This is a genomic window from Flavonifractor sp. HCP28S3_F3 (genome assembly GCF_052065355.1).
Lineage (GTDB): Bacteria > Bacillota > Clostridia > Oscillospirales > Oscillospiraceae > Flavonifractor.
The window spans coordinates 1-230,686 of the sequence record NZ_JBQHUF010000002.1; the positions used below are offsets into that span (position 1 = coordinate 1).

Below are 230,686 nucleotides of genomic sequence, written 5' to 3' on the forward strand. Positions count from 1 at the left end.
GCTCCGCTGGCATATAGCAGGCTCTCCGTCAAGGTCGTCTTTCCAGCGTCTACATGGGCAAGAATTCCAATATTGATTATTTTCATGTGATTGTCCTCCCTTTACTGCCCCAAAGGGCATAAAAATCCCCAGCAGTAAAATACTTTTACCACTGGGGATTATAAGTTGCGGACATACACATATACAGCATACACCTGTTTGTGATTGCTGTTTTTGGGGATATGTCAAAATTGATAAGGCAAAAGTATTCTTAAATTGGGTACAAAAAACTAAGCCCCTACAAAAGGAGCTATCATAATCCTTTGTTCCCACTATTTGATTATAGTTTTATTTAAGAATACCTTGCCGCATATTTTTTACTCCTTTTCTGGATTAAATCATTGTATCACATCAGTTTTAGGAAAGCAAGTACCTAAAAGAAATTTTTCTTCCCCTTATATGTAACAATCATACCGGCTTCCTAGCGTTCAGAATGTTTTCTGCTGTCTGCTGTGGTGTTTGGTTGGAATTGTCCAACCAAAAGCCGATCCGTGGTGTTGTCTGCATTTTACTAAATACAAATTCAATGTATACAGAAAGATATAAGGAGTGGGAGGGATTCCGCCGTAGTTGGCATTGTAGGAAAATCCAAAAGTTTAGATTTTCCCACAATGCTTATCTTTTGGTCTTTGGTTCGGAATAGTGTAGTGCTGGCGGTCTATCTCTTGTTTTCGGTTGCTTGCTTCCTTACCGTACATGAGCATTGTTTCCGGAAATGAAACCACCGCCGGCGCCCACGACATCTATATCGAGTCCCAGGTGGAAGACGTGTACCAGACGGGGAAAGAGGGCTATGTCCTGGTCACGGATGAGAGCGGACTGAAGATCTACAGCTCCACCTATACCGGCTGCCTCTACGGCACCATCTCCGCCGAGCAGATGCTCTGGCTGGCGGAAGACAATCTGTCTGTTCCCATGGGCGTGATCCGCGATTTTCCCGCCTATGAAGTGCGGGGCGCCTTCCTGGACATCGCCCGTACGGACTACCGTCTGGATCTGCTGTACGATTACAGCGAGATCATGCTGTGGTATAAGATGAATGAGCTCCATGCCCATCTGGCGGACAACCGCTCCGTCAAAGACGGCAATGCCAACAGCCATCCTGAGGATTACGAGGGCTTCCACCGCCTGGAGAGCAAGGAGTTCCCCAGCCTGAAGCCTGAGACCAAGAAATCCGCGTCTATCGATCAAACCGCCACGGAGTATTTTGAGCAGGTCTATGAAGTGCCCTACTACACCCAGGAGGAGTGGAAGGACTTCCAGAAGCACAGCGAGGACCTGGGCGTTTACGTCCTCAACGAGCTGGACATGCCCGGCCATTCTCTGGCCTATAACCGGTATGCGGAGGAGAATCCCGACAACATCGACTGGCTGGAGGGCGGGACCGGCAACGCCACGGAGAAAGAGCTGCTGGATCTGATCGGCCCCAATGCCGAGCGTGCCCTGAAGTTTGCCCAGACGCTGTGGGATGAATACACCAGGGGCGACGATCCGGTGTTCCAGGGCGATATCGTCCACATCGGCGCCGATGAGTATTGGGACAGAGACGCGCAGGGCAAGACGGCCGAGGCCTTTGTCAACTTTGCCGAGACCATCCGCAAGACTGTGGCGGACAACGGAAAGAGCGACAAGGTGCGCATCTGGGCCTCCTTCGGCCGCATGCAGATCCCTGCGGAGACCCTGGCGGAGCTGGCGCCCTACTATCAGATCGATATGTGGAGCACCGGCAACGACGACCCTGTGGCTCGTTCCGCCCAGGGCTTTGAGATCGTCAACTGTGTGGACGCCTATATGTACGGCAATCCCGGCCGTGACCGCCGCGATATCGTGAACGCGGAATACGTATACGACAACTGGGATCCCACCGTTTTCGGCGGAAGCAGCAACCTGATGGTAGGCGATCCCAACCTGCTGGGCGGCAAGACGGCCCTCTGGGGCGACGAAAGCCAGGAGGGCATGATCGAGCTGGATATTCACCAGCGCATCATGCGCGCCATCCCGGTTACCAGTGAGAAGACCTGGGGCGGAACCGCGGAGGACGAGTCCTTCACCGAGTTTGAGCTGCGGGCCAATGAACTGGCCGAGGGTCCCGGCACCCAGATCGCCATGGATACCGAGAGCAAGAGCGCTCTGGTGGCCCACTACGACTTTTCCAACGTCTCCGAGGACGGCGGGACGGTCTACGACATCAGCGGCAATGGCTATGACGCTGCTCTTATCGGCGGCACCGTGGCGGACGGCTGGCTGACCTTCAGCGGCAGCGATCTGATGGAGACCCCCCTCAAGACCATCCCCTATCCCTTTACCCTGTCTTTTGATGTCAAGCTGACTCAGGCGGACATTGACGCCAATGCCGCCACCTACGGCGATGGTGACGCAACCAACGACGCCAACCTGTTTTCCGGCTATGACGGACGGCTCCAGCCCGCCGGATACAACGGGAACCTGAGCGGCGACGTGAATTACTTCACCCGCGACTTCAAATATCAGCTCCCCGCCGACCAGGAGGTCAATATCACGCTGGTTGGCACCATGCACGGCACAAAGCTGTATGTGGACGGCAAGCTGGAGACCTTCGTCTCCCAGAAGCAGTCCAACCAGGCTTCTTATCCGCCCAACAGCATGCAGAACGTGTTCTCCTCTTTCGTCCTCCCGCTGGAGCAGATCGGCGAGAACCTGCATGGCAGCCTGGCGGACATCCGGGTCTACAACAAGGCGCTCTCCGCGGAAGAGATAGCCGCTGAAGCCGGTCTGGCCGAGGGAGACGCGCTGGTCAACGTGGCCCAGGGCAACGGTGCCACCAGCTATCAGGGCGTGGCGCAGGACGGTCCTGACAACCGGCTCTACTATGCGGCCAAGGCTGTGGACGGCGACGGCTTCGACTTTACCAATCCCGCAGACGAGGGCGATAACAACAAGAACTCCGAGCTCAACTCCTGCTGGTATGGCTTCAAGGCGGACAGCTACCTCATTGTGGACCTGGGTCAGGAGCGCCGGGTGGACCAGGTGCTCATTCAGTGGAAGGGCAGCAACTATGCCCAGAAGTACCAGATCCAAACCTCCCTGGACGGCGAGAACTGGGATGAGGTCTACAACGGCACCGATGCTGACCGGGACGAAAACGGCGTGAGCCATGGGGCCTTTGACCAGCCGGTCTCCGCCCGGTACGTAAAATTCCAGGGTGTGCAGTTCAAAGGCAGCCGCTATGACATACAGGAGTTCCTGGTCTGCCAGCAGGTGGACAAGACGGAGCTGACCCAGCTGCTGCCGGATGCGGAAGAGGCAGCTGCTGAGCGCGGTCTGGGTCCCGACTCCACCGGCGACGACAAGGCGGCCTATGACGCCCTCGTCTTTGCCCGCGCTATGGCGGACAGCCCGCTGGCAACCTATGAGGACGTGCAGAACGCCATTGAAGGCCTGGACAGCCTGGGCGTGGAGAGCAGCAACTCCGGCCTGCAGTACATTTCCGTCAACGGCAAGACCATCACAGGCTTCCTGCCTGAGGAAACGGAATACACCTTTACCATCATGCCTCCTGAAACGGATCGCGTCCCCGAGGTGGAGGCCGTGCCCAACCGCCGGGATGCCAAGGTGGACGTGTCCGGACTGGGCGAGCTCCCCTGCCAGGTGACCATTACCGTGACCGCGCCTGACGGCGTGTCCCAGACTGTGTATACCCTGACCCTGGAAAAGGGACAGTACCGCACGGTGGGCTATTGCTTCGGGACCTATGGCGATGATAACGCCTTCTGGGATGTGGATCCCACAAAGCTGACCCATCTTGTCTATGCCTTTGGTCAGATCTACCATGATGAGAAGGTGAACGGCGACTACCGGCCCGGCGGGACGGTGGTACCAGAGGATCAGCCTGAGCTGCTGGGTACGCTGGCGCTGTCCGACGCTGTGCGCAGTGACCTGTCCCACATGGCAGAGCTGAAGGAGCAGAACCCGGAGCTCAAGATCATGCTCTCTGTGGGCGGCGGAACCTGCCCCGGCTGGGCGGACGCCACCGTGGATGCCGACGCGCGGGCAAAGCTGATCGCTTCCTGTGTGGCGGCCGTTGAAGAGTTCCAGCTGGACGGCATCGATCTGGACTGGGAGTTCCCGGGTCACGGAAACGCCATCAACCACAATCCCAACGATAAGGCAAACTTTGAGGCTCTGATCCGTGAAATGCGCGCCGCCCTGGGCGAGGACAAGATCCTGACCATTGCGGCGTCCTCCAAGGACTTCTATCTTACCACCTGCTGCGACCTGCCCTCCGTCATCGACGAGCTGGACTTTGTCAACGTCATGAGCTATACCATGACCACTTATCCCAACTGCTACCACAATTCCGCCCTCTATCCCTCCGAAAAGTTCCCCGCAGTGAATGTCCCCCTGGAGAGCTGCGACCAGGTCATGCGGTACTATACCGATGCCGGGATCGCGCCGGAAAAGCTGAATGTGGGCACTGCCTTCTTCAGCAAGATCCCTCCCGTGGCCGGAAATAAGCTGAATGTGGAAACCCTCAAGGCGGAGCTTGGGATCAGCGGGATCACGATGAACTACCAGCAGCTGCTGGAGAAGGTGCTGAATAATCCGGATACCAAGTTTGTACGGCAGTGGGACGAGGCAGCCAAGGTCCCGTATATGACCTATCCCGACAGCAACGGCGTGCCTCAGTTCGCCATCACCTATGAGGACCCGGAATCCCTGACCTATAAGGCTCAGTTCATCCAGCAGAACCAGTACGGCGGTGCTGTGATCTGGCAGCTGCGTCAGGACTACGACTACATCCTCCAGACTGCGCTGAGCGATGCGCTGAACGGAAAAGAGGACGTCACCGTCACCTTTGATTCCCAGGGCGGTAGCCCCGTGGGCGCCATCCATGCCAAGAAGGGCAGCACCATCCTCAAGCCGGAGGATCCCACCCGCAGCGGCTATTCCTTTGCCGGCTGGTACCGCGATGCTCAGTACACCAGCCAGTGGGACTTCCAGAATGACGTGGTGGAAGGCGACATGACGCTCTATGCCAAGTGGCAGGCAAACGGTTCCGGCTCCGGCTCCGGTTCGGTCTCCTCCTACGTAATCACGGTGGAAAAAGCGGACAACGGCGCGGTGAGTGCCAGCCAGACCCGCGCCACCAAGGGGACCACCGTCACCCTGACCGTGAAGCCTGACGCGGGCTATGTACTGAAGACCCTTGCCGCAACAGACAAAAACGGCGGCGAAGTCAAGCTGACCCGTAAAGACGACAGCCGTTATACCTTCGTCATGCCTGCTTCCAATGTGACCGTAACAGCCACTTTCGCCAAGGACGATAGGCCCGTGGACACCGGCCTGCCGTTTGTCGATGTGGATACCGGCGACTGGTTCTACGAGGCGGTAAAGCACGCCTATGACAGTGGCTTGATGGAGGGCACCAGCGACACCGTCTTTGCTCCCGGCATGACCACCAACCGGGCCATGGTCGTCACTCTCCTGTGGCGGCTGGAGGGAAGTCCCGCGGCAAAGAATGCCGCCGGCTTCGACGATGTGGCAGACGGCGCTTGGTACACTGAGGCGGTGCGCTGGGCAGCTGCCGAGGGCATTGTCAAGGGCTACAGCGACACCATGTTTGCGCCCAACGATACGGTGACCCGTGAGCAGTTGGCCACGATCCTGTACCGCTATGCGGCGTACAAGGGCTATGATGTGTCTGAGGAGGGCGATCTGACCGCCTTTGTGGACGGAGAAAAGACCTCTTCCTGGGCGGCTGAGGCTGCCGAATGGGCAGTGGGCGCCGGCCTGCTGTCCGGCAAGGGCGGCAACGTGCTGGATCCCACCGGCACAGCCACCCGGGCGGAAGTGGCCCAGCTCTTCCTGAACTTCTCCCAAAGCATGGGTAAATAAATTTGAACAGGAAGGGGGGGGGGGGCGCGCGGCACCCCCCCCCCCCCCCCCCCCCCCCCCCCCCCCCCCTTCCTGTTGTCTGTAATGCCCGCGTTTCTCTGGAATTGTGGTTGAGATGGGTTTATGGTAAAATATAAAATCATTTCCAAAAGGTAAGGTGGTCAAAGCCATGAAACGCAGTGAGATCAATGCCGCTTTGAAAGAAATGGAGCAGATGGTGAAGAAATACCACTTTGCCCTGCCGCCCTTTTGCAGCTTTACGCCGGAGCAGTGGCAGGAAAAGGGGCACGATTACGACGAGCTCCGGGACAACATGCTGGGTTGGGATATCACCGACTACGGCATGGGCAACTTTGATAAAATGGGATTTTCCCTTATCACCATCCGCAACGGCAATCTGAAGCTGGACAAGTATACCAAGACCTACGCGGAGAAGCTGCTGTATCTGAAGGAGGGCCAGTACTCTCCCATGCACTTCCACTGGTCCAAAATGGAGGATATCATCAACCGCGGAGGCGGCAACGTGCTGATCCGGGTATATCGTTCCACCCCTGAGGAGGACCTGGATCGGGAATCCGAGGTCCATGTCCACGTGGACGGCCGGGAAATGGTGGTACCTGCGGGCAGTCAGGTGCGGCTGACGCCCGGGGAGAGCATCACCATTTACCCCTACCTATACCATGACTTTGAGGTGGAGCCTGGCTCCGGGCCTGTTCTGCTGGGTGAAGTGAGCCAGTGCAACGACGACAATACGGACAACCGCTTTTATGAGACGCTGGGACGATTCCCCACCATTGAGGAGGACGAGCCGCCCTATCGTCTGCTGTGCAACGAATACCCCAGCGCCGAGTAAGGGGAGAGGGCCAGCGGCTCAAGGAAAGCCGGTACCGGCAAAAAGACGGCAAATTTGGTACAGCGTGCACAAACACAAATATGCCATAGATCAGAGCAGAAATCCAATAACTGAGAATCGGCTCCGGCTATGTAGTGCATGCACGGCCCTGTCTCCGGGCTGGACACACAGCCCTGCTGTTAAAGCCGGAATCCAACCATCCCCAGGTCAGCTTACCAAAAAGAACTCTTTTTGGAGATTCTTTTAAAGCCATAAGATACCACACTTGCTTGTTGCATAAAATGCTGGATAAAAATTCTTTTTTACCGAATACGGCCGCTGTGCTTAAAATCCAAATAGAAGGTCCAAAAGAGTCCTCGCCAACGGCGTGATGCCGATGGCGAGGGCTTTTTTACCCCGGTGAGAGAAGAATGCCGGTTTTAGGGCTTCCGCTTAAAAATTGCCATGCTTGGCAAAATGAGTTGCAATGTGTTCCGTTGTACTGCTGTTTTATCACAGTAAAGAGGTATAGAAAATATTTTTTGGGCGAAACAGATACTGATATTGATCTGACTGCTCTTTTCCGGAGGGTGTCTGCAGTCCCGCCCAATGATTGGAATGCCTTCCGAGCACCGGGGAGTTTCCGGCTTGTCAGCCTGTCTGCAATCGGGAAAATTTCCGAAATAAACCATACAATTATTTTCACTCAAAAGTGAATTGCGCAGCGGTTTTTCCAAGCGTACAAGGGGGCTTTTGATGTTGATAAATTATGAACTGAGTATTGACAAACTATGAACGTCTGTTATTATTAAACATATAGCCTTGGCAAGCTTTGCCGAAAATTGGAGGTATGTATGAAAAAAGCAGTTAGTTTCTTGCTGTCAGTAGCCATGCTGCTGGCCCTGGCCGCCTGCGGAAACGGTGGCAATCCTTCCGGCGCACAGAACAGTGCAGCTCCTTCCGGCTCTGAGGGCGACGACACGTTCAAGATCGGCATTGTTACCGGTACCGTCTCTCAGTCTGAGGACGACCGCCGCGGCGCCGAGGCCTTCCAGGCCATGTACGGCGAGGACCGCGTGGTCCTGGCTACCTATCCCGATAACTTCACCGACGAGGTGGAGACCACCATTCAGAAGATCGCCGGTCTGGCCGACGACCCCGACATGAAGGCCATCATTGTCAACCAGGCTGTTCCTGGCACCACTGAGGCTTTCCGTCAGATCAAGGAGCGCCGCCCCGACATCATCTGCATCGCCGGTGAGTCCCACGAGGACCTGCCCGAGATCGGCTCCGCTGCCGACCTGGTTTGTAACAACGACTTCGTGGCCCGCGGCTACCTGATCATCCGCACCGCTCACGAGCTGGGCTGCACCGACTTCGTGCACATCTCCTTCCCCCGCCACATGGCTTATGAGACCATGAGCCGCCGCGTGGCCGTCATGCAGAAGGCCTGCGAGGAGTTCGGCATGGAGTTCCATCAGGAGACCGCTCCCGATCCCACCTCTGACGTTGGCGTGGCCGGCGCTCAGGCTTACATCCTGGAGAAGGTGCCCGAGTGGGTTCAGAAGTACGGCACGCAGACCGCTTACTTCTGCACCAACGACGCTCACACCGAGCCCCTGCTGAAGCAGCTGTTCGAGTACGGCGGCTACTTCATCGAGGCTGACCTGCCCTCTCCTCTGATGGGCTATCCCGGTGCTCTGGGTCTGGACCTGACCGAGGAGGCCGGCGACTTTGAGAAGATCCTGGCTAAGGTTGAGAGCGCTGTTGTCGAGGCTGGCGGCGCCGGCCGGTTCGGCACCTGGGCTTACTCCTATGGCTACACCACTTCCGCTGGTCTGGCTCAGCACGCCATGAACGTCATCAACGGCGAGAGCGACCTGACCGATATGGACGACATCGCGAAGGCTTACGAGGTGTTCTCTCCCGGTGCTGAGTGGAACGGCTCCGGCTACACCAACGCCACCACCGGCGTGAAGTCCGAGAACATCTTCCTGGTGTATCAGGATACTTATATCATGGGCGATCCCGGCTACTACATGGGCTCCACCGACGTGGAAGTGCCCGAGGAGTACTTCACCACCGCCTAATCTATTTCTCCAATGGTTCATTCAAACAGCAGGGGGAGGAATTCTTCCCCCTGCTGTTTTCAAAGCATGAGAGGAGTAGAAGAACACTATGGAAAACAATAATGCTCCCTTGCTGGAAATGAGGAACATCAAAAAAGACTTCTTCGGCAACCAGGTGCTGAGCGATATCAATATCACCCTGAAGCCCGGTGAGGTACTGGGCCTTGTGGGTGAGAACGGCGCCGGCAAGAGCACGCTGATGAAGATTCTTTTTGGCATGGACGTCATTCGGGAGACTGGCGGGTATGAAGGCGAAGTTCGGATCAACGGACAGACTGTCAAATTTGCCACGCCCTTTGATGCACTGGCTGCCGGTATCGGCATGGTGCACCAGGAGTTTTCACTCATCCCCGGCTTTACCGCCGCTGAAAACATCCTGCTCAACCGGGAACCCACCAAGCGCAACATCGTCTCCGAGGTCTTCGGGCCCCGGCTGGACACCCTGGACTACAAGGCCATTTCGGAGCGCGCTGACAAAGCCATCGACAAGATGGGCGTCAAGATCAGCGCCGATATGGTCATCAGCGACATGCCCGTGGGCCACAAGCAGTTTACTGAGATTGCCCGCGAGCTGAGCAAGGAGCAGCTGAAGCTGCTGATTCTGGACGAGCCCACCGCTGTACTTACCGAGAAGGAGGCCGAAGCTCTGCTGGCCTCTATCCGGAACATGTCGGCCCAGGGCATCGCCGTTATTTTCATCACCCACCGCCTCCATGAGATCCTGTCCGTGTGTGACACCGTGGTCATCATGCGGGATGGCTATGTGGTGAAGGAGAGCCCCGCCAAGGAGCTGGACGTGCCGGAGATCACCCGCTGGATGGTGGGCCGGGACGTAAAGACCACCACCGCGGTTGAGGCGCGGGAGCTGCCCGACGCCAAGACCATCATGTCTATCCGCAAGCTGTGGGTGGACATGCCCGGCGAGACGGTGCGCAACATCGACCTGGACATTAAGGAAGGGGAGATCTTGGGCATCGGCGGCCTGGCCGGCCAGGGCAAGCTGGGTATTCCCAACGGCATCATGGGCCTGTATGAGGCGGGCGGCACGGTGGAGTTTGAGGGCAAGCCCATTCCCCTCAACAGCCCCAGAAAGTGCCTGGATTCCTCCCTGGCCTTCGTTTCAGAGGACCGGCGGGGCGTGGGCCTGCTGCTGGACGAGTCCCTGGAGTGGAACGTGGCTTTCTCCGCCATGCAGATCCAGGACAAATTCCTCAAGAAATTCGGCCTGTTCTCCTGGCGGGACGAGCGGGCTATCCGCGCTGTGACCAATCAGTACATCGAGCAGCTGCAGATCAAGTGCACCGGCTCCAAGCAGAAGGCCAAAGAGCTCTCCGGCGGCAACCAGCAGAAGGTATGTCTGGCCAAGGCTTTCGCCCTGCAGCCCAAGTTCCTCTTTGTCTCCGAGCCTACCCGGGGCATCGACGTGGGCGCCAAGGCGCTGGTGTTGGAGTCCCTCAAGCGGTTCAACCGGGAATACGGCGTCACCGTGGTGATCATCTCTTCCGAGCTGGAGGAGCTGCGCCAGTCCTGTGACCGGATCGCCATTGTTTCGGGCGGACGGATCGCCGGCATCCTGCCGGCCACCGAATCCTCCGAGGCCTTCGGCACGCTGATGGTCAGTCAGGTGGTATAAGGAGGACCTCATGGATAAGACATTGGAAAAGAAAAACGGGTTTAAAACCCTGCTGGACAGCTACGGCCTGCCCCGGTTGATCATCACCTGCTTCGTGGTGCTGCTGTTCATTATGGCCCCCATCGTGGGCGCTGACCTGACCATGCAGGTGGGCAACGTGATCAACCGCTTCAGCTGGAACGCGGTGCTGGTACTGGCTATGGTACCCATGATCCACTCCGGCTGCAGCCTGAACTTCGGTATTCCCCTGGGTATCATTGCCGGCCTGCTGGGCGGCACCCTGTCCATCCAGCTGGGCTTTACCGGAGCGGTGAGCTTCTTTGCCGCCATCCTGCTGGCCACCCCCTTCGCCCTGCTGCTGGGCGGCGGCTACGGCTGGCTGCTCAACCGCATCAAGGGCGGCGAAATGATGATCGCCACCTATGTGGGTCTGGCCTCCATCTCCTTCATGTGCATGATGTGGCTGCTGCTGCCCTACACCAGCCCCACCATGGTGTGGGGCCTGTCCGGCCAGGGCCTGCGTACCACCATTTCTCTGGACGGCTTCTACGGCGGAACTTTGGCCAACTTCCTGCGGATTCCCATTGACCCGGAGAGCGGCCTGTACTTCCCCACCGGCGCCATCCTGTTCTTCGCCCTGCTGGCCTTTGCCATGTGGGCGTTCCTGCACACCAAGACCGGCACCGCCATGACCGCCGTGGGCTCCAATCCCCAGTTCGCCCGGGCCTCCGGCATCAGCGTGAACAAGATGCGCCTGCTGTCGGTGATCATGTCCACTTGGCTGGGCGCGGTGGGCATCCTGGTCTATCAGCAGGGCTTCGGCTTCATGCAGCTGTATACTGCCCCCAATAATATGACCCTGCCCGCGGTGGCCGCCATCCTCATCGGCGGCGCGGCCGTCAATAAGGCGTCCATCCCCCATGTGATTATCGGCACCATTCTCTATCAGAGCGTAGTCACCCTGACGCCTACCGTCATGACTGCCATGATCCACATGGACGTGAGCGAGGTGGTGCGTATCATCGTCTCCAACGGCATGATCGTCTACGCGCTGACCCGCGTCATTAAGGGGGGGTCAAAATGAAACGGAAACAAACCTCCAAATTCAACTTAAAACGGCTGATTCAGGACAACTCCGTGCCCATCATGTTTATCCTGATCTGCCTGGTCTGCCTGCCTCTGGCGGGCTACTCCCCTGCCTACCTGCTTAACGAGCTGGTCACCCGTATGGGCCGCAACACCTTCCTGATCCTGGCCCTGCTCATTCCCATCATGGCGGGCATGGGCCTGAACTTCGGTATGACTCTGGGAGCCATGGCCGGTGAAATCGCCCTGATCCTGGTGGTTGACTGGCAGATCTGGGGTATCCCCGGCATCATCCTGGCTATGATCATCTCCATTCCCATCTCTATCCTGCTTGGCCTCTTCTGCGGCAATCTGCTGAATAAGGCCAAGGGCCGTGAGATGGTCACCAGCTACTTCATCTCCTACTTTATGAACGGCGTCTACCAGCTGGTGGTGCTGTTCCTGATGGGCTCTGTTATCCCCATCATGCACAACACCCTGAAGCTGCCCCGGGGCTACGGTGTCCGCAACACCGTCAGCCTGCTGAGCATGCGTCAGCAGCTGGACAACCTGCTGGCCATCAATGTGGGCGGCGTCAAGATCCCGGTGCTCACCTTTATCATCATTGCGGTGCTCTGCCTGGTCATCGTCTGGTTCCGGCGCACCAAGCTGGGCCAGGACATGCGTGCGGTGGCTCAGGACATGGAAGTGGCCCGGGACGCCGGCATCAATGTGGACCGCACTCGTATCATCGCCATCGTGATGTCCACGGTGGTGGCGGGCTTCGGCATGATCATCTATCTGCAGAACCTGGGCAACTTCCCCACCTATACCGCCCATGTGCAGATCGGTACCTTCAGCATCGCGGCCCTGCTGGTGGGCGGCGCATCGGTGGAGCGGGCCTCCATCGGCAACGCCTTCCTGGGCGTGTTCCTGTTCCACATGATGTTCATTCTGGCCCCCGAGGCCGGTACCACCATCACCGGCGACTCCATGATCGGTGAGTATTTCCGTACCTTCGTGTCCTACGGCGTTATCACCGTGGCCCTCATCATGTATGAGACCAGAAAGCGCCGGGTCAAGAGCCAGACCGGCTATCTGCTGGCCCTGGCCCAGAAGGAAGAGGAGGCGAGGGCAAAATGAAAAGCCGCAGACTGCTCTTCCGGATCCTGCTGATTGTGGTGCTGGTGGCTATTGCCGGCGTAATGATGGTCATTGGCCGTGGACACACGGTATACTTTGACAACAAGACCGTGGAGTATCAGGGCACCACCTACGAGGCGCCTTACAAGATCGAGATCCATGTGGGCAACAACGCCGATGGCGATGCCCTCTCCAAGCTCTACGAGAACGAGCGGGCCTCGGCCGACCAGATCGGCCAGAAGATCACCGTTACTCTGATCGTCACCCAGGAGAAGGGCGGCGATGAGGAGGCACCGGTGACCTACACCATCCCTCTGCCTTACGGCATGGACGGTCCCATCATCAACCTGCCCGCCTACCTGGCCGGGCTGCCGGAGGAGGCTTACCTCTCCGAGTTTATCCCCGTTGTTACCGAAGAGCCCGAGGAGACCGTGGTCATTGACGACGGCATGGGCATGGGCGATTTCTGATCGTACAAAAGCGACCCTGTCTGCATGAAGCAGACAGGGTCGCTTTATCTTTGAGTTGTACCTGTGAGTTTGGATGCAGGTTCTATAAAAGGCAAGCACTTCCATCTGTCCAAATTTGCACCAGTGTGGTATGATACAGGAGAACCCGCAGACCAATTCCGGTTCGTATGGAAGAAAAAGAGGCCGTCCATCTGGCCTTGTTTGGTAAAAATATGGTTTTTGCCTGAAATCTGCCAAAAAGGGCTGTCAAAACTGAGGCTGATGAGTTATATTTTTGCCGATAGCAAAGACCTGCCTTTGTGCTGCCTCCTGTTCCGGTAGAGGCGCCAGGGCCTGATGATGATAGCAATGTGTGAAAGGAAGGTTCATGATGGCACGTGAAAAAGCGGATTCCATGAACGTAAAGAAGACCGCATCCAAAAAGAAAACTGAGACTGCGGCGTCGAAGACTACTCCCGCAGTGGGAAAAGCTGCCCCCGTAGTGGAAAAGGCCGCTCCCGTGGAGGAGAAGGCTGCCCATGTGGTGGAGAAGGCTGCCCCTGTGGTGGAGAAGGCCGATCCTGTAGTGGAGAAGGCCGCTCCCGTGGAGGAGAAGGCCGCCCCCGTAGTGGAGAAGGCCGCCCCCGTAGTGGAAAAGGCCGCCCCCGTAGTGGAAAAGGCCGCCCCCGTAGTGGAGAAGGCCGCCCCCGTAGTGGAGAAGGCCGCCCCCGTGGTGGAGAAGGCCGCCCCCGTGGTGGAGAAGGCTGCCCCTGAGGTGGAAAAGGCTGCTCCCGCCGAGGAAAAGGCGGAGCCCACGCCCAAAAAGACGACCAGAAAGAAGGCTGCTCCCGCAGCCAAGAAGACCGCCGCTGCGGAGAAGAAAACTGCTTCTGCCCCGAAGAAGACGGCTGCTGCCAAGAAGAGCTCTGCTGTGAAGAAAGCTGCCCCTGTTGAGGAAAAGACCGCTCCCGTTGAGGAGAAGACAACTCCTGTGGTGGAGGCTGCTCCCGTGGAGGAGAAGGCTGCCCCTGTGGTGGAGACCGCACCTGTGCAGGAAGTGCCCAACCTGCCCCGCCGGAGCGTGGCATTCATCGGTTCGGAGTGTCATCCCTTTGTCAAGACGGGAGGCCTGGGGGATGTAATGTACGCTCTGCCCCGGGAGCTGGCCCGGCTGAACTGTGACGTCCGGGTGATTCTGCCCCGCTATGCCTGCATCCCTCAGGAGTATCAGAACAAAATGGTCTACCGGGGCGAGTTCTACATGGACCTGGGCAAGACCGGACGCAATTACTACGTGGGGATCATGGAGTACATCTGGGACGGCGTCGTGTACGACTTCATCGACAATGAGGAGTTCTTCTCCTGGGGCAACCCCTACACCAATCTGGTGGACGACATCCCCAAGTACTGCTTCTTTAGCAAGGCCGCTCTGGCTGCCCTGAACTATATGAACTGGATTCCCGACGTGGTCCACTGCCACGACTGGCAGGCCGCTCTGGTGCCGGTGTATCTGCGCACCCTGTTCAAGGATTCCCCGGTTGGCCGCGCCAAGTCGGTCATCACCATCCACAACCTCCGCTTCCAGGGTGTGTACAACATCCCCACCATCCAGTACTGGTCCGGCCTGCCTGACGAGGCGTTCGGCATGGGCGCTCTGAAGCAGGACTGGGTGGAGGCCAACATGCTCAAGGGCGGCCTGGCCTACGCCGACCGCATCACTACCGTCAGCGGTACCTACGCCTGGGAGATCCAGACCAGCGAATATGGCGAGCGGCTGGAGGACCACCTGCGCTATCACAGCGGCAAGCTTCGGGGCATCGTCAACGGCATTGACTACGACATGTGGAACCCGGAGACCGATCCCGCCCTGGCGGAAAACTACGGCCTGGGCAACGTGCTGGACCACAAGATGGCCAACAAGCTGGCTCTCCAGAAGGAACTGGGCCTGGAGCAGGATACTGGTAAGTTTGTCATTGGCCTGATCTCCCGTCTTACCAATCAGAAGGGGCTGGACCTGGTCAACGCCATCATTCCCCAGGTGCTGGACGGCAACACACAGGTGGTGGTTCTGGGTACCGGTGACAAGCAGTACGAGGACGCCTTCCGGGGCTACGAGGGAGCCTACAAGGGTACCTTCAGCGCCTGCATTCAGTATGACGAGGGGAGAGCTCACCGCATCTACGCCGGTGCTGACGCCCTGCTGGTGCCCTCCCGCTTTGAGCCCTGCGGACTGACCCAGCTCAACGCCATGCACTACGGCACCCTGCCCATTGTCCGGGAGACCGGCGGACTGAAGGACACCGTGGAGCCCTACAACGAGTTCAACGGCGAGGGCAACGGCTTTACCTTTGACCGGTATGACGCGGGCCTGCTGCTGGGCGCCATCAACCGGGCCAAGACCCTCTACTTCAACAACCGCTATCACTGGGACGAGGTGGTCCAGCGGGATATGGCGAAGGACGTCTCCTGGGAGCGGTCGGCCAGACAGTACAAGGACCTGTATCTGGAACTGACTCAGTGGTAAGACGCTGAACGCTGACATAATACACGTAAAAAACCTGCCGCAGATCATCTGCGGCAGGTTTTTTGTATCAACGTGCCTTCAGGACTTTGCTTCCGGTGTGACCGAGCGGGATGGGGAAATACGGTCTGCCTGCCGGAAGGCGCTGCCCAGAGAGCCAAAGGAGGCGGCCAATCCCATGCGCAGATAGGGGGGCAGCTCCTCCCGCAGCGGCATGCGTCCCAGTCGGGTGCGCAGAGCCTCCAGCACCGCCAGCTGAGCCTGCTGCTCCGGCGTTAGGGGAAGCACCGGCTGAGACGGGCGAGCAGTTCTCGGCTGAGGCCGCTTTGCCCAGTCGCGGAAGGGATGCCGCTGTGTCTTTTTTTGCATGGTGTGCTCCTCCTTTCGTCCGTATGCCCGCCGGGGCAATAAAAAAGTCCGCTTTCCGGAGAAAGCGGACTGCCAGGCTGTCAAAGCGCGACAACGCTGGACAGGCCTCTTTCTGCGGAAGATTCCCATCCGCCCGTTCCAAGCAGGTTTCCTGGCTCACGGCTCCACGCTTGCCGCGCCTTCTCGTCCCGTGGGCGGGACAATGGCGGTGCTGCGGCTCGCTCCCCGTTTACAGTGACCGGATCGCTCGGGATTTACACCCGATTCCCTTTTCACCCAGCAGAACTGGGCACTTGGAGGGCTGTTTTATCTTTAAATCCATTCTAAGGGATGGGACTGGTGCTTGTCAAGGCCCACGAGCACCGAGCACATATGTATGCCGGAAGCGGGCGGGCGCCTTGGCGTCCGCCCGCTTCTGTTCCAGTCACTTGACCAGTTCGTTATACAGTCCTCTGGGGGTATAGGTGGTGTGGAGCAGCTCATGGGACCTGTGACCGCAGGGCTGGCCCAGGTACTCCTCATACAGCTTCAGCAGATCGGGGTTCTCGTGGCTCTTACGGAGGGTCTTGGACTCGTCCTCGCTGTACAGGGCCCGCATCCGCTTCTCCCGGTAGCCCTCCTCCCGGTTCCGGGGCTGGCCACCGCCGTTAATACAGCCGCCGGGACAGCCCATGACCTCGATAAAGTGGTAGGGGGAGGTGCCTGCCGCTACGTCCCGCATGAGGATGTCCGCCCCCTTCAGGCTGGAAGTGACCGCAATGCGGGCGGTGACGCCCTCCAGGAAGGAGTACTCGGGCAGCACGTTCTCAAAGGTCACTGCCGCCTCCTTTACCAGCTCCAGGCCCACAATGGGGGCCACGTGGAGGCCGTCGAAGGGCAGCTCCCGACCGGTGGTCAGCTCGTACACGGTGCGCAGGGCGGCCTCCATCACGCCGCCGGTGACGCCGAAAATGTCGGCAGCGCCGGAGCACAGGCCCAGGGGATCGTCAAACTTCTCGTCGGGCAGGTTAACAAAGTCGATGCCGGCGGATTTAATCATCCGGGCCAGCTCCCGGGTGGTGAGCACCGCGTCCACGTCCCGGCGGCCCACCACCTCCATCTCCGGACGCTGGATCTCGTACTTCTTGGCGGTGCAGGGCATGACGGAGATCATGTAGATGTCAGCCGGGTCGATGCCCACCTTTTCCGCGTAGAAGGACTTCACCAGGGCCCCCATCATGGTGTGGGGGGACTTGCAGGTGGACAGGTGGTCCAGCTCATTGGGGAAGGCGTGCTCGATGTGCTTGATCCAGCCGGGGGAGCAGGAGGTGAGCATAGGCAGCACCGCATCCCCGCCGGTGAGGGCAGACTTCAGCCGCTGGAGCAGTTCGGTGCCCTCCTCCAGGATGGTCAGGTCGGCGGCAAAGTCGGTATCGAATACGTGGTCAAAGCCCAGGGCGTGGAGGGCGGCGGCGATCTTGCCGGTGCAGCGGGTGCCGGTGGGCATCCCGAACTCCTCGCCCAGAGCGGCACGGACCGCGGGGGCCACCTGGATGACGGTGACCTTCTTCTCATCCTCCAGGGCCCGCCAGACAGGCTGGATGGCGTCGGTCTCGGTCAAAGCCCCGGTGGGGCAGACGGAGACGCACTGGCCGCACATAGCGCAGGCGGTGGAGTTGAGGGGCAGGCCCATGGCGGGGGAGATGACGGTGTCAAAGCCCCGGTTCTGGGCGTTGATGGCCCCCACCTCCTGGATCTGGTTACAGACCGTGACGCACCGGCGGCACAGGATGCACTTGGAGGTGTCCCGGGTGATGGAGGGGGACACGTCCACATGGCAGGGACCCATCTCGCCGGAAATGCGGGCTTCGGTGACTCCCAGCTCCTGGCCCAGAGCCTGGAGCTCGCAGCTCTGGTTCCGGGAACAGGACAGGCAGTCCTTGGGGTGGTTGGAAATCAGCAGTTCGTATAGCATCTTCCGCTTGGCTCTTACCTTGGGGCTGTTGGTGTGGATCACCATGCCCTCCCTGGCCTTCACCATGCAGGAGGCCTGGAGGTTGCGCATGCCCTCCACCTCCACCACGCAGATGCGGCAGGTGCCGTACTGGTGGACGTCCTTCAGGTAGCAAAGGGAGGGGATGTGGATGCCGTTCTGCCGGGCGGCCTCCAGGATGGTGGAGCCCTCCTGGGCCTGACACGGCTTTCCGTTGATGGTCAGATTCAGCATCTTCCTTACCTCCTATCGCAGTGCAGGCAGCGCAGGCACTCGGCCATGGCGTCCAGATTGTGGTAGCCCTGGGCCACCTCGCGGAAATTGTCCACCCGGTCTTCCACGCCCAGGCAGCGGGTGGGGAAGCGGTCGTGGGCTTCCACGTCGCCCACGGGGATGACGGGGATGTCGATCTCCTCGCCCTTGTTCAGCACGCCGGCGCCGCCCAGATAGCGGTCGATGCCCGCGGCGGCCTTCTTGCCGTCGGCGATGGCGTTGATGACCACCCGGCTGCCGTGGGCGGCCGCGTCGCCGCCGGCAAACATGCCGGGCCGCTTGGTCTCACCGGTGAAGCGGTCGGTGGCAAAGTTCTTGCCGCCCTCGTCGGTGGGCAGGGTGTTGGCGTCCAGACCCTGGTTGACGGCGGCCACCACCCCGTCGCAGGGGATGTCAAACTCGGAGCCGGGGATGTGGCGGCTGCGCATGCGGCCGTCCTTGCCGAAGTCGGCCAGCTCCCGGCGGACCAGCCGGATGCCGGTGACCTTGCCGTTCTCCCCCAGGATCTCCACGGGAGAGGCCAGCTCGATGAGGTTGATGCCCTCTTCCCGGGCCTCGGCAACCTCCTCCGCGCCGGCGGGCATCTCGTCCACCGTGCGGCGGTAGGCCACGGTGACCTCCTCCGCCCCCAGGCGGCGGGCGGTGCGGGCGCAGTCCATGGCGGTGGAGCCGCCGCCGATGACCACCAGACGGCGGGGCACGGTGCGGTCCACATGGAGGCCCACCCGGCGCAGGAAGGCCAGACCGCTTTCCACGCCCTCCAGGTCCTCGCCGGGAACGTCCATGCGCATGGGCTTCTGGGTGCCGATGGCCATGTACACTGCGTCGCTGCGCTCCATGAGCTCGTTGACCGTCATGATGCAGCCGGCACGGGAGCCGATGCGGGAATTGGTATGGATGGTGACGCCCGCCTCCTCAATGGCGGCGATTTCCTTGGCCAGCACCTCGTTGGGCAGGCGGTACTCGGGGATGCCCCAGTACAGCACGCCGCCGGCCACGGCATCGGCCTCGTACACGTCCACCTTGTGGCCCAGCTTGGCCAGATAGTAGGCGCAGGTGAGGCCGGAGGGACCGGCGCCCACCACCGAGACATGCTTGCCGGTGGGCGGGTTGGGCTTGACGGGGGGTACTTCATACTCGCCGCTGAGCACGTGGTCGCCCACGAACCGCTTGATGGAGCAGATGGCCAGGGGTTCATCCACCTGGGAGCGGCGGCAATGCTGCTCGCAGGGGTGGGTACACACACGGCCGCAGACAGCGGGGAAGGGATTGTCCTGACGGATGAGCCGGTAGGCGTCCCCCAGACGGCCGGAGGCCACCAGGGACAGGTAGCCGGGCACGTTGACCCCGGCGGGACAGGCATTGCGGCAGGGGGAGGTATACAGCTCGGAGCACACCCCGGCGTCGCAGTGCTTGGCCTTGATGTGGGTCTCGTACTCCTCCCGGAAGTAGCGGATGGTGGACAGAACGGGGTTGGAAGCGGTCTGGCCCAGGCCGCACATGGCGGTCTGCTGCAGGGTGGAGGCCAGCTCCTCCAGCATCTCGATGTCGCCCTCCTGGCCCTTGCCCTGGGTGATCCGCTCCAGGATCTCCAGCATCCGCTTGGTGCCCACCCGGCAGGGCAGGCACTTGCCGCAGCTCTCGTCCCGGATGAAGTCCATAAAATACCGGGCGGTGTCCACCATGCAGGTGTCCTCGTTCATGACGATCAGGCCGCCGGAGCCCATGATGGCTCCCAGGGCGGACAGGGACTCGTAGTCCACCGTCACGTTCAGGTGCTCCTTGGTCAGGCAGCCGCCGGAGGGGCCGCCGGACTGGATGGCCTTAAAGCCCTTGCCGTCCACGATGCCGCCGCCGATCTTGTACACGATGTCGCCCAGCACGGTGCCCATGGGCACCTCGATGATGCCGGCGTTGACGATGGCGCCCGCCAGGGCAAAGACCTTGGTGCCCTTGCTCTTCTCGGTGCCGAAGGAGGCATACCAGGCCGCCCCGTTGAGGATGATGGGGGCCACGTTGGCCAGGGTCTCTACGTTGTTGATGATGGTGGGCTTTTCAAACAGGCCGGACTCGAAGGGGAAGGGGGGCTTTTGGCGGGGTTCGCCTCTCATACCCTCGATGGAGGCCAGCAGGGCGGTCTCCTCGCCGCAGACGAAGGCGCCGGCGCCAATGCGGATCTCCAGGTCGAAGCTGACTCCGGAGCCCAGAATGTCCTGGCCCAGCAGCCCGGCGGCCCGGGCCTGGTCGATGGCGGCGCCCAGCCGCTCCACCGCCAGGGGGTACTCCGCCCGGACGTAGACGTAGCCCTTGTCGGCCCCGATGGCGTAGCCGCCCAGCAGCATGCCCTCAATGATGGAGTGGGGATCACCCTCCAGCACCGAGCGGTCCATGAACGCGCCGGGGTCGCCCTCGTCGGCGTTGCAGACGATGTACTTCTGACCCTTGGGGGCCTTCATGCCGGCCTCCCACTTCACGCCGGTGGGGAAGCCCGCGCCGCCCCGGCCCCGCAGGCCGGAGGCCTTCATCTCCTCCACCACCTGCTCCGGGGTCATGGTGAGCAGGGCCTTGGCGGCGGCGGCGTAGCCGTCCCGGGCGATGTAGGCGTCCAGGGAGGCGTACTCCATCCGGCCGCAGTTGCGCAGGGCGATACGCACCTGCTCCTTAAAGAAGCTGATGTCGTCCAGCTTGGGTACCCGCTTCTTCTGATAGCTGTCCCAGAAGGTGTACTCCTCTACCACCTGGCCGCCCACCAGATGGCGCTCCACCACGTCCCGGACCTTCTCCGGGTCCATGGAGGTGTAGAAAATGCCGTCGGGCTCCACCAGCATGACGGGACCAGCGGCGCAGGTGCCCATGCAGCCGGTGACCAGCACATTCACCGAGTCGGTGAGGCCGTGGTCGGCCAGGGCCTGGTCCAGGGCCTCCCGTACCTCCTGACAGTGGGAGGACACGCAGCCCGCGCCGCCGCACACCAGCACCTGCCAGGCGCACTTGCTCTGCTGGGCCAGATAGCTCTCCTTGATGCGGCTCAGGTCCGCAGTTGAACGCACAAGGCTCACGGTTCCGTCCCCCCATTCTCATCATATCGGGCCAGAATACTCTCCAGCCGCTCAGGCTTGACCTGTTTATACACCGTGTCGTCGATGGACATGGCGGGGGCCAGGCCGCAGGCGCCGATGCACCGGGCTACCTCCAGGGTGAATTTCCGGTCGGCGGTGGTGTCCCCCACCTTTACGTCCAGCAGCTCCTGGAGCCGCTCCACGATCTTCTTGCCGCCCCGGACGTAGCAGGCGGTGCCCAGGCACACCCGGATGGTATGCCTGCCCCTGGGCTGGGTGGAGAAGAAGGAGTAGAAGGTCACCACGCCGGAGACCTGAGACAGAGGGATCTCCAGCTCGTCGGCCACGATCTTCTGCACCTCAATGGGCAGGTACCCGTAAATGGTCTGGGCCATATGCAGCACCTGAATGAGGGAGCCCTCTTTTCCCCGGTACTCCCGGGCCAGGGTGCGGATGCGCTCTTGCAGGACCTCTTCACTCTCCGCGCCGCAGCCGCAGCAGCAGGTGCACTGGCTCTCCGTTGCCTTTTGAGACATGCCTCAACACCTCGTTTTCCTGAAAAAATTTTATCCCATCTAATAAAATGAGAGGAATCTAACAACAGGCTACCACAGAGCGGCGGAAAATGGAAATTCCGTTTTTGGGGCCGTAATACAAAAAATAAATAAACCGCCCGGTTCAAGTTCCGGGCGGCTTGTTATTCGGGGGAGGAGAGCTGAGCCATGTGCTGCTGCTTGACCTCTGCCCGGCACAGGCGGAGGAAGAGCCCCACGGCGGGGTTGGGGGTGTCTGCCCGGGCCAGGGCGGCCAGCCGGAACAGGCCGGTGGTGCCGGTGACCTGGATGGCCCGCAGGCCGGGCTGGGGGGTGTCGGGGTAGTAGCAGCGGGGGAGAAGGGCCACCTGATCGTCCAGCTGTACCCGCAGTAGGGCGGCCTCCAGCCGCTCCCCGGTGTAGGTGACGGCGGGGCTTACCCGGCAGGAGTGGAAGAGCTGATTCATCAGGGCGGGAAAAGCCACGCTGCCCCGGCTTTGGGGGACCAGCAGCCGTTCCCGGGCCAGCTCTGCCGGCGTCACCGATGCCCGGCCGGCCAGGGGATGTCCCTCGCCCACAGCGGCCAGCAGGGGCACGGGACACAGGGTCACCCCCTGGAGGGTGGAGGGGAGGGCCTCCCCGGTGCACAGCCCCACCGCGGCGTCCAGCATCCCGTCCTCCAGCGCTTCCACCAGGGATTCTCCCTGCTGAAAGGACACCAGCCGGACGGAGATCAGAGGATAGGCCTCCCGAAATTTCTGGAGCAGGCCGGGCCAGGGCCCGCTGCCGTAGGTCCAGCGGTAGCCCAGGATGAGGCTGCCTGCCATGCCGTCCCGGTACTCCTGGAGCCGGCGGCAGGCGGCGTCGTACCGGGCCAGGACGGCCCCCGCCTCTTTGAGAAACAGAGCCCCCGCCTCGGTGAGGGACACTGACTGCCGGTCCCGGCGGAACAGCTGCACCCCCAGCTCCTCCTCCAGCTGCACGATGTGGCGGCTGAGGGTGGGCTGGGTCAGATTCAGCTCCTGGGCGGTCCGGCTGAAGTTCAGGTGCCGGGCCAGCAGGTCAAATTCCCGCAGCAGATTCAGATCCAATGCCGACCCCCCTTAAAACTAAAACAATCAGTTTAGTTTTTTATACCATATTATTCCGTTCTTTGCAAGGGCGTCCGGCCCCTTTCACAAACTTTGACTTTATCTGCCATCCGTGATAGCATAAAACCAATCAACCATGGTTTTGGATAAGGGAGCGATGGACATGGCCGAACGCGATACACAGTATCCGGAAAAGCAGTTGGGGAGGACCCTCAGCGACTGCGCCGCTCTGTTCACCAGGGAGGAGATCGGCAGCGTGTCTGCCGAGCGGGTGCCCACCGGCTTTCCCTCTCTGGACCGGAGCCTGAATGGCGGTTTGTTTAACGGCCTGTTTGTGCTGGGCGCGGTGCCTGGTCTGGGCAAGTCCACCCTGGCCCTCCAGATTGCCTATAACCTGTCCGGCAGGGGCTACCCGGTACTCTACTTTGCTCTGGAGATGAACCGGGCCTGGATCACCGCCAAGGCCCTCTGCCGGGCCGACTTTGCCCTCCATCGCCAGCCTGGCTTTCAGGCGGCCGACCTGCTGAACATGGGAAGGCGGTTTTCCGACGGGGAGTGGGAGCGGATCAGTCAAGCCAGGGGGCTGGTGGAGCGGGAGGGCCGCAACCTCTACCTCTATGAGCAGGGACCGGACCTCACCCATATCGGCCAGATCCGGGAGCACATCCGGCAGTTCCGGGAGGGGTACCAGGCGGCGGGCGGAAACCGCCCCATCCTGGTGGTAGTGGACTATTTGCAGATCCTTACCCCCCGGGACCCTGCCATGAAATTCAGCGACAAGCAGATTGTGGACGACAACGTCCGGGAGCTGTGCGCCATCCGGGACCAGGAGCAGGTCATGATCCTGCTCATCAGTGCCCTGAACCGATACAGCTATAATAAGGAGATCTCTCTGGAGAGTTTTAAGGAGTCCGGCTCCATCGAATACTCCGCCGACGTAATCCTGGGCATGCAGTACCAGGGCATGGAGAAGAACAAGGGAAAGGTTGCACTCACCCTGGATGACGCCAAGAACCGGAACCCCCGGCAGCTGGAGCTGTCCCTGCTGAAGATGCGCTACGGCCAGGACGGAGTGCGCATTCCTCTGGAATTTTACAGCGGCAGCTCCTACTTCCAGGAGCCGGAGGGAGCCGCGCTGGCACAGCCTGCCCGGATTCGGGAGCTACGGGAGCGCTTTGCCGCCTGGCCCGTCCAGTATCACGACGGTTTTCATCAAAAAGCCCGGCGGCTGAGGGGGTGAGGGTATGGAACAGTTTATTATGAACAACTGCAAGATCGCCAATGAGCTGCGGAAATACCGGGACCTCACCGGCTGCGTCAACCGGGTCAGCCTGTCCGACGACCCTGAAAACTACGCCGACTACGTCATTACTCAGGAGCTGTCCTACCTGGACATGGTGACGGCCAACGCAGTCTATTCCCTGTGGCGGTCCGGGGAAGGGAAGAACGGCTTCCGGGCGGAAACCATCGGCCAGATCATGGCGGGGGACATGGACCGGCGGCTGCGGCCGGAAAAGCAGGACGAGGTGGAGGCCCGTCTGCAAAGGCTGGCCAAAACAGAGCTGTACATCCTGGCTGACCACGACCAGCAGGCTAAGCAGGAGGCCTATGAGGGTCCCTTCCTGCCCATTACCTGGGAGAGCGGCAAAAGCAGGCTGCGCTTCCACTTCCGGGACGAGGGACAGATGCCTCTGTATCAGTACGCCGAGGATCGGGGCCAGCTGATCCGGCTGTCCGTCAGCCTCCTGCGGGACGACGAAAAGCAGGGGCAGACCAAGCTCAACAACAATGACCGCACCCTGTTGCTGCGGCATTATCTGCTTCAGGAGCTGGAGATCGTCCGCTACCCGGCCAACCGGGTGGACCGGCGGGAGCTCCGCCTGCTGAAACGGGACGAGGCGGGCAACGAGTACGGCCTGCTCTGGACCCTGGGCCTGACGGCAGAGGAAAAGAACCAGACCGCCGAGGTGAAACGGGCCCAGCAGACCATGGAACAGCTGATGGACAACTGGCGGAAAAGCGGTTATGTAACAGAAGAGGAGTATCAACCCCTTCCTCCGGAAAAAGGTTACGGTCTGCTGCTTCTGGGCTGTGACAAACCGGAGAAGAAGCGAAACAAAAAAGATAAAAGCTGATATAATCCAGTTTTAACCATCTTTGTATCGGCTGGGGCGCAATGGATTGCGGATTGTTGCGTCCCTATAATCTACTAAGATAGAATGGGATAGAACAAGTTACAGAACTTCGTTCTGACCCCATTCTGGCTGCGGCCTCTGTAAGAGGCTTTTCAGAGTAAAACAATCACCCGACTTCCCAAGGGAAGCCGGGTATTTTTTTGCCTGTATCGTACCGGGCAGCATGTCCTGATCCGCGAGTGGAAGACGAGCGGGGTGCGTAAATGGGACCTGCCGGTCCCATCGGGTGAAATAGTGAAGAAAATAGACGAGGGACGAGGGACGGGAGACGAGGGTTGAAGGACCCTATCGGGTCCCGGGTGAAATTGTGAAATAGAAAAGACAGTCCCTGTCTGCGAAAGGAGTTGAGAACAATTTAAGCCTCTGCCGTTTCGGCAGAGAAGTCCGGTACGGCCCCCCTGACGGGGAGGCACGACAACGCAAGGCAAGAAACCCTTCCGGGTTTCCGGGAGTGTAGTAGAAGAAATAAACGGGCCTCCGGAAAGGTGGCAATTATGAAAGGAGATACTCTTATGAAAACCATGAATACTAATCACGTCATGCCCACCATCGAGAACCTGAAGAAGCATCCCATCCACAATTATGGCAAGCTGGAGACCGATACCGGTCGAGTAATCTCCGGGAATATTAAATCCTACCGGCGGAAAAACGGCAGCTGCCAGATTGTGTTCGAGATGATGCTGGCCGGCAACCACATCAAGGAGATGGAGCTTTACGTCAAGGATGAGCAGGAATGGTTTGCTGCCAAGCAGATGCTCCTGAGCGGCCAGCCCCTGACGGTGGATTACTGCCTGCGCTACGACCAGTACCTCCATCCGTATGGGGTTCAGACCGAGCGGAAGTTCTGGTTCATTAGCAGCGTAGACGCCATCCATCCGGTGGCCGCTGCGTAAGCGCTGAGACATACGGAACAGAAAGGAGATGATACCGCCGCCGCCGGGGTGGAAGAGCACCGCCCCGGCGCACAACGGCAGAGCGCCGTAGTCCCATGTAACCGATAAATTCTGACATGATCATAGAAAAGGAGTAATTCTTATGCCCAGTATGAACATCTGCAATTATGGAGTGGCTATCGGCCGTCTGGTGCGCCCGCCCAAGATTTACGAGAACAGAGACGGCTCCCATAAAGTTCGCTATACGCTGGCGGTCAGACGGGACTTTGTAAACCGGGAGGGGAAGCGGGACGCCGACTTCATAGATTTGGAGACCTTCCTTCCCGCCAGCAACCCTCCGGAGCAATCCATTTACAGCAAGCTGCGGGTGGGTACGCTGCTGGCGGCCCGATATTCCCTCAGCAGCAGTATTTACACCGATGTCAGCGGAGAGCGCCAGTACAGGCTCAGCCTGCTCACTAAGAGTATCGACTTCATGGAGAGCAGGCGAACCGCTGACGATCGGGATGCCCGCAGCGAACAGAGTGAAGATGGCGAGCTGCCCTTTTGAGGCCGAAACCACCGATTCAGAAAAGGAGATGATTTGTATGGAACGCAATTCCACCCGTATTCTGGCCAAGGACGTATACATCGACAATAATACCCGGGTCACCGGGAACAACAACAACGACCTGATTATCGGCCCGTCAGGGGCCGGGAAGACCCGGGGCTATGTGATTCCCAATATCCTTCAGGCCGAAGGCAGTCTGGTGGTCACTGACACCAAGGGCAACCTCTGCCGGCAGTTCCAGCCCTATCTGGAGTCTAGAGGCTACCAGGTCATAGAGCTAAACTTTGCCCGGATGGACCGGAACACCTGGGGCTATAACCCTCTGGCGGCCATCCGGTACGACCGCCGACGCGGGCAGTACAACGAACAGGATATCATCGCCCTGTCCGCTGTCATCGCGCCGGTACTCACCAGGGACGACCCCTTCTGGGACCAGTCGGCCCAGATTTACCTCCAGGCCCTGGTGGGCTATGTGCTGGAGTGCCTGCCGGTCCAGGAGCGCAACCTGAGCTCGGTATGCAGGCTCAGTGGCCTGATTGGCAGCATCACCCTGGACCAGCTGTTCCGGGAGCTGAGCGAGCTGAAGCCGGACTGCTTCGCCGTGTCTCGCTACCGCAGCATGATGACCACCCGTTCCGCCAATCGGACCGACGCCTGTATCCGGGCCTTCCTGGACCGGCACCTGCTTCCCCTCAGCTACGACGCGGTGAGCCGGATGTTTTCCAATCAGCGGCAGGTCAGCCTGGAGGGCATCGGCATGCGGAAGACCGCCGTATTCCTCACCGTTAGCGACACCGACCGCTCCAGCGATCCCCTGGTCAACCTGTTCTACGCCCAGGCATTCCAGAAGCTGGTGGCCCTGGCCGACCGGTCGTCTGGCTCCCGGCTGCCCGTGCCGGTGCGCTTCATTCTGGATGACTTCGCCACGAATACCATCATACCCAATTTCGACAGCCTGATTTCCGTCATTCGGTCCCGGGAGCTGTCGGTGAGCCTGGTCATCCAGAGCCTGTCCCAGCTGGAGAGCCTCTATGGCCGGGCGAAGAGCCAGACCATCATCAACAACTGCGACAACTGGCTCTATCTGGGCGGCCTGGACCTCCAGACGGCCCAGGAAATGAGCGTCCGTATGAACCGGACCGTGCAGTCCGTGCTCAACATGTCCCACGAAGACGCGGTGGTGCTCACCCGGGGCAGACCGCCCCGCCGGTGCGGCAAGTTCCTGCCGGAGGACCACCCGCTCTGGCGGGCGGCCCAGTCCCGGCGGGCAGCCGCCGAACAAGCAGACGAAAGGAGTGTGCCCTATGAGCAAGCAGTGTAAAGAAGAATTCAGAGCCCGGCCGCCCTTAGACTTGCGGCTGGCCCGGCTGAAAGGCGGCCTGGTCAGCGACAACAGGGTAGTTGACGCCAAGCTGGCCCGCATCAGCGGCTTTCCCCTGTCCCAGTGGTTCGGGGAATATCCGGAGCGCCTGGAGCAGCTGCGCCGGACCCTGCCGGAGATCACGGAAGACATGACCTTCGGCCAGGCCGCCGCCCTGCTCTGGAGAGGGCGAAAGACCGAGCGCTGGCGGCAGTGGCAGCAGAATATGTGGCTGCTCCTGGCTCCGCTGCTGGATATCGACTCCCGTATGGTAAAACGCAACGATGGAGGTGCAGTCTATTGGGGAAGCAGATGATCCCGCTCTCTCTGGAGCGGCGCCTGGAAGGGTCCGGTCAGAAGACCGGACTGCGGAGCAATCCGCCCGACCGGCCCTTCTGGATTCCAGAAGAAAATCCGCTGCTGCAGGCCTGGAATATGACCCTGAACGAATATTGCCAGGCGGTCCAGCGCACCACCGGTCTGCAGATGCGCCATGCCTGTCAGGAGACCTTCTCCGAAATTTGGTCGGATTTGGACGAACTGGACTGGAACGTGGACCTTATCTGCCTGCTGGGGAATGCCTACCGGCTGCTCCACGCGGACAACTGCCAGTCCGACGCCGGGGTCGGAGACATAGCCGAACCCGATCCGTCCCTGGTGTGGGTCCGGTGGAATATAGACCCCATAGAGACCCGCGGGACGCTGGTTGACAGAAATGAGCTGGCCAGCGCACTGGCGTGCCTGCTGTTTATGCCCTTTGCCCGAATGGAAGAAAGAAAAAACAACGAGAGGGGAAAAATCCCCGGAAAGGACGGTAACGTATGAATATGCCCAACATTCTCATGGAGACCAGCTACGGCTACTCCAGCTGCCGCATCGAGGACAGCCTGATGCAGCGGCGAGCTGTGCTCTGCTTCGGGGCCATCACCCCGGAGCAGGCCGACAGCCTCATTCTCCAGTTGCTCTACCTGAGCACCCAGTCGGACCAGGAAATCACCCTGTACATCCATAGTCCCGGCGGGGAGGTAAACAGCGGCTTTGCCATCTACGACGCCATGAAGCTGCTGGGCTGTCCCATCCGCACTGTGTGCGTAGGCAACGCCAGCAGCATGGCTGCCCTCCTCTTCGCTGCGGGAGATACCCGCTGCATCCTGCCTCACGGCCAGGTCATGATTCATGACCCCCTGGTGCAGCAGGTCAGCGGCAGCACCATGAAAATTAAGGACTGTGCCGACTCTCTCCTGCGCATCCGCACCGAAATGGCACATATCCTGTCCAACCGTACCGGCCGGACGGTGGAAGAGATTCTGGAAAAGACGGAGCAGGAGACCACCTTCAACGCCCGCGAGGCGGTGGAGTTCGGCCTGGCCGACCAGATTCTCACCGACTTTTCCGGCCTGCCCCGGCCGGAAGGCGTAAACTGACTGACAGAAAGGATGGAATGCAACATGAATACTACCTATCAGTTCCGTGACCAGACCCTGGACCGGAGCCAGACTGCCAGCCGTTTGAAGGCCCTGGCTTTGGACGGCCTCCGGCAGCAGTATCCGGACCAGGCAGACCGGCTGGCGCCCCGCCTGTGCGGGGAGCTGGCCGCCGTGGAGGAGGACCCGGTCCTTTTGCAGCGCCTGGTAGCCCTGTGGGACCTGGCTCGGTACGCCAAGGTCCACAATATCTGTACCGCGCCAGGCAGTTACGAGCTGTCTGCCAGCCTGATGGCCTGCTGCCTGGGTATCAGCCAGCCGGACCCGGACCGGGATGCTTCAGTCTTCCAGCTGCCGCCGGACAAGCTAAGCCTTGAGGATTTGCAGCTGGAGATTCCTGCCGGTGGATGGCCGGAACTGACTTGTTACCTGAAGCTGTTCTATCCGCAGCTCCGGCCGGAGATGGTTATGGTCCAGAGCGAGTCCCTCCCTCAGCAGCCTGGTCCGCCGGAGGGAGATGAAAGACGCTACGCTGTGGCGTGGATGGTGGAGCTCAGGCGAAGGTTGGAGCGGATCTATGAGCAGATGCCGGAAGATTTCAACAGTGTGAACTTTGAGTACTGGATGGAACGGTGCATGGACCTGAGTGAGCAGATCGGCATGCTGGAGCGGCTCCTCTATGGTTGAAGCAGAGAAAAAGCCTGAGCAGGCGCCTTGTGGCGTCCGCTCAGGCTTTCTTTTTTTAGCAAATCCAGCCCCGGCAGCGGCCCACCGCCCGGTGCCAGTCTGCCAGCAGCTTTTCCCGGCTGCCGGAGTCCATGGCCGGGGCAAAGGTGGTGTCACACCGCCACAGGCGGGAGAGCTCTGACCGGTCTTTCCACACCCCGGTTGCCAAGCCCGCCAGATAGGCGGCCCCCAGGGCGGTGGTCTCCCGAATGGCGGGACGGAGGACCTGACGGTCCAGGATGTCCGCCTGGAACTGCATCAAGAACACGTCCCGGCTGGCGCCGCCGTCGGCCTTCAGCTGGGTGAGGGGCACGCCGGTGTCTCCCTCCATGGCGTGGACCAGGTCGGCCACCTGATAGGCGATGGATTCCTGGGCCGCCCGGATGATGTGCTCCCGCTTGGTGCCACGGGTCAGGCCTACCAGCACCCCTCGGGCGTACATGTCCCAGTAGGGGGCGCCCAGGCCGGTGAAGGCGGGCACCAGATAGACCCCGCCGTTGTCGGGCACCTTTTGGGCGTAGTACTCCGCGTCCCGGCTGTCGGTGAAGAAGCGCATCTCGTCCCGCAGCCACTGGATCACCGCGCCGCCTACGAACACAGAGCCCTCCAGGGCGTACTGCACCTTGCCGCCCAGCCCCACCGCGATGGTGGTCAGCAGGCCGTTGGCGCTGTCGCAAGGCTTTTCCCCGGTGTTCATCAGCAGGAAGCAGCCGGTACCGTAGGTGTTCTTGGCGTCCCCGGGAGAGAAGCAGCCCTGGCCGAACAGGGCCGCCTGCTGGTCCCCGGCGATGCCGGCGATGGGGATCTGCGCCCCCTGGATATCGGTGTAGCCGTAGATCTCACTGGAGGAGCACACCTTTGGCAGCATGGCCCGGGGAATGTCCAGGGCTTCCAGCAGAGCGTCGTCCCAGTCCAGCTTCTTGATGTCGTAGAGCATGGTGCGGGAGGCGTTGGTCACGTCAGTGGCGTGGACCGCCCCGCCGGTGAGCTTCCACAGCAGCCAGCAGTCTACCGTGCCGAAGAGGATCTCGCCCCGGCGGGCTTTCTCCCTGGCACCCTCTACGTGGTCCAGAATCCAGGCGATCTTGGTGGCGGAGAAGTAGGCGTCTGGAATAAGACCGGTGGTCTTACGGATGTGGTCCTCCAGCCCATCAGTGCGGAGCTTGTCCACCATGTCCGCCGTCCGGCGGCACTGCCAAACGATGGCGTTGTAGATGGGCCGGCCGGTCTCCTTATCCCACAGAATGGTGGTCTCCCGCTGGTTGGTGATGCCGATGGCGGCGATGTCCGCCGGCTCCACACCTGACTGGGCGATGACCTCCATCATCACCCCGTACTGGGAGGACCAAATCTCCATGGGGTCGTGCTCCACCCAGCCCTCCCTGGGGTAGAGCTGGGTGAACTCCTTCTGGGCCACGCCCAGGATGTTCTGCTCCCGGTCAAAGAGAATGGCTCGGGAGCTGGTGGTGCCCTGATCCAGGGCCAGAATGTAATTGGCCATAATACTGCGCCCCTCTCTTCCGTTCCGCGTTACATATTCCGGGTGGCCACAAAATCCACCCCGGTGCCCCGGACATTTTCCACCACTACCTGGCCCACCCGGACGGGGGCGGTGAGGGTAATGTCGTCCAACAGGGCCATGGCCGCAAAGATCTCCCCCTTGGGGATGGGACCGTTGGTCTTGACGGGGCAGCGGGGGTAGGCCCCGCCCTCACAGCGGACGGTGGAGGTAACCACCCGAGTGGGGTGGGTCAGCTCCGCCTTGCCGTACTCCGCTCCACGAGGGCAGCTGTTGCCAGTGACCGCGTAGTCATGCGCTTCATCCACCTGCAGGTGGCAGCCCTTGGGACAGACGATGCAGATCAGCTCTTTCATTTGGCCTCCACCTCCTCAATGGATACGGTCAGGGTGCCGCTGGCCCCGTCCAGCAGCTTGCGGGGCAGCAGGATGTGCTCCATTTCGCCGGGAGCCAGATAGTCCCTGGAAAAGGCGGCGATCTGTGCGCCGTTGGAGGTGACCTTGATGCGGCTGGGGCCGCACACCCGGTTTACCCGGAAAAACAGGTCGCAGGCCTTTTCCACCCGGCCCGGCCGGATGTGCTGGGGGACGGTATAGGATACCCCGTCCCCGTTGACGATCTCCAGAGCAGAATCGGTTTCGCCCTCCCCCTCCAGCACGTACCGGGCGGCTGACTTTCCCGCCCGCTGACTCTCGGCGGTGACGAAGTCCACCAGATCGTGGACATGAGCCACATTGCCCGAGGCGAACACGCCGGGCAGGGAGGTCTCCATATTCTCCCACACTACCGCTCCGTTGGTCCGGGGATCGATATTGATGCCCGCCTGCCGGGTCAGATCGTTCTCCGGGATCAGACCCACGGAGAGCAGCAGGGTATCGCAGTCGAATACCATCTCGGTGCCGGGAATGGGCTGGCGGCGGTCGTCCACCTGGGACACCACCACCTGTTCCACCCGGTCCACGCCTCTGATGTCGGTGACGGTGTGGGAGAGGTAGAGGGGGATATCGTAGTCGTGGAGGCACTGGACGATGTTCCGGTTCAGGCCGCCGGAGTAGGGCATCACCTCCACGCAGGCCAGCACCTTGGCTCCCTCCAGGGTCATCCGCCGGGCCATGATGAGGCCGATATCGCCGCTGCCCAGGATGACTACCCGCCTGCCGGGGAGCCAGCCCTCCATATTTACATACCGCTGGGCGGCCCCGGCGGTAAAGATGCCGGCGGGCCGGGTGCCGGGGATGGCGATGGCACCCCGGGTCCGCTCCCGGCAGCCCATGGCCAGCAGGATGCTCCTGGCCTCCTCGATGCGGTAGCCGGTGTCCTTGCCCACCATGTGGACCTTCCGGTCAGGGGTGACCTCCAGAACCATGGTGTCCAGCCGTACCTCTACCCCGGTGTCCCGGAGCATTTCGATAAACCGCCCGGCGTACTCCGGGCCGGTGAGCTCTTCTTTAAAATAGTGCAGGCCGAAGCCGTTGTGGATGCACTGGTTGAGGATACCACCCAGTTCCTTGTCCCGCTCCACGATGAGAATACGGCGCAGACCCGCCTCCCATGCGGCGCAGGCCCCGGCCAGACCGGCCGGGCCGCCGCCGATCACAATGAGGTCATACATCAGCGTGCCCCTCCTTTCGTCTCACAGGCCAGCAGCCAGGAGCCGGCCTTGTCCTGGGGGATGTCACCCGGTGAGCGCTTCTGCTCCCGGGCCAGCAGCTCCACCACCCGGGGACCACAGAAGCCTCCCTGGCAGCGACCCAGCCCGGCTCCTGCCCGGCGCTTCACTCCGTCTACCGACCGGGGCGGGATGGGACTGGCCAGGGCGTCCAGGATCTCCCCCTCGGTGACGGTCTCGCACCGGCAGATCACCCGGCCGTAGGCCGGATGCTTCGCCACCAGTTTGGCCTTTTCCTCCGGCGGCAGCTCCCGGAACCGGATCCGTTTCCGGCTGGCGGTGAAGTCCGCCTTCCGTTCCAGGGCCAGACCCGCTTGCCCCAGCAGCTCCACGGCGTACTCCCCGATGGCGGGGGCGGCGGACAGGCCAGGGGAGCAGATGCCTGCCAGGTCCAGGAAGTGAGGAGCGGCCTCCTGGATGATAAAGTCTCCGGTGTCGGCGGTTGACCGCACCCCGGCAAAGTTGCGGATGGAGGAGCGGAACTCTACCGATGGTACCGAGCGCAGGGCGGTTTCCCGCACATAGGCCAGCCCGGAGCTGGTGGTGGAGGTGTCATTTCCCTCCACCGGCTCGGCGTTGGGGCCCACGATCAGGTTACCGTGAACGGTGGGAGCCACCAGCACCCCTTTACCCTTCTCGTTGGGGCACTGGAAGATCACCCGGCCCACCCGGTTTCCCTCGCTCTTGTCCAGCAGGAAGTACTGACCCCGGGAGGGGTGGATGGTAAAGGCGGGGGGTGCGGCCATCTCATGGATGGCCTGGGCGTCCAGTCCGGCGGCGTTGATTACGTACCGGGCTTCCAAAACGCCCCGGTTGGTCTCCACTTGCCAGCCGGTGTCCGTGGGGGTCAGGCCGGTGACGGCGGCCTCCAGATGAAGTTCCGCGCCGTTGCGCACTGCCGTCTCCGCCAGGGCCAGGCAGTACTCCCAGGGGGAGCAGATGGCGGCGGAGGGGGCGTGGAGGGCGGCAGTGACGGCGGGGGAGAGGTTAGGTTCCAGCGCCCGGGCCTGGTCGCCTGTCAGCAGGGCCAAGCCGGGCACGCCGTTCTGCACGCCGCGGCGGTACAGCTCCTCCAGGTGGGCATTGTCCTCCGGGGAAAAGCCCAGCACCAGGGACCCGCAGGCCAGATAGGGCACATCCAGCTGGGCACACAGCTCCCGGGCCAGGGCGGAGCCCCGGACGTTGAGGCGCGCCATAAGAGAGCCGGGGATGGGATCATACCCGGCGTGGATGATGGCGGAGTTGGCCTTGGTGGTGCCGTTGGCCACATCGTTTTCCCGCTCCACGATCCCCACCCTGAGCTGATACTTGGACAGCTCAAAGGCAGTGGCCGCGCCCACGATGCCGCAGCCGATGATGAGAACGTCGTACATAGCAAAACCTCCCGTAAACCGTTGCTTAAAAAAGAAAAAAGAGCAAAACAGGACCGCCCCGGCAAGGGGCTGGCGCTGTTTCACTCTCACTCTCCGGAAACATCCTTATGCAGTTGGTCCGCCGCTACATGCTCCAGACGGCGGGGTTGGTGGAGGATACCGCCACCGCTCCGGCCCCCAGGGCCCCGGTCACGTCCTCCTTGTCGGTAATGAGTCCGCCGGCGATGATAGGCCGGCCGGTAGTGCGGCAGAGCTGCCGGATAATCTTAGGCATCAGCCCCGGCAGGACCTCCACCAGATCGGCGCTCTCTTGGGAGAAGTGGCGCTCTACGCTTTTTAAGGCCATGGAGTCCAGCAGAAAGATCCGCTGGATGGCTACCAGACCCAGCTCCCGGGCCCGGCGGGTGAGGGCGGGCTTGGTAGAGATCACCCCGTCGGCAGCGGTGCTCCGGGCGATAAAGTCGGCGGAGATCTCCCGGGTGGACAGACCCTCGATCAGATCCAGGTGGACGAAGGCCCGCTTGCCTGCCTCCCGTACCCGGGCCACCGTGTCCCGGATGGTGAGGATGTCGCCATAAAGAAGAAAGAGGACTGATACGTCGCTGTCCAGGGCCCGGGCCAGACCGGCGGGGTCCTTGACTGCCGCGATCACCGGCCCGGCGTCCAGAAGCTCCAAAAGCTGATGGGTATCCATACTGTGTCCCTCCAAGATGCAAACCAACAGCCCGACGCAAAGAAAAAGCGCAAAGCGGCCTGAACCACTCTGCGCATCTCAACATCTCTGCACCAGTGTATCTTTATCATAGCAGGGCGTGATAGGAAATGCAAGGGGATGGCAACTCCGCCGGATGTAAAATACGCCTTGCTGTTTTGTTGCAATATGCACAAAAAATAAAACTTGTACTTGACAAGATGGGTTGGCTTTGCTAATGTGAATTTAACAGAATAAAGCTCATGAGTGATGGAGAGAGAGCATGACTGCCAGCCAGGGTGTCATGCTCTTTTTGCGCGCTGGGGGGTGTTGGTGTCAGAGTACGTTCCGGAACTGTAAATACAAAATGTGAAAGAAAAAGGGAGGAGCACCACCATGTCAAAAGAAAACCGCAGCGTTAGGCGGAAATGGCCTGCTATCTTGTTGGCAATATCCCTGTGCCTGTGCCTGATCAGTATGATTATATCCTCGGCTATTCAGGGCGGTTTTGGAAGCGTCCATGTGGAAGAACTCCGGCTCATTGACTCTTCCGGATATGCTGTCAGCGTACAGCTGTACCGGCCGGATACGGCCACAGCGGAAAATCCGGCCCCATGCATCATTACAGTGGAGGGCTGGTATAACAATAAGGAGATGCAGGACCTTTACTCCATCGAATATGCCCGCAGAGGTTATGTGGTGCTGGCGGTGGATATGCACGGCCACGGCGACAGCGAGGCCACGGGTGCGGAGGACCTGTACAGCTCTGCCGTAGGCGTGGATGCAGCGGTGGTACAGGCCAGTACGCTGCCCTATGTGGATACCAGCCGCATCGGCGTTACCGGCCATTCCAGCGGCGGCGCTTCCTGCAATATGCTGGTGGCCATCGACAACGAGCGGGAGCAGCCCCTGATCAGCGCGGTTCTGTTCCAGGCGGCTACCTGGGTGGACGATCTGGGCAATGACCACAGCGCGGACTTCGGTGACAGAAGCGTTGGTATCATTGCGGACAAATATGATGAGTTCTTCTTCTGGACGGAAGGGGAGAACGGTGAGACCGTGGCGCCCCGGGACTTCCTGTCCACCAATGACGCCAAGAATTTCGTCAACTTCAACCAGGGCGCCGACGGTGTAGACGGCGACGTGGTCCCCGGTCAGTATTACGAGAGCGGAGACGCCTTCCGTGTGATTTATCAGCCTACCTGCACCCATCCTCAGGTGCATTTCTCCGGTGAGTGCGTGGGCTACGGCGTACAGTTCTTCCAGGACGCGCTGGGCGCGCCCAACCCGCTGCCTGCCTCTGACCAGGTCTGGCAGGTGAAGACGGCCTTTGACTTTGTGGGACTGGTGGGAATCGTCCTGTTCCTGCTCTCCTTCGTTTTGGTGATGCTGGATGTTCCGTTCTTTGCCGTGCTGAAGGAAAAAGAACTGGTGCAGCCCCTGGCCGTGGACGGCGGAGGCAAACTCTGGTTCTGGCTCTCCTTGGCCTGCTGCGCTGTGTTCTCCGGCGTGAGCTATATGTGGGCCATCCAGAATATTTACTCCAAGACCACGTCGGTATTCCCCCAGACCGGGCCGCTGACCATGGGCGTGTGGTGTGTCCTGTCCGGTGTGTTTGCCCTGATTCTTCTGGCCATCTATGCCTTTACCTACGGAAAGAGCCACGGATTTTCCGCTGCTGCCCGCGGCATTACCATGAGCGGAAGCAAGCTGCTGCGCACCATCCTGCTGGCGCTGCTGGCGTGTGGCCTGGCTTTCCTGATCCTGTTCTTCGCCGACTACTTCTTTAAGACAGATTTCCGCCTGTGGGTCCTGACTCTGAAGGCCTTTGATGCGGACAAGGTCCTCATTGCCCTGCGCTATCTACCTTTGTTCCTGGTCTATTACATCATCAATTCCGTGGCGGTCAATTGCTTCAACTACAATACCATCGGCGGCAAGAAGGGCTTTGGCAACATCTTGATCCTGGCGGTGTTCAACATCCTGGGCGCGCTGGGCTTCCTGGCCATCCAGTACGGCACCTTCTTCAGCACCGGCCTTTTGAAGTGGTATGCCACCGAGGGGCTGCGCATCAGCGGCATCTGGCTCTATCCTGCCATCGTCTATCTGTTTGTGACCCCCATTCTCAGCCGTGTGGTGTATAAGCGTACCAAGAACCCCTACCTCTTTGGCATCATCAGCGCGGTGCTCATTACCATCATGGCCGTGGCCAACACCACCACCCTTCTGGGCGGCGGAGCGGTCGTTGCGTCTAATTACTAAGTACAGACTTCGTCCGGCCATGCTTGACAAAGCGTCGTTGGTCGTGGTATAAAAGGAACATCATATGACTGACGGATAATGTGGAGCCTACCACATGGAGTATGATTAAGAAAAAGCCGACCGTCTGGGCGAGAAAAGCCCGGACTGTCGGCTTTTCTTTTTTTGCAAAGGAGGCATATCCACATGACGAGCGGGCGGGTCCACTCCCTGGAGTCCATGGGCCTGGTGGACGGCCCGGGCATCCGGACGGTGGTCTTTCTCCAGGGCTGCGCTCTGCGCTGCCAGTACTGCCACAACCCGGACACCTGGGCTGTGGAAAACCCGGCGGCGGAGGCGTACACCCCCGGCGGGCTGGTGGAAAAGCTGCTCCGGTTCAAGCCCTACTTCGGAACCACCGGCGGAGTGACCTTTTCCGGCGGCGAGCCCCTGCTGCAGCCGGACTTTCTGGCTGAAACCCTGGCCCTGTGCCAGCAAGAGGGTATCCACACCTGCCTGGACACGGCGGGCTGCGGACTGGGGGAGTACGGCCCCATTTTACGGCACACCGACCTGATCCTGCTGGATGTGAAGCACTGGGACCCGGAGGGGTACCGGCAGGTCATCGGCCGCTCCATGGCGGCCTTTGACCGCTTCCTGGAGCAGGCCCAGCGGGCGGAGATCCCCTTGTGGGTGCGCCATGTGGCAGTGCCCGGCCTCACCGACGAAGAGTCCCACCTGGAGGGGCTGGAGCGATACCTGAAAACCATCCGGCACATCCGGCGGGTGGAGCTGCTGCCCTACCACACTCTGGGGGTCCACAAGTACGCCGCCCTGGGCATTCCCTATCCCCTGGAGGGGGTGCCGCCCCTGGAGGGAAAGACCCTGGCGGACTGGAACAGAAGATTGAATGAGACTTGCTGTGAAAAGGAGTATTTATGAGCATCGACGTGAATTGTACCGCCTGGCAGGGTTTTCGCACCGGCGAGTGGCGGCATTTGGTGAATGTCCGTAATTTTATTCAGAAGAATTACACTCCGTATTCGGGTGAGGGGGATTTTCTGGCCGGAATATCCACAAGAACGGCGGAAGTGTGGAAAAAAGCCCAGGCCCTGATCATCGAAGAGGTGAAAAAGGGGATCATCGATGTGGAGACCCACGCCGTCTCCGGCATCGACAATTTTGCCCCTGGCTACATCGACCGGGACAACGAGGTCATTGTGGGCCTCCAGACCGACGCACCTCTCAAGCGCATCGTCAACCCATTCGGCGGCATCCGCAACGCCGCCTCCGCCCTGGAGCAGTACGGCTACCAGCTGGATCCGGAAATCGAGCGCCACTTCCGGCTCTACCGCAAGACCCACAACGAGGGCGTGTTTGACGCCTACCCGGAGCGCACCCGCCTGGCCCGCCACGCCGGCTTGCTCACCGGCCTGCCCGACGCCTATGGCCGGGGCCGCATCGTGGGGGACTACCGCCGGGTGCCCCTGTACGGCACCGACTTCCTCATTGAGGAGAAGGAAAAGGACCTGGACATGATCGACGGTCCTATGACTGACGAGCGCATCCGCCTGCGGGAGGAGGTCCAGATGCAGATCCGAGCTCTGCGGGAGATGGCCTCCATGGCCGCCAAATACGGCTGCGACATTACCCGCCCGGCGGAAAACGCCCATGAGGCGGTGCAGAACCTGTACATGGCCTACCTAGCGGGCATCAAGGAGAACAACGGCGCCGCCACATCCCTAGGCCGGGTGTCCACCTTCCTGGATATCTACATCCAGCGGGATCTGGAGCGGGGCGTGCTGGACGAGGAGGGCGCCCAGGAGCTCATCGACCAGTTCGTCATCAAGCTGCGGCTGGTGCGCCACCTGCGCACCCCGGAGTACAACGAACTGTTCGGCGGCGATCCCACCTGGGTCACTGAGTCCATCGGCGGTATGGGGGTGGACGGCCGCACCCTGGTGACCAAGAGTTCCTTCCGCATGCTCCACACCCTCACCAACCTGGGTACCGCCCCCGAGCCCAACCTGACAGTGCTGTGGAGCCCTCACCTGCCCCAGGGCTTCAAGGACTACTGCGCCAAAATGAGCATCGACACCGACTCCATCCAGTACGAGAGCGACGAGCTGATGCGCCCCATGTACGGGGACGACTACTGCATCGCCTGCTGCGTGTCCGCCATGGCGGTGGGCAAGCAGATGCAGTTCTTCGGCGCCCGGGCCAACCTGGCCAAGAGCCTGCTGTACGCCATCAACGGCGGCGTGGATGAGAAGAAGGGGGGCGTCATTGTCCCCGGCATCCAGCACGACATGGACGAGGTGCTGGACTACCCCAAGGTGCTGGGCAACTATAAAAAAGTACTCGCCTACGTGGCGGAACTGTACGTGGACACCATCAACATCATCCACTACATGCACGACAAGTACGCCTATGAAAGCAGCCAGATGGCCCTCCACGACACCCTGGTGGAGCGGCTGGCCGCCTTCGGCGTGGCGGGCCTGTCCATCGCTGCCGACTCCCTGTCCACCATCAAGTTCGCCAAGGTGCGGCCCATCCGCAATGAGGAGGGCATCGCTGTGGACTTTGAAGTGGAAGGAGATTTCCCCAAGTACGGCAACGACGACGACCGGGTGGACGACATTGCCGTGGAGCTGGTGTCCTACTTCTCCGCCGAGCTGAAAAAACACCCCCTGTACCGGAACGCCATCCATACCCTCTCCGCCCTCACCATTACCTCCAACGTGATGTACGGCAAAAAGACCGGCGCCACCCCCGACGGGCGCAAGGCTGGAGAGCCCTTCGCCCCCGGCGCCAACCCCATGCACGGTCGGGACAAGAGCGGAGCCCTGGCCTCCCTCAACTCGGTGGCCAAGATCCCCTACCGGGCGGTGTGTCAGGACGGCGTGTCCAACACCTTCTCCATCGTGCCTGCCGCCCTGGGCAAGACGGAGAGCGAGCGGGTGGATAACCTGGTGCACATCCTGGACGGCTACTTCCTCCAGGGTGCCCACCACCTGAACGTGAATGTGATGAACCGGCAGCTGCTGGTGGACGCCATGGAGCACCCCGAGCAGTACCCTACCCTCACCATCCGGGTCTCCGGCTACGCGGTGAATTTTGCCCGCCTCAGCCGGGAGCAGCAGCTGGAGGTCATTAAACGCACCTTCCACGACCAGATGTAAGGACCGTTTCTGTATTGTAACCAAATATGCCTTGACAAAAAGAGGTTACAGTTGTACCCTGAGTATACGAAGGGTACAACTGCAACCTTGATTTGTTTGGAGGGAGCATCATGGCGGACTTTCTGCGCACCCTGCTGGTGCTGACGGTATTGGGATCGGCGCTCACCGGCCTGCTGCTGGTGGTCCGTCCCCTGATCAAAAGCAAGACAGTGTTTTACTATCTGTGGCTGCTGGTGCTGCTGCGGCTGTGTCTGCCGGTGGGGTTTATGATCCCTCTGCCTGCCCAGGCGCCGGAGGAACCGGCACGGACGGAGGTCCAGCAGCCTGTGACCCAGCCCGCCCAGCCGGAGGTACATCCTGCCCAGCCCGCTCAGCCTCAAACCCCATCCGGGCAGCAGGGAGGAACGGCGGAGACCCGGCCCCAGCCGGAGGGCCCGGCGACCGAGCCTGCCTTTGACTGGCGGGGGCTGCTCACCAGCCCGGGACTGTGGCTGACGCTCTGGGGCCTGGGAGCGGCCTTCTGTCTGGGACGGCAGGTGCGAGGCTACCGGCGGTTTGCCCGGCTGGTCAGGGGAACCGGGGAGCCTCCTTCGACGGAGGCCATAGCTCTGCTGGCGCGGCTGGACCGGGAGGGCCGGGTGGGCCTGACCGTCAGTTCCTGTGTGTCCACGCCCATGCTGCTGGGGGTGGTCCGGCCCACCATTATCCTGCCGCAGGGGGTGGAGCCTGACCGGCTGGGGGATATTCTGGCCCATGAGCTGACCCACGCCCGGCGGCATGACCTGCTTTACAAGTGGTTTGCCGCAGCGGTCACCAGCCTCCACTGGTTCAATCCCCTGATGCTGGTGGTGCGCCGCCAGCTGAACCGGGCCTGCGAGCTGTCCTGCGACGAGGCGGTGACCAGGGAACTGGACGCTACCGGACGGCGGCACTATGGGGAGACCCTGCTGGCCATGGCGGCCGGGCAGTCTCCCAGAGGTTTACCCGCCGTGACCCTGTGCGAAGAGAAGGAACACCTGAAGGAACGGCTGACGGCGGTGATGAAGCCGGTAAAAAAAGGCCCGGCCGCCGCCGCCCTTACCCTGGTGCTAGTCCTGGTCCTGACGGGGTGCGCCGCCATTTTCGGGGCACAGCCCACCCCCTCCGCCGGGACGGAGTCTGACCCGGTCGTGACCCCCGACCCGGATGCCCTGTTGACCGATCCGGTTCTCTACGACCTGTCCAACGGCCTGATAGCGGCTCTGCCTGCCGACCTGACGGAAGATCTGCTGGTGGAAACCCCGGAACAGGGGGAGATTTTCCTCTCCGTCTATGACAAGCGCAGCTATGAAGCCGGGGACGGCGGCGGTATTGAGGGTATGGGGTGGCTCTTTTCCATCGTCCGCTATGACCAGGTGGCCTTTGAGCAGAGCCTGGGACTGGACAACAGCGGCCGGAGCTTCTTTGCCCGGGGAGATGGCTGGTATTACGCCTACCTCTTTCCCACCGACGTGCGGTTTTACTCGGAGGAGGCCGACCAGACCGAAGCTCTGAAAATCTGGGAGGAGCTGAACCGGCGGCTGCCGGAGGAGGCTTTGCCTGACTTCACCGCCCGCAACGGCCTGGAGGCCTTTACCAGCAGCGACTATTTCACCGCCGACGGTACCCTGTGGGATAGCCAGCACTATTATATCAACTACCATACCCCAGACTGGAGCGAGTCCGTTACCATGCTCCTCTCCCAGCCTGCCAAACAGGGTGCGGAGGGTATCTGGTGCGTGGAAGGGTATTTCAACAACCAGCTTGGTGGGAGCGCTACAGTGATTCCCCGGGACACCGGCATGACCATAGCGGACTATTACGCCCAGCTCCAGGAGGAAGCCGACCATGGGCAGCATACCGACTTGCTCACCCCGGAGGGGGCGGCCATGGACTGGCTGTCTGGCCGGTACGACGGAGTGACCGCCGGTCAGCTCACCCGGCTGGAGGGAGAGCCCGCCTGGGATCTGTGGTATCGGAAACTGAGCGGGATCATTTACGAGCCATTGACGGTGGATACCCGGGTGTATGCCGATGGTCAGCCTACTCAGGTGGAGGCTGTGGAGCCAGACCCCGAAGATTCTATTACGCTCTGGAACCGTCTGTGGGTGACGGCGGCCAGCCCCGACCCTCTCAGCGGCCCGGCGGTGGTGTATGACGCCGGAGAGACCGGCAAGGTCATCTTCCTGGAACAGGACGGCCTGGTGGGGGTGGAGCATGAGGGCGAAACCTCCTGGTACCGGGGGGCCTACGACTATGAGAAGAGCCCCTACCAGATGATGGCGGAGTTCTGCCAGGTCTGGAAAGGGGAGGAGGAGACCAAGGCGGCAGACCCCGTTCAGGCCGTGGAGCAGATCTTCCAGTACGACTCCGACGTTGAGCTTTACGGCTTTAAGGACATGGGCAGCAGCCCCTGGATAGAGTTCATCGGCCCGGCGGAGCTGCCCCAGCTCCAGGAATGGCTGGCGACCTGCACCTGGGAGGAGGTGGCGGAGCATCCCCTGGACGATGGGAGCCGGCCCGATCCGCCCGCCGGATGCTGGGAGGTGTGGTTGATTGGCGAGGGGCAGCTCCAGCTGTCCTGGGCCTTCCCTTACGTGGTCTATTATCCCCAGGGACGGGTTTATAAGACACAAATCTGGCACTGCACCCAGGGCTATGAGGAGCTATACGCCCAGCTGGCCGGCCTGTGGGCGGAAGGACAGGCGGCGGATCTTCCCTCCTATTTCCACGACCGGGTAGGGAAGCTGGATCCGGCCCAGGCCATCGTAAGCCAGTTTGGAGACGCCCGGGTATTGGCGGAACTGGCGCAGGTGGAGAGGGCGGTGGAGTCCATGGACTGGACGCCGGGCGGTTCCGGTCAGGCCCAGGGCGAGGGCATTATGGTATACGGCGCGGATGCGCATGGAAGATTCACTTTTTATCCCGGGAATATCGTGTATTACTATATAGATGACGCCTGGAACTTCTGGTATCAGGGGTCGGGAGAGACCGACCTGTATAACATGCTGGTGGAGCTCTGGGAGAATGCCAGTGTATAAGAGAGGAGGGAAACTGGTATGAACACCGTGGAAGAAAAGATTACCGAGGCAGAGCTGGAGGTGATGGAGGTCCTGTGGGACGCGGGGGAGCCCTGCACCCTGGGACACATCAAGGAGGCTCTTTCGGAGAAAAACGGGGACACCACCAAGACCCTGCTGCGGCGGCTGTGCGCCAAGGGGGCGGTGGGCCAGGAGAAGCGGCAGGTGTACTGGTATACCCCTCTGGTGAGCCGGGAGGAGGTGCGGGGCAGCCGCACCAAAAAGCTTATTGACAAGCTGTATGCCGGCTCTGCCCGAAACATGGTGGCCGCCCTGGTCCAGGCCGACCAGCTGGACCAGGAAGATATCGCCGAGCTGCGGGCACTGTTGGATGAGCTGAGCGAAGGGCAGTGAACGGATTGCCCGGATGAGAAAGGATGATCGGAATATGACCCGAATAAAATGGAGCCTGGCGGCCCTGGCCCTGACTTTTGCTCTGGCTTTGGCGGGATGTGCTGCCCCTTCCGGGCCGGATCCTGTAAATTCCCCGGTACCGGAGGCCAGCCCCTCGGCTCCGGCGGAGAGCGAGATGCCTGTCCACACCTACTCCGACGAGGAGGTGGCCCAGGCCAAAGAGGCGGCGGAAGCGGAGTTTGCCAATCTGACGGGATGTACTCTGGTGAGCATGGACTATGATCCCCAGCGCTCCTATGAGGCGGCAGTCCAGTACCGGCCGGAAGCGGGTGAAGCGGAACTGAACAACTGGATCGTGCTGTTTGCCACCTTTACCACCGACGAAAACCAGGCGATCCTGGAGCCCAACAGCACCTATGAGGATTATATGTATATCCTCCACCGGGATGGCGCGGATGCCCCCTGGACGGTGATGGACGGAGGCTTTTGACGGAAACGCAGGGGCCGGGCGCGGAAGCGCCCCGCCCCGGGTCCTTATGCTGTTAGTCCAGGGAGATGACCCAGTTCAGGTCTTCGTAGGTAGCGGTATCCTGGGCGCGGACCATGCCGCCTCCCAGACCATCCCACCAGGTGTCGTGCTCATAGACCAGCTGGATGGCCCCGATTTCCACCGCCACGATAGGCTCCTCCACCCAATCCGGAGCGGCAGCCAGTTGGACGTTCACATGGCCGGAGGTGTAGCTGCGGAAGCCCTCTCCCGCGTCGGAATAGCGGGTTCCGGAGGCTCCGATGAAGGTGACCTGATGGTGGAAGAGGGTCGCGCCTGTCAGCAAAAGGCCGTCCTCGGTCTCCTCCTGGTGGGCGTACACCGACAGCTGCTGGCCGTCCTCACTGACCAAGGCGGTCACCATCCCCTCGGTAAAGGTCCGGCTGTCCGACCAGGCGGTCTGGGCCTCCACCGGAGTGAGAGTCAGGCTTCCGGTGCGGGAGCCGCCTCCCTCCAGGTCCAGAAGCTCATAGGTCAGCTCTTCTACCGGTTCCTCCGGCAGCTTGTAGAGGAAGGGCATGTGGACTCTGGATTGGTAGCCTTCCTCCTTCCAGACCATCTCCGGCCCGCAATCCAGGTCGGAGAGGGGAACCCACGGTTGGCCCTGGCACACGGACTCTTTATGGGGGATCCATTCGGAGTAGACCTGATCCCCCTGCTCCAGGAGGACGCCGTCGGCGTACACCCGCAGGCTGCGGGTGGCCAGCTGGTTGGCCTCTTCCTCCGGGCTCACCAGGTAGAGCTCCAGCAGCAGGTAGTCCCCCTGACTCACCCCGTCCAGCTGGCACAGCCAGTCCCCTTCGGTCCACTGGTCGGCCTCCTCTACCACCATCACCGGTGCGCCGGAAGCGCCCACCCCGGTGAAATAGCGGACCATCCACTGCACGCCGGCGGCTAGAGCCTGGTAATTGACTGCCCCCAGCACCACCGCCAGGCAGAGTACTGCCGCCGCCAGCCGCCGGGCTGGTACCCGTCGCCGGGCAGGCTTTTGTTCTGCCGCCGCCAGGGTGTCCTCCACCAAGGCACGGCTGGGACCGGCCCGATCAAAGAGATCCCGATAGGTCTGTTCCGTCATAACTCTTCCGCTCCTTTCCATGCGTCCCGCAGCAGAGCCCGTCCCCGGGCAAGCTGACTGCGGACCGTGTTGGGGCTGCGGCCCAGAATAGCCGCGATCTCTCCGGTGTCATAGCCCTCGTAGTAATAGAGGTGAAGCACTGCCCGGTATTTTGGCGGCAGTCCCTCCAACAGTGCCAGCAGCTCCCCCTCCTCCTGATTCTGGGCGGGAATGGCCTCCGATAGGGCCACCATGTGCTTCCGCCAGAAAGAGCCGTGGAGCTTTTTGCAGCAGTTCACCGTCACCCGCAGCAGCCAGGCTTTTCGGTGCTCTTCCTCTCGAAAAACCGGGGCGGAGCGGAGGTACCGGAGAAAGACCTCCTGAAACACATCGTCGGCGTCGTGGCTGCTCTGGGTCTGAGCCAGGGCCAGGCGGTACACCATGTCCCCGTAAGTTTCCATTGCCTGCCGCAGACCGGCGTCCTCTCCCATGGCACTTCCCCCTTTCTGCCCCTAACACCCCTGAGAGAGCGGATTTGTTGCATGCCGTATAAAAAACGGGCGGCCGAAAGACCGCCCGTTCCGTTTATTCCACTGACCGGACGTGAAGTACGTCCCCGTCCACCGAGAAGTGCACCTCCAGCCCGGCGAAGGCCATGCCGTAAACCCGGTCCGGATCGTGCTGGTAGGAGGGCCGGGGGTCCCGGGACAGCACCCCAATCAGGGCATCCCGCTTGTCCTCCGGCACCTGCGCTAAAAGCTCCGCCGGGAACTCCACCTCCAGCACCTTGCCTCCCACATTGCCGGTAAAGCCTCCCAGGGCCTCCGGATGGGCATCGGCGTAGGGAAGATAGGGCTTTACGTCCAGAATGGGGGTGCCGTCCATGAGATCGGCCCCCGACACCACCAGCACATGGCCCAGCTCCGGGTCCTTTTCGATACCTACCAGCTTGACGCAGGACAGGCCGATGGGATTGGGCCGGAAGGGAGAGCGGGTGGCGAACACCCCCATGCGGGTGTTGCCCCCCAAGCGAGGGGGCCGCACCGTGGGGGACCAGGTGTCTCGCACCGCTTCGGAAAACTGCCAGATCAGCCACAGGTGGGAAAACTCCTCCAGCCCCCGCAGGGCGTCCGGGTTGCGGTACTCTGGCTCAAAAACCACGGTGGCTTTCAGCTCCTCCACCAGGCCGCTCTGCCGGGGGATACCGAACTTGGTGGGGAAGTCGCTGCGGATGCGGGCAATGATGTGCATGGGGATCATTTGTTTCCCTCCTGTGCCTTCTTCATGGCGGCCTCCACCGGCCGGGATTTGACCGGCTTGTTGATCTGCTTCAGCAGGGCGGCAATCTGACCGCCCACCTGCTCCACCTCCGCCTTGAAGGTGGTGGCCGACAGCCGCAGGGCACCGTGGCCCAGAATGATGAGCTGCTCTGCTCCGTCGGAGGTGGCTACCCGTACCTGGTGGTGCTTTCCGATCTCGTAGGTGGCCCGCTCGATATAGGTGTCGGCGGTTTCCGCTTCTTTTGTATACACAACGTAAATATTGTGATATTTATATACGTCCTGTATACTCCTGGGGACTTTGTAGGCATCAAAGACCAGGATGACCACGTTCTTTTTGAACCCCTGGTAATTGCTCAGCAGGTCCATCAGCATCTGCCGGGCGGCATCCAGATTGGTCTGGGCCACCGCCTTCAGCTCGTCCCAGGCGAAGATGATGTTGTATCCGTCCACCAGCAGGTACTCCGGCCCACGGTTCTGGGTCTGGACGTTGTATTTGCGGTCATCCAGGCTGGTGCGGGCGGGCTTGGGGGGCGGGGTGAAGGCCCGGCGCTCCACCTTGCCGTAGGTCCGCTCAAAAATAGCCAATAACTCCTTGTCCTGTTCCAGAGACAGGCCCCGGTCCAGCGAGCGGGAGGGCGCGGGAGAGGAAACCTCCTCCTCCTGAGGGGCGTCCAGGGTCAGGCCGCTGGAGACGTGGGCCATCTCCTTCACCTGATCCCACTTCACGTTGTATCCCGCACCGTGGGCGCAGAACACCGAGCCGGTGGGGTTGTCCACGTCCCGCTCCGGGTCGTAGCCCAGTTCCTCCACCACGGTCTGCTGGTCATGGCAGGGGAAATAGCCCTTCAGGGTGCAGCTCAGCCGCCCCAGCCCTCTGGTGTAGGCGGCCACCTCCCGGCCGTAGTCCCGCAGGCCCGCCACCGGGGCGGACCCGGTGAGAACGGTGAGCTCCCCGGCGGTCTCCGGAGACTCGCACTGGCCTCCCATCCGCTGGATGTCGCTCATAGCCCTCCCCACCTGGGGAGAAGGCACCTCCAGCCGGAAGGCATACCAAGGTTCCAGCAGAATATTTTCCGCCTCCATGAGGCCCTGGCGCACCGCCCGGTAGGTGGCCTGCCGGAAGTCGCCGCCCTCGGTGTGCTTCAGATGGGCCCGGCCCGCCAGCAGAGTGATTTTTACATCCGTGAGGGGGGAGCCGGTGAGCACACCCGGATGGGCTCGCTCGGCCAGGTGGGTGAGAATGAGCCGCTGCCAGTTGCGGTCCAGTACGTCCTCCGGGCAGGCGGAGGCCAGCACCACGCCGCTGCCCGGCTCTCCCGGTTCCAGAAGCAGGTGGACCTCAGCGTAGTGGCGCAGGGGCTCGTAGTGGCCCACCCCGATGGCGGGGGCGGCGATGGTCTCCCGGTACACGATGCCCCCCTGGCCGAAGGACACCTCCATGGCGAAGCGCTGGGCGATGAGCCGCTGTAAGATCTCCAGCTGTACCTCGCCCATCAGCTGGATGTGGATCTCTCTCAGTCGCTCGTTCCACACCAGGTGGAGCTGGGGGTCCTCCTCCTCCAGCTGGCGGAGCTTCTGCATGGCGGTCACCGGGTCCTGACCATCGGGTAGGATGACCTGATAGGTGAGTACCGGCTCCAGGGCGGGAGGAGCCCCTTCCGCCTCAAAGCCCAGGCCCTGACCCGCCGCGGCGGCGGACAGGCCGGTGACGGCAATGACGCTCCCCGCCGGGGCCTCTTCTGTCAGTTGGAATTTCCGGCCGGAGTAGATCCGCAGCTGGTCGGCCTTCTCGCTCCAGCCCGGTCCCTCCAGCAGCGTTTTCACCTTTAAGCTGCCGCCGGTGATCTTCATCCAGGCCAGCCGGGCCCCCTGGTCGTCCCGGGAGATCTTGAAAATGCGGGCGCCGAAGTCAGTGGGGTATACCGGCCGGGGAGCGTACTCCTCCAGACCCTGGAGGAACTCTGTCACACCCTCCAGTTTTAAAGCTGAGCCGAACCAGCAGGGGAAGAGCTTCCGCTGGGCGATGAGGGCGGTGAGGGCGGCGCCGGGCACGGCTCCGGTTTCCAGATAGTCCTCCAGCAGCCCCTCATCGCACAACGCCGCCTGTTCATACAGGGCGGGCTTGTCGGCGAAGTCGGCGCACCCCTCGTCCAGCTGACCTTTCAGCTGCTCCAGCAGAGCCCCCCGGTCCGCTCCCGCCAGGTCCATTTTGTTGATGAACAGGAAGACGGGCACCTGATACCGCTCCAGCAGCTTCCACAGGGTGTGGGTGTGGCCCTGTACCCCGTCGCTGCCGCTGATGACCAGGATGGCGCAGTCCAGCACCGACAGGGTGCGCTCCATCTCGGCGGAGAAGTCCACGTGGCCGGGGGTGTCCAGCAGGGTGAGCTCCAACCGCTCCAGGGGCAGCACCGCCTGTTTGGAGAAGATGGTGATGCCCCGCTCCTTCTCCATGGGATCGGTGTCCAGAAAGGCGTCTCCGTGGTCCACCCGACCCAGCTTTTTCAGCTGCCCGCAGGTGTAGAGCAGCCCCTCCGTCAGGGTGGTCTTTCCTGCGTCCACGTGGGCCAGAATGCCCACCACCAGTTTATCCATAGCCGACTTCCTTTTGCATAAGATGTACCTCAGTATACCATGTTTCCCCCGCCGGGGCAACGGAAAGCAGGGCCCGGAGCGCTGGTGGGGGAGAGGAAATGGCTGCAGCTGAATAGACAGAAAAACCCGGGAGGAATGATCCTCCCAGGTTTTATTGATGCCTCCGGTGCGTGTCCGGCTGATAAGGATGCAGAGGAACGTCAGGATGGCGGTGTTTCTCAAATGCTTATGCGGGACCGTCCGCTCCGGTCCGAGGGATGTCGTTCAGGGCCGCGTAATGGATCTTGCCCGACTGGGTCTTGGGAATAGACTCCAGCCGCTTGACCACAAAGGCTCTGGCGGGGAAGTGAAGCTGGGCGCACAGCCCCTCCTGCACTTCCGCCTCCAGACCGGCGGGGCCGGCGTAAAAGACCCGCAGCAGGTCGTCTTCCCCCACGCAGGCGAATTCCGCCTGGGGGAACCGGGCCAGAAGCAGCTGCTCTACCTCGTCCAGGTTGACCCGGCTGCCATAGAGCTTGATGAACCGCTTTTTTCGGCCGGCGATGTAGTAGAAGCCGTCGGCGTCCCGCCGGGCCATGTCACCGGTGTGGAGCACCCCCTGCCATTGGTCCCCCAGCAGCAGGTCGGCGGGGCACCGGGCGTAGCCCATGGCCACGTTCTCCCCCCGGTACACCAGCTCTCCCACCTGGTCGGGGCCGTCGATGGGCCTGTCGTCGGCGTCCAGCAGGGTAAATTCCCCGCCGGGGATGGGCAGGCCCATGCTGCCGCATTTGGCCGCCGCCTGCTCCGGGGGCAGCCACCCCATCCGGGGGGCGGCTTCGGTCTGGCCGTACATGACGCAGAAGCGCCGGCCGGTGGCCTCCGCCCAGGCGGCAAATTCCCGGTGAAGGGCCTCGGGCAGCTTGCCACCCGCCTGGGTGAGGGAGGTCAGGGCGGGCAGGTCCATGTCCATCAGGCCCACCCGCTTGTACATCCGGTAGGTGTAGGGCACCCCCACCAGGGAGGTGATGCCCTCCGCCGCCACGCTTTCCCAGAAGGCCCGCTCCAGAATGGTGCGGTCGGTGACAAAAATGGGGGCACCTACCAGCAGGTGGCTGTTGATGACCGACATGCCGTAGGAGTAGTTCATGGGCAGCATGGTCACCGGCCGCTCGTGCTCGTCCAGCTGAAGATATTGGGCGATGGAAAGGGCGTTGGCGTCCAGGTTTCTGCCCGTCAGCCGCACCAGCTTGGGACTGCCTGTGCTCCCTGAGGTGGTGAGCAGCAGGGCCAGGTCGGGGTGGAGCTCCGGCTCCTCCCGGTCCTCCCGGCGGTAGAGGGTGGCATCCTCCACCCGCAGTACCGGCTCCAGCCCGGCCAGCCGGTCCCCCAGGGCCTGGTCCAGGCCGTCAGGGGCGCAGAGGAAGGCGGGGTGATACAGGGCGGTGAGGCTGTCCAGCAGGTCCGGGTCCAGACCGGCGTCCAGCAGCAGAGGCACCGCCCCCGTCTTCAGGCAGGACAGGTAGCACAGCAGGCAGCCCGGGGTGTTCCGGCACAGGAGGAAGACCAGCCGGTGTCCGCCCACGGCCTGCCCCAGCTGACCGGCCCATCGGTCCAGGTCGCCCAGGGTATACCGTCTGCCGTCCTCCGTCCAGGCCAGCAGACGCTCGGGTTCCTTCTCATGTTGAAAGAGCTTCATCACAGCCTCCTATGATCCTGGAAAGGGCGGCGATCACATCCTTGCCGTCCCAAATGGCATCCAGCTCCAGAGCCTGGCCGGGGACCACCACCCGGTCCACCCCGGCGGCCTGACGCTCCGCCAGGAATTGTGCCGTTTCCCGGGAAGAGAGCCCGCCGCACACCAGAGTCTGCACCTTGGGGGACAGCATGGAGAGCAGCTCCTCCAGAGACGAAACAGAGTACTGATAAAACAGGCCGAAGCCCCCCTTAGGGTAGTCCGGGCCCACAGGCGGGGCGGCCAGATCGGCTACCCACAGCAGGTTGCCCCCGTATTTGGCCAGTCCGGTCAGGGCGGGGGTGCCCGTCATGGCCTGGATGGTGAACCGCTCCAGCTTGCGGGCGGACTGGAAGGGTCCTATGGGGTAGCGTCTGGCCGCCTCGGCGGCCAAAGCCTCCCACCAGCGCTCCCGCACCTCCGGTGTGCCGCCGTCGGCCAGCCACAGCACCAGCTGAGGGCTGGAGCAGGCGTTCTGATCCATGGCATAGGTGTCGTTGTAAAACCGCCGGGCCAGTTCATTTAGCTCCCCGTCCTCCGTCCGGGACAGGGCGGCCTGGCTGAACAGGGCCAGGGACCAGCGGTCGGGGAAGGAGAGCTCCACCGCGTGGGGAGGCGTGGGGATGGCCCGCATGGAGGCCACCGTCTTGTCTCCGCCCCACACCACCCGGCCATCGCATTGGGCGGACCAGAAGGCGGTGGCTTCTTCCCCGCGGGGATAGTGGATGAAAGAAAGCCGGGGGAGCAGGTCCCGGTGGGTGCTGTCATGGAGCATCCCGTCCAGGGCCTTCAGCAGGGCCTGGGCCCCCTCCGTGCGGCTGGCGGGCAGGCGCACCACGTTGGAGTTGCCTGCCAGCAGGCCCAGGGCGGCGGTGTAGGCAAACATGGTGGGCACGTTGGAGGGGGCGATGTGGAACACCCGCCCCACGCCCAGCCGCAGAGTGGGGCCGGCGTACCGCCTGGCCATATGCTCCAGCCTGGCCCGCCGGCACCAGAAGCCGAAGGCGCACACCTCTTCCCACTGCCGGAACTCCGGCGTGCGCAGCAGCAGGTTGGACAGGTCGGACAGAAAGTCCAGCACCCTGGGGTCAAAGGGCCGCCAAGGAGTGCGTTCGGTTTCCTCTGATCCGGCCAGCAGGATCACATCATCCCTCATAGGTGTCGCTGCACCCCCTTACCTCCGCCCGGGGGATCCGCCCCAGGACCCGGAAATATTTCCCCTGCCGTCCGCAGGGACAGTCGTCCTCGCCCAGCAGCACCCCCAGGTCCTCGGTCAGCAGGGAGTGGCCGGGGTAGGAGTGGGGCAGGGGAGAGAGCACCTGGAGCACGCCCGGCTCACCAGGGGCGCACAGGCCGTAATCGGATTCCCGGCGCACCAGAATGTCCGACCAGGTGCTGGTGTGCAGGTGGCCGCAGGGACATTCCAGGCAGATGCCGCCGGTCTGCTCGGCCATGCCGTAGTAGTTCCGCACCACGGAGATCCCCGTGACGGCATGGATCCGGGCCTTGAATTCCTCCGGGGACACCGCCTCTTGGGTCAGCTTCTTCCAGCCGCCGCCGTGGACCAGGATGCCTCGAGGGATGGAGAGATGCTGACCCCGCCCTTCCAGAGCCCGGACCACGTGCTTCCAGATCATAAAGGTAAAGCCAAAGAGGAAGATGGGTTTGCCCTCATACCGCTCCAGAAAGGCCTGAACCCCGGGCAGATCCAGTTCCATCTCATCGTTCAGGGCGTAGCAAGCCCGGGAGCCAAACACGGAAAAGCCCAGGATGCCCGCTCCCCGGGCGGAGAACATGGCCCGGTCCCGCAGGGCCCGTTTGCTGTCCAGCACCAGGTAGGGCAGACGGTCGGGGCCCAGCAGGTCGGCCATGATGCTGGCCAGTGCCTTTTGCTGGTCGGCGGCGGTCTGGGCGTCCAGACAGATTCGGGAGACCTTCTGCCCGGTGGTCCCCGAGGAGGTCACTGTCTTGAAAATCTCCTCCTCCGGGATACTGCGCAGCTCCAGCTCCTTGAAGATGGACACCGGCAGCATGGGAACGGTCTCCGGCGTGCAGGGCGTGCCGGGCTGCCAGCCCACGGCCTGCAGAAACCGCCCGTAGGCCGGGCAGGCCTGCCGGTGGTGCTCCGTCAGCTCGGTCAGCGCCTGGGTGAACAGTGCCCGCTTCTCCTCCCTGGGGAGGGAATAGGGACCGCAGCTCCACAGCGTGTTTGGATTCACGATCATTTACCTCCTGCGGTGCGGGTGTAGGGCAGGCCGTGGCCGGGCAGGATGCGCAGCCCGGCAGGCAGCTTGTCCAGAAAGGGTTTGGTATAGGTCTCGTAGTCCTGGGCGTTCCCCCGGGGCAGCCGGAGGACCACCTCACTGTCAGGAATGAGATAGTCACCGGAAAAAAACATGTCTTCATCCCAAAAGATCCCGCAGCTGCCCGGAGAATGGCCCGGCAGGGCGACGCAGCGGATGGCATGGCCCCGCCAGGTGTGCTGCCAGGACTGGGCAAAGGTCAGGTCAACGGGCCGGCAGGTGAAGGGGGGATAGCTCACGTCCCGCTTGCCCTGAAAGGCCAGATAGACCTCCATCCACCGGGACATGTTCTGCACCTCGTCTCCCAGCCCGGCGCTGCATGCTTCACTGGCTGCGGTCACCGCCTGGGGCCAGCGCCGCCGCAGCTCCTCCAGACCGCCCATGTGGTCACAGTGCTCATGGGTGAGCAGGATCAGCTCGGCCGCCCAGCCGTGCTCCTCCAGACAGGCGATGGGAGCATCCGCCCGATTGGGATCGATGACCACCGCGCCGCCCTCACAGCCCAGGATGTAGCAGTTTCCCCCGGTCAGCGGGTCTTCCAGCCGTATAAGCTCCGCCACGGCTCAAAACTCCACGCCGTACTTGGCCAAAATTTCTTTTCCCTTTTCATAGGAGGAGAAATCCAGCACGTCCACCGTGCTCAGACTGACACCGAAGGTCTCCTCCATGTCCCCCATCAAATCCATGTGGCCCAGGGAGTCCCACTGGGGGATGCCCCGGTATTTCAGGGTGGGCAGGGTCTCCGGGTCCACCTTAAAGGCGGCCAGGAACAGCTTGTCATATTTTTCAAGATTGGTCATGATTCATAAGTTCCTTTCTCTGCGGGGAAGCCGGCATGGCCGCAAAAGGCCATGCCGGCTCCGTATTGTTCAGGCGTCGTAGGGGGTATGGAAGCGCTTTTCGTACTCCGCCTTCAGCTCGTCGCGGAAGTCGGGGTGGGCGATCTCGATAAGGTTGCGGGCCCGCTGGCGGAGGGTTCTGCCTTTCAGCGCGGCCACGCCGTACTCGGTGACCACATAGTCCACGTCGTTGCGGCTGGTGGTGACGGCGGCGCCCTCGTCCAGCAGGGGGACGATCTTGGAGATCTTGCCCTTCACGGTGGAGGGCATAGCCATAATGGACACGCCGCCGCGGCTGGCGGAAGCGCCGCGGACGAAGTCCACCTGGCCGCCTACGCCGGAGATCTGCTTGGGACCGATGCTCTCGGAGGCCACCTGGCCCATCAGGTCCACCTGCACGCAGGAGTTGATGGAGACCATATTGTCGTTCTGGGCAATGACGAAGGGGTTGTTCACATAGTCCACCGGCCGCAGCTCCACATCGGGGTTGTGGTCCACGAAGTCATACAGCCGCCGGGTGCCCATCAGGAAAGCCACCACGAACTTGCCGGGATGCAGGGTCTTCTTGGCGTTGGTGATGACGCCGGCTTCGGCCAGCTCCACTACGCCGTCAGAGAACATCTCGGAGTGGATGCCCAGATCCTTCTTGTGCTTGAGGAAGAGAAGCACCGCATCGGGAATGGCGCCGATGCCCAGCTGGAGGGTAGCGCCGTCGGGCACCAGAGAGGCGCAGTGCTCGCCGATAGCCTTCTCGATGTCGCCGATCTTGGGGGGCTTAAGCTCGATAATGGGTGCGTCATGCTCTACGATGCAGTCCAAATCCTTTACGGACACCAGGCTGTGAGGACCGGTCCAGGGCATCTGGGGGTTGACCTGGGCGATGACCAGCTTGGCCTGCTTCACTGCCTCCAGGGTGTAGTCCACAGACACGCCCAGGGAACACATGCCGTTTTCATCAGGAGGCGTGACCATGACCATGGCTACGTCCAGCGGCATGGTGGAACTGAACTGGCGGGGGATCTCAAAGAAGAAGCTGGGAGTAAAGTCACCCCGCCCTTCGGCTACGGCGTCACGGGTGGTGCCGCCCACGAAAAAGGCGTTGTGGCGGAAATTGTCAGCGTATTCGGGCTTGCAGTACTCACCCTTGCCCATGGCTACCATGTGGACGATCTCCACATTTCGATAGGCAGCGGCATTGGCTACCATGGCGTCAATGATGTAGCTGGGCTCGCCGCAGGCGTGGGCCACGATCACCCGGTCGCCGGATTTGATATGGCCCACGGCCTCTTCCGCGCTCATCAGGTGCTGCTTATAATATTCCTTCCAATTCATTTGAGTCACACCTCTTTTATCCTAACTTGGTGGGGGTAGCGGCAAACTGTCCCTGCCTAGCGAAAGGCCAGCCGGAGCTCCAGGTCTGCGGCCAGAACTCCGTCGGTAAACACCTGTCCCTGGCAGGTAACGATGGCCCGGGAGACCTTTTCATCCAAAAGGAACGCGTGGATCTCCAGCGTATCCCCCGGCAGGATCTTTTTGCGGAAAGCGGCATCCCGCACGCCCATAAACAGCGGGAGCTTTCCGGCATAACGTTCCGTGGTCATCATCAGAATATCCGCGGCCTGGGCCGCGGCCTCAATGGTATAAACACCCGGCAGCACAGGCGTGCCGGGAAAATGCCCGGCAAAGGCGGGCAGATCCGGCCGGGCCAGGAAGGAGGCTGTAATCGTTTCCCCGGGCACCAGATGACTCACGGTGTCAATAAACAGCATGGGTTCCCGATGGGGCAGGATCTTCAGCACCTCTTCATGGGTCAGGCTTATGGCCTGCTGCCCCTTCAGGGCGTCTTCCAGCTTCTGTTTGACTGGGAGCAGCTCCTCCCAGCCGCTGAGCCAGATCAGACGGTTGGCCGGGACAGCCAGATCGCTGGTGTTGGCGCACCGGGTGGGGCAGCCGCACACGACCAGGACGGCCGGATAGGTTGCGCCGGAAACAGCGGTCACGAAGTCTGCCTCCGGGAAAAAACTGCTGATCCGCTTGACCAGAGCCACCCGGTCAAACCGGGCATTGCAGCCGCCGCAGTAGCGGACACCGATCTGTACCTTCTGCTCCATGGGGGACCTCCTTCGTGAGAAAAGGGGGGCGGCGTTGCCGCCGCCCCCGGATACATCCTATTACTCCTTGATGTGGGCGATGGCCTTGGCCAGAGCCTTCTTCTGTGCCAGGTTGCCCTGACGGGAGATCATGATGCGCTGAGCCTGGGGAGAACCGGCGCCGTGCATGGACTCGGTACGGTAGCCGACGGCGGCGGTGCCCAGAGACAGGTTCTCAATGAGGCGCAGGATGCGCAGCCGGTTCTCAGTGGAGACGGCGTTGACACCCCTGAGGTACTTGTCAATGACGGGACCCAGCTTGCTGTCGCGGAAGTCGGCCTCGGAGGGGGCGGTGACCATCAGGCCGCCGGCGATGTCCTCGGCCAGACGGACGATTTCGTAGGGGAAGCGGGTGACGTTCTGCTTGCAGACGTTGGCCAGCAGCAGGTCAATCATGTAGTTGCCGCTCTCGGTGGGGTAGCCCTCGGCGGAGCAGGCGATGCCGCAGCAGTACAGGGTCTCGTTCAGGTGGGTCATCTCAATGAGCTTATCCTTCACATGGCTGGCCTTGGCAGCGCCGTTGTAGTCGGCGGCCACGGCGGCGGCGCCGATGAGCACGTCGCCCACGCCAACCTTACAGCCGCCATAGCTCTGGCGGTGATAGCCGGCGAAGCGCTCCACCAGCATGCCGGCGAACTCGGTCTCGCCGTTGAGGAAGATCCGGTCGTTGGGCACGAACACGTGGTCGAAGACGGTGAGGGCCTCCACGCCGCCGAACTCGCTGTTGCCCACGTCCATCTCGCTGCCCTCCAGCTTGCGAGTGTCGCAGCTCTGGCGGCCCACGATCATGTACAGGCCCTTGGTGTCCAGAGGCACCGCGAAGGAGATGGCGTAGTCCTTGTCATCGGGGCCCATGGAGATGGTGGGCATCACGATGACCTCGTGGCTGGTGATGATGCCGGTCTGGTGGGCCTTGGCACCGCACACCACAACGCCGTCCTCCCGGCGCTCCACTACGCGGAGGAACAGGTCGGGATCGGCCTGCTCATGGGGAGCCTTGGAGCGGTCGCCCTTGGGGTCGGTCATGGCGCCGTCTACCGTCAGGTCGTTGGTCTGGCAGTACAGCATGAACTTCTTGAAGTTCTCATGATAGTGGGTGCCGTACTTCTTGTCAATCTCAAAGGTAGTGGAGTACTCGGCGTTGAAGGCGTCCATGCCCACGCAGCGCTGGAAGCAGGCCGCGGTCTTCTGGCCCAGCAGGCGCTGCATCTTCACCTTGTTGCGCAGGTCCTCGGTGGAGCGGTGGATGTGGGTGAAGCGGTTGATCCGCTCGCCGGTCTCGGGAGAGATGGTGGTCATCAGGTCCTGATACTCGGGCATCTGAGCCAGATCATAGGTCATCCGCACGCTGTTCAGGGAGGGGCGGAGGATGGGATCGTCCACCGGGTTTTCCACCTTTTTGCCGAACATGTAGATCTCCATGGGGATCTTACGGATACTCTCGATGTACTGTTCGCCGGTCATGAGTGCCATAGTAAATTTACCTTCTTCCTTTTGCATTTATGTTGTTGTCAGGGCGATGCTCTGATCAGTACAGTTCCTTGTAAATTTTATAGATGCGGTCCCGATCCAGGGGAACGAAGTTGTTGGCCAGCAGCCGCTGCTGATTTTCCAGCACGGAGTCAGTGAATTCCCACAGCTGAGCCTCGGTCATGCCGTATTCATGCAGAGCCTTTTTGGGGATCAGATTGTTGAGCAGCTTTTCCAGCTCGGGATAGACCTGAGCCACATCGCAGCCCAGGATGTCGGCGATGAAGGCGTTGAGCTTGGCAATCTCGCCGTCCTGCTTGATCTCCATGTAATTGTTCATGACACCGGTAAACATGGCGTAGTTGGATTCGCCGTGAGCCACATGGAAGGTGCCGCCCAGCGGGTAGCTCAGAGCGTGAACCGCGGCACAGCCCGCGTTGCCGAAGGCAATACCGGCGTAGGTGGAGGCGGTGAGGAAGTCGTCCAGCAGGGGGATACGGGCATCGGGACCCTCGGCGGCGATCTTCTTGTAGCCGGTGAGGATCATCTCAATGGCCTTGTACCCGAACAGACGGGTCAGGTCGTTGCCCTTGGGCGACAGACTGGACTCCACCGCGTGGACCAGTGCGTCGATGCTGGAGGTGGCAAAGAACCGGAAGGGGAGGCCCTGGAGCAGTTCAGGCACCAGAACGGCGCTGTCGGCGTACATCTGATCCACAGCCAGGCCCTTCTTGGTGCCACGGCTGTTCAGTGCCAGGATGGCGATGTTGGTCACCTCGCTGCCGGTGCCGCATGTGGTGGGCACCAGGACCAGCTCCTTGTCTTTGATGACCTCCAGCTTGCCGTCGTACAGATCCAGAACGGGAGAGACATTTTTCAGCGCGAAGAGCTTGGAAATATCGATCACCGTTCCGCCGCCGATGGCGACAATGCGCTTGTAAGTGCCGTTGATGTCTTTGTACATGGCCTCCACCATATCGTCAGAAGGCTCGCCGGCACCGTATTTTTCCTGATAGATCACGTCACAGTCCAGACCCAGCTGACCAAAGTAGGGGGTGTAGATGTACTCGTTGGTGATGACCAGGTCACCCTTGCCCAGCTGAAAGGCCTCGGCAAAGGCTTTGGCGGTGTCGTACTTATAGATGTCGGGTTTGATAGACAGCTGTTTCATAGCGGGTCCTCTCCTTTTCGTGACGGAAATTGCGGATTAAGATGATTTGTACCGTACCGACGGGGGGCCGGAGACCTGTGCTGGTACGGCCTGATACAATGCAGCATGTGATTCATTCTGGCTGTTTCTGTAAAAAACGGTTTGCCGATGTCCACGACCAAAGTGTATGGGAAGTGCATAGAAAAATCAAGCGATTTTAAAATCTTTGTCAACTGCCACAATTCTGGCACGGGTTTTTTGGGCAAATTTTTTATATATTGACTAAAAACTGGGGTAAAAAACTGGCTATTTTTTAGTAAAAAAGGTCAAAGAAAAGCAAAAAACACCCCGTTGTTGCGAAAACGCAACAACGGGGTGCCCGATTTGTCTCTGTTTTTGATAAAATGAAAAAATGAGTGGGTTTATGCAAAAAAAGATGCAAAACCTGACTGTTGCAAAAATGAAACAAGATTCATTTTTGCAACAGCTGTGCGCGCTCGTTTTCCTCCAGCTTTTTTCGCTTGCGCACAAAGGTAGATGGGTCCAGATTCAGACTGCGGGCTGCGTCCCGCACATTGCCGTAGCGCTGATAGGCCTTTCGGATATACAGCAGTTCCATTTCGTTCACCATCTGGCGCAGATCCACGTGCTCCTGAGAGTCGGACTGAACCGGGACGGAGCTGGAAGCCGAGGAGATAGGCAGGTCCTCCGGACCGATCCAGCCGCCGCTGCACACGATCATGGTGCGCTCCACCACGTTCTGAAGCTCCTGGAGGTTTCCGGGCCAGTCATAGTTCTGTAACGCCAGCAGCGCTTCCTGAGAAAATTTTTTCTTTTGATGGTATTTTTTGTTGATTTGGGCAGTCATGTTTTCCACCAATACCGGGATGTCCTCCCGCCGCTCCCGCAGAGGAGGCACAGTGATAGGAAGGGTGTTGAGCTTATAGAACAGCTCCCGATGGAAAGCGCGCTGCTCCACCAGAGTTTCCAGGTCCCGGCTGGTGGTGGCCAAGACGCGTACATTGGTATAGACGGGATCCAGGGCACCGATCCGCATGACGCCTTGTCCCTGCAGCATTTGGAACAGCCGCATTTGAATCCCGCTGGGCAGCTCGCTGATCTCCTCCAGCAGGACGGTGCCGCCGTCGGTCAGCTCCAGGATCCCCTTCTGTCCGGCAGGGCAGCTGGGCAGCTGGCCTGGGGCATAGCCGAACAGCCGCCCCTCCAGCGTGTCGGCGGAATAGGAGGAGCAATCGATCTGCATAAACGGCTCCTTGCGGCGGCGGCTCTTAGAGACGATGTAGCGGGCCAGGTCCCGCTTTCCCACACCGGTCTCTCCCTTTAACAAAATATTGACGTCTAGCCCGGCTACCCGATGGGCCAGACGCATCAGATCCTTGCTGACAGGGGAGATCGCCACGATGGCAGCCGGTTCAGGCAGCCTGCTGCGCAGGTCTTCCAGCTCGCTGCGGTACTGGAGGTTTTCATCCTGGCTTTTCAGCAGCTCTTCTTTTAACGTGTAGAGCTCCGTTACGTCTCGAACATTGGTGACTACCATGACCACCTGGTTGTTCTCATTAAAGATCGGGGTACTGGTAATAATGGCCCGCTTACCGGTTTTAAACACCTGCTCCAGCGTTACCGGCTCCCGCCGCTCCAGGGCGGCGATGGTGCCGGACTGGGAAATGATCTGCTTTTTGACCAGATCCCACATGCTCTTTCCCAGAAGCTCCTGACGGCTCAGGCCACTGATAGCCTCATAGCTGCGATTGACCATAATGGTAGTAGCTTCGCTGTCCGTGATATAGATGCCGTCGTAGGAGGATTCCAGGACGGTCTCCAGAAACTCCCGGGGGAAAACGGCAGATGCATGGGGACTGGCCGGAGACACCATATATGCGGGATCGCGCTTGGACATGGGAACCAAACCCTCCTTAATGCTGAGGCAGCGGTCAGGAAAGCCTGACCGCTGTTCTGTGTTATCGCATGCTCACGTCGTTTTCTCTGTGTGCTGCCGGCTCTTTATTATTGTTATCATACAGGGGGCGGCAGGAAAAAGCAAGGCGGCGGGGGCAATTATTTTTGGAGATATCTTCCTGAAGCGCGCCGATGGGGGCCAAAGAAAGATTTGACCGGCAAGTATAGAAAAATTAAGTGAAAATCACACTTTTTTTAAACAAAAAAATTGGGAATCGCTTGCAATCTCAGAACAAGATGGTATAATAGCACCGGTTAGCATATTTGATATCATTTAATCGCGAAGAAAACTAGGAGGAATGTAAAATGAGCAATGCTCACAAGTATGTATACTTGTTCTCCGAAGGCAACGGTTCCATGCGCGAGCTGCTGGGCGGCAAGGGCGCCAACCTGGCTGAGATGACCAACCTGGGCATGCCCGTGCCCCAGGGTTTCACCATCACCACCGAAGCCTGCACCCAGTACTACGAGGACGGCGAGAAGATCAACGACGAGATCCAGGCTCAGATCATGGAGTATATCGCCAAGATGGAGGAGATCACCGGCAAGAAGTTCGGTGATATGGAGAACCCCCTGCTGGTCTCTGTCCGTTCCGGTGCCCGTGCTTCCATGCCCGGCATGATGGACACCATCCTCAACCTGGGCCTCAACGAGCAGGTTGTGGAGGTCATTGCCAAGAAGTCCGGCAATCCCCGCTGGGCCTATGACTGCTATCGTCGGTTCATCCAGATGTACTCCGACGTGGTCATGGAAGTGGGCAAGAAGTACTTTGAGGAGCTCATTGATAAGATGAAGGCCGACCGCGGCGTGACTCAGGACGTGGAGCTCACCGCTGAGGACCTGAAGGAGCTGGCTGAGCAGTTCAAGGCTGAGTACAAGGAGAAGGTGGGCACCGATTTCCCCGCCGACCCCAAGGAGCAGCTGATGGGCGCTGTCAAGGCCGTGTTCCGTTCCTGGAACAACCCCCGCGCCATCGTGTATCGCCGCATGAACGACATCCCCGGTTCCTGGGGCACTGCCGTCAACGTGCAGTCCATGGCCTTTGGTAACATGGGCGATGACTGCGGCACCGGCGTGGCTTTCACCCGTAACCCCGCCACCGGCGAGAAGAAGCTGATGGGCGAGTTCCTGACCAACGCCCAGGGCGAGGACGTGGTGGCCGGCGTGCGCACCCCCATGCCCATCAGCCAGATGGAGGAGAAGTTCCCCGAGGCTTACAAGCAGTTCGTGGAGGTTTGCCAGACTCTGGAGAACCACTATCACGACATGCAGGATATGGAGTTCACCGTTGAGAACGGCAAGCTCTACATGCTGCAGACCCGTAACGGCAAGCGTACCGCTGCCGCCGCTCTGAAGATCGCCTGCGACCTGGTGGACGAGGGCATGATCACCGAGAAGCAGGCTGTGGCCATGATCGACCCCCGCAACCTGGACACTCTGCTGCATCCCCAGTTCGACCCCGAGGCTCTGAAGAAGGCCACTCCCGTGGCTACCGCTCTGCCTGCCTCTCCCGGCGCTGCCTGCGGCAAGATCGTCTTCTCCGCTGACGACGCCAAGGAGTGGGCCGCCCGCGGTGAGAAGGTGGTCCTGGTTCGTCTGGAGACCAGCCCCGAGGATATCGAGGGCATGGTGGCTTCTCAGGGCATCCTGACCGTCCGCGGCGGCATGACCTCTCACGCTGCCGTTGTGGCCCGCGGCATGGGCACCTGCTGTGTTTCCGGCTGCGGCGCTATCAAGATGGACGAGGCCAACAAGAAGTTCGAGCTGGCTGGCAAGGTCTATCACGAGGGTGACTGGCTGAGCCTGGACGGCTCCACCGGCAACATCTACGGTGAGGCCATTCCCACTGTGGACGCTTCCATCGCCGGCGAGTTCGGCCGCATCATGGCTTGGGCCGACGAGTTCCGCGATCTGAAGGTGCGCACCAACGCCGATAACCCCCGCGATACCGCTCAGGCCGTGAAGTTCGGCGCTCAGGGCATCGGCCTGTGCCGTACCGAGCACATGTTCTTCGAGGCTGACCGTATCCCCGCTATCCGTGAGATGATCTGCTCCGACACCGTGGAGCAGCGCGAGAAGGCTCTGGCCAAGCTGGAGCCCATGCAGCAGGGTGACTTCGAGGCCATGTACGAGGCTCTGGAGGGCCGTCCCATGACCGTCCGTTTCCTGGATCCCCCGCTGCACGAGTTCGTGCCCACCGAGGAGGCCGACATCGAGCTGCTGGCCAAGGACATGGGCAAGACCGTGGAGGACATCAAGGCTATCATCGCTTCCCTGCATGAGTTCAACCCCATGATGGGTCACCGCGGCTGCCGTCTGGCTGTCACCTATCCTGAGATTGCTGCTATGCAGACCCGCGCCGTCATCAAGGCTGCTCTGAACATCAACGCCAAGCACCCCGACTGGAAGATCGTGCCCGAGATCATGATCCCCCTGGTGGGCGAGGTCAAGGAGCTGGCCTTCGTGAAGAAGACCGTCACTGAGACCGCTGACGCCGTCATCAAGGCCGCCGGCAGCGACATGACCTACATGGTAGGCACCATGATCGAGATCCCCCGCGCTGCCCTCACCGCTGACGAGATCGCCAAGGAGGCTCAGTTCTTCTCCTTCGGTACCAACGACCTGACCCAGATGACCTTCGGCTTCTCCCGTGACGACGCCGGCAAGTTCCTGGATGCCTACTACACCAACAAGATCTATGAGAGCGATCCCTTCGCCCGTCTGGATCAGAACGGCGTAGGCAAGCTGGTGAAGATGGCTGCTGAGCTGGGCCGCAAGACCCGCCCCGACCTGAAGCTGGGTATCTGCGGCGAGCACGGTGGCGATCCCTCCTCCGTGGAGTTCTGCCACAACGTGGGTCTGGACTATGTGTCCTGCTCCCCCTTCCGTGTGCCCATCGCTCGTCTGGCTGCCGCTCAGGCCGCTATTAAAAATCCGAGGAAATAAAGGTTTCCCGATTTAAGCACATCAACATAAAACGAATCCCCTGGTTTGCAAAAGCCGGGGGATTCGTTTTATGTTTCAGGCTATAATTATATAGCAGATATATTTGCACAAAATTATTACACATTATTGCACGCGTGCAAAAAAGAGTTGACAAAATTACACGCGTGTGATAACGTGGTATAAAAGAGGTGAGAAGTAATATGAAGTCTGCAATTCCACAGCGTGAAACATTGGAAATTGAATTCAAAAGTGATCTTAAAAAATTGCCGGATAACGACATTGTGGATGCTGTTGTAGCATTTGCAAACACCATTGGCGGCACCATTTACCTTGGTGTGGAAAACGATGGAACTGTAACGGGACTTCATAAAGACCACCGAGATTATACACAGCTTGCTGCATACATTGCCAACAAAACAGTGCCACCTGTGTCGGTTCGCGTGGAACTGCTGGAAGAAACATTACCTGTGTTGGCAATTCACGTTCCTAAATGCCGAAGCATTATTGCATCCTCTGTGGGAAAAATTCAGCGACGGAGAATCAAGGCGGATGGAACGCCCGAAAATGTCCCCATGTATCCTTTCGAAATCAATACCCGATTGAGTGAATTGTCTCTGCTGGATTTTTCGGCACAGCCCGTTCCCGGTGCACGCTATCAGGATCTGGATCCATTGGAGCGCGAACGCCTAAGAAAGATCATTTTGTCTTACAATGGCGAAAAATATCTGTTGGAGCTGCCTGACGACGAGTTGGACAAAGCCCTGCAGTTGGTGGTAACTGTAGAGGATCAGCTTGTTCCCACCTATGCCGGTATGCTTTTGCTGGGTAAGCAGGAGAAACTGCGGGAATATATGCCCACAGCAGAGTCTGCTTTTTTGATGATGAACGGTACGGAAGTCAGTACAAACGAGACTTTCTATCTCCCACTCTTATCTGCCATTGAAAAGCTTCTAGATTTTGTGAATGTTCGAAATCCGGAACAGGAGATGGAAATGGGAATGTTCCGTATTTCTATTCCGGAGTTTGATAAACGCGCCGTCCGTGAAGCGATCGTGAACGCCTTTTCCCACCGAGATTACACGAGGCTGGGGCGGGTTCTGGTTCGCATGGATGCGGATGGTCTTACGATTACCAATCCCGGCGGTTTTATTGAAGGAGTCACCATACAAAACATTTTGAACGTGGAACCCCACGGCCGAAACCCTGTATTGGCAGATGCGCTCAAACGAATTGGACTAGCGGAACGATCCGGCCGCGGTGTGGATAGAATCTATGAGGGTTCCTTGCGTTATGGCCGCGATTTACCCGATTATTCGGAAACATCCTCTACCAGTGTTACCTTGTTTATTCCCAGAGGAATGCCGGACAAGCATATGGTATCTCTGATTTCTGAGCAACAGCAACGAACCGGTGTACCAGTCCCGCTGAACGCACTGCTTGCGCTGAATTTGCTGCGCCGGGCTCGCCGCATGACAGCCGTAGAAATCAGCAGAGAGGCCAATATTCCAGAATCTAAAATGCGTGCGACTCTTGAGTATCTGACCGAAACGGGTTTGATTGAGGCGATTGGTACCGGACGGGGCAGGGCCTATATTTTAAGTGCGAAATCCTATAAAGATCCAGTCAAATACGTTCGCCAAACGGATATTGACCAACTGCGGTATCCCGAGCTGGTTGTGAAATTGGCCAGACAAAAAGGCTCGATTTCCAGAAAAGATGTTATTGCGTTGCTCCATATCTCTCCACCCCAGGCATACCGGCTTTTGAAAAAAATGACGGAAGACGGGACTCTGATTCAACAAGGCAATACCAGAGGGGCACATTACATTACAAATGAATGAGCTTTCAAATAGGGTTACCCTTTGCCACTCCAGGTTGCCATCAAAATTTGAACTATGCCCAATCTAATGAGAACTGCAAAATCCCCCTGATGCAAGAACTGAACTGCATCAGGGGGATTTTTTAGAGAGAAAACTAATCTTGAGACATATTTTCACCGTAGCCCCGTTCCCGCAGAAGCATGATGCAAGCCATTCTCTGTTCACCGCTGGAACTTTTAAACTTTTTTATCAGGGCTGCATCGTCTAAGGTATCATAACGTTCTTTGTACATGTTGATGCGTTCTACTTTTTGCTTCGCTGAGTCAGCAACACTTTTCGCTGCGCAGGCACCGACTTGAGCAGCTTTTTTTGCAATATCCCCCAAACTCATGGCGTACCACCTTTCTTAATCTTCCTGCTTAAGTTTTTCAGCTTTTTCGCGGTTTCGTTTGGCGCGCTCAAAAGCCTCTCTGGCTTTGGCGTAGTGTTCTCCGCCCATGTCATTTTTTGCATATGCCCATTCTCGCTTTCCTTTTTTCTCATAAGTTTCAGCAGTTGACTCGAATCGCTTAATCAATGTTTCCTTTTTTGCAGGCATACGATCATCTTCCTTTCCGCCATATGCTAAAATGATTATAACGTAAAGACGATATAATTTCAATTAAATAATACGCAATATATAATCTAACGAAAAACCGTACTCCTGGATAGAATAAAAGCAGCCATTCCAGGAGGTGCCCCATGCAGGAGTTTGATGTGGTAGCCCGTATTCAGGAACTTTGCAAATCCCGTTCCTGGACATATTATCGGCTGGCAAAAGCGTCCGGAATCCCTTATTCCACACTGAGCACCATGCTGCATAAGACAAACATACCCTCTATTCCTTCGCTGATGAAAATTTGTGATGGCCTGGGTATTACGCTGGCTCAGTTTTTTTCCGGTGAGGATGAACGGGTAAAACTTACGGATGAACAGAAGAAATGCCTGGAGCTCTGGAGTGCGATGGATGAAAAGAGCAAGGCGCTGGCCATGGCCTATATGGTCGGTGTACTGGATCGCCAGAAAACAGAACGCAAATGATGAACGTCCCTGGATTCTTAAATCCAGGGACGTATTGTTGCATTTAAATTGGATTTGCCGCAAATGAACTCGATCAGAGAGCCCTTGGGAATCCGCCAGACCCGGCCATTCCGAAAGGCCTTCAGCTGCCCGGACCTCAGGAGAGAGTAAAGTGCGTTTTTTCCGATTTTCAGTGCTTCGCAGGCCTCGTCTGTCGTTAATAGATCATCATACTGATTCAACATGGCAAATCTCCTTTCCGCAGTTCGGGCAATCCTTCATGGTGCATGTGGGACAATAGCAGCATAGATCGGTACTGTGGCTTCTGTTTTTTCTCCTGCGTCTGGACTGGTTTTCAAACATATCGGTATTTTTTAATTCCTGTACCACCGCCAGTTCCGTTCTCTGGTATTTGATGGCCATATCAGAGATTCCTGTTCCGTTCATGAAATCGCGGGTCAGGGCCTGACGTTCTTCTTTATTCCAATATTCGCCGGAGCGTTCAGGATGATTCTCACCCTTTCGCAAAGCGATCAGCTCTTCTTTTATTGTGCTCATAAAGAATAAAACCTCCTTATATTGGTTTTACCTTTATGTTAGGTGATAAAAAGTTACCAAGCCGCAAATTCGATGATTCTTGATTACATATTATCCCCATGAATGACCCCGAGGCGATCGGGGGTAAAAATCATGGAGGTAATTGACATGAAAGAAGAAAGAACCTGTGGCCTGTGCGGAGAGTCACACCCTGGTGAAGATCTGTACCCATTTGATGGTCTGGAACTCTGCGCGCGCTGCCTGGACGAGCGGACGCTCCTCTGCCGCCACTGCGGAGAGCGGATCTGGGAGGAGGACAACGCGGGCAGCAGCGAGGTCCCCGTCTGCCAGAGATGCTACGATGATCACTACACCAACTGCTGCCGGTGTGGAACGCTGCTCCACGAATCCCAGGCTTACTACGCCGAGGACGACGACTATGACGAATCCCCGTACTGCTCAGACTGCTTCCACACCCTGTCCGACGCCTCTCCTATTCACGACTACTATTACAAACCCAAACCTGTTTTCTATGGGACAGGCCCTCGCTTCTTCGGTGTGGAACTGGAGATCGACGGAGCGGGCGAACTCAAAAAGCACGCCCGCTCGCTTCTGGAAGTGGGCAACCAGGAGGGCGAGTATTTGTACATCAAGCACGACGGCTCTCTGGATGACGGTCTGGAGCTGGTGACACATCCGGCCAGCCTGGACTACCAACTCCACCATGTGCCCTGGGCAAAGCTGTGCGGGAAGGCGGTATCTCTGGGCTACCTCAGCCACCGGGCCAACACCTGCGGTCTGCATGTTCATGTGAGCCGGAATGCCTTTGGTGCTGAGAGCTGGGAACAGGATCTGGCCATCGCCAGAGTACTTTATTTCTTTGAAAAGCACTGGGAGGAGCTGCTGAAGTTTTCCCGTCGGACGCCCCGACAACTGGAGCGGTGGGCGGCCCGCTACGGCTACAAGGAGCAGCCCATGGAGATCCTGGACTACGCCAAGAAGGGCTACCATGGAGGCCGCTATACCTGTGTCAATCTGCAAAATCCGGATACCGTAGAGTTCCGGATGTTCCGTGGGACGCTGAAAGCCAATACGATTTTCGCCACATTGGAGATGCTGAACTGCATCTGCGATGCGGCGATTTTTTTATCCGATGACGAGATGAAATCCCTGGCCTGGACTACTTTTGTTTCCGGTATCCAGACGGATCAATATCCGGAACTGGTACAGTACCTGAAGGAGCGGCGGCTTTATGTGAACGAGCCGGTGGAGAGCGAGGTGGAGGCCTGATGTGCTGTCTGTTTGGCCTTATGGACTGCCGCCATACTCTGACCGGCCGCCAGAAGTCCAGGTTAATCTCCTGCCTGGCCACGGAGAGCGAGGCCAGGGGAACCGACGCCGCGGGCATCGCCTACAACTCCACCGGCCGCCTGCGCATCTATAAGCGCCCCGGCCCTGCCCACCGGCTTCAGTTCCGTATTCCGGATGATGCTCAGGTGGTGATGGGCCACACACGCCTGACCACGCAGGGCAATGCCGCACACAACCGCAACAACCATCCCTTTGCCGGACAGGTACCGGGGAACAGATTTGCCCTGGCCCATAACGGCGTCCTCTACAATGATCTGTCGCTGCGCAGAAGCCACGGCCTCCCTCATACCCGGATCGAGACTGACAGCTATGTGGCAGTGCAGCTCATTGAGCAGCAAAAAGCCCTCACACCGGTCAGCCTCAGACAGATGGCGGAAACGGTGGAGGGCTCTTTTGTATTTACAGTGTTGGATGAACAGGACGATTTGTATGTGATTAAGGGGGATAATCCATTCTGCCTGCTCCATTTCCCACGGCTGGGACTCTATCTCTATGCCTCCACAGAGACGATCCTGAGAGAAGCGGTGGCTTGCACCTGGCTGCGGTGGGAACAGGCGGAGAAAGTATCGATTGATAGTGGTGACATTCTGAGCATCAACCGGAGGGGAGAAATTCAGCTAGATCATTTTGAGATGGGGTGGACTCTGTACCCCCATTACAGAAGCTGGCGGCAGGTTTCAACCCGCCTGCCTGAACCGCGCTATCTGGAGCAGCTGAAAAGTGTGGCGGCCTCTTTTGGCTATACGGCGGAACAGATCGACCAGCTCCTGCTGGAGGGTTGGTCTACCGATGAGATCGAGGACGCTCTGTATTGCTATGACTATCTTTGAGAGGTGAAACGGTATGCGGGTATTGATTGTGGAGCCTAGGAAAGCTCCACGGCAAAGTGAGATCAGGCGAAAATTGTCGTCCATGCAAAAGGTAGTGGGTGGAACCATACAGGTACTGTACCCCTTTGAGGAATCGGTGGCTTTGGTCTGCAACAACGAGGGCAAGCTGATGGGCCTGCCTGCCAATCGGGCCCTGAGAGACACGGAGGGCAACCTGTACGATGTGGTGTGCGGTACCTTTTTCCTCTGCGGCGCTCCTCCGGACAGCGAGGATTTTATCAGCCTGACAGCGGAACAGATGGAGCGGTACCAGCAGAGATTTCTCCACCCGGAGCTCTTTCTGAATCTGGGCGAAGAGATCCTCTGCCTGCCGCTGTAAGTGGAAAAAACGAAGGTTTTTGGAACAGGGGCCGGAGCTGGGCGCAGAAGCCCGTTCCGGTCTCTGTTTTGGTTCCAAAAGCCGTTTTAAAATCTATGTGGCGTTTTCCAACCCTTTTTGAGACAGGAGTGGCTGTGATGAACCATCAGAAAATCGGCTATGCCAGAGTATCCACTGCCGACCAAAATCTGGAGCGGCAGCTAGACCTGCTCCGGCAGTATGGCGTGGAGATAACGTTTCAGGAAAAGATGACCGGAACCAAGCGGGACAGGCCGGAGCTGAACAGGCTGCTGGCCCATGTGGCCCAGGGAGACACTGTGGTGGTGGAATCCCTGTCCAGGCTGGGTAGAAGCACCAAAGATTTGATCGAACTGGTGGAGCTGCTGAAGGAAAAGGGTGTGCAGCTGGTGAGTTTGAAGGAACAGATCGACACCAGCACGCCTACCGGAAAGCTGCTCTTTACCCTGATGTCAGCCCTGGCCCAGTTTGAACGGGATGTAATTGCCGAGCGGACTAAGGAGGGGCTGAAGGCCGCCCGGGCCAGAGGCAGGAAGGGCGGCCGCCCTCGTTGTGATCCCCATAAGCTCCGGCAGGCACTGAAGCTCTACGAGGCGGGGCAGCATACGGTGGCAGAGATCGAGGAACTGACCGGGATCAAGAAGGCCACCCTCTATCGGGCGCGCAAGGGGATGGGATCATAAATTATATATCATGTTAAGTAGGCTGTTCCACGTTCTTTGTTCCGTGTACTGCGTTCCGGGTTCCAGGACATCGGGGTTATATGATGGAGGGAAGCTTATGTGATTGTCTGTCCAATGTGAAGCGGGCCGAATAAATCTGTAGGCCAAAAGGGGAAATAAAAAATAGAATGGGCGGCAGCGCCAGCCCATTCTATTTTTGGAATACAGATTTATTCGGAACGCGGAACAAAAGTGAATTATGAACGATTGAATTTATCAAGTTTGTCTAATAAAGTAAGAAGCTAAAAAAACTTGCACAAATCGTTTGAATTATTTAAGAGCGTGCTTTAAGAGTGTATAAACAGACTGACGTACATCAGGGTTTGCATGAAACAGTTTATCTATAAGCTCAAAAAGTTTGGGGTCAGTCTTGGCCCACATGCTTGCCCGTGTAATATCAATTGTCGGAAGAGAATCAAAAAGTGTGATTGGAATATTAAATTGTTCCGTATCTGTCACAATTCCAGTTGGATTGTCTGTTAGTCCAAGTATGTAAAAGGCGCTACATCCAAAATATGTAGCGATCGCATTACAATACTCAATGTTTACTGCCTTGGTTTTTCCATTTACTATATTTGACATTGCCTGGTCACTAATATTACATATTTTAGCTAACTCTGATTGCTTTGTGTCTTTACATAATTCTTTCAGACGTTTTGCGTGACTGTTAACGATATCCTCAGAAAATATGTAGTGATATTCACCCTTTCGGTAAGCGTCTCTGAAAGTTATATTATTGACATCTATCAGGAGTTCAGACTGAAATATACCTTGCTGTTCGGCTTTTTTTACAAATTCATCTGACTTGCTGATTGACTTTAGTAATTCAGAGTCCAGTGCCTTCTCATCTTTATAATTGTCCATGATAAAACTCCTTTCTAAGCAAATATTTTGTTTCGTAAACTAATCAAGTGTGGTCAATCAAGTATTCGTGTTTGCAAATGGAATCTTGCAAATTGTCAATATGCAGACCATGCCGGACGTGCTATGATGCAGCCACTTCGCTAAGGCAGGCATCACCTGCCGAGAGGAGTGTGTTTGCAAACGCTTTCATGGCCCGGGTAACGCCATAAGATAAAGATTTAAGCAAAGGAGATTTGTTATGGCAGATAACCAATATGATTTTTATGATGTCATTAACTATTTCATGGAAGATGAACAGTTAAAAAGGAAGGCAGAAGCTATCATTCATCGGGCATATGAGGAGCAGCAGAACAGTGCTTCCCAAAGAAATCCTATCACACTTTTGAATAACTGCCCTGAGCATGAGAGAGGCATCTTAGACCAGTATTTTCAAAACATGAATGACCAGATCAAGAGAGACATGACCAAAGACAACACACAACAATCCACGCCTGCATCCACTTCGTATGTCGGTGGCTTCTCGTTGGGACCCCTTGTCCAATCCATTCAAAATTTCTTCCACCCCAAAAAGGAAAACGGTGAGGTCAGCATCTACGATTTGATGTCCTCGGTGTTGGAGCAGGCGCAGGTGGTCAACTACGAGGGGTGTATTTATTGGCGCGAGGGGGCCGTATTTCGTCCTGTAGACGATATGGAACTGCAAAAACGCCTGTTTATATACTTGGAACCGTTTCTGGCAGCCGGGAAAAACCCGCGGATCATCACCAATGTCATGGACTTGCTGAAGAAAAATCCGAGAATCTGCGCCAGCCAAACAACGGAAGGGCCGGACAGGGTGTTTTTCCTGAATGGGGTCTATAATTTGCAAAATCACGCCTTTACGCCCATGGCGCCCTATGACTTTTTTACATCCTATCTTCCCTTTGAGTATAGACCGGAATTGGAAATATGTCCATATTTTGAGCGGTTTATTGCCAGCGTTTCAGGGGGAGATACTGCTGTCCAACAACTGATCTGGGAGGTGCTTGGCTACATACTGAGCTTTGATATGTCAGCAAAAGCATTCTTTGTCTTGCAGGGTGTAGGGGACAGCGGCAAGAGCGTTTTTGGAAATCTGGTGAGCAGCTTTTTCAATCCGGAGGCCCTTGCACATCTGGATATCTACCGCTTCAAGGACCGGTTTTCCACCAGTGCTCTGCGGGGAAAGCGCCTGAACATCTGCATGGATCTGCCCAGAGCAAAAATCAGCCGGGAGGCTATCGGCACCATCAAGATGCTGACAGGAGACGATACCATCACTATTGAGGAGAAGTTCCGGCAGTCAGAGTCCTATAAGCCAACCTGTAAGCTGCTGTTCGGCAGCAATTTCCCCTTGATGCCAGGAGATAATGACCCCGCTTTCCGGGCCAGGTTAATCACCATCCCCTTCCGGTATGCTGTGCCCAAAGAGCAGCAGGACAAACATTTGCTGGACAAGCTCCTGGCGGAACGGAGCGCCATTGCGGTGAAGGCCCTGGATGCCTACCTGGAGCTGAGGAGACGAAATTACCGCTTTCCTGTTGTACAAGGTATTTGCGATATGAACGGATATGTGGCGGAAAACGAACTTATGGAGCGGTTTGTCCGCGAATGCTGCAAATTCCGGCCGGATGGCTTTGTCTTTACGGCGGATCTTCAGGAGGCATATAACGCCTTTCGGGCATCCTGCAACGTACCGCCCATTATGGACACATCCACGTTTTCTAAGCAGTTTAATGCATTCTGTGCCGGCCGCGCTGAGCCCAAGCGGGTCCGGCGGGACGGAAGGAACCTGAATGGCTATGTAGGAGTGGCCCTGCTGGGCTGATCCCGGATCAAGGAAAGGAGACGGAGACAAAATGAAAAAGATCTACTATGCGGCAGTGGGCAATAACGGGGGTATTGTCACGGATGACTACGAAAATGCGCTCGTATGTAAGCGGTATCTGCGCGGACATGTCTATACCAAGAAATTTTTTGATTTTGATGAGGCGGAAGAGTATCTGCTGGATCACATTACGGAAGTGGCTCCTATTGGGTGCCCTATCCCCGAGCACTGCAAGCTGAATCAGATGATTACCATCCGCAAGTTGATGAACCAGTAAAAGCAGGAGGGAAATGTGTATGTCAAGTCGAGATATCACGACCAAAGACCTGGCAATCAAGCTGGTTGCCGCACTCTATGCCAGGGGGCTCCTAAACGGACCCACCTATGAAAACATCCTGAAAAAGTACGCCTGAGCGCAGAATAGGCCAGGGAAGGAGGTGACACAATGGGCGGCAGCAGTCGCATAAGGCGCGTAGCGATCTATGGACGTGTCTCCACAGAACACGAAGCGCAGCTTTCCGCATTTGAAAACCAGCAGGCCTGGTATGAGGCAGAGGTTCAGCGTCATCCGGACTGGTCTGTGGTGGCGCGCTATTACGACGAGGGCATTACCGGCACTGCCGCCCGAAAGCGGCCTGCCTTTATGCAAATGCGCAGAGACGCCAAGGCGGGTAAGTTTGACCTGGTGGTAACACGGGAGGTCTGCCGGTTTGCCCGAAATACGGTAGACACCCTGACGGTCACCCGGGAGCTCAAAGACCTGGGGATAGAGGTCTACTTTATCCAGGACAACATCTGGACCATGGATGGAGACGGGGAACTGCGTTTGACCATCATGGCCACCCTGGCCCAGGAGGAGAGCCGCAAGATCTCCGAGCGGGTGCGGGCCGGACAGCAGATCAGCCGGGAAAAGGGTGTGCTGTATGGTACCGGCAATATTCTGGGTTACGAGCGGGTGGGAAACTCCTATGTGATCCATCCGGAGCAAGCCTATGTGGTCCGTAAAATCTTTGATCTGTACGCCCATGGTATGGGCTATCAGCGGATCTGCGCCGAGCTGACCCGTTTGGGCTGCAAGAATGCCCATGGCCAGGTCTCCTGGAAGGCGGAGCGCATTGGACGGATTCTGCGCAACGCTACCTATAAGGGTTACATCGGCTACAATAAATCCCACAGTGACGGCTTCCTTACTCAGAAGAGGATCAACCATCGGGAAGAAGAGATACAATATCGCAAAGGAGACTTTGAGCCCATTGTTCCAGAAGAACTGTGGAATCAATGCGCTCAGCTGCGAGAAAAAAAGAGCATGAAGCAGCGCGGCCCGGACGGAAAAGCTCGTAAATTCGGAAGGAAGGAGCCGCAGTCTGTATGGACGTCCAAACTGAGATGCAGCTGCGGTTCCTCTTTCCGCAGGTTCCTGTGGCATAAAAACGCAGATGGGACAAAGACCTATGGATATGAGTGCTATCGCCAGAAGCGTACCGTCAGTGCGCACTATTTGGAGAGCAACGGACTGGATGCCTCTGGGGTATGCCAAAGCAAGAGTATTCCGGCCTGGCAGATTGATCTGATGGCAAAGCTGGTCTTTCAGACCGTGTGGAAGGACCGGAAGGAAGCTGTGCTCCTGGCCTGTGAAATGATTCAGAACTGTATGGCACAGGAGGAAAAACAATCCAGTCAGGTCAGAGATGGCTTGCAGTCACAGTTGAACCGTTTGGAACAGAAACGGGAGGGCCTGAGGGACATGCGGGCTTTGGGGGATATCTCAAGAGAGGAATTTTTGCGGGACACCCAGAAGGTGGAGGAAGCCGAAATGCGCCTTCGGGAGCAGCTTCAGGATCTGGATGCCATGCAGAAGCAGCCTGCCAATCCAGCTCTGGATCTGGAGCGGATACGGGCCACGCTGGAACAGTGGGTTGACCTCTCTGCTCCTGTGGTTCCGGAGGCATTGGTGGAGCAATTCATTCTTCAGGTACTTCTGATAGATGATAACACCTTTAATTGGACACTGGATCTTTCCAGCCAAACAAGCTCCGTACAGCGCCGCCTGAAACCCAGCGAGATCGCATTTGCCTTGTATCACAGGGCAAAAAGCAATGAGGTGGAGTGTCTGGAGGATACGGAACTGGAGCGATACATATTGCAGCCCCAGGAAATCCTCTCCTTTTCCATTACCGCACAAGAGGCGAAAGCCTACTGTCAATCCATTGGGATGCGGTTTTTTGCGAAGAAGTGGCACGACAAGACGATAACTGTCAGTATCGGATAAAAGACAGATCCCTGATACGCTGGAAAATGCGTATCAGGGATCTGCTTACAATAAGCAAATATTATATTTCTTTTTTGCAAAATATGATTGAATTCGCAAAGTAAATACGCTAATATTAGCGTATCAAACTGTAATGCTTTGCTTATTTTAAGGCGGTGAGCAAAATGTTAGCAAATGAACTGCTGGAACTAACGAAAAGTGTTTGCAAACAAAAGGCCGAAACACAAACCTTGGAGCTGAAAAGTGCTCATGTGGATTGCCCCAAACGCCTCTATGATACTTTGTCCAGCTTTTCCAACCAGGACAGCGGCGGCATTCTGCTCTTTGGGGTGGATGAGAGTGCCGGCTATCAGGTGGTGGGGGTGTACGATCCCCAGGACCTGCAGAAGAAAGTTACCGAGCAATGTAATCAGATGGAGCCCAAGGTGCGGGCGGTCTTTACCTTAGCGGAATGGCAGGAAGGGGTCTGGGTCTGTGCGGCGGAGATTCCTGGCCTGGACCTGTCGGAGCGCCCCTGCTACTACCAGGGAGCGGGCCGTATCAAAGGCTCCTTCCTCCGGGTGAGAGATGCGGACCTGCCTATGACCGACTATGAACTGTATAGCTACGAAGCCTTCCGCAGGCATCAGCATGATGACGAGCGGCCCGTGGAGCGGGCGACATTGAGTATGATGGACGGGGACAAGCTGAAGTCCTATCTGCTCCAGCGGCGGATGGAGCGCCCGGGATTTGCCCAGCTCACCCAGGAACAGGCCTATGAAATGCTCAATATCACCCGGAACGGAGTACCCACCCTGGCGGCGGTACTCAACTTTGCCTTGTACCCCCAGGGTTACTTCCCCCAGCTGGGAATCACCGCCATTGTGGTGCCCGGCACCCAAATTGGGGACACGGCGGAGGATTCGGCCCGGTTTGTGAACAACAAGCGGATCGAGGGTACCATTCCGGCCATGGCGGAGGAAGCCCTGGCCTTTTGCCAGCGGAATATGAAGGTGCGCACCATCATTGACAAGGAGACAGGCAAGCGCACCGACCGGACGGAATATCCCATGGATGCCATCCGCGAGGCGGTGCTCAATGCCCTGATCCATCGGGACTACAGCATCTATACTGAGGGGACCCCCATCCAGATCGACTTCTTTACCGACCGCCTGGAGATCCACAGCCCGGGCAGCCTCTATGGGCGGATGACGGTGGAGCAGCTGGGGGTGGCCCGGCCAGACCTGAGAAACCCCGCCCTGGCGGTTATGACAGAGGTGCTCACCGGGGCGGAAAACCGCTACTCCGGCATCCCCACTATCCGCCGCTCTCTGGCGGAGTACGGCCTGCCGGAGCCCAGATTTGAGAACCGCCGCAACGAATTTGTGGTGACCTTCTACAACGGAACCGGCAAAGCTGAGGTGACAGAGCAGAGGAAGGAAGGGGAGAAAGCCCCGGACTTGCTGGCCTTCTGCAAAACGCCCCGCACCAGAAAAGAGATTGCCGATTACCTGGGGGTTAAAACGGTATTCTATGTGATGCAGCACTATGTCAAACTTCTGCTGGAATCCGGCCAGCTGGCCATGACTATGCCGGAAAAGCCTAAGAGCAGGAATCAGAGATATTATACGGAATAAATGGGTCTGTTGCAAAATGCGACCATAAAAATGAGCGAGGTTTGGAGCCCAAAAGGGTTTCCAAACCTCGCTCATTGCTTTGACAATGCCGTCCACATCCTTGCTTCCGATACAGAGCGGGACAGCGTCCACATCACCAAAAGCTTTGAAAAGAACGCATTTGCCCTCCATGACCGGCATACCAGCCTCAGGGCCGACATCATCTGGTCCCAGCACAGCGGAGCCATCAGTAACCACCGCCGCTGTGTTCCAACGGCGGGTCAGATCATAACTCTTATTTACGTCTTTCTGAATCCCAAGACAGGGGGGCCGCGACACCAGGCGTGTAGGCCAGAAACAGTGTATCTCTGGAATCTACAGCGACACGGAACAACAATTCCAGCTTCCCCTTCCACTGGTAGTGCAGACGAAGGAATTCTTTTGTGTAATCCATAGTATATTCTCTTTTACAACAGTATTTGAGAAATTTCAGTTCTGTTTTATCCACGGTAGTGTGGAACCGCCGTAAGGCATGGCTAAAATGGTGGCGTTGTGTCCGTGTTGACGCATGGCGGCATCAAATGCGTCCTGAACCGTATGGTAGGGCCGCATAAACAGCTTCTCTACAAGGGCGTCCTCCAAATCAGATACCAGATAAATGTCCGCGCGTTTCAACACCATAGCGATGGCGGCAGCTTTATGTCCCCCTAACCGAAAATCATTTTGAATACGTTCAATCAGCGCTTGTGGGTGGGGGGCTGTGGTTATCCACTCCTCGAAGGTCGGTTCGCCGAGGCCTTCTTTACAGGACCCAATGAGAATGATAACACCGCCGGGCTTCACTGCGTACTTGGCGTTGTCCAAAGCTTTCTGGGTTTGGTACAAATTCAAATCCTTGGGAGCGCCGCCCTGGGAGGCAATCACAATATCTGCCTGCTGTGGAATTTCTATCCGATACAGTGTGTCCAAGAATGCGCAGCCCGCCCGATGTGCCGCGATTGCATCGCCGGCCACCGCTTTGATGATCTGTTTGTGGGCATCCAGAATTACATTCAATATGAAATCCACGCCCACCATAGTGGCAGCTTCCTCGATATCCTCCCGTACAGGATTCCCCACGGTTCTTCCGGCACAAGCGGCGGGATCGACCATCTGGCTGTGATTTGCCTGGATCGCCGCGCGGGAAGATACACCGGGCATAATTGCTTTGGCGCCGCCAGAGTAGCCGGCAAAATAGTGGTACTCAATATTACCGAGACAAATGCGCCGATCTGCGTTTGCCACGCGGCGGTCAATATCAACCGGAGTGCCGCGATTGGTAATGCCGATGTGGACGCAGTCGTTGATATTTGAGTCAACACAGGAGATTTCTGACCAAGCACGTTCGCCTGCAAGGCGGCGCTTTTCTTCGTCTGAATGGTTTCGGTGACTGCCCAGGGCAAAAACCAAGGTGATATCCTGCCGCCGGATGCCGGCGGCATAGAGTTCATCCAACAAGACAGGCATTACTGCCCAAGTGGGCATGGGGCGGGTAATATCACTGGTTACAATGGCAACGGTTTCGCCGGAATGGAGAATATTCCGCAGGGAAGGAGTTCCGATTGGATGTCTCAATGCGTCCTGTACAGCTGCTTCGCCGGTAAGCGTGTTGGTAATCTTATTGGGTTCCAGGGCAGTCAAAAAAGAGGAGTCCGGAATTTTCAGAGGCTGCATTCGTGTTCCGATTTTGAAAACCAGTTCCATGGGATATTATCCTCCACTCATATGTTTTAACATTAAAGGATAATCGTGGCTGCGTCAAATATAATTTTTATTGAGTAACATAGATTATAACTATAATATAAAAATGAGGGCTGCAAACATGGATATGTTGAATAGTTAAACTCCATAGATAATCAGAATGGATTCGATGAAAACAGGAAAGGTACTGCGCGGACAGTACCCTTCCTGTTCAAGCCCCGGATTATATTTAAATAGTTTTTTATATTGCGTTACACTTTGGGGGGTTAGGGAAGCGCTGATTGAATCAGTGCTTCCCTAAAAATATCCCGCCATCCGCTTTCTCAAGCAAAAGAACATTAGAAAATGCTCCCAAAAGAAATCTTTGCAGTGCGCTGCTCCATCTGATAACAGCCCTGACACAGTTTTATGAGCTGAGTCATATCTCGAAAAGGCTTTTGGCTGCGTTTCCAGATCAGACTGACACACAGAGAAATGGATGGGCGAAGCGGTATAGCGGCAACATTGGACATCATTTCCGCCAGGGGGCGCATCAAAAAACCTGAGGCGATTCCGCTTCGGATCAGGCTTTGTACGGTGGATAGCTGTTCTGTAGTGTGCAGAATACGAGGAGTTATTCCAGCGTTTTTGAATTGGCGTACAACACTTTCCTGTGTTGTAAAATTTTTATGAAAAAACACAAGCGGTTCGTCTTTCAGATTTTCTGTAGATATCTCTGTGAGACCGGCAAGAGGATGGGATTGTGTGGCGCACCAAACAATTTCTATGTTTGCAAGAGGTGTAACCGAGAACTCCGGTGGCAGTTCCGATTCATGAGTGACAAACGCTAGATCCAACATGTTTCTTCGTAAATCCTGTATTAGGATTTTAGAGCCATATTCCTCCGTGACCAAAAGTAGATCGGGACACTCATGCGCGATTGCTTGATAGAGCGGAGACAGAAGCAAGGTTCCGATCATTGGTGGAACACCGAGGTGAACTGGTCGCCGGGAGTGTCCCAGAGACTGCATCTTCTCTTGAACATTGTCGGCGTGACGCAGCAGGCTTTCTGCCATTTCCTTAAAAAAAACTCCCTCCTTTGTCAGCGAGAAGCCTTGGTATTGACGGGCGGTTAAGGGTACGCCAAATTCGCATTCAAGTTCTCTGATTGCTATAGAAACCGATGGCTGAGACACATGCAAAGATTCTGCGGCCCGAGAGATACTGTGCAGACGGCAGGCCGCCTCAAAATAACGCAGCTGCTGAAGCTTCATCGTGCAACCTCCCTATAAAATGAGTTCATATTTTTATAATATAGGAAAAATTTATATAAATCAAGTAAAATGATATTTGACAAAGGGGTAATCAATAAGTAATATGAATTCATCAATAATGCACAATATAAGCTGCTTTTTAGGCACGCCTTAATATGTTTTTACCTATATAGACCTGTCTATCTGCTAATTTTTTTGGATATTATTTAGAAATATTTGGATGTGAAAGGGCTGTAATAACCGTAAAAGTATGGTGGCACATAGAAGTACTCTTTGGAGAGACTGATAGAATAAAAGCGAAGGGTGGAAATTGGGATGAATACGACACACATTGATATGCTGCTGAAAAATTGCAAAGCGTATGCGATGGATGAGAAAAACACCTGTTACACGATGATCGGAATCCACGGCGGTCGTATTGTTTATACGGGACAGGCCGATGAGAATTCACCGCCTTGCGCGAAGACTGTCATAGATATGGCAGGAAGACCGGTGCTGCCAGCTTTTACAGATACACATATGCATATGATTAATTCCGCATATTTGCAAACGATACTTCGGCTTTTTGGCGTCACATCCATCAAATGTGTGATTGAGATGGGAAAGGAATACCTAAAATCCGGTGAATTTTCCCGGGAAAGATGGGCCTTTGGGCGAGGCTGGAATCAGGAACTCTTTGAAGAGGGGAGAATGATTACCAGAGATGATCTTGATGAAATTTCAAACAGTGTTCCCATTTGTATCGTAAGAGTATGCGGACATATCGCGGTGCTCAATTCACCCGCCTTGGAGTTGCTGAGAGCCTCGGCGGAGGTAGAAGCCTACGCGCACAATATTGATTGGGATTCTGGTGCCCTGAGAGAGAGCGCGGTGAAGTATTGCTACAAAATTATGCCACCGATTCCCAAGCCGATTATGAAGAATTTGATCGATATGGCGCAGAGAGCTCTGTTGTCCCAGGGAATTACGGCGGTAGGGACGGATGATTTCATTTCCCTGCCGGGCGATAATCTGAAGGTAATCTATGAAAGCTATCAAGAAATGGCAAAAGAGGGAGAGTTGAAAGTACGGGTTAGCGAACAGTGCGGGTTCGTGGAAGTAAATGATTTGGAAGACTTTATTGCGTTTAATAGGAAAAACCGCATTGCATCTGATTTTTTAAGGATGAACGTAATAAAAATCATGCTGGATGGTTCTCTGGGCGGCCGAACCGCTTTGCTGAAAGAACCCTATGCGGATTGTCCGAAGGAAACGGGTACACAGACTCATTCCAGCGAAAAACTGAATAAGATGGTTAGAATTGCCCACGACAATGGGTATCAGGTTGCCGTACATGCAATCGGAGATAAGGCGGCGGATGTAGTGGCGGATGCGTATATTGCGGCATTGAAGGAAAACCCGAGAAACGATCATCGCCACGGTATTGTTCATTTTCAGATAACAGATGATGATCTGCTGAAAAAAGTAAGAGACGCGGATATTATTGCGTATATTCAGCCGGTTTTTCTGTCTTCGGATCTGGATATGCTCACGGACCGTCTAGGCGAAGAGCGTGCGCGGCATACATATATGTGGAAAACCATGCAGGACATGGGGATTCACACGGGCGGCGGCTCAGACGCACCGGTTGAGTCGTTTAACGTTTTGGAGAATATTTTCTGCGCAGTTACGAGACAGCGGATACATTCGGAGAATCATGAATGTCACTGTCCACAGGAGTGCCTTGATATAAAAGATGCTGTGGCATTGTTTACGTCAAAGGCCGCGTATTTGACTTTTGAGGAAAACAAGAGAGGAACGATTGAAGTGGGTAAATATGCGGATCTGGTGGTACTCTCTGATGACATTTTTCAAATTGCCGCGCAGAAGATCCAAGATGTCGCTGTACTGAGGACAATGGTAAATGGAGAGTTCGTTTTTTCAAAAGAATAATGTGGGCAGAAAAAAGGCGGCCACCGAGATGTCGGTTTGAAAAACCATGTGCGGCAAGATTCAAAATATGCTCGTGGAGGGGAGATGGGAAATGTAGTAGACAGATGTACGAAATTTGCGGTGTTGTGTGATGAGGCTTTTTGATTTCTAAAAAAGATATCAAAAAATCGGTGATACTGCGAGCGACCGCAAATGAAGTGTGCGGATTCAAAAAAACGGAGGAGGATTCAAAATGAACAAAAAAGAAGCGGGAGAGCAGGTAACTGCAAAACAGGGACTACTCCTTTTGTTTGCGGCAGTGCTGGTAATCGTTGTTTGCAAAATTGTATTTAATGTAGATACGAAAACTACCTTGATGATTTCCGGTGCAATCGGTGGAATCATTTGCATGATTTGGGGCTTCAAGTGGGAGGATGTTGAGAGCAAATTTGCCGAGGGAATCAAATCGACGGCAATGCCCATTGTTTTGCTCATTGTAATTGGTATGATGGTTGCTTCATGGATTTTGTCCGGAACAATTCCAACCATGACTTATTATGGAATGAAGCTGCTGGCTCCGGGGCAGTTTTTGTTCTTATCGTGTATTTTGTGCTCCGTGATGTCAGTTTGCACGGGCACTTCCTGGGGAACTGTTTCCACTCTGGGCGTAGCACTTTTGGGTGTGGCCATGGGGCTGGGAATTCCTATAGAGATGACTGCCGGCGCCATTGTGGTTGGATCGTTTTTTGGCGACAAAATGTCTCCTCTGTCTGACTCCACAGTGTTGGCGGCCTCGTGCGCGAGAGTGAATTTGTTGGATCATGTCAAGCATATGTTCTATTCGACTGTTCCGGCGATGTCCGTTTCGTTAGTACTGTTTTTCGTGTTGGGTTTCAAGTTTAAGGGTGGAACGATATCTGGTGTGGAATATAATGAGATTCTCGCCGGGCTTGACGCCTCCTTTAATTTAAGTCTCTTAACCCTGCTGCCTCCGATTGTAGTACTGGTGTTGGTCCTGATGAAAAAACCCGCGATTCCTACGTTTGGAGCGGGAATTGTTGTCGCTTTTATTATCGGTATTGTGACGCAGGGTGCGGATCCGGTAGAAATGCTTAACGCGATGAGTAAAGGCGTTTCCATTGAGACTGGCGTTCCTATCGTCAACACACTGGTAAACCGGGGCGGCATTGTGAGCATGCTGGATACCATTGGCCTAATATTGTCTGCGGCAATTTTTGCAGCGCCAATGAGAGCGTCGGGCAGCGTAAATGCCATATTTGAGGCGGTCAAAAAGGTTGCGAAGACGCCTAAGCAGTTTATGGTATTGGCACTCATTATGCAACCGGTCCTGCTTGTGGCAACAACTTCCTATTTTGTCACGATGCCTGTTACAGGCGAATTGGCGGCGGACGCTATGGATGAAATGGGGTATTCCAGACTGAATCTTTCCAGAATGATGGAGGATGGCGGCACCGTTGTCTGCCCATTGATTCCTTGGGGAAATACGGGAGCGTTTATCACGGCTACATTAGGTGTTACGCCTTATGAATATTTCTTCTATATGCCGTTTATTTGGCTGTGTTTTGTGTTCGACATGCTGTCAATCGTCACTGGCATTGGACTTAAGAAGGCTGATGGATCTATGGTTACCCCTCTTTTCAAAAGGAAAGCGGCCTGAATTCATCGTCACTGAAAAGGACAAAATGCCTATCGGCGGGTAATTTCTGCCGGGTTGACAAGAGTAGATAATAGGTGCCCTTTGATGCAGGAGAATAAGGGTACTGCATCAGGGGGCCATTTTATGCGGCTGTAGGGAAAGCCATATTGGAATAGCGGGGTTGCCTGCTATTTATTCTTATGGCGGCAGCGGAACGGTCAACTGGTACTTGCACCAAATTCGGAAATGATGATACCGGAGAACGCACCCGTTCGTCTGTTAAACGCCCAGCTTGAGGAACTGGAGTACGGGAAACTGTACGAAGCGTATTCTTCCAAAGGGAGAAAATCGGCGGCGGATCCACGGATGTTGTTCAAGGTATTGGTACACGGGTATCTGTGCGGGATCTACTCCAGCCGGAAATTGGAGGAGGCCTGTCAGTACCGCATAGACTTCAAATGGCTGCTGGAGGATGGCAAAGCGCCGGATCACAGCACCTTTGCCCGGTTCCGCACGGGCCGCTGCCGGGAAGCGGTGGAGGGCCTGTTCTACCAGTTTGTCCGCAAGCTGGAGGAAGAGGGTGAAACAGACCACAAAACGGTGTTCATAGACGGCACAAAGCTGGAAAGCCGAGCAGGGCGGTATAGCTTTGTGTGGCGGAAAAACGTGGAGAAACAGCTCGCCCGAGTAAAGGAGAAGCTAAAATCCATGACCGGACTGAGCACCTGTGCGGCTGTGCGCTCCATGCTGGAGGAGGAAGCCAGTAAGATTGCGTTTGTCAGCGGCAAGGGTCGGCGTAAAGGACAGGCTCAGCGGGAATGAGAGACGAAAAGGTGCTTCTGGAGCGGTGGGAGAGGTACGAAGAAATGCTTTCCATCATGGGCCAGGGGCGTAACAGCTATGCCAAGACCGACACAGACGCCACCTTCATGCGAATGAAGGAAGATCACATGAGAAACGGCCAGCTAAAGCCGGGATATAATGTCCAGATTGCCGTAAACAGCGAATATATCACCGGCTTGGAGGTGTTCTCAGACCGTTCGGATGTAAAAACGCTGCGTCCCATGCTGAACACGCTGTCCCGGTGGCACCAGGCCCGCTATGAGGAAGTTGTAGCGGATGCGGGCTATGAGAGTCTGGAAAATTATCTGTATCTGGAGCAGAATGGCCAGATGTGTTTCATAAAGCCCACCAACTACGACCAGAAGAAAACGAGCAAGTTTCGCAAACATGTGGGGCGAATTGAAAATATGGAATATGACCCCGAAGCAGACTGCTTCACTTGCGCACAGGGCAGAAAGCTGTACCTGAGACGGGAGACAACCCAAGTGCAGGACGGACAGCTTGTGTCCACCGCTTGGTACCGGTGTGAAGATTGCAGCGAATGTCCCTGCCGGGTACAATGCTGCCGGGCCAAGGACCTGAACAAGCCCAAGGAGATCGTGCTCCACAAAACCTTCTGGGAAAAGCGGAAGCAGGCAACCGCAAATATCATGACACGGCGCGGCATTCATCTGCGCCTGTGCCGCTCCATCCAGGTGGAGGGGGCTTTTGCTTTGCTGAAAAACGACTTTGGATTCCGCGAAGGCATATACGCCCGGCAACGGGCGGGAACCCGGTTTTGTGGTCAGCCTGTATATGGAGATCGCTCAGCGGATTACAGACAGTGCATATCTCCTGGAGGGCATTGTCCGCACCTTGGAGGTGGACCGGGAGCGGGCGCTGGAGGTGACGCGCAAGGGCTTTTCCACAATGACGGAACTGGCCGATGAGATGGTGCGCAGCCAAGGCGTATCTTTTTCTGCCGCCAAGAAGATCGTGGGCAAACTGGTGCTTATTGCGCATGAGGAGCAGATCCCCTGTGAAGCGATTGACGCTCATCTAGTGCATCGAGCGGCCCGGGAAGCGCTGGATATGGAAATTGACATGCCAGAGGATCTGATCAAGGCCGCTCTGGACCCGGTGCAGAACGTCCAGAGACGCAGCATTATCGGCGGTCCCAGCCCTGAACGGGTATGTGAGATGATCCAGATGGGTCAGCAGCGTTTGGAGGTACTTAACTCCCAGTGGCACCAGCGCCGGGATAAACTCACGCAGGCCTCTGCCAACCTGGAGCAGCTGGTGGACGACCTGATTGGGGAGGCGTAGAGTATGACGCTGAGCCAACGCTTTGCGCAATTTATCCAAGACCCCGTTCCACTGGGAGAAAAGGAGCGAAGGCTTTGCATACGATTCATTTTGGACACCATGGGGGCTATGCTGCTGGGCAGTAAGACCCCGGTGGTTCAGCGGGCCCTGACGATTACAGAGGGGAGCGGCCGGGCCACTGTGGCCGGAATCGGCCGGAACTTCTCCATGCGGGATGCGGCCTTCCTCAACGGAATCAGCGGACATGAGCTGGAGCTGGATGATACGGCAAGCTCCAATCTGGGGCACCCGACGGTGGCTGTGCTGCCCACGCTGCTGGCCATAGGCGAGGAAACGGGCGCCAGCGGCGCCCAGCTCATCCAGGCCTTTGCCGTGGCCACGGAAGTGGAATGCAAGCTGGGGCGCATCTGTGCCCACGCGCTGCATGAACGGGGTTGGCATGCCAGCAGTATTACCGGCGTGATAGGGGCTGCCGCAGGGGGCGCTTATTTGCTGAAACTGGACCAGAAGAAGACGGAACACTGCCTGGGGCTGGCGGCCTCTATGGCATCCGGTGTGCGGGAGAATTTTGGAACGGATACAAAATCGGTCCATATTGGAAAGTGCGCCAGTGACGGAGTGCTGGCCGCTCTGCTGGCCGGGGCGGGTTATACTGCCTCTGCCGCCGCACTGGACGGCCGGGAGGGCTATCTTTACGAGTACACCAACCAGAGGTTTGAACCTTTTGGCGCGGATTGGGCTGAGACATTGGGCCGTGCGTACGACATTGCTTCTCCGGGCTTTGCCATCAAGCAGTATCCCTCCTGCAGCAGCACGCACCGGGCGGTGGATGCCTTTGTTGACCTGGCAAAAGAGCACCATTTTACCGCTGAAGAGATTGCCAGCGTCCGGGTGGAGCTTAGTGCCGCCGCGCTGCGAGAGCTGGTCACCCCCGACCCGAAAACAGGCGATGAGGCAAAATTCAGCGTAGGCTTTCAAGTGGCGCTGTACTTGCTGGGGATAGACAATATGCCGGTAAACTATTGTCCTGAGTTTATTTTTAAGCCGGAGATCCAGCGCATCATCAAAGCCACCCAGCTGTGCCATGCGGAGCGCTACGACAACCTGCCGGTGGATATGGGTGTGGGTCCTGCTTTTGTGTCTGTAAGACTTACCGATGGACGGGAGTATCACACTGAGCGTATTTATCCGGTGGGCCACCTTACCGATCCCATACCGGACCAGAGCCTGGAGGAGAAATTTTTGCGCTGTGCGGTTCCTGTATTGGGGCGGAATCAGAGTGCGGTCCTGCTCCAGAGCCTGTGGGATCTGGAGCAGACCCCGGTTTCCAAACTGATGGAATTCACGTTGCCTGCGAATTAAACACTCCGCCAATTATGGATGAACGCCCCGGCGGTATTTCCGCCGGGGCGTCCGATTATACTGGGCAAGGCACCCAACTGGTAGCAGCACAATGTATTCCATTCGAACGGGGCTATTTGGAGAACGGGCGATCCAGCCCGCAGATACGCGCCCAGCGTCCGCTCCGCCAGCGCAGAGCGCACAGGATTCCGCGCACGATCAAATCAATATCCATGGCCAGCCAAACGCCGGCCAGGCCGAGTTTCAGACCATAAACCATCAGCAGCGCCAGCACAATCCGCACGCCCCACATGCTGGCCAGGCTGACCACCATGGGAAAGCGCACATCCAGCGCTCCCCGCAGAGTTGCGGCACACACAATGGATAATGCAAAAAACGGTTCACTGAATACCACAATCCGCAGCATTTGGGCCGCCAGCTGGGATACCTGTGGATCTGAATTGAACAGACCGGTCAAAAGCGGGGCGATTAAGAACAAAACAGCGGCGGTTCCTGTGGTGAACCAAAACCCCAGTTTTGCCGCCAGCGTACCGTAGGCGGAGGCCTCTTTCCGGCTTCCGGCGCCGACCGACTGGCCCACCAGAGCCACGCCGGCATAGGAAATGCCGTAGGCCGGCAGATAGCAAAGGCCTTCCGCTGTGGTGGCAATCTGATTAGCGGCCAGAGCAACGGTTCCCAGGGAAGCCACCATGGCGGTTGTGGCAATCTGTCCCAGATTGATAGTAGCCCGCTCAACGGCGGACGGAAGTCCCAGATAAACCGCTTGGCAAATGATATCTCTTTGAGGGCGAAAACATTCGCGCAGGTGGATGCGGAAGCGAGGACCCTGGCGTATTCCGGCCACCAGCATGGCAGAGCCGGCCGCCGTAAGCGAAATGGCAGAGGCTGCCGCCGCACCTGCCGCGCCAAGTCCGGCCCCTGGAATGAGCAGTGTGTACCCAAAGAAGCTTGCAGTTCGAGTGGGGTAGATCATGAGGAAGTTCATCAGCACATTAAGACCATTGGCAGCTGTGTTGAAATAAAGCGGTGTGCGGGTGTTGCCCATACACCGGAGCATGGCGGAAAAAATAAAGCTTGCAGCGGTAAAGGGCGAGGCTAGGGTATAAAGACGCAGATAGGCCACAGCCTGTGGAAGAACATCCTCCTTTGTGCCCAGCCATTTGGGGAGCACGCCGGCCAGCGACTGATAAACCAGCAGTACGACAAGACCCACGACTGCAACCGCCAGCACGCCCTGCCGCAGGATTTCCCGGGCTCGTTTATCGTCTCCAGCGCCGACAGCGTTGGAGAGTTGAACGGAGTAGCCCACGCCCACGCCGGTAAGCAGGCCGTTTCCGAGCCATAAAGGTGCGGCATTCACTGAAACTGCTGCGGTTCCGGCCGCGCCAAGCACGCCAACCATGGCTGTGTCCACATAACTGACCATTGTGACCAGCAGCTGTTCTACGATTGCTGGCCAGGAAAGCTGCCAAAGCCGCTTGAGCCGGCCATCTACCTGAACTTCTTTCATCCCGATTCGGCCCCGCCTTCTGTCTGGCAAGAGGATTAAACGGCAACGGCCGGAAGTCCTCTTTTTGAACTATTATAAAAGTGAAATATATGATTTTCAAGGAAAATTTCCGCATTATCACTGGCTGAGAGCCAAAAGGAGGAAACCAGAATGAGTGATCGAATCGAGCGGGATTCTATGGGAGAAGTAAAAGTCCCCGCAGACCGTTACTGGGGTGCGCAGACCCAACGCAGCTATCAAAATTTCCAAATAGGCACAGAGAAAATGCCGTTGGAACTTATACGGGCCTTCAGCGTGTTAAAGAAAGCTGCCGCAGTGGCCAATTATCGTCTGGACAGGCTGGATGAGGAGCGAATGGAGCTGATTTCTCAGGTCTGTGAGGAAATAGATTCCGGGAAGCTGGACGAACACTTTCCTCTGGTGGTGTGGCAGACGGGCAGCGAGACTCAGTCCAACATGAATCTCAATGAAGTAATTGCCAATCGGGGCAACGAGATTGCGGGGAAAAAACTGCTTCACCCGAATGACCACGTTAACATGTCCCAGAGCTCCAACGACACCTTTCCCACCGCTATGCATATTGCCGCTGTTGTGGAGCTGACCTTTCGACGCTTGGAAAAGGAGAATCTCGATGTGCTGAAAAGCGGCCGCACCCATCTCCAGGATGCCGTCCCCATTACTCTGGGCCAGGAGATCAGCGGTTGGCGGGACAGTCTCGAAAAGGACCTGTCACTGATGGAACTGGCATTGCCGCCGCTGCGCCGGCTGGCGCTGGGCGCCACAGCAGTGGGAACCGGCCTGAATGCTCCGCCGGGCTTTGATCAGGCGGCGGCCCAGGCGGTCAGCGAAATTGTCAAAAAGACTTTCTTCCCGCTGAGAACAAATTCCACGCGCTCACCAGTAAGGATGAACTGGTCTTTGCCCATGGCGCACTCAAGGCCCTGGCAGCAGATCTGATGAAGATTGCAAATGATGTGCGCTGGCTGGCTTCCGGCCCCCGGTGCGGGCTGGGGGAGATCCGCATTCCGGCAAATGAACCAGGCTCCTCCATTATGCCTGGTAAGGTCAACCCCACCCAGTGTGAGGCGGTGACCATGGTGGCTGTCCAAATTATGGCGAATGATGTGGCGGTAGGAATTGACGCTTCTCAGGGGAATTTTGAGCTTAATGTGTTTATGCCTGTTTGTATCTACAATTTCCTGCAGCCTGTGCGGCTGCTTACTGACTGCATCCATTCCTTTAACAAAAACTGTGTCGCCGGGATAACAGCAGATCGGGAGCGGTGCATGAAGAATCTGCACCAGTCCCTAATGCTGGTGACGGTTCTCAATCCCTATATTGGCTATGAAAATGCGGCCAAAACCGCACAGAGGGCCTATGCAGAACAAATGTCTCTGAAGGAGACCTGCGTCAGCCTCGGGTTTCTCAGCGCGGAGCGGTTCGAGCAGATATTTCATCCGGAGGGAATGATATAACAATTTCTTATTTTGGAAAGAAAGGGTGCGTGAACTATGGACGTCAATCAGGAATCCCTCAAGCTGCACTATGAGATGCAGGGCAAAATCGAGGTTGTGTCCCGAAAGCCCATTCAGACAAGGGAAGACCTCTCACTGGTATATACGCCGGGTGTATCAGAACCTTGCCGCGCGATTGCTGCGGACTATGAGAAATCCTTTGCCCTTACCCGGCGCAGCAATTTGGTGGCCGTCATTACTGACGGATCCGCCGTGCTTGGGCTGGGCAATATTGGCCCCGCCGCCGGAATGCCGGTTATGGAGGGGAAATGCGTCCTCTTCAAAGAATTTGCCGGAGTGGATGCGTTTCCTATTTGTGTAGATACCCAGGATACAGACAAGTTGGTGGAAACCATTTATCTTATTTCCAAGAGTTTTGGCGGAATCAATCTGGAGGATATTTCCGCTCCCCGCTGTTTTGAGGTGGAGCGGAGACTGAAGGAACGGTGCGATATTCCTGTATTCCATGATGACCAGCATGGTACGGCAATTGTGGTAGCCGCTGCGATGCGCAATGCGATGAAAGTTACCGGTAAGCAGATGGGACAGATGAAAATTGTAATCAATGGTGCGGGAGCTGCCGGTATAGCTATCGGCAAGCTGCTTATCTCCATGGGATTTGGAAACATTGTACTGTGTGATATTAACGGTATCCTTTGCGAAGGAGATGAGTCTCTGAATGCGGAGCAGCAGGAAATTGCCCGCATTTCCAACTGCGGTCATGAACGGGGCAGTCTGGCGGATGCAATGAAAGGCGCCGATGCATTTGTAGGAGTGTCCAGGCCCAATCTTGTCAGTCCTGAAATGGTAGCCTCTATGAACCGGGGAATTGTTTTTGCCATGGCCAACCCTACACCGGAAATTATGCCTGATGAGGCCAAAAAAGCCGGTGCCGCCGTGGTAGGTACCGGTCGATCCGATTTTCCAAATCAGATTAACAACGTGCTGGTATTTCCCGGAATATTTAAAGGCGCGCTGGCAGTGCGGGCCAGGGAGATCACTTCCGAAATGCAGATTCGGGCCGTAGAGGCACTGGCAGCTCAGGTAAAGGAGCAGGAACTAAATCCGGAGAATATTTTGCCGTCAGCGTTGGAAAAAAGCATAGCAGATGCGGTAGCGCAGGCAGTGGCAGATGAAGCCAGAAAGCAGGGAATTGCCCGAATCTGAATCTGGGCGGATTCCTTCCGCGGCACTGCTCCCTTTCCTCCCTCAACATCCCTGAGAGACTGGTCTTGTTGCACGCCCTGCAGAAAAAAACAGGCAACCCAAAGGTTAAGCGCAAATGCTTATTTCGCTGGCCGGACGTGGAGCACATCCCCGTCCACGGTAAAGCGTATCTCCAGCTGGGCGAAGGCCTACCATACACCCGTGTCGGATTCTGCAGGTAGGAGGGCGGGGGGCAGGACAGTACCCCTGTCAAGGCGCCCGCTCGTCCTTTGACACCGTGTCCAGCAGTTCCGGGGGCAAGTCCGCCTCCAACAACTTGCCGCCCAGGTTGCTATCAAGTTTCTCCGGTAAGAAATTTGTGGTAAAATCGAGTAAACAACAGATTCCCCGGCTTTCCAGTGGAAAACCGGGGAATCTGTTGTTTCTGGGCGAGCTGGTATGTCAGAGCCTGCGTATACTAAGCAAATAAAGTGTTTGTTTTTTGAAAAATGCATTTGAAGCTGAAAAGAAGATATGCTAATAAGGCTTTGCTCATTTTGGGGCGATGCACAAAATAATAGCAAACGAGCTTGCTGAAATTAAGCAACCATGTTTGTAAACAGAAGGAAGAACCACAGGTGTTGGGGCCAAAGAACGTTCAGGCTTTACTCTGCTTATCTGGGAAGCAGGTCTGTGAAGCACCTAATATCAGAAACCCTAGTGGTGGCACTCAACGTTGCCTTTTACCCTTCCAAGGCTATCTTCCCCAGTCGGGATCACTGCCATCGTGGTGTCGGGCACCCACTTTAGGGAGACCATCCTGGATATGGCGGAGGAGGTCCTGGCCTTTTGCCAATGAAATATAAAGATGCCTACTATCATTTATTGAATGGGTATCAATGTGATGCAGTACTATGCCAAAACCCTGTTAGAATCTGGCTAGTTGGTCATGACCATGCAAAAAGGTCAAACAGCAGGAATCAGGAATATTATACGGTGCAGGAAAGACAAGAAATAAAGCGTACTTTGCTATATTTGTTTTAATCGGTTCAATTTTGAAGTATGCTGTGGTAATTGGACCTTGTGCCACGACAAGATACATCAGAGAACTCATCTAATTTTTTGATTTTTTATACTTTGTTTAACGGCTTGTAAGAATTTTCACTTTGAATAGATTGCTTTTCGGTACGTTTAAAACACAGACTTTCCAACTGTTCCAATCCTGGCTGTGGATGACTGCGTGGCTGGAATTGTGAGTGCCCAAATTAGGATGCATACACAAAGTGACTTGAGTACAGAAAATGCCTTATGGCGTGGGCCCAAACAACAGAGCTTTTATTTTATCTGCTCGTTTACTCACAACACTTTTGATATAGTGTTAACCAAAATAATACTGCAGGATGCTAGGCGGATTCGTTCTTCTGTCAGCCTAAAGCGATTCCAGTTTCTAATAGTGCTAGGATGGGGGACTTAAGTGATAATTTTTGCTATATTCATCCGTCTCTGCTAATGATGTTTCGTTCCATAATTCGACGAGATAGAAAGCTTGTTTGCATGTTTGCATATTATTGAAAAGATTTTTATTTTATGATAGATTAGTACTACATTCTGATTTTTTGGCTTAGAGCATGGAAGAAAATGAATCCATCGGAGGAAGCGTATGTCCTATATTCAGATCGGCAGTCTGGTCAACCCTAATCGCACGATGCTTACGGAAAAATCCTCTTTTTCTCTACCAAAGGATACCGATTTATTTGGATTTTCAGAAAAAATGATCCCAGATGACATCGAGTATGTTCGCGCTGTTGACAATGACGGACATTGTATAGGAACTATCTCTGCAGAACGTGTACGGAAGATTCTTCGAGCACTTCACTACATTCCGTTGGAGCCACTGCTAGACGAGTTGGCTGAAGCGGTGGTTGCAGTAGACAAAAATGGAATCATATTCTATGTGAACCCTGCTTATACCAGGGTTCTTGGAGTCCCGGCCGGAAAGATTTTGGGGAAGAATATGCACATTATCGAAAGTGGTGCAAGTCTTCTGGATGTACTCCGCACGGGCAAACCAGTTGTTCGCGAAAACAACTGGTTCAGACCGTACAGCGCTATGTATCCATCCGGATGTTTCCCTTGCTGAAGGAAGGGAAACTAGTAGGTGCTGCATCGCTTTTTCGGGATACAACGGAAGTCAACCGGCTGAATCTGGAACTGGAACGAACCACACAAGTGGCAGCAGAGTATGACCGTCAGTTAAAAGCCCAAGCCATTTTAAAGCAGGGAAATATTATCGGTGAGAGTCAACACTTTGTGAATAGCGTAATGAAGGCGAACACGATTGCTGCCTCCGATGCCACCGTATTGCTGCAGGGAGAAAGCGGTGTAGGAAAGGAGGTGTTTGCTCGCCTAATTTATCAAAACAGCAACAGAAAAGGCAAGCCCTTTATTGCAGTGAACTGCGCTGCTAAGCTCAAGCCGGGAGACGTAATATGTCTGCGCACCAGTGCCATGACGGCTTGGGGGACGCCGGAGTACCTGCACAAGGGCTGTGGTGTTGGCCGGGAGGCTACGCTTTGGCTCATTGACCAGGGTGTACATGCCGTGGGTACGGATGCCTGGAGCTGGGATGTGCCGCGGGAGTATGCCACGAAGCGCTTCCAGGAAACCGGAGACCCCTCCGTATGCTGGGAAGGCCACAAGGCAGGCGCAATCAAGGCCTATGTCCAATATGAGAAGTTAAACAATCTGGAACAACTGCCCCCCTATGGGTTCCATTTCTTCGGCGCGCCGGTCAAGGTGGATCGGGCCAGTGCCGGATGGGTACGGGCCTTCGCAATCATTGACGATAAGAAGGAGTGATATGGACATGAGAAGGACAGCCATTGTAGCAGCAGTACGCACACCTGTGGGCAGAATCCGTGGTACACTGTCTGATGTGCCGGCTCACCGGCTGGCTGCGCTGGTAATTCGCGAAGCAGTTCGCCGCAGCGGCATTGATTCGGCGATTATTGACGAGGTAATCTATGGCAACCTCTGTGCCCATGATATATCCAATATGGCCCGTTATGCGGCACTGGAGGGTGGATTGCCCATTACGGTACCCGGTGTCACGGTGGATCGACGCTGTGGTTCGGCCTTAACGGCTATCTCTCTGGCTGACGCGCTGATCCGTGCCGGCGATGCCGAGTGCATTTTGACTGGTGGTGCAGAGTCTGATTCCAACCGTCCCTATGTGATGATGCAGCAGAAACGTCTCCACGATCTAACGCCTCCCACATTCCGGGGGAAGGCAATGCTGGCACCGGAGGAGATTGGCAATCCCGCCACTGGTATGACAGCGGAAAACTTGGCTGAAAAGTATGGTATTACCCGGCAAGAATGTGATGCGTTTGCAGTGGAGAGCCACCGCAAGGCGGTACAGGCGTGGGATAACGGGTACTTTCAGGAGCAAATTTTGCCGGTGGTCAAGGAGACAGGAAAAAATGGCGAGCGAGTGTGTGTAGATACAGATGAATCATTCCGCCGGGACTGCACCATGGAGACGCTGGCGAAGCTAAAGCCTGCCTTTAAGCCGGACGGCGTGTGTACCGCCGGCAACAGTTCTCCCAACAGCGACGGTGCCAGTGCGGTGATCCTTATGGAGGAGGGCATGGCAAAGTCCCTGAACTGTCCTATCTTGGGTTATGTTGCTGGATTTGACTCTGCAGGCGTTGATCCGAATATTATGGGCATCGGGCCCGTAGCCGCTACCCGGAAACTGCTGAAGAAAACCGGGTTAACCCTGGCGGATATGGATGTGATTGAGATGAACGAAGCCTTTGCAGCCCAGTCTCTAGCCTGCATCAGGGAGTTGGATATGGATGTGACCAAACTCAATCCCAACGGTGGCGCCGTTGCACTGGGTCACCCGCTGGCGGCTACTGGTGGCATTCTCGTGGCCAAGATGGTCTATGAGCTTCGGCGCCGGAATGCCAACCGAGGCTTGATTACCTTCTGTTGCGCGGGTGGCCAGGGGATTTCTCTGATTGTGGAGCGCCAGTAACCGAAAGACTATGGGAAATTATATGATACATGACATGTGTGAGAGGAGAGAACCATGAGAAGAACGGCCATTGTCGCCGCCGTACGAACCCCTGTGGGGCGAATCCGCGGCACTCTTTCGGAAGTGCCCGCCCATCGTATGGCAGCGTTGGTGATCGGTGAGGCGGTCCGACGGGCTGGCATCGATCCGGCAATCGTGGATGAGGTGATTTACGGCAACCTCTATGCCCACGACATCTCCAATATGGCCCGCTATGCGGCGTTGGAGGGGGGACTGCCCATTACGGTACCAGCTATTACTGTAGACCGCCGTTGCGGCACATCCTTGACTGCCATTTCCTTGGCCGACGCTCTGATCCGTGCCGGTGATGCCGAGTGTGTCTTGGCCGGCGGTGTTGAGTCTGACTCCAACCGCCCCTATGTGCTGATGCAGCAGAACCGTCTTCATAACATAAACGCGCCTGTCTTTCGGGGAAAGACCATGCTGGCTCCGGACGAGATTGGCAATCCGCCCATGGGCATGACTGCGGAAAACTTGGCGGACAAGTACGGCATTACACGGCGGGACTGCGATGCCTTTGCTGTAGAGAGCCACCGTAAGGCGGTGCAGGCATGGGACAGCGGCTATTTCCGGGAGCAGATTGTTCCCGTAACTGTGGCAGATGCTAAGAAGGGCACGCAGAACAGAGTGGACGCTGACAGCGTGTTCCGCCGGGACTGTACCATGGAGACACTGGCAAAGTTGAAGCCGGCCTTCCGGCCCAACGGTGTGAGTACAGCAGGTAATAGTTCCCCCAATAGCGACGGTGCCAGTGCGGTGATCCTCATGGAGGAAAGCGTGGCCAGGTCTCAGAACTGTCCCATTCTGGGGTATATCAATGGTTTTACCTCTGTGGGAGTAGACCCCAATATCATGGGGATCGGACCTGTATATGCCACCCGGAAGCTATTGAAAAAGACCGGCCTGACTCTGGCAGATATGGATGTCATTGAGATGAACGAGGCCTTTGCAGCACAGTCCTTGGCATGTATCAAAGAACTAGATATGGATGTGGCAAAGCTCAACCCCAACGGGGGCGCAATTGCGTTGGGACATCCCCTAGCGGCGACCGGCGGCATTCTAGTTACCAAGATGGTCTATGAACTCCAGCGCCGGGGTGCTAGTCGTGGCCTAGTCACCTTCTGCTGTGGCGGCGGCCAGGGTGTCTCTTTGATTGTCGAGCGCGAATGAGAGGGGCGGCAATATGGTTCCAATTCGTGAGGTTTCTGTTCTAGATACCACCTTGCGGGACGGCTTGCAACATGAGGAGCGGTACATGTCCCTGAAGAATCGCCTGCGATTACTGGATAGCTTGGTGGAGGCCGGAGTGCGGAAGATTGAGGTGGGTTCCTTTGCCCACCCGGACTATCTGCCCCAGTTTCGGGAGATTGAGACGTTTGCCATGATGCTGCCCCGGTACGAGAATGTGGAGTACACCTTTTTGGCCCTGAACCGGCGAGCCGTAGAACGGGCAATCAAGCTAAAAAACGAAGGAGCGCCTATCCATCGTATTGTACGAGGTTGTTTCAGCTGCATTGTTGCCCTCCCTTGCGATCCCTATTTCCCCAAAATCCGCTACTGCACAATGGGTGCTTCCATCACAAGTGAAAAAGAATTTGCCATAAGACCTGGCGGCGGTGCGAAAATGTCTATTCGCAATCTTAAAACGGCCTGAGTGTAAGCGTATCCGTTTTCATGTCCTGCTATGTACCTTCACCGCTGCCTCTCTAAAGCACGGTATAGATATAAAAACGCTCTCTACTGACATGGTCATGTGTCCAGTGTACCACCCTAAGTATCTACGCTTAGATCACAGACGAGAGCCGGAGAACTGTAGAAGGAAAGAGTGATCTGGACATTGGTAGACAGCCTCTGAAGGCAGAAGAAAATACTGTCTCCCGAAACCCTGTTCCCGGTCCCTTTCGGCATATAAGGGCCAGCGACGCAAACTCGGCACCGGCTGCATCAGACAGATCAAGGATTATCTTCGGGAAGGGTAATACTCCACTATTATAAACAGTAGGCGCACGGAAAGTAATGTAAATGCCAAAATCGAGGTGTAGTGTGAAGAGAAGTTGGCGGAACTCATCAGGCAGATGGGATCGGAAATTGCATCAGAAAAAGCAAGTTAGAAAGTATAGGCCCACCGGAAATACGCACTCTGAAGGCCTGATTTTTTCTGCCTCTATAACAATAAGAATATGAGAGTACTACAATTTTGCTGTAGCTTTGAAAGGCACCAGATCAATTTCCCTGTTCCATCCCCTGCTGCCCAGGCCGCTATCAAGAATCCCCGCAAGTAAGATAGAACTGTATAAATTCGATCCGGATTCTTTTACAAGAATCCGGATCAAATTTTTTGCTGGAATGTAGTATATTATCGAAAAAATATACTTTCCAGAAAAGATATTCCGCTTTTTATTACAATACTTTATTGTGTCCAAAAGTTCCTGATTGATGCAACCTCTGAAAGGACTACCGGGAATTTTTGCCCTTTGACTTGCAAACTCCGTCATAAATGAAGTCAGTGGGCAATGGAGAGAGCGCTATCCTTGGCTTGGTAGATTGCAGCACTCTTTTACTGTTGTCATGAATACCGTAGAATGATTCAATGATTCAAAAGAGCGGAGAGGCATCGCTGGCGCGATGCCTCTCCGCTTTAAATCACAAGAGTGTTATTGCTTAAGATGTGTTCGCTCCTCTTCCAAATGAGCGCTCATAAGATGCCGCGCAACCACATCATCGTGATTTTTGATGGCGTTGAAAATTTGAATGTGGAATTGAATCGGGCCGTTTTCATAGCGTTCATCCAGGCTCTTGGCCCGGAAGGTGGCAAGAACAGATGCCAGAAAATTGTAAATTTCCACCAGAAGCTGATTGTGAGATGCGGATACCACTGCCAGATGGAAGTCAATTGATTGCTTTTTGATGGGTAGATCATTTTCATCATAAAGCACTTGCTGAATTCGCTGAATGTCTTCCGGATTGGCCTTTAGTGCGGCCTGCGCAGCTGCATAAGGCTCGACCAGACAGCGGATATCAAAAAGCTGCTGAGGGGTCTCCTCAGAAATATTCATTCCAAAGAAGACCTTACTAATCAGAGAGGAAATTTCAATCTCGCAAATCTGCATTCCTTTTCCAGGCACATGCCGAACAAGACCCAAAAATTCCAGAATCTTTAACGCCTCCCGGACGGGGACGCGGCTTGTCTCAAAATATTCGGCAAGTTCCCGCTCAGAAGGTAAAATCTCGCCTACCTTTAATTCCCCGTTCGAAACCATATCGCTGATTTCAGCAATAATCTTTTCATAATACTTTGTTGGATAAAGCGCTGATTCCTTTTCAATCGGCTTAAACACAGTCGCGAACCTCTCTCTTCATGATCTGCTGATCCGTTCAGATACATCGGTTATTTACGGATTAAGAACTCCATTTTATTCCATGCATCCAACCGTTTCCGGAACGATCAGAGTGGCCTGAGTTTTGGCCTGTACCTCCTCGGGTGTAATGCCGGGGGCGGTTTCCAAAAGGAGGAGCCCGTTGGAAGTGACTTCCAAAACGCAAAGCTCAGTTACAATATAATTTACTTTACGGTATGCTGTCAAGGGAAGAATACAGGATTTAAGGATTTTACTATCACCGGTTTTGGTACAGTGCTCTGTTGCCACGATTACTGTCCGAGCGCCGGCAACAAGATCCATAGCACCGCCCATACCGGGAACCAGTTTTCCGGGGATGATCCAGTTGGCAAGGCTGCCTTCCTGGTCCACCTCCAGCGCACCCAGCACTGTCACATCCACATGACCACCCCGAATAATCGAGAAAGACATGGCGCTGTCGAAGCAAGAGGCGCCCGGCAGAAGCGTAGCGGGCTGTACACCGGCATTGTAAATATCCTTATCAATCGAGTCTTCGTCCGGTGCTTTGCCCAAGCCAATAACACCATTTTCGCCATGAAAATCAATTTCCAGCCCTTCAGGCAAATAATCCGCCACCAGTGTGGGCAGTCCAATGCCCAAATTGACCAGATCGCCGTCCTTGAAGAACTTTGCAACCCGGCGGGCGATTCTCTCTCTTATATCACTCATTGATAGTCCGCCCCTTTCTCTGCGAGCACAATATAATCCACCAGCGGACCAGGAGTTACCACGGTATCCGGTGAGAGGCTGCCTGTGGGTACGATATCCTCCACTTCGGCAATGACAATATCTGCAGCCATTGCCATAACTGTGTTCATGTTGTGGGAAGTGAGGCGATAGACCAAGTTTCCCTTCTCATCAGCCCGATATGCCTTGAGTAGGGCTACATCTGCGTGCAGGGGCTTCTCGAGCAGGTAAACCTTTCCGTCCACTTCGATTTTGGTTTTGCCTTCTTCAATAGAGGTGCCAAGGCCCGTCTGAGTCAGTGCACCGCCAAGACCGGCACCGCCGCAGCGGATGCGTTCCGCCAAAGTGCCCTGAGGAACAAATTCCACCTCCAACTCACCGGCGTTAAGCTGCCGGCCGGTTTCGCGGTTGGTCCCGATATGGGAGGTGATGGTCTTTTTCACCTGCTTGTTGACGATCAGCTTTCCGCAGCCGTGCTGGGGATTGCCGGTAGTACAGGAGATCAGTGTCAGGTCCTTGGTGCCCTGAGCAACCAGAGCATTGATGATACATTCCGGGGTGGAAGAGCCCAGAAAGTCACCAACCATGATGGTACTGCCATCCTGTACAAAGGAGGCAGCTTTTTCTTTGGTGATTACTTTATTCATGCCAGCCTTTACGCTCCTTTTTCTTAGTTGATGCGAGGGTTATCAGGTGTTGCCGCCCATATTCTCGCCATATGGAAGCTGGAAAGCCTCTTCCTGAGGGACCTGAAGAATATCATAGGCGAGCTTGGCAGAGTTGGCGATGAGCTTCAGACAGTTCTTACGCCGCTCGACACTGTGCCAGTCTTCATAGGGAGCAGAGATACCGGCGCAGTCAGTGCTGCCAAACTTGCTCTCGAACTCATGAACTACCCGGTTATATCTGCGATAATATTTTCCGGCAATTTCTGCCATTCGCTCTTCCGCGGGAACGGCCCAGGGATCCGGTCTGCCATAAACGGCACCACAGGCCATGATAATTGCGGATAAAGCGCCGCAGGTATGTCCGGACAAGCCAATACCTCCGCCAAAACCAATACACATTGCCTGAGTCTCAGGCGCAACATTTTTCAGAACGCCAGCTCGCAGAAGAGCGTTGTAAACACTTTCACAACAGTTTAGACCGTTTTTAAAGTTCTCGACCGCATAATTTCCGCAAAGTTCGCGGATTTCATCCGCTTTATTTTCATTTACAGTGTTCATTTTAATGCTCCTAAATAATATTTTTTGTGGTGGTATACCAAATATTTTTTTGTTTTTTTAATGAAATACAAATGTCAGATGCTACAATAACAGATTTCGTTTACCTTGTCAATACTGTGGTATACCAAAACTGTTTTTGATGAATATAACCTGCATTTTTAACAGTTTTCTCGGGGACTATTTATACATAACGCACGATTATTGCGCCGGTAAATGTTTGAGTATTGACATTTTGCTTATGTGTCTGTATGATTTGGGTATGGTTGGTATACCAAAGAGCCAGAGCGGTAGTTTCATTGCCACCGCGCGGAGAGAGGTGCCTTCAAGATATAGATACGTCTAACAGAAGGAATGCTTGCAGTATTTGGTAACTGCACCGCGCACCGAGTTAAGAAGGTAGGTATAATTCGCTTATGAAAAAAGTTGTAGTGGTAGGTGGGGTGGCCGGAGGCGCATCAGCTGCAGCACGGATCCGACGGCTGGATGAACAGGCGGAAATTGTGATGTTTGAACGGGGAGCACATGTTTCCTTTTCAAACTGCTGCTTGCCGTATTATCTCAGCGGAACGGTAGCCAAGAGTTCAGCCCTTGTGATGATGACGCCGGAAGCTTTCAAGCGACGGTTCAACATCGACGCCCGTACAGGCAGTGAGGTTGTGGAAATCAACCGGGAGAAGAAAACGGTAACAGTTCAGGAGACGGCCACCGGTAAAACCTATGAAGAGGCCTATGACAAATTGGTACTGGCTCCCGGTGCCAGTGCTGTGGTGCCCAAGAGTATCAAGGGTGCCGATGCAAAGCATGTTTTTACTGTGCGCAATGTGACGGATATCTGTGCAGTGAAGGACTACATCGACAAAACCGGTGCGCAGAACATCGTGGTGGCCGGTGCAGGCTTTGTGGGGCTCGAGGTTGCAGAGAATCTGAAGACTGCTGGAAAGAATGTCAGCATAGTAGAGGGTGCCGATCAGGTGATGGCTCCCTTTGATTACGACATGGCTCAGATTCTTCACAAGGAGATCGTGGACCAGGGAATTCGACTGTATCTTTCCAGCATGGTGACGGAGATCACCGACCAGACAGTGATCGCCCAGCGCCATGGGCAGCCAGTGGAGATTCCGGCGGAGGCCGTGGTCCTGTCCATCGGTGTTCGTCCGGAGACCAGCCTTGCTGCAAAGGCAGGGCTGGAGCTGGGTCAAAGTGGCGCTATCCGGGTGAATCACAATTATCAAACCAGCGATCCGGACATTTATGCCGTGGGTGACGCAGTGGAGACTTTTAATCGCATGACGCGGCATTACGGCAGCCTTGCCCTGGCGGGTCCTGCGCAGCGGCAGGCTCGTGCGGCAGCGGATCATATTTGTGGCCAGAATCACAGCAACAAGGGCTATATCGCAACCTCCTGTTTGCGGGTATTTAAAAAGAACGTAGCCTGCACCGGCCTGAACGAAAAAGCCCTGAAAAAAGAGGGGATCCCCTACGACGTAGCCTATGTACTGCCCAGCGACAAGGTGGGTATCATGCCCGGCAGCAGCTATATGCCCTTCAAGCTGCTCTTTGAGGTGCCCACTGGACGGATTCTGGGTGCCCAGGCCATCGGTCAGGGTGACGTGGTACGGCGGATTGATGTGATTGCCACACTGATTACCATGGGCGGCACGCTGGAGGATCTCAAGGAGATGGAGCTGTGCTACTCCCCGGTATATGGCACTGCCAAGGACGTAGTAAATATGGCGGCACTGGTGGGGCTCAATCTACTCTACGGGCACTATGAGCAGGTAAGAGTGGATCAGGTTCGGCAGTTGGTAGAATCCGGCGCCTATATTATTGACGTACGAGAGCCGGCAGAATACGAGGCCGGACACCTGAAGGGAGCAGTAAATATCCCGCTCTCTCAGTTCCGCAGCCGAATCGACGAAGTACCCAAAGATGTTCCTGTGTACCTGCACTGCCGCACTTCTCAGCGCAGCTATTATGCGCTGTGTGAACTGCTGGGCAGAGGTTGGCGCAATGTAAAAAATATCAGTGGTTCCTTCCTTGGCATTTGTCTCTATGAATATTTCAACGATCAGGACACCGGTCGGGAACCCATTGTCACAGCTTATAATTTCAAGTAACGCGCAAGCGTGAAAATATTAGGAAACAGGAAAGAAGGGAGAAGTATGAAATATCTGATAAGCACACCGGCAGCACCTGCCGCCATCGGTCCCTACTCTCAGGGTATCGGCGCCGCAGGTGAAATGGTATTTGTCTCCGGGCAGCTGCCGGTGGACCCTGCTACCGGCGAGTTCGCCTCTGAAGAGATTCGGGGTCAGAGCCGCCAGTCTCTGCAGAATGTAAAAGAGATCCTGGCCGCCGCTGGCTACGACATGGGCGACGTGGTAAAAACCACCGTATATCTCAGCGACATCAAAAATTTTGTTCCCATGAACGAGGTGTATGCCGAGTTCTTCCAGGAGCCTTATCCCGCTCGGGCCGCCTTTCAGGTAGCGGCGCTGCCCAAGGGAGCTCTGGTGGAAATTGAAGTGGTGGCCTGTAAGAAGTGAGTCGCCCCGGAGAAATTGTTTGCCCCTGTGCAAAACACAGATTATTTAAGGAGGACAACATGAAAAAGAGAATTGTAGCAATGATTCTTGCGCTGAGCATGGCCCTGACACTGGCTGCCTGCGGCAACGGCGATTCCGCCTCCAACACTGGCAGCAATAGCCCTGCCGCTAATGGCGAAGTAGACATCCCCAAGCAGACCATCAAAATGGCTCACATGCAGCCCGAAGGCACTCCCGAAGATATGGCCATGAAGGCTGCGAAGGCCAAGATTGAAGAGCTCTCCGGCGGCAACATCACGGTTGAGCTGTATCCCGCCGGCCAGATTGGCTCCATCCCCGAGTCCATTCAGAGCGTTCAGATGGGCGTTATCCAGATGTGCATTGCTCCCTGTGCCATCATTGCCTCTTTCTGTGAGGATATCGCCCTGATGGACCTGCCTTACCTGCTGCCTGATGATCCTGCCGTTATCAGCCAGGTTATGAACGACGAAATCGGCCAGGAAATGATGGCTCGTCTGGATGACATCGGCATCCATGGCCTGGGCGTATGGTTCGCAGGCTTCCGCGAGATGACCTCCAACACTGACATCAACAGCGTTGCTGACATGGCTGGCCTGAAGATGCGGATCATGGAGTCCAACATCCTTACCGACACCTATAACGCTCTGGGCGCTCAGCCCATCGTGGTGGCCTATTCTGAGACCTATAACGCTCTGTCCAACGGCACCGTGACCGCCCAGGAAAACCCCGCTCAGTCCACCTACACCATGAACTTCTATGAGGTTCAGAAGTACATTGTGGAAACCTATCACGCTGCTCAGGTTCACCTCTTCCTGACCAACGGCACCTGGTGGGAAGGCCTGGACGACGCCACCCGCGAGATTATGATCGAGGCCGAGAAGGCTGGCCGCGCCGTTCTGGAGGCTGAGCTGCCCGGCTACACTCAGGACTGCATTGACAAGATGGTAGAAGCTGGCTGCGAATACCATCAGTTTACTGATGAGCAGATCGCTGAGTTCGAAGCCGCTACCGCTCCCGTTTATGACAAGTTCATGACCACCGACTGGAGAAAGGACTATGTGCCCCGCCTGCAGGCTGCCTTCGATGAGGCCATGGCGGCAGAAGAGCAGGGTACCTGACACCGCAGATAACCCTGTCTGACAGGCGATTCCGGGGCTGCACTAATGCGGCCCCGGAATCGTAGGAGAAAGGAGAGGACTTATGTCAAAAATCATGAAGGGACTAGTCAAAGCCGAAAAGTGCCTTATCGGCATCTTTTTGGCGGCGGCTGTTATTGTTATCATGATCAGCGTGGTGGGCCGCCGTATCGGCCATGCGCCTGCCTGGTCCGAAGAGGCTGTTCGCTATCTGGTTATCTGGATCACCTTTATCGGAAGCGGCGTGTGCTTCCGGCGGGGGGCTCACTACGGCGTAGACGTGATCCGCAGAGTCAAGAGCGATACTTTCCAGAAAGTTATCGCCGCTATTGTTTTGATCGTTTCCGCCATTTTTGCGGGCTTCCTGCTGTATTATGGCGCCAGATACACTGCATTCACCATGGCTTCCGGGCAAAAAACCGCGGCTCTGGGATGGCCGATATGGCTGGTGTACGTTTCCGTGCCCATCGGCGGCGCTCTGGTCATTATCCATCTGATCGAGTTGTTCCTGCAAGAGGTTGTCGGTATTTACAAAATTGAGGAATAAAAGGGAGGGAACGTTCAGATGGTACCTGTCTTATTGATTTGCCTGCTGGTGCTTTTTGTCATCAGCGCACCGATTACCGTTGCACTGGGCCTTTCCGGTTTTACCGCCCTGCTGTTCGGTTCCAACATGGACCCCATGATCGTCATTCAGCGTCTGGTAGGAGGTATTGATTCCTTCTCCCTGATGGCGCTTCCGTTTTTTATCCTGTCCGCTAATTTAATGGCCACCGGTGGCCTGTCCAAGCGCCTGCTGGACTGGTGCCGCGCTCTGGTGGGCCACGTCTGTGGCGGTATCGCTATGGCTACCGAGCTGGCCAGCATGTTCTTTGGCGCTCTGTCCGGCTCCAGCCCGGCCACCATCATCGCCATCGGCAAGCTAATGTATCCTGATCTGGTGGAGCGCAAATATCCCAAGAAATTTATCGGCGGTCTGCTGGCATCCTCAGGCTCTGTCGCGTTGATCATCCCCCCCAGCATCACCATTATCATCTACTGCACCGTCACCGGCGCTTCCGTCGGCAAGTGCTTTATTGCCGGTATAACAGCTGGCGTGCTGTTTGGCCTGTCCAGCCTGATTTACATCTATTTCTACTCCAGAAAGCTGAATCTGCCCCGTGACAAGCGCTCCAGCCTTGCTGAACTGTGGAGAGCTACCAAAAAGGCCTTTGCCGCACTGATGGTGCCCGTGATTATTCTGGGCGGTATCTACTCCGGCATCTGCACCCCCACCGACGCTGCTGCTGTTTCCGCAGTGTATGCAATGATCGTGGGCCTGTTTATCTATAAGGAAATGACCCTCAAGGATCTGTGGAAGGTTCTGGTGGACTCTGCCGTGGGTACCGCTCAGGTTCTGGTGCTGATGTCCTCCGCCACGATTCTTGGCTGGATCCTGACTGTAAGCAACCTCTCCACTACTCTGACCAACGTGCTGCTGGGTGACGTGACCAGCAAGGTGCTCTTCCTGCTGATCGTCAACATCATCCTTCTGATCTTCGGCATGTTCATGGATGGCTCCGCGTCCATCCTGATCGTGGCTCCTCTGGTGTTCCCCATGGCCACCGCTATGGGTATCAACCCTGTTCACCTGTGCCTGATCATGATTTCCAACCTGGCTATCGGCATGTATACTCCTCCCTTCGGCATGAACCTGTTTGTTACCAGCGGTATTACCAAGCAGGACATGGTGGAGATGCTGCCTGGCGTTTGGCCCTTCCTGGCGGTAAACCTGGCCAGCCTGCTGGTAATTACCTATTGCCCGGACCTGATTATGTTCCTGCCCAACCTGGCCGGCGGATAACGACGGAACCAATCATAACGCAAGGAGGAATCTTTCATGTTAGAATTGCGTGATCAGAAAGCAATCCAGAACCGGCTCCAGCTTTGCATGGAAAAGAGCGGGCTGGATGCCATGATTCTCACCAGCCCCGAGGCTATTTTCTACGCCAGCGGCTTTGCCAGCCAGTTCCTGTATCAGTCCAATAACATCGGCTTGACTGCAGCTGTGGTACCCAAGACCGGCAAAGTCACGGTAATCTGCAGCGAGTTTGAAAAACAGACTGCCGTTTCCAGCTGCAAGGATATCGAAATCATGGCCTATCCCATGTGGATCTACATTGAGGACTATGCCAAGGATGATGCCGAGGACAAGCCTGCTCAGCCCGACCTGAACCGAACCTTCCGCTGGGCTGCTGACGTCATCAAGTCCACCTGCCCTGACGCAAAGGTAGGTGTGGAGAGTGAAAAGATTTCTCACTCCAAGTGGGACTTTCTGCAGAGTCAGTTCCCCGGCGATCATCTGGTGGATTGCAGCGAGACACTGATTGAATCCCGGATGATCAAGACCCCCTGGGAGATCAGTGTTCTGCGTCGGGCCGCTGAAATCAGCGAGGTAGCCATGAACAAGACCGCCCGCGAGGTCGTCCCCGGTATGACCGAGGCGGATGTAATGCGGCTGTTCAAGATGAACTGCCAGATGCAGTCCTCCGATGTACAGGATATTCTGCAGGCTCACACTGTTGCAGCCAACTTTGCCCCCGCTATTGTGCCCCGTCACGACCGACTGAAGGTGGGCGATATTGTCCGGCTGGATGGCGGTCCAATCTACTGCGGTTACGGCGCGGATCTGGCGCGCACCTTCGTTCTGGGTAATAAGACCGACAAGCGTCGGGAGGAAATCTACGAGATCCTCTGGAAAGGCAACCACTGTGCGATGGATATGCTGGGGCCGGGCGTGCGGATGTGTGACGTGTTTAATGCGGTACAGGCCACCATCAAACAATACATTCCCAATTTCAAGCGCGGCCATCACGGCCACTCTATCGGCTGCAATCGGTTCACCGAGGAGGCGCCCTTCATTGCCGCCGCAGAGACCCGGGAGTTCCAGCCCGGTATGGTGTTCTGCCTGGAGATGCCCTATTACAGCAGCAAGAACCACAGCTACAACATTGAGGACACCTTCCTCGTGACAGAAACCGGTGTGGAATTCTTTACTCATTCCAGCGAGAGTCTTTATCTGTAAGGAGAGCGACAGTCATGATTACCAGGGAATTCTTTGATCAGTATGTGGAGCGCCGCGGCACCCGCAGCATCAAGTGGGACGGCTGTAACGCAAAGTTCGGCGTAGATCCCTCTGTGGAAATGGTGCCCATGTGGATCGCTGACATGGACTTCAAGTGCCACCCCAAGATTGTGGAAGCTGTGACCCGGAAGGCGCAGGAGGGCATTTATGGTTACTGCGTGAAACCTGATAGTTTCTATGAAGCGATTATGAGCTGGGTTTCCCGGCGGTATCACTGGGAGCCGAAGAAGGAGTGGATCATCTTTACCCCTGGCGTGATCCCCGGCTTTACGCTGGCCATTCAGGCATTTACCCAGCCCGGTGATGGTATCATTGTTCAGACACCTGTTTACTATCCATTCATGGATGAGATCAAGAACAATCAGCGCACCATGGTGGAGAATACCCTGGTACAGAAAGAAAACGGCAGCTATGTCATGGATTACGAGGATCTGGAAGTCAAGGCCAGAGATCCCCGCAATAAGCTGATGATTATCTCCAACCCCCACAACCCTGTGGGCCGCTGCTGGACACCGGAAGAGCTGGAACGGGTGGGCAATATCTGTGCAGATAATGGCGTGATCGTGGTTTCTGACGAAATCCACGCGGATCTGATGATGAAGGGTTATCATCACACCGCTATGTGTACCCTGTCTGAGAAGATCCGTCAGAACACCATTACCAACTATGCGCCCAGCAAGACCTTCAATCTGGCCGGTCTCCAGACTGCCTATACCATTATTCCTAATGATAAGATCCGCGCAGCCTATGAGGCGCAGCTCAACGCCAACCGAATCTTCAACATGAACTGGTTTGGCCCGGTGGCATTGGAGACGGCCTACAACGAGTGCGAGGAGTATGTAGATGCTCTGTGTGACTACATTGACTCCAATAAGCAGTATTTCAACGAGTACATTCGTGAGAACCTGCCTCAGTTGAAGGTGACAGAGCTGGAAGCGACCTATCTTACTTGGGTGGATTTCCGAGGTACCGGCATGAGCACGGAGGAGATTGAGCACTTCATTGCCCACGAGGCCCATATCGGCGTAGATATGGGTACTTGGTTCGGCACCGGCGGCGCTGGTTTCCTGCGCTTTGGACTCTCCTGTCCTCGATGCATCCTGGAGAAGGCGCTGGATCAGCTGAAGAGCGCGCTGGAAAATCACGGGAAATAAGTCCAAGTCCGGACACGGCTGCGGCTGATATGTAAAGGTAATATTTTATAGGAGCAAGGGACTCGTGACGGCAGCAAAAGATTCCGCCGACACGAGTCCCTGCTGTCCAACAACATTTGAACCGTTTCAGCTTTGTCCCCCATAAAAAACGGAGGTAGCAAAATGACTTATCAGGAAGTTCTGGCTCAGGCCAAGAGCTGTATGGGCAAATGCCACGCCTGCCCAGTCTGCAACGGACTGGCCTGCAAGAATACCATTCCCGGCCCCGGCGCCAAGGGGTTGGGAACCGGAGCTATTCGCAATTACCAGAAATGGCAGGAGCTATGCGTCAATATGGATACCATCTGCGAAAATGGCGAGGTGGATACTCATTTCGACTTTTTCGGCCATCAGCTGGCCCTTCCGCTGCTGGCTGGCCCCGTGGGCGCGGTAACCCTGCATTACGGCGACAAGTATGACGACCTCGCCTACAATAACGTGTTGATTCCCGGCTGCGCCAAGTCAGGAATCGTTGCCTTTGCCGGTGACGGCACTAACCCTGCTGTAATGGAAGCGGCAGCAGATGCTCTGAAAAAGAGCGGAGGCTGTGGTGTGCCCACTATTAAGCCCTGGAATCAGGAAACCATTCAGCAGAAAATGGAACTGGTAAAGGCTGCAAACCCCTACGCTATTGCTATGGATATCGACGCGGCGGGCCTGCCCTTTCTGAAGGGCCTGACTCCTCCGGCCGGCAGCAAAACTGTCGAGCAGCTGCGGGAAATTGTGGAGATGGCCGGCAGACCCTTTATTCTCAAGGGTATTATGACCGTAGCCGGAGCACAAAAGGCATTGGATGCCGGTGCCGCCGGTATTGTGGTGTCTAACCATGGTGGCCGGGTGCTCGACCAGTGTCCTGCCACTGCGGAAGTGCTGCCGGCTATCGCAGATGCGGTAGCTGGTAGGATGAAGATCTTCGTGGATGGTGGTATCCGCACTGGTATGGATATGTTCAAGGCTCTGGCGCTGGGTGCTGACGCGGTGCTTATTGCTCGTCCCTTTGTTACCATGGTTTACGGAGGTGCGGAAGAGGGTATTTCCGCCTATGTTGCAAAGCTTCAGACAGAACTGGCAGATGTAATGGCGATGTGCGGAGCCCACAGCCTTTCCGATATCAAGCGTTCCATGCTTTACGGATACTAAATTGCCAGAGACGGGAAAACGCAAATAAACAAAATGAGTGATACTCGGTAAAAGCCGGGTATCACTCATTTTTTAATATGGTTACTAAGCCGCTGCAGAACAGGCCATGGCAGGTTCTTAAAATACCTTGCTGACTATGATATGCAGTCAATAGAGCATCTTGCTGTTGGGTTCATAAGGCTTATACTTATGGGCGAACCGTTTAACAGGGGGGGTAATGAACTGTTATTGTGGAGGACGGCTTTGGGAGAAGGGCGACGCCGACAGCGATGAGGCTCCCATCTGTCAGGCTGGAGTATCGGTTCCGCCATATCCCCGAGGGAGCTGTGCGGGAAGGCAGTGTCTCTGAGGTGCCTCGGCCGCCGGACCAATACCTGCGGTCTGCACGTCCATGTGAGCCATGATGCTTATGAGACAGAAAGCTGGGAGCAGGCAGAGGAATCGAGTATGTTGAGTTAAGATATTACAACCTAAAGCAACAGGCGTGGCTGGCTATACTTGCCTGCCAAGAAAACCCTATGCAGCCAGCTTATTGTTTTGCGCAGGAGAATATTCTATACTGTGCTTAACAACCCAATGGGCCTGAAATAGGGGGAGAAAAAATGAAAAAGAAGAAATACGGATGCCTGACAGCGCTGTTGGTGTCGCTGTGTCTGCTGCTCCAAATGGCGCCGGCAGCCGCGGCCCTGGGCCAGCAGACCACCTTTGTGGGTGTGGATACCATGATGATCTACAATCCCGCTGTGGACAGCAGCAGCACCATGTCCACCGGCAGTCTGGTGGGACAGATCAACACCCTGGAGGGCAACTTCAACTACGTGTCCGATGGGGAGGAGGACTACTTCTTCCTGGACCAGGGGGAACTTTATGAGGAACTGGAAGGCATCGACCTGTCCGACGTGCCGAAGGACGATTCCCTGAGCCTTCAGGCCACGGACTACGGTGTGGGTGACACCAGAGACTTTTTTGTCCAGCCGGAGGCTACCTATAAGTATCAGTACACCGAGTTCACCTGCCTGTATTCCGGCACCTACTGCCGGGTGTGGGGAGCCTTCTATGACGATGCGGATATCGCGGAGGCCATGGGACGGGAATTTGACCAGATCATCTATCCCGGAGACACGGAGGCCTTTGGTACGGCCCGGTATATCCAGGATGGAGACAAGCTGAACATCCTGATCTACCCCATGTATTCCACCGGCCTGTGCGGCTTTTTCCGCCCCATAGAGCTGCTTACCGCCGCCGAGATGGGCAGCAGCAACGCCCAGCTGTATAACAACAGCATGCCCATCATTCATGTCAACTCCTTCCACTGCAGTGCCGGGCGGTATCAGTCCACCGGCCTGGTGACCATTGCCCATGAGTATCAGCATCTGATCTGCATGTCCTCCACTCTGTTGGGCAATGGGCGCACCAGTCTGACTCTGATGGGCACCTGGCTTAACGAGTCCATGGCCGCGGCGGCTGAGGAGTGGATCTACCCCGGCGAGATGACCGAGCTGGGCTACATATCCCGGAACTACAACGGCTCCGGCCTGATCTCCGGCGGTCAGTCCCTGTATGACTTTACCACCAGCTCGGGAGATATCGGCGTCTACGGTCAGGCTCTGCTCTTTTCCGAGTACCTGAAAAAGCAGTGCGGGGAGCAGGTGTTCCACGGCATTCATGATTACTGGCGTTCCGCGCCTGCCAACAGCCTCACCGATGCCGATGCCCTGTACAGTGTGATCCCCGAAGACGTACAGCAGGCCATCGACAGCCAGCTGACTTACGGCTCGTCTATTGAAAATCTTCTCTCCTATGACGAGCAGAAGATTTCCCTGTCCAAGCTGAACCTGGCCTTCCAGCTGGCAGTGGCCCTCCAGGAGCCCAGCGGCATTTACAGCATGACGGACGTCTGCTCCGAGGCGTCCCCCAAGTTTTATACCGGCAGCGGCCGCAGCATCGAGGGCGGCGGACGGTTGTTCGTGCGGACCAAGAACGGCCAGAGCTTCACCGTGCCCACGGGGGCCGACTCCCGGCTGATTTATGTGGGCTTTAAGGACGGAGAGATGGTGGTGCCCCCCACTACGGCGGCGGATTATGACCCCACCAGCCCCTACAAGGTGACTGCCGTCAGCAATGATGAGTCCATGGGCACTGTCTCCTGCTACGACGTGACCATCACCGCCTCTCCCGCCGCGGGCTACGGCTACGCCGTGCCCGCCGCCACGGTACTCAGCGGCGAAGCTACGGTGGTGCGCAGCGGTGATGTGTTTACCGTCAGCCCCTCCAGCGACTGTACCATTCAGATCAATTTTGCCCCCGCCGCCTCCGGCGCGGCCGATACCTGGGACGGAACGGCGGAGGAGCCGGTCTTCTCCGAGGGAGCCTACTACATTCACTCGGCCGAACAGCTGGCGGGGCTGGCTCAGATGGTCAACGAGGGGAATACCCTGACCAACACAGACGTGCATCTGATGGCCGATCTGGACCTGAGCGGCCACCAGTGGACCCCAATCGGAAGTTACACACAGCCGTTCTCCGGTCGGTTCTATGGGAACGGCCACATAATCACGGGCCTCACTGTAGGCAGCGCGGATACACCGTATAACTCCAGCTGCGCGGGCCTGTTCGGCATGGTCCAAAATGCAGACAAGACTGAGATAGCAAAAATCACGGAACTCACAATCCAGGATGCGGTCATATACGGAAACGCCGATACAGGCATTTTGGGCGGCTATATCAGAAGCGGCTACATTTCGGATTGTCAGACCAGTGGTACCGTGTCTGGATCCAGCGCGGTAGGCGGATTGGCGGGGGCCTTTGGTACCGGATATACCTCTGAGGGAACTATTACTATGGCCCGCTGCTTCAGCTCCGCCACTATTACCAGCAGCGGCAGGGGTGCTGGCGGACTGTTGGGAACGGGCGATCATGCCACAGTGACTCTGTGCGGCGCCACCGGCGACGTGACTAGCGGCGGCAGTGATGTTGGCGGACTGGTAGGCGGCGACAGCTACAGCGAATACAGCAAATGCTATGCCACCGGTGACGTGGAAGGCACTTACTATATCGGCGGCTTGACGGGATATCCTTCCAGCTCCGACTTCACCAGCTGCTATGCCGCCGGAGGTGCCAAAGGCGACAACATGTATGTGGGCAGCCTTTTAGGGGCCTATAACGGCAGCAGCTATGGTACGTGCTACTCCAACTGCGATAAGACCCTCTTCCCGATAGGCGGTCAGGGCGCTGGTTATGGCATGCTGACCACTGAGCAGCTGAAAAAACAGAGCTCCTATGACGAGAAGTATTGGGATTTCGACTACACCTGGATTATTACACCCTATGCAAACGAGGGCTTCCCGATCCTCCGCTGGCAGACCAAGCAGGCCATGGAGGTGGTGATCACCGCTGAGAAGGGCTATCTGACCCCGGGTGAGACCCTGCAGCTTTCCGTGTCTCTGGAGCCGTCGGCCACTGCCGACCAGGCGTACACCCTCACCAGTTCCGCGCCCGAGGTAGCCTCGGTATCGGATACCGGCCTGGTCACCGCCCATCAGACGGGTGCGACGGTGATCACCGCTAAGGCGGCCAAGGGCGGTGCTGTGGGCACCTTCCGCATTCTGGTTATGGAGGAAAACGACGTGGCCGCCGGGTTCGGCGGCGGCAGCGGCACTGCGGAGGATCCTTTCCTGGTGGCTACTGTGGGCCATCTGGAACACCTGGCTGCCATGGTGAATTACGGCTATGACTTTGCTGGTAAGGAGATCCTCCAGGTGAACGACCTGGAGCTGCGTGGCTCGGCGGAAAACCCCTGGACCCCCATCGGGAGCGAGACTGCACCCTTCCGCGGCAGCTATAACGGCAACTGCCATACCATCAGCGGCCTGTATGTCAAAGGGACAGGAAATGATCCTGTTGGCCTGTTCGGCGCGGCGGAGGATGCCACCATTGCCTGCCTGGATATCAAAGACTCTACCTTCCAAGGCGGAGTAGTAGGTGCTGTGGCTGGCTGCATCACCGACTGCGGTCTGGTAGACTGCTGCACGCTGGACAATGTGACGGTCACCGTTACTGCCGAGAGCGGCTCCGCCGGCGGCATTGTAGGCATGGCGGTGGCTTCCGATGTCTGTCAGATCGGATTCTGCTCCAGTCAGGCCCAGGTTTCCAGCCCGGTCTTTGACGGCAGAATCGGCGGTATCATCGGCAGCTCCACCGGCAGAAACCTGCAGGTGGTAGCCTGCCGCAGTTCCGGGCCGGTGACCTACGTGGGTGAGGATACCATATATGTGACCGCTGGCGGCATCCTGGGATACAGCGGCGGCGGCTATGTGATCCAGTGCTTCAGTACTGCAGATGTGAAATGCGGGGACCGAGGCTACTCCGGCGGCATTGTTGGCGCCAGCAAAGGCAGCACAACTATCCAGTCCTGCTACGCTACGGGTGAGATGGGCTCTGGCGAGACAAGCGTTTGCGGTGGTATCATCAGCCAGCTGTATTCCGGCGATGTGGTACAGCAGTGCTATTTTACCGGAAGCTATGGCGCAGGTAACTTTACCCGTACACCGATTGCCCTCATCGTCAGTTATGGTACTATCAATCAGTGCTATTATCTGAACAGCTCGGGAAGCAGCTTCAATATCAAGGGGACGACCTCCCTCACCAGTGCCCAGATGAAACAGGCCTCTTCCTTCTCCGGCTGGGACTTTAGCAAGACCTGGGGCTTTGTGGAGGGGGAAAACAGCGGTTATCCGGTGCTGAAGGTGTTTTATCCCACCTGGGACGGAAACGCCCCCACCTTTGACCGGGCGGCCTTCTCCGAGGGATGCCAGGATGTGACCGTCACCTTTGACCGCAGCGGCAATGTGCTGGAAGGAGTCCAGGGCCTGACGGAGGACCAGTATGAGCTGGGAGAATATGACTCCCAGTCCAACGTGCAGACCCTGACTATCCGCAAGGACTTTTTGATGACCCTGGGCGTGGGCACCCAGACCCTGACGGCGGAATTCGGCGCCGGCTGTCAGGTGGAGTTCCAGATCAATGTGGTGGACAACACCCCCACCGACCGCTACATCTTCGCTCTGGATGGCTTTACCCCCGCGGCAGGCGGGCAGGCTGGAAGTGTGGATGTGCTGATCTCCGCACCCAAGGACGGCCGGGTGATATGTGTGGCAGCCCTTTATGACGGAGAAAAGATGAAGGACGCGGCGACAATGGATGTGGTTCTGTCCAAGGGAGCCAATGTGGTGACCCTGGATCTGAATGGAACGGAAGGGGAGACCTGCAAGCTCTTCCTGCTGGAGGGCGGCACCTGGGCGCCGCTGGCCGAGCACCAGGAAGAGACGCTGAGCGCTCCGGCCGGTCAGCGCCTGAGCATAGAACCGGATCAGACAGACGCCTTCCTGACCTGGATGGGTCAGATGGTCCCATAAGATAGACAGAGCCCCGGTCCGGGAAGGGACCGGGGCTCTGTTTCTGTTAAGGCAGTGTGACCGAATGGAGCTGGGGGGCGGGAAGCAGTCCTTCCAGGGACGGACCCACGACGAAGATCTTGACCAGCAGGTCGTCTTTGTCCCGGGCGTCCAGCCGCAGGTCCTTCAGGACTACGGCCCCTTCGCTCAGACTGTGTATCTCCACCTTGACGTCCAGCATCTGACCGCTGTCCCTGTCGTAGAGGGCGGCAATGATCCGGCAGTCTCCCTGACCGCCTGGAAGCTCCACCGGGGCGCTCCCGGATACCACGCCGTCCGTAAGCTGGAAGCAGAAGATGCGCAGGGTGGTCTCAGCGGAGGCAGCGGTGTAGTCGGTGGTTGCCGCCAGCTCCGCCCGGAGCTGATAGTCCCCGGGAGCCTTGGGTAGGCCGTCGGTCCACGCTCCGGCATCACCGGTCCGGTAGGACCAGCTGATCTCCGCCTGCCAGGGCTGGCCGTTGAGGGTCAGAACAGGGGGACGGACCGATGGAGCCTCTCCAGTCCAGAGGAAGGACTGGGGACCGTCAAAGGAGAGCTCCGCCCTGCCCTGGGTGATGGTAACAGGAAGGGCTTGGCTGCTGCTGGCCAGCTGCTCCAAAGCCGGGTTTCCCGCAAACACCGCCTCTACCAGATAGGAACCGGCCTTTGTGGGGGCTTCGGGCAGGGGCGTCTGAGGATCAGAGGCCAGATACCAGCGATAGGTCACCGGGGCACCTTCCACCGGCAGGCCGCCGCAGGTTACCGTAGCCTGAGCCAGCAGTGCCACCGGCTGGCCTGTGTAGGGGTAGCTGTTCTCCGTCAGTGTCAGCTGGGTACGGGTGGGGTAGGACCAGAGGGGGTAGAGATGGAGAACGCCGTCCTCCAATGCGGTGGCGTCCAGCCCAGCGCCGGGCAGATAGTCGGTCCCATTTCCGTCCGGCTGGGTGTTCCACATCCGAACAGGACGCCCGTTCTCCAGAAAAGTCTCCCCGCCGTAAAGGGTGAGGGAGGGCTCGGTGCCGCTCTGCAGCCGCACGGTGCCGTCGGGGCTGTGGTAGATCACCAGCGGCCCGCCGTCATACCACTGGGCGTAGAGGTCGCTGCCCTGGGCCAGAACGGGCTCGCTCTCTGGGAGGTAGAAGGGTGTGGTCTGGGAGAGCTCTGCCTGAGGCGAAGCAGACCAGGCCAGCAGTTCCATCCCATCCCGGTGAAGTTCGCCGCTGCCGGGGAGCCGGACAGCAGAAGCTCCGCCCGTGGCAGCCACCAGCATGGCCTCTTGGCCATCGGAGAAACGGCCTCCGTTGGCGTCCAGCCTGGCCTGATAGGGCTCCCACTGGGCCTGGAGCGTAATGGAATCCTGGTAATCCCACTTGCCGGTGAGATTTTGGACCGTTTCACCGGGAGCATACAGCTGGTACCTGCCGCCCACATAGCCCTTCCACCCCTGGAAGGTGTAGCCCTTCCGGGTCAGTCCGCTGTCGGGAAGGACCACGGAGGCGTCGTACACCGTAGAGATGGGGGCGATGCTCCCTGTGCCGCCATTGGAGTCAAAGTAAATGGTGTAGGGATTGGGGAGCCACTTGGCGTAAAGGGTCTGTCCCTTGGCCTGGATATCCCCTTGGATCTGCTGGGTAAACTCGGGGTCCAGATACCACTCCGTTTTGGCATACCCCTCCATGGGGTTCTGCTCGGCGTATACGTCCATTTGCACGGTCAGATTTTTGTGGTCCGGCAGAATGATCTTTTGGATATAGTTGTTGCGCACCACAAAGCCGCTGCCGCTGTTGACCAGTGCGGTGTTATGGCTCAGGTCCAGCTCGGTGAGCCGGTTGTGGTCGATGTGCAGGAATTCCAGAGAAGTAAGGCCGCTGATATCGATGCTGGTGAGCTTGTTATCAAAAGTCTCAATAAAGACCAGCTTGGTGTTGGTGGAGAGATCCAGCTGCTCCAGCTTGTTGTGCCGGCAGTATAGCCAATCCAGTTCGGTACACCCCGTCAGATCCAGGCGGGTCAGATAGTTGAGCTCACAGTTGAGGGTGGTCAGCTTGGGATTGTGGGACAGGTCCAGCTCGGTGAGCCGGTTGCCGTCGCACAGCAGTGAGATTAGCTCCGGGTTTCCGCTCATATCCAGCTCGGTGAGCAGGTTATTCCGGCACACCAGGCGGATCAGCCGGGGAAAAACTTCGATTCCTTTCAGAGAGGTGAGCCCCATACTGGGAACATGGATCTCGGTGATCCCCTCGATCTCCTCCGGGGTGAGGAGCCCGTCCGCTCCCACGCCGTTCAGATTGGCTTCGTTCAGCAGCCACTGGCGGAACAGCGGGTCGGGAAAATGCGCCTCATCAATGGGGACGGCGTCCGCTGCCCGGACCGGGCCGCCCACAAAGACCAGAGCACAGAAAATGGCAGATAAGAGAAGAAGTGCGGTTCGTTTCATGTCAAATTCAGTCCAGTTTTCAGATTTCCCCCCGAAGGGGCAGGAGAGAGTATACACGGGATTTTTCAGTTTGTCAATTCATATAGGAATAATATGGATAAAGGAACAAAAGGTGTCTGCTCAGGAGGAGAAACGGGATACAGTTGCAGGAAAAACAGCGGTATGTTAGACTGATGGATAACGCGCGGGTTCGGCAGACAGGATGAAGAACGGGCCCAATTGAGGCAGAGAGAGGACACCGGAGGATATGAAGGCAAAGCTCAGCGACAAAAAAGCGGTCTTTCTGGCAGCCATGGTGTGCTGCTTTTTGTGGGGCAGCGCTACGCCGGCTATCAAGATCGGCTACCAGATATTTCAGATCGACGGAGGGGACACCAGCAGCATCATTTTGTTTGCCGGTATCCGGTTTTTGCTGGCGGGGCTGCTGGTGGTGATGTTCCAGAGCCTGCTGCGCAGGCGCTTTCTAAAGCCCGAGCGGGAGGCGCTGCCCAGCATTTTTGCCCTGTCCATGGCTCAAACTGTGGTGCAATACCTGCTGTTTTATGTGGGCCTGGCCCACACCAGCGGCGTCCATGGCACCATCCTCTCCGGGACCGGCGGCTTTTTCTCCATTCTGATGGCCAGCCTGCTCTTCCGCTATGAAAAGCTCACCGGCGCAAAGGTGCTGGGCTGCGTAGCGGGTTTTGGCGGCATTGTGATCATGAACCTGTCCGGCATGGCAGGGGAGAGCCTGTTTCAGGTGTCTCTGCTGGGAGAAGGATTCGTGCTGTTTTCCCAGATGTCCTACGCCCTGTCCAGTATTTTGGTCAAGCGCTTTTCCAGCCGGTTCGATGTGGTGATGCTCAGCGGATGGCAGTTTGTGCTGGGCGGAAGCATCATGATCCTGGTGGGTCTGCTTACCGGCGGACGGGTTGGGCTGCCCACCCAGGCCTGGGGCTGGGCGCTGATGCTGTATATGGGCCTGATCTCGGCGGTGGCCTATTCTCTGTGGGGTGTCCTGCTGCAATATAACCCGGTGAGCAGTGTGACCATTTACACCTTCCTGACCCCGGTGTTCGGGGTCCTGCTCTCGGCAGCCTTCCTGGGAGAGGCGGAGCAGGCCTTTTCTCTGCGTACCCTGGCGGCGCTGGTCCTGGTGTGTGTGGGTATTTTTGCGGTGAACCGCCGGCAGAAGGAGACAATTAAACCATAACTGGATGAAGAAGCCGCCCCCCGGATTGCTCCGGGGGGCGGCTTTCTATATAGGGAGAGAGGGGATCTTACTTCTTCAGGCTGAGGATCTCCCGGGCCTCGTCGGGAGTGGCGACCTGCTTGCCGTACTCCTCGATCACGCGGCGGGCACGCTCCACGAACTGGACGTTGCTCTCAGCCAGCACGCCCTTGGAGTACATGACGTTGTCCTCCATGCCCACGCGGATGTGGCCGCCCAGAGCCACGGCGCCGTACAGCATCTCCATGGCGGAGTGGCCCACGCCGAAGCAGCTCCAGGTGGAGCCGGGGCACAGGGACTCCATGGTCTCCTTCATGAAGATCAGGTTCTTCATGGAGCCGGGGATGCCGTTGGCGCAGCCCATGCAGAACTGGAAGTGGAGGGGAGCCTTCAGCACGCCCTTCTTCAGGTAGTAGGCGGCGTTGGCGATCATGCCGGGATCAAAGGCCTCGATCTCGGGCTTGATGCCCCACTCCTGCATGTTCTTGCCCAGCTTCTCCAGGAAAGAGGGGGGATTGAGGAACAGGCCGGTGTGCAGCCAGTTCATGGAGCCGCAGTCGTAGGTGCCCAGCTCGGGACGCAGCTCCTGCAGGTGGACCATCCGCTCATCGTCGTTGGCGGTGAGGGCGCCGGAGGTGGTCATGTTCAGGATGATGTCGCAGTCGGGGTGGTTGGTGCGCAGCAGCTCCACGGTCTCACGGAACTTGTTCTTGTCCATGGTGCCCTTGCCAGCATCATCGCGCATGTGCAGGTGGGCGATGGAAGCGCCGGCCTTCCAGCAGGCGTACACGTCCTCGGCGATCTCGGCGGGGGTCATAGGCACGTTGGGGTTGTTCTCCTTGGTGGGCCAGGCACCGGTGGTGGCTACGGTGATGATGGTCTTGTTCATACTCATGTTCATACACCTCATTCTATAAAATTCAATGGGTCTGATACAGTCGCTGGAATTCCTCCTCCAGCCAGGGACGGAACTGGGGATGGGCAATGGAGATCAGGGCCTTGGCCCGATCGGTCACCGTCAGTCCCCGCAGGCACACCGCGCCGTACTCGGTAGCGACGAAGTGAGTGTTGGTGCGGGTGAGGGTGACCACGCTGCCCTTGGGCAGTACGGGCAGGATGCGGGACTGGAGCTTCTCCTCCCCGGTGACCTTGTCCTTTACCGTGTAGGTGGAGCGCAGGGTGATGATGGACTTCCCCTCCGGGGCCATCTGCGCCCCCACTACGGTGTCCACCTGGCCGCCGCTGCCCGAGATCTGCCGGGTACCCACCGCCTCCGAGGCACACTGGCCCGTCAGGTCGATCTGCAGGGCGGCGTTGATGGAAGTCATGGCCCGGTTGGCGGCCAGTACGTTCAGGTCGTTGGTGTAGCGCAGTGCCTTGTGCAGGATGGAGGGGTTGTCGTCGATAAAGTCGTACAGGGCGTGGCTGCCCATGGAGAAGCAGGTGACGGTCTGAAAGGTGTGGAGGGTCTTGCGGGTGTTGTCCGCTACTCCGCTGAGGAGCAGCTCCATGCCGGCGTCCGACAGAGACTCGGTATGGATGCCCAGGTGGCGCTTGTTTTTCAGCTCAGCGGCCAGGGCATTGATGGTGCTGCCGAAGCCCAGCTGGATGGTATCCCCGTCCTGCACCAGGTCGGCCACCACCTTGCCCAGCTGCCGGTCCACGTCGTCCGGCTCCTTGGAGAAGAGGGCGGCGGGGTAGCGGTCGGACTCCAGAATGGCGTCAACCTGAGAGATGTGGATGGCGGTGTCTCCGAAGACCCGGGGGGCGTGAGAGGCCACCTCCAGCACCAGCCGCTTTGTCCGGGGGATCAGCTCCTGCTCCAGGCAGGCGCAGCCCGCCAGAGAGAACCAGCCGTGCTTGTCCATGGGAGAGACGGTGAGCACCATGCAGTCGTATTCCGGCACCGCATATGTCCAGTCTCGGGAGGCGTTGCGCAGGTGGTTGGGGACGAAGGAGCAGATGCCCAGCGCGTCGGAGAGCTGCTGGGGCTTGCTGTAAAACAGGGACTGCACATGGAAAGACTCCCGGCAGGCCGGGTCGGTGAGCAGGGCCACCGGCTCCAGGGGCAGGTAATGGAGCAGCCGCACCTGCCGCAGCTCTCCCGCCCGGCGGTGGAGGGCGGCGGCGAAGTCAGTGGCCAGCAGAGGCCCGCCGGCCAGGTAGAGGGTGTCGCCCGACTTGACCCGGGCGGCCTCCTCGTCCGCAGTGGTGCGCTTGCGGCGGTATTCTTCCTGGAACACGGAAAAACTCCTCTCTAAGCACAACGGCGAAGCGGGGTACCCGCTCCGCCGTTGGATTGCTTATGGTTTGTACAAAAGGGATCAGGCGTACTTACGGATGGCAGCGGCGCCCTTCTCGGTGACGCGGAGCTTCCGCTTGAACAGGCCGCCCTCAATCACATAGCCCTGACGGGTCAGGTGAGAGCAGATGGCGGACATCCGCATGGACTTGATGCCGTTTCTCTGCACGAAATCAGCCTGCTTCTCGGGGGTCTCCTGGACCACCTTCAGCAGCTGGACGTACAGGGGGCTCAGGCCCTCCTTGGCCATCTCGGCCTCGGTGCCGGACAGGGCGGGCAGAGCAGCCAGGCCCTTCTCAGTGATGGAGAAGGTGTAGAACTTGGAGCCGCTCAGACCGGCGCGGACGATGTAGCCGCCCAGGTCCAGATTCTCGATAGCGGCGCCGGAGGTCTTGGAGTCCACGCCCAGGGCGTCGGTCAGGTCGGACATGTAGCAGTGGCCGATGCGCAGCATCTCCAGGATCTGCTTCTCCATGTCGCCCAGCTTCACGTCCTTACGGTTGGTGGCAGTGGGCACGCGCTCCCAGTTGGCCTGGCCGAAGTACTTGGGCTTGCCGGTGAGGGAGGCGATAACAGCCACAACCAGGGTGACAACCAGGCCCAGAGTGGCCAGGTAGACGTACTTGCCCACGTCAAAGATGCCGGTGAGCTGGAGCACAGTGAACACGGCCATGGTGATCATGCCGCACACAGCGCCCCACAGAGCGCCGCGGCTATTGAACTTGGGCCACACAGCGCCCAGGCCCAGCAGGATGGCGGGGGGCACCAGCCAGCAGTTGGCGAAGGCGAACAGGTAGGTGGGGCCGCCGGGGAACTGGCAGAGCACGAAGGTCACCACACCGATGAGGAGCATGATGATCTTGGACATCTTCAGGCTGGTCTTGGCGTCAGCCTTGGGGTTGATGAGGCGCTGATAGATGTCGCGGTTGGCAACAGCGGAAGCGCCCAGAGCGGAGGTGGAAGCGGTGGAGATGGAAGCAGCCACGGCGCTGATGACCACCAGGGAGCCGAACAGGGAGATAAAGGTGCTGGCGATGAAGCCGTAGGTGCCGGTGGGCAGCACAGTGCCGCCGTTGAGAGTCAGCTTGTCGGGGTAGAAGGCGCCCATGTAGCCGCCGATGAAGCACAAGGGGATGATGAACACCACGATCAGGATGATGGCGGCAGCCACGAAGGAGTTGCGGGCAACCTTCTCGCTGCGGCAGTTGGCAACCTTCATCCAGTAGTAGTTGTTGCCCCAAACCAGGGCCACAGCAAAGCAGACAATGAAGTTAAAGATAGAGGGGTAGGTGAACTTCATGCCGGGCAGAGCGCCCACGAAGCCCTGGCTCATAAAATCACCAGCGGCCCAGTTGGCGGTGATGGCGTCCAGCCAGCCGAACTTGCCGGCCAGGATGAAGAAGGTGGCGGGGACCACGATCACGCCGATGAGCACCTGGAACAGGTCGGTGATGGTGGTGGCCCACAGGCCGGAAACGAAGGTAAACACGATGATGACGGCGAAGATGATGGCGGTGATGGCCAGACGGTTCCAGCCGGTGAAGGCAGCGATGTTGTCCACGCTGGACACCACGTTGTTGGCCATGATGCCGCACATGCCGATGACGGAGGTGATGGCTACCACGGAACGGGTGTGGCCGTCATAGCGCATCTCCAGGAACTCGGGCAGAGTCTGGGCGCCGCTGCGGCGGATGAAGTTGGCGTACAGCAGGCCGAAAATCAGCAGGCCGCACACCGCGTAGATGCAGCCCCAGGCGAGACCGCCGACCAGACCGTACTGGATGGTAAAGCCGGGGGCCAGGGTGACGGTGGTGCCGGCGAAGCCGATGGCGCATACGCCTACGGTGTTGATGGGGGTGGAGATCTCACGGCCGGCCAGCACGAAGTCGGAGGACTCCTTGACCCACCGCTTGCTGATCAGGCCCGCGCTCAGCAGGAAGGCGCAGAAAATGATAAATATGATAACAAATATAGCATTGCTACCCATACTTATACCTCTCTTTCAGAAAGTATGTCGTTCACACAATGTCTTAAGTAGAAAATTACTCGACGAAAGCCACTACACGGGCCCAGCCGGCGGAGGCGGCCTTGATGCTCACGGGGAAGCAGTTGACCTTAAAACCGGTGACGGGCAGCTGGTCCAGGTTGGTCAGCTTCTCGATGTGGCAGTAGGCCTTGTCCCGGCCCACGCGGTGAGCTTCCCAGATGATGGAGGCGTCGTGGTTCTTCTCGAACTCGGTACCCTCGAAAGGCAGGGGCACATCCCAGCTCCAGCCGTCGGTGCCAACCACGCGCACGCCGCGCTCCAGCAGCCACATGGTGGCCTCATAGCTCATGCCGGCGCCGGCCACCAGATACTCGGGCTTGCCCCAGCGGTCATCGGCGTCAGTGCGCAGCAGCACGATGTCGCCTTCCTTCAGGGTATAGCCGATCTTCTCAAAATATTCCTCCACGTCCTTGGCGGTGATCTTGTATCCGTCGGGCTTATCGTGGAAGTCCATCACCACGCCGTCGCCCACGAACCAGTCCAGGGGCACCTCGTCGATGGTCCAGGCGCGCTCGCCGCCGTTCATAGTGGGGTAGTAGTGATAGGGAGCGTCCACGTGGGTGCCGGAATGGGTGCAGACCTGCAGGAACTCAATGCCCCAGCCGTTGCCCTCGGGCAGATCATCCACGGTGCAGCCCTTGAAGAAGCCGGCCATCTGCTCGGCGGTGTCCTTGTGGTTGCAGTACTGGATCTTGGGGATCTGGATCGGAGGATCGCTGGGCAGTCCGTCTTCGATGGGAATGGACAGGTCGATGATTTTCATGGTAAAACACACTCCTTTTCTCAATGCCATAACAATGGACGTTGCGCCGAACGTATAAAGCAAGCGGTGTGCCAACCTTGGGAAAGAACGTCAAATTGCGGCAAACCCTTGGGACACAGCAGGCTGGCGCCGGGTGGAAAAAACGGGCTGGTCAAAAGAGTGTAAGGAAAAGGTGACAGACATATGCCAATATAGCGGGATCATGGCTAAAAACCATTGTGCTGCAAGGAAAGATGGGAAGAGTAAGGAAAAGCGTACATGTAAGGAAAAGATGACAAAACGAGGCAAGTGAAAATACGGGAAATGTCATTTTTTGTTTTAAAAAACGTAAAAAATATGAAATTCTTAGTTTTATATAAAAGAAAAGGTTTAATTTCGGTTAGAATCACTATTGAAAAAGAGGGCGGGTATTGCTATCGTAATAAAGCCTGAGACTGGTTTCGTGGAATAGGCAGGCAATAAGAGGTGTTCCCATTTGGAAAATTACATTGATCCACAGACCATGCTGGAGTTTATCGAGGGCCTGGCCGCTATGGCGGTACTGGATAAAGACGGCAACTACACCTATGTCAGCCCCGGTTGGGAGCGTTATACCGGCCACACTGCCGAAGAGGCTATTGGCCGGAAGGTATGGGAGATGGTGCCCGATACCCATGCCCCAGAAGTGTATAAAACAGGCAAGCCGGTCTTTGCCAAGGCGGTTAAGGCCGAGGGTGTGCCTGCCTTCACCAGCTACTTTCCCCGTTTTGATGAAAAAGGCCAGCTGTGCGGCGTGTTTCTGTACGTCATTGTCCACGGCATGGAGGATGCCCAGAGCCTGACCCGGCGGATTGGGGAACTGTCCAGCGCGGTGGAGTATTACCGGCAGGAGCTCTCCCGGGAGCGGGGAGCCCGATACGGTTTGGACAATATCATCGGCAAGAGCGCGGCAATCGTGCGCCTGAAGGAGCAGATCCTCCAGGCCGCACGGTCTACCTCCACCGTCCTGATCGAGGGAGAGACAGGCAGCGGCAAGGAGCTGATCGCCCACTCCATCCACGCCATGAGCGCCCGGCAGGCCGCCAACTTTGTCCGGGTCAACTGCTCGGCCATTCCGGCGGAGCTGATGGAGTCGGAATTTTTCGGCTATGCCGCCGGAGCCTTTACCGGCGCCTCCAAGAAAGGCAAGATGGGCCGCTTCCAGCTGGCCAACGGAGGTTCTATTTTCCTGGACGAGGTGAATTTGCTCACCACCACCATGCAGCCCAAGTTCCTCCGGGTGCTTCAGGAGATGGAGATCGATCCCGTAGGCGGGGACAAGAGCATTCCCATCGATGTGCGGGTCATCGCCGCCTCCAATATCCCCCTGGAGACCCTGGTGGAGGCCGGACAGTTCCGCAGCGACCTGTATTATCGCCTTAACGTGATCCGGATCCAGGCCCCCACCCTCCGGGAGCGGAAGGAGGACCTGCCCCTGCTGGTGGACAACTTCATCCACCGTCTGAATTATCAGCTTGGCATGGTCATCGAGGGAATCGCCCCCGGGGCGATGGAGCTGCTGATGGAATACGACTGGCCGGGCAACGTCCGGGAGCTGCAAAACGCGGTGGAGAGTGCCATGAACGCCGCCGATTCCCACGTGCTGCGGCGGAAGGATTTCCGCCAGCTGGAGCAGCGGATGCAGGCCAGAAAACGCCGTCAGGTGGCGGGGCCGGGAGACTTCCGGCTGCGGCCCGCCCGCCGGGCCTTTGAACGGGAGCTCATCCGGGACGCCCTGGCCGCCGCCGGCGGCAACCGGGTGAAGGCAGCCGAGCTGCTGGATATCTCCCGCACGGTGCTGTATGAGAAAATGGAGCAGTACCAGCTGAAATAAAAAATCTTACCTTATTTATTTGATAGATCGCATAAACACAGAGAACCGGAAAGGAATGGAGCGTATGTCTGAGAAAAAACTGAGAGAAGCCGTTGTGGTGGCCTATGGCCGCACCCCTTACTGCAAAGCCAACAAGGGCTCCTTCGCCAATGTCCATCCCGTTGAGTACGGCGCCCAGGCCCTCCTGGGTGTGCTGAACAAGGTGCCTCAGCTGAAGGCTGAGGACATCGGCGACGTGATCGTGGGCTGTGCCATGCCCTTCGGCGTCCAGGGCGCCAACATGGCCCGGCTCATCGTCCAGCGGGCCGGCCTGCCCGACACCGTTACCGCCCAGACCGTGAATCGCTTCTGCTCCTCCGGCTTGCAGACCATTGCCACCGCCGCCAACGCCATCCGCTGTGGTGAGGAGGACGTGATGATCGCCGGCGGCGTGGAGTCCATGTCTATGGTGCCCATGCTGGTGGGCGTGGAGGACGCCGATCCCTGGCTGATGGAGCACCGTCCCGAGGTGTATGTCACCATGGGTATCACCGCCGAGAACGTGGCCCGCCGGTGGAATGTCTCCCGGGCGGATATGGATGCCATGGCCGCCGAGAGTCACCGCCGTGCCGCCAAGGCTCAGGCCGAGGGCTGCTTTGACGACCAGATCATTCCCATTACCGTCCCCGGCCCCGACGGCCAGGATGTGGTAGTCACCAAGGACGAGGGTATCCGCCCCGGCTGCAACGTGGAGAGCCTGTCCCAGCTGAAGCCCTGCTTCCTGGAGGACGGCCTGGTCACCGCCGCCACTTCCTCTCAGCGCACCGACGGTGCCGGCTTTGTGGTCCTTATGTCTGAGGAGAAGGCCAAAGAGCTGGGTGTAAAGCCCCTGGCCCGTTTCGTGGCCTTTGCTACCGGCGGTGTGCCCGCCGAGGTCATGGGTGTCGGCCCCATTGAGGCAGTGCCCAAGGTTCTGAAGAAGACCGGCATGACCATCGACCAGATGGACGTCATTGAGCTCAACGAGGCCTTTGCCTCCCAGGCTCTGGCCGTCATCCGCACCACCGGCATGGACCCCGCCAAGGTCAACCCCTGGGGCGGCGCCATGGCTCTGGGTCACCCCCTGGGCGCTACCGGCGCCATGCTCACCTGCAAGATGATGAGCTACCTCCAGCGCAATGGCGGCAAGTATGGCATGGTCACCATGTGCATCGGCGGCGGCATGGGTGCTGCCGGCATCTACGAGATGCTGTAACTTCATTTTGACCCTCTCAGCCCTTTATGGTCACATAATTATGTTATGTGACCATAAAGGGCTGTTTTCATGCCCTGATGGTCTTTACTTCCCCAAAAACAATGTGGTATAATTGGGCCGATATTTTATGATATGGTTTTCAAAACCAGAAAGGAGGGCCTCTTTTGGAAGAGATCCGTGAACTGAAGGAGCGCCTGGAGGGAGAGCGCCCGGTGGCCTGGGAGGATTTCCCGGATATTGGCCTGTATATGGACCAGCTCATCAGCTATATGCCCCGGCAGCTGATCCACTATGGAGAGGGGGAGACTCTGACCTCCGCCATGGTGAACAACTATATCAAGGACGGAGCCATGCCCCGGGCGGAGGGGAAGCGGTATTCCCGCACCCATCTGGCCTACCTTACCGCTCTGTGCGCCCTCAAGCAGGTGCTGTCGGTGAAGGACGCCGGCCTGCTGCTGGAGGCGGCGGGGGCAGGACAGGAGCCCCAGGCGTTGTATGCCCGCTTTCTGGAGGAGCTGGACCGCGCCCTGGACGTGACGGCCGGCACCCTGGACGCCAGCGACGGGGAAGAGGACCTGGCGCCCCTGGCGCTGTCTCTGGCCCTGCGCAGCTATGCCGACCGGCTGGCCTGTCAGCGGCTGCTGGAGTTGATCCGTGCCCGGCGGCCCCAGGAGGAAAAAGGTAAAAAAAGCAAAAAGCAGCCGGGAACGGACGGCTGAGAGATTACGGGAGGAAATATAGGAATGAATGATTACGTTTTGTTGACAGATTCCTCGGCGGATCTGACTGACGAGATGGTGCGGGAGCTGGATGTCCAGGTGCTTCCTCTGTCCTTCATCATGGAGGATAAGACCTATCGGAACTGGCCGGACAACCATGAGATCGACCCGGGCGACTTTTACCGCAGCCTGCGGGAGGGCGCCATGGCCACCACCTCGGCGGTGAACGTGGGCGACTATACCGACGCGCTGACCCCCTATCTGGAGGCCGGGAAGGATGTGCTGGTACTGGCCTTCTCCTCCGGCCTGTCCGCCACCTGCCGCTCCGCCCAGATCGCGGCGGAGGAGCTGATGGAGCAGTTCCCCGACCGGAAGGTGTATGTGGTGGACACCCTGTGTGCCTCCCTGGGCCAGGGGCTGCTGGTGTGGTACGCAGCCCGGATGAAGCAGGACGGCAAGAGCATGGACGAGGTGCGGGACTGGGTGGAGGAAAACAAGCTCCACCTGTGCCACTGGTTTACCGTCAGTGATCTCCACTTCCTGAAGCGGGGCGGCCGCATCTCTCCCGCTACCGCCGTGCTGGGCACCATGCTGTCCATCAAGCCGGTGATGCACGTGGACGATGAAGGCCACCTCATCAAGGTGGGTACCGCCCGGGGCCGCGGAGCTTCCCTGAAGGCCCTGGTGGACCACATGGCGGAGACCGCCATCGATCCCGGCAATCAGGTGGTGTTCATCAGCCACGGCGACTGCCTGGAGGATGCCCAGAAGGTGGCCGAGGACGTGAAGGCCCGTTTCGGCGTCAAGGAAGTAGTCATCAACTACGTGGGCCCCGTCATCGGCGCCCACTCCGGCCCGGGCACCGTGGCCCTGTTCTTTATGGGGAGCAAGCGCTGATGGAAGATGTGAAGTGGCTGGAGGTGACCCTGGACACCACCCAGGCTGAGCTGGACGATCTGTGTGCCAAGCTCACCGGCAACGGTGTTACTGGGTTTGCCATCGAGGATGAAGAGGACTTTAAGTCCTTCCTGGAGAACAACCGGCAGTACTGGGACTACGTGGACGAGGAGCTGCTGGAGCAGATGCGCGGCGTGTGCCGGGTGAAGTTCTACGTCACCGACGACGCCCACGGGAAAAAGCAGCTGGAGGAGTGGACGGCGGGCATCGATACCCCCTATACCCTGGCCTCCCTGGGGGACAACGACTGGGCCCACTCCTGGCAGAAGTATTACAAGCCCATGGCGGTAGGGGAAAAGCTGTATATCGTGCCCGAGTGGATGCGGGAGGACCCGGTGCCGGAGGGAAAGACCCCCCTGTACCTCAATCCCGGTCTCACCTTCGGTACCGGCAGCCACTCTTCCACCCAGCTGTGCCTGATGGGCCTGGAGGAGTACACTGTCCCCGGTAAGCCGGTGCTGGACCTGGGCTGCGGCAGCGGCATTTTGTCCATCGCCTCCCTGGCTCTGGGCGCCTCCCACGCCGCGGCGGTGGATATCGACCCCAAGGCGGTGGACGTGGCCTATGAGAACGCGGCCCTCAACGGCATCGGCAAAGACCGGTATCGGGTGTTGGCGGGCAATGTGCTGGACGACGAGGGCCTGGTGGCCGACCTGGCCAAGGAGAAGTACGCCCTGGTACTGGCCAACATCGTGGCGGATGTTATCATCCCCCTGTCCGCCAGAGCGGGAGAGTTTATGGATGAGGGGGCGGTGTTCCTCTGCTCGGGCATTATCGACACCCGGGCCGACGAGGTGGCCGCCGCCCTGGAGAAAAACGGCCTGCATGTCTTCCGCCGGCGGGAGCAGAAGGGCTGGGTCTCCCTGGCCGCCCGGCGGTAAGGGAAAAAGCAAAAGGAACGGTTCCATGGAACCGTTCCTTTTTTGTGCCGCCTGTGGTATGATATGGGATAAAAGCGAGGTGGAGACCATGGCGAGAAAAGTCAGGGTGGTGCGTACACAGCTGCCCGCCGGGCGGCGGGTGCTGGCCATCAGCGATGCCCACGGCAACCTGCCCTTTTTTCAGGGCGCGCTGAAAGCGGCCCATTACACCCCGGACGACGTGCTGGTGCTGGTGGGTGACCTGGTGGAGAAGGGTCCGGACAGCCTTACCATGCTGCGGGCGGTGATGGAGCTGGCCCAACAGAATACGGTGTTCTGCCTCAACGGCAACTGCGACAATCTGGTGCGGGAGTTCGTGGAGGAGCCGGGTGCAGTGGAGGACCCCTTTTACGACCACTATTTGAAAGTCTGGGGAGAGCGGTGCCTGCTCATTCAGATGGGCCGGGCGGCGGGGTTGGATCCCAGAGGCCCGGAGGACCTACCCGCCCTGCGCCGGGTCATTCGGGAGCACTTTGCCCCTGAGCTGGCTTTTCTGGCGGCCATGCCGGAGATCATGATTACCCCGGACTATCTCTTCGTCCACGGCGGCGTGGCCGACGAGGAACAGCTGGAGGGACTGGATGCCTGGCGGTGCATGAAAAACGACGATTTTCTCTCCCAGGGCCACTCTTTCCGACGCTGGTGCATCGTGGGCCACTGGCCGGTGACCCTCTATCACCCCCATGTGCCCTCCGCCGCGCCCCTGCTGCTGCCGGACCGGCATATCGCCAGCATCGACGGCGGGTGCTCCCTGAAGTGGGACGGTCAGCTCAATGTACTGGAGCTGCCTCAGACACCCGGCGGAGCATTTCACTGGTACGCCTACGACGGCCTGCCTACGGCCGTGGCCCTGGATGGCCAGGCCCCGTCAGTAGATTCGGTAAATGTGCGCTGGGGCCGCAACGTGCTGGAAGTGCTGGAGCGTGGAGAACGGCTCTCCCGCTGCCGCCACCTGGAGACCGGTCGGGAGCTGGAGGTGCTCAACGAGTACCTCTATCATGACCAGGATGGGGTTACCCGGTGTGAGGATTCCACGGATTATTGTCTGGAAATCGCCCCGGGCGACACGGTATCGGTGGTCCGCCAGCTGCCTGACCGGGCGCTGGTGAAGAAAAACGGCGTCACCGGCTGGTATTTTGGCCGATTGAGTGAAAAAAGATAGAAAAACCCTTGACTTTCCGAAATTCTGCGGATATACTATTAGAGCCGCTTTGAATGGGTATCAAGTGAAGCACGGCGTGATGTCACGCTCCGGCACGCTCGCGGCCGGGTCGCTAAGTATGTGCTCCGCGAAAAATGCCGTTGGCCTCCGGCCAACCTGTTTTTTCGTCTGCGCACTTCCTTAGCTCCCCTGCTCACGGCCTGCGCGCTTCCGCCCCCGACAGCGAGCCCGTAATGAAGGAGTTGAAACTACATGCATGCGATCATCGAGACCGGCGGCAAGCAGTACAAGGTGGCGGAGGGCGACACTCTGTTCATCGAGAAGCTGCCCAACGAGGCCGGCGACACCGTGACCTTCGACAAGGTTCTGGCTGTCATCGACGGGGACAAGATCACCGTGGGCACTCCCGTGGTGGAGGGCGCCAAGGTTGACGCCTCCGTGGTGAAGAACGGCAAGGGCAAGAAGATCCTGGTCTTCAAGTATAAGCCGAAGAAGGGCTACCGGAAGCGTCAGGGCCATCGTCAGCCCTACACCAAGGTGACCATCGGCGCCATCTCCATGTAAGATGACTACCGTCTCCTTTCACATGGAGGGCAGCCGCATCGTGGGCTTCACTGTGAAGGGCCACAGCGGCTATGCCGAAGCGGGGAGCGACATCGTCTGCGCCGCCGTTACCAGCGCCGTTCGACTGGTGGAATGCGCCGTCAACGACGTGCTGGGGCTGGAAGCCTCGGTAAAGGTAAAGGAGCGGGACGCGTCCATTTCCCTGCGTCTCCCCGGCGGGCTTGGCCAGACCGCTGAGAGCACCTGTCAGACTCTTCTGACCGCTCTCATGGTCCACATGACCAGTCTGCACGAGGAATATCCCGACTATGTGCTGGTGCTGGAGGAGGACTGACCTCCCCGCACAGCGTTTCATCAACACACAAGTTTGGAGGTGTGACACCATGCTGAACATCGGTATTCAGTTCTTCGCCCACAAGAAGGGCGTTGGCTCCACTCGTAACGGCCGTGATTCCGAGGCCAAGCGTCTGGGCGTGAAGCGGGGCGACGGTCAGTTCGTTCTGGCCGGTAACATCCTGGTCCGCCAGCGGGGCACCCATATCCATCCCGGCGTCAACGTGGGTAAGGGCAGCGACGACACTCTGTTCGCTATGAAGAGCGGCAAGGTCAAGTTCGAGCGCCTGGGCAAGGACCGCAAGCAGGTTTCCATTGTGGAGATCGCGCAGTAATTGCCTGCAATATGGGTAAACTAAGCCCCGGACGGAATCCCGTTCCGGGGCTTTTTCTTTGAGAGCAAGGAGGAACTATGGCAGCACCCTTTGTAGATACCGCCCGCATCACTGTGAAGGCGGGCAACGGCGGCAACGGCGCGGTGGCTTTCCATCGGGAGAAGTACGTGGCCGCCGGCGGCCCCGACGGCGGCGACGGCGGCCGGGGCGGCAGCGTGATCCTGGAGATCAACCCCCATATGTCCACCCTGATGGACTTCCGCTACAAGCGCAAGTATGTGGCGGGTAACGGCATGGACGGTCAGGGCAAGCGCTGCTCCGGCAAGGACGGAGAGGATCTGGTCATCAAGGTGCCTCGGGGCACCGTAGTGCGGGATGCCGACACCAATGAGATCATCTGCGACATGTCGGAGACCGACCGCTTCGTGCTGGCCAAGGGCGGCAACGGCGGCTGGGGCAACAAGCATTTTGCCACCCCCACCCGGCAGGTGCCCCGGTTTGCCAAGGCGGGGCTGCCCGGTCAGGAGCGGCAGGTCATTCTGGAGCTGAAGCTGCTGGCCGACGTGGGTCTGGTGGGCTTCCCCAACGTGGGCAAGTCCACCCTGCTCTCGGTGGTCTCCAAAGCCCGGCCCAAGATCGCCAACTACCACTTCACCACCCTGTTCCCCAACCTGGGCGTGGTGTATGTGGAAGAAGGGGTGTCCTTCGTTCTGGCCGACATCCCCGGCATCATCGAGGGCGCCGCCGACGGCGCCGGCCTGGGCCACGACTTTTTGCGGCACATCGACCGCTGCCGCCTGCTCATCCATGTGGTGGACGTGTCCGGCTCTGAGGGCCGGGACCCGGTGGCCGATTTTGAGGCAATTCAGGAGGAGCTGAAGCAGTACGGCTCCGGCCTGGAGGACCGGCCCATGATTGTGGCGGGCAACAAGGTGGATATTGCCGCCGACCGCTCCGGTCTGGAAGCCCTGAAGGCCCATGTGGAGGCCCTGGGCATGCCCTTCTATGAGATATCCGCCGCTTCCCAGCTGGGCACCCGGGAGCTGATGTTCGCCGCCGCCCGGGAACTGGAGCACCTGCCTCCCATCACGGTGTACGAGCCCACCTATGTGGAGCGTCCCCCGGAGGTGGATACCTCCGAGCCCCTCAATATTATCCACGAGGAGGACACCTGGATCGTGGAGGGTCCCTGGCTCCAGCGGCTCATGGCCAACGTCAACTTCGGGGACTACGAGTCCCGCAACTGGTTCGACAAGATGCTCCGCCAGTCCGGCCTGTTCGACCGGTTGGAGGAAATGGGCATCAAGGACGGGGACATCGTCTCCCTCTACAACCTGGAATTCGAGTATCAGAGATAAGAAAACCGGGCCCGCAAACCGGCGGGCCCGGTTTTTGCTTATTGGGTGACGGGGATGACCACATCCCCCACGGTGATGGAAGCCACCTCATCCAAGGAGAGAATCTGGTCAAAAATCATGCTTTTTTGGCAGTTTACGCCGTCTTCACCGTAGGCGCTGGAGCCGCCGGCATGGGACAGATCCAGAGTGGTGCCATCGGTGTAGGTGAGGGACAGGGAGAGCGGCTCGATCCAGTCCAGGCTGGGATCTCCCGCCCCATGGACCGTGTAATCCACCTGGATGGACAGGGGGGAGAGGGTGATGGTGTTGAGTTCGGCCTCCGCCCCGTCCAGCCGGAAGGTCTGCCCGCAGGGCAGGACCCGGGAGGAATCCTCAAAGTCCAACTGGAACTTCAGCGTCCAACTCCCCTCTGCCAGGGTGGTACAGGCAGTATAGTCCTCGTTGTAAAGCTCCAGATCCCGGAGCTGGACAGTGAGCTCCCCGGGTTGGATCGGGGTGTCCTGGGTGCGAAGCTCCACGAACTGGATGGCGTTGTCGGCGGGATCAGCGTCAAAGAACCAGGTTCTGGCGTGGCTGCCGCCCTTGTAGCCCCGGGGCGTGGTGTCATGGGACTGGAAGGCCAGCGGCAGGGCCTCGGTCTCCGGATTTGCGGCCCGGGCCAGAACGTCATCACTTACCAGAGCCGTTCCGTCCTCCCGCTGGATGGTGTACACCACCGCATAGCTGTAAGTGTCCCCCACGATGGCGTCGGCGGTGACGGTAATGCCATGGTCGGTGTCGGAGGCCCCAACGGGGTAGCCGATCTTGTCGATGACCTCGGTCTGGGCGGAGGAGCCGAAAATAGCGGAGAAAGCCGCTCCTACCTCTCCCAAAGCACCGGTGGCTCCAGCCGCGCCCAGACTGAGTACCAGAGCGGCGGCCACCCCCGCCGCAGCCAGACGGCGGATGGGCAGGACCCGGCGGGGAGTGGCTACCTCCGACGCCATCAGTCGGTCTACCATATCTTCCTTTTGCTCCGGGGTGAAGCGGAGCCGGTCCATCGTATCCTGATAACGGTTCATGTCAAATCCTCCTGTTCCAGATAAGTCCGCAGCTTCTGCCGTCCCCGCTCCAGCCGGGTAAAGACGGTGGCAGGTTTTTCTCCCAGCAGGGCGCCGATCTCCCTGGCGGAGTAGCCCTCGTAATAGTAGAGGTAGATGACGGCCCGGTATTTGGGAGGCAGCAGCTCCAGTGCCGCCAGCAGACTGCCCTCCTCAGGCTGGGGAGCGGGCACGATCTCTGCCGCCTCCAGAGCCACCGTAGTGCGCCGCCAGCGGCTTTTCAGGTGATCCTTGCACAGGTTGACGGCAGCGCGGATGATCCAGGCCCGTTCATGCTCCGGACTGTCAAAAGTTTGGGGATGTTGCAGCAGCTTGAGAAAAATGTCCTGACAGATATCCTGGGCGTCGTGGGTATTGCCCAGATAGGTGTAGCTCAGCCGGAGGATCAGGTCGGAATAGGTCTCCACCAGCCGCCGGGCCTCCGCCCGGTCCAATGTGGGAGCCATGTCTGTCACATCCTTTCCGAAGGGAATAAAAAGCGCTTTCACCCAGAATACGATTGAGAGCGGCCGGATTCTTCACAACGGGCAAAAAAACCGCGGAAGCTGGGGGCTTCCGCGGTTTCTGCGTTATGAGGCCGGAGGCTGGGGTGGCTGGGCGCCGGGAATGGCGGAGTCCTCCTTGGTGTGGAGGAACTTTTTAATCACAAAGATCAGCGCTACGGCGGAGACCCCCAGCAGGGTATCCACCGGGGAGGCGTGGCTTACCACCAACTGCCGGGCGATAGCGAAGAGAAGCACGTCGGTGACGGCTCTGGGCGTATGGAGGACCAGCATTTTCATGAACTCCAGACCCACGATGATGTTCATGGCGCCAGCTAAAAACTGGTCCAAATTGAATTGACCCGCAAGCAGGGATGTCAGGGAGTCCTTCCCGGTCAGCAGCATCTGAACCACGGTGACGATCAGAATGAAAGCGGCGATGATCATCTCCAGCACCCAGGCGGTCTTCAACAGCGTGATAACGACTTTTGATTTCATGAACGGCTCCTTTCTCAAAAAGGACTGCTGAAAAAAGTATAACGGAAGGCGGGCGCCACGTCAACCGCTCCGGGAATAATGCTGAAAAGCGGGGGAATACTGGAAAAGAATTGACTTGGCCGCGGGAATGTGATATGATACCGACAGTTGAAAAGGGAGTAGTTTGAAAGTCGTTCCGTCAACATCACGGTCAGTCTGCTGACCTGGCGGTACGCGCCCGATGTGGTAACAAGACTTTTCGGCAACTGTTGTCGTGGACGGCGGTTGGCGGGAGGTCTTTTTTTATTGCCCTCTCGCCGAATATTAACAAAGGGAAGGGATCTTATGACAGAACCGTATTACAGCAAGACCACATCCCAAGCGCTGGAGGCCCAGCAGGTCGACCGGAAGGGCCTGACGGATCAGCAGGCCCGGGCCCGGCTGGACCAGTATGGCCCCAACAAACTGTCTGAAGGCAAGAAAAAGAGCGTACTTCAGATCTTTCTGGAGCAGTTCAAGGATCTGCTGGTCATCATCCTCATCGTCGCAGCCTTCATCTCCGCACTGTCGGAGAACGTAGAGAGCACCATCGTCATCTTCGCCGTGCTCATCCTCAACGCCATCTTGGGTACCGTCCAGTACCTGAAGGCGGAAAAGTCCCTGGAGAGCCTGAAAGCCATGTCTTCTCCCACTGCCAAGGTGCTGCGTGGCGGCGTCCGGGTGGAGATTCCCTCCGCCGACGTGGTGCCCGGCGACATCGTGCTGCTGGAGGCAGGCGACATGGTGGTGGCCGACGGCCGCATCCTGGAAAACTTCTCCCTAAAAGTCAATGAGAGCTCCCTCACCGGTGAGAGTGAGGGCGTGGACAAGACCGACGAGGTCATCGAGGGTGGCAAGGTGGCCCTGGGCGACCAGAAGAACATGGTGTTCTCCGGCTCCCTGGTGACCTATGGCCGTGCGGAGGTGCTGGTCACCGGCACCGGCATGGACACCGAGCTGGGCAAGATCGCCGCTCTGATGAACCAGACCCAGCAGCGCAAGACGCCTCTGCAGCAGAGCCTGGACAACTTCTCCGCCAAGCTGGCGGTGGTCATCATGGCCATCTGCGCCGTGGTGTTTGCCCTGTCTGTGTTCCGCACCCATATGGGGGTGCTGGACTCCCTCATGTTCGCCGTGGCTCTGGCGGTGGCCGCTATTCCCGAGGCGCTCTCTTCCATTGTCACCATTGTGCTGGCCATGGGTACCCAGAAGATGGCCAGACAGAACGCCATTATGAAGGACCTGAAGGCGGTGGAGAGCCTGGGTTCCGTCTCCGTCATCTGCTCGGATAAGACGGGCACCCTGACCCAGAACAAGATGACCCCCCAGAAGGTGTACGCCGACGGCTCCCTGCTGGAGGGAGATGACCTGGAGCTGGTGAACGACGTGCAGCGGCTGCTGCTCAAGGCCGCCCTGCTGGCCAGCGACGCCACCAACAACGAGGAGACTGGCTCCTCTATCGGTGACCCCACCGAGGTGGCTCTGGTGATGCTGGGCGAGAAGTTCGGTGTGGACGAGGAGACCTATCGTGCCCAGCATCCCCGGCTGGGCGAGCTGGCCTTTGACTCCGACCGCAAGCTGATGAGCACCCTCCATGACATTGATGGGGTTCCCACGCTGTTCACCAAGGGCGCCATCGATGTACTGCTGGATCGGTCCAAGTGGCTGCTGACCCGGGAGGGGAAGGTGGAGCTCACTCCCGAGCGGAAAGAGGAGATCGCCCGGGTAAATATGGAGCTGTCCATGGAGGGCCTGCGAGTGTTGGCCTTTGCCTACAAGGAGATAGACAGCGTTCGGCCCCTGACCCTGGACGACGAGAACGAGTTCACCTTTATCGGCCTTATTTCCATGATCGATCCGCCTCGGCCCGAGGCAGTACAGGCGGTGGCCGACGCCAAGCGGGGCGGCATCCGCACCATCATGATCACCGGCGACCACAAGGTCACTGCCTCCGCCATCGCCAAACAGCTGGGCATTTTCCGGGACGGGGATGAGGCTGTGTCCGGCCTGGAGCTGGACCAGATGACCGACGCCGACCTGGATCAGCGGCTGGAGAAGATCTCGGTATACGCCCGGGTGTCTCCCGAGCATAAGATCCGCATTGTCAACGCCTGGCAGCGCAAGGGCTGCATCGTGTCCATGACCGGCGACGGCGTCAACGACGCCCCTGCCCTGAAGAAGGCCGACATCGGCGTAGCCATGGGCATCACCGGTACCGAGGTGTCCAAGGACGCCGCCTCCATGATTCTGGCCGACGACAACTTCGCTACCATCGTCAAGGCGGTGGTCAACGGCCGCAGCGTGTACGCCAACATCAAAAACGCCATCCAGTTCCTTCTCTCTGGCAATACAGCTGGTATTTTCTGCGTGCTTTATGCCTCTCTGTTGGCGCTGCCGGTGCCCTTCCAGCCGGTGCACCTGCTGTTCATTAACCTGCTCACCGATTCCATGCCTGCCATTGCCATCGGCATGGAGCCCGCCCGCCAGGGCCTGCTGGACCAGAAGCCCCGGGACCCCAAGCAGCCCATTCTGGACCGGCCTCTGCTCACCCGCATCGGCGGCCAGGGCCTGCTGATCGCCATCGTTACCATGATCGCCTTCTACCTGGGCTACCAGGGCGGCGACGCCGTCATGGCCTCCACCATGGCGTTCGCTACCCTCACCCTGGCCCGGCTGTTCCACGGCTTTAACTGCCGGGGAAGCGAGTCTATCTTCCGGCTGAAGTTCTCCACCAACAAGTACTCCATTATGGCGTTCTTTGCCGGTGTGGTACTGCTGCTGGCGGTGCTGTTCATCCCCGGCCTCAAGGGCCTGTTTATGGTGGCTCCCGCCTTCGGGGTTGCCAACCTGGGAGAGATCGTGGGCCTGGCCTTCCTGCCCACCCTGGTGATCCAGATCGTCAAGGTGATCTGCGACCTGCGCCGGGGCAAAGAAGCGTAAGAAATGAAAAGACGTCCCTGTCCGTCTGGCGGACAGGGACGTTTTTTGCTCAGATGGGCAGCAGCACGCTGGCAATATTGAAGTATACGATCAAAGAGATGGCGTCCACAATGGTGGTGATGAGAGGGGCGGCCATAATAGCCGGGTCAGCCTTGAAGAACTTGGCCGCCATAGGCAGGATGCCGCCTACAGTCTTGGCCAGCAGCACCGTGACATACAGGGCGGCGGCCACAGTGAGGGCGGTGGCCGTCTGGCCGGGGTAGGTGAGGATAAGACGGACAAAGTTCACCGCACTGAGTACCGCACCCACCAGCAGGCTCACCCGCAGCTCCTTCCAAAAGACGCGGGCAAAATCCCGCAGCTGGATCTCGCCCACCGCCATGCCGCGGATGATGAGGGTGCTGGACTGGCTGCCGGCATTTCCGCCGGTGTCGGTGAGCATGGGGATAAAGGTGACCAGCAGCGGCATGGCGGCAAAAGCCGCCTCATACCGGCCCAGAATGCCGCCGGTGATCATGCCGGAGATCATCAGCACCAGCAGCCACACGATGCGGTGCCGGGCCAGGGAGAACACACTCGTTTTCAGGTAGGGCTTTTCCGAGGGGGCCATGGCGGCCATCTTCTCAAAGTCCTCAGTGGCCTCCTTCTCCAGTACGTCCATGCCGTCGTCCACCGTGACGATGCCTACCAGACGGCCCTCTTTGTCCACTACCGGCAGGGAGAGAAAGTCGTATTTCATCAGCCGGGCCACTGCTTCCTCCCGGTCCTCCCCGGTCTCGGCGGTAATGACGTCGGCCTCCATCAAGTCGGCCACCCGCTCTCCGTCGCCGGCCAGCAGCAGCTCCCGGATGGTGACCACGCCCTCCAGCCGCCGGGCGGCGTCGGTGACATAGCAGGTGTAGATGCTCTCCGAGTCCGCTCCGGTCTTTCGGATGTGGTCAATGGCCTGAGCCACCGTCATGCTTTTTTTCAGGTCGGTGAATTCGGCGGTCATAATGCTGCCCACCGAGTTCTCCGGATAGTTGAGGAACTGGTTGATAAGCTGCCGGGTGTCCGGACGGGCGGCCTGAAGCACCCGCTTCACCACCCCGGCGGGCAGCTCCTCCAGCATGTCCACCGCATCGTCCACCCACAGCTCTTCCACAATGGCGGAGAGTTCCTGGTCGGTAGCCGCCTGGATCAGGGCCTTCTGATCCTCCGGCGGAAGCTCGGAGAACACCTCCGCCGCCGCCTCCTTGGGCAAGGCGCGAAAAACTGCCAGCTTCTCCTGGCCTGCCAGCGCCTCCAGCAGCTCCGCCAGATCGGCGGGGTGCTCCTCCGCCAGCGCCGCCCGCAGGGCGTGCACGTCCCGGCGCTCCAGCAGATCCCGCAGCGCCTCCAAAGTCAGATTCTGTTTCATGGGTCTTTCCTCCTGTCTGTTGAGATACAGCGAGGAAGTGACCAAAACAGGCACGCCGCGGCAGAGCGCCCGGGCTATATGCCCGGCCGCTCCCCGCGGCGGAGAGCTCCTATCTGGGAACAACTGACCGGGCCCCGCCCGGCGTTCCCCTTGTTACAGGGAAAACCAGGCGGCGCCAGACCGGCCCGTTAAGGCACTCTCACAGCCCGCGTTGGTACTTCGTCCGCATTGGTCCACCTGATTTTCCTCCTTTTTCCTATTATTTTGCTAGCCTTTTGGCTGCCGTTTGAGGATATCATATTTTTACCTTAAAGGCAACCCCTAAAATGACAAATAAAAGCGCCGGCTATGTGACGGTAGCACACATAGCCGGCAAGAACAAAAGGATAAGTGGGAAACAAAGGAAAGAAATTTGGGAAAGAGAGGGAACTATATTACTGGAGCAGGTCCTGATAGGCCATATACTCCTCCCGGGTCTGGGACAGCAGCTCCAGCGCGTCATCGTGGGCGATGTACTCGGCGGGCTGGTTATAGCCTTCGATCAGAGCGTTCTGGTATTCGGGGTCCTCGGCGATCTGGGCGGCTACCTCGTTGATCTTGTCAATGATAGCCTGATCGGTGCCCTTGGGGAAGGCGATGATGTAGGGCTTCTCCATCACGAAGTCGATGCCGCACTCCACAAAGGTGGGGATGTCGGGATCCAGGTTCTCGTTGCGCTCCTCATTGTACTGGGCCAGGATCACCAGATCGCCGGTCTCAGCGTAGTCCTTCACGGCGCCGTAAGAGATAGCGGCCAGGTCCACACGTCCGCCCAGCATGTTGGTGATCTTATCGGAGGCGGAGCCGATATCCAGGATTTTCAGATCAATACCGGCCTTATCCATCAGGATCAGGCCCTGGAGGTGGGAGTAGCCGCCAAGCTCGGAGGCGTAGGTGATCTCACCGGGAGCCGCCTTGACCTTCTCCACCAGGTCCTCCACAGAGGTGATGCCGGAAGCCTTGCTGGCCACCAGAACGGTTCCCTTGTCCACGGCGGGGATGCAGGCAATGTCAAAGTCGTCCATGCTGTAGTCGATGAGGCCGGCCACCTCGTTGACGATCATCTGGCCGGTGTGGCAGAACAGGATCTTGGTGCCGTCAGGCTTGCTGTCCTTGACCTCAGAGGTGGCCACGCTGCCGCCGCCGCCGGCGGTGTTGGTAATGACCATGGGCTGGCCGGTGACCTTTTCAAAATAGGTGGCAAAGGTGCGGGCGTTGAAGTCGGTGTCGCCGCCGGCGCTGGCGGTGACCACCACGTTGACCGCTTTGGTGGGCCACTCTTCGGCGTTGTCGCCGGAGGAGCTGGAGCTGTTGCCGCAGCCGGTCAGGGTGCCCAGCAGGAGGGCACCGGCCATCACAGATGCAAAAAGCTGTCTCTTTTTCATGTCAATGCGTCCTTTCCATCATAAATTTCTTTATTGAAGCTCAGACCGCCTGGCTGCTGGCCGCTTTTCTGGCCTGGGCTTTTTTGATTTCCTTGACGACCACGTAGATGAAGTACACCAGGGTGAAGATCAGGAACGCGGCGGCGATGGGCTTGGTGAAGAAGTCCAGGAAGTTGTCGTCGCTCATCATCATGCCGCGGCGGAAGTTGGTCTCAGCCATGCTGCCCAGCACAAAACCAATGACGAAGGGAGCCTGGGGGACCTTGAAGATGGTGAAGAAGTAGCCGATGACGCCGAAGATCAGCACGGCCCACACGTCGAACACTCGGCTGGAGAGGCCGAAGGCACCTACCACGCAGAGCACAAACACGATGGGGAGCAGGATGTGGCGGGGCACTTTGAGGATCTTGGCAAAAATACGCATGCCGTACCACTCGATCACCAGCATCAGCACCGTGGCTACGATGCAGGCCACGAAGATGGTGTACACCAGGGGACCGTAGTTCTGGAACAGCAGAGGGCCGGGGGCGATGCCGTGGACCATGAAGGCGCCCAGCAGCAGGGCGGTGACGCCGTCACCGGGGATACCCAGAGTCATCAGGGGGATCAGGGCGCCGCCCACGGAGGCGTTGTTGGCGGTCTCGGAGGAGATGATGCCGCCGATGTAGCCCTTGCCATATTCGTCGGAGTGCTTCTTATCGGTGTTCTTGTTGACGGTGTAGGCCACCAGGTTGGAGGTGCCGGCGCCGATGCCGGGCAGGATGCCGATGCCCAGGCCCACCAGGGCGGCCCGGATGGCGTTGGGAATCTGCTGAATGAATTCCTTGACAGAGAAGCCGAAGCCCTTGACCTTCATATTGACCTGGGCCACGTCGCCGGGCTTTTCGCTCTTGGCTACCTCAGCGATCTTAATGACCTCGGACACGGCGAACAGGCCGATCATGACGGTGAGCACGTCAAAGCCGTCGGACAGCGCCACGGTACCGAAGGTGAACCGCTTCACCGCATCCAGAGGGGCGATACCCACAGTGGCGAAGGCCAGGCCAAGCACACCGGAGAAGATACCCTTGATCATGGAGCCGGAGGACAGGGTGGCAATGAGCATCAGGGAGAAAATGGAGATGGCAAAGTACTCGTGGGGGCCGAAGTTGATGGCCACTTTGGCGACCTGGGGGGCAATAAACATCAGGGCAACGATGCTGATGATGGTGCCCAGGAAGGAGTAGAAGACGCCGGCGCCCAGAGCCTTGGCACCCTCGCCTTTGGCCAGCATGGGGTGTCCGTCAAAGCAGGTGGCGATGGAAGCGGGGGTACCGGGGATCTTCAGCAGGATGGCGGACACCAGACCGCCGGACACCGAGCCGATATACAGGGCTACCAGCACGGACAGACCCTGGCCGGGATCCATGCCGTAGGTCAGGGGCAGGAACAGGGCGATGGCCATCACGGAGGACAGTCCGGGCACTGCTCCGAAGATGATGCCGATGATGGTACCAAGCAGCATCAGCACCAGACAGAAGGGGGAAAACACATTGGCAAACCCCTGTGCAAACAGTTCCAACATTGAGATTCGCCTCCTTAGAAGAATGTGATCAGGCCCTGGGGCAGGATGATGTCCAGGCTGTAGCGGAAGATGGTGTATACGAACAGGCTGACCACCACCGCGATGACGCCGTACAGTACGAAGTTGGGCTTCTTGTCAGCAGGCGTCAGGAAGATAAACTGCAGGAACAGATAGACCATGGTGGTGATGATAAAGCCTACCGGCTCAAACAGGGCGATGTAAACCACAATGAGCACGGCGGTTTTGAACACCGTCCGCAGGTCCCGCTGGGCCTTTTCCAGCGGCTTGGTATCGGACTTTCTGGCGGTTACCAGCTGGCAGATGCCCAGGATCCACATCAGGGCTGCTAGAAGCAGAGGCATGGTGCGGGCGTTGATGATGTCAGCGCCCTCCTTCACGGGGATCATCAGGGTGCACACCGTGTAAAACGCCGCCACTGCCAGTACGATGATGCCGAACACTTGGTCTTGCATCTTTTGGGTCTTCACAAGCTCACTCCTCTCTTTCGTTGACCGATCCGTCTCCGGGACTCAGCGGACCAGGCAGGGTTTTTTGGAATCGTATTTCCAGTTGGGGATCAGGTACTGCATGGCCATGGCGTCGTCCCGGTCATGGCTGGGCAGTTTCTGATAGAGCGCGTTGGCCTCGGCTACCTTCTCCATGTCGATGGTCACGCCCATACCGGGCTTATCCGGCACCTCCAGGTACCCGTCCTTGATCTGGGGGGTATCCTTCAGCAGGTTCTGTCCGTCCTGCCAGATCCAGTGGGTGTCCAGCGCGGTGGGCGTGCCGGGTGCGGCGGCAGCCACGTGGGCAAAGGCAGTCAGGGTGATGTCGAAGTGGTTGTTGGAGTGACTGCCCCAGGTCAGGCCCCAGTCATTGAGGAGCTGAGCCATCCGAACGCTGCCGTCAAAGCCCCAGAAGTGAGGGTCGGCCAGCACGATATCCACCGATTTCTGAGCCGCGGCGTGGTAGAACTGCCGCCAGTCGGTGGCGATCATGTTGGTAGCCACCGGCAGATTCACCGCGTTTTTGAACTCTGCCATGATTTCACGGCTGGAGTAGCCTGCCTCCGGGCCGCAGGGATCCTCCACGTAAGTGAGGATACCCTCCATGGGCTTGCAGATCCGGATGGCCTCTTCCAGGCCCCATGCGCCGTTGGGATCGATGTTGATCCGGCCGTTGGGGAAGGCCTTTTTGAGAGCCTGGATGGATTCCAGCTCCTCCGCGCCGGGCAGCACGCCGCCCTTGAGCTTGAAGTTGCGGAAGCCGTACTTTTCATGGAGCACCTGCGCCTGCTCCACGATGCGCTCCGGGGTGAGCATCTCCTGCCGGCGGAGCCGGAACCAGGGATCGCTGCTGTCGCTTTCGTCCAGATAGGGGAGAGCCTCGGCCTTACTCTTGTCACTGACGTAGAACAGATAGCCCAGGGTCTCCACCTTGTCCCGCTGCTTGCCGTTGCCCAGCAGCTGGCACATGGGCAGATCCATGTACTGGCCCAGCAGGTCCAGCAGCGCACACTCGATGGCCCACTCTGCCTTGACCACAAACTTGAGCTTGCTGATGTCCAGGGTTTGGATGCCTTCGCCGTCATCCTCCGGGGCGCGGGTGCTGGCCTTGTGGATGGAATCCAGGATGCTGCGGTATGTACCGATGGGCTTGCCCTCTACCAGGGGAATGCAGCTCTCCAGGGCTGCGCAGGTGTAGTCACCGCCGTGGATTTCACCGATACCGGTGTGGCCTGCGCTGTCCTTCAGGATCACCAGGTTCCGGGTAAAGAAGGGAGCGTGAGCGCCGCTCAGGGTCATCAGCATGCTGTCCCGACCCGCAACTGGAATGACCTTCATTTCCGTTACGACAGGGGTTCCTTTTTCCATATGATCTCCTCCGTCCATGCTTGTCCAAAACCCGCGCCGCGGCGGGTTTTGTGGGAGGAAGAAATTCCGCCGTTTCCGGCCTTATGGTGAAACAGCAAGAAAATCTCTTCCCTTTCCTCTGTTGCTTTGGTAAAATGATTATAATCAATGGATCGGATTTTGACCAATTCGCAATTGTGATTTACACAATCGGGAATGCTTATCGCTGCCTTTTTTGGGCCAAATGACGAAATGCTGAAAGGAGTGCGCCAGTGGATACCAGGTATCTGACCTATATTCTCACCATTGCCCGGAAGAAGAATATGACCAAGGCCGCGGAGGAATTGTTCGTTTCTCAGTCCTCCCTCAGCCAGTATCTGACCAAGCTGGAGCAGGAATTGGGCACGCCGTTGTTCTTCCGCGCCCGGGGCGAACTGGTGCTCACTCCGGCCGGGCAGCTTTATACCGAGGCGGCCCAGCGGGTCATCCAGATCAAGGAGCAGCTGTACAAGGACATTGCCAGCCTGGACAATAAGGGGCATATTACCATCGGCTGCACCTCCCAGTTTGCCCTGCTGGCACTGACGGAGATCGTACCCAGGTTCAAGGCGTTTTACCCCGACTGGCGGGTGGAGATCACGGAGCAGAGCCTTCCCGCCCTGACCAAAATGCTGCTGGAGGAGAACATCGATCTGGGCCTGATGGCGGCCAATACCGTAAAACCCTTTGACGAGGCGTATGCCGACGTGCTGCGGAAGGAGGAGGTGCTCTTCGCCCTGCCTACCGACCACCCCTACACCCGGGAGAATCCGGATGGCCCCATCCGGCAGGAGGAATTTGTCAAACGATTCGGGGACGAGAACTTCCTGCTGTCCCGAAAGGGCTCCACCCTTCGGGTGCTGGCTGATCAGCTATTTGAAAAGTACCACTTCGAGCCCAGCGCCATGTGCGAGACCAACAGCATCGTAGCCACCCAGATCATGGTGTCCAACGGCAGCGGCGTGACCTTCCTGGGAGAATCCTGCACAAGAGAGGGCGGGCCGGTGGCCTGCTATTCACTGGAGCCCAAGCTCTACCGGCTCAACCTGCTGGTGCGCCGCAAGCACTGGATCCTCAACGAGGCTGAGCAGATGTTCTGCCGCCTGATCCGGGAGTGGTTTCAGACAGAATAAGACAAAAAACAGGCGGGCGCTGCTTGGCAGCGCCCGCCTGTTTTTTTCAAAATAAATTAAAAATATGTGAGATTGACCGGTTTTTTGTCCCAGCCGATGGCGTTTTGGACGTCCTCCATAAACGCAGGGTCAGACAGCTCGGCCAGACCGTAAACTACCGCGTCCTGCAGAGAATAGGCGCCCATCACCATGGAGGAGAGGGCGGAAATGCCGATGGACAGGGCCACGTTAGGCTGAGCATGCTCAACAACGGAGACCTGGGAGTCGGCGATTTTCAGCAGGAAGGTGCGGTTGTTGTCGGGCAGGAAATCATCCTCCACCTGAAGCGCCAGCACGAAGGGGCGGCTCACCGGACGGCAGCAGTGGTTCTGCATCCGGAAGTAGCCGGCCACGTCGAAAATGCGGGTCATGTAGCCCATGGTGCGCCGGCCGATCTCGTGGATGCAGCCGTCATGGGCGCGATTTTCTCCGGTGTCGGGATTGGTGAACATCATGTGCAGACGCTCGTCTGTGGACAGGATGCGCACCCGCTCGATCTGATCCACCTGGGAGGCGAAGAAGGTCATGAACTGCTTCAGAGTGTCCATGTCCTCATAGATCATCTCATGCACCATCAGATCGTGGTACATGTCAGTGTAATGGTCCACCTCCACGAAGGAGAAGGTGAGGTAACCGGTGATCTTCCCCTCCCGGCGGCACACCACCACATAGGGGGCGTCGAAGATCCGGTGGGGATCCATAAAGTGATGGATCGTGGCGCCGTGGGTCTTTTCTGCCCAGCGCCGATAGAACTCCAGCACCTCGGGGCGGTCGGCCTCAGTGGCATAGGACAGGCCGGACTTGTCCCCAAAGGAACGGATGTAGCAGGGCTTGGGCTGGTAGAGAATATACTCATTGCCGTAGCCATAGCCCATGCTGCGGTAAAAGGCGGGATTGAAGGGGTGCAGGCAGCCGATCGGCGTGCCCAGCTTGGCATAGTACCGCATCAGCACCTTGAGCAGCGTACAGGCCACCCGCTCTTTCTTGTGGAGAAAGTTTGCGGAGACATAGGCCGCAGCGCCCATGGGCATCATCACGCCTCTGACGTTGAGGGTGAAATCCATCATCAGGACAGAACCCAGCAGGGTTCCGCCGTCATCAAAACAGCCGAGGTAACGTCCCTCGTCCGGACGGTACAGTTCGCCTTCCATATTCTCCAGCAGCGCCGCCGGCGTCTTGGACGGGAACGAGGTCACCACGTTCCTGGCCAGCTGCTCCACCTCGGAGGGGAGAACGAATCTGACATCCATATTTTGTTGATTCCTTTCTTTGTACCCGCCGTTTTCTGGGCGGCGGGGCGGGCGGAGGGGGGAACCTCCGCATGTCAGCGCACCTGCTTTGACGAAGTCATTATGTCAGCCGGCGGTAAAAATGTCAATCGCTTTTTCCGGGGGCTGTGTATAAAAAACTTGACAGGGACGGGGTGACACGTTAAGCTATAAGCGCTTGGGTGCGCGATGAAGCGCCCCGTTAGGATCGGATGCGAGGCAGCATCCTGGACGGAAGTTCAGGGTGCTGCCTTATGTTTTTTTGGAAAGGAGCGGGACTATGGAACAATTCAGCGTCAGGACCAAGATCATGACCGGCAACGCGTTGGACGATCTGGCCCGCCAGATCCATCGCGGCTTTGTGGTCACCGACCGCTTTATGGCGGAGAGCGGCCGGGTCAGCTATGTGACCGACGCGCTGGATCAGGTGGGGGCCCAGTGGCAGGTCTTCAGCGACGTGCAGGCCGACCCCGACGTGGCTACTGTCACCAAGGGCGTCAGCATCATCCAGGAATTTAAGCCCGACTGTGTGTTGGCCTTCGGCGGCGGCTCCGCCATCGACGCGGCCAAGGCTATCGTGTATTTTGCCGCCAAAACTCAGGATATGCGGGACTGCCTCTTTGTGGCCATCCCCACCACCAGCGGCACCGGCTCTGAGGTGAGTCGTTTCGCTGTTATCACTGACCGGGAGAAAGAGGTCAAATATCCCCTGATCGACGATAGCCTGCTGCCCGATGTGGCCATTCTGGATGCCCGGCTCACCGCCAGCGTACCCCCTGTGGTCACGGCGGACACCGGTCTGGACGTGTTTACCCACGCAGTAGAGGCCTTTGTGTGCACCGCTGCCAACGACTTTACCGATGCGGCGGCGGAGAAGTCCATCAAGCTGGTGCGCCGCCACCTGCTTAACGCCTATCAGCACCCCGACGACCTGAAGGCCCGCCAGGGAATGCACAACGCCTCCTGTCTGGCCGGCGTGGCCTTCTCCAACGCCGGACTGGGTCTGAACCACGGCATGGCCCACGCACTGGGCGCCCGGTTCCACATTCCTCACGGACGGGCCAACGGCATCCTGCTGCCCTACGTAATGAGCTTCAACGCCGGCTGCTCTGAGACGCTGACCCCCACCGCCAAGCGGTACGCCCAGATCTCTCGTCTGCTGGGCCTGGAGAGCAGCAGCGTCCGTCAGAGCGCCCTCAACCTCATCCGCACCGCCCGGCGGTATGTGGAAAAGCTGAACGTGCCCTCCACCATCCAGGCCGCCGGTGTGAGCGCCGCCGAGTTTGAGGCGGCGTTGGACGAAATGGCCCAGGCCGCTGTGGCTGACCGCTGCACCGCCACCAACCCCAGAGCCTGCACCGTGGAGGAAGTAGCTCAGCTGTACCGGAAGGCGTACACGGGCAAGCTGCCCTAAGGAATTTGCGCTCAGACGCAGATTGTGATATCGCTTGATTTGCCATTGACATGCGGGGTCTTTTCTGGTAAAATAACCAAAAAAGTAAGGGATAAATTGGCGGAAACTCTCAGCCAAGCAAGTATCGGATGCGCCGTTAGTATCTGATACACACTGCGCCCAGAGCGATGCAGCTCCTGGAATTTCAAGAATGACGGATGACCGATTCAAGAAATTCTAGGGGCTTTTTTATGCTTTTATGGGTCGCATTTTTGCCTAAAGCGTTATGGAATACGCCGGCATACTGAGAGCTTGCCCTGTACGATCCCTTGCGCAGAATCAAGGCCTCGGGCAGTAAGGAGGGTGTTTTGTTGATCGAGCTGGATGAAAAACAGCGCATCATACAGGAATTTGTACCTGGCAAACAGGTCACGCTGGCACATGTGATCGCCAATCCGGTGGAGGATCTCTATGCCAAGCTGGGCCTGATCGACTGCGGCGGGGCTATTGGGATTTTTACCATTACCCCCAGTGAGGCGGCTATGATTGCGGCCGACGTGGCCACCAAGGCGGCGGACGTGAAGATCGGATTTGTGGATCGCTTCAACGGGTCGCTGGTCATCACGGGAGATGTGGCGGCTGTTCAGGCCGCCCTGACGGAGGTCATGAACACGCTCTGTGGTATGATGGGCTTTGCTTCCGCGCCCATCACCAAAACGTAGCCCATGAAAGAGAATCGGAGTCCCCGCATTATCCTCATTGGCCGGTCTACGGCGGGAAAAACCACCCTGTGCCAACGGATCGCCAAGGAGGAGCTCAAGTATCATAAGACCCAAACCGTGCAGATACGGAATGAAACAATGATCGATACGCCGGGTGAATACCTGGAGCGGCGGTATTTTCGGGGTGCCCTGATGGTCACCGCCGCCGACGCGGACATCATTGTGCTGGTGCAGGATGCCACCGAGCCGGGGAGCATGTTCCCCCCTGCATACAGCAGTACATTTGCCAAGCCCTGCGTCGGCGTCGTCACAAAAGCGGATCTTGCCACGCAGGAGCAGCTTGCACGGGCGCAAAAATATCTGAACATTGCCGGTGCTGAGGAGATCTATACGATCAGCAGCGTAACCGGCGAGGGAGTGGATGATCTGGTTCAGCGGTTGGGCTTCCAATAAGACAGGAAGGGTGCTCACATGGAAAAGGATGGAATTTCCGTCGTCATCGCCGACGACGAGCCGATCAGCAGAATGGACCTTAAAGAACTGCTGTCCGAGGGCGGCTATACCGTGCTCTCGGAGGTCTCGGACGGATTTGATGCGGTGGAGCAATGCAAGCTGTATCATCCGGATCTGGTGATTTTGGACATTAAAATGCCCTTTTTGGACGGTATCTCAGCGGCAAAGATCATATATGAGGAAGAATTGGCCGATACCATCATCATGCTCACTGCGTACAGCGAGCGGGAGTTTGTGGAGCAGGCCAAGGGCTACGGTGTCAGCGGATATCTGGTCAAGCCCATCGACGAAAAGTCCCTGGTGCCCAGCATCGAGCTGGCGGTGGCCCGCAGCCGGGAGCTCAAACGGCTGCGTAAGGACATGGCGAAGGTCTCCGAACGTCTGGAGAGCCGGAGCGTGATCGAAAAGGCCAAGGGCGTCATCATGCAGGAGCAGTCGATGACCGAGCAGGAGGCCTATGATTACATACGAAAGCTCAGCCTGGACAAGCACCTCTCCATGCGGAGAGTAGCGGAGATCATACTGGTCAAAAACGGCGGGTGATCGGCATGGATACCATTTGGGAGCTGTGCAGAAAGCATACCGACCTCTCTGACGAGGAGATCCGGGTCATCGAGCATACCTCGGCGATTCTGCAGCCCCTGGCGAACCTGGAAGACGCGGATATTTTCATTGACTGCCCCCGGCGGGACGGCGACGCCATCGTGGTGGCGGAGGCCAAGCCGGAGGATGTGCCCTCGTCCTATAAGAACACGGTGGTAGGGCTGCTGGCCAAAGCGGAGAATGAGCCAGCGGTAGCCCGCACCTTCCGCCTGGGTGTAGGCACCAAACAGATGAAGGCTACCACCCAGGAAAACGGCTGCACCATCCAGTCGGTGGAGCCCATCCGCCACGGCAACCGGATCATCGGTGTACTGATCCGTGAGAAGCGGGTGGACGAGCAGCATCTGGTCAGCGAACGCATCCACTTTTCTGAAAAGAGCTATGAGAACATCGCCAGTGTGCTGACCCGCATGGTGTCGGAAAACAACTGGCTGACGGAATGTATAGACGAGGCCCTGGTCATGGTGGATAGCAGCGGTGTGGTCACCTTCTGCAACTCTCTGGCCCGGGATCTCTACCAGAAGCTGGGCTATGTGGAGGATCTGCTGGGCCAGACCTATGAGAACATCCGGCTCATCGACCAGGAGGAGCCGCCGGAAGAGGTGTCGGGCTACTCCTTCGTGGAGACCACCGTGGGCCGGCATGTGCTGAACATCAAGCAGGTCCAGCTCAACGCCCCGGGCATGGCTTTCGCCCTCATCATCCGGGACGAGACCTGGCGGCGGGAGCAGGAAAAGGCACTGATTCTCAAGTCGGTGGCCATCAAGGAGATCCACCACCGGGTGAAGAACAACCTCCAGACCATCGCCAGTCTGCTGCGGCTGCAAATGCGCCGCACCGACAGCGAGGAGACCCGTCAGGTCCTGGGAGAGAGCATGAACCGCATCCTCTCCATTGCCAGTACCCATGAGCTGCTGGCCCAGGGCGGCGTGGACGAGGTGATGATCGGTGAGGTCATCAACAACATCAAAAACAATACCATGCGGTATTTTTCCAATCCCCACTGCCTGGTGACCATCACGGTGGAGGGGGACGACTTCCAGGTGGACTCGGACGTGGCTACCTCAGTGGCTATCATCATCAACGAGCTGCTGCAAAACTCCCTGAAATATGCCTTTACGGACCGGAACACCGGTCTCATCACGATCACCGTGAAAAAGGGAGAGCTCTATTCCAGCATCCAGGTCTGCGACAACGGCAGCGGCTTTGATGTCCACAGCACCGAGCGCAACCGGCTGGGCCTGTCCATTGTCCAGACCCTGGTAAAGGACAAGCTGCGGGGCAAGCTGACCATTGAATCGGGCGGCTGGGGTACCTGCGCAACCTTTGATTTTAAAAATCAAATGATCGAGGCGGACGTGGTGACGTAATCATGTCCCGGAATTCTGAGCGATGCAGCCCGGAAGCAGAGAGGATTTCTCTGCGTCCGGGCTGTTTTACATTTTATGGTAAAATGAGAGCGGGTGAATTTCTTGCACGAAGTCATACTCAGTGTAGGCATCGACATCGGTACCTCCACCACGCAGCTGATCTTCAGCCGTCTGACCATTGAAAACCAGGCCAGCAGTTACACGGTGCCCCGGATCAACATTGTGGACAAAGAGGTCATCTACCGCAGCAAGATCTATTTCACGCCCCTGCGTTCGGCCACAGAGATCGACGCCGAGGCAGTGAAACAGATTGTGCGGGAGGAGTACCGGGCGGCCGGGATCAAGCCGGAGGAGCTAAAGACCGGCGCGGTGATCATCACCGGCGAGACCGCCCGGAAGGAGAACGCCAATGAGGTGCTCTCCGCCCTGTCCGATCTGGCGGGTGACTTTGTCGTAGCCACTGCCGGACCCGACCTGGAGTCGGTGCTCTCCGGCCGGGGCGCAGGAGCCGACGTGCTGTCCCACGACCAGCGCATTACGGTGGCCAATCTGGACATCGGCGGCGGTACCACCAACATCGCCCTGTATGAGAAGGGCACCCTGCGGGGCACCTGCTGCCTGGACGTGGGCGGCCGCCTCATCAAGGTGGAGAACGGCCGGATCTCCTACATCTATCCCAAGACCCAAGCTCTGGCCAAGGCCCACGGCATCGAGATCCAGGTGGGCGACAGAGCTTATCCCGAGCAGCTATACGGTGTGTGCCGCCTGATGGCGGCCCAGCTGGCCCAGGCTCTGCATCTGACGCAGGCCGACGGCCACCACGCCGGTATGTATACCAACGACGGCAGAGCCCTTCCGGACCAGCCCCGGGTACAGGCAGTGACCTACTCCGGCGGCGTGGCCGACTGCATCTATCAGAAGATGGAGGACGACGTCTTCCGCTTCGGAGATGTGGGCGTCCTGCTGGGAAAGGCCATTCGGGCCGATCCTGACCTGAACCGGGTAGAGCTCTGCCAGGCGGTGGAGACCATCCGGGCTACCGTGGTGGGAGCGGGGACCCACACCACCGAGGTCAGCGGCAGCACCATCCGCTACGAGCGGGACAAGCTGCCCATCAAAAATATCCCCATTCTGAAGGTATCGCCGGAGGACGAGGCGTCGCTGGAGACGCTGAAATCCTCTATCATACAACAGATGCCCCTGTTCACGCCTGAGGGGAAGGCGGAACAGATCGCCATTGCTTTTACTGGAGAAAAGCGCACCAGCTTTGCAGATGTTCAGGCTTTGGCGGCGGCGGTAATAGAAAGTGCCAAGGAGGTGATTCAAGGTCCCTATCCCTTGATCGTGGTGGTGGAAAACGATATCGGCAAGGTGCTGGGCAACGCCCTCAACGTGCTCTTGGAGCACAAGAAGGAAGTGATCTGCATCGACGGTATCAAGACCCTCAGCGGTGATTACATCGATATCGGCGAACCCATCGCAGGCGGGCAGGTTCTGCCCGTCGTCATCAAGACCTTGATCTTTAATTCCTAACAAGGATATTTGAGAGGTGAAGTAGCATGATCTTAAAAACAAAGCTGTTTGGCCACGTCTATGAGTTCAAGTCCATTCGAGAGGTCATGGCGAAGGCAAACGAGGAAAAATCCGGTGACAGACTGGCCGGCATCGCCGCGGAGACCGCGGAGGAGCGGGTTGCTGCCAAGGTAGTGCTCTCTCATCTGACCCTGAACGATCTGCGCAACTGCCCCGCCGTCCCCTATGAGGAGGACGAGGTCACCCGGATCATCCAGGATTCTGTCAACGAGACCATCTTTAACGAGTATAAGAACATGACGGTGGCCGAGTTCCGTGAGTGGCTGCTGGACACTCAGACCACTCCCGACATGATCCGCCGGGCCTCCCGCGGCCTGACTTCCGAGATCGTGGCCGGCGTGTGTAAGCTGATGAGCAACCTGGACCTCATCTACGCTGCCAAGAAGATGCGCGTGACCGCCCACTGCAACACCACCATCGGTCTGCCCGGCACCTTCTCCTCCCGTCTGCAGCCCAACCACACCACCGATGATCCCAAGGGCATCATCGCCTCCGTTATGGAAGGCCTGTCCCTGGGCTGCGGCGACGCCGTCATCGGCCTGAACCCCGTGGACGACTCCGTGGAGAGCGTGGCCCGCATCCTGAAGATGTTCGACGAGTTCAAGCATAAGTGGGACATCCCCACCCAGATCTGCGTGCTGGCCCACGTGACCACCCAGACTGAGGCCGCCAACAAGTTCGGCGCTCCCCTGGATCTGATGTTCCAGTCCATCGCCGGTTCCCAGAAGGGCAACGAGGCTTTCGGCCTGAACGCTGCCATGCTGGACGAGGGCCGCGCCACCATGCTGTCCCGCGGTACCTGCACCGGCCCCAACGTCATGTACTTTGAGACCGGTCAGGGCTCCGAGCTGTCCTCCGAGGCCCACAACGGCTGGGACCAGGTCACCATGGAGGCCCGCTGCTATGGCTTTGCCAAGCGCTACCAGCCCTTCCTGGTCAACACCGTCGTCGGCTTCATCGGCCCCGAGTACCTGTACGACTCCAAGCAGGTTACCCGCGCCGGTCTGGAAGACCACTTCATGGGCAAGCTGACCGGCATCCCCATGGGCTGCGACGCCTGCTACACCAACCACATGAAGGCCGACCAGAACGACATCGAGAACCTGGCCACCCTGCTGGTTGCCGCTGGCTGCAACTACATCATGGGCGTGCCCGAGGGCGACGACTGCATGCTGATGTATCAGTGCACCGGCTATCATGAGGCTGCTGCCCTGCGCGAGGTCTTTGGCCTGCGTCCCATCCACGAGTTCGACATGTGGCTGGAGAAGATGGGATTCTCCGAGAACGGCAAGCTGACCCCCAAGGCGGGCGACGCTTCTGTGTTCCTGCGTAAATGAGGGAGGTGCACGCTATGAATGAGAAGGATTTAAGAAGCATCATCGAGCAGGTTCTGGCTGAGATGAACGCCGGCGGCGCCAAGGGCGCTGAGACCTGCTGCGGGACCGCTGCCCCCGCCGAGGCCGCCTGCCAGGTGGAGGATGGCTGCATCCCCGACATCACCGAGATCGACATCCGCAAGCAGTATCTGGTAAAGGACCCCGAGAACGGCGAGGCTTATGCCGAGCTGAAGATGAACGCTCCCTGCCGCCTGGGCATCGGCAAGGCCGGCGCCCGCTACAACACTCTGCCCCAGCTGGAGTTCCGCGCCGCTCACTCCGCCGCTCAGGACGCCGTGTTCAACGACGTGGACGCTGAGTTCGTGGAGAAGATGGGCCTGTGGACTGTGCAGACCCAGTGCGACAGCAAGGATACTTACCTGACCCGCCCCGACCTGGGCCGCAAGCTCAGCCCCGAGGCCGTGGAGACCATTAAGGCTAAGTGCAAGAAGAACCCCACCGTGCAGATCTACGTGGCGGACGGCCTGTCCTCCGCTGCTGTGGCTGCCAACATCGGCGACCTGCTGCCCGCTCTGATGCAGGGCCTGCAGAGCTACAAGATCGACGTGGGCACCCCCTTCTTTGTGAAGTATGGCCGCGTGGGCGTGATGGACGAGGTTTCCGAGATCACCGGCGCCGACGTCACCTGCACCCTTATCGGCGAGCGTCCCGGCCTGATCACCGCCGAGTCCATGTCCGCTTACATCGCCTACAAGGCTACCATCGGTATGCCTGAGGCCCGCCGTACCGTGGTGTCCAACATCCACCGCGCCGGCACCATTCCCGCCGAGGCCGGCGCCCACATCGCCGAAATCATCAAGATCATGCTTGAGAAGAAGGCCAGCGGCACCGATCTGAAACTTTAAGGAGTAGGGAGGAAAATTACCATGAAAAGAGATCCATTGCCCGCACATGTCCTGGCGACCCGTCTGATCCCCAATGTGGCCCCCGACATGGCAAAGGAGCTGGGCCTCACCCCCGACCAGAAGTCCCTGGCCATCATCACCGCCGACTGCGATGATGTCACCTACACCGCTCTGGACGAGGCCACCAAGAAGGCCGACTGCAAGGTCGTTTACGCCAAGAGCTTCTACGCCGGCGCTGCCAACGCCAACACCGCGCTGGCCGGCGAGATCATCGGCATCCTGGCCGCTCCCAACCCCGCCGAGGCCAAGGCCGGTCTGGAAGCCTGCGTGGACATGATCGAGAATGTCTGCCACTTCGTTTCCGCCAACGACGATGACAGCGTGTGCTACTACGCTCACTGCATCTCCCGCACCGGTTCTTACCTGTCCGAGGGCTGCGGCATTGCCGAGGGCGAGGCCATTGCCTACCTGATCGCTCCTCCTCTGGAGGCTATGTACGGTGTTGATGCCGCTCTGAAGGCCGCCGACGTGCGGATGTGCGTGCTGTACGCTCCTCCTTCTGAGACCAACTTCGGCGGCGCTCTGCTCACCGGCAGCCAGTCCGCCTGCAAGTCCGCCTGCGACGCCTTCGCCGCCGCCGTGGAGTCCGTGGCCGATCAGCCCAAGATCTGACGGACGGAAAAAGACCTGACAAGGTCTGTGAACGGAGGTACTTATGAAGGCATTGGGTATGATCGAGACCCGGGGACTGGTGGCCGCCATTGAGGCGGCGGACGCCATGGTCAAAGCCGCCAACGTGGACCTGCAGTGCAAGGAGCACGTGGGCGGCGGCCTGGTCACCGTCATGGTGCGGGGCGACGTGGGGGCCGTAAAGGCCGCCACCGACGCCGGCGCTGCGGCGGCGGAACGGGTGGGTCAGCTCATTTCCGTCCATGTGATCCCCCGCCCCCACGGGGAGGTGGAGGGCATCCTGGGCGAACTGGATCCCAATCCGGAGCAGCCGGGGCCTGCGCCCCAGCCCGATCCGGAGCCGGAGCCGGAACCCGAGCCTGAACCTGAACCTGAGCCTGAGCCGGAGGCCGCACCTCCCGCAGAGGAGGAGGCGCCTGTCAGCTTCTCCGACGAGGAGCTGGAGAGCCTTCCGGTGGTCAAGCTGCGTGCCGTCGCCCGTCAGATCGGGCTCACCAGTATGACCAAGAAGGAGATCCGGTTCGCCAAGCGTGAGGAACTGCTGACGGCGATCCGTGCCTTTATGAACGACAGAAACAGCTGACGTTCATCCCCGGTGTAATTCCTACGGAAAGGAATGGAGTAAGCTATGCAGCTTATCGATAAAGATCTTCTGTCCATGCAGGAGGTCCGTGAGCTGGTAGAGGCGGCCAAGGTGGCCCAGCAGGAGCTGGCCACTATGGACCAGGCCCAGGTGGACCGCATTGTCCGGGCCATTGCCGACGCGGGTGTGCGCAACGCCCGCCGGCTGGCCCAGATGGCCCACGAGGATACCGGCTTCGGCATCGTGGACGATAAGGTAATTAAAAACGTATTCGCCAGCCAGGGCGTGTACGAGCACATCAAGAACATGAAGACCATCGGCGAGATCAGCCGGGACGACGCCAAGGGCATCCGCACCGTGGCTGTGCCCGTGGGTGTTATCGCCGGTCTGATCCCCTCCACTAACCCCACTTCTACTGCCCTTTACAAGGCGGAGATTGCCATCAAGGCAGGCAACGCCATCGTCTTCTCCCCCCACCCCACCGCTCTACGCTGCATCCTGGAGACCGTCAAGGTCATCCGGCAGGCCATTGCGGAGGCCGGCGGCAACGAGGACCTGGTGTCCTGCATCACCATCCCCACCATGGAGGCCACTGATAACCTCATGCGCCACCGCGATGTGGCCATGATCCTGGCCACCGGCGGTTCCGCCATGGTGCGTGCGGCCTATTCCTCCGGCACCCCCGCCATCGGCGTGGGCCCCGGCAACGGCCCCGCTTACCTGGAGAAGAGCTGCGACCTGCCTCTGGCAGTCAAGCGCATCCTGGACTCCAAGACCTTCGACAACGGCACCATCTGCGCCAGCGAGCAGTCTATCATCTGCGACGAGGACATGGTGCCCGCCGTCCGGGCCGAGATGGAGAAGCAGGGCGCCTACTTCCTGGATGACGAGGAGCGGGCCAAGCTGGGCAAGTTCATCCTGCGAGCCAACGGCACCATGAACCCCGAGATCGTGGGCCGCAGCGTCGCCACCATCGCCAGCCTGGCAGGCCTGGAGAAGGTGCCCCCCACGGCCCGTGTCCTGGTTGCCCGGGAGACCGGCGTGGGCCGCGGCCACCCCTATTCCAACGAGAAGCTGGGTCCCATCCTGGGCTTCTTCACCGGCACCGACTACAAGGACGTGTGCGACAAGGTGTGCGAGATCCTGCACTATGAGGGCGCTGGCCACACCTGCATCATTCACAGCAAGGATGACAGCGTGATCGATTACTTTGCCAAGCGTGTGCCCGCTTCCCGCGTGCTGGTGAACACCCCCGGCGCCCTGGGCGGCATCGGCGGCACCACCGGCCTCCAGCCCGCCCTGACTCTGGGCTGCGGCGCTGTGGGCGGCTCCGCCACCTCTGAGAACGTGGGTCCCATGCACCTGCTCAACCTGCGGTACGTGGCCTTCGGCCAGCGTGAGCTGGACGACATCCGCGCCAGCGTGCCCGACTGCAAGGACGGCGTGTGCCATCCTGCTCCCAGCCTGGAGGATATCGACATCGACGATATCGTCCGCCGGATCATCGGCCGTCTTCAGGCTCTGTAATCCCTCTGAATTGTTCCAGGAAAGGAATGGTCGAATATGGCAACTATGACTCAGGCACTGGGCATGATCGAGACCAAGGGTCTCGTGGCTTCCATCGAGGCGGCGGACGCCATGGTGAAGGCTGCCAATGTCACCCTGATTGGTAAAGAGCATGTGGGCGGCGGCCTGGTGACCGTGATGGTCCGGGGCGACGTGGGCGCCGTTAAGGCTTCCACCGACGCCGGCGCTGCTGCCGCTGAGCGTGTGGGCGAGCTCATCAGCGTCCACGTGATCCCCCGTCCCCACGAGGAAGTGGAGTTCATCCTGCCTCGTCTGGACGGCTGAACCGGAATTCGAAAGGAGTAGTTTAATATGGCAACTATGACTCAGGCTCTGGGCATGATCGAGACTAAGGGCCTCGTGGCCTCTATTGAAGCGGCTGATGCTATGGTGAAGGCCGCTAACGTCACCCTGATCGGCAAGGTCCACGTGGGCGGCGGTCTGGTGACCGTGATGGTCCGCGGCGACGTGGGCGCTGTCAAGGCTGCTACCGACGCCGGTGCCGCTGCCGCTGAGCGCGTTGGCGAGCTCATCAGCGTCCATGTGATCCCCCGTCCCCACAACGAGGTGGAGTTCATCCTGCCCTCTCTGGAGAAGTAAGGTACGGGCCTAAGTCCGAACCCAACGAGCAAAGGAAGGGGTGGAGCGCTTGAAAGCAATTACCGAGGATTTCCTCCGGCTGGAATTGAGAAACGCTCAGCCCGAGACCTACTATGTGCCGGAGGGCAAGATCCTCACCCCCGCCGCGCGGGAATACCTGCAGCAGCGCAAGATCAAGATCGCAAAGGGAGAGCCCCCCGAGGCGGCACCGGCTGAGCCGGCCGCCCCGGCGGCTCCCGCCCCCGCTGCCGCTCCGGCGGCTGCGGCGGCACCCACCGCCAAGTATCGGGACCATGAGACCGGCGCCTTCTATATGGAGAAGCCGGAGCACATGACCCAGCTGTTCGGCAACGAGCTGGTAACCAAGAATCACCCCCGCATCCTGTTCCGCGGCAAGCTGGACAGCCTGCAGGCCATGGTGGTGCTGGATCAGGCTCTCATTGCCGCCGATGGCAATCAGAAGCTGGTGGACGATCTGGGCAGCATCCTGGACAACCTGCGGGAGATGATGCGGTGTGACGTGCTGGACGAGACGTACTGCCGCCAGACCATCATCGGCCTGACCCACCAGGAGCTGCGGGAGCGGTCCCACAACCCCCAGAAGTTCTTCGGCATCAAGCAGATGCTGCTGCCCGATTACACCATGGGCCGGGACTACGCGCTGCTCAACCAGCTCCGGGCTGCCGTCCGGGAGACCGAGGTGGCTGCTGCCACCGCATTCCTGACGGGCAGCAAATGCACCCGCCCGGACATTATGGAAGAGCTCAATCGCCTGTCCAGCGCGCTGCACATCATGATGTGCATGTACCTGGCGGGTATGTATCGTAAGGAGGACGGCCGTACATGAAAGAGATCGTATCTGCCGTCATGGACGCCGTCCACAGCGCCGGCATGGTAGAGGTGGAGGTATCCGCCCGCCATGTGCACCTGTCTCAGGAGCACGTGGAGCTGCTCTTCGGGCCTGGGGCCACGCTGACTCATAAGCGGCCTCTGTCCCAGCCGGGTCAGTTCCTGGCGGAGCAGCGGGTGACCCTCATCGGCCCCAAGGGGACCAAGGAGCGGGTAGCCGTACTTGGCCCCGCCCGGAGCGCCACCCAGGTGGAGCTCTCCCGCAGCGACTGCATGGCGCTGGGCGTGGAGGCTCCCGTCCGGGAGTCCGGCGACGTGAAAGGCTCCGGAGCCATCACCATCCAGGGACCCTGCGGCACGCTGGATCTGAAAGAGGGCGTGATCATCGCCCACAATCACATCCACGTGACCGCTCCCGACTCCATCCGCTTTAACCTGAAGGACAAGCAGCGGGTTTCCGTTGCGGTCATGACGGAGCGGCCGGTGGTGTTCAAGGACGTGATCATCCGGGTGAGCACTCAGTTCAGCTGCAAAATGCACATTGATGTTGACGAGGCCAATGCGGCCATGGTACATGGCTTCACCCTCGGCAAGATCATCCGGTAATTTCCTATTTTATCAGAGAAGGAGCCCTGCGACATGATGGATCTGGACCGCGTAAACGCTTACCTCGCCCGTGTGGAGGAATCCGAGACCAAGACCTTCCGCCCGGTGGGCCAGAAGCTCAAGACCGGCGTGGACCTGGGCACGGCCTATATCGTGCTGGTGGTGCTGGATGAGGAGAACAACCCCGTGGCCTGTGAAAAGCAGGCGGCCCAGGTCCTGCGGGACGGCGTGGTGGTGGACTACACCGGTGCGCTGCGCATTGTCCGGGAGCTGAAGGCAAAGCTGGAGGAGCGTCTGGGCACCGAGCTGGTGAACTGCGCCATCGCTATGCCGGCAGGCACCGAGTCCAGCGCCCGCACCCATCAGTATGTGGCGGAGGGCGCCGGGTTTGAGGTCACTGACATTCTGGATGAGCCCTCCGCCGCCAACGCCATTTATCAGATCGAAAACGGTGTGGTAGTGGACATCGGCGGCGGTACCACCGGCCTGGCCATGCTGAAGGACGGCGTGGTGGTGCAGACCGAGGACGAGCCCACCGGCGGCACCCACCTCTCTCTGGTGCTGGCGGGAAATTACCACATCCCCTTTGCTGAGGCCGAGGCCATCAAGCAGGATTACGCCCGTCACCGGGAGATCCTGCCGGTGGTGCGGCCGGTGCTGGAGAAGATGGCCAGCATCGTCAAGCGGTATGTGAGCCAGACCGACGCGGATACCATCTATCTGTGCGGCGGCACCTGCTGCCTGACTGGCATTGAGGCAGTCTTTGAAAAAGTGACCGGCATCCACACCGTGAAGCCGGCCAACCCGTTCCTGGTGACGCCTGCAGGCATTGCCATGAACTGTAAAATCTAAAACAGGAAAGGAGGGGACAGCATGGATCAGAGCATGCTCATTGACGAGATCCTTGCCCGGGTGGCTGCCAAGCTGGCGGCGGCGGAAGACGCCCCCGTCACCGGGGAAGATCCCGCCGGTGAGCCCTCCGCCGAAAAGCCCGGCCTGTTGGTGCTGTGTCAGACGGAAGATCAGTGCTGCTGCCAGATGCTGAGCAGCTGCGCACTGAAGGAGCGTTTTAACATCACCTGCGTCTGCCGGCCGGAGGAGACGGTGGATCTCTCCGCCCAGTCCTGCGTGGTGCTGTGCCAGCTGACCAACGACGTGCTGAGCAAGCTGGCTCTGGGCATCTGTGATACCCCTTACGCCCGCCTGGCCTCTCAGGCCATCCTGATGGGCAAGCGGGTCTACGTCCTGACGGAGCAGGTGGAGCTGTACCGCTACGCCACCACGGCGCCCGCGCCCTACTACGCGGCCCTGGAGGCCCACCTGAACCTGCTGACAGCCTCCGGCGTGGTGATCTGCAGCCAGAGCAATCTGGAGCTGGCCCTGACCGGAGACGCGGCCCCTGCTGCGAAGCAGCCCGAGTGTCCCGCTCCCGCCCCTGATCCCGCCCCCTGCGGAGGCGCAGAGAAGGTGCTGGAGCTGAATAAGCGGGTCCTGACGGAGAGGGACGTGTCCAACGCTGCGGCTGACAAAGTCACCTGCATCCGCCTGCCGGCCAAGTGCATCCTGACCGCCCTGGCCAAGGATTGCGCCAAAGACCGGGGCATTCGGCTGGAGCTGGGCTGAGTCCGGTTCCCAGCTCCCTGAGCCGCAAACACCGGGAAAGGAATGGTCATTGGAATGAAAGTTGCCAAAGTCATCGGTACCATCTGGGCCACCCGTAAGGAAGAAAAGCTGGCGGGACTGAAGCTGCTGCTGGTACAGCCGCTGAACGTGCTGACCGGCGGCAAGGATCGCTGCCCCATGGTGGCGGCGGACATCATCGGTGCCGGCGTGGGCGAGACGGTGCTGGTGGTAGGCGGCAGCTCCGCCCGGAGCGCGGCCGGGGATATGAGCATCCCTGTGGACGCCACTGTTGTGGGCATCGTAGACGATCAGGAGATCGACGAGAGCGTCCTCCCAGAAGACTGAGCAGGGTGCTCGTGAAAGGAATGGTCCTGATATGAATCTGACAGAAGCGGTGAAAGCCGCAGGTGTGGTGGGAGCCGGCGGCGCCGGGTTCCCCACCCATGTCAAGCTGTCGGCCAAGGCGGAGTGCTTCCTGGTGAATGCCGCGGAGTGCGAGCCGCTCATTGAGACCGACAAATATCTGTGCCGGACGTTCCCCGACCGGATCGTGGCGGCCGCCGCCGCGGTGGCCGCCCATCTGGGGGCGAAACGGACCGTCATCGCCCTGAAGGGTAAGTACAAGGCGGAGATCGCCGCCCTGGAGGATGCCATCCGCCGCCTCAACGCAGAGGTGGAGATCTTCCAGATGAAGACCTTCTATCCCGCCGGCGACGAGCAGACCATGGTGCAGCAGGTCACCGGGCGGTCGGTCCCCGAACGGGGCCTGCCCCTGGATGTAGGCTGTGTGGTGGACAATGTGGGCACTTTGCTCAACATCATGGACGCCCTGGAGGATAAGCCCGTCACCGAAAAGTACCTGTCTGTGGTAGGCGAGGTGAAGGAGCCGGTGATGCTCAAGGTGCCCATCGGCACCCCCCTGACGGAGTGTGTGGCTGCCGCGGCTCCTGCCATCGGCAAGTACGCTCTCATTGTGGGCGGGCCCATGATGGGCAAGGTGCTCACCGATCCCGCCGCCATTGAGGCGGCGGTGGTGACCAAGACCACCGGCAACATCATCGTGCTGCCCCCGGATCACTATCTGTTCCGCAGGGCTACCCTGTCCATGGACGCCATCCGGCATCAGGCCAAGAGCGCCTGCATCCAGTGCCGGATGTGTACCGACCTGTGCCCCCGCTACCTCATCGGCCACCAGATCCGTCCCCATCTGATGATGCGGAACCTCTGGCGGGAGAAGGGTGTGGAGGATAACGAGGAATATCTGGCCACCTTCGGAGACGCAGCCAACTGCTGCGACTGCGGCGTATGCGAGATGTTCGCCTGCCCCATGGGGCTCTCCCCCCGGAAGGTGAACAGCTACCTGAAGGGTGAGCTGCGCAGCCGGGGAATCCAGGTGCCCCGGAACATGGAACCCCATGCCCGGGAGTTTGTGGAGGAGCGCAAGACCCCCACGGACCGGCTGATTGCCCGCCTGGGCCTTGCATCCTACAACGGCCTGCATGCCCACACCTGCATCACTCTGGAGCCCAAGCGGGTCTGCATCCCTATGCAGCAGCATATCGGCAAGCCCGCATCCCCCGTCAAGGCGGTGGGCGACCAGGTGTCCAAGGGTGAGCTGCTGGGCCAGGCGGCGGAGGGGCTCTCCGCCAACATCCACGCCACCATAGACGGCGTGGTAGAAGAAATCACACCGGCAGGCGTCTGGCTGCGCCGGAAGGAGGTCGAATCGGTATGAGAATGGCCATCGGCATGGTGGAGCTGACCAGCATCGCCAGAGGCATTGAGACCTGCGACTATATGGTAAAGGCAGCGCAGGTAGACCTCATCCGCGCCTCCACCGTCTGCCCCGGAAAGTACATCATCCTGATCGCGGGAGATACCGGCGATGTGAAAGCCTCTATGGCGGAGGGCATCCGCCGGGGTGGTGAGTGTGTGGTCAACACCCTGCTGCTGCCCAATGTTCATCCCCAGCTCATTCCCGCTATCAGTATGACCACCCAGGTGCCTCAGGATGGCGCTCTGGGTATCCTGGAGTTTTACTCCATCGCCTCTGCCATCACCGCCGCGGATGTGGCGGCCAAGGCGGCCAATGTGACCCTCATCGAGGTGCGCATCGGTTACGCTGTCGGCGGCAAGGGCTATGTGACCCTCACCGGAGACGTGGGCGCTGTCCGGGCGGCTGTGGCTGCCGCTTCGGAGAACGCTGAGCTGCTGGTCAGCACCAGCGTGATCCCGCGCCCGGCAAAGCAGGTGTTCCAGTCCTTGCTCTAAACTCCGCGGAATTGGCGTGCCGGTTGGCACAACGCAAAGTGAATTGAGGAGGATAAGAAAATGAACGTATTTACTGAGAGCTTGCAGGCATGGGTCTCCAACCTGTCCATCAACTCCGTCATCATGATGATCATGATGATCTTCATGCTGGTGGGTGCCGTGGATAAGATCCTGGGCAACAAGTTCGGCTACGGCGAGAAGTTTGAGGAAGGCTTCAACGCCATTGGCCCCCTGGCCCTGTCCATGGCCGGTGTCGTGGCTGCCGCCCCGGTGCTGGCCGAGGTGCTGGGCCCTATCATCACCCCCATCTACACCGCTGTCGGCGCTGACCCCTCCATGTTCGCCACCACTCTGCTGGCCTGCGACATGGGCGGCTACCCCCTGGCTATGGAGCTGGCCAGCAACGATTCCTTCGGCAACTTTGCCGGTCTGATCCTGGGTACCATGATGGGCCCCACCATCGTGTTCACTATCCCCGTGGCTCTGGGCATCATCTCCAAGAAGGACCGCTCCTTCCTGGGCGCCGGCGTGCTGGCCGGTCTGATCACCATTCCCATCGGCTGCATCGTGGGCGGCCTGGCCATGAGCGCCATGACCGAGTACAAGCTGTCCTTCATGCAGATCATTATCAACCTGATCCCCGTTATCATCATCGCCGGCCTGATCGTCATCGGTCTGTGGTTCGCCCCCGGCCCCATGATCAAGGGCTTCAACGTCTTTGGTACCGGCGTTACCATCGTGATTACCGCCCTTACCGCTATTGCTGTGTTCCAGCAGATCACCGGCATCATGTTCCCCCTGTTCGATGTGATGTCCACTGTTGATCCCGAGACCGGCCTGACCCCCCTGAACTCCGGCCTGCTGACCTGCGGCCAGATTGGCATCGTGCTGATCGGCGCCTTCCCCATGGTTAAGTTCATCACTGATACCTTCGGCGGCGCCCTGAAGAAGATCGGCAGCGCTCTGGGTATGGACGAGAACGGCTCCGCCGGCATGGTGGCCACCCTGGCCAATAACATCGCCATGTTCAACATCATGGGCGATATGAACCCCAAGGGCAAGCTGCTCAACGTGGCCTTTGCTGTGTCCGCTGCCTTCGTGTTCGGCGACCACCTGGGCTTCACCGCCGGTGTCAACCAGTCCATGGTTACTCCCGTGATCCTGGGTAAGCTGGTGGGTGGTATTACCGCCCTGATCGTTGCCAACGCTCTGGCACCCAAGCTGCTGGGCAAGATTGAATCCACTAAGGTTGAGGCTTAACAGAAACAGGAGCATATTATGAATGTTAGTGAAGCACTGATTCGCGAGATCGTCAGCAAGGTGCTGGAGGAGGCCGCCGGCAAGGCTGGTCCTGGCTTTGTCAAAGAGGTGGACCCCAGCGGTATCATCGGCATCAAGACCAGCACCGTCAAGTGCGAGCCCTTCGAGCAGGAGGGTGTCAAGCTCAAGGACGTAGTCACCCTGGAGGAGGCCCCCCGCATGGGCTGCGGCATTATGGAGCTGGACCACACCAGCTTCGAGTGGACGCTGACCTATGACGAGTACGATATGGTCATCGACGGCACTCTGGAGATTGAGATCGACGGTCGTGTGATCTCCGGCGGCCCCGGCGACATCATCTACATTCCCAAGGGAAGCCACATCCACTTCCAGACCCCGGATAAGACCCGGTACGCCTATTTTGTCTATCCTGCCAACTGGCAGGAGATGGCAGACTAATCTCCTCGTTCCGGCCACCCTTCAGGGCGTGCCGGAGAAAAAGTAAATCATATGGGTATGCAGGTGCGCTTGAAGGCGCACAGAAAAGGGAAGCGGGTGAGAATCCCGCACAATGCCGTTGCTGTATTGGCAGAGCGGCTCTCATATGTCACTGGAGCAAGCTCCGGGAAGGCGAGAGCCGCGCTGAATGCCTGAGTCAGAATACCTGCCTGCATATGACGCACAGGAATCCTCTCCGGTCCAGAGGGGGTGCGCACAGCCATCGGAATCCGATGGTCAGAGGGCTGCACCCTTTTTGGGTGCAGCCTTTTTCTTTACCCAAAGCGGAACTCCTCACACAGGCGTATGTGCGCGGGAAGCCCGTTCATTTTCCAACCCTCGTGAAGACGGGAACGGATGCCGATGAAGGCAGCCGTTCCCGTTTTCAATTGCCCCCTTCTGTTCGGGTGAGCCTCAACATAAACTGGCACAAAGGAGGGTTTTGTTATGATGGGAAAGATCTTATTGCTCCGGAAAAAGCCGCTGACCATCCTGGCCTGTGTCCTGGCTGCTGCACTGATGTTCTATGTGGTGAATTATCCCTACGCAGTGAGCGCGGCGGCAACCAAACGCCAGCTGCCCATCTATTGTGTCCAGAGGGATCAGAAGATGATATCCATTTCTTTTGATGCCGCCTGGGGGAACGAGGACACCCAGCAGCTCATTGACATTCTGGGACAGTATGATGTGAAGGCTACCTTTTTCGTGGTGGGTGCCTGGGTGGACAAATATCCGGAATCGGTAAAAGCTCTGGCTGATGCGGGGCATGAGGTGATGAATCACTCGGATACCCATGCCCACATGTCCCAGCTGAGCAGCACGGAGATCGTTGCGGATATCAATGCGTGCAATGATAAGATAGAGGCGGTTACAGGAGTACGTCCCACCCTGGTTCGGCCGCCCTATGGAGAGTATGACGACCATGTGGTCTCCGCCATACGCTCCATGGACATGGAGCCCATCCAGTGGGACGTGGACAGTCTGGACTGGAAGGACCTTTCGGCGGCGGATATTACCCAGCGGGTGGTGAGCAAAGTACAGCCTGGTTCTATTGTCCTGTTTCACAACGCTGCCCTCCACACCCCGGAGGCCCTGCCCGGTATCATTGAGACCCTGCTCCAGGAAGGTTATACTTTTGTGCCCATCTCCCAACTTATTCTGCCGGGTACCTATAATACCGATTATATAATCGATCACACTGGACGCCAGTGTCCCTGCTAAATATGCAGAAAAAGGCCGCTACTTCCGTGCGTAAGCACTGAGGCAGCGGCCTTTTGGCAGGATGCGCATAAATATATATTCTGCATATATGCGAAATTTATGTATTTTTATTCTTGACCTGACCAAGGGATGGTGGTATCATTTCTCAATAATATCCGGTGTGCACGAATATTATTCACTCCAAACCGGAAGGAAAGAGAATGGTGATCAGCATGAAGCAACACAAGCCCCTTGGGAAGGCGCTGTCTCTGGTGATGGTATGCGCCCTCCTGCTGTCCCTGTGCGTGTTCCCGGCATCCGCTGCCGAGCCGTCCGCACCTGCCGCCGAGTTCGTCAACACCAGTGACGACAGCGGAGACAACATGATCTCCCTCACCAGCGAGCGGACCTTTAAGGCCAGTATCCCGGTGGATATGACCGAGGCGGAGGCCAAGGCTGCCGCTGAGACTGCGGTATGGTCTCTGGTCCGGGATTCCGACCAGGAATATGTGGATGAAACCCTGTTCCCCAACCAGTCCCAGGGCGGCCCCCTGAGCGGCTGGCTGTGTGCCGACGGGGAGACCTCCTTCTTCAGCAACATCGTGTCGGGCGCCGAGACTGTGGACGGCCAGGTCTATCTGACCGTCACCTTTGACAACAGCTGCTACTTCGGCGACGATCTCAGCGTGCCCCATGTCAATGGCGGCTACTACCTGGACGTATGCGGCTATTTTGACCTGACCGCCGCAGTGGATGGAAAGACCGTAGGCTCCGTGGACCTGAAGGTGGCTCCCTACGACAACTTCCACACCATGTCTGAGATCTATGCCCAGATTGACGAGATCGTGTCCTTCGCCAAGGAGAACACCGACCTCTATGTGGAGAAGTTCTCCATGGGCAAGAGCCAGGGCGACAACGGCATGGAGAGCCTGGACATGCCCTACCTGATCGTGGCCAAGAGCAAGGCTGCGGTGGACAAGTGGCAGCAGATCAAGGCTGAGGCTGAGAGTGATCCCACTGCCCTCATCCAAAAGATTGAGGACGGCTCTCTGGGAGACTACCAGGTGCCTGTGCTCTACTCCAACGTCCACGCCAATGAGGTGGCCGCCGCCGACGGCGTATTGACCTTTGCCTGGATGCTGGTGGAGACCGCCGCCTCCGAGACCGGCACTATCGACTACGACAAGCTCACCGGCTTCACCGCCGAGGGCGAGGCCGAGCTGGCCGAGCAGATGGGCCCCGTGGGTGAGGAGGGCTCTGTGGCCGTCCCCGACCTGGTGGCCGACACCGCCACCTACCTGGGCTACATCAAGGGCGAGGAGGCCGATGGCACCACCTCCAGCGCCTCCGTCCCCGTGGACCTGGAGAAGTACTACACCGTGGAGACCGAGACGGTGGATGTGGATGACCTGCTGGACGACGTGTTCTTCATCATCGTCCCCGAGGAGAACGTGGAGGGCCGCACCTATATGACCCGCACCTCCTCCGGCGGCTTCGACCTGAACCGGGACAACTCCTTCCAGACCCAGGCCGAGACCCAGAACATGACTCAGCTCATCGCCACCTGGAATCCCGTCAGCTTCACCGAGTTCCACGGCCGGGTGTCTGCCTTCCAGTGTGAGCCCTGCGATCCCCCTCACGAGCCCAACTTTGAGTACGACCTGCTGGCTGAGCACCTGATGACCGGCGGCGAAGCCCTGGGCATTGCAGCCGTGGCCAACAACGACGGCCACAACAGCTATGTGATCCCCCAGCGTGACTACCTGACCTACACCGGCGAGAAGACCGCCGACGGTGAGAACCAGACCCAGTGGCTGGACCCCTGGGACGACATGTCCACCAGCTACACCCCCCAGTATGCCATGCTCCACGGCACTGTTTCCTACACCGTTGAGGTGCCTGCCTACGACGACTATATGGTGCAGGGTGTGGCCTACGGCCAGCTGGGCCAGAGCGTGTACATTGCCGCCAACAAGGAGAGCTACCTGCTCAATCAGACCAAGATCTTCGAGCGGGGCGTGACCAACGCTAATTCCGACGCCTACGACCTGGTGGGCCAGTGGTTCTGCGACCAGTACGACGTGGAGGGTGCCGAGGCCGATCTGTTCCGCCCTGAATACGACGGCGAGGGCCAGAACGGCAACTTCTATCCCGAGTGCTACATTATTCCCATGGACGGCGCCAACCAGTCCAACCTCCAGGCTGCCGCCGACATGATGGAGTACCTGACCCGCAACGGCGTCAAGGTCAACATCACCGAGTCCACCTTCACCTATGACGGGGTGGAGTACCCCGCCGGTACCCTGATCGTGTCCATGTATCAGGCCAAGCGGAGCGTGGCCAACGGCGTGCTGTACGACGGCACCGTCATCACCGAGTGGCCTGTCCTCTACTCCGAGGGCATCACCGCCTTCAACGAGACCCGGGGCTTTGACATGGCGGTGTGCGCCGAGCCCGCCGCCTACAAGACCATCGCCGCCGCCTGCGGCGACGACATGGACTATGCCGACGCACAGGCCTACATCTCCGGCCTGACCTCCTCCTTCACTGGTGTGAAGGATGCTCAGGTCATCCTGATGAACAGCTCTGAGGATTCCACCGCTGCTGTCAATGCCCTGCTGAAGGCGGGCAAGGCTGTCTCCCTCATCACCGAGGGTCAGTACAAGGGCAGCTTCCTGTGCTCCTACGCCGACTGGCAGAGTGTGGCCGATGACTACCTGATCACCGGCATCGGCGTGGAGAGCGCCCCTGCCGCCCAGACCCTCACCAAGGCTCCTGTGATCTACATCTCCGGCAAGCCCGGCGACAATGACGAGGGCTTTGTCAAGACCACTCTGGTCAGCGGTTCCTACGAGTACAACTACGACCGCCAGGCCATGGAGCTGCTGGGCTTCACCGTCACCGACGACGCCTCCAAGGCCGACGTGATCATCGGCGCCGCCGGGCTGGACGACCAGGCTCTGGCCGCCGTGAAGAGCGGCACCCCCTACATCGGCTATGGCTATGACGCCATGCAGTCCGCCACCGGCCTCTTTGCCGACGGTCAGCTGGTATATGAGACTGTCAGCCGCAACGCCATGGACGCTCTGGCCCATGTGACCTACCCCACCAGCAGCATGGTCACCGCCAGCTATGTGGCCGAGGGTGACGATATCCTGTACGGCTACGGTGCCGGCTACTTCGCTGCCATCCCTGACGGCGCCAAGGTACTGGTGCAGCTGGACGGCTCTAAGGAGCTGCTGGAGGGCTTCCTGCCCAGCACCGGCGAGCACTACAACGACTTCCTGAACGACTCCATCCAGGCCATCTCCTATGAGGGCAAGGGCGCCGACGGCGCCGACCTGGACGTGGTCCTCTTCGCCAACACCCTGACCAATAAGGTCCATCAGCGGGACGAGTTCAACTTCATCTCTAACTTCGCCTTTGCCAGCGTGATGGCCGGCACCGGCTACTCCGATGTGGCGGTTGACGCCTGGTATGCTGGCGACGTTATGGCCGTGACCCAGCAGGGTCTGATGAACGGCGTCAGCGGTACTGCTTTTGCTCCCGACGTCACCACCACCCGGGGCATGATGGCTACCATCCTGTACCGTATGGCTGGCGAGCCTGATACTACCGTCTCTGCCCCCTTCACCGACGTGGCCGACACCTCCTACTGTGCCGCCGCTGTGGATTGGGCCTATGCGGAGGGTGTGGTTTCCGGCGTGGGCAACAGCACCTTTGCCCCCGACAATACCCTCACCCGGGAGCAGGCGGTGACCATGCTGTACCGCTATGCTCAGTTCCAGGGCCTGGATGTGACGTCCACCGGTGATCTGTCCGCCTACTCCGACGGCAGCTCCGTGTCCGCCTTCGCCCAGGACGCTGTGACTTGGGCCGTGTCCAACGGCCTGCTGAAGGGCAACGCCGGAGCATTGAATCCCCAGGGCTCCGCCTCCCGCGCCGAGCTGGCCGCTCTGGTGGTGCGTGCTGGCACCCTCTTTGCCGCTGATGCGGAATAAGTGAATCTATCCGGAAAAGATAACGGATGTAATTTATCTTTTCCTGATTTAACAAAAGGAGCGCTGCAGGTTCCATCCTGCAGCGCTCCTTTTCTTTTTGCCTGTTATGGAATCAGTGTCTGTGTGGAGAGACGGCGGAAGTGATCTGTAATGTATCATGCGGAGGACTGCCCTATGCCGTGCCTGCGGCGCGGGCCAGGCGATTTTTCGGGGCCAAAGTGAAGGTTGCTTTTATGAACTGGCAGTTCTATAATTTGTAAAAAGAACTAAAATAAATCTGCTTATCAGTTGCGCCAGGCGCCCCGCCGGCCTGGGCAGCCGCGCCTTCGTTCCGGACGATGCTCACCTGAATGACACCGCTGGTCAGAGAGAGAGTACCTGATACTCCTGCTCCAGCAGATCCATCCACAGCAGTTTCCCCGCCAGAGGGCTGGGCCGGCCGCACAGAAGCCGGATGGCTTCGCCGGCCTGGACAGCCGCGCACAGACCCGCCGTGGGTGAGAGGCTCCCCTGATCCGGATGAGCGGGGGCATCCGCGGGATAGAGCCGCTCCATCAGCCCGCTCTCCGGCAGGATCACCGCCGCCTGGGCATGCCATCCCTGAATGGCCCCGTGCACCAAGGGGATACCCGCCTGGCGGCAGGCTCTGGCCAGGATACGCCGGGCGGACGGGCTGTCCAGGGCGTCCAGAGCCAGGTCGTGGCCGGCGATCAGGCGGTCGGCATTTTTTGCCGTCAGAAAGGTGGAGACGGCCTTTACCCTGACCTGCGGATTCACCAGGGTGGCCCGCTCACATGCGCACTCCGCTTTGGACCGGCCCAGGCTTGCTGTGTCGGCCAGCAGCTGGCGGTTGAGGTTGCTGGGTGCGAACCGGTCCCCGTCGCATACTGTGATGGTTCCCACGCCGACCCGGAGCAGATGCTCCAGCAGATACCCGCCCAGTCCGCCGCAGCCGGCCAGAAAGACCCGGCGCTTCTGCAGCAGCAGACAGTCCTGCTCCGTGAGGGGACCCAGATTGCGGGCATAGCGCTCCTGCATCACACATCCACCTTTCCTGTCACGATTTTGAACTTATTTTACCGGATTCTCCCGGGGGAGACAAGCCCCGGGGGGCGGTTTTCCATACCGTCCGCCATGCTCGCAGGAGGGAAGCTTCATGCTCAATGTAAAAACTCCGGATGAGGCGCTGGAGATCATCCGTACCGCCTTTGCCCCCCTGGATCGGCCTCCGGAAACTGTGCCGCTGGCCTCTGCGCTGGGGCGGGTGCTGGCGCTGGATGTGACCGCCGATGCCTGGGTGCCCGACTTCCACCGCTCCACGGTGGACGGCTATGCCGTCCGGGCCTCCGACACCTTCGGCTGTTCCGACGCCCTGCCCGCCCAGCTGATCCTGTCCGGGGAGGTTCGGATGGGAGAGGGGGCGGGGCTGACCCTGGCTCCGGGTCACTGTGCCGCCGTCCCCACGGGCGGGGAAGTACCCCAGGGGGCGGATGCTGTGCAGATGCTGGAACTGTGCGAGAACTACGGCGACGGCACCATTGGAGTGCTCAAAAGCGTGGCCCCCGGCCACAATATGATCTTCCGGGGAGATGACGTCAAGCCCGGTGACAGGGTGCTCCCCGCCGGCCGTCGGCTGGAGCCCCAGGACATCGGCGCCCTGGCTGCCCTGGGGGTGGTCTCGGTGCCGGTGGTGCTTCGCCTCCGGGTGGGGGTCATCTCCACCGGGGATGAACTGGTACCGCCGGAGTGTACCCCCGCCGCCGGCCAGGTCCGGGATGTGAACGGTCCCCTGGTCTGCGCCCTGCTGGAGCAGGCTGGGGCGCTGCCCCGGTTCTACGGCATTATCCCCGATCAGGAGGATCGGCTGACCCGGACGGTGGAACAGGCCCTGGAATCGTGCGACGGGGTGATCCTGTCCGGGGGCAGCTCTGTGGGGGAGAAGGATGCGGCCTACCGGATCATGTCCGCCCTGGGGGAGGTGCTGTTCCACGGTATCGCCATGAAACCGGGCAAGCCCACGCTCCTGGGCAGAACGGCATCGGGCAAGCCCATGGTGGGACTTCCGGGACATCCGGTGGCTGCCCTGTTCACCACCCAGCTCTTTGTCCGGGCCCTGCTGGCCCGCCTGGAGGGACGGACCCTGCGCCAGCGGCAGGTCACCGCCCGGCTCACCGAGGAGGTCTCCGCCAACCACGGCCGGGCCCAGTACAACGGTGCCATCCTCCGCCAGGGGCCTGAGGGGCTGGAAGCCCTGCCCATCCGGGGTAAATCAGGGCTCATCACCACCCTGGCCGGAGCGGACGGCTATTTCTGCATTCCCCGGGACTGCGAGGGCTTTCCCGCCGGGGCCCAGATCCCGGTCCATATGTTTACCGCCGACTGAACTGCTTTTACCATTCCCTGTGGGAAGGAGACAGATATGGCCTTTCAATATCTCAACAACCGGCCTCTGGACGAGGCCAGAAGTCAGTACCTGGCCCTGCTGCGGGAGGAGGGCTTTGCCCCCCGGACGGAAACCATACCCGTTCCGGCTGCCGTAGGGCGGATCACCGCCGGGGCGGTGTACGCCCGCATCTGCGCACCCCACTACCCCGCCTGTGCTATGGACGGCATCGCCGTCACCGCGGCGGACACCTTCGGAGCCAGCGACACCACCCCGGTCTCCCTGGCCCCGGAGCAGTATGTGGTGGTGGACACCGGCGATCCCCTGCCTGAGGGACGGGATGCCGTCATCATGGTGGAGGAGGTTGTTTTTGCCGAGAGACGGGCGGTCATCCGCCAGGCTGCCGCCCCCTGGCAGCATGTCCGCCAGATCGGAGAGGATATCTGTGCCGGGGAGATGATTCTGGCCGGACATACTGCGATCTCTCCTGCCGCCATCGGGGCCATGCTGGCTGCCGGGGTGCTGGAGGTGGAGGTGCTGGCCAGGCCGGTGGTGGGTATCATCCCCACCGGAGACGAGGTGGTTCCTCCCACCGCCGATCCCGGGCCCGGCGACGTGATGGAATTCAACTCCTCCATCTTTTCGGCCATGCTGAACCAGTGGGGGGCGGAACCCCGGGCCTATCCCATTGTCCCGGACCGAGAGGAGGCCCTCCGCGCCGCTCTGGAGCAGGCTCTGGAGCAGTGCGACATGGTTCTGCTCAACGCCGGCTCCTCCGCTGGGCGGGAGGACTACGCCGCCTCCGTCATTGGCCGGGTAGGTGAAGTTTTCTGCCATGGCCTGGCCATCCAGCCCGGCAAGCCCGCCATCCTGGGTCATCAGAGGGGCAAGCCTATCCTGGGGGTGCCCGGTTACCCGGTGTCCGGCATCATCGTGATCGAGCAGCTACTGCGCCCCCTGGTGGACTTGTGGCTGGGCCGGGAGACAGAGCAGTCTGCTCATGCTCAGGCCGTCCTGAGCCGTCGGGTGGTGTCCAGCCTGAAATACCAGGAATTTGTCCGGGTGCGGCTGGGCCGGGTGGGGGGGCGGCTGGTGGCCGCGCCCCTGGCCCGGGGCAGCGGAATGGTCTCCTCCTTCCTGAAGGCCGACGGTATCCTGGAGATCCCCCAGGGCAGCGAGGGGCTGGAGGCAGGGGAGGAGGTCTCCGTCCGCCTGCTCCGTCCTGCCCGGGAACTGGAGCACACCCTAGTGGTCATCGGAAGCCACGATCCGCTGCTGGACGAGCTGGCCGACCTGCTCCACCAGGCCGATCCCTCGGCCTATATGAGTTCCTCCCATGTGGGCTCCATGGGGGGGCTCATGGCCATCCGCCGGAGGGAGACCCATATGGCCGGATGCCATCTCCTCAATGAGGCCGACGGCACCTACAACACCGCCATCCTGGAAAAGCAGTTTCCCAAGGGCGGCGTGTACCAGGTGGAGTGCGTGGGCCGGACTCAGGGCCTGATGGTGGCCCCCGGCAACCCCCTGGGCCTCACCGGATTCCGGGACGTCAGCCGGCCCGGCATCCGCTATGTCAACCGCCAGAAGGGGTCCGGCACCCGGATTTTGGCCGATTACCTGTGCCGGAAGGAGGGGGTGGACCCCGCCGCGGTCTATGGCTATGACCGGGAGGAGTTTACCCACACCGCTGTGGCCGCCCAGATCGCCGGCGGCACCGCCGACGCGGGCATGGGGATCCTGTCTGCGGCAAAAATCTACGGCCTGGACTTTCTGCCGGTATGCGTGGAGCAGTACGACCTGATCATCCCCGATTACGCCTGGGACACCCCTATGGTCCGCCAGGTGCTGGAGATTCTGGCAAGTCCGGCCTTCCGGGCCCGGCTGGAGAAGCTGGGGGGCTATACGCTGGATCAGCCGGGGCGGGTGCGCCGTGTCTACTGAGATGCGCTATGATGTGGTGGTGCTGGGGGGCGGACTGCTGGGCTGCTTTGCTGCCCGCCATCTCACTTCCTACCGGCTGCGCTGCGCTCTGGTGGAGGCCCGGGAGGACGTGTGCACCGGCATCTCCCGAAGCAACAGCGCCATTATCTACACCGGCTGCGATAATAAGCCCGGAACCCTGAAAGCCCGGCTATGCGTTCAGGCCAACCGGACCTTTGAGAAGCTGTGCACCCAGCTGTCCGTCCCCTTTGCCCGCCGTGGCTCCCTGCTGGTGAGCTATGGCCCCCGGGGGGATCAGGTGGTACGGCGCAAATATGACCAGGGGCAGGAAAACGGAGTGGAGGGTCTGGCCATCCTCACCGGAGCCCAGGCGGCGGCCCTGGAGCCCGGACTGGCTCCGGGAATCACCTCCGCCCTCCTTGCCCCCGGTACCGGGGTGACCGACCCATGGGCCCTGTGCTATGCCGCCTATGAGAACGCTCGGGCCAACGGCTGCGAAGTCTATCTCAACGCCCTGGCAACTGCCCTGAGCCGGGAGGGGAACGACTGGGTGATCACCGCCGGTGCATATACCCTCCGGGCGGGGGCTGTGCTCAACTGCTGCGGCCTGGATGCCCACCACATCCAGGAATTGTGCGCCCCTCCCACTGTGCGGGTCATTCCCGACCGGGCGGACTATCTGGTTCTGGATCAGCCGGCGGGCCCCTATGTCCGCCATGTGATCTTTCAGGAGCCGGAGCAAAAGGGGAAGGGCCTGACCCTGATCCCCACCACTGACGGTAAGCTGCTTCTGGGTCCCTCGGAGCAGCCCGGCGGAGCGGCACCCCACCGGGCTGTAACGCCGGAGGGACTGGATTTTCTCCGGCGCACGGCGGCCAGGGTGGTACCGGGCCTGGATCTGGGTCAGGTAATCCGAGCCTTCGGGGCGGTTCGCCCCAATCCCTTTTCCGTCCGCCGGGAGGGGGAGTCCTGGGTGCCCGAGGACAAGGGTATCCATAGTTTCACCATCAGCACCCCCTGCCCTGGCCTCTGGTCCCTCATCGGCATCAAGACCCCGGGGCTCACTTGCGCCGACGCCCTGGGAGCCATGCTGGCCGGTGAGGCGGCGGCCTATGTGGGGAAGGATAGGCCTAACCCGGACTTTGATCCCTGCCGGCCTCTGCCGCCCCGGCCCCGGGATCTGGACAGCGCCGCCCGCCGGGCCCTGGTGCAGGCAAACCCTGCCTATGGCCGGGTGATCTGCCGCTGCGAGGACGTGACCGAGGGGGAGATCCTGGATGCCATCTGCCGGGGGGCGGTGACGCTGGACGGGGTCAAGCGCCGGGTGGGTCCGGGGCTGGGCCGGTGCCAGGGCAGCTGGTGTACCGATCAGGTGCTGGACCTTCTGGCCCGGGCCCTGGGCGTGTCCCCTGAGGAAATCACCCAAGACGGGCCGGACAGCCTCCTGCTGGGGGGTGAGGAGACATGACCTGGGACGTACTGGTGGTGGGAGCCGGCGCCGCGGGGATGGCGGCCGCCCTTTCTGCCCGGGAGGCGGGTGCAACCTCCGTCCTCCTGACGGACCGGAGTACCCGGCTGGGCGGGGTACTCCCACAGTGCCTTCACACCGGCTTCGGAATGGGCATCTTCCGCCGGGAACTGACCGGGGCGGAATATGCCGCCCGCTGGGCGAATATGGTCAGGACTGCCCCTATTGCGCTCCGTCTGGATACCACGGTCCTCTCGATCAGCCCGGACCGCCGTGCCCTGCTCTCCGGACGGTCAGGGGTGGAGGAAATCTCGTTCAAGGCCCTGGTGCTGGCCGCCGGGTGCCGGGAGATCCCCATCGGGGCCCTGGCCCTCCCCGGTACCCGGCCAGCGGGGATCTTTACCGCCGGCCAGGCCCAGCGGATGGTCAATCTACAGGGCCTCTCCCTGGGCCGCAGGATCGTGATCCTGGGCAGCGGGGATGTGGGCCTGATCATGGCCCGTCAGTTTGCCCTGGCAGGCTGCTCCGTGGAGGCCGTAGTGGAGCAGCGGGATCGCTGCGGCGGCCTGCCCAGGAATTATCATCAATGTATCCAGGCTTGCGGTATTCCCCTGCTTACACGGAGCACGGTCAGCTGTATCCACGGCGAGGGGCGGATCTGCGGAGTGACCATCCGGCAGCTGAACAGCGGAGCGGAACGCTTTCAGCCCTGCAATACCCTGGTCACCGCCCTGGGCATGGTCCCCGAGCGGGAGCTGCTCCGCCCGCTGGGAGAACCGCTGCCCCCCTGGGTGTTTCTGTGCGGCAACTGCCGGAGCATCCACCGGACGGTGGACACGGTGAGCCGGCAGGGGACAGAGGCCGGTCGGGAAGCCGCCGGGTGGGCCCTGCGGTCCGGGGAAGCTGGTTGACAAACCCTGGGCATAAGATTAGTATTTAGAGTATAAAAGTAACCTCTGGGACCGCGCCTTCCGGACCGGCCTGTCAGGGGGAATAAAAATAACAGGAATGGAGAGGAAACCGCGATGAAGAAACAGACTGCCGCCCTTTTGCTGTCTCTTTCCCTGGCTGTAGGATGCTTGGCCGGATGCGCACCGCAGAATGCTGACGTAAACGAGTCTCCTGCGGCGACCCCGGCGGAGGGCGTCGACCTGACGATTCTCTACGAAGCCGACGAGGACATGATCAACAACTACTCCCTGCTGGCGGTCAATCCCGACGCCCCCTTCACCGACGCCGACGGCAACCCGGTGTCCGACGTGTACATCAATACGGAGGGCGCCGCTGCCCTTATCAACTGGATGCTCTCTGAGGAGGGAAAGACCGCCATTTCGGACTACGGCTATGCCGACTACGGTGAGTACCTCTTCTATCTGACGGAGGACGGCCCCACATCTGCCGCCGACATCCCCCAGGCCACGGAGGAGACCAAGGTCATCCGCATGTCCACCACCACTTCGGTGAACGACTCCGGCCTGCTGGGCTATCTGCTGCCCATGTTTGAAGAGGCCTACGGCTACACCGTGGAGGTCACCTCTGCCGGTACCGGAAAAGCCATTGCCAATGCCCAGAACGGCAACGCCGATCTGCTGCTGGTCCACTCCAAGAGCCAGGAGGAGGCCTTTGTGGACGGGGGCTACTCCTATGTGCTGCCCGGCTTCGACAGTGAACGGCTGACCTTTATGTACAACTACTTCGTCCTGTGCGGCCCCTCCGCCGATCCTGCCGGCGTGAAGGAGGCTGCCACTGTGAAGGATGCCTTTGCCGCCATTGCCGAAGGAAAGTATCCCTTTATCTCACGTGGAGACCAGTCCGGCACCCATACCAAGGAGATTTCCCTGTGGCCGGAGGACCTGGGTATTACGGTGGATGCCGCCTCCGTGGAGGGCTATGCCGACTGGTACACCTACTCCAATGCGGGCATGGGGGTGTGCCTCACCATGGCGGAGGAGACGGGGGCCTACATCCTCTCAGATAAGGCCACTTTCCTCACCTTCCGGGCCAACAACGGCGCAATCGAATAAATAAAGGATGCGGCCCGGCGGCTCCGGCCGCCGCAAAAAGGGTCTGCCCCGTGGCAGGCTCTTTTTTAAAAGGAAGGGGGAGACGTTCCATAAAGACTGCCTTTGTCCAGGCTCTGGCCCTGATCGTCTCCGGAGACCGACAGCTTTGGATTATTCTGGCCACCACCCTGCGCATGGCCCTGGCAAGCTCCGTCATCGCCCTGGTGGCGGGCGCGCCTCTGGGGGTGCTGCTGGGCAGCTATTCCGGCCGGAGCAAACGGGCCCTGGTGGTGGTCAACCGGACGCTGATGGGCCTTCCGCCGGTGGTGGTGGGTCTGGTGTGTTACATGCTCTTTTCCGGGGTCGGACCTCTGCGCCATCTGCGGCTGCTATACACGGTGACAGGCATGGTCGTCGCCCAGGTCATTTTGTTGCTCCCCCTCATTGCCGGCAGCCTGGAGTCCCATGTATCCACGGTGGCCCCCGATATCCGGGAGACCGCCCGCGGTATGGGCCTGGGCCGGGGCCGCACCCTGCTGCTGCTCATCAACGAGAGCCAGTATCAGCTGGTCAGCGCCTATCTGCTGGGCCTGGGCCGGGCCTTTGCCGAGGTAGGGGCGGTGTCCATGGTGGGGGGCGCCATCGCCTACAAGACCAACGTGATGACCACAGCCATCATGAACTACACCAATATGGGGGACTTTACCACTGCCCTGGCCCTGGGGATCATCCTGCTGGTCATCTCCCTGCTGCTGAATGTGGGGGTGGCCCTGCTGTACTGGGGGCTGAAACGATGAACCTTCCCCCCATCACCAAGACCTACGGCGGCCGCAGGGTGCTGGATCTGCCCGCCCTGGACCTGGCGGACGGCGCCATCCACGCCGTGATCGGCGCCAACGGCAGCGGCAAGTCCACCCTGGCCCGGATCCTGGCCGGTGTGGTAAAGCCGGATCAGGGCAGCTTTCCCTGCGTCGGACAGACAGGATATATGCCCCAGCGGTCCTACTCCTTCCGGATGAGCGTGGTGCGTAACCTGCAGCTCACCGGCGCCGGGCGGGATCGGGCCATGGCACAGCTGGAGACGTTCGGCCTGGCCGGGCTGGCCCGGCAGAATGCCAAGGGCCTCTCCGGCGGAGAGACGGCCCGGCTGGCACTGGCCAGGGTGCTGATGGAGGACCACCCTCTTCTCATCCTGGATGAGCCCACCGCGGCCATGGATGTGGCCGCCGCCCTCCGGAGCGAGGAGATCCTGCTGGAGTATCAGGCCAGAACGAGGTGTACCGTGGTGTTGGTCACCCACTCCATGACCCAGGCCAGGCGGATGGCCGGACAGGTCCTCTTTCTCAAGGATGGGCACCTGGCGGAGCAGGGGGAGACCGGGCAGGTACTCTCACATCCCCGCTGTGCCGACACACGGGCTTTTCTGGACTTCTACGCTCTCTGAGCCAGACCCTGGGAAGAAGCCAATATGACAGAAGAGGAATTGCAACCAGAAATGAGAAGCGCAGGCACTGCAAGACCTGCGCGCGGGAGGCGAGACTATGTCATCCAAATACGGCGGGTACATGGGAAAGGTGGTCCAGGTGGATCTGGCCACCGGCACGGTCAGTCCCTATCCCTGGTCTGACCGGGATCGGGAATTGTTCATCGGCGGCAAGATCATGGCCGCCAAAATTCTCAGTGACCATCTGACGGGCACGGAGGAGCCTTTTTCCGACCGGAACCTGCTGGTCATTGCCACCGGACCCCTGACCGGTACCGGCGCTCCCAGCTCCAGCAGGTTCAACATCTCCACCCTGTCTCCTCAGACCGGCCTGCTGGCCTCCTCCAACTGCGGAGGCAATTTCGGCTATTATCTGAAGAAAGCCGGCTATGATGCCCTGATTCTCCGGGGACAGGCCAAGGAGCACACCTGGCTGGAGATCACCAACGACAAATTTGTCTTTCACAATGCCGATGAGCTGTGGGGCAAGAAGACCTCTGCGACTCAGCAGGCCCTCTCCGCCCTGCTGACCCAGCGGGGAGGCCCGGACAAAAGCGGAAAGCTGTGCATTGGGCCGGCCGGTGAAAACCGGGTCCTGTATGCCTCCATTGTCAGCAATGAGCGCATCTCCGGCCGCACCGGCATGGGCGCCATTATGGGCTGGATGAATCTGAAAGCCATTACGGTCACGGGCAACCATGTGGTGCGGGCCTATAATCCGGAAAAAATGATGAGCTGGAATCGGAAATGGTTCCGCTATCTCCGCTCTCATCCGCTCACCGGTGAGCAGCTGCCCCGGATCGGCACCGCCGGCCTGGTCAGCCAGATGCAGATGCGGCGCATCCTTGCCACGGAGAACTTCCGCTACGGCCAGAATGAATCCTTTGAGAAGGTCAACGGCGAGCGGCTGGCTGAGGACTTTAACCTGGTCAACAAGGGCTGTCTTACCTGTCCCATCCGGTGTGCCCGCACCGTGGCGGTGGATGGTCAGGAGGTAAAGGGTCCGGAGCTGGAGACCCTTGGGCTGCTGGGCGGAGGGATCCGCAACGACAACATGGAGCTGCTGCTGCGGTGGAATTATGAACTGGATGAGCTGGGCATGGACTCCATCTCTGCGGCAGGAACCCTGGCCTGGGCCATGGAGGCCAACGAAAAGGGGATCTGGAACTGCGGCCTGAACTTCGGGCAGGTGGACGGCATCTCCCAGCTGTGGGAGGACATTGCCCACCGCCGTGGGATCGGCGACGAGCTGGCCGACGGCAGCAGACGCCTGTCGGAAAAATACGGCGGTAAAGAGTTTGCCATCCACTCCAAGGGGCTGGAGCTGTCCGCCTACGAACCCCGCCACGCGGTGGGAATGGGCCTGGGCTATGCGGTGTCCAACCGAGGCGGCTGCCACCTCAACGGCGGGTATCTGGTGATCCTGGAAGGACTGGGGATGAACATTGATGCCCAGACCCCTAAGGCCAAGGCGGATCTCACCGTCATGTTCCAGAATCTGATGGAGATGATCTCCGCCACCGGGCAGTGCCTGTTCACCTCCTATGCCTTTTTCCCAGCGCCCCTGCTGTCCAGACCCAATGCCTGGTACACCCGGGCGGCCAACAAGCTGCTTCCCCACACAGGTATGGTCATCCGTCTGCTCAACCGGTGTCCCCGGGCCGTACATATGCACCTGTCCCCCGTATTCCACCACACCCGGGGATTCCAGTATGCTACCGGCATGCCCATGACCTTCGGCGACTATATGAACGTGGGCAGCCGGGGCTACACCCTGGAGCGCAGCGTAAACTGCCGGTTCGGCGTCTCCGCCAAGGACGATACCCTTCCCAAGCGCCTGACGGACGAGCCTCAGCAGCCCAATAACCCCAGGAGCCGGGTGCCCCTGAAAAAAATGACCCCGGTTTATTACGCCGCCCGGGGCTGGGATTCCAACGGAATCCCAACGCCCCAGACCTTGAAAAAGCTGGGGCTGAAGGGAGCTGACTGATATGGTAAGCGTCAAGCTGTTCGGTGCGCTGCGCCTGCGGTCCGGTTTGAAGGAGTATCAGCTGGAGGCCCGGAACCTGACCGAACTGTTTTCCCAGCTGGCAGAGCTGTCCGCCCATACGGGGATGGAGCAGGTCACGGTCCGGGAGCTGCGCTCCTGTATCATCTCAATCAACGGCAAACAGTGCGGGCCGCGCCATGCCCTCCGGGATGGGGATGCCGTCGTGCTGCTTACCCCGGCCAGCGGCGGCTGAGAGGAGGTCTTGAGCAATGTCCTATCGGATTACGGATAAATGCAAAGGCTGTACCCTTTGCAGCAAAAATTGTCCCGTTATGGCCATTACGGGCCAGGTAAAGCAGGTGCACACCATTGATCCGGACCGCTGTGTCAGCTGCGGCTTGTGTGGAAAGCTGTGCGCCTTCGGTGCCATTGTGGATGACCGGGGCGCAACGGCGGTAAAGATCCCCAAAGACCAGTGGAAGAAACCGGAGATCGACCCGGCCCTGTGTGCCGCCTGCTCTGTCTGTGTGGAAAACTGCCCCAAAGAGTGTCTGTCCATTTCTGATCCCCGGTACCATGGGGACATTACCATGGTTGCCCTGCTCCGCACTCCGGAGGACTGTATCGGCTGCGGGATCTGCGCCGATCGGTGTCCGGTAGGGGCCATTACGCTGATTTGACAAAGTGTGTTCAGGAAAGGAGCGTCACGCTATGAATACCCTGTCCAAAGTCTATTGCAGAACCTTCCAGACCATCATGAAACTGGGCCATTACTTTTTGAACTATCGGATCCCGGAGACGATGAAAGGTGCCGGAAGCATCAAGCGGCTGCCCGCCTTTATCCGGAACAAGGGCATTGACCGGCTCCTGGTAGTTACCGATGCCAGCCTGATGAAGCTGGGACTTCCGGTCCCCATGCTGGAGGCCATGGAGAAGGCGGGGATTGCCTGCACGGTCTATGACGGGGTTGCTCCCAATCCCACCTCGGATAACGTGGAGGAGGGACTGAAGCTCTACCTGAAAAATAGCTGCAAGGGAATCGTGGCTATCGGCGGCGGCTCCCCCATCGACTGCGCCAAAGCCATCAGCGCCCGGATCGTCCGGCCCAAACGTTCAGTAGCTCAGCTGCAGGGCCTGCTGAAGGTAAATCACCGCCGCAGGATCCCTCCCTTTGTGGCTGTTCCCACCACCGCCGGAACCGGTTCGGAGACCACGGTGGCCGCTGTGATCACCGATGCCGCCACCCACCACAAGGCCTCCATCAATGATACCGCTATTCTCCCTCACTACGCCGTCCTGGATCCGGAACTGACCATCGGTCTGCCACCCTTCATCACGGCCACCACCGGAATGGATGCCTTGTGCCACGCCGTAGAGGCCTACACCAACCACACCTATAACACCAAGCTGGAAAACGAGTATGCGGAGGAGGCCGTCCGCCTGATCCATGACAACCTGCTTGTCGCATACCACGACGGTAAAAACCTGGAGGCCCGCCAGAACATGCAGATTGCCGCTTTCAAGGCCGGCCGCGCCTTTACCCGGGGCTGTGTGGGCTATGTCCATGCCATTGGACACACGTTGGGAGGCCTGTACGGGACGCCTCACGGCCTTGCCATGTCTATCCTGCTGCCCCATGTGATGGAGGCCTTCGGCCCAACCGTCTATCCCAGGCTGGCCCGGCTGGCCGACCTCTGCGGGATGGGGCAGGGTACCCAGGAGGAGAAGGCCAAGCGCTTTATTCAGTGGATCGTTGACATGAAGCGGGAAATGGGTATTCCTGAAAAGCTGGACATGATCAAAGACGAGGATGTCCCCCAGATCATTACCTGGGCCATGAAGGAGGCCAATCCGCTTTACCCTGTTCCCGTCCTCTGGGGCCGGGAGGAATTCCGACAGTTTATCGACAAGGTGCGCGTCTGATTTTTCCGCATTGGCCGGGGCCGGCAGTCATACCATCGACCATACCTGCCGCCAGTGTCCTGGCGGCAGCGCATAAAGCGGCAAAATAAAACACCCCCTGATGTGAGCGCTTCACGTCAGGGGGTGTTTTCAGCGAGGGCTTCCAACGGGGCGGTCGGTTTGACGCAGTTCGATGTATCAACGAGATTATGGATCCATGGATAAGCAGGGAAGTCCTCTTCTTTCATACAAATTAAATAAGAAAAACTAAATGATTTATTAGTTTATTAAGTTTGATTTTCTGTTAAGACCGTGATAAAATGCCCTCGCAATGAAAAGTGTATCGTCCCACTTCTAATTGGATGATCTTGGCCTGCTCACTACCGAACGAGGACGCCAATCATTCATTCATGAAGAAAAGGAGTGCTTTGAAATGGCCAATACCCCTAAAGTTGCTCTCATGGAAGTTTTCCCCGTAGCGGGCAAGGACTGCATGGAGCTTAACCTCTCTGGTGCCCACGCCCCTTACTTCACCCGCAATGTGGTGGTGCTCACTGACGACCGGGGCAACACCGGTGTGGGCGAGGTTCCCGGCGGCCAGAAGATCACCAAGGCGCTGGAGGATGTGAAGCACCTGGTGGAAGGCACCACCCTGGGCGACTACAAGAACACCCTGAAGAAGGTCAACGACTGGCTGACCTCCAACATCAAGGACGACGTCCGTGGCCAGCAGACCTTCGATCTGCGCACCGGCGTGCACGTGGTCACCGCCATCGAGGCTCCTCTGCTGGACCTGCTGGGCCAGTATCTGGAGGTTCCCGCTGCCGCGCTGCTGGGCGACGGCATCCAGCGGGATAAGGTGCGCTTCCTGAGCTACCTGTTCTATGTGGGTGATCGCAAGAAGACCGATCTGCCCTACTATTCCGAGCCCGACTCCGACTGCGACTGGTACCGCCTGCGCCATGAGGAGGCCCTGACTCCCGACGCCATCGTGGCTCTGGCCAAGGCTACCTATGAGAAGTACGGCTTTGAGGACTTCAAGCTCAAGGGCGGCGTGCTGGAGGGCAAGGAGGAGCTGAAGGCTGTCCAGGCTCTGAAGGAAGCCTTCCCCGAGGCCCGCATCACCCTGGACCCCAACGGCGGCTGGCTGCTGAAGGACGCCCTGGCTCTGGCTCCCGAGCTGAAGAAGGTCCTGGCCTACTGCGAGGATCCCTGCGGCGCTGAGGGTCGCTTCTCTGGCCGTGAGATCATGGCCGAGTTCAAGCAGGAGAGCGGCATGCCCACTGCCACCAACATGATCGACACCGACTGGCGTGAGATGCGCCACTGCATCGCGCTGCGCAGCGTAGACATCCCCCTGGCTGACCCCCATTTCTGGACCATGGCCGGTTCCGTCCGTGTGGGCCAGATGTGCAACGATTTCGGCCTGATGTGGGGCTGCCACTCCAACAACCACTTCGATATCTCCCTGGCCATGATGACCCAGTGCGCCGCTGCTGTGCCCGGTAAGCTCAACGGCATTGACACCCACTGGATCTGGCAGGAGGGCATTGAGCGCCTGACCAAGGAGCCCCTGCAGATCAAGGGTGGCTGCATCGACCTGCCCGAGCGGCCCGGCCTGGGCATCGAGCTGGACCGCGATCAGCTGATGAAGGCCCACAAGATCTACATGGACAACTGCCTGGGCGCCCGGGACGACGCCATCGGCATGCAGTACCTGATCCCCGGCTGGAAGTTCGATCCCAAGCGTCCTTGCCTGGTGCGCTAATCTTACATTTGCCAATTTCTTTTCCCAACCTTTCCTTAGACCTGCGGCGGAGCCGGGGCGGATATTCCGCTCCGGCTCCGCCGTATTTTTGGCATTCCGGCTGCGGCTTTACAAGCGGAGCAGGATAAGCTATGATGAAACAGATGAAAAGGAGGGATCGCGATGGCGAAGTTTGCGCTGCTTCTCCCCCGGACGGAGATGGTGGAGCCCGCAGGACGGATCGCCCGGGAACTGGGTATGGAGGTCGTCCTGAACAAGTCGGTGCCCACGGAAGAGGTTCTGGATCAGGTGGAGGAGTGCCGCGCTCTGGGCGCGGATATTCTGGTGGCCCGGGGCCGTCAGGCGTCCATCCTGAAAGAGCACACTGACCTACCGGTGGTGGAGATCCGCCTCACCGGTATGGAGATCGCCCTGCTGCTCCATCGGGCCAAAAAGCTGGTGCCCCGGGTGGAGCGCCCCAAGGTTGGGGTGGTTACCATCCCCAACATGGTGGGGGAGATCCAGGGCTTTGAGGAAGTGGTGGGCATTGAGCTGCACACCTACTTCGTGGCTGGTGTGAACGAGACGGAGCAAGGGGTGGAGCAGGCGGTGGCCGACGGGATGGATGTAATCCTGGGCGGCGATTTCGTCAACGCCTGCTGCCGCCGCCTGGGCAAGCGGACCTTGTTTTTTGAAGGTACGGAGGACTCCCTGCGCACCAGTCTGCGCAACGCCCGCAGCGTGGGCTTCGCCTCCGACGCCGAGCGGCGGAACACCGCGCACCTCCAGGTTTTGCTGGACTACTCCTTCAATGGCATCATCGAGCTGGATGCCGCCGGTGTCATTACCCGGAGTAATGATATGGCCTGCAAGATCCTCTCCCTGGACCGGGAGCAGCTGGTAGGCCAGCCTCTGTCTGCACTCATGCCGCAGGAGGATCAGGATCTGTGGACCGACGCCCTGGCCAAACACCAGGAGCTCTACTTCTCGGTGCTCAGCGTAGCCGGGGTCCATGTGGTGGCCAACGCCGCCCCGGTGACTGACTGGGGAGCGGAGGAGGGGATGATCTTCTCCTTCTACGAGATGCACAAGATGGAGCGGCAGGGGGAACGGGCTCTGCGGGAACGGTATCGCCTCCAGCGCTACCTGGCTTACGGCCGCTTTGAGGATGTGAACCATACCAGTCGGGAGATGGCCCGGGTGGTGCGTCTGGCCCGCAGTTTTGCCGGCACCACCCAGCCAATTTTCCTCCGGGGGGAGGTAGGCAGCGGCAAATCTCTGTTTGCCCAGAGCATCCACAACGCCAGTCCCTGCTCCAAAGGTCCTTTTGTCACCTTTGATTGCGGAGCGGGTTGGCAGGAGCTGTGGAAAGCGCTGTCCCGGGCGGCCAAGGACGCGGACACCGGAACCCTCTATCTGGACCATCTGGAGTATCTGGAACAGGGCGGCCAGCATGTGCTCTGCCGCCTGATCCGGGAGAATGTGGTGCATTTGGCTGGTGAGCCGGCGCCGCAGCCTGTTTCCGTGCGGGTGATCGTCTCCACCTCCGACATGGAGCTGCCCCGGATGAACGACGGCAGCTTTTTGCCGGAGCTGGGCTATATTCTCTCCCCCCAGCGGCTCACACTGCCGCCTTTGCGCACCCGGCCGGACGATCTGGAGCAGGCGATCAGCATGTGCCTGGATGACTGTGTCACCAAGTTTAACCGCTATGTGGTGCTTACCAAGGAGGCCAGGAAGGTGCTGATGGATTACCCTTGGCCGGGCAATTATATCCAGCTGCGCACGTTCCTGGAGCGGATGTCCCTCACCGCCCCCTCCCGTACCGTGAAGGACGGTTATGTTCGGGACCTGCTGGAGGAGCTGTATCCCGGTGATCTTCCTGTCACCGAGTCTCAGGAGCAGCCTCCGTCGGAGGAAGCGGCTCGGATTATCGCCGCCCTCTCCCGCTGGGGCGGCAGCCGGGCGGAGGCGGCGGCTGAGCTGGGCATGAGCAAGACTACCCTCTGGCGTCGAATGAAGCAGTACGGCATTCGGGACCATTACCAGCGTTGAACAAAAAAGTGCCTGCCCCCACGGGGCCGGCACTTTTTTGCACTTGTTTTACAGAACATCGGACAGTTTCAGGATCCCACTCAGCTCGGGGAAGAAGTCGGTATCCACTACCGCCTGGCTGGGGGCCACCCGGCTGCTCACCTTCTGGCCCAGAATGCGGTTGGTCACATAGACGTGGAGCTTATCCCCCTGAATACACACGGCCAGAGGCCGGTCGGTCTTGCCTGCCAGGGTGCGCAGGGCGCTGAGGAAAGTTCCGTCGGGCAGCTGCGGTGTCTCGCGGGGCCGCAGCACCAGCCAGCCGTCCCGGCTCATCCACTCGGGCAGGCCGCTCACCACCTGCTGGAGGTCCCGCTCTCCGCTGAAATAGGGATCCCGGGAGTCCTTCATCATCACCTTGGGGTGGATCAGCCGGCAGTCCAGACGGGTATCGTGGTCCAGTGCCACCGTTACCCAGGCGCCGATGACAAATTCGTGGTGCCGCTTGCCCGCCATATCAAAGGTATGGGTGAAGCCCGCATCACTCAGGGCCACGGCACGGCCTCGATAAGAACCGGTACCACCTTCGCGGACCAAAACGGAGCCCTTAGCGGAGTTGGAAGCCACCAACCGCACCTGCCGCAGCGATTCCGGATCCAGGGGAGATTCCGGCGTGTGCTTGGCGTTCTGGAGCACCCGTTCAAAGGTGCTCTGCAGGCAGGTGTGGACGAAAGCCAGGCAGTAGGCTTTGGAACAGCGCCGCACCACCACCAGGTGGAAGATCAGACTGGCGGCGATCAGTACCAGTGTAACCCGCTTATCCACAAAGAAGAAGATCAGAGCCAGAACGGCAGCGGCCAGATAGACCAGGTAGAGCAGGCGCAGCCGCCTGTACTGGGCGGAAAGGGACTCCAGCAGTCCCTGTTTCATCTCTTTCATTTGTACACGCTCCTTTTATTCAAACGACTGCTGCGTCATGTCCAGTGTATCAAATTAGAAAAGAATACACAAGTGTAAGAGAATTGACAATAAAGTGAGTTGCTTTTGTGCAGTTTTACTGATTTTAAACACTCTAATTTTTAGAAAATAGAAAAAGAACGAAAAAAGCACTAAAATCTTCCGAAATGTGTGGAAAAAATATTTCAAGAATGAAACGTAATAGGGGACAGAATGAAATAATAGTTGCAATGATATGAAATAAGAACAAAAATTCTAATTTTGGGGGAGAGATTCAAGGCTATTTGCGAATAGAAAGAAAGGTGTGCTTTTGCTATCATATGAGCACGGTAGTGAAGCAGACCCTTTTCCCAAGCGAAACCCAATACAGTGTGAATGTGAAAGAACGAAAGGAAGGATTGCACAATGAAGTTCAAGAAACTGGTTGCACTGCTCCTCTCAGCGTCCATGACGGTCGGCCTGCTGGCCGGCTGCGGCAACACCAGCAGCGGCAATAACGACGCCGACAACACCGGCGATCCCGGCACCGAGCAGACCGGCGAGGCCAACAACGCCTCCGGCGAGAGCAGCCTGAAGGGCAAGCGCGTCCGCGTGGTTATCGGTTCCACCTCCACCGGCGGCGACTCCTACATGATCGCCGACATGGTTACCCGTTATCTGGGCGAAGAGATGGGCTTCAACGGCAAGGTCGACGCCGTGGGCAATGCTCAGGCTCTGGACGCCATCAGCAAGGCTGACGGCGACGGCACCACCATCATGATGTTCCACGACATGGCTTACCTGAGCGTGCTGTTCGGCGCTGTGGGTGAGGAGTACTCCTTGGACAACCTGACCGTCGGTCCCCGCATTGGCGTGAACCCCGGCGGCTGCTTCGTGGCCCATGCCGACGCTCCCTACAACAACCTGAGCGAGGCTGCTCAGTGGCTGAAGGACAACCCGTCTGAGGAGCTGCGCGTGAACATCGAGTCTGGCTCCGCTTCTCACCTGGACTTCGTGGTTTGGTACATGTGGGTGAAGGAGCAGTACGGTGACGACGTGGCTTCCCGCATCAAGGCTCTGGTTGGCGGCACCACCGACGAGAAGAAGCAGCGCCTGTGGGACGGCAACGCCGACATCATCTACGCTGACTACTCCTCCTGCGTGGAGTTCACCAAGGAGGGCGTGGACGCCCAGCTGGCTATGAAGCTGTTCGATACCTGCGGCAACCTGGAAGGCAGCGGCGTCATCTCCATGGCTGACGACGGCATCACCTTCAACGGCGAGCCCTTCGACTTCAACAAGGACTTCTTCATGCTGTTCCCCAAGGATATGGACGAGGGTATCCTGAATGAGATCACCGCTGCCATGCAGAAGGTGTGCGAGAACCCCGACTTCCAGGCTGAGATGGCCAACCTGATGTACAGCAACGTGACCGCTGAGGAGGCTGATCTGGAGGCTTCCCGTCAGTTCATCACTGAGAAGAGCGAGATCGCTCAGCAGATCATCGACGTGGCTCCCGGCCTCAACGAGTTGACCTAATTCAGACCTAAAATGGCGCCCCGCTGAAACCCGACCGGTGGTTGGCGTTTCGGCGGGGCGCTTCCCGTAATGATCGAGAAAGAGAGGTAACAAGATGCGCATCAATGTGGTCTATTCGACCCAGCATTGGATCTTCCCCAGCATCACCATCGGCATTCTGGTGATCCTGGGTGTGCTGCTGATCGTCCTGGAGGGACGGGCCCGCGTAAAGGCAGGCAAGGGCTTCTTTGCCAAGCCCGGCCGCTTTTTTGCAGAGAACTATGATAAGGTGAAATTCTGGGGCTGTCTCGCTCTGATGTTTGTCTATTTCTTCCTGCTGGACAAGATCGGCTTCACCGTGTGTTCTATCGTAGCTCTGTTCCTGTTCAACACCCTGTTTGCCAACAAGGAGCAGATGAAAAGCGCCAAGTACCATGTGACCAGCATCATCATTTCCGTGGTGGCCTGTGTGGTTATCAGCCTGGTATTCGGTACCCTGTTCGCCATCACCCTGCCCTCCGGCATCTGCACCATCGAGATCCCGGCCCTGGGCTTCATCCTCTACTAAGAAAGGCTGGTGTAATTCATGGGATTTGAGCTTCCTTTTGTGATCGGCCCGGAATACATCGCCGTGGCCCTGTTCGGCGTCGTGATCGGCATTATCTTCGGCGCCATCCCCGGTATGACTGCCACCATGGCTGTGGCCGTCTTCCTGCCCCTGACCTATGCCTACTCCATGGAGATGGCCCTGTACCTGCTGATGGGCCTGTACGTGGGCGGTATTTCCGGCGGTCTAGTCCCCGCCATCCTCATCAACATCCCCGGCACGCCTTCGTCGGTGTGTACTACCTTCGACGGCAACCCCATGGCGGCACGAGGCGAAAGTGAACGTGCTCTGAAGATCGGCGTTACCTCTTCCTTCTTCGGCGGCATGATCTCTCTGGTCGTCCTGGCTCTGTTCACCCCCATCCTGGCCGGCTGGGCCATCAAGTTCTCCGCCGTGGAGAAGTTCCTCATCATCCTGTTCGCCCTCACCGTTATCGCCGCTCTGTCCCGGGGCCAGATGCTCCGCGGCCTGTGGATCGGCATGCTGGGTGTGCTGGTGGCCATGATGAACCAGTTCTCTGTCAACAACGAGTACCGCATGGTGCCCGATTTCATTAAGAGCGAGATGCAGAGCGGCTTCCAGCTGTTCCCCGTGCTCATCGGCCTGTTCGCTATCTCCGAGATGCTGGAGCAGTGTGAGACGGGTATGCATGCCTCCTACTCCAAGGATGACACCAAAGGCATCAGCAACGAGGTGAAGTTCAAGTTCACCCGGGACTTCAAGGGCCAGGTCATCAATGTGTTCCGTTCTGCCCTGCTGGGCACCTTCATGGGCATCCTCCCCGGCGTGGGCGGTTCCGCCGCTTCCCTGATCGCTTACTCCCAGGCCAAGAGCTGGTCCAAGCATCCCGAGCTGCTGGGTACCGGCGTGCCTGAGGGCCTGATCGCTTCCGAGTCCTCCAACAACGGCCTGACCGGCGGCGCTCTGGTGCCCCTGCTGAGCCTGGGCATCCCCGGCGACTCCACCACCGCTGTCCTGATCGGCGCCTTCATGCTCCAGGGCATCCAGGTGGGCCCCCTGTTCATCACCAACAACCCCGAAATCTGGAACACCATCCTGGTTGCCTTGCTGGTGTGTAACATCCTGATGTATGTGGTTATGTTCTTCCCCATCAAGCTGCTGGCCAAGATCATCCTGATCCCCCAGGAGCGGCTGTATCCTGTGGTGCTCATGATGTGCACCGTGGGCGCCTATGCCACCCTGAACGGCCGTATGTTTGACGTGTGGTGCCTGCTGCTGTTCGGCATCGTGGGCCTGCTCATCAAGAAGTTCCACTTCCCCGTGTCCTGCTTCCTCATCGGCTTCATCCTGGGCGGCGACCTGGAGGACTACTTCATCCAGGTGCTCACCGCTTACAACGGCTACCTCACCGGCCTGTTCGTGCGGCCCATGGCTTGGGTCATCTGGGCTCTGATCATCCTCTCCATCGTCTACGCTGTTCTGGATAACCGTAAGGCCAAGCGTCAGGAGAAGGAACTCTCCGAAAAGAAGTAATCCAAAGGAAGTATGGATATGAGCGCACCGCTGTACATCAAAGTAAAGGACATTGACAATGTGGCCATTGCGGTGGAAAATATCGCCAAGGGGACCCAGGTCATGCCTGGCGTGGTCACCCGGGAGGAAATTCCCCAGGCCCATAAAATTGCCCTGACCGACATCCCCAAGGGGGGCGAGGTAGTCCGCTACGGCGTGGTACTGGGCTACGCTAAGGACGACATCCCCGTGGGCGCCTGGATCAACGAGCATATGCTGGATCTGCCTGAAAGCCCCTCTGTGGACAACATGCCCTTCGGCACCAATCTGGTAGCCAAGGAGGACCTGCCCAGCCCCACCCGCACCACCTGGATGGGCTACCGCAACAAGACCGGCCCTGCCGGTACCCGCAATCTGCTGGGTATCGTCACCACGGTGCAGTGCGCTGCCGGTGTGGTCAACGTGGCGGTGGAGCGCATCAAGAAGGAGCTGCTGCCCAAGTATCCCAATGTGGATGATGTGGTGGCCATCAACCACCCCTACGGCTGCGGCGTGGCCATCAAGGCCCGGGAGGCTCACATCCCCATCCGGGCGGTGACCAACCTCATCCGCCACCCCAACTTCGGTGGGGAGCTGATGGTGGTGGGCCTGGGCTGCGAAAAGCTCACCTATGACATGGTGCTGCCCCCCGAGGACATCACCCCTGAGAATACCCTCACCCTCCAGGACTACAAGGGCCATGACGCTATGATGCAGGCCCTGATGGATATGGCTGAAAAGAAGCTGGAGAAGCTCAACCAGCGCCGCCGTGAGGAGTTGCCCCTCAGCGAGCTGCTCATCGGCATGCAGTGCGGCGGTTCCGACGCCTTCTCCGGCCTCACCGCCAACCCCAGCGCCGGCTATGCCGCCGACATGCTGGTAAAGGGCGGAGCCACCGTCATGTTCAGCGAGGTCACCGAGGTGCGGGACGGCGTGCATCTGCTGGCCGCCCGCTGCCGGGACGCGGCCACCCGCGACAAGCTGGCCGCTGAGATGAAGTGGTATGATGACTACCTGGAGGCTGGCGGCGTGGACCGTGATGCTAACCCCACCCCCGGCAACAAAAAAGGTGGTCTGGCCAACATCGTGGAGAAGGCCATGGGCTCCATCGCCAAGTCGGGCACTGCCCCCATCGAGGAGGTCCTCTCCCCGGCGGAGAAGCCCAGCAAGCACGGCCTGATCTACGCTGCCACCCCCGCCAGCGACATCGTCTGCGGACCCTGCCAGCTGGCCAGCGGCATCGGCCTCCAGGTCTTTATGACCGGCCGGGGCACTCCCTACGGTCTGGCCGCCGCCCCCGTCATCAAGGTCTGCTCCCGCAACGAGATGAAGGAGCACTGGTTCGATATGATCGACGTCAACGCCGGTCCCATCGCCACCGGTGAAAAGACCATTGCCGACGTGGGCACCGAGCTGTTCGAGCTCATTCTGGATGTAGCCAGTGGCGTGAAGAAACCTTACTCCGACCAGTACGGCTTCCACAACGACATCTGCATCTTCAACCCCGCGCCTATTACCTAAACAGATATGTCCGCACCAGGCTCCCGCCGGGCTATACCGGCGGGAGCCATAGGCGCACTTGACGCTTAAGGAGGCGGAAGCCAATGGAAATCAAACAGGGAGGCGTAGTCTCCCAGCTTCTGGCCGGCGTACCTATTCCCCGGATGTTCCGGGCCCGGCAGATCTTTCCCCAGGAGCACATTGAGCCGGCGGATATCCCCGCAGCTGTGACGGAACAGCTGGACCGGGAGCCCTTCCGTTCCAAAGTGCAGCCCGGCATGGAGATCGCCATTACTGCCGGAAGCCGGGGCATCGCCAACGTGGATATCATCACCAAAGCGGTGGTGGACTTTGTTAAATCCCGTGGAGCCACTCCTTTTATCGTACCTGCTATGGGCAGCCACGGCGGCGCCACCGCCCAGGGTCAGCTGGACATCCTGGCGGGCTACGGTATCACCCCCGAGACCATGGGCTGCGAGATCCGCAGCAGCATGGAGGTAGTGGAGCTGGGGGTCTCCGACACCGGCATGCCGGTGTATATGGACAAAAATGCTTATAATGCCGACGGCATCATCCTCTCCTGCCGCCTGAAGCCTCACAACGCCTTCCGGGGACCCTATGAGAGCGGTCCCTGCAAGATGATGACGGTGGGTCTGGGCAAGCAGAAGGGAGCTGAGCGGGTCCATGCTGAGGGCATGGGCAAGATCGGCAAAAATATTCCCTCCATGGCCAAGGTGGCCCTGGAGAAGGCCCCCATTCTGTTTGCAATTCCCTGTCTGGAGAACGCCTACGACCAGACCTGGAAGCTGGAGGCCATTGATAAGGGCGATATCCTGGACCGGGAGCCGGAGCTGCTGAAAGAGGCTTTTGCCCACATGCCCTCCCTGCTGGTGGGGGAGTGTGACGTGCTGGTTGTGGACGAGACCGGCAAGAATTACTCGGGCACCGGCGTAGATCCCAATATCACCGGCACTTTTTCCACCGAGTACGCCCATGGCGGTGTAAAAGTTCAGCGCACCTGTTTCCTGGACCTGAGCGAGGCCAGCCATGGCAATTCTCTGGGTGTGGGCCTGGCCAACGTGATCACCAAGCGGTTCTTTGACAAGATCGACCTGGAGATGATGTATCCCAACTGCATCACCTCTACCGTACTTACCTCCGCCCGCATCCCCTGCATCGTGGCCACCGACAAGGAGGCCATCCAAATGTGCATCCGCACCTGCAACGGCATTGACCAGAACAATCCCCGCGTCATCCGCATCCCCAACAGCCTGCATATCGGCAGCATCATGCTCAGCGAGGCCTATTATGAGGATGTAAAGGCAGGGAAGTGGTCCGGCCTGGAGGCGGTATCGGAGCCGGAGGAGTTGGAATTCGACGGGCAGGGGGCCTTGCTTACCCCCATCGAGGGCTGAGATGGAAAGCTTTTTCAAAATGGTGGACGTCCAGACCGTCCTGTTTATCTACATGGCGGTGGGCTTCTACTGCAGGAAAAAGGGCATCTTCAATGACGTGGCCCGTGATAAGCTCACCGACTTCGTGGTGTTCGTCACCCTGCCCTGTATGATCTTTGAATCCTTCAATATGGAGTTCAGTCTGGATGCCCTCAAACAGGGAGCGGTGGCGCTGATCATTGCCACTGGCATGGCCTGCGTGGCCCTGCTGCTGGGCAAGGTGCTCTACAACCGCTTCCCCTATGAGGAAAAGAGCATCCTCCAGTACGGCACCCTGGTGAGCAACTCCGGCTTTGCCGGACTGCCGGTGGTCAGCGGGGCCTACGGAGACGAGGGACTGTTCCTGGGCTCCCTGTTCATCATCCCCACCCGCATCCTCATGTGGAGCGCCGGTATCTCCCTGTTTACAAAGGCCAACTTCAAAGAGGCTGTCAAAAAGGTAATGCTCAACCCGGGCATCATTGCCGTGGAGGTGGGCCTGATCCGGATGATTTTCCAGATCCCGCTGCCCCACTTCGTGGATACCGCGGTAGACAATCTGGGCGGCTGCACCTCTCCCATGGCCATGGCCCTGGTGGGCGCCATCCTGGCCGACGTGCCGCTGAAGACCGTTTTAGATCCCAAGAGCTTTTACCTGGTGGCGGTGCGGCAGTTCCTGCTGCCTGGCATCTGCCTGGTGGCCCTGCGGCTGCTGGGCCTGGACCCCCTCACCATTGGGGTGAGCGTGGTTATCACCGGCATGCCTATCGGCTCCACCACCGCCATTCTGGCCCAGAAATACGGGGCGGATGCCCAGTTTGCCTCCAAATGTGTGTTTATTTCCACCCTGACCAGCCTGGTCACGGTGCCTATCCTGACCCTATTCCTTTAATTAAGAAAGGAATGACCTGTATGCAGCAGACTTATGACGTCGTCATCATCGGCGGCGGCGTAGTGGGCAGCGCCATTGCCCGGGAGCTCTCCCGGTACAAGCTGCGCATCGCCGTGCTGGAGAAGGAGAGCGACGTCTGTACCCAGACCAGCGGGCGAAACACCGGCATGCTCCACGCCGGGTTCCTCTACAAGACCGGTACCCTCAAGGCCATCTGTGCCGTGGAGGGCAACCAGGAATTTGACCAGGTGGCAGCCGAGCTGGACGTGCCCTTCAAGCGCACCGGCAAGCTCATCGTGGGCTTTACCGACGAGGACCGGCAGCGTCTGGAGAACTTCATGGCCCGCGGCGAGGCCAACGGCGTCAAGGGCCTGGAGATCATCGACCGGGCCCGGATGGACGAGCTGGACCCCAGCGCCGGCGGCAACTTCGCCATGTGGTGTCCGGCCAGCGGCATCCTGGACCCCTTCCTCTACACCATTGCTCTGGCGGAAAATGCCGTCCACAACGGTGTGGAGTACCACCTGAATTGTGCCTTTACCGGCGAGACCAAGCAGGCCGACGGCACCCACCTGCTCCACACCACCAAGGGTGATTTCCTCACCCGCTGGGTGGTGAACAGCGCGGGCCTCAACTCCGCTGTGGTCAGCGAGCAGCTGGGCATCCCCGGCTACGTTATCAAGCCGGTGAAGGGCGAGTACTTCGTCCTTGACAAGCTGGCGGGGCAGTTCGCCAAGATCCCCGTCTATCCCGCCCCCAATCCGGATAACACCTTCGATACCCACGCCACCCCCACAGTGGACGGCAACGTGCTGGTGGGTCCTGACAGCCAGCTGGCCCGGGATTTCCAGGACTATGAATCCACCCGGGCTGCCATGGACGGCCTGATCGAGAGCGGTTCCCGCATGTTCAAACACATGGACCGCAGCTACTTCATCCGCAACTTTGCCGGCATCCGGCCCAAGCGCATCGACCCCGAGACCGGGGTGGTGCAGGACTTTGTGCTGGAGTGCCGGGACGAGGTGCCGGGCGTGGTCAACCTGGTGGGAATCGAGTCTCCCGGCCTGACCTCCGCACTGCCGCTGGCCCGCCGGGCCGTGGCCATCATTGCCCAGCGGGAGACGCTGGAGCCCAACCCCGACTTCGACCCCGTCCGCCACGGTATCCGCCGTTTCGCCGACATGAACGACGAGGAGCGGGCAGCCGCTATCGCGGAGAATCCGGATTACGGCGAGATCTTCTGCCGCTGTGAGAAGGTCACCAAGGCCGAGATCCTCCAGGCCATCCACAACCCTCTGGGGGTCCACACTGTCAACGGCGTCAAGGTGCGCACCCGCGCCACCATGGGCCGCTGCCAGGGCGGCTACTGTGAGACCCGCATCACCGAGGCCCTCCATAAGGAGCTGGGTGAGGACTTTAAGGACATCGACCTGGGGCCCGCCGGCTCCTGGATGTTCACCGGCGCGGTGAAAGGAGGGGACCGGGCATGAACGTGGAACGCCATCAGGCAGTGGTCATCGGCGGCGGACCCGCCGGCCTGGCCGCCGCCATTCAGCTCAAGCAGAAGGGCATTGACGATGTGGTGGTGCTGGAGCGGGAGCACCGCACCGGCGGCATCCTTCGCCAATGCATCCATGACGGCTTCGGCCTGACCCGGTTCGGAGAGACCCTCTCCGGCCCGGAGTACGCACAGCGGTTTGTGGACCAGGCGGAGGAGCTGGGCATCACCTGTCTCACCGATACCACCGTCCTCTCTCTGGAGGCCGACCGCACCGTCACCGCCTCCGGTCCCGCCGGGCTGAAGAAGCTCCAGGGCGACGCGGTGATCCTGACCATGGGCTGCCGGGAGCGTACCCGGGGCGCCCTGGCCATTCCGGGCAGCCGTCCCGCCGGCATCTACACCGCTGGCGTGGCTCAGGAGTACATCAATCTGCGCAACCTGATGGTGGGCAGGGAAGTGGTCATCCTGGGCAGCGGCGACATCGGCCTCATCATGGCCCGGCGCATGACCCTGGAAGGGGCCCATGTGAAGGGCGTCTACGAGGTCCAGCCCTATCCCAGCGGCCTGCCCCGGAACATCGAGCAGTGCCTCAACGACTACAACATCCCTCTCCACCTGAGCCACACCGTCACCGATATTCACGGCCGGGAGCGGCTGGAGGGCGTGACCATCTCCCAGGTGGACGAACAGTTCCGTCCCATCCCCGGCACCGAGGAACGGGTGGACTGCGACACCCTCATTCTCTCGGTGGGCCTGATCCCCGCTGGGGACATCGCTAACGGCTCCGGCCTGGCGGTGGACGGCCGCACCAAGGGCGCCTTTGTGGATGAGCACTATCAGACCAGCATCCCCGGCGTATTCTCCGCCGGCAACGTGCTCCACGTCCACGACCTGGTGGACTTCGTCTCCCTGGAGGCGGAGGCCCTGGCGTCCGCGGCGGCGGAGTACCTGAAGGAAGGCTCCCTGCCCGCCTGCCCCCTGGAAGTGAAAACTGGCGCCAATGTGGGCCATGTGATTCCCCAGCGGATCAGCGGTACCCGGAGCTTCACCCTCTCCCTGAGAGTGCGCAAGCCCCTGAAGGGAGTCACCCTCACCGTCACTCAGAACGGCCGGGAGGTCCTGCGGCGGAAATTCCCCAAGGCCCTGCCCGCCGAGATGATCCAGCTCACCGTACCTGCGGAGAAGCTGGAGACCGAGGGAGATCTGGAGGTGAGCGTACAGTGAAGCGGACCTTTACCTGCATTATCTGCCCCAACGGCTGTGAGATTACCGCCGAGTATGAGGGTACCGACGTGCGCTCCATAGAGGGCGCCACCTGCCCCAAGGGCAAGGATTACGTCCGGCAGGAGCTCACCGATCCCCGGCGCAACATCGCTACCAGCATCCCCGTGGAGGGGGGCGAGCTGCCTCTGGTCAGCGTCCGTCTGGACCACCCCATCCCCAAGAAGGATATTTTCACTGTCATGGATGCCATCAACAAGCTCCATGTCAAAGCGCCCACCACCATCGGACAGGTGGTCCTGCCCGACGTGTGCGGCCTGGGCGCCAACGTCATCATCACCAAAAACGTGGCCGCTCTTTGAATGACCCGTTTGGATAAATTCTATTTTTCAATATTTAGGAGGAAATTACTATGAAAGTCGGACTGATTGGTCTTGGTATTATGGGTAAGCCCATGGCGAAGAATCTGCTGAAGGCGGGCTATGACCTGACTGTCAGCGACCTGAACAAGGCCGCTGTGGACGAAGTGGTGGCCGCCGGCGCCAAGTCCGCCACCAACGCCGAGATCGGCGAGACCTGCGACGTGGTCCTGACCATGGTGCCCAACAGCCCCCAGGTCAAGGCCGTGATGCTGGGCGAGGACGGCGTGGCCGCTCACATGAAGCCCGGTACCGTGTTCATCGACATGAGCTCCATCAACCCCGTGGCCTCCAAGGAGATCGCCGCTGAGCTGGCCAAGAAGGGCATCGAGATGCTGGACGCCCCTGTGTCCGGCGGCGAGCCCAAGGCTATCGACGGCACCCTGTCCTTCATGGTGGGCGGCAAGCAGGAGGTCTTTGACAAGTACAAGGATCTGCTGGGCGCCATGGGTGCTTCCGTTGTCCGCTGCGGCGAGGTCGGCGCCGGCAACACCACCAAGCTGGCCAACCAGATCATCGTGGCCTGCAACATCCAGGCTCTGTCCGAGGCCCTGACCCTGGCCAAGATGGCCGGCGTGGAGCCCCAGCTGGTGTTTGAGGCCATTCGCGGCGGCCTGGCCGGTTCCACCGTCATGAACGCCAAGGCTCCCATGATGATCGAGGGCAACGACAAGCCTGGCTTCAAGATCGACCTGCACATCAAGGACCTGAACAACGCTCTGGACTGCGCCCACACCGTGGGTTCCCCCCTGCCCATGACCGCCGCTGTGCAGGAGATCTTCCAGTGGCTGCACAACAACGGCTGCGGCCAGGACGACCACAGCTCCATCATCAAGTACTACAAGAAGCTGACCGGCATCGAGTCCCTGTAAGGGGACCCGAACCGGCAGAAGGGGAGGGAACCTGTCATGAATACCGATTTTATCAAGGGCGTGGTAGTGCCCATTCTGACCCCCATCGACGAAAATGAGTGCATCGACGAAGCCAAGATGCGGGACCAGGTGGACTACGTCATCAACGGCGGAGTGTCCGGCATCCTGGCCTTCGGCAGCAACGGCGAGTTCTACATGGTGGAAGAGGACGAGATGGAGCGGGGTCTGAAGATCATGGTGGACCAGGCCGCCGGCCGCGTCCCCGTGTACTTCGGCATCGGCGCTATCAGCACCAAGAAGTGCTGCCGTCTGGCCAAGATGGCGGTAGCCAATGGTGCCGCCAGCGTCAGCGTGCTCCAGCCCATGTTCCTCAAGCCCACCCATGCTGAGCTGTTCCAGCACTTTAAGACCATTGCCGAAAGCGTGCCCGACACTCCCATGCTGCTCTACAATAACCCCGGCCGCGTGGGTTACACCCTGACCGCTCAGCTCATTGACGAGCTGGCCCATCAGGTGCCCAACATTGTGGGCATGAAGGATACCAGCGGTGATATCACCCTCACCAGCGAGTTCATCCGCCGCACCCGTGACGTGAACTTCAAGGTGTTCGGCGGTAAGGATACCCTGCTGTACGCCAGCCTGTGCCACGGCGCCGTGGGTGGCGTGTGCACTGCCGCCAACTTTATGCCCGAGCTGATCACCGACGTGTACAACAAGTTCGTGGCCGGGGATCTGAAGGGCAGCCTGGAGGCTCAGTTCAAGCTGAACCCCGTCCGGCTGGCTATGGACCCCGCCAGCTTCCCTGTGGCCGCCAAGGATATGGCCACGCTCCGGGGCCGGGACGTGGGCGTGCCCTATCTGCCCAACCTGCCCACCCCCGAAGGCCCCGCCAAAGAAGGCTTCCGCCGCACCATGCATGAGGCGGGCCTGATCTGAGCCTTATCAAAGGCATCCATGGAGGAACGGTATGAAACTGAGAAACGATTGTGATCAGATCATTGCCCGGGCCATCACTGCCGTACAGCCCGACGCGGCGGTGCGGCGGGCCCTGAAGGAGATCCCCCTGGCCAGCGGCCGGGTGGTGCTGGTCTCCGTGGGCAAAGCGGCCTGGTCCATGGCCCGCGCCGCCTACGACTGCGTGGGGGAGAAGCTGAGCGGCGGCATCGTCATCACCAAGCACGGCCATGCTCAGGGTCCCATCGGCAGTCTGATCATCCGGGAGGCGGGCCATCCTGTCCCCGATGACGACACCTTTTCTGCCACGGAGGAGGCTCTGGCCCTGACCCAGGATCTGACGGAGGAGGATATGGTCCTCTTCCTGCTCTCCGGCGGCGGCTCCGCCCTGTTTGAGGCTCCCCTGGTCCCCCAGGAGGAGCTGCAGAAGATCACCCAGAGCCTGCTGGCCTGCGGGGCGGACATCGTGGAGATGAACACCATCCGCAAGCGGCTTTCCGCCGTGAAGGGCGGGCGCTTTGCCCAGCACTGCGCTCCCGCCCAGGTCTGTTCCATCGTGCTCTCCGACATCATTGGGGATCCTCTGGACATGATCGCCTCCGGCCCGGCCTATCCGGACTCCTCCACCTGCGCCGATGCTAAGGCCATCGCGGAGAAGTACAACCTGCCCCTCTCTGAGGAGGCGGCGGGCTGCCTGGACCGGGAGACCCCCAAGACGCTGGATAATGTCCATACCGTCATCACCGGCAGCGTGCGGGAGCTGTGCTCCGCCGCCGCGGCCGCCTGCCGGGAACTGGGCTACGAGCCGGTGGTGCTCACCGACTGCCTCACCTGTGAGGCCCGGGAGGCGGGTTCCTTCCTGGCCTCCATCGCCCAGTCCCATCAGAACACCGACCGCTCTCTGGCCTTCCTGGCCGGCGGCGAGACGGTGGTCCACCTGACGGGCAAGGGCAAGGGTGGCCGGAATCAGGAACTGGCCTTGGCTGCCGCCGAAGGGATCGCCGGCCTGAAGGACACCGCGGTGTTCTCCGTAGGCAGCGACGGCACCGACGGCCCCACAGACGCCGCAGGCGGCTTTGTGGATGGCGGTACCCGGGATCTGTTGGCCGGTCAGGGCGTGCGGATCTTTGATGTGCTGCGGCAGAACGATGCCTATACCGCGCTCAATGCCTGCGGTGGGCTCATCGTAACCGGAGCCACCGGTACCAATGTGAACGACGTGGCAGTGCTCCTCATCCGCCGCTGAGGGTGAAGAGCCGACCGCCCCCGATCTCCCTGCGGGACCGGGGGCGTTTTTTTCCAGAGACAGGAGGGGTGGGACTTGGATATCAAGCAGATGAATTACATTCTGACCATTGCCCAGGAGGGGGGGATCAGCAAGGCAGCGGCCAAGCTGTTTATTACCCAATCCGCCCTGGACCAGCAGCTGCTCAAGCTGGAGAAGGAGCTAGGTACCCAGCTGTTCTACCGCTCTAGAGGCAGCTTTGCCCTGACCGCAGCGGGCAAGGTGTACGTGGACTACGCCAAGCAGATGGTAGACATGAAGAACGAGGCCTACCGGATCATCCACGACATGGCCGACCGGCAGCGTGGCACGCTCTCCCTGGCCTTCGCGCCCGAGCGCGGAATGGAGATGTTCATGTCGGTCTACCCGCTCTTTTACCAGCGGTATCCCAAGATCAACGTGATCCCCCGGGAGATCAGCGTCCGCCGTCAGCTGGAAATGCTCCAGAACGACGAGCTGGACCTGAGCTTCGTTTCGGCTAAGGCCCAGGATCGGCCCGGGCTGCTTTCCACCACGCTGCTGAAGGAGGAATTTGTCCTCATCACGCCTCAGGACCATCCCCTGGCCGCCCTGGCTGCCCCGCCGGGTGAGCCCCTTACGGTCCTGGACGCAAAACATCTGCGGGATCTGACCTTCTGTCTCATTTACCGGCAGTCCACTCAGCGAGAGATCATTGACCCTATCTTCGAGCGGGCGGGCATCAAGCCGGATATCTTTCTGGAAACGGCCAGCAACCGGGCCAATGTGTCCATGGTGGAAAAAGGCTTGAGCTGCTCCATCATGCCCTATTACTACGTCAGGGACCGGCGGAATGTGGCCTGCTTCCGGCTGGCGGAGCGCCCCACCTGGAATGTGTCAGTGTGCTGCCGCCGCAACCGCTACCTCTCCAAAGCGGCTCGCTATTTTATTGAGCTGGCCATGGAGTACTTCCGCCGGGAGGACAGCGGACTTATCTGACCCAAGAAAAAGGAGCATTTCTATGCCTTCTATTTACGAGATCTTCGGTACCGATGCCCATGGGATGACAAAGGCCCTGATGGAGGGCGCGGAGGTCATTAAGCAGATTCCCGCCGGGGCGTCGGTGGCCCTGAAGCCCAACCTGGTGGTGGCGGCCTCTCCTGAGAGCGGAGCCACCACTCACGCCGGGGTGCTCTCCGGCGCCATCGAGTACTTGCGGGACCATGGGGTGACCGATATCAGCATCATTGAGGGGTCCTGGGTGGGCGACAACACCGGCCGGGCCTTCCGGGCTGCTGGTTATGACGAGGTGGGCAAACGTTACAACGTTCCCCTTTACGACCTGAAGCACGACAAGACCCGCCGGGTAAATTCGCCCCTCCGGCCCATGGAGATCTGTTGCCGTGCTCTAGACGCGGGCTACCTCATTAACCTGCCGGTGCTCAAGGGCCATTGCCAGACGGTGATGACCTGCGCCCTGAAAAACTGCAAGGGCTGCCTGCCTGACAAGGAGAAGCGGCGTTTTCACGCCGAGGGGCTGATGGAGCCCATCGCCGCCCTAGCTGCCACCCTCAAGCCCGACCTGACCATCGTGGACAGCATTTGCGGCGACCTGAACTTTGAGGAGGGCGGAAACCCCGTCCCCACGGGCCGAATGATGCTGGGATCTGATCCGGTGCAGATCGACGCCTACGGCTGCCGCCTGATGGGCTTGGACCTGGACCAGGTGCCCTACATCGGCCTGGCCGAGGGATGGGGAGCCGGTACTACCCGGATCGAAGCGGGGGATATCATCCAGCTTAACCAGCCCACCGCCGCGGCGAGCTATCCTGCTCCCTCTGGCAAGGTGGCCTCTCTCACCCGGAACGTGCAGGCCAAGAGCGCCTGCTCTGCCTGCTACGCCAGCCTGGTGCGGGCCCTGTACAACAGCCGCCCCTCCCGAGAGCCCATTGCCATCGGCCAGGGCTGGAAGGGCGTGGCCTTTGACGGGCTGGGTGTGGGTGCCTGCTGCAACTGCGCCTCCCGCCAGGTGCCTGGCTGCCCGCCCACCGCGGAGCAGATCCTGGCTTATCTGGAACAGCATTGACAGACATAACAGCACCGCCGGACAGAAACTCCTGTCCGGCGGCGCTGTTTTCTTTTTTACTTGGCGGGGGTGTAGGCGGTATATGGAGGATGGCCTCATCCATCGGTTCCGCGGCCATGGTGGGCGCTGCTCCTGCTGTCAGCGCCAGCAGGAGCAGTACCAAATTTGTGACAATGAGCTGCTTTTTCCACATAGCGATTTCTCCGTGAATCTGGTTTATTCGATCGACCTCACATCACGAGCGGCCTGCCAGGATGAATCAATCATAACCATTGCATATGTACTTTTCGATGATTACAATTATCTGGCCGTGTCCTGAGTGAAATGATCCGAAAAAAGAGGCCAGGCTTTACCAATTTTGTGGCAAATTTCTCCTGAAATCATAAAAGGAGGATAGGAAATCCTCCTTGCGGTGCTCTTTGACAAACGGTATAATAAAAAGAACAGGAGAATATACAGGAGGAGGGAATCCTTTGAAAGAGAATCTGATCATCATTCACGGCGGCGGCCCCACCGCCGTGCTCAACTGCTCCCTGTACGGCGCGATTCGGGAGGCTCAGGCCAGCGGGGCGGTGGAACATGTTTACGGTGCAGTTGGCGGTACCGGCGGCCTGCTGAAGGAGCGGCTGCTGGACTTCAACACCATCCCTGAGGCACAGCTGGAACTGCTGCCCACTACCCCCGCCACTGCCATCGGCACCTCCCGGGATGCTCTGGAGGCTGAGGATTACGCCAGAATGACGGAGATCCTGGAGCAGCACAACATCCGCTATGTACTGATGAACGGCGGAAACGGTACCATGGACGCCTGCGGCAAGCTGGCAGCCGCCTGCAAGGATAAGGGCATCAAGGTCATGGGTATCCCCAAGACCATGGACAACGACATTGCGGTCACCGACCACTGCCCGGGCTTCGGCAGCGTGGCCCGCTACATGGCGGGCACCGTGCGTGAACTGGGTGTGGATGTGCGCAGCCTGCCGATCCATGTGGTAGTGCTGGAGTCCCTGGGCCGCAACGCCGGCTGGACCACCGCTGCCTCCGCTCTGGCCCGGGAGCAGGGAGGCGATGCACCCCATCTGATCTATCCCCCTGAGCGGTCCTTCCATGAGGACGAGTTCCTGGACCGGGTAGGCGATATGTACCGCAAGCTGGGCGGCGTCGTGGTGGTGGCCAGCGAGGGCCTCCACGACGATGAGGGCAAGCCCATTGTGCCTCCCATCTTCCAGACCGGACGCTCTACTTATTTCGGCGATGTGTCCTCCCACCTGGCCCAGCTCATCGTGCGGCGGCTGGGCATCAAGGCCCGCAGTGAGAAGCCGGGCATCCTGGCCCGGGCCTCCATCGCCTGGCAGTCCCCGGTGGACGCGGCGGAGGCGGAGCTGGCGGGCCGGGAGGCCTGCCGGGCTGCCCTGGCTGGAGAGACCGGAAAGATGGTGGGCTTCCGCCGGCTGTCTACCGAGCCTTACCAGTGTGAGACCTTCCTCATCCCCATCGAGGAGGTCATGCTGGGGGAGCGGGTACTGCTTCCCGAATACCTCAGCGCCGACGGCACCGACGTGACGGAGGAATTCTGCCGCTGGTGCAAGCCCCTTATCGGGCCCGAGCTGCCCTCTATGGCGCGGCTGGTTTAAACCTCACAGCGTACTTAACGCGGTCGATCGACAGATCGACCGCGTTTTTTGCACCAGAGCGAAAAGTATGATAAAACTTCATACTTACCAAAACTCATGAGTTTGGGTATACTGGACTCACTAAAAGGAGGCTCGGTGTCCATGAGACTGAAAAAATCGTCTGTCTGGAGCAAGATACCCAACTGGGTATGGCTGCTCATCTCCCTGGCCGTGGCCGTGGCTATCTGGCTGCTCGCCGCGTACAAGTGGCCCGCCGTGTTCGCAACTCCCAAGGCTGTGATCGACGCCTTTGTGAGCAAGGCTTCCAGCGGTGTGCTGCTGGGTCACTTCTGGGCCAGCTTGTCCCGCGTGCTGACCGGTTTCGCCATCGCCTTTGTGGTGTCTATCCCGGTGGCATTCCTGATGGCCTGGTATGATCCCTTCCGCCGGGTGGTGGAGCCCTGGATCCAGTTCATCCGTAACATTCCCCCTCTGGCTTACGTGTTCCTGATCGTTGCTGCTCTGGGTATCGGCCAGGTGGCCAAGGTGACGGTTATCTTCATCGCCGCTTTCCTGGTGATGGTCATTACCATCTATCAGGGCGTCAAGGGCGTGGATACTACCCTGATCAAGGCCGCCCGGGTGCTGGGCGCCAAGCAAAGCGACATTTTCTTCAAGATCACCATTCCCGCCTCCACCCCCTTCATTCTGGTAGCCGCCCGTCTGGGCCTGTCCACCTCCATGACCACTCTGATGGCTTCTGAGATCGTGGGCGGCGACAAGGGCATCGGCATGATGATCCAGCAGGCCAGCGGCTGGTACCAGATGGACGTGGTGCTCATGGGTGTGATCCTGCTGGGCATCATCGGTATTTGCTTCGAGAAAATTGTGAGATTCCTTGAGAGGAGGTTTACGGGATGGCAGGAAACAATTCAGCAGTAAAGGTACATATCGACCATGTGGTCAAGAAGTTCAATGGCCGCAATGGCGAGATGATCGCGCTGAACGGTGTGGATATGGACATCCACGAAAACGAGTTTATTTGTGTGGTGGGTCCTTCCGGATGTGGTAAGTCCACCCTGCTGAATATCATCGGCGGCCTGGAGACCCCCACTGAGGGCAAGGTGCTGGTGGACGGCAAAGAGGTTCAGGGTCCCGGTCCTGACCGCGGCATCGTGTTCCAGCAGTACGCTCTGTTCCCCTGGCTCACCGTGGAGAAGAACGTCGAGTTCGGCCTGAAGCTCCAGGGCAAGAGCAAGGAAGAGTGCGAGGAGCTGGCCCACAAGTATCTGAAGATGGTGGACCTGGAGGGCTTTGCCAAGGCCTACCCCAAGGAGCTGTCCGGCGGCATGAAGCAGCGCGTGGCCATCGCCCGTGCCTACGCCGTCAACCCCAAGGTGCTGCTGATGGACGAACCCTTCGGCGCTCTGGATGCTCAGACCCGTACCCAGCTGCAGCAGGAGCTGCTGAACACCTGGGAGAAGGAGCAGAAGACCTGCTTCTTCATCACCCACGACGTGGAAGAGGCCATCATCCTGGCTCAGCGGGTGGTCATCATGTGTGCCCGTCCCGGTCGCGTCAAGGAAATCGTGGACATCGACATCCCCTATCCCCGCGATCAGGAGACCAAGATGAGCCCCCGGTTCCTGGAGCTGAAGAACCACATCTGGAGCCAGGTGTATCAGGAGTACCTGTCCGTACGGAAGTAAGGATCGTCGTTCCGGCCACCGCCGGATGGTGATAACGTAAATAATTTAAGGAGGATTTTGAGTATGAAGAAGAAACTGCTTGCTCTTGCACTGGCCTGCGGTATGGTTTTCTCTCTGGCTGCCTGCGGCAGCAACGGCGACACTACTGAGAGCCCCGCTGCCAACACTGGGACCCCTGATGCTGTCAGCAGCGAGACTCCCGGCACCGAGTACGAGCCCGCTACTATCCGCGTCGCTTACATGCCCAACCTGGGTTCCGCTTCTTCCCTGTTCACCGCTATTCACCAGGGCTACTTCGAGGAAGTTGGCCTGACCGTGGAGACCTCTCAGTTCTCCGGCGGCCCTGCTGAGATCGCCGCTATGGCTTCCGGCGACATCGACATTTCCCAGATCGGCCACGGCGCTCACTCCCTGTGCATCCAGGGCGACGCTGTTGTGTTTGCTTTCGACCAGCTGTCCCAGGCTGATGCCGTGGTGGCCAACAAGGCTAAGGGCATCGAGACTGCCGCTGACCTGAAGGGCAAGACCGTTGCCGTGTCCTCCGGTACCTCCTCCGAGATCATCCTCCAGTTCGTGCTGGAAGAGGCTGGCCTGACCATGGACGACATCAACACCGTTGAGATGAACGTGGAAGGTATGACCACCGCTCTGATCTCCGGCCAGATCGACGCCGCCGCTACCTGGTCCCCCAACACCGTGACCCTGGAGCAGACCCTGGGCGATGACTACCTGGTTCTGGGCACCAACAACGACTACACCGACAAGGCCGCTTTCCCCTCCAGCTTCATCTGCACTCCCGAGTACGCCGCTGAGAACGAGGACATCCTGGTCCGCTTCTCCCAGGCCATCCTGAAGGCTGAGGTCTATCGCGCCGCCAACATCGAAGAGGTTGCCAAGACTCTGGCCGCCGACCTGGACGCTCCCGAGGATACCATGCTCCTCTCCGTTGGTGAGGGCAACTGGCAGGGCGCCGTGGATTGCATGGGCGACTTCGACACCATCCGCAGCCTGTATGAGGCCCAGCAGCAGGTGTTCCTGAACAACGGCACCATCACCGAGGAAGTTCCCGTGGACAACTACGTGCTCTTCGACGTGATGCAGCAGGCTTATGACGCCTACAGCGCCTCCAAGTAAATGATCGTTTACCCCGCCGGGGCTCCGTGTTAGGCGGAGCCCCGGCGCTCTTTTGTGCCGCCGGTGTTTACAGGAACGGTAGAGTCGGGGTATAATAGCGGGTGATAGGGGGGAGGACTGTGCTGATTCTGGTGCTGATCCTGTGCCTGGTCACCGCGATATATGTGGCTCTGAGACGAAGGGATATCCTGGCGTTCTATCTGCTGGGCATGAGCATATGCAACCTGGTGATGCTGGCGGGCATTATTATCTATATCGCAAAAATGGGCGGTACCGCCGCCCAGCAGCGCGCCTTTCTCTTCCTGGTGCCTGAGCTGCAGACCTGGCTGCAATTTTTACCGCTGCCCATGAACAAACTGGGGTATGTGGTGGCCATCGGCCGGTCCCTGTTCCCGCTGTTTGCCTTACTGACCGCTCTGGAAACTACAATGATCCCCTTTTTCCGCCGCAGGCTGAAGAGCCTGCGGATACTGGCATGTTTACCGCCTGCGCTGTGGCTGATCTACTACTATCCGCCTGTCTTCCATAGGGTGGTCAATGGCCGCTTGTGGATCCTGCCCATCCTCATCAACGTGGTGCTGGTTGGGATTTTGGCCTACCTGGCGGCGGCTGCGGTCCTGATGGTGTTGGAGTACAGGGCGACCACGATGCCGGTATTCAAACGCAACTTTCGGTATATCCTGCTCTGCTTCCTCAGCATTTCGGTGCTCTATCTGCTCTATGCCAGCAAGGATCCGGCCCAGATCTACAACATGTTTATTTCGGAGTATATCCGCCTTGGTGTTACCAGCTATATCAGTTCCACCCTCCCGGGACTGGGATGGATCATTTTGGGGCTGTGCACGGTGTTTACGGTGGTGCTGGGCAGCTACAATATGGTGCGCTACACCAAGATCAGCTATGATGACACCCGTCAGGATCTGATTCTCCAGCGAAAATTTGACGCGGCGGGCATGGGCGTATCTGTGTTTGTCCACGGAGTGAAGAATCAGCTGCTCTCCAGCCGGGTGCTCCACAAAAAGCTGTCCCGGGCCCTGGCTGAGGATCCGCCGGATCTGGAACGTATTCGGGCCTGTGCCCAGCAACTGAACGATCTGAATGAGGGCATGCTCAGGCGGATGGACGAGCTGTATCGGTCGGTCAAAAATAATGCCATCACGCTCGCCCCGGTGACAGTGGATCAGCTGGCACTTACCGCGGTGGAGCGGTTCCACGGCAAGTATCCGGATCAGCCGGTGATCGTGGAGCTGAGCACCCATCGACAAATATTGGCTGATCTGGGCCATCTCAGCGAGGCGGTCTGCAACCTGCTGTGCAACGGCTATGAGGCGGCGGTACAGGCCGGTCGGGAGGAACCCCGGGTGACCCTGCGGGTCCGGGCGGAGCGGATGTGGACGGTGGTGGAAACTGCCGACAATGGAAAAGGCATCCCGCTGGATTTGCAGAACAAGATATTTGAACCGTTTTTCACCAGCAAGAATACCAATCACAACTGGGGCATGGGGCTGTACTACGTGAGAAAGATCGTCAAAAGCCATCTGGGCCGGCTCCGGCTGGAGAGCCGCCCGGACGAGGGCACCAGCTTCTTCATTATGCTGCCCCTGTATGACACCCATCAGAAGGAGTGACTGCCGTGGAAGAGAAGATCCGTGTGATGGTTGCGGAGGACCTGCCCCTGCTGCGGGAGGATTTCTGCGATGTGGTGTCCGCTCAGGACGATATGGAGATGGTGGGCGCCGCCTCCTCCGGAGAGGAGATTGTAGCTCTGGCCGCCAAGACCCCCTGCGACGTGATTTTGATGGACATCGAGATGGAGTCCATTGACGCCGGCATCCGGGCCGCGGAGATCATCACCGCGAAATATCCCCAAGTCAAAATCCTCTTTCTCACCGCCCATGAGACCGACGACATGATTACCAACGCCATGGGTACCGGCGCGGTGGACTATGTGGTAAAGGGCTGCGATGAGGAGAAGCTGCTGGAGCATATCCGCCGGGCCAGTCAGGGCCGGGCGGAGCTGGAGCCCCGGATCCAGAATACCGTGATGCAGGAGTACGCCCGGCTGCGCCGCAGTGAGCGTTCCCTCATCTTTTTCATCAACAATGTGGCCCATCTTACACCCGCCGAGCACGAGCTGGTCAAGCTCCTTCTTCAGGACAAGAAGGTGGCGGAGATTGCCAAGCTGCGGTGTGTGGAGGTGGTCACGGTCAAGACCCAGATCAAGGGCCTGCTCAATAAGTTCGGCTGCTCCCGTACCAAGGAGATCGTTAAAATGATCCGTCAGATGAGTCTGGAGCATTTGTTTCAATAACGGAAGGAGAGTATCGTCATGGATTACTATCATATTTCCGCCCAGGAGCTGGGCAAGGACGCCAAGCTGCCTATCGTGAAGCTGGGCGACTCCGGTGAGGTCTTTTATGAGCTGGCCGCTGAGATGTGCGCCGAGATCCGCGCCAACAACGCCGCCGGCAAGCACACCGTGTTCATCTGCCCTGTGGGCCCTGTGGGCCAGTACCCCATCTTTGTCCGCCTGGTGAACCGTGAGAAGCTGTCCCTGAAGAACTGCTGGTTCATCAACATGGACGAGTACCTCACCGACGACGGCCAGTGGATCGACAAGGACGACCCCCTGTCCTTCCGGGGCTTCATGGCCCGTGAGGTGTACGGCAAGATCGACCCGGAGCTGCTGATGCCCGAGGAGCAGCGGGTTTTCCCCAACCCCAACGACCTGGGTCACATCCCCGCCCTCATTGAGAAGCTGGGCGGCGTGGACGTCACCTTCGGCGGCATCGGCATCACCGGCCACCTGGCCTTCAACGAGCCCCAGCCCGAGCTGACTGCTGAGCAGTTTGCCCAGCTGCCCACCCGGGTGCTGGACATCTCCCCGGAAACCCGGGCCACCAACTGCGTGGGCGACCTGGGCGGTGCTCTGGAGGATATGCCTCACAAGTGCGTCACCATCGGCATGAAGGAGATCCTCTCCGCCAGGAAGATCCGCCTGGCCGTGTTCCGCGACTGGCACCGTGCCGTGTGCCGCCGGGCTGCCTATGGCGAGGTGAGCGCCGCGTTCCCCGCCACCCTGGCTCAGAATCACCCCGACGCGGTGCTGTATGTCAACGCCAACGCTGCCCAGAAGGCCTATTAAGGAGGCCGCCGTCATGGAAGGCTCCTTTTATCTGAAAAATGGTTCCGTTCTCCTGAACGGCGCCTTCGTCCCCGCCGACCTGGCGGTGGAGGACGGCAAAATCACCGCTGTTACCCAGGGCTATCACAATGTGAAAAACCTGCCTGAGCTGGACGGAACCGGCCTGCGGGCCGTCCCCGGCTTCCTGGATGTACATACCCACGGCGCCGCCGGAGTGGACGTGAATGCTGCCGACGTGGAAGGCCTGCGCACCATCGGCCGGTTCTTTGCCAGCCAGGGCGTTACCGGCTGGCTGTGCTCCATCCTTACCGATACGGTGGAGCAGACCCTCTGGTGCCTGGAGCAGGCCCGCCAGGTCATCGAGGGCGGACCCTACGACGGGGCGGCCCTGCTGGGTGTCCACCTGGAGGGACCCTGCCTGTCCACCGAATACAAGGGCGCCATGCCGGAGCATCTGCTGATGCATACCGCCGATGCCGCGCTGTTTGAGCGCTATCAGAAGGCCAGCGGCGGCCACATCCGCTATGTGACTCTCTCTCCCGAGATCCCCGGCGTGGCCGAGCTGGTGCCTCAGCTCACCGCCATGGGCATCGTGTGTGCCATGGGCCACAGCGGCGCGGGCTACGACCAGTCTATGGCCTGCGTGAACGCCGGCGTCCGTTCCTGCACTCACTTGGGCAACGCCATGCGTCTGTTCCACCAGCACGACCCCGCCATTTTCGGCGCCGCCCTGGAGAGCGACGTGTATGTGGAGGCCATCTGTGACGGCCGCCATCTTCATCCCGGCACCGTCCGCCTCTACCTGAAGGCCAAGGGCTATGACCGTGTGCTGGCCATCACCGATTCCATCATGGCCGCCGGCCTGCCCGACGGCAACTATAAGCTGGGGGTCAACGACGTCATCGTGGAGGACGGAGACGCCAAGCTGCCCAATGGCGTTCGGGCCGGCTCCACCCTCACCCTGGCCCAGGCCCTGCGCAACCTGATGAAGTTCACCGGCAAGAGCGCCGAGACTGTGGTGCCCCTGATGACCGCCAACCCCGCCCGCCTCATGGGCTGGACCGGTAAGGGAGAGATCGCCCAGGGTAAGGACGCTGATCTGGTCCTTCTGGATACCGACTGCCAGGTGGTCCGCACCATTGTGGGCGGCCGCACTGTGTATACCCGTTCCTAAACATCCATTTCATTTGTAAAGGAGAATTTGTTATGCCTCTGGTACCTCTGCGTCCCGTGCTGGACGCCACTGTGAAGTACGGCTATGCCCAGGGAGCCTTCAACGTCAATGCCGTTGCCCAGGCCGAGGCCGTCATCGCCGTCCATGAGATGTTCCGCTCTCCCGCCATTCTGCAGGGCGCCGACCTGGCCAACGCCTTTATGGGCGGCCGGGTGGACTTCGCCAACGGCACCCTGGAGGACAAGAAGAAGGGCGCCCGCAACATCGCCGAGGCGGTGAAGAAGTTTGCCGCCAACAGCCCCATTCCTGTGGTGCTCCACCTGGATCACGGCAAGAACTTCGACTCCTGCGTGGCCGCCATCGAGGGCGGCTACACCTCCGTTATGATCGACGGCTCCTCTCTGCCCTTTGACGAGAACGTGGAGATCACCCGCGAGGTGGTAAAGTATGCCCACGCCCGCGGCGTGTCCGTGGAGGGCGAGCTGGGCGTGCTGGCCGGCGTGGAGGACCATGTGTTTGCTGCCAACTCCACCTACACCAACCCCCTGTCCGCCATCGAGTTCTTCAAGAAGACCGGTGTGGACGCCCTGGCTATCAGCTACGGCACCATGCACGGCGCCAGCAAGGGCAAGGATGTGAAGCTGCGCAAGGAGATCCCCATCGCCATTAAGGAGTGCATGAACCACGAGGGCATCCAGGGCGTGCTGGTGTCCCACGGTTCCTCCACCGTTCCTCAGTACATCGTCAACGAGATCAACGCCCTGGGCGGCGACATTAAGAACGCCTACGGCATCTCCAAGGAAGAGCTGAAGGCCGCCATTCCCTGCGGCATCGGCAAGATCAACGTGGATACCGATATCCGCCTGGCCGTTACCCGCAACTTCCGGGAGCTGTTCCGGGATCACCCCGAGCTGAAGGACGATCCCAAGGTGGGCGGCATCTGGAAGCTGCTGGACGAGAAGCGGGATGCCTTTGATCCCCGCGCCTTCCTGGCCCCCATCATGGATACCGTCATGTACGGTACCGGCGACGAGGGCACCGTGGCTCTCATCACCGACGCTATGCGCCGCGGCGTGAAGGAGGCCGTGGGCACCCTGATCGTGGAGTTCGGCAGCTACGGCAAGGCTCCTCTGGTGGAGATGGCTTCCCTGGAGAATATGGCCGCCCGCTACGCCAAGGAGGGCGTGTAACATGAAGGACATTACCCTGTCCTACCTGGATCGCAAGCCGGTGCTGGCCCCCGGCGAGCTGGAGGAAAAGATCCGCGCTTCCGCCCCTGTGCTGGAGGCGGTCGTAGCCGGAGAGGCGCAGTATCAGGACAGCCTGGGCTGGTTCAGCGTGGACGAGTCCGCCGGCCCGGAGCGGGTGGATTACCTGCTGGAGCAGGCAGCGCGTGTTCGGACCGACGCCGACGCCTTCGTGGTCATTGGTATCGGCGGCTCTAACCAGGCCTCCCGCGCAGCGGTGAAGGCCCTGCGGCCCAAGAATGGCCCCGCCATTCTGTGGGCGGGCAACACCATCTCCGCCTGCGAGATGGCCCGCACCCTGGAGGAACTGGACGGCTACAAGTCCATCTACATCGACTGCATCGCCAAGAACTTTGAGACCCTGGAGCCCGGCATTGCCTTCCGCATGCTCCGCCACTATCTGGAGAAGCGGTACGGGGAGGCGGACGCCGCCCGGCGGATCTTTGCCACCGGCACCCCCGGCTCCACCCTGCACCAGCTGTGCAAGGACCACGGCTACACCTTCCTGGAGTTCCCCGAGCGCATCGGGGGCCGCTACTCCATCGGCAGCGACGTGGGTCTGTTCCCCATGGCGGTGGCCGGCATTGATATCAAGGCCATTACCCAGGGCATGCGGGACATGCGTGACCGGCTCCTGGCCGAGCCCGCCGAGGAGAACATCGCCCTCAAGTACGCCTGCCTGCGGAACCTGATGCTGCAGCACGGCTTCAGCCTGGAGATGATGGCCTTCTTTGAGCCCCGTCTGGACTACTTTGCCAAGTGGTGGATTCAGGCCTTCGCCGAGAGCGAGGGTAAGGACGGCACCGGCCTCTATCCGGTGTGCGCCTCCAACTCGGAGGACCTCCACTCCATCGGCCAGTTCATCCAGCAGGGCAGCCCCATCCTGTTTGAGACCTTCATCGAAGTGCGGGAGCGGGACGCCAGCGTCATTATGCCTGCCGAGACCAAGAGGGACTACTTCCAGTACCTGGACGGCAAGGACTTTTGGGACATCAACGATACCGCCCGGAAGGCCACCATCGAGGCCCACAGCGAAGGCGGCATCCCCTGCCTGAACCTGTCCGTTCCCGCTCTGGACGCCCACACCCTGGGCGAGATGTTCTACTTCTTCCTGTTTGCCTGCTATCTGTCCTGCAAGCTGACGGGGGTCAACCCCTTCAACCAGCCGGGCGTGGAGGCCTACAAGGGCTATATGTTTAAAAATTTGGGAAAGCCGGGTGCGAACTGAATGAAACATATCTTTTTGAATCTGAAGCGCTTCGACGTGCCGGTGGAGCTGGGCGGTGTGAACCGCCTGGCCCCCATGGCCGACTGGGGCAAGGTCATCGTCAGCGAGACCCAGAAGGGCCTCACCGGTTATGACGCCAATGAAGTGGAGTTCGTGGACTTCTTCCCCGAGGCTCACATCCTCTCCGCCGCTGCTGCCCGCACTGCCGACAGCAAGGTGGAGGTGGGCTGCCAGAGCGTGTACCGGGCCGACACCGCCGTGGGCGGCAATTTCGGCGCCTTTACCACCAACCGGCCTGCCCACGCCGCCGCCGCCCTGGGCTGCGGCTGGACCCTCATCGGCCACTGCGAGGAGCGCAACGACAAGGCAGGCATCCTGGCTGAGGCCGGGGTCACCGACACCGCCGCTGTCAACCGCCTGCTGAACCAGGAGATCAAGTGCGCTCAGGCCGCCGGCCTGAAGGTGCTCTACTGCATCGGCGAGAAGAGTGAGGAGCAGGAGGCCTGGCAGCAGGTGCTGGGCGACCAGCTCTCCATCGGCCTGGACGGGGTGGACAAGAGCAAGGTGGTCATCGCCTACGAGCCCATCTGGTCCATCGGCCCCGGCAAGACTCCTGCCGACAAGCCCTACATCGAGAAGATCGCCTGCTTCGTCAAGGAGCAGACCGGCGGCCTGGACGTGGTGTACGGTGGCGGCCTGAAGGCGGACAACGCCGCCATGCTGGCCTCCATCGCCGAGATCGACGGCGGCCTGATTGCGCTCACCCGCTTCAGCGGGGAGATCGGCTTCTATCCCGAGGAGTATCTGGAGATCATTCGCCTGTACATGGGTCATTAAGAGACGGAGGTAAACTATGAAACTGGATTTTGAGTACGGCCAGGGATTCATGAGCGCTGAGCTGCCCGACAGCACCGACATTTTCATCCCCGGCGAGACGGTAGCCGATCCCCCCTGCCTGCCCCAGGACTGGGACAGCCTGTACAACGCCACTCTGGAGTCCATCCGCAACCCCATCGGCATGGAGCCCCTGAAGGAACTGGCCGCTCCCGGCAAGACTGTGGTCTTCGTTATCCCCGACATCGTCAAGGGCGGCAACCAGCCCACCTCCCACCGGAAGGTGGCCATCCGGGCCTGCCTGGACGAGCTGTACGCCGCCGGCGTGGAGAAGAAGGACATCCTGCTGCTCTTCTCCAACGGCCTGCACCCCCGTGCCACCGTGCCTGAGATGCGCACCATCCTGGGCGAGGAGCTGTTCAACGAGTTCTACTACACCGGCCAGATCACCAGCCACGACAGCGAGGACTATGACCACCTGGTGGACCTGGGCTACACCGCTCAGGGCGACCACGTGATCATGAACAAGTACGTCTTTGACGCCGACATCGCCATCCTCATCGGCCACACCCAGGGCAACCCCTACGGCGGTTACTCCGGCGGCTACAAGCACTGTGCCACCGGCATCTCCCACTGGCGGAGCATCTCTGCCCACCACGTGCCCCAGGTCATGCACCGGCCCGACTTCGTGCCCGTGTCCACCAACAGTGAGATGCGCCACAAGTTCGACCAGCAGGGCATGCTGATGGAAGAGAAGATGGGCAAGAAGTTCTTCTGCTGCGACGCGGTGCTGGATACCAAGTCCCGTCAGATCGAGATCAACTCCGGCTGGGCCAAGGAGATGCAGCCCGTCTCCTGGAAGATGGCCGACAAGCGGACCTATGTCCACTGGGCGGAGAAGAAGTACGATATCATCGTCTTCGGCATGCCCACCAACTTCCACTACGGCAACGGCATGGGCACCAACCCCATCCAGATGATGCAGGCTCTGTCCGCCCAGGTCATCCGCCACAAGCGGATCATGAGCGACCACTGTGTGTTCATCGTCAGCAGCATCTGCGACGGCTACTTCCACGACGAGCGGTGGCCCTACCTGCGGGAGCTGTACGATATGTTCCAGCATGACTATATGAACACCCTGGCGGATATGAACCGGTATGGCGAGTACTTTGCCACCAAGGAGGAGTACATCCGCAAGTACCGCTTTGCCAACGCCTTCCACCCCTTCCACGGCTTCTCCATGATGAGCTGCGGCCACATCGCTGAGATGAACACCAGCGCCATCTACATCGTGGGCGCCCGTGAGCCCGGCATCGCCCGCGGCATGGGCCTGAAGACCCGGGCCACCTTCGAGGAGGCTCTGGCCGACGCCATGAAGAAGTACACCGGTCCCAACCCCAACATCCTGGCTCTGCCCAAGACCTTTACCACCGCGGCGGTCCACCTGTGCATGAAGGACCCCGCGCTCAACTCCGCCCCCATCAGCGGCACTCCCTGCGGGTGCTGAGCAGGGGCTAACCTGTAGAAAGAAGGCGCTCCCTTGCAGTATGTGATCTATTTCCTCATCGCCATCGGGGCCACCACTGTGGGCTCCCTGACAGGAATGGGCGGCGGGGTCATCATCAAGCCCCTGATGGATGTGCTCCATGACTTTGATGTGCAGACCATCGGCGTGATCTCCTCCCTGACCGTGTTTTCCATGTCGGTGGTGTCCATCGGCAAGCAGATGCTGGCCAAGACCAAGATCCCCTTCGGTACCGCCATCCCCCTGGCCCTGGGCTCGGTGGTGGGCGGTCTGGCGGGGGAGAAGCTGCTCCAGGTCATCGTGAACGCCCTCCAGGCAAACTCCGCGGTGACGGTGGTGCAGAACGTGGTGCTCTCCCTGCTGATCCTGGCGGTGTTCCTCTACATGAAGAACAAGAGCCATATCCCCAGCAAGCACCTGGAGGGGATCGTGGTATCCCTGCTGGTGGGCGTCTTCCTGGGCATCTGCTCCTCCTTCCTGGGCATCGGCGGCGGCCCCATCAACGTGGCCCTCATCATCTACCTGTTCTCCTTCGACACCAAGTCGGCCACGGTGTGCTCCCTGGTGACCATCCTGTTTGCCCAGATCTCCAAGCTGGGCACGGTGGCCCTCACCACCGGATTCGGGGTCTTTGACCTGTCCATCGCCCCGGTCATGATCGTCGGCGCCATCGCCGGCGGCTTCATCGGCGCCAGCCTGAACAAGAAGTTCTCCGAGGCGTCGGTGGAAAAGGCCTTCAACGCGGTCCAGCTGATCGTGCTGGCTATCTCTATCTTCAATATCGTGCGCAACCTGGCGGCCTGAGGCTGCCGGAGGCAAAAAGGCGTCGGGAAAGATCCCGACGCCTTTTTGCTGTTGCTTTTTCCATGGGGAGCCGTTATAATTTAAGCTAGTTATGGAAACCAACGTACATAATGGAGGGACGAGTATGAAAGGGAAGCGATTTGCGGCCTGGTTGCTGACGGTCGTTATGGCCATCTCTCTGCTGACGGTATCTGCCGCCGCCGTCACGTTTTCCGACATGACCAACCACTGGGCCAAGACCGATGTGGAATACCTGGCTACCCAGGGGGTGGTCAACGGTACCAGCGATACCACCTTTACCCCCGATCGGGCCATGACGGCCTGCGAGGCAGTGATCTTCTGCTCCCGGGCTACCGGTGTGTCCGTTGCGGATAAAACCAAGATCGCCGAGAAGTGGGCGGATACGCTGAAGGAGATCATGCCTGAATCCCTCTACTCCTGGGCGGGAACGGAGATGGCTGTCTGTCTGGAGACCGGCATCATTTCTGAGACCGAGCTGCGCTCCCTGGCCCAGGCCGATGGATTGGTGAAAGCTATCAGCCGGGAAAACCTGGCCATGTATCTGGTGCGGGCCATGCAGCTGGAGCCTCTGGCCAAGAGCCTGAGCAGCTACCCCCTGAGCTTTGCCGATGCATCCTCCATCTCTGCCGCTCTGCAGCCCTATGTCTATGTGCTCAACAGCTACGGTATCGTGGAGGGAGACCAGTACAACAAGTTCCTGCCCAACCGCTCCCTCACCCGGGCGGAGATGGCCGTCATGCTCCGCCGGGCCATGGACTTTATGGACGAGGCCGGCCTGTACGCCGAGCTGCCCGCCTATACGGACTATAAGTGGGTGGGTGGTACCATCGCGGCGGTGACCTCCGGGGGAAGCGGCACCACGCTGGTGACGCTGAACAGCGAGATCACCGGCACCACCAGCATCTCTCTTTCCGACGATGTGAAGATCTACGAGAACAACATGCTCTCCACCACCTCTGCTCTGCGGGTGGGTCAGTATGCCCGGATCAACCTGAGCAAGACTGGCGCAGCGCAGTCTGTGCGGCTGGGCGGTACGCTGACCAGCTACAGCGGTACGGTAAACAGCATCACCAAGGACCGGGTGAATCTGGTGGAGAACGGTACCACCCGGAGCCTGGCTATCGATCGCTTTACCGCCGTGCAGGTGGGAGGCGCCACCGGCGGGCCGGAGCTCATTGACCTTCAGGCGGGTTATACCACCGCAGTGTGCTATGTGGACGCAATGGGCCACCTGGCCGGTATCAAGCTTTCCGGCGGCAGCCACAGCGCGGAAGGTATTCTGGTGTCTGTGGTGGAGACTGCCAGCGGCCAGAGCATCCAGGTTTCCGCCTTCAATGGGGAAACTCAGCGCTATACGCTGCCTCTGGGTGCGGGTGTCACCGTCAACGGTGTGGCCGGCAGCCTGTCTACCGCCCACGAGGGAAAGTACGTGAGCCTGCGGGTGAACAATGACAGCGCCAACCAGCTGGTGAGCATCGCGGTGGATACGGTCACCCAGTATGTTCAGGGTGTGGTGAAGAACTACACCTATGCCAAGGATGTAAACACCATCACCATTGGAAAGGCGGGGTCCAGCTCCTCTGAGACCTACAATATTGCCGCTGACGCCGTGGTGCGCTACAACGGTGAGGAGATTGCACTGAGAAGCCTGGAAAAGAGCAGCTATGCTACCGTGCGCTTCTCTGGCGGCCGCGTGGCGGAGATCGACGCCTGGCCCGGTTCCACCACCACAGAGGGTGTCATTGAGTCTATTTCCTATGGCACGCCTACCGTCCTGTCCGTGCGTACCGCCGCCGGCAGTGTGGTGACCTTTGAGCTGGATCTGACGGATCTGCCCACCGTTTACCGGGATGGAAAGACAAGCTCTATCGATAAAATCCGCAGCGGTGACTCCATTATCGTCACCGTGCGCTACAACGAGGTGGCCACCCTGGAGACCACCAGCCAGAGCGCCAATGTCACCGGGACGATCACCCGGGTGGTGCAGGATGCCTCCGGCGTAACCATTGATGTGCAGCTGACCAACGGTTCGACCACATCCTACACTGTGGCGGAGGGTGTGTCGGTGACGCAGGACGGCTCCGCCATTTCCCTGTACTCTCTTAAACCCAATGACAAGGTGGCCATGGTGGTCAGCGGAGACGAGGTCGTCTCCATCGAGGTGGATAAGAGCTCCGGTTCCAACACCCAGCTCAACGGTACAGTGCTGCTGCCCAACACCACGGACAAGACTCTGATGATCCAGCTGGATAGCGGTACGGTGCTGACTGTAGACGTATCGGACGCCAACTTTACCAGCACCTCCGGCAGCAGCGTGTCTCTGGGCAGACTGGCCGCCGGTGACATGGTACAGGTGTACGGCAGCTACTCGGGCGCTAAGTTCGTAGCCACTCTGGTACTGAAAATCGGATAAATGAGAGAAAAAGGGCCCGGATCTTGGATCCGGGCCTCTTTTCCTGCTTGCGGGCCCCTTGACTTTTCGGCGCCGAATGAATAAAATAGGAAGAACCCATGTTGTATTTTTTGATAAAGGATTGAGATAGAGTTATGGCACAGGACAAAAAGCAGGTGGAACAGATCACCGATATGGAGGTGGACTTCGCCAAGTGGTTCACCGACGTGTGCAAGAAGGCGGAGCTCATCGATTACTCTTCCATCAAGGGCGTATTTATTTACCGGCCCTATGGCTATGCCATCTGGGAGAATTTTCAGAAGATCCTGGACGAGAAGTTTAAGGAGACCGGGCATGAGAACGTGTACCTGCCCATGCTGATCCCCGAGAGCCTGCTCCAGAAGGAGAAGGATCATGTAGAGGGCTTTGCCCCCGAGTGCGCCTGGGTGACCATGGGCGGCTCTGAGAAGCTGGAGGAGCGCTACTGCATCCGCCCCACCAGTGAGACCCTGTTCTGTGAGCACTATAAGAATATCATCCACTCTCACCGTGACCTGCCCAAGCTGTACAACCAGTGGTGCTCCGTGCTGCGGTGGGAGAAGACCTCCCGTCCCTTCCTGCGTCACCGGGAATTCCTGTGGCAGGAGGGCCACACCATGCACGCCACCGCCGAGGAGGCCATTGCCGAGACCGAGCAGATGTTCAACATCTACGCCGACTTCTGTGAGAACTACCTGGCCATGCCCGTGGTGAAGGGCCGCAAGACCGACAAGGAGAAGTTCTCCGGCGCCGAGGCCACCTACACCGTGGAGTGCATGATGCACGACAAGAAGGCCCTTCAGGCCGGTACCTCCCACTACTTCGGCGACGGCTTCGCCCGCGCCTTCGACATCACCTTCGCCGGTAAGGACAACCAGCCCCATCATCCCTTCCAGACCTCCTGGGGCGTGTCTACCCGTCTCATCGGCGGCGTCATCATGACCCACGGCGACAACAACGGTCTGGTGCTGCCCCCCAAGATCGCCCCCACTCAGGTCATCATCATCCCTGTGGCCCAGCACAAGGAGGGTGTGCTGGCGGCCAACGAGGCCGTTATGGCCCGCCTGAAGGCCGCCGGCATCCGGGTGAAGATGGACGCCTCCGAGCAGTCCGCCGGCTGGAAGTTCGCCGAGTATGAGATGAAGGGCGTGCCTCTGCGTCTGGAGATGGGCCCCAAGGACATGGAGAAGAACCAGTGCGTGCTGGTCCGCCGCGACAACGGCGAAAAGAGCTTTGTCTCCCTGGACAACATCGAGGAGACCGTCCAGACCATGCTGGACGCGGTGCAGAAGGGCCTGTACGACAAGGCCAAGAAGAACCTGGACGAGAACACCTACGCCTGCTCTACCGTGGAGGAGGTCAAGGAGAAGATGTCCACTCAGGGCGGCTTCGCCAAGACCATGTGGTGCGGCGACGAGGCCTGCGAGCTGAAGATGAAGGAGATCGCTGGTGTGTCCTCCCGCTGCATTCCCCTGGAGCAGGAGCACCTGGGCGATGTGTGCCCCGTCTGCGGCAAGCCCGCCAAGCACATGGTGTACTGGGGCGTGGCTTATTAAAATAAGTGGCAGAAAAAGCCCGGAGCGTATGGCTCCGGGCTTTTTGTTGCTTTAGTTTACTTCGGGGCTAATTTCTATACCCATGTAGTAAGAGGTGCCGTCTTCTCCTCTGGAGTAGCAGCTCAGGAAATCATACAGTGTATAGACCTCGTCGGGCAGCATGGCGTGAATCTTGTCGATGACAAGCTGTTCGCGGATCAAAGTGATGCCCTGGATATTTTTATAATCGTAGCCAGTAAAATTGCCGTTTTGGTAGGTATAAGTAGTGGATTCATCGGCGGTAATACCATAACGGTCTCTCCATTCGGTAATGAGAGGAGTGACATTGTTCATATCCAATTCGCCGTTTTCGTCTACAAAATACTGGTCTTTCATACCAACGGACCACATCATGGGCATAATAAGAGATGCGTTTACATTTTCCGTTTCACTGGGAAGAAGAGGGGCCGAAGCCGCGGCACAGGCGGCAATCCATTCGGGGTGTATGAGTGCAATGGTAAAACTCATTATGCTACCCATCGACTGTCCACTGACATAGATGCGGCTTTCGTCGGTTGGATAATTTTCTAACAGGAAGGTGCGCATAGCCTCAAAGAAGGGTAGATCATCGGTACTCCAGGTGGTTCTAGCCGAGAAGGCGTCATTACCCCGAGAGCCGGTGGGGAAGACCGCGATAAAGTTTCGCTCTTCTGCCAGCTTATCCCAGCCGGAGCGGGCCGCAAACTCCTCGCCGGAGCCGCCGCCGCCATGGAACGCAAAGACCACAGGGACGCTGTCGTACCGGCCATTGGCTACATCGGTGGGAACATAGACGTAAAACTCCCGGGTGACACCCTCTACTTCCAGAGTGTGGTAATCCATACCTTTTTCCTCATTGGTGGCAAAGGGACGCAGGGCGTTGATATCACCGCTGTCCTGCCGGCGGGTGCGCTTCAGAAAATCGTTGTAGAGATAGCTGGTGAATTCGGGCGATTGGGTGTCATCCCGCCCGATGCTCACCAGCACCTTGGAGCAATTGTCATAGGTGATCTCGTTGGTGTTGGCCATATATTCGGGGAACTGATAGACCTGCTCGGCGTATTGATTGGAGAAAACCTCGTCTCCGCAGTTGTTAGCGCTTTTCCAGTAATCGATCAAAGCGCTGACGGATTCGGTTTCTTCCGACGCCCCGATCCACATAGGAACAGCAACCTCGCTTTTCATAACGCCGTCGGCATTGCTGGGTTCGTTCTTTGCGGCGTCCAGAAGCGCGGTGTCAAAATTGTCCACGCCAAAAGCAGCAAAACCGGCAAATTTTTCAGAGTTTTCCACGGCAAAGGCCATGACCGCATCGGCGGCATCCTCGTAACCCACCATGTAGAAGGCGGAATCCTGCATCTGGATGTACTCGCGGTCATCCATGTATCCGAAGGCGGCGGTGGTATAGTCGCTTTCGTCCTCAGTCCAACCGTCCTCTCCGCAGACCATAAGAATCAGATGCATGCCGTTTTCCTCAGCCACAGTCTTCCAGCCGGAATCCTCAATGAATTGGTCCGCAGCCTGAGCGGCAGGCACGCCGATAGCCACTGCCGGTTGACGGTAACCAACCGTATCGGGAATGTAGTGATAGAGCATCCGGCTGCCTCCATCCTCCAGTTCCAGCTCTACGGAATAAAGGCCGGAGAGTTCAGTGCCCAGAGGGTCGGCAGGATCCACATCCACGGTTTCGGTGACCACATCAGCCAGCAGGGTGGCCGAGACCTTTTCTGCCACGGCAGGTTGGGATGCGGCAGGTGATTCATTGGCAGGGGGCTGTTGGGTGCAGCCTGTGACGCCGACGGTAAGAGCAGCGGCCAGAACCAGTGAAGTGATCTGCAATTTGCTGGGCATAGAAGTCATCCTTTCTTTCTGCAAAGTATAATATACAGTTTCAATAATGTGGCAGTGAAGTTGCAGCTATTATATGGACGCTTTTACAAAACGTCAAACAGGAAAAAATAAATCTTCTGTAAATTAATTCACTAGCGTAGAAAAATATCGGGGGAAATAGCGGCAAAAGTTGGAGCGTATTAGTTTCATTTGTGAAAAATCCCGGTTGCAATTGAAAAACGATGGGTTTATAATGACAACAACCTGTTATCGTGAGGCGTTTTATGATGGATCGTCGAAACCTCACAACTGCATCCTACCTGTTCTCCTTTAGCTGGGCTCGATTTATGGGCACCGGCTTTTTTGGCATGGGGAAAATAGGCGGATGAAGGAAATGGGCTGAGCCTTTTCAGGGGCTCTATGGAACCAGTCAGTTTGGGGACGCTCATTGAGTTCATCAATGAGCGTCCTTTTTATTGCAAGGAGGAGGAAACTTATGGTAGTCGTTATGAGACCGGGCACCAGCAAACAGGATATTGACGCCCTGGTCAGTAAGCTGAAAGAGCAGAATCTGGAGGTCGGCATCACCAACGGTATCGGATGCACCATCCTGGGCCTGGTGGGCGATACCACCGCCGTGGACATGGACAAGATCTCTATTAACCCCCACGTGGAGCGGGTCATGCGGGTGCAGGAGCCCTATAAGAAGGCCAACCGTAAGTTCCACCCGGAGGATACGGTGGTGACCGTGGGGAACGCCAAGATCGGCGGCGGGAACTTCTCCGTCATCGCCGGACCCTGCTCGGTGGAGAGCGAGGAGCAGATCTGCGCCGTGGCCGCCGATGTGAAGGCCTCCGGCGCGGCCCTGCTCCGGGGCGGCGCCTTCAAGCCCCGTACCTCCCCCTACTCCTTCCAGGGCATGGGCACCGAAGGCCTGGACCTGCTGATGGAGGCCCGGGAAAAGACCGGCCTGCCCATCGTCACTGAGATCATGGATCCCCGCATGGCCGACCTGTTCGAGCGGGAGGTGGACGTGGTCCAGGTGGGTGCCCGGAACATGCAGAACTTCGAACTGCTCAAAGAAGTGGGTAAAATGAGCAAGCCCATCCTGCTCAAGCGGGGTCTGTCCAACACCTACGAGGAGTGGATCATGTCCGCCGAGTATATCATGGCTTCCGGCAACGAGAACGTGATCCTCTGTGAGCGGGGTGTGCGTACCTTTGAGAACTACACCCGCAACACTCTGGACGTATCCGCCATCCCCGCCATCAAGCGGATGAGCCATCTGCCCATTATTGTGGATCCCTCCCATGCCGCCGGCATGTACTGGATGGTAGAGCCTCTTGCCCTGGCTGCTGTGGCCGCCGGAGCGGACGGCCTGATCATTGAGGTCCACAACGACCCCGCCCACGCCAAGTGTGACGGTCAGCAGTCTCTGACCCCGGAGAAGTTCGACCACCTGATGGGCAAGGTGTCTGCTCTGGTTGACCTGGTGGGAAAAAACCTGGTAAGATAAGATGAAATGCCGTGTTGCGGAAAGGACGAAGCGCCCATGAAAACCCTCACCGTGTCCCTGCCGGGGCGAAGCTATGATATTCTGATTGAGCGGGGTCTGCTGGACCAGGCGGGAGAGCACTGCCGGGCGGTGCTGCCCCGGGCGGACAAGCTGTTTGTGGTGACTGACTCCACCGTGGGCCCATTGTACCTGAAGCGGATCATCCCCTCGCTGGAGGCTGCTGGATTTGAGACTGCCATCTGTGAGATTCCTGCCGGTGAGGCCTCCAAATGCGCCGTAGAGCTCACCCGTCTGTGGGAGTGTATGATGGACTTCGGTCTCACCCGTACCGACGCCGTGGTGGCCCTGGGCGGCGGCGTGGTGGGAGACCTGGCGGGCTTTGCCGCCGCTACCGTCCTCCGGGGTGTGGACTTTGTTCAGATCCCCACCACCCTCCTCTCCCAGGTGGACTCCTCCGTGGGAGGCAAGGTGGCCATCGACCTGGACCACGGCAAGAACCTGGCCGGAGCCTTCTGGCAGCCCAAACTGGTGCTCATGGACCCGGAGACGCTGGACACCCTGCCGGATGCTACCTTCGCCGATGGCATGGCGGAGGTCATCAAATACGGCTGTATTTTTGACAAGGCCTTTTTTGATTTTCTGGCTCAGCGGCCCTCCCGGGCTCAGCTGATGGCAGAAATGGAATACGTTTTGTATACTTGCTGCGATCTAAAACGAATCGTAGTGGAGCAGGACGAGCGGGACACGGGAAAACGGATGCTTTTGAACTTCGGCCACACGCTGGGCCACGCCTACGAGCTGGCGGGGCACTACGAGACCTGGACCCATGGTCAGGCGGTGGCCGCCGGTATGGTACGCGCCGCCGGATTGGGTGAGAAACTGGGTGTGACTCCCGCCGGAACGGCAGAGGCTATTGCTGAGACGCTGGCTCCCCTGGGACTGCCCACGGAGATCCCCTGTACCTTGGAGGAGTATACCGCTGCTATCGGACTGGACAAGAAGGGTGCCGGTGCGGATATCTCGGTGATCCTGCTGGAGGAGGTGGGCCGGGCTGTGCCCCATAAAATGCCCAAGGAAATGCTGCTGGAGGAACTGAAATGAATGTGACTGCCGGCATCATGCCCGCTCGGTTTGACCTTACTATTACGCCTGCTCTGCTTCGGGGGACGGTAACGCCGCCGCCATCCAAGTCCCAGTCCCACCGGATCCTGATCGCCGCCGCCCTGGGCACGGAGAAAAGCCGCATCGGAAACCTGGGCAGGTCTGAGGATATTGACGCTACCCGGCGGTGCATGGCCGCCCTGAAGACGCCGGGGAACGGCCTGCCCGAGCTGGACTGCGGGGAGAGCGGCTCCACGCTGCGCTTTCTCATTCCGGTGGCCCTGGCCCTTCGGGGCGGCGGCCGGTTCATCGGACACGGACGGCTGATGGAGCGGCCCCAGCAGCCCTATTTTGCCATCTTTCGGGAGAAGAGGATTGCCTGGGAACAGAAGGACGGCACCCTGACGGTGCGGGGACGGCTTACCCCCGGGGATTACACCCTGCCGGGAGATGTGTCCTCCCAGTTTGTCACTGGATTGCTGTACGCCCTGCCTCTGCTGGAGGGGGACAGCCGCATCCTGCTGACCACCCCGCTGGAATCCCGGGGATATATCGACATGACCCTGGACGCCTTGGAACAGTTCGGAGTGAAAGCGGAGTACGACGGGGACTGCGTCTTCCGGGTGCCTGGGAATCAGAAGTACCAGGCCCGGGATGTGGTCATTGAGGCGGACTGGTCCAACGCCGCCTTCTGGTACGCCGCTGTCAGTCTGGGCTGTGAGCTGGATATTCAGGGGCTCAATGCCTTTTCCGCCCAAGGGGACATGCGGATCGTACCCTATTATATGAAGCTGCAAGGTCCGGGTCCGGTGGACCTGGACGTGAGCCAGTGTCCCGACCTGGTGCCTCCTCTGGCCGCCATGGCGGCCCTGCGTGCAGGGGAGACCACCCGCATTGTCAACGCCGCCCGGCTGCGCATCAAGGAGAGCGACCGGCTGGCCGCGGTGACGGAGGTACTCAATGCTATGGGTGCCCAGGTAGAGGAGTTTGAGGACCACCTGGTGATCTGCGGTAAGGAGCGGCTGGCGGGAGGAGTTACTGTCTCCGGCCATAACGACCACCGTATCGCCATGATGGCGGCAATTGCCGCCATCCGGTGTGAAGGCCCGGTGACCATTACCGGCGCTGAGTGCGTGAAAAAGTCCTACCCGGGCTTCTGGGAGGATTACCGCAGTTTGGGAGGAAAATTGACATGCGACACATGATATTCGGCGAATCCCACGGCCCTGCCATCGGCGTGGTGCTGGAGGGAGTGCCCGCCGGGCTGGAGCTGGATCTGGAGCAGATCCAGTGGGAGCTGGACCGGCGGCGGCCGGGGAAAGACCCCACCGCCACCGCCCGGAAAGAGGCTGACAAGGTGGAGGTGCTCTCCGGCCTCTTTGAAGGCAAGACCACCGGTGCGCCCCTGACCATGGTGATCTATAATACCAACCAGCACTCCAAGGACTACGAGTCCATCCGATACACCCCTCGGCCCAGCCACGGGGACTATGCCGGGTTTATCAAGAGCCGGGGCGCCCAGGATTACCGGGGCGGCGGCCACTTCTCCGGCCGACTCACCGCGCCGCTGACAGCGGCGGGGGCGGTGGCGAAACAGGTGCTGGCCCGGAAGGGCGTGTGGGTGGGCGCCCACATCAGCTCCATTTACGGCATCTGCGATGCTCCCCTGGGGGAGCTGGACGAGATGAAGGATGTGGCCAACAAGCCCTTCCCGGTGCTGAACGACGCCAAGGGGGAGGAGATGCGCCAGGCCATTCTGGAGGCCAAGGAGCAGCAGGACAGCGTGGGCGGTGCCATTGAGTGCGCTGTCTGGGGCCTGCCCGCCGGATTGGGTGCCCCCGACTTCGGCTGCAATGTGGAGGGCATTTTTGCCCAGTACCTGTTTGCCGTGCCCGCCGTCAAGGGCGTGGACTTCGGCGCCGGTGCCGCTTTCTCCCTCATGCGGGGCAGCGAGGCCAACGACCCCTTCGCTGTGGAGAACGGCAAGGTGGTTACCACCACCAACCACGCCGGGGGTGTCAACGGCGGCATCACCAACGGCATGCCGGTGGTGTTTGAGACCACCATCCGGCCCACACCCTCCATCTCCCTGCCCCAGCAGAGCGTGGATCTGCGCACCGGGGAGGAGACTGAAATCGAGATCCACGGCCGCCACGACCCCTGCATCGTCCCCCGGGCGGT

General features: G+C 59.0%; 190 protein-coding genes, 4 pseudogenes and 3 riboswitches (1 of these 197 cut by a window edge). Of the genes and pseudogenes, 139 read left to right on the forward strand and 55 right to left on the reverse strand.

The window, feature by feature from the left end:
* A partial coding sequence (locus tag ACTNB1_RS02680; RefSeq protein ID WP_330656708.1) for a GTP-binding protein occupies window positions 1–86 on the reverse strand: 86 nt, incomplete at its 3' end.
* A gap of 649 nt (window positions 87–735) precedes the next feature.
* Between ACTNB1_RS02680 and ACTNB1_RS02685 the strand changes: the two genes are divergently transcribed.
* The 8 genes from ACTNB1_RS02685 (at window position 736) to ACTNB1_RS02720 (ending at window position 15,688) form a co-directional block, all read left to right on the forward strand.
* Entirely contained in the window at window positions 736–5,913 is a 5,178-nt protein-coding gene (locus tag ACTNB1_RS02685) for a glycosyl hydrolase family 18 protein (RefSeq protein WP_441167742.1), read from the forward strand.
* 169 nt (window positions 5,914–6,082) lie between these two features.
* The gene (locus tag ACTNB1_RS02690; RefSeq protein ID WP_441167743.1) at window positions 6,083–6,766 is read left to right on the forward strand and encodes a D-lyxose/D-mannose family sugar isomerase; all 684 of its coding nucleotides are present in this window, start codon (window positions 6,083–6,085) and stop codon (window positions 6,764–6,766) included.
* Window positions 6,767–7,599: 833 nt separating this feature from the next.
* Window positions 7,600–8,835 (forward strand): DUF3798 domain-containing protein, encoded by a 1,236-nt coding sequence (locus ACTNB1_RS02695; protein ID WP_441167744.1) that lies wholly within the window; start codon window positions 7,600–7,602, stop codon window positions 8,833–8,835.
* Window positions 8,836–8,923: 88 nt separating this feature from the next.
* On the forward strand, window positions 8,924–10,507 hold the full coding sequence (locus ACTNB1_RS02700; protein WP_441167745.1) for a sugar ABC transporter ATP-binding protein: 1,584 nt from the start codon (window positions 8,924–8,926) through the stop codon (window positions 10,505–10,507).
* A 10-nt stretch (window positions 10,508–10,517) separates the two neighbouring features.
* Window positions 10,518–11,591 carry an ABC transporter permease subunit gene (locus ACTNB1_RS02705; RefSeq protein ID WP_441167746.1) on the forward strand — a complete coding sequence of 358 codons (1,074 nt, stop codon included), beginning with the start codon at window positions 10,518–10,520 and terminating at the stop codon, window positions 11,589–11,591.
* A complete protein-coding gene (locus tag ACTNB1_RS02710; RefSeq protein WP_441167747.1) occupies window positions 11,588–12,715 on the forward strand; it encodes an ABC transporter permease in 1,128 nt (375 codons plus the stop codon). The genes ACTNB1_RS02705 and ACTNB1_RS02710 overlap by 4 nt, the downstream gene beginning before the upstream one ends.
* Entirely contained in the window at window positions 12,712–13,185 is a 474-nt protein-coding gene (locus ACTNB1_RS02715) for a DUF6672 family protein (protein WP_441167748.1), read from the forward strand. The genes ACTNB1_RS02710 and ACTNB1_RS02715 overlap by 4 nt, the downstream gene beginning before the upstream one ends.
* Window positions 13,186–14,221: 1,036 nt before the next feature.
* Window positions 14,222–15,688 (forward strand): glycogen synthase, encoded by a 1,467-nt coding sequence (locus tag ACTNB1_RS02720; RefSeq protein ID WP_441167962.1) that lies wholly within the window; start codon window positions 14,222–14,224, stop codon window positions 15,686–15,688.
* Between the two features lie 78 nt (window positions 15,689–15,766).
* Here the strand turns inward: ACTNB1_RS02720 and ACTNB1_RS02725 are convergent, their stop codons facing one another.
* The 5 genes from ACTNB1_RS02725 to ACTNB1_RS02745 form a co-directional block, all read right to left on the reverse strand.
* Window positions 15,767–16,054 (reverse strand): hypothetical protein, encoded by a 288-nt coding sequence (locus tag ACTNB1_RS02725; protein WP_441167749.1) that lies wholly within the window; start codon window positions 16,052–16,054, stop codon window positions 15,767–15,769.
* A 124-nt stretch (window positions 16,055–16,178) separates the two neighbouring features.
* Window positions 16,179–16,364: riboswitch (cobalamin riboswitch) on the reverse strand.
* Between the two features lie 114 nt (window positions 16,365–16,478).
* Window positions 16,479–18,260 (reverse strand): NADH-dependent [FeFe] hydrogenase, group A6, encoded by a 1,782-nt coding sequence (locus ACTNB1_RS02730; RefSeq protein ID WP_441167750.1) that lies wholly within the window; start codon window positions 18,258–18,260, stop codon window positions 16,479–16,481.
* Window positions 18,261–18,265: 5 nt separating this feature from the next.
* Window positions 18,266–21,307, reverse strand: coding sequence for an NADH-quinone oxidoreductase subunit NuoF (gene nuoF / locus ACTNB1_RS02735; RefSeq protein WP_441167963.1), 3,042 nt, complete (start codon window positions 21,305–21,307; stop codon window positions 18,266–18,268).
* 47 nt (window positions 21,308–21,354) lie between these two features.
* A complete protein-coding gene (gene nuoE, locus ACTNB1_RS02740; RefSeq protein WP_441167751.1) occupies window positions 21,355–21,894 on the reverse strand; it encodes an NADH-quinone oxidoreductase subunit NuoE in 540 nt (179 codons plus the stop codon).
* A gap of 161 nt (window positions 21,895–22,055) precedes the next feature.
* Window positions 22,056–22,982, reverse strand: a complete 927-nt coding sequence (locus ACTNB1_RS02745; protein ID WP_441167752.1) for a LysR family transcriptional regulator — start codon at window positions 22,980–22,982, stop codon at window positions 22,056–22,058.
* A 163-nt stretch (window positions 22,983–23,145) separates the two neighbouring features.
* Between ACTNB1_RS02745 and ACTNB1_RS02750 the strand changes: the two genes are divergently transcribed.
* The 9 genes from ACTNB1_RS02750 (at window position 23,146) to ACTNB1_RS02790 (ending at window position 30,091) form a co-directional block, all read left to right on the forward strand.
* The gene (locus ACTNB1_RS02750; protein ID WP_441167753.1) at window positions 23,146–24,222 is read left to right on the forward strand and encodes a DnaB-like helicase C-terminal domain-containing protein; all 1,077 of its coding nucleotides are present in this window, start codon (window positions 23,146–23,148) and stop codon (window positions 24,220–24,222) included.
* 4 nt (window positions 24,223–24,226) lie between these two features.
* Window positions 24,227–25,117 (forward strand): hypothetical protein, encoded by an 891-nt coding sequence (locus ACTNB1_RS02755; RefSeq protein WP_441167754.1) that lies wholly within the window; start codon window positions 24,227–24,229, stop codon window positions 25,115–25,117.
* A 572-nt stretch (window positions 25,118–25,689) separates the two neighbouring features.
* Complete coding sequence (locus ACTNB1_RS02760) at window positions 25,690–26,070, forward strand: hypothetical protein (RefSeq protein ID WP_441167755.1); 381 nt, start codon at window positions 25,690–25,692, stop codon at window positions 26,068–26,070.
* 142 nt (window positions 26,071–26,212) lie between these two features.
* Complete coding sequence (locus ACTNB1_RS02765; RefSeq protein ID WP_441167756.1) at window positions 26,213–26,620, forward strand: single-stranded DNA-binding protein; 408 nt, start codon at window positions 26,213–26,215, stop codon at window positions 26,618–26,620.
* Window positions 26,621–26,657: 37 nt separating this feature from the next.
* Window positions 26,658–27,941, forward strand: a complete 1,284-nt coding sequence (locus ACTNB1_RS02770) for a VirD4-like conjugal transfer protein, CD1115 family (RefSeq protein WP_441167757.1) — start codon at window positions 26,658–26,660, stop codon at window positions 27,939–27,941.
* Window positions 27,925–28,296, forward strand: a complete 372-nt coding sequence (locus tag ACTNB1_RS02775) for a hypothetical protein (RefSeq protein WP_441167758.1) — start codon at window positions 27,925–27,927, stop codon at window positions 28,294–28,296. Before ACTNB1_RS02770 ends, ACTNB1_RS02775 begins: the two co-directional genes overlap by 17 nt.
* Complete coding sequence (locus tag ACTNB1_RS02780) at window positions 28,281–28,805, forward strand: hypothetical protein (protein WP_441167759.1); 525 nt, start codon at window positions 28,281–28,283, stop codon at window positions 28,803–28,805. Before ACTNB1_RS02775 ends, ACTNB1_RS02780 begins: the two co-directional genes overlap by 16 nt.
* Window positions 28,802–29,404 (forward strand): ClpP family protease, encoded by a 603-nt coding sequence (locus ACTNB1_RS02785; protein ID WP_441167760.1) that lies wholly within the window; start codon window positions 28,802–28,804, stop codon window positions 29,402–29,404. Before ACTNB1_RS02780 ends, ACTNB1_RS02785 begins: the two co-directional genes overlap by 4 nt.
* Window positions 29,405–29,428: 24 nt before the next feature.
* Window positions 29,429–30,091, forward strand: a complete 663-nt coding sequence (locus ACTNB1_RS02790; RefSeq protein WP_441167761.1) for a hypothetical protein — start codon at window positions 29,429–29,431, stop codon at window positions 30,089–30,091.
* A 55-nt stretch (window positions 30,092–30,146) separates the two neighbouring features.
* Here the strand turns inward: ACTNB1_RS02790 and glpK are convergent, their stop codons facing one another.
* The 5 genes from glpK to ACTNB1_RS02815 form a co-directional block, all read right to left on the reverse strand.
* Window positions 30,147–31,631 (reverse strand): glycerol kinase GlpK, encoded by a 1,485-nt coding sequence (glpK, locus tag ACTNB1_RS02795; protein ID WP_441167762.1) that lies wholly within the window; start codon window positions 31,629–31,631, stop codon window positions 30,147–30,149.
* Between the two features lie 29 nt (window positions 31,632–31,660).
* On the reverse strand, window positions 31,661–32,005 hold the full coding sequence (locus ACTNB1_RS02800; RefSeq protein WP_441167763.1) for a DUF1667 domain-containing protein: 345 nt from the start codon (window positions 32,003–32,005) through the stop codon (window positions 31,661–31,663).
* On the reverse strand, window positions 32,002–33,264 hold the full coding sequence (locus tag ACTNB1_RS02805) for an NAD(P)/FAD-dependent oxidoreductase (protein WP_441167964.1): 1,263 nt from the start codon (window positions 33,262–33,264) through the stop codon (window positions 32,002–32,004). The genes ACTNB1_RS02800 and ACTNB1_RS02805 overlap by 4 nt, the downstream gene beginning before the upstream one ends.
* A complete protein-coding gene (locus tag ACTNB1_RS02810) occupies window positions 33,261–34,691 on the reverse strand; it encodes an NAD(P)/FAD-dependent oxidoreductase (RefSeq protein WP_441167764.1) in 1,431 nt (476 codons plus the stop codon). Before ACTNB1_RS02810 ends, ACTNB1_RS02805 begins: the two co-directional genes overlap by 4 nt.
* A gap of 124 nt (window positions 34,692–34,815) precedes the next feature.
* A complete protein-coding gene (locus tag ACTNB1_RS02815; RefSeq protein WP_441167765.1) occupies window positions 34,816–35,385 on the reverse strand; it encodes a glycerol-3-phosphate responsive antiterminator in 570 nt (189 codons plus the stop codon).
* A 519-nt stretch (window positions 35,386–35,904) separates the two neighbouring features.
* Between ACTNB1_RS02815 and ACTNB1_RS02820 the strand changes: the two genes are divergently transcribed.
* The 6 genes from ACTNB1_RS02820 to ACTNB1_RS02845 all read left to right on the forward strand — a co-directional run bounded on the left by ACTNB1_RS02820 (window position 35,905) and on the right by ACTNB1_RS02845 (window position 44,744).
* Complete coding sequence (locus ACTNB1_RS02820) at window positions 35,905–37,644, forward strand: alpha/beta hydrolase (protein WP_441167766.1); 1,740 nt, start codon at window positions 35,905–35,907, stop codon at window positions 37,642–37,644.
* 54 nt (window positions 37,645–37,698) lie between these two features.
* Window positions 37,699–37,781: riboswitch (ZMP/ZTP riboswitch) on the forward strand.
* A 46-nt stretch (window positions 37,782–37,827) separates the two neighbouring features.
* Window positions 37,828–38,562, forward strand: coding sequence for a pyruvate formate-lyase-activating protein (pflA, locus tag ACTNB1_RS02825; RefSeq protein ID WP_441167767.1), 735 nt, complete (start codon window positions 37,828–37,830; stop codon window positions 38,560–38,562).
* On the forward strand, window positions 38,559–40,802 hold the full coding sequence (pflB, locus tag ACTNB1_RS02830) for a formate C-acetyltransferase (protein WP_441167768.1): 2,244 nt from the start codon (window positions 38,559–38,561) through the stop codon (window positions 40,800–40,802). The genes pflA and pflB overlap by 4 nt, the downstream gene beginning before the upstream one ends.
* Before the next feature lie 110 nt (window positions 40,803–40,912).
* A complete protein-coding gene (locus ACTNB1_RS02835; protein WP_441167769.1) occupies window positions 40,913–43,861 on the forward strand; it encodes a M56 family metallopeptidase in 2,949 nt (982 codons plus the stop codon).
* An 18-nt stretch (window positions 43,862–43,879) separates the two neighbouring features.
* Window positions 43,880–44,254, forward strand: coding sequence for a BlaI/MecI/CopY family transcriptional regulator (locus tag ACTNB1_RS02840; RefSeq protein ID WP_441167770.1), 375 nt, complete (start codon window positions 43,880–43,882; stop codon window positions 44,252–44,254).
* Window positions 44,255–44,288: 34 nt separating this feature from the next.
* Window positions 44,289–44,744, forward strand: a complete 456-nt coding sequence (locus ACTNB1_RS02845; protein WP_441167771.1) for a hypothetical protein — start codon at window positions 44,289–44,291, stop codon at window positions 44,742–44,744.
* Between the two features lie 52 nt (window positions 44,745–44,796).
* Here ACTNB1_RS02845 and ACTNB1_RS02850 read toward each other — a convergent pair whose 3' ends face one another.
* From ACTNB1_RS02850 to ACTNB1_RS02915, 14 genes are all read right to left on the reverse strand, one after another.
* The gene (locus ACTNB1_RS02850) at window positions 44,797–45,876 is read right to left on the reverse strand and encodes a hypothetical protein (RefSeq protein WP_441167772.1); all 1,080 of its coding nucleotides are present in this window, start codon (window positions 45,874–45,876) and stop codon (window positions 44,797–44,799) included.
* Window positions 45,873–46,346 (reverse strand): RNA polymerase sigma factor, encoded by a 474-nt coding sequence (locus ACTNB1_RS02855; protein ID WP_441167773.1) that lies wholly within the window; start codon window positions 46,344–46,346, stop codon window positions 45,873–45,875. Before ACTNB1_RS02855 ends, ACTNB1_RS02850 begins: the two co-directional genes overlap by 4 nt.
* A gap of 94 nt (window positions 46,347–46,440) precedes the next feature.
* On the reverse strand, window positions 46,441–47,115 hold the full coding sequence (gene tsaA, locus ACTNB1_RS02860; RefSeq protein ID WP_441167774.1) for a tRNA (N6-threonylcarbamoyladenosine(37)-N6)-methyltransferase TrmO: 675 nt from the start codon (window positions 47,113–47,115) through the stop codon (window positions 46,441–46,443).
* Window positions 47,112–49,733 carry an NYN domain-containing protein gene (locus tag ACTNB1_RS02865; protein WP_441167775.1) on the reverse strand — a complete coding sequence of 874 codons (2,622 nt, stop codon included), beginning with the start codon at window positions 49,731–49,733 and terminating at the stop codon, window positions 47,112–47,114. The genes tsaA and ACTNB1_RS02865 overlap by 4 nt, the downstream gene beginning before the upstream one ends.
* A gap of 226 nt (window positions 49,734–49,959) precedes the next feature.
* Entirely contained in the window at window positions 49,960–51,411 is a 1,452-nt protein-coding gene (locus ACTNB1_RS02870; RefSeq protein WP_441167776.1) for an AMP-binding protein, read from the reverse strand.
* Window positions 51,392–52,603 (reverse strand): acyl-CoA reductase, encoded by a 1,212-nt coding sequence (locus tag ACTNB1_RS02875; RefSeq protein WP_441167777.1) that lies wholly within the window; start codon window positions 52,601–52,603, stop codon window positions 51,392–51,394. The genes ACTNB1_RS02870 and ACTNB1_RS02875 overlap by 20 nt, the downstream gene beginning before the upstream one ends.
* Window positions 52,593–53,672, reverse strand: a complete 1,080-nt coding sequence (locus ACTNB1_RS02880; protein ID WP_441167778.1) for a LuxE/PaaK family acyltransferase — start codon at window positions 53,670–53,672, stop codon at window positions 52,593–52,595. Before ACTNB1_RS02880 ends, ACTNB1_RS02875 begins: the two co-directional genes overlap by 11 nt.
* Window positions 53,669–54,310, reverse strand: a complete 642-nt coding sequence (locus ACTNB1_RS02885) for an MBL fold metallo-hydrolase (protein ID WP_441167779.1) — start codon at window positions 54,308–54,310, stop codon at window positions 53,669–53,671. Before ACTNB1_RS02885 ends, ACTNB1_RS02880 begins: the two co-directional genes overlap by 4 nt.
* Window positions 54,311–54,313: 3 nt before the next feature.
* The gene (locus ACTNB1_RS02890; protein ID WP_441167780.1) at window positions 54,314–54,550 is read right to left on the reverse strand and encodes an acyl carrier protein; all 237 of its coding nucleotides are present in this window, start codon (window positions 54,548–54,550) and stop codon (window positions 54,314–54,316) included.
* 69 nt (window positions 54,551–54,619) lie between these two features.
* A complete protein-coding gene (locus ACTNB1_RS02895; protein WP_441167781.1) occupies window positions 54,620–55,921 on the reverse strand; it encodes an acetyl-CoA hydrolase/transferase family protein in 1,302 nt (433 codons plus the stop codon).
* A gap of 56 nt (window positions 55,922–55,977) precedes the next feature.
* Window positions 55,978–56,700 (reverse strand): 3-hydroxyacyl-ACP dehydratase FabZ family protein, encoded by a 723-nt coding sequence (locus tag ACTNB1_RS02900; RefSeq protein ID WP_441167782.1) that lies wholly within the window; start codon window positions 56,698–56,700, stop codon window positions 55,978–55,980.
* Window positions 56,701–56,760: 60 nt separating this feature from the next.
* A complete protein-coding gene (locus tag ACTNB1_RS02905) occupies window positions 56,761–58,212 on the reverse strand; it encodes a 4-hydroxyphenylacetate 3-hydroxylase family protein (protein WP_441167783.1) in 1,452 nt (483 codons plus the stop codon).
* Between the two features lie 55 nt (window positions 58,213–58,267).
* A complete protein-coding gene (locus tag ACTNB1_RS02910) occupies window positions 58,268–59,380 on the reverse strand; it encodes a 4-hydroxybutyrate dehydrogenase (protein WP_441167784.1) in 1,113 nt (370 codons plus the stop codon).
* Between the two features lie 451 nt (window positions 59,381–59,831).
* Entirely contained in the window at window positions 59,832–61,277 is a 1,446-nt protein-coding gene (locus ACTNB1_RS02915; protein ID WP_441167785.1) for a sigma-54 interaction domain-containing protein, read from the reverse strand.
* A gap of 365 nt (window positions 61,278–61,642) precedes the next feature.
* Here ACTNB1_RS02915 and ppdK point away from each other — a divergent pair, with 365 nt between their 5' ends.
* Both ppdK and ACTNB1_RS02925 read left to right on the forward strand, forming a co-directional pair.
* On the forward strand, window positions 61,643–64,282 hold the full coding sequence (ppdK, locus tag ACTNB1_RS02920; RefSeq protein ID WP_441167786.1) for a pyruvate, phosphate dikinase: 2,640 nt from the start codon (window positions 61,643–61,645) through the stop codon (window positions 64,280–64,282).
* A gap of 200 nt (window positions 64,283–64,482) precedes the next feature.
* Window positions 64,483–66,123 (forward strand): ATP-binding protein, encoded by a 1,641-nt coding sequence (locus tag ACTNB1_RS02925; protein WP_441167787.1) that lies wholly within the window; start codon window positions 64,483–64,485, stop codon window positions 66,121–66,123.
* 133 nt (window positions 66,124–66,256) lie between these two features.
* Here the strand turns inward: ACTNB1_RS02925 and ACTNB1_RS02930 are convergent, their stop codons facing one another.
* Both ACTNB1_RS02930 and ACTNB1_RS02935 read right to left on the reverse strand, forming a co-directional pair.
* The gene (locus tag ACTNB1_RS02930; protein WP_441167788.1) at window positions 66,257–66,493 is read right to left on the reverse strand and encodes a hypothetical protein; all 237 of its coding nucleotides are present in this window, start codon (window positions 66,491–66,493) and stop codon (window positions 66,257–66,259) included.
* 15 nt (window positions 66,494–66,508) lie between these two features.
* Entirely contained in the window at window positions 66,509–66,700 is a 192-nt protein-coding gene (locus tag ACTNB1_RS02935) for a hypothetical protein (protein WP_441167789.1), read from the reverse strand.
* Between the two features lie 143 nt (window positions 66,701–66,843).
* On the opposite strand from ACTNB1_RS02935, the gene ACTNB1_RS02940 reads away from it, so the two are divergent.
* Window positions 66,844–67,182 carry a helix-turn-helix domain-containing protein gene (locus tag ACTNB1_RS02940; protein WP_441167790.1) on the forward strand — a complete coding sequence of 113 codons (339 nt, stop codon included), beginning with the start codon at window positions 66,844–66,846 and terminating at the stop codon, window positions 67,180–67,182.
* A 17-nt stretch (window positions 67,183–67,199) separates the two neighbouring features.
* Here the strand turns inward: ACTNB1_RS02940 and ACTNB1_RS02945 are convergent, their stop codons facing one another.
* Together ACTNB1_RS02945 and ACTNB1_RS02950 are read right to left on the reverse strand one after the other, a co-directional pair.
* Entirely contained in the window at window positions 67,200–67,406 is a 207-nt protein-coding gene (locus tag ACTNB1_RS02945) for a helix-turn-helix domain-containing protein (protein WP_441167791.1), read from the reverse strand.
* Entirely contained in the window at window positions 67,390–67,719 is a 330-nt protein-coding gene (locus ACTNB1_RS02950; RefSeq protein WP_441167792.1) for a hypothetical protein, read from the reverse strand. The genes ACTNB1_RS02945 and ACTNB1_RS02950 overlap by 17 nt, the downstream gene beginning before the upstream one ends.
* A gap of 147 nt (window positions 67,720–67,866) precedes the next feature.
* Between ACTNB1_RS02950 and ACTNB1_RS02955 the strand changes: the two genes are divergently transcribed.
* The 4 genes from ACTNB1_RS02955 (at window position 67,867) to ACTNB1_RS02970 (ending at window position 70,979) form a co-directional block, all read left to right on the forward strand.
* Window positions 67,867–68,988 (forward strand): amidoligase family protein, encoded by a 1,122-nt coding sequence (locus ACTNB1_RS02955; protein WP_441167793.1) that lies wholly within the window; start codon window positions 67,867–67,869, stop codon window positions 68,986–68,988.
* Window positions 68,988–69,899: a class II glutamine amidotransferase gene (locus ACTNB1_RS02960; RefSeq protein ID WP_441167794.1), complete on the forward strand. Its 912-nt coding sequence runs from the start codon at window positions 68,988–68,990 to the stop codon at window positions 69,897–69,899. The genes ACTNB1_RS02955 and ACTNB1_RS02960 overlap by 1 nt, the downstream gene beginning before the upstream one ends.
* A 13-nt stretch (window positions 69,900–69,912) precedes the next feature.
* Window positions 69,913–70,278, forward strand: coding sequence for a DUF3846 domain-containing protein (locus ACTNB1_RS02965; protein ID WP_441167795.1), 366 nt, complete (start codon window positions 69,913–69,915; stop codon window positions 70,276–70,278).
* A 137-nt stretch (window positions 70,279–70,415) separates the two neighbouring features.
* Window positions 70,416–70,979 (forward strand): recombinase family protein, encoded by a 564-nt coding sequence (locus ACTNB1_RS02970; protein WP_441167796.1) that lies wholly within the window; start codon window positions 70,416–70,418, stop codon window positions 70,977–70,979.
* Between the two features lie 309 nt (window positions 70,980–71,288).
* On the opposite strand, the gene ACTNB1_RS02975 is transcribed toward ACTNB1_RS02970, so the two are convergent.
* Window positions 71,289–71,882 carry a helix-turn-helix domain-containing protein gene (locus ACTNB1_RS02975; protein WP_441167797.1) on the reverse strand — a complete coding sequence of 198 codons (594 nt, stop codon included), beginning with the start codon at window positions 71,880–71,882 and terminating at the stop codon, window positions 71,289–71,291.
* Window positions 71,883–72,120: 238 nt separating this feature from the next.
* On the opposite strand from ACTNB1_RS02975, the gene ACTNB1_RS02980 reads away from it, so the two are divergent.
* From ACTNB1_RS02980 to ACTNB1_RS02995, 4 genes are all read left to right on the forward strand, one after another.
* Window positions 72,121–73,728 (forward strand): DNA primase family protein, encoded by a 1,608-nt coding sequence (locus ACTNB1_RS02980; protein WP_441167798.1) that lies wholly within the window; start codon window positions 72,121–72,123, stop codon window positions 73,726–73,728.
* Between the two features lie 31 nt (window positions 73,729–73,759).
* Window positions 73,760–74,005 carry a hypothetical protein gene (locus tag ACTNB1_RS02985; protein ID WP_441167799.1) on the forward strand — a complete coding sequence of 82 codons (246 nt, stop codon included), beginning with the start codon at window positions 73,760–73,762 and terminating at the stop codon, window positions 74,003–74,005.
* A gap of 168 nt (window positions 74,006–74,173) precedes the next feature.
* Window positions 74,174–75,997, forward strand: coding sequence for a recombinase family protein (locus ACTNB1_RS02990; protein ID WP_441167800.1), 1,824 nt, complete (start codon window positions 74,174–74,176; stop codon window positions 75,995–75,997).
* A 164-nt stretch (window positions 75,998–76,161) separates the two neighbouring features.
* Complete coding sequence (locus tag ACTNB1_RS02995; RefSeq protein WP_441167801.1) at window positions 76,162–77,613, forward strand: ATP-binding protein; 1,452 nt, start codon at window positions 76,162–76,164, stop codon at window positions 77,611–77,613.
* 36 nt (window positions 77,614–77,649) lie between these two features.
* Here ACTNB1_RS02995 and ACTNB1_RS03000 read toward each other — a convergent pair.
* From ACTNB1_RS03000 to ACTNB1_RS03010, 3 genes and pseudogenes are all read right to left on the reverse strand, one after another.
* Window positions 77,650–78,046: pseudogene (locus ACTNB1_RS03000) on the reverse strand (NAD-dependent malic enzyme); the annotation flags it as partial.
* A gap of 35 nt (window positions 78,047–78,081) precedes the next feature.
* The gene (gene larA / locus ACTNB1_RS03005; protein ID WP_441167802.1) at window positions 78,082–79,335 is read right to left on the reverse strand and encodes a nickel-dependent lactate racemase; all 1,254 of its coding nucleotides are present in this window, start codon (window positions 79,333–79,335) and stop codon (window positions 78,082–78,084) included.
* A gap of 335 nt (window positions 79,336–79,670) precedes the next feature.
* Window positions 79,671–80,585: a LysR family transcriptional regulator gene (locus ACTNB1_RS03010; protein WP_441167803.1), complete on the reverse strand. Its 915-nt coding sequence runs from the start codon at window positions 80,583–80,585 to the stop codon at window positions 79,671–79,673.
* 315 nt (window positions 80,586–80,900) lie between these two features.
* On the opposite strand from ACTNB1_RS03010, the gene ACTNB1_RS03015 reads away from it, so the two are divergent.
* The 6 genes and pseudogenes from ACTNB1_RS03015 to ACTNB1_RS03040 all read left to right on the forward strand — a co-directional run bounded on the left by ACTNB1_RS03015 (window position 80,901) and on the right by ACTNB1_RS03040 (window position 87,663).
* Window positions 80,901–82,517, forward strand: a complete 1,617-nt coding sequence (locus ACTNB1_RS03015; protein ID WP_441167804.1) for an amidohydrolase — start codon at window positions 80,901–80,903, stop codon at window positions 82,515–82,517.
* A 232-nt stretch (window positions 82,518–82,749) separates the two neighbouring features.
* A complete protein-coding gene (nhaC, locus tag ACTNB1_RS03020; RefSeq protein ID WP_441167805.1) occupies window positions 82,750–84,174 on the forward strand; it encodes a Na+/H+ antiporter NhaC in 1,425 nt (474 codons plus the stop codon).
* Window positions 84,175–84,402: 228 nt separating this feature from the next.
* Window positions 84,403–84,975, forward strand: coding sequence for a transposase (locus ACTNB1_RS03025; protein ID WP_441167965.1), 573 nt, complete (start codon window positions 84,403–84,405; stop codon window positions 84,973–84,975).
* Between the two features lie 68 nt (window positions 84,976–85,043).
* Window positions 85,044–85,727 (forward strand): annotated as a pseudogene (locus ACTNB1_RS03030) (transposase); the annotation flags it as partial.
* Window positions 85,728–85,776: 49 nt separating this feature from the next.
* Window positions 85,777–86,301, forward strand: a complete 525-nt coding sequence (locus ACTNB1_RS03035; RefSeq protein WP_441167806.1) for a hypothetical protein — start codon at window positions 85,777–85,779, stop codon at window positions 86,299–86,301.
* 3 nt (window positions 86,302–86,304) lie between these two features.
* Window positions 86,305–87,663, forward strand: coding sequence for an MmgE/PrpD family protein (locus tag ACTNB1_RS03040; RefSeq protein ID WP_441167807.1), 1,359 nt, complete (start codon window positions 86,305–86,307; stop codon window positions 87,661–87,663).
* Window positions 87,664–87,775: 112 nt separating this feature from the next.
* Here the strand turns inward: ACTNB1_RS03040 and ACTNB1_RS03045 are convergent, their stop codons facing one another.
* Window positions 87,776–89,173 (reverse strand): MATE family efflux transporter, encoded by a 1,398-nt coding sequence (locus ACTNB1_RS03045; RefSeq protein WP_441167808.1) that lies wholly within the window; start codon window positions 89,171–89,173, stop codon window positions 87,776–87,778.
* Between the two features lie 150 nt (window positions 89,174–89,323).
* Here ACTNB1_RS03045 and ACTNB1_RS03050 point away from each other — a divergent pair.
* The 7 genes and pseudogenes from ACTNB1_RS03050 (at window position 89,324) to ACTNB1_RS03080 (ending at window position 97,589) form a co-directional block, all read left to right on the forward strand.
* A pseudogene (locus ACTNB1_RS03050) lies at window positions 89,324–90,648 on the forward strand (class II fumarate hydratase).
* Between the two features lie 36 nt (window positions 90,649–90,684).
* Window positions 90,685–91,854, forward strand: a complete 1,170-nt coding sequence (locus tag ACTNB1_RS03055; protein WP_441167809.1) for an NAD(P)-dependent malic enzyme — start codon at window positions 90,685–90,687, stop codon at window positions 91,852–91,854.
* A gap of 1,639 nt (window positions 91,855–93,493) precedes the next feature.
* Complete coding sequence (locus ACTNB1_RS03060; protein ID WP_441167810.1) at window positions 93,494–93,973, forward strand: PAS domain-containing protein; 480 nt, start codon at window positions 93,494–93,496, stop codon at window positions 93,971–93,973.
* Window positions 93,967–94,692 carry a sigma 54-interacting transcriptional regulator gene (locus tag ACTNB1_RS03065; RefSeq protein ID WP_441167811.1) on the forward strand — a complete coding sequence of 242 codons (726 nt, stop codon included), beginning with the start codon at window positions 93,967–93,969 and terminating at the stop codon, window positions 94,690–94,692. Before ACTNB1_RS03060 ends, ACTNB1_RS03065 begins: the two co-directional genes overlap by 7 nt.
* A 7-nt stretch (window positions 94,693–94,699) precedes the next feature.
* Window positions 94,700–95,875, forward strand: coding sequence for a thiolase family protein (locus ACTNB1_RS03070; protein ID WP_441167812.1), 1,176 nt, complete (start codon window positions 94,700–94,702; stop codon window positions 95,873–95,875).
* Window positions 95,876–95,929: 54 nt separating this feature from the next.
* Window positions 95,930–97,105: a thiolase family protein gene (locus ACTNB1_RS03075; RefSeq protein WP_441167813.1), complete on the forward strand. Its 1,176-nt coding sequence runs from the start codon at window positions 95,930–95,932 to the stop codon at window positions 97,103–97,105.
* 13 nt (window positions 97,106–97,118) lie between these two features.
* Entirely contained in the window at window positions 97,119–97,589 is a 471-nt protein-coding gene (locus tag ACTNB1_RS03080) for a hypothetical protein (protein ID WP_441167814.1), read from the forward strand.
* A gap of 1,000 nt (window positions 97,590–98,589) precedes the next feature.
* Here the strand turns inward: ACTNB1_RS03080 and ACTNB1_RS03085 are convergent.
* The 4 genes from ACTNB1_RS03085 to ACTNB1_RS03100 all read right to left on the reverse strand — a co-directional run bounded on the left by ACTNB1_RS03085 (window position 98,590) and on the right by ACTNB1_RS03100 (window position 101,246).
* Window positions 98,590–99,273, reverse strand: a complete 684-nt coding sequence (locus ACTNB1_RS03085; protein ID WP_441167815.1) for a FadR/GntR family transcriptional regulator — start codon at window positions 99,271–99,273, stop codon at window positions 98,590–98,592.
* Between the two features lie 75 nt (window positions 99,274–99,348).
* Entirely contained in the window at window positions 99,349–100,002 is a 654-nt protein-coding gene (locus tag ACTNB1_RS03090) for a 3-oxoacid CoA-transferase subunit B (RefSeq protein WP_441167816.1), read from the reverse strand.
* Window positions 99,999–100,667: a CoA transferase subunit A gene (locus ACTNB1_RS03095; RefSeq protein ID WP_441167817.1), complete on the reverse strand. Its 669-nt coding sequence runs from the start codon at window positions 100,665–100,667 to the stop codon at window positions 99,999–100,001. Before ACTNB1_RS03095 ends, ACTNB1_RS03090 begins: the two co-directional genes overlap by 4 nt.
* Window positions 100,668–100,709: 42 nt before the next feature.
* Window positions 100,710–101,246, reverse strand: a complete 537-nt coding sequence (locus tag ACTNB1_RS03100; protein WP_441167818.1) for a C-GCAxxG-C-C family protein — start codon at window positions 101,244–101,246, stop codon at window positions 100,710–100,712.
* A gap of 413 nt (window positions 101,247–101,659) precedes the next feature.
* On the opposite strand from ACTNB1_RS03100, the gene ACTNB1_RS03105 reads away from it, so the two are divergent.
* From ACTNB1_RS03105 to ACTNB1_RS03145, 9 genes are all read left to right on the forward strand, one after another.
* Complete coding sequence (locus ACTNB1_RS03105) at window positions 101,660–103,363, forward strand: FAD-dependent oxidoreductase (protein WP_441167819.1); 1,704 nt, start codon at window positions 101,660–101,662, stop codon at window positions 103,361–103,363.
* A 45-nt stretch (window positions 103,364–103,408) separates the two neighbouring features.
* Window positions 103,409–103,792: a RidA family protein gene (locus ACTNB1_RS03110; RefSeq protein WP_441167820.1), complete on the forward strand. Its 384-nt coding sequence runs from the start codon at window positions 103,409–103,411 to the stop codon at window positions 103,790–103,792.
* A 59-nt stretch (window positions 103,793–103,851) separates the two neighbouring features.
* On the forward strand, window positions 103,852–104,931 hold the full coding sequence (gene dctP / locus ACTNB1_RS03115; RefSeq protein WP_441167821.1) for a TRAP transporter substrate-binding protein DctP: 1,080 nt from the start codon (window positions 103,852–103,854) through the stop codon (window positions 104,929–104,931).
* Between the two features lie 82 nt (window positions 104,932–105,013).
* Entirely contained in the window at window positions 105,014–105,496 is a 483-nt protein-coding gene (locus ACTNB1_RS03120) for a TRAP transporter small permease (RefSeq protein WP_441167822.1), read from the forward strand.
* 18 nt (window positions 105,497–105,514) lie between these two features.
* Window positions 105,515–106,792 (forward strand): TRAP transporter large permease, encoded by a 1,278-nt coding sequence (locus ACTNB1_RS03125; RefSeq protein WP_441167823.1) that lies wholly within the window; start codon window positions 105,515–105,517, stop codon window positions 106,790–106,792.
* A 36-nt stretch (window positions 106,793–106,828) separates the two neighbouring features.
* Window positions 106,829–108,013, forward strand: a complete 1,185-nt coding sequence (locus ACTNB1_RS03130; protein ID WP_441167824.1) for a M24 family metallopeptidase — start codon at window positions 106,829–106,831, stop codon at window positions 108,011–108,013.
* Between the two features lie 14 nt (window positions 108,014–108,027).
* A complete protein-coding gene (locus tag ACTNB1_RS03135; protein WP_441167825.1) occupies window positions 108,028–109,227 on the forward strand; it encodes a MalY/PatB family protein in 1,200 nt (399 codons plus the stop codon).
* 162 nt (window positions 109,228–109,389) lie between these two features.
* Window positions 109,390–110,406, forward strand: a complete 1,017-nt coding sequence (locus ACTNB1_RS03140; protein WP_441167826.1) for an alpha-hydroxy-acid oxidizing protein — start codon at window positions 109,390–109,392, stop codon at window positions 110,404–110,406.
* Between the two features lie 602 nt (window positions 110,407–111,008).
* Window positions 111,009–115,820, forward strand: a complete 4,812-nt coding sequence (locus ACTNB1_RS03145; RefSeq protein ID WP_441167827.1) for an Ig-like domain-containing protein — start codon at window positions 111,009–111,011, stop codon at window positions 115,818–115,820.
* A 46-nt stretch (window positions 115,821–115,866) separates the two neighbouring features.
* Here ACTNB1_RS03145 and ACTNB1_RS03150 read toward each other — a convergent pair whose 3' ends face one another.
* Window positions 115,867–118,275 carry an InlB B-repeat-containing protein gene (locus tag ACTNB1_RS03150; RefSeq protein ID WP_441167828.1) on the reverse strand — a complete coding sequence of 803 codons (2,409 nt, stop codon included), beginning with the start codon at window positions 118,273–118,275 and terminating at the stop codon, window positions 115,867–115,869.
* 247 nt (window positions 118,276–118,522) lie between these two features.
* Between ACTNB1_RS03150 and ACTNB1_RS03155 the strand changes: the two genes are divergently transcribed.
* Window positions 118,523–119,467, forward strand: coding sequence for a DMT family transporter (locus ACTNB1_RS03155; protein WP_441167829.1), 945 nt, complete (start codon window positions 118,523–118,525; stop codon window positions 119,465–119,467).
* A gap of 67 nt (window positions 119,468–119,534) precedes the next feature.
* On the opposite strand, the gene ACTNB1_RS03160 is transcribed toward ACTNB1_RS03155, so the two are convergent.
* The 4 genes from ACTNB1_RS03160 to ACTNB1_RS03175 all read right to left on the reverse strand — a co-directional run bounded on the left by ACTNB1_RS03160 (window position 119,535) and on the right by ACTNB1_RS03175 (window position 124,597).
* Entirely contained in the window at window positions 119,535–120,380 is an 846-nt protein-coding gene (locus ACTNB1_RS03160; RefSeq protein ID WP_441167830.1) for a 3-keto-5-aminohexanoate cleavage protein, read from the reverse strand.
* A 25-nt stretch (window positions 120,381–120,405) separates the two neighbouring features.
* Complete coding sequence (locus tag ACTNB1_RS03165; RefSeq protein ID WP_441167831.1) at window positions 120,406–121,728, reverse strand: acetyl-CoA hydrolase/transferase family protein; 1,323 nt, start codon at window positions 121,726–121,728, stop codon at window positions 120,406–120,408.
* An 81-nt stretch (window positions 121,729–121,809) separates the two neighbouring features.
* A complete protein-coding gene (locus tag ACTNB1_RS03170) occupies window positions 121,810–123,774 on the reverse strand; it encodes a sodium:solute symporter family protein (RefSeq protein WP_441167832.1) in 1,965 nt (654 codons plus the stop codon).
* Window positions 123,775–123,829: 55 nt separating this feature from the next.
* Window positions 123,830–124,597, reverse strand: a complete 768-nt coding sequence (locus ACTNB1_RS03175; protein WP_441167833.1) for a cyclase family protein — start codon at window positions 124,595–124,597, stop codon at window positions 123,830–123,832.
* Window positions 124,598–125,072: 475 nt separating this feature from the next.
* Here ACTNB1_RS03175 and ACTNB1_RS03180 point away from each other — a divergent pair, with 475 nt between their 5' ends.
* The 10 genes from ACTNB1_RS03180 (at window position 125,073) to obgE (ending at window position 134,031) form a co-directional block, all read left to right on the forward strand.
* Window positions 125,073–126,449 carry a sigma-54 interaction domain-containing protein gene (locus ACTNB1_RS03180; RefSeq protein WP_441167834.1) on the forward strand — a complete coding sequence of 459 codons (1,377 nt, stop codon included), beginning with the start codon at window positions 125,073–125,075 and terminating at the stop codon, window positions 126,447–126,449.
* Between the two features lie 64 nt (window positions 126,450–126,513).
* On the forward strand, window positions 126,514–127,683 hold the full coding sequence (locus ACTNB1_RS03185) for a thiolase family protein (RefSeq protein WP_441167835.1): 1,170 nt from the start codon (window positions 126,514–126,516) through the stop codon (window positions 127,681–127,683).
* A 164-nt stretch (window positions 127,684–127,847) separates the two neighbouring features.
* Complete coding sequence (locus ACTNB1_RS03190) at window positions 127,848–128,402, forward strand: DUF1836 domain-containing protein (protein WP_441167836.1); 555 nt, start codon at window positions 127,848–127,850, stop codon at window positions 128,400–128,402.
* Between the two features lie 24 nt (window positions 128,403–128,426).
* Entirely contained in the window at window positions 128,427–129,299 is an 873-nt protein-coding gene (locus tag ACTNB1_RS03195; protein ID WP_441167837.1) for a DegV family protein, read from the forward strand.
* Window positions 129,299–130,240, forward strand: coding sequence for a 50S ribosomal protein L11 methyltransferase (gene prmA, locus ACTNB1_RS03200; protein WP_441167838.1), 942 nt, complete (start codon window positions 129,299–129,301; stop codon window positions 130,238–130,240). The genes ACTNB1_RS03195 and prmA overlap by 1 nt, the downstream gene beginning before the upstream one ends.
* Before the next feature lie 88 nt (window positions 130,241–130,328).
* A complete protein-coding gene (locus ACTNB1_RS03205; protein WP_441167839.1) occupies window positions 130,329–131,441 on the forward strand; it encodes a metallophosphoesterase in 1,113 nt (370 codons plus the stop codon).
* A gap of 252 nt (window positions 131,442–131,693) precedes the next feature.
* On the forward strand, window positions 131,694–132,005 hold the full coding sequence (gene rplU / locus ACTNB1_RS03210; RefSeq protein ID WP_130870096.1) for a 50S ribosomal protein L21: 312 nt from the start codon (window positions 131,694–131,696) through the stop codon (window positions 132,003–132,005).
* 1 nt (window position 132,006) lies between these two features.
* Window positions 132,007–132,339 carry a ribosomal-processing cysteine protease Prp gene (locus tag ACTNB1_RS03215; protein WP_087343864.1) on the forward strand — a complete coding sequence of 111 codons (333 nt, stop codon included), beginning with the start codon at window positions 132,007–132,009 and terminating at the stop codon, window positions 132,337–132,339.
* A gap of 49 nt (window positions 132,340–132,388) precedes the next feature.
* Window positions 132,389–132,673, forward strand: coding sequence for a 50S ribosomal protein L27 (rpmA, locus tag ACTNB1_RS03220; RefSeq protein WP_130870097.1), 285 nt, complete (start codon window positions 132,389–132,391; stop codon window positions 132,671–132,673).
* 77 nt (window positions 132,674–132,750) lie between these two features.
* Window positions 132,751–134,031, forward strand: coding sequence for a GTPase ObgE (obgE, locus tag ACTNB1_RS03225; protein WP_441167840.1), 1,281 nt, complete (start codon window positions 132,751–132,753; stop codon window positions 134,029–134,031).
* A 38-nt stretch (window positions 134,032–134,069) separates the two neighbouring features.
* On the opposite strand, the gene ACTNB1_RS03230 is transcribed toward obgE, so the two are convergent.
* The 3 genes from ACTNB1_RS03230 to ACTNB1_RS03240 all read right to left on the reverse strand — a co-directional run bounded on the left by ACTNB1_RS03230 (window position 134,070) and on the right by ACTNB1_RS03240 (window position 136,111).
* Window positions 134,070–135,092, reverse strand: a complete 1,023-nt coding sequence (locus tag ACTNB1_RS03230) for a DUF4179 domain-containing protein (RefSeq protein ID WP_441167841.1) — start codon at window positions 135,090–135,092, stop codon at window positions 134,070–134,072.
* Window positions 135,089–135,577 carry an RNA polymerase sigma factor gene (locus ACTNB1_RS03235; RefSeq protein ID WP_441167842.1) on the reverse strand — a complete coding sequence of 163 codons (489 nt, stop codon included), beginning with the start codon at window positions 135,575–135,577 and terminating at the stop codon, window positions 135,089–135,091. Before ACTNB1_RS03235 ends, ACTNB1_RS03230 begins: the two co-directional genes overlap by 4 nt.
* Before the next feature lie 123 nt (window positions 135,578–135,700).
* Complete coding sequence (locus tag ACTNB1_RS03240) at window positions 135,701–136,111, reverse strand: hypothetical protein (protein WP_441167843.1); 411 nt, start codon at window positions 136,109–136,111, stop codon at window positions 135,701–135,703.
* Between the two features lie 324 nt (window positions 136,112–136,435).
* On the opposite strand from ACTNB1_RS03240, the gene ACTNB1_RS03245 reads away from it, so the two are divergent.
* Window positions 136,436–139,069 carry a cation-translocating P-type ATPase gene (locus ACTNB1_RS03245; protein WP_441167844.1) on the forward strand — a complete coding sequence of 878 codons (2,634 nt, stop codon included), beginning with the start codon at window positions 136,436–136,438 and terminating at the stop codon, window positions 139,067–139,069.
* A 49-nt stretch (window positions 139,070–139,118) separates the two neighbouring features.
* Here the strand turns inward: ACTNB1_RS03245 and mgtE are convergent, their stop codons facing one another.
* The 5 genes from mgtE to ACTNB1_RS03270 form a co-directional block, all read right to left on the reverse strand.
* The gene (gene mgtE, locus ACTNB1_RS03250; RefSeq protein ID WP_441167845.1) at window positions 139,119–140,468 is read right to left on the reverse strand and encodes a magnesium transporter; all 1,350 of its coding nucleotides are present in this window, start codon (window positions 140,466–140,468) and stop codon (window positions 139,119–139,121) included.
* A gap of 434 nt (window positions 140,469–140,902) precedes the next feature.
* A complete protein-coding gene (locus tag ACTNB1_RS03255; RefSeq protein ID WP_441167846.1) occupies window positions 140,903–141,892 on the reverse strand; it encodes a tripartite tricarboxylate transporter substrate binding protein in 990 nt (329 codons plus the stop codon).
* Window positions 141,893–141,932: 40 nt separating this feature from the next.
* Complete coding sequence (locus ACTNB1_RS03260) at window positions 141,933–143,456, reverse strand: tripartite tricarboxylate transporter permease (RefSeq protein WP_441167847.1); 1,524 nt, start codon at window positions 143,454–143,456, stop codon at window positions 141,933–141,935.
* 14 nt (window positions 143,457–143,470) lie between these two features.
* Window positions 143,471–143,944, reverse strand: a complete 474-nt coding sequence (locus ACTNB1_RS03265) for a tripartite tricarboxylate transporter TctB family protein (protein WP_441167848.1) — start codon at window positions 143,942–143,944, stop codon at window positions 143,471–143,473.
* A gap of 42 nt (window positions 143,945–143,986) precedes the next feature.
* The gene (locus ACTNB1_RS03270) at window positions 143,987–145,333 is read right to left on the reverse strand and encodes an enolase C-terminal domain-like protein (RefSeq protein ID WP_441167849.1); all 1,347 of its coding nucleotides are present in this window, start codon (window positions 145,331–145,333) and stop codon (window positions 143,987–143,989) included.
* A 251-nt stretch (window positions 145,334–145,584) separates the two neighbouring features.
* On the opposite strand from ACTNB1_RS03270, the gene ACTNB1_RS03275 reads away from it, so the two are divergent.
* Window positions 145,585–146,484: a LysR family transcriptional regulator gene (locus tag ACTNB1_RS03275; RefSeq protein WP_441167850.1), complete on the forward strand. Its 900-nt coding sequence runs from the start codon at window positions 145,585–145,587 to the stop codon at window positions 146,482–146,484.
* Between the two features lie 56 nt (window positions 146,485–146,540).
* Here the strand turns inward: ACTNB1_RS03275 and ACTNB1_RS03280 are convergent, their stop codons facing one another.
* Entirely contained in the window at window positions 146,541–147,773 is a 1,233-nt protein-coding gene (locus ACTNB1_RS03280; protein ID WP_441167851.1) for a GNAT family N-acetyltransferase, read from the reverse strand.
* 298 nt (window positions 147,774–148,071) lie between these two features.
* Between ACTNB1_RS03280 and ACTNB1_RS03285 the strand changes: the two genes are divergently transcribed.
* The 24 genes and pseudogenes from ACTNB1_RS03285 to ACTNB1_RS03400 all read left to right on the forward strand — a co-directional run bounded on the left by ACTNB1_RS03285 (window position 148,072) and on the right by ACTNB1_RS03400 (window position 171,974).
* Window positions 148,072–149,205, forward strand: a complete 1,134-nt coding sequence (locus tag ACTNB1_RS03285; RefSeq protein ID WP_441167852.1) for a 1-propanol dehydrogenase PduQ — start codon at window positions 148,072–148,074, stop codon at window positions 149,203–149,205.
* A 350-nt stretch (window positions 149,206–149,555) separates the two neighbouring features.
* Complete coding sequence (gene eutS / locus ACTNB1_RS03290; protein ID WP_441167853.1) at window positions 149,556–149,906, forward strand: ethanolamine utilization microcompartment protein EutS; 351 nt, start codon at window positions 149,556–149,558, stop codon at window positions 149,904–149,906.
* A gap of 3 nt (window positions 149,907–149,909) precedes the next feature.
* Window positions 149,910–150,359, forward strand: coding sequence for a EutP/PduV family microcompartment system protein (locus ACTNB1_RS03295; RefSeq protein ID WP_441167854.1), 450 nt, complete (start codon window positions 149,910–149,912; stop codon window positions 150,357–150,359).
* An 18-nt stretch (window positions 150,360–150,377) separates the two neighbouring features.
* Window positions 150,378–150,962 (forward strand): ANTAR domain-containing response regulator, encoded by a 585-nt coding sequence (locus ACTNB1_RS03300; protein WP_441167855.1) that lies wholly within the window; start codon window positions 150,378–150,380, stop codon window positions 150,960–150,962.
* Window positions 150,963–150,967: 5 nt separating this feature from the next.
* Window positions 150,968–152,392, forward strand: coding sequence for a sensor histidine kinase (locus tag ACTNB1_RS03305; protein WP_441167856.1), 1,425 nt, complete (start codon window positions 150,968–150,970; stop codon window positions 152,390–152,392).
* Window positions 152,393–152,494: 102 nt separating this feature from the next.
* Window positions 152,495–153,925 carry an ethanolamine ammonia-lyase reactivating factor EutA gene (eutA, locus tag ACTNB1_RS03310; protein WP_441167857.1) on the forward strand — a complete coding sequence of 477 codons (1,431 nt, stop codon included), beginning with the start codon at window positions 152,495–152,497 and terminating at the stop codon, window positions 153,923–153,925.
* Between the two features lie 26 nt (window positions 153,926–153,951).
* Window positions 153,952–155,322, forward strand: coding sequence for an ethanolamine ammonia-lyase subunit EutB (locus ACTNB1_RS03315; RefSeq protein ID WP_441167858.1), 1,371 nt, complete (start codon window positions 153,952–153,954; stop codon window positions 155,320–155,322).
* 14 nt (window positions 155,323–155,336) lie between these two features.
* Window positions 155,337–156,227, forward strand: a complete 891-nt coding sequence (eutC, locus tag ACTNB1_RS03320; protein WP_441167859.1) for an ethanolamine ammonia-lyase subunit EutC — start codon at window positions 155,337–155,339, stop codon at window positions 156,225–156,227.
* Between the two features lie 21 nt (window positions 156,228–156,248).
* Window positions 156,249–156,899: an ethanolamine utilization microcompartment protein EutL gene (gene eutL / locus ACTNB1_RS03325; protein WP_441167860.1), complete on the forward strand. Its 651-nt coding sequence runs from the start codon at window positions 156,249–156,251 to the stop codon at window positions 156,897–156,899.
* A gap of 43 nt (window positions 156,900–156,942) precedes the next feature.
* Window positions 156,943–157,200: pseudogene (locus tag ACTNB1_RS03330) on the forward strand (BMC domain-containing protein); the annotation flags it as partial.
* A gap of 345 nt (window positions 157,201–157,545) precedes the next feature.
* On the forward strand, window positions 157,546–159,027 hold the full coding sequence (locus ACTNB1_RS03335) for an acetaldehyde dehydrogenase (acetylating) (RefSeq protein WP_441167861.1): 1,482 nt from the start codon (window positions 157,546–157,548) through the stop codon (window positions 159,025–159,027).
* 36 nt (window positions 159,028–159,063) lie between these two features.
* On the forward strand, window positions 159,064–159,351 hold the full coding sequence (locus tag ACTNB1_RS03340; protein WP_441167862.1) for a BMC domain-containing protein: 288 nt from the start codon (window positions 159,064–159,066) through the stop codon (window positions 159,349–159,351).
* 27 nt (window positions 159,352–159,378) lie between these two features.
* A complete protein-coding gene (gene eutM / locus ACTNB1_RS03345) occupies window positions 159,379–159,666 on the forward strand; it encodes an ethanolamine utilization microcompartment protein EutM (protein WP_297209661.1) in 288 nt (95 codons plus the stop codon).
* 40 nt (window positions 159,667–159,706) lie between these two features.
* Complete coding sequence (locus ACTNB1_RS03350; protein ID WP_441167863.1) at window positions 159,707–160,513, forward strand: ATP-binding protein; 807 nt, start codon at window positions 159,707–159,709, stop codon at window positions 160,511–160,513.
* Window positions 160,510–161,121 (forward strand): phosphate propanoyltransferase, encoded by a 612-nt coding sequence (gene pduL / locus ACTNB1_RS03355; RefSeq protein ID WP_441167864.1) that lies wholly within the window; start codon window positions 160,510–160,512, stop codon window positions 161,119–161,121. The genes ACTNB1_RS03350 and pduL overlap by 4 nt, the downstream gene beginning before the upstream one ends.
* Before the next feature lie 33 nt (window positions 161,122–161,154).
* A complete protein-coding gene (gene eutJ, locus ACTNB1_RS03360) occupies window positions 161,155–161,973 on the forward strand; it encodes an ethanolamine utilization protein EutJ (protein WP_441167865.1) in 819 nt (272 codons plus the stop codon).
* A gap of 21 nt (window positions 161,974–161,994) precedes the next feature.
* On the forward strand, window positions 161,995–162,744 hold the full coding sequence (locus tag ACTNB1_RS03365; RefSeq protein WP_441167866.1) for a hypothetical protein: 750 nt from the start codon (window positions 161,995–161,997) through the stop codon (window positions 162,742–162,744).
* Between the two features lie 54 nt (window positions 162,745–162,798).
* Entirely contained in the window at window positions 162,799–163,089 is a 291-nt protein-coding gene (locus tag ACTNB1_RS03370; RefSeq protein ID WP_441167867.1) for a EutN/CcmL family microcompartment protein, read from the forward strand.
* 31 nt (window positions 163,090–163,120) lie between these two features.
* Window positions 163,121–164,479 (forward strand): 4Fe-4S dicluster domain-containing protein, encoded by a 1,359-nt coding sequence (locus tag ACTNB1_RS03375; RefSeq protein WP_441167868.1) that lies wholly within the window; start codon window positions 163,121–163,123, stop codon window positions 164,477–164,479.
* The gene (locus tag ACTNB1_RS03380; RefSeq protein ID WP_441167869.1) at window positions 164,476–165,015 is read left to right on the forward strand and encodes a BMC domain-containing protein; all 540 of its coding nucleotides are present in this window, start codon (window positions 164,476–164,478) and stop codon (window positions 165,013–165,015) included. Before ACTNB1_RS03375 ends, ACTNB1_RS03380 begins: the two co-directional genes overlap by 4 nt.
* A gap of 60 nt (window positions 165,016–165,075) precedes the next feature.
* Window positions 165,076–166,275, forward strand: coding sequence for an ethanolamine utilization protein EutH (locus ACTNB1_RS03385; protein WP_441167870.1), 1,200 nt, complete (start codon window positions 165,076–165,078; stop codon window positions 166,273–166,275).
* A gap of 18 nt (window positions 166,276–166,293) precedes the next feature.
* Window positions 166,294–166,734 (forward strand): cupin domain-containing protein, encoded by a 441-nt coding sequence (locus ACTNB1_RS03390; RefSeq protein WP_441167871.1) that lies wholly within the window; start codon window positions 166,294–166,296, stop codon window positions 166,732–166,734.
* 44 nt (window positions 166,735–166,778) lie between these two features.
* A riboswitch (cobalamin riboswitch) is annotated at window positions 166,779–166,961 on the forward strand.
* Between the two features lie 259 nt (window positions 166,962–167,220).
* Window positions 167,221–167,994, forward strand: a complete 774-nt coding sequence (locus tag ACTNB1_RS03395) for a polysaccharide deacetylase family protein (protein WP_441167872.1) — start codon at window positions 167,221–167,223, stop codon at window positions 167,992–167,994.
* Between the two features lie 212 nt (window positions 167,995–168,206).
* A complete protein-coding gene (locus ACTNB1_RS03400; RefSeq protein ID WP_441167873.1) occupies window positions 168,207–171,974 on the forward strand; it encodes an S-layer homology domain-containing protein in 3,768 nt (1,255 codons plus the stop codon).
* A 363-nt stretch (window positions 171,975–172,337) separates the two neighbouring features.
* Here ACTNB1_RS03400 and ACTNB1_RS03405 read toward each other — a convergent pair whose 3' ends face one another.
* The gene (locus ACTNB1_RS03405) at window positions 172,338–173,012 is read right to left on the reverse strand and encodes a HesA/MoeB/ThiF family protein (protein ID WP_441167874.1); all 675 of its coding nucleotides are present in this window, start codon (window positions 173,010–173,012) and stop codon (window positions 172,338–172,340) included.
* Window positions 173,013–173,130: 118 nt separating this feature from the next.
* On the opposite strand from ACTNB1_RS03405, the gene ACTNB1_RS03410 reads away from it, so the two are divergent.
* The 13 genes from ACTNB1_RS03410 (at window position 173,131) to ACTNB1_RS03470 (ending at window position 188,949) form a co-directional block, all read left to right on the forward strand.
* Window positions 173,131–174,357 (forward strand): molybdopterin molybdotransferase MoeA, encoded by a 1,227-nt coding sequence (locus ACTNB1_RS03410; RefSeq protein ID WP_441167875.1) that lies wholly within the window; start codon window positions 173,131–173,133, stop codon window positions 174,355–174,357.
* A 36-nt stretch (window positions 174,358–174,393) separates the two neighbouring features.
* Window positions 174,394–176,301 (forward strand): molybdopterin biosynthesis protein, encoded by a 1,908-nt coding sequence (locus ACTNB1_RS03415; RefSeq protein WP_441167876.1) that lies wholly within the window; start codon window positions 174,394–174,396, stop codon window positions 176,299–176,301.
* Complete coding sequence (locus tag ACTNB1_RS03420; RefSeq protein WP_441167877.1) at window positions 176,291–177,769, forward strand: NAD(P)/FAD-dependent oxidoreductase; 1,479 nt, start codon at window positions 176,291–176,293, stop codon at window positions 177,767–177,769. The genes ACTNB1_RS03415 and ACTNB1_RS03420 overlap by 11 nt, the downstream gene beginning before the upstream one ends.
* Window positions 177,766–178,680, forward strand: coding sequence for an NAD(P)/FAD-dependent oxidoreductase (locus tag ACTNB1_RS03425; RefSeq protein WP_441167878.1), 915 nt, complete (start codon window positions 177,766–177,768; stop codon window positions 178,678–178,680). Before ACTNB1_RS03420 ends, ACTNB1_RS03425 begins: the two co-directional genes overlap by 4 nt.
* A 114-nt stretch (window positions 178,681–178,794) precedes the next feature.
* Entirely contained in the window at window positions 178,795–179,793 is a 999-nt protein-coding gene (locus tag ACTNB1_RS03430; RefSeq protein WP_441167879.1) for a substrate-binding domain-containing protein, read from the forward strand.
* Window positions 179,794–179,843: 50 nt separating this feature from the next.
* Window positions 179,844–180,569 (forward strand): ABC transporter permease, encoded by a 726-nt coding sequence (locus ACTNB1_RS03435; protein WP_441167880.1) that lies wholly within the window; start codon window positions 179,844–179,846, stop codon window positions 180,567–180,569.
* Window positions 180,566–181,216, forward strand: a complete 651-nt coding sequence (locus ACTNB1_RS03440) for an ATP-binding cassette domain-containing protein (RefSeq protein ID WP_441167881.1) — start codon at window positions 180,566–180,568, stop codon at window positions 181,214–181,216. The genes ACTNB1_RS03435 and ACTNB1_RS03440 overlap by 4 nt, the downstream gene beginning before the upstream one ends.
* A 97-nt stretch (window positions 181,217–181,313) precedes the next feature.
* On the forward strand, window positions 181,314–183,245 hold the full coding sequence (locus ACTNB1_RS03445) for an aldehyde ferredoxin oxidoreductase family protein (RefSeq protein ID WP_441167882.1): 1,932 nt from the start codon (window positions 181,314–181,316) through the stop codon (window positions 183,243–183,245).
* 1 nt (window position 183,246) lies between these two features.
* Window positions 183,247–183,498, forward strand: coding sequence for a MoaD/ThiS family protein (locus tag ACTNB1_RS03450; protein WP_165450505.1), 252 nt, complete (start codon window positions 183,247–183,249; stop codon window positions 183,496–183,498).
* Between the two features lie 16 nt (window positions 183,499–183,514).
* On the forward strand, window positions 183,515–183,925 hold the full coding sequence (locus ACTNB1_RS03455) for a 4Fe-4S binding protein (protein ID WP_441167883.1): 411 nt from the start codon (window positions 183,515–183,517) through the stop codon (window positions 183,923–183,925).
* Window positions 183,926–183,956: 31 nt separating this feature from the next.
* Window positions 183,957–185,168, forward strand: a complete 1,212-nt coding sequence (locus ACTNB1_RS03460; protein ID WP_441167884.1) for an iron-containing alcohol dehydrogenase — start codon at window positions 183,957–183,959, stop codon at window positions 185,166–185,168.
* A 412-nt stretch (window positions 185,169–185,580) separates the two neighbouring features.
* Window positions 185,581–186,915, forward strand: a complete 1,335-nt coding sequence (locus ACTNB1_RS03465) for an enolase C-terminal domain-like protein (protein WP_441167885.1) — start codon at window positions 185,581–185,583, stop codon at window positions 186,913–186,915.
* A 162-nt stretch (window positions 186,916–187,077) separates the two neighbouring features.
* Window positions 187,078–188,949 (forward strand): PrpR N-terminal domain-containing protein, encoded by a 1,872-nt coding sequence (locus ACTNB1_RS03470; RefSeq protein WP_441167886.1) that lies wholly within the window; start codon window positions 187,078–187,080, stop codon window positions 188,947–188,949.
* Window positions 188,950–188,997: 48 nt separating this feature from the next.
* Here ACTNB1_RS03470 and ACTNB1_RS03475 read toward each other — a convergent pair whose 3' ends face one another.
* Window positions 188,998–189,867 carry a hypothetical protein gene (locus ACTNB1_RS03475; protein WP_441167887.1) on the reverse strand — a complete coding sequence of 290 codons (870 nt, stop codon included), beginning with the start codon at window positions 189,865–189,867 and terminating at the stop codon, window positions 188,998–189,000.
* A gap of 423 nt (window positions 189,868–190,290) precedes the next feature.
* Between ACTNB1_RS03475 and ACTNB1_RS03480 the strand changes: the two genes are divergently transcribed.
* The 29 genes from ACTNB1_RS03480 (at window position 190,291) to proS (ending at window position 224,040) form a co-directional block, all read left to right on the forward strand.
* Window positions 190,291–191,403 (forward strand): hypothetical protein, encoded by a 1,113-nt coding sequence (locus tag ACTNB1_RS03480; protein ID WP_441167888.1) that lies wholly within the window; start codon window positions 190,291–190,293, stop codon window positions 191,401–191,403.
* A gap of 94 nt (window positions 191,404–191,497) precedes the next feature.
* Window positions 191,498–191,950: a tripartite tricarboxylate transporter TctB family protein gene (locus ACTNB1_RS03485; protein WP_441167889.1), complete on the forward strand. Its 453-nt coding sequence runs from the start codon at window positions 191,498–191,500 to the stop codon at window positions 191,948–191,950.
* An 18-nt stretch (window positions 191,951–191,968) separates the two neighbouring features.
* Window positions 191,969–193,483 (forward strand): tripartite tricarboxylate transporter permease, encoded by a 1,515-nt coding sequence (locus ACTNB1_RS03490; RefSeq protein ID WP_441167890.1) that lies wholly within the window; start codon window positions 191,969–191,971, stop codon window positions 193,481–193,483.
* Window positions 193,484–193,501: 18 nt separating this feature from the next.
* Entirely contained in the window at window positions 193,502–195,022 is a 1,521-nt protein-coding gene (garD, locus tag ACTNB1_RS03495; protein WP_441167891.1) for a galactarate dehydratase, read from the forward strand.
* An 83-nt stretch (window positions 195,023–195,105) separates the two neighbouring features.
* Window positions 195,106–196,416: a lactate racemase domain-containing protein gene (locus ACTNB1_RS03500; RefSeq protein WP_441167892.1), complete on the forward strand. Its 1,311-nt coding sequence runs from the start codon at window positions 195,106–195,108 to the stop codon at window positions 196,414–196,416.
* Window position 196,417: 1 nt separating this feature from the next.
* The gene (locus ACTNB1_RS03505; protein WP_441167893.1) at window positions 196,418–197,326 is read left to right on the forward strand and encodes an AEC family transporter; all 909 of its coding nucleotides are present in this window, start codon (window positions 196,418–196,420) and stop codon (window positions 197,324–197,326) included.
* A 20-nt stretch (window positions 197,327–197,346) separates the two neighbouring features.
* Entirely contained in the window at window positions 197,347–198,816 is a 1,470-nt protein-coding gene (locus tag ACTNB1_RS03510; protein ID WP_441167894.1) for an NAD(P)/FAD-dependent oxidoreductase, read from the forward strand.
* Window positions 198,813–200,051 (forward strand): NAD(P)/FAD-dependent oxidoreductase, encoded by a 1,239-nt coding sequence (locus ACTNB1_RS03515; RefSeq protein ID WP_441167895.1) that lies wholly within the window; start codon window positions 198,813–198,815, stop codon window positions 200,049–200,051. Before ACTNB1_RS03510 ends, ACTNB1_RS03515 begins: the two co-directional genes overlap by 4 nt.
* Complete coding sequence (locus ACTNB1_RS03520; RefSeq protein ID WP_441167896.1) at window positions 200,048–200,410, forward strand: DUF1667 domain-containing protein; 363 nt, start codon at window positions 200,048–200,050, stop codon at window positions 200,408–200,410. The genes ACTNB1_RS03515 and ACTNB1_RS03520 overlap by 4 nt, the downstream gene beginning before the upstream one ends.
* 50 nt (window positions 200,411–200,460) lie before the next feature.
* Window positions 200,461–201,339: a 2-hydroxy-3-oxopropionate reductase gene (gene garR, locus ACTNB1_RS03525; protein ID WP_441167897.1), complete on the forward strand. Its 879-nt coding sequence runs from the start codon at window positions 200,461–200,463 to the stop codon at window positions 201,337–201,339.
* A 36-nt stretch (window positions 201,340–201,375) separates the two neighbouring features.
* The gene (locus ACTNB1_RS03530; protein WP_441167898.1) at window positions 201,376–202,275 is read left to right on the forward strand and encodes a dihydrodipicolinate synthase family protein; all 900 of its coding nucleotides are present in this window, start codon (window positions 201,376–201,378) and stop codon (window positions 202,273–202,275) included.
* A 31-nt stretch (window positions 202,276–202,306) separates the two neighbouring features.
* Window positions 202,307–203,539: a glycerate kinase type-2 family protein gene (locus ACTNB1_RS03535; protein ID WP_441167899.1), complete on the forward strand. Its 1,233-nt coding sequence runs from the start codon at window positions 202,307–202,309 to the stop codon at window positions 203,537–203,539.
* Window positions 203,540–203,614: 75 nt separating this feature from the next.
* Window positions 203,615–204,535: a LysR family transcriptional regulator gene (locus ACTNB1_RS03540; RefSeq protein ID WP_441167900.1), complete on the forward strand. Its 921-nt coding sequence runs from the start codon at window positions 203,615–203,617 to the stop codon at window positions 204,533–204,535.
* 22 nt (window positions 204,536–204,557) lie between these two features.
* On the forward strand, window positions 204,558–205,622 hold the full coding sequence (locus ACTNB1_RS03545; RefSeq protein WP_441167901.1) for a DUF362 domain-containing protein: 1,065 nt from the start codon (window positions 204,558–204,560) through the stop codon (window positions 205,620–205,622).
* Between the two features lie 473 nt (window positions 205,623–206,095).
* Window positions 206,096–207,253 (forward strand): diphosphate--fructose-6-phosphate 1-phosphotransferase, encoded by a 1,158-nt coding sequence (locus ACTNB1_RS03550; RefSeq protein WP_441167902.1) that lies wholly within the window; start codon window positions 206,096–206,098, stop codon window positions 207,251–207,253.
* A gap of 141 nt (window positions 207,254–207,394) precedes the next feature.
* Window positions 207,395–208,174 (forward strand): ABC transporter permease, encoded by a 780-nt coding sequence (locus ACTNB1_RS03555; RefSeq protein WP_441167903.1) that lies wholly within the window; start codon window positions 207,395–207,397, stop codon window positions 208,172–208,174.
* A complete protein-coding gene (locus ACTNB1_RS03560; protein WP_441167904.1) occupies window positions 208,150–208,941 on the forward strand; it encodes an ABC transporter ATP-binding protein in 792 nt (263 codons plus the stop codon). Before ACTNB1_RS03555 ends, ACTNB1_RS03560 begins: the two co-directional genes overlap by 25 nt.
* 63 nt (window positions 208,942–209,004) lie before the next feature.
* Window positions 209,005–210,075 (forward strand): ABC transporter substrate-binding protein, encoded by a 1,071-nt coding sequence (locus tag ACTNB1_RS03565; protein WP_441167905.1) that lies wholly within the window; start codon window positions 209,005–209,007, stop codon window positions 210,073–210,075.
* Window positions 210,076–210,194: 119 nt separating this feature from the next.
* Window positions 210,195–211,703: a sensor histidine kinase gene (locus ACTNB1_RS03570; protein WP_441167906.1), complete on the forward strand. Its 1,509-nt coding sequence runs from the start codon at window positions 210,195–210,197 to the stop codon at window positions 211,701–211,703.
* A gap of 5 nt (window positions 211,704–211,708) precedes the next feature.
* The gene (locus ACTNB1_RS03575) at window positions 211,709–212,386 is read left to right on the forward strand and encodes a response regulator (protein ID WP_441167907.1); all 678 of its coding nucleotides are present in this window, start codon (window positions 211,709–211,711) and stop codon (window positions 212,384–212,386) included.
* A gap of 18 nt (window positions 212,387–212,404) precedes the next feature.
* Complete coding sequence (locus ACTNB1_RS03580) at window positions 212,405–213,220, forward strand: glucosamine-6-phosphate isomerase (protein ID WP_441167908.1); 816 nt, start codon at window positions 212,405–212,407, stop codon at window positions 213,218–213,220.
* A gap of 13 nt (window positions 213,221–213,233) precedes the next feature.
* Window positions 213,234–214,394, forward strand: a complete 1,161-nt coding sequence (nagA, locus tag ACTNB1_RS03585; protein WP_441167909.1) for an N-acetylglucosamine-6-phosphate deacetylase — start codon at window positions 213,234–213,236, stop codon at window positions 214,392–214,394.
* A 32-nt stretch (window positions 214,395–214,426) separates the two neighbouring features.
* The gene (locus tag ACTNB1_RS03590; protein WP_441167910.1) at window positions 214,427–215,584 is read left to right on the forward strand and encodes a class II fructose-bisphosphate aldolase; all 1,158 of its coding nucleotides are present in this window, start codon (window positions 214,427–214,429) and stop codon (window positions 215,582–215,584) included.
* 1 nt (window position 215,585) lies between these two features.
* Window positions 215,586–216,869 (forward strand): glucose-6-phosphate isomerase, encoded by a 1,284-nt coding sequence (locus ACTNB1_RS03595; protein WP_441167911.1) that lies wholly within the window; start codon window positions 215,586–215,588, stop codon window positions 216,867–216,869.
* Window positions 216,870–217,706, forward strand: a complete 837-nt coding sequence (locus ACTNB1_RS03600; RefSeq protein ID WP_441167912.1) for a triose-phosphate isomerase family protein — start codon at window positions 216,870–216,872, stop codon at window positions 217,704–217,706.
* A 16-nt stretch (window positions 217,707–217,722) separates the two neighbouring features.
* Complete coding sequence (locus tag ACTNB1_RS03605) at window positions 217,723–219,210, forward strand: lactate racemase domain-containing protein (protein WP_441167913.1); 1,488 nt, start codon at window positions 217,723–217,725, stop codon at window positions 219,208–219,210.
* Between the two features lie 42 nt (window positions 219,211–219,252).
* A complete protein-coding gene (locus tag ACTNB1_RS03610; RefSeq protein WP_441167966.1) occupies window positions 219,253–220,032 on the forward strand; it encodes a sulfite exporter TauE/SafE family protein in 780 nt (259 codons plus the stop codon).
* Window positions 220,033–220,156: 124 nt separating this feature from the next.
* Complete coding sequence (locus ACTNB1_RS03615; RefSeq protein ID WP_441167914.1) at window positions 220,157–222,466, forward strand: S-layer homology domain-containing protein; 2,310 nt, start codon at window positions 220,157–220,159, stop codon at window positions 222,464–222,466.
* A gap of 134 nt (window positions 222,467–222,600) precedes the next feature.
* On the forward strand, window positions 222,601–224,040 hold the full coding sequence (proS, locus tag ACTNB1_RS03620; protein WP_441167915.1) for a proline--tRNA ligase: 1,440 nt from the start codon (window positions 222,601–222,603) through the stop codon (window positions 224,038–224,040).
* A 51-nt stretch (window positions 224,041–224,091) separates the two neighbouring features.
* On the opposite strand, the gene ACTNB1_RS03625 is transcribed toward proS, so the two are convergent.
* Window positions 224,092–225,909, reverse strand: a complete 1,818-nt coding sequence (locus ACTNB1_RS03625; RefSeq protein ID WP_441167916.1) for an alpha/beta hydrolase family esterase — start codon at window positions 225,907–225,909, stop codon at window positions 224,092–224,094.
* Between the two features lie 475 nt (window positions 225,910–226,384).
* Between ACTNB1_RS03625 and aroF the strand changes: the two genes are divergently transcribed.
* The 4 genes in view from aroF to aroC are tightly spaced (at most 36 nt apart) and all read left to right on the forward strand, a layout consistent with a single transcriptional unit that may run on beyond the window.
* A complete protein-coding gene (aroF, locus tag ACTNB1_RS03630; protein WP_441167917.1) occupies window positions 226,385–227,404 on the forward strand; it encodes a 3-deoxy-7-phosphoheptulonate synthase in 1,020 nt (339 codons plus the stop codon).
* A 36-nt stretch (window positions 227,405–227,440) separates the two neighbouring features.
* Window positions 227,441–228,505, forward strand: coding sequence for a 3-dehydroquinate synthase (aroB, locus tag ACTNB1_RS03635; RefSeq protein WP_441167918.1), 1,065 nt, complete (start codon window positions 227,441–227,443; stop codon window positions 228,503–228,505).
* Window positions 228,502–229,710 (forward strand): 3-phosphoshikimate 1-carboxyvinyltransferase, encoded by a 1,209-nt coding sequence (locus ACTNB1_RS03640; protein WP_441167919.1) that lies wholly within the window; start codon window positions 228,502–228,504, stop codon window positions 229,708–229,710. Before aroB ends, ACTNB1_RS03640 begins: the two co-directional genes overlap by 4 nt.
* On the forward strand, window positions 229,707–230,686 hold the 5' portion of the coding sequence (gene aroC, locus ACTNB1_RS03645) for a chorismate synthase (RefSeq protein WP_441167967.1). The gene runs 55 nt beyond the window's last position; the window shows 980 of its 1,035 coding nt (coding positions 1–980); its start codon is at window positions 229,707–229,709; its stop codon lies beyond the right edge, outside the window. The genes ACTNB1_RS03640 and aroC overlap by 4 nt, the downstream gene beginning before the upstream one ends.

Coding starts and splice junctions, on each gene's coding strand:
- ACTNB1_RS02685 (WP_441167742.1), top strand. CDS start 736: ATGAGCATTGTTTCCGGAAATGAAACCACCGCCGGCGCCCACGACATC.
- ACTNB1_RS02690 (WP_441167743.1), top strand. CDS start 6,083: ATGAAACGCAGTGAGATCAATGCCGCTTTGAAAGAAATGGAGCAGATG.
- ACTNB1_RS02695 (WP_441167744.1), top strand. CDS start 7,600: ATGAAAAAAGCAGTTAGTTTCTTGCTGTCAGTAGCCATGCTGCTGGCC.
- ACTNB1_RS02700 (WP_441167745.1), top strand. CDS start 8,924: ATGGAAAACAATAATGCTCCCTTGCTGGAAATGAGGAACATCAAAAAA.
- ACTNB1_RS02705 (WP_441167746.1), top strand. CDS start 10,518: ATGGATAAGACATTGGAAAAGAAAAACGGGTTTAAAACCCTGCTGGAC.
- ACTNB1_RS02710 (WP_441167747.1), top strand. CDS start 11,588: ATGAAACGGAAACAAACCTCCAAATTCAACTTAAAACGGCTGATTCAG.
- ACTNB1_RS02715 (WP_441167748.1), top strand. CDS start 12,712: ATGAAAAGCCGCAGACTGCTCTTCCGGATCCTGCTGATTGTGGTGCTG.
- ACTNB1_RS02725 (WP_441167749.1), bottom strand. CDS start 16,054: ATGCAAAAAAAGACACAGCGGCATCCCTTCCGCGACTGGGCAAAGCGG.
- ACTNB1_RS02730 (WP_441167750.1), bottom strand. CDS start 18,260: ATGCTGAATCTGACCATCAACGGAAAGCCGTGTCAGGCCCAGGAGGGC.
- nuoE (WP_441167751.1), bottom strand. CDS start 21,894: ATGTCTCAAAAGGCAACGGAGAGCCAGTGCACCTGCTGCTGCGGCTGC.
- ACTNB1_RS02750 (WP_441167753.1), top strand. CDS start 23,146: ATGGCCGAACGCGATACACAGTATCCGGAAAAGCAGTTGGGGAGGACC.
- ACTNB1_RS02755 (WP_441167754.1), top strand. CDS start 24,227: ATGGAACAGTTTATTATGAACAACTGCAAGATCGCCAATGAGCTGCGG.
- ACTNB1_RS02760 (WP_441167755.1), top strand. CDS start 25,690: ATGAAAACCATGAATACTAATCACGTCATGCCCACCATCGAGAACCTG.
- ACTNB1_RS02765 (WP_441167756.1), top strand. CDS start 26,213: ATGCCCAGTATGAACATCTGCAATTATGGAGTGGCTATCGGCCGTCTG.
- ACTNB1_RS02770 (WP_441167757.1), top strand. CDS start 26,658: ATGGAACGCAATTCCACCCGTATTCTGGCCAAGGACGTATACATCGAC.
- ACTNB1_RS02775 (WP_441167758.1), top strand. CDS start 27,925: ATGAGCAAGCAGTGTAAAGAAGAATTCAGAGCCCGGCCGCCCTTAGAC.
- ACTNB1_RS02785 (WP_441167760.1), top strand. CDS start 28,802: ATGAATATGCCCAACATTCTCATGGAGACCAGCTACGGCTACTCCAGC.
- ACTNB1_RS02790 (WP_441167761.1), top strand. CDS start 29,429: ATGAATACTACCTATCAGTTCCGTGACCAGACCCTGGACCGGAGCCAG.
- glpK (WP_441167762.1), bottom strand. CDS start 31,631: ATGGCCAATTACATTCTGGCCCTGGATCAGGGCACCACCAGCTCCCGA.
- ACTNB1_RS02800 (WP_441167763.1), bottom strand. CDS start 32,005: ATGAAAGAGCTGATCTGCATCGTCTGTCCCAAGGGCTGCCACCTGCAG.
- ACTNB1_RS02810 (WP_441167764.1), bottom strand. CDS start 34,691: ATGTACGACGTTCTCATCATCGGCTGCGGCATCGTGGGCGCGGCCACT.
- ACTNB1_RS02815 (WP_441167765.1), bottom strand. CDS start 35,385: ATGGATACCCATCAGCTTTTGGAGCTTCTGGACGCCGGGCCGGTGATC.
- pflA (WP_441167767.1), top strand. CDS start 37,828: ATGACGAGCGGGCGGGTCCACTCCCTGGAGTCCATGGGCCTGGTGGAC.
- pflB (WP_441167768.1), top strand. CDS start 38,559: ATGAGCATCGACGTGAATTGTACCGCCTGGCAGGGTTTTCGCACCGGC.
- ACTNB1_RS02835 (WP_441167769.1), top strand. CDS start 40,913: ATGGCGGACTTTCTGCGCACCCTGCTGGTGCTGACGGTATTGGGATCG.
- ACTNB1_RS02840 (WP_441167770.1), top strand. CDS start 43,880: ATGAACACCGTGGAAGAAAAGATTACCGAGGCAGAGCTGGAGGTGATG.
- ACTNB1_RS02845 (WP_441167771.1), top strand. CDS start 44,289: ATGACCCGAATAAAATGGAGCCTGGCGGCCCTGGCCCTGACTTTTGCT.
- ACTNB1_RS02850 (WP_441167772.1), bottom strand. CDS start 45,876: ATGACGGAACAGACCTATCGGGATCTCTTTGATCGGGCCGGTCCCAGC.
- ACTNB1_RS02855 (WP_441167773.1), bottom strand. CDS start 46,346: ATGGGAGAGGACGCCGGTCTGCGGCAGGCAATGGAAACTTACGGGGAC.
- tsaA (WP_441167774.1), bottom strand. CDS start 47,115: ATGATCCCCATGCACATCATTGCCCGCATCCGCAGCGACTTCCCCACC.
- ACTNB1_RS02865 (WP_441167775.1), bottom strand. CDS start 49,733: ATGGATAAACTGGTGGTGGGCATTCTGGCCCACGTGGACGCAGGAAAG.
- ACTNB1_RS02870 (WP_441167776.1), bottom strand. CDS start 51,411: ATGAAGCTCTTTCAACATGAGAAGGAACCCGAGCGTCTGCTGGCCTGG.
- ACTNB1_RS02875 (WP_441167777.1), bottom strand. CDS start 52,603: ATGAGGGATGATGTGATCCTGCTGGCCGGATCAGAGGAAACCGAACGC.
- ACTNB1_RS02880 (WP_441167778.1), bottom strand. CDS start 53,672: ATGATCGTGAATCCAAACACGCTGTGGAGCTGCGGTCCCTATTCCCTC.
- ACTNB1_RS02890 (WP_441167780.1), bottom strand. CDS start 54,550: ATGACCAATCTTGAAAAATATGACAAGCTGTTCCTGGCCGCCTTTAAG.
- ACTNB1_RS02895 (WP_441167781.1), bottom strand. CDS start 55,921: ATGAATTGGAAGGAATATTATAAGCAGCACCTGATGAGCGCGGAAGAG.
- ACTNB1_RS02900 (WP_441167782.1), bottom strand. CDS start 56,700: ATGGAGCAGAAGGTACAGATCGGTGTCCGCTACTGCGGCGGCTGCAAT.
- ACTNB1_RS02905 (WP_441167783.1), bottom strand. CDS start 58,212: ATGGCACTCATGACCGGCGAACAGTACATCGAGAGTATCCGTAAGATC.
- ACTNB1_RS02910 (WP_441167784.1), bottom strand. CDS start 59,380: ATGAAACAGCTGTCTATCAAACCCGACATCTATAAGTACGACACCGCC.
- ACTNB1_RS02915 (WP_441167785.1), bottom strand. CDS start 61,277: ATGTCCAAGCGCGATCCCGCATATATGGTGTCTCCGGCCAGTCCCCAT.
- ppdK (WP_441167786.1), top strand. CDS start 61,643: ATGAGCAATGCTCACAAGTATGTATACTTGTTCTCCGAAGGCAACGGT.
- ACTNB1_RS02925 (WP_441167787.1), top strand. CDS start 64,483: ATGAAGTCTGCAATTCCACAGCGTGAAACATTGGAAATTGAATTCAAA.
- ACTNB1_RS02930 (WP_441167788.1), bottom strand. CDS start 66,493: ATGAGTTTGGGGGATATTGCAAAAAAAGCTGCTCAAGTCGGTGCCTGC.
- ACTNB1_RS02935 (WP_441167789.1), bottom strand. CDS start 66,700: ATGCCTGCAAAAAAGGAAACATTGATTAAGCGATTCGAGTCAACTGCT.
- ACTNB1_RS02940 (WP_441167790.1), top strand. CDS start 66,844: ATGCAGGAGTTTGATGTGGTAGCCCGTATTCAGGAACTTTGCAAATCC.
- ACTNB1_RS02945 (WP_441167791.1), bottom strand. CDS start 67,406: ATGTTGAATCAGTATGATGATCTATTAACGACAGACGAGGCCTGCGAA.
- ACTNB1_RS02950 (WP_441167792.1), bottom strand. CDS start 67,719: ATGAGCACAATAAAAGAAGAGCTGATCGCTTTGCGAAAGGGTGAGAAT.
- ACTNB1_RS02955 (WP_441167793.1), top strand. CDS start 67,867: ATGAAAGAAGAAAGAACCTGTGGCCTGTGCGGAGAGTCACACCCTGGT.
- ACTNB1_RS02960 (WP_441167794.1), top strand. CDS start 68,988: ATGTGCTGTCTGTTTGGCCTTATGGACTGCCGCCATACTCTGACCGGC.
- ACTNB1_RS02965 (WP_441167795.1), top strand. CDS start 69,913: ATGCGGGTATTGATTGTGGAGCCTAGGAAAGCTCCACGGCAAAGTGAG.
- ACTNB1_RS02970 (WP_441167796.1), top strand. CDS start 70,416: ATGAACCATCAGAAAATCGGCTATGCCAGAGTATCCACTGCCGACCAA.
- ACTNB1_RS02975 (WP_441167797.1), bottom strand. CDS start 71,882: ATGGACAATTATAAAGATGAGAAGGCACTGGACTCTGAATTACTAAAG.
- ACTNB1_RS02980 (WP_441167798.1), top strand. CDS start 72,121: ATGGCAGATAACCAATATGATTTTTATGATGTCATTAACTATTTCATG.
- ACTNB1_RS02985 (WP_441167799.1), top strand. CDS start 73,760: ATGAAAAAGATCTACTATGCGGCAGTGGGCAATAACGGGGGTATTGTC.
- ACTNB1_RS02990 (WP_441167800.1), top strand. CDS start 74,174: ATGGGCGGCAGCAGTCGCATAAGGCGCGTAGCGATCTATGGACGTGTC.
- ACTNB1_RS02995 (WP_441167801.1), top strand. CDS start 76,162: ATGTTAGCAAATGAACTGCTGGAACTAACGAAAAGTGTTTGCAAACAA.
- larA (WP_441167802.1), bottom strand. CDS start 79,335: ATGGAACTGGTTTTCAAAATCGGAACACGAATGCAGCCTCTGAAAATT.
- ACTNB1_RS03010 (WP_441167803.1), bottom strand. CDS start 80,585: ATGAAGCTTCAGCAGCTGCGTTATTTTGAGGCGGCCTGCCGTCTGCAC.
- ACTNB1_RS03015 (WP_441167804.1), top strand. CDS start 80,901: ATGAATACGACACACATTGATATGCTGCTGAAAAATTGCAAAGCGTAT.
- nhaC (WP_441167805.1), top strand. CDS start 82,750: ATGAACAAAAAAGAAGCGGGAGAGCAGGTAACTGCAAAACAGGGACTA.
- ACTNB1_RS03025 (WP_441167965.1), top strand. CDS start 84,403: ATGATACCGGAGAACGCACCCGTTCGTCTGTTAAACGCCCAGCTTGAG.
- ACTNB1_RS03040 (WP_441167807.1), top strand. CDS start 86,305: ATGACGCTGAGCCAACGCTTTGCGCAATTTATCCAAGACCCCGTTCCA.
- ACTNB1_RS03045 (WP_441167808.1), bottom strand. CDS start 89,173: ATGAAAGAAGTTCAGGTAGATGGCCGGCTCAAGCGGCTTTGGCAGCTT.
- ACTNB1_RS03055 (WP_441167809.1), top strand. CDS start 90,685: ATGGACGTCAATCAGGAATCCCTCAAGCTGCACTATGAGATGCAGGGC.
- ACTNB1_RS03060 (WP_441167810.1), top strand. CDS start 93,494: ATGTCCTATATTCAGATCGGCAGTCTGGTCAACCCTAATCGCACGATG.
- ACTNB1_RS03070 (WP_441167812.1), top strand. CDS start 94,700: ATGAGAAGGACAGCCATTGTAGCAGCAGTACGCACACCTGTGGGCAGA.
- ACTNB1_RS03075 (WP_441167813.1), top strand. CDS start 95,930: ATGAGAAGAACGGCCATTGTCGCCGCCGTACGAACCCCTGTGGGGCGA.
- ACTNB1_RS03080 (WP_441167814.1), top strand. CDS start 97,119: ATGGTTCCAATTCGTGAGGTTTCTGTTCTAGATACCACCTTGCGGGAC.
- ACTNB1_RS03090 (WP_441167816.1), bottom strand. CDS start 100,002: ATGAGTGATATAAGAGAGAGAATCGCCCGCCGGGTTGCAAAGTTCTTC.
- ACTNB1_RS03095 (WP_441167817.1), bottom strand. CDS start 100,667: ATGAATAAAGTAATCACCAAAGAAAAAGCTGCCTCCTTTGTACAGGAT.
- ACTNB1_RS03100 (WP_441167818.1), bottom strand. CDS start 101,246: ATGAACACTGTAAATGAAAATAAAGCGGATGAAATCCGCGAACTTTGC.
- ACTNB1_RS03105 (WP_441167819.1), top strand. CDS start 101,660: ATGAAAAAAGTTGTAGTGGTAGGTGGGGTGGCCGGAGGCGCATCAGCT.
- ACTNB1_RS03110 (WP_441167820.1), top strand. CDS start 103,409: ATGAAATATCTGATAAGCACACCGGCAGCACCTGCCGCCATCGGTCCC.
- dctP (WP_441167821.1), top strand. CDS start 103,852: ATGAAAAAGAGAATTGTAGCAATGATTCTTGCGCTGAGCATGGCCCTG.
- ACTNB1_RS03120 (WP_441167822.1), top strand. CDS start 105,014: ATGTCAAAAATCATGAAGGGACTAGTCAAAGCCGAAAAGTGCCTTATC.
- ACTNB1_RS03125 (WP_441167823.1), top strand. CDS start 105,515: ATGGTACCTGTCTTATTGATTTGCCTGCTGGTGCTTTTTGTCATCAGC.
- ACTNB1_RS03130 (WP_441167824.1), top strand. CDS start 106,829: ATGTTAGAATTGCGTGATCAGAAAGCAATCCAGAACCGGCTCCAGCTT.
- ACTNB1_RS03135 (WP_441167825.1), top strand. CDS start 108,028: ATGATTACCAGGGAATTCTTTGATCAGTATGTGGAGCGCCGCGGCACC.
- ACTNB1_RS03140 (WP_441167826.1), top strand. CDS start 109,390: ATGACTTATCAGGAAGTTCTGGCTCAGGCCAAGAGCTGTATGGGCAAA.
- ACTNB1_RS03145 (WP_441167827.1), top strand. CDS start 111,009: ATGAAAAAGAAGAAATACGGATGCCTGACAGCGCTGTTGGTGTCGCTG.
- ACTNB1_RS03150 (WP_441167828.1), bottom strand. CDS start 118,275: ATGAAACGAACCGCACTTCTTCTCTTATCTGCCATTTTCTGTGCTCTG.
- ACTNB1_RS03155 (WP_441167829.1), top strand. CDS start 118,523: ATGAAGGCAAAGCTCAGCGACAAAAAAGCGGTCTTTCTGGCAGCCATG.
- ACTNB1_RS03160 (WP_441167830.1), bottom strand. CDS start 120,380: ATGAGTATGAACAAGACCATCATCACCGTAGCCACCACCGGTGCCTGG.
- ACTNB1_RS03170 (WP_441167832.1), bottom strand. CDS start 123,774: ATGGGTAGCAATGCTATATTTGTTATCATATTTATCATTTTCTGCGCC.
- ACTNB1_RS03175 (WP_441167833.1), bottom strand. CDS start 124,597: ATGAAAATCATCGACCTGTCCATTCCCATCGAAGACGGACTGCCCAGC.
- ACTNB1_RS03185 (WP_441167835.1), top strand. CDS start 126,514: ATGTCTGAGAAAAAACTGAGAGAAGCCGTTGTGGTGGCCTATGGCCGC.
- ACTNB1_RS03195 (WP_441167837.1), top strand. CDS start 128,427: ATGAATGATTACGTTTTGTTGACAGATTCCTCGGCGGATCTGACTGAC.
- prmA (WP_441167838.1), top strand. CDS start 129,299: ATGGAAGATGTGAAGTGGCTGGAGGTGACCCTGGACACCACCCAGGCT.
- ACTNB1_RS03205 (WP_441167839.1), top strand. CDS start 130,329: ATGGCGAGAAAAGTCAGGGTGGTGCGTACACAGCTGCCCGCCGGGCGG.
- rplU (WP_130870096.1), top strand. CDS start 131,694: ATGCATGCGATCATCGAGACCGGCGGCAAGCAGTACAAGGTGGCGGAG.
- ACTNB1_RS03215 (WP_087343864.1), top strand. CDS start 132,007: ATGACTACCGTCTCCTTTCACATGGAGGGCAGCCGCATCGTGGGCTTC.
- rpmA (WP_130870097.1), top strand. CDS start 132,389: ATGCTGAACATCGGTATTCAGTTCTTCGCCCACAAGAAGGGCGTTGGC.
- obgE (WP_441167840.1), top strand. CDS start 132,751: ATGGCAGCACCCTTTGTAGATACCGCCCGCATCACTGTGAAGGCGGGC.
- ACTNB1_RS03230 (WP_441167841.1), bottom strand. CDS start 135,092: ATGAACCGTTATCAGGATACGATGGACCGGCTCCGCTTCACCCCGGAG.
- ACTNB1_RS03235 (WP_441167842.1), bottom strand. CDS start 135,577: ATGGCTCCCACATTGGACCGGGCGGAGGCCCGGCGGCTGGTGGAGACC.
- ACTNB1_RS03240 (WP_441167843.1), bottom strand. CDS start 136,111: ATGAAATCAAAAGTCGTTATCACGCTGTTGAAGACCGCCTGGGTGCTG.
- ACTNB1_RS03245 (WP_441167844.1), top strand. CDS start 136,436: ATGACAGAACCGTATTACAGCAAGACCACATCCCAAGCGCTGGAGGCC.
- mgtE (WP_441167845.1), bottom strand. CDS start 140,468: ATGAAACAGAATCTGACTTTGGAGGCGCTGCGGGATCTGCTGGAGCGC.
- ACTNB1_RS03255 (WP_441167846.1), bottom strand. CDS start 141,892: ATGAAAAAGAGACAGCTTTTTGCATCTGTGATGGCCGGTGCCCTCCTG.
- ACTNB1_RS03260 (WP_441167847.1), bottom strand. CDS start 143,456: ATGTTGGAACTGTTTGCACAGGGGTTTGCCAATGTGTTTTCCCCCTTC.
- ACTNB1_RS03270 (WP_441167849.1), bottom strand. CDS start 145,333: ATGGAAAAAGGAACCCCTGTCGTAACGGAAATGAAGGTCATTCCAGTT.
- ACTNB1_RS03280 (WP_441167851.1), bottom strand. CDS start 147,773: ATGGATGTCAGATTCGTTCTCCCCTCCGAGGTGGAGCAGCTGGCCAGG.
- ACTNB1_RS03285 (WP_441167852.1), top strand. CDS start 148,072: ATGGAACAATTCAGCGTCAGGACCAAGATCATGACCGGCAACGCGTTG.
- ACTNB1_RS03295 (WP_441167854.1), top strand. CDS start 149,910: ATGAAAGAGAATCGGAGTCCCCGCATTATCCTCATTGGCCGGTCTACG.
- ACTNB1_RS03300 (WP_441167855.1), top strand. CDS start 150,378: ATGGAAAAGGATGGAATTTCCGTCGTCATCGCCGACGACGAGCCGATC.
- ACTNB1_RS03305 (WP_441167856.1), top strand. CDS start 150,968: ATGGATACCATTTGGGAGCTGTGCAGAAAGCATACCGACCTCTCTGAC.
- ACTNB1_RS03315 (WP_441167858.1), top strand. CDS start 153,952: ATGATCTTAAAAACAAAGCTGTTTGGCCACGTCTATGAGTTCAAGTCC.
- eutC (WP_441167859.1), top strand. CDS start 155,337: ATGAATGAGAAGGATTTAAGAAGCATCATCGAGCAGGTTCTGGCTGAG.
- eutL (WP_441167860.1), top strand. CDS start 156,249: ATGAAAAGAGATCCATTGCCCGCACATGTCCTGGCGACCCGTCTGATC.
- ACTNB1_RS03335 (WP_441167861.1), top strand. CDS start 157,546: ATGCAGCTTATCGATAAAGATCTTCTGTCCATGCAGGAGGTCCGTGAG.
- ACTNB1_RS03340 (WP_441167862.1), top strand. CDS start 159,064: ATGGCAACTATGACTCAGGCACTGGGCATGATCGAGACCAAGGGTCTC.
- eutM (WP_297209661.1), top strand. CDS start 159,379: ATGGCAACTATGACTCAGGCTCTGGGCATGATCGAGACTAAGGGCCTC.
- pduL (WP_441167864.1), top strand. CDS start 160,510: ATGAAAGAGATCGTATCTGCCGTCATGGACGCCGTCCACAGCGCCGGC.
- eutJ (WP_441167865.1), top strand. CDS start 161,155: ATGATGGATCTGGACCGCGTAAACGCTTACCTCGCCCGTGTGGAGGAA.
- ACTNB1_RS03365 (WP_441167866.1), top strand. CDS start 161,995: ATGGATCAGAGCATGCTCATTGACGAGATCCTTGCCCGGGTGGCTGCC.
- ACTNB1_RS03370 (WP_441167867.1), top strand. CDS start 162,799: ATGAAAGTTGCCAAAGTCATCGGTACCATCTGGGCCACCCGTAAGGAA.
- ACTNB1_RS03375 (WP_441167868.1), top strand. CDS start 163,121: ATGAATCTGACAGAAGCGGTGAAAGCCGCAGGTGTGGTGGGAGCCGGC.
- ACTNB1_RS03380 (WP_441167869.1), top strand. CDS start 164,476: ATGAGAATGGCCATCGGCATGGTGGAGCTGACCAGCATCGCCAGAGGC.
- ACTNB1_RS03385 (WP_441167870.1), top strand. CDS start 165,076: ATGAACGTATTTACTGAGAGCTTGCAGGCATGGGTCTCCAACCTGTCC.
- ACTNB1_RS03390 (WP_441167871.1), top strand. CDS start 166,294: ATGAATGTTAGTGAAGCACTGATTCGCGAGATCGTCAGCAAGGTGCTG.
- ACTNB1_RS03395 (WP_441167872.1), top strand. CDS start 167,221: ATGATGGGAAAGATCTTATTGCTCCGGAAAAAGCCGCTGACCATCCTG.
- ACTNB1_RS03400 (WP_441167873.1), top strand. CDS start 168,207: ATGAAGCAACACAAGCCCCTTGGGAAGGCGCTGTCTCTGGTGATGGTA.
- ACTNB1_RS03405 (WP_441167874.1), bottom strand. CDS start 173,012: ATGCAGGAGCGCTATGCCCGCAATCTGGGTCCCCTCACGGAGCAGGAC.
- ACTNB1_RS03410 (WP_441167875.1), top strand. CDS start 173,131: ATGCTCAATGTAAAAACTCCGGATGAGGCGCTGGAGATCATCCGTACC.
- ACTNB1_RS03415 (WP_441167876.1), top strand. CDS start 174,394: ATGGCCTTTCAATATCTCAACAACCGGCCTCTGGACGAGGCCAGAAGT.
- ACTNB1_RS03425 (WP_441167878.1), top strand. CDS start 177,766: ATGACCTGGGACGTACTGGTGGTGGGAGCCGGCGCCGCGGGGATGGCG.
- ACTNB1_RS03430 (WP_441167879.1), top strand. CDS start 178,795: ATGAAGAAACAGACTGCCGCCCTTTTGCTGTCTCTTTCCCTGGCTGTA.
- ACTNB1_RS03440 (WP_441167881.1), top strand. CDS start 180,566: ATGAACCTTCCCCCCATCACCAAGACCTACGGCGGCCGCAGGGTGCTG.
- ACTNB1_RS03445 (WP_441167882.1), top strand. CDS start 181,314: ATGTCATCCAAATACGGCGGGTACATGGGAAAGGTGGTCCAGGTGGAT.
- ACTNB1_RS03450 (WP_165450505.1), top strand. CDS start 183,247: ATGGTAAGCGTCAAGCTGTTCGGTGCGCTGCGCCTGCGGTCCGGTTTG.
- ACTNB1_RS03455 (WP_441167883.1), top strand. CDS start 183,515: ATGTCCTATCGGATTACGGATAAATGCAAAGGCTGTACCCTTTGCAGC.
- ACTNB1_RS03460 (WP_441167884.1), top strand. CDS start 183,957: ATGAATACCCTGTCCAAAGTCTATTGCAGAACCTTCCAGACCATCATG.
- ACTNB1_RS03465 (WP_441167885.1), top strand. CDS start 185,581: ATGGCCAATACCCCTAAAGTTGCTCTCATGGAAGTTTTCCCCGTAGCG.
- ACTNB1_RS03470 (WP_441167886.1), top strand. CDS start 187,078: ATGGCGAAGTTTGCGCTGCTTCTCCCCCGGACGGAGATGGTGGAGCCC.
- ACTNB1_RS03475 (WP_441167887.1), bottom strand. CDS start 189,867: ATGAAAGAGATGAAACAGGGACTGCTGGAGTCCCTTTCCGCCCAGTAC.
- ACTNB1_RS03480 (WP_441167888.1), top strand. CDS start 190,291: ATGAAGTTCAAGAAACTGGTTGCACTGCTCCTCTCAGCGTCCATGACG.
- ACTNB1_RS03485 (WP_441167889.1), top strand. CDS start 191,498: ATGCGCATCAATGTGGTCTATTCGACCCAGCATTGGATCTTCCCCAGC.
- ACTNB1_RS03490 (WP_441167890.1), top strand. CDS start 191,969: ATGGGATTTGAGCTTCCTTTTGTGATCGGCCCGGAATACATCGCCGTG.
- garD (WP_441167891.1), top strand. CDS start 193,502: ATGAGCGCACCGCTGTACATCAAAGTAAAGGACATTGACAATGTGGCC.
- ACTNB1_RS03500 (WP_441167892.1), top strand. CDS start 195,106: ATGGAAATCAAACAGGGAGGCGTAGTCTCCCAGCTTCTGGCCGGCGTA.
- ACTNB1_RS03505 (WP_441167893.1), top strand. CDS start 196,418: ATGGAAAGCTTTTTCAAAATGGTGGACGTCCAGACCGTCCTGTTTATC.
- ACTNB1_RS03510 (WP_441167894.1), top strand. CDS start 197,347: ATGCAGCAGACTTATGACGTCGTCATCATCGGCGGCGGCGTAGTGGGC.
- ACTNB1_RS03515 (WP_441167895.1), top strand. CDS start 198,813: ATGAACGTGGAACGCCATCAGGCAGTGGTCATCGGCGGCGGACCCGCC.
- garR (WP_441167897.1), top strand. CDS start 200,461: ATGAAAGTCGGACTGATTGGTCTTGGTATTATGGGTAAGCCCATGGCG.
- ACTNB1_RS03530 (WP_441167898.1), top strand. CDS start 201,376: ATGAATACCGATTTTATCAAGGGCGTGGTAGTGCCCATTCTGACCCCC.
- ACTNB1_RS03535 (WP_441167899.1), top strand. CDS start 202,307: ATGAAACTGAGAAACGATTGTGATCAGATCATTGCCCGGGCCATCACT.
- ACTNB1_RS03545 (WP_441167901.1), top strand. CDS start 204,558: ATGCCTTCTATTTACGAGATCTTCGGTACCGATGCCCATGGGATGACA.
- ACTNB1_RS03555 (WP_441167903.1), top strand. CDS start 207,395: ATGAGACTGAAAAAATCGTCTGTCTGGAGCAAGATACCCAACTGGGTA.
- ACTNB1_RS03560 (WP_441167904.1), top strand. CDS start 208,150: ATGGCAGGAAACAATTCAGCAGTAAAGGTACATATCGACCATGTGGTC.
- ACTNB1_RS03565 (WP_441167905.1), top strand. CDS start 209,005: ATGAAGAAGAAACTGCTTGCTCTTGCACTGGCCTGCGGTATGGTTTTC.
- ACTNB1_RS03580 (WP_441167908.1), top strand. CDS start 212,405: ATGGATTACTATCATATTTCCGCCCAGGAGCTGGGCAAGGACGCCAAG.
- nagA (WP_441167909.1), top strand. CDS start 213,234: ATGGAAGGCTCCTTTTATCTGAAAAATGGTTCCGTTCTCCTGAACGGC.
- ACTNB1_RS03590 (WP_441167910.1), top strand. CDS start 214,427: ATGCCTCTGGTACCTCTGCGTCCCGTGCTGGACGCCACTGTGAAGTAC.
- ACTNB1_RS03595 (WP_441167911.1), top strand. CDS start 215,586: ATGAAGGACATTACCCTGTCCTACCTGGATCGCAAGCCGGTGCTGGCC.
- ACTNB1_RS03600 (WP_441167912.1), top strand. CDS start 216,870: ATGAAACATATCTTTTTGAATCTGAAGCGCTTCGACGTGCCGGTGGAG.
- ACTNB1_RS03605 (WP_441167913.1), top strand. CDS start 217,723: ATGAAACTGGATTTTGAGTACGGCCAGGGATTCATGAGCGCTGAGCTG.
- ACTNB1_RS03615 (WP_441167914.1), top strand. CDS start 220,157: ATGAAAGGGAAGCGATTTGCGGCCTGGTTGCTGACGGTCGTTATGGCC.
- proS (WP_441167915.1), top strand. CDS start 222,601: ATGGCACAGGACAAAAAGCAGGTGGAACAGATCACCGATATGGAGGTG.
- ACTNB1_RS03625 (WP_441167916.1), bottom strand. CDS start 225,909: ATGCCCAGCAAATTGCAGATCACTTCACTGGTTCTGGCCGCTGCTCTT.
- aroF (WP_441167917.1), top strand. CDS start 226,385: ATGGTAGTCGTTATGAGACCGGGCACCAGCAAACAGGATATTGACGCC.
- aroB (WP_441167918.1), top strand. CDS start 227,441: ATGAAAACCCTCACCGTGTCCCTGCCGGGGCGAAGCTATGATATTCTG.
- ACTNB1_RS03640 (WP_441167919.1), top strand. CDS start 228,502: ATGAATGTGACTGCCGGCATCATGCCCGCTCGGTTTGACCTTACTATT.